A 165764-nucleotide genomic window follows, 5' to 3' on the forward strand; every position below is an offset into this window, starting at 1 on the left:
ATAGATTCCCCCGGGCATGCCCGGGGTTCTTTCTGTTACAGCTCCATTCGGAGCTGATCTGAATCCTTCCGACCTTGATGCTCAACGTAGTTCCGTATTGTGTGCTCGTCTAAGCCTACGCTGCTTACAAAGTAACCCGGCGACCAAACAATATTTTCATTCCAATAGACCTTTCCTAGCCATTTGAATGTCTTTCTCATGTTTGACGCTGACTGGGCTTTGAGTTTACCCATCACTTCTGCTATCGAGTATTTCGGTGGAATGACCATCAACATGTGCATATGGTCATTATCAAAGCCCATTCGCTCTATCGTTACGCCGGGCATACTTCGAAGCAGCTTCGGCAACACTTTGCGCAAATACTCCACGACGAAAGGCTTCAGTATCCGACGCCTGTATTTGGTTACCCAGACGACGTGATATTGAAGTCTATATAGACCATGTGATGAGACTCGAACTTCCATCTTCGTAGCATACAGGCCTCGGACTCATTCATCCACGGGTAAACCCGTGGTGTTCTGTCGCTTCGCGACCGGTCACATAAAAAAGCCCGCAAAACGCGGGCTTCAGGTTATCGGTGTACCAGTTATTTACTGCGTTTAGCAAAGATGTCCTTAAACACCGGAAGTGCAGAGAACGCCTTTGGCCAGCCAGAATAAAAGGCGATTTGGGTAATAACTTCCCCTGCTTCGGTTTCGGTCAGACCGTTGTCCATGGCTTTGTTAAGGTGGAAGTTAACCTGCTCAACCTGGCCGGTTGCGACCAGCGCACTGACCGTCGCCAGACTTCTGTCACGAGGCGCAAGACCGGGTCTTAACCACAGGTCCATAAACAGAGCATCGGTGGTAAATTCTACGGTTCCCGGACTTACTTCACCATAGCTACTGCTAACAAATGACCGGCGCTGTTGCTCAGCTTCTTTATCATAAGACAGCAATTCCAGCTTATCCGAAGGTAACTGCTTAGCCGTAATTTTACGCTCTTCGTAAACCGGGCCAATGGTATTGATGGCCGCCCGGGCGTTGGCGAACCCCGTGTAAAAAGCCAGATGGTTAACTATTTCTGCGATCTCTTCAGGGCTTACGTCACTGTCCAGCGACTTTTCCACGATCTCTGGCATGGCATCCAGCTGACCGCGGGCGATCAAAGCTGAAAGGGTAACAATGCTTCTGTCTCTTGCCGACAGCGCTTCGCGCTGCCACAGCTGACCTTCCAGCAGTTGGGTTTGGTTACTCTGCACCAGCGGAGCAACCCGCTCTGCATACTGATTACTCATAGTTGTTTCTCCTGCATTGGCGGTAAGTGCGCCAAAAGAAAGCGCGGCGCCGGTAGTTGCGGCTGCGTAAAACTTGCCAAATCGGGTTCGCATGTGTGCCTCCTACTCGCCGTGATATTGTTTATCAGTAACTTTTTCGCCCCACACAACATTCTTACCTTCAACCAACTGTTGAATTGCCATGTGCGTCATGCTGGTCGTTTCGGTAGCACCGTGCCAGTGTTTTACACCCGGCGGCGTCCACACCACATCACCCGCTTTAATTACTTTTTTAGGCTCGCCCCATTCCTGCACATAACCCTGGCCGGCGGATACTACCAGAAACTGACCAGCCGGATGGGTGTGCCAGGCTGAGCGGGCGCCCGGTGCGAAGGTCACGTTGGCCGCCGAGACATTAGAGTCTTTGTTGGGCGAGACTAAAGGCGTCACAACACTGATGCCGCTAAAAACCTTGTCAGACCCGGTGATGGCTTTTTGCGCACCATTAGGGGTAATTTCCATCTTTCCTGCAGCCTGTGCCGCAGCCATGCCAGTCATCAGTAACATTATGACGCTTAACGTTTTTCGCATAGTATCCTCGGTAAATTTCGTTAGTCTGTGTAATAACTTACGGCTATGGTAAGACAATTAGATTAAAAGCAGTTAATAATACACCGATGAATCGGGCTCATTAATCGCAAACACTGTTACAACATTATCGGATTAGCTATTTATGCGTGAAAACTATAACGAAATTCTGGCGTTTATCGCAGTAGCCAAAGAACGCAGTTTTACCCGGGCGGCAGCCAAGCTTGGCGTCACCCAGTCGGCGCTCAGCCATTCCATGCGGGCGCTGGAAGAAAGGCTCGGCATTCGCCTGTTAACCCGAACCACCCGCAGCGTCTCGACCACCGAGGCTGGCGAGCGAATATTGCAACGTATCGCTCCCCGTTTTGAAGACATCGATACCGAACTGGAAATGCTTTCTGAGCTCACCGACAAGCCCGCCGGCATGGTCCGTATCAGTTGCAGTGACCATGCGGCCTACAACCTGGTGTGGCCCAAACTTTCGCCGCTGTTAAAAGACTATCCGGATATCCATCTGGAGGTTAACGTAGATAACGGATTTACCAATATTGTCTCAAGTCGCTTTGATGCCGGCGTGCGGTTGGGCGAAGCGGTGGAGAAAGACATGATAGCCGTTAAAATTGGACCGGAAATGCGCATGGCAATGGTGGCCTCGCCTGAGTATCTGGCCAAACACGGCACACCATCATCACCAGATGAATTAATCGAGCACCAATGTATCGGTTTGCGAATGATAACCGCGGGCGGCGTTTATGAGTGGGAACTGGACAACGGTAAACGTCAGGTCAACGTTAAGTCCAGTGGCCAGGTGATTTTTAATCATCCGATATTGATCCGCAAAGCCGCTATCGAAGGTTTTGGGCTGGCCTTTTTACCTGAGGACATGTTTGCTGACGCATTGGCAGAAGGCAAGTTAAGCAGGGTATTGGAAGACTGGTGCCTGCCTTTTCCTGGTTATCACCTTTACTACCCTAATCGTAACAATCACTCACCTGCATTCACAGCAGTCGTCGACGCCCTGCGCTATCGCAAATAACTACGATAGCGATTAATGAGAATATCTCATTACCGCATTTTGACTATTTCGCTGACCCATCAGCCCGAATTAATGGTACCAATAGCAACATTAACTTGCTGTATCGTTGTTTCCGGGCTGTTCAGCTTTCTACTCTTCCCGACTGAATAAGCCCGCAGGCAGTTGGCATGGCATCGGCCAGCAACTGCCTGGAATCCTCAGCGCTACAGTGCTACATCTGGAGAATAGTATGAACGTCACTTTTGATTTTTCGGGCAAAGTCGCCCTGGTAACCGGCGCTGCGTCAGGCATGGGACTGGCTGCTGCCAAGGCATTCGCTAAGGCTGGTGCTTCCGTCATGTTAGCCGACGTTAACAAAGAGGCTTTAAGCAAAGCACTGGACGACATTGTTACCGATGGTGGTAAAGCAGAAATTTTTGTTTGTGATGTCACCAACGAAGACAATGTGGCTGCACTGGTAAAAAATACCGTAGACACTTTTGGCGACCTTGATTTTGCCTACAACAATGCCGGTATTCAGGTGCCTGCTACCGGCGCAGCCGAAGAAAAAGCAGAAGATTTCGATAAGGTTAACGCAATTAATTTACGTGGTGTATGGGCTTGTATGAAACACGAGCTGGCCTATATGAAAACCAGGAACAAAGGCGCTATTGTTAACTGTTCATCGACCGGCGGTTTGGTTGGACTGGAAAAACTGGCAGCTTACCACGCCTCTAAGCATGGTGTAATTGGCATGACCAAGTCAGCGGCGCTGGAATATGCCCCAACGGGTATTCGTATTAACGCGGTATGCCCTGGCGCCATTGATACTCCCATGGTTTCAGCCATGCTGGAAGAAGGCGCGCTTACCGAAGAACTGATTGCGGCGAGTCAGCCCATTGGCCGGTTAGGCAAGGCCGAGGAAATCGCTTCTGCCGTGCTGTTCCTGTGTAGTGATGCTGCTTCATTCATTGTGGGTATAGCCCTGCCTGTAGAAGGTGGTTTTACTGCTCACTAATTTACCCCGGTTCATTATGTGCCCCCTGTATACTCCCTCGAAGGTATACAGGCTTTCAGGGAAGCAAGGTTGCTTCCCTTTTTTTGTTTTACCACCGGCCAGTTACATCCATAAAGCTGCCGGTAACAAAAGAGGGCTTATTGCTGGCTAACCACATTGGCTTGGGCAACCTCCCGATCTGCCGTATTTTGTCGACATTTCCTTAATCGCTTCTTTCGAGCACAAAAAACAGGGACGCTTAAAGTGCTGGTAATTAAGCACCATTGCAAACCCTTGTTCAGCTTCACCAAAGGCAGCTTGCGCAACAATTCCGCGGCTGCTGTTAGTGATAATAACCATATTATTACCCATCGATTTTTCTTTCATAAATCCAATCAATGTCGACAATTTAATCAAGACAGTAGCAATAGAAAGCATAAAATGGCTTAATAACCACAGATTGTCGACAATTAAACTGAGAGGAAACATGAATTGGTACGATTTTTGGGGAACCGTAAATTCCCTGTTTATATTGGTCAGTCTCGCGGGGGTATTTTCACAGCTAAATACTATCTGGCGACGAAAGCAAGCAAAGGGAAATAATCAGCGTCCAACACAGTTACTGTCCCTAAACCAGTTTACCGTGAGCTTTCTGGCCTACCTTTCATTTTTCACCTATGGCTATTCAATTGAACCATTCAATCATTACATTGTGTGGCCAAGGCTTTGTGCAGCAGCGCTGGTTGCACTTATTTTGCTGGAAATCTGGCGGGACCGGAAAACATCTCAAGCGCTTTTAAGTGTGAGCCTGGCTGCCGGTTGTCTGGTACTAGCGGTGCTGGGGCTGTTTGTTGGAGAAACCGTAACCGATGAGGGAAAGTACATTTCAACCAGTCTTATTGTGTTGGTGACGGTACTTATCGCGCAGGGGTATTACCACCAAATCCGCATCATAGTAAACGCAGGCGACACCGGCGCAGTCGACTTAAGAATGAGCCAGTTTATTCTTGCCATGGATATTTCCACCATTGCCTTTGCCCTCAGCATGGGAGTTAAAACCGGCTGGCCATTACTATTGCTGGCCATCACCAGTGGCGTTACAAAACTGGTGATCATGTACCTTTTCAAATGGGTTAAAAGCAGTCCCACAGCCAGGGCTCGCAGAGCCACAGGGGTGATGAAAACCTGAGCTATGACTTGCTCGCTGGCAGGAGCAAAGTACTGGTCATAAGACACAAAAAAGCCGCTGACTAAGCGGCTTTTTGCTGATCAAACCAAAGGATTTGGTTAGAACGGAATATCATCATCAAAATCAAAGTCAGGCTCTGCCATCGGCGGCTTCTGTTGATTTTGTCCGCCTTGCGGACGCTGCTGTTGTGGAGGTTGCTGATAACCACCCTGATTGCCGCCGCCATAGTTCTGGTTGCCGCCACCGTAGCCGCCGCCTTGCTGACCACCTTGCGGACGCTGCTGATAACCGCCACCCTGGCCGCCCTGACCACCTTCACGGCCGCCAAGCATTTGCATCTGGTCAACGATGATTTCGGTAGTATAGCGATCCTGACCTTGCTGGTCCTGCCATTTACGGGTTTGCAACTTACCTTCAACGTAAATTTGCGAGCCTTTTTTCAGGTATTCGCCGGCAATTTCTGCCAGACGACGATACATGGTCAGGCGGTGCCATTCTGTACGTTCCTGTACCTGACCTTGCTGGTCCTTCCAGCTCTCACTGGTCGCCAGGCTCAAATTGGCAACGGCGTTGCCGTTGGGCATGTAACGTACTTCCGGGTCGTTACCTAAATTGCCGACCAGAATGACTTTGTTAACGCCTCGAGTTGCCATGATGTCTCCTAAAATCTGTTTACGCTTTTATTGTAATAGCAGCGCATTCAGCGCTTCGTCGTGTGGTGTAAAGCTTGCCAGTATACCTTATTTTTGACAAGCGCTCGCGCCTTTTTATGGCAAAAAATAAATCGCCCACAGGCAATTTTTAACTCCTTGTTTTGCCTTAAAGACTACGCCGTTCCAGCGCAAAAACAGCTGTTCTGACAGCCGGTTTTACAGCGTTAAGCAGGAATGCGTCCCATAGCGGCCAGTGTAGCAAATACAATAATGGCCAGAGCAATCGCAATAATAATGGGTAGGAGGACCAGCCACTGTTTGGAAAGATGCAGGGTTGGCACTGCCCGTTTGCTGCCCACTTCAGGTACTGACAACAAACGGCTACACCAATAAAGTATGGGTAACGCCATGGCCATCCCCACTACTTCAACCAGCGCTAACAACGTTGGCATTGGCGTGGGTGAAGCTGGAAAAATTCGCGCCAGATCCACTGCGTAAACCACCAGATAGCTGAGCGCAGCCAACCAGCTGCCCAGTATCGCCCAGCGGTATTGTAGCCGGGTAAAATAGGCCAACATAAAACTGCCCAGCCCCAAAGTAGTCAAAAACAGATTAAACAAGCTTAAAATCAGCGGTGAAATCTGGGAAAAGTCGCGGTTTTCTATAGGACCGCCGGGCACCAGAATCATTAGCGCCAGGGCCGAAAAAACCAGTAAATAAGCTATTTTGGTGTGCATCTGTTATCTCCGGGTAAGTTTATGCAGCAACACTAACAACACAGGAGTGAAAAACAGGTAAAAAAAAGCCCCAACCAGGGTTGAGGCTTAGCATAATATTATGAGCTTACCACCAGGTAATATAGAACACGGCTACCACAATAATCAGTGCCACTGACGCTGCGTTAAATCCTGAGGTTGTCTTAAACTCGATGTCGCGTAATTCAACCGCGTGAGGGTGATCGCCTTTACCTTCAAAGGTAGAAATCACTACGGCCAGCGCCACACACAGTAAGAACACGATACCGACACGGTCCATAAATGGCAGTTCCGGCAACAACAGTTTGAAAGCCAGGCTAAATACTGCCGAACCAACGGCCGCAACTAAACCGGCATTCGCCGTAGTTTTCTTCCAGAACATACCCAGCGCAAACAGGGCGACAATACCCGGTGTAAAGAAGCCGGTGAATTCCTGAATATACTGGAATGCCTGGTCAAACTGTCCCAGTAGTGGCTTGGCAGCTACCATGGCAATCAGCAGTGCCAGCAGACTTACGATACGGCCAACTTTAACGTAATGTTGCTGGGTTTTACCCGGATTACGGTCTTTGTAAATATCCATGGTGAAGATGGTAGATACACTGTTGGTCATCGACGCCAGTGAAGACACAATTGCAGCTACCAACGCGGCAAAGATAATGCCTTTAAGACCAACCGGCATCAGCGTCATCAATGATGGATAGGCCTGATCCGCTTTTTCCAAATCAGGAACCAGTAACACCGCAGCAATACCCGGTAATACCACTATTAATGGCATTAGCACTTTAAGGAATGCAGCAAACACGATCCCCTTTTGCGCTTCATGCACGCTCTTAGCAGCCAGGGTGCGCTGAATAATGTACTGGTTAAAGCCCCAGTAAGACAGGTTCATGATCCACATACCGCCAATCAGCACTGACAGGCCGGGTAAATCCATATAATGCGGATTGTCCGGGCTTAAAATCATGTCGAATTTTTCCGGTAATTCACTGGTGACTGTGGCAAAGCCAGCCAGTATGCCATTACCATCGCCTATCAGATTCAGCGCGGTGTATGACAGGAACAAGCCACCTGCCACCAGCAGAACCACCTGAATAATATCGGTCATAGCAACCGCTTTAAGGCCACCATACAGCGAGTAAGCCAGCGAGAATATACCCAGGAAAACCATGCCATACATCAGGTCTACGCCAGCAATGGTATTGATTGCCAGTGCGCCTAACCACAGTACCGCAGTCAGGTTAACAAACACGTACACACCCAGCCAGAACACTGCCATAACCATGCGTACACGGTGATCATAACGCTGTTCGAGGAACTGCGGCATGGTGTAAATCTTACGTTTAAGGAAGATTGGCAGGAAGTACTTACCCACAATGATTAGCGTAATTGCCGCCATCCATTCGTAGGAAGCGATAGCCAGACCAACCATATAGCCAGAACCCGACATCCCAATAATTTGTTCTGCCGAGATATTGGCGGCAATCAGCGAGGCACCTATGGCCCACCAAGGCAAACTTGACCCTGCTAAAAAGTAATCATTGGTATCTTTCTCGTGTCCTTTTTCTTCACGGGAAACCCACCACGCGATACCTATTAAGGCAATGACATAAAACGCAAACAGCGCTATGTCGAGAGTTTCAATTTTCATGTTGCGACCCACAGATTTGTAATTTTAATACGTAAATGAGCAACGAATTAACAATTTTGGTCAAAAGCACCCTGTTCAGCAGTGCAAATGTAAATAGTTTGTTTCAGCCCAGTTTGCGCATAATACTTGGCTTCTACCTGTTTAGTCACCCCTAAAAGCAAATTTTTTGGTAATAAAGCAACTACACATCCGCCAAAACCGCCTCCGGTCATTCTTGCGCCACCGGATTCACCCACTTCCTGCTGAATAATTTCAACCAGTGTATCAATGGCTGGCACGGTAATTTCGAAATCATCACGCATGGAGTCGTGTGACTGCCCCATCAGTTGACTAACCCGGGCAATATCACGCTGACCGAGCGCCGCAAACATCGCTTCGGTGCGGTCATTTTCGGTAATAACATGGCGGGCACGTTTGTACTCGTCTTCAGACAAAGCCGCCTTGTGCGATTCCAGCAATACTAAAGTAGCCTCGCGCAGGCTGTTACAGCCCATCTTGCGAGCAGCCGCTTCACATTGTTCGCGGCGTACATTGTATTCGCTGTCCACCAGGCCACGCTTTACATTGGAGTTTACGATCATAATAGCGTAATCGTCCGGCAGCTCGATAAAGCGCTGGGATAAGTCCTGGCAATCCAGCAGCATTGCCTTACCCTGTTTACCTAAGGCGGAAATAAGCTGATCCATAATGCCGCAGGAACAGCCAACAAAGTCATTTTCGGCCTGCTGCCCCAACAGTGCAGCCTGCACACCGTCAATATCCAGCTGATACAATTTGCTCAGGGCGGCGATGATGGCAATCTCAAAAGAGGCCGACGAACTTAACCCTGCTCCCTGTGGTACATTGCCGGTTACCACCAGATTCGCCCCGCCCAACTGCGGGCATTTAGCCAACAGCGCTAAGCAGACTCCCTTTACGTAGTTTAACCAGCCTGGTTCAGCCCGATGCTCAATAGCGTCCAGGGAAAACGCGCAACGCTGGTTGTCATAGTCTACGGCGACGATTTCGATAATCCGATCACTGCGTTTAGCCGCGGCAATATCGGTGCCGAAGTTGATGGCAGCAGGAAACACGAACCCCTGATTGTAATCGGTATGTTCACCAATCAGGTTCACCCGGCCCGGCGCATGTGCAACAGCTTCAGGTTCGGCGTCAAAGTGGGTAGTAAATAAAGAAGAAATCTCAGCAGGTGTCATTGGCCGGCCTTTTTATAATGCGTTGTTGAAAGTACTTTTAAGCGTTCTGCCGCTTGCTCAGGGGTCAGGTCACGCTGAGCTTCGGCCATCATTTCGTATCCCACCATAAACTTTCTGACACTGGCAGAACGCAACAGCGGCGGGAAGAAATGCGCGTGTAATCCCCACTCTGGGTGCGCTTCGCCATCAAATGGCTGGCTATGCCAACCCATTGAGTACGGAAAAGAGGTGGTAAACAGGTTGTCGTAACGGGTGGTTATCTCACCCACAATTTGTGCCAGGGAAGCCGCCTGACTGGCACTTATTCCGGCCAGTGAAGATACCGCAAAGCGCGGTAGCAATAAGGTTTCAAATGGCCAGGCAGCCCAGTAAGGCACCACCACCAGCCAGTCATCGTTGATGCACACCACCCGCTCGTCCAGGGCCGCTTCACGCTCGGCATAATCAAGCAATAACGAACGCTGGTGAGTCGCGTAGTAGTCGCTAAAGTTAGCCGCTTTCTTCAGAGCCTGTGTTGGCAGGTGACGCTGCGCCCATACCTGACCATGGGGATGAGGATTAGAACATCCCATCATCGCGCCTTTGTTTTCAAATACCTGTACCCAGGTATATTGCTGACTCAGCTCGGCGGTTTGCGCCATCCAACAGTTGACCACCTGCTCACGCTCTTCATCGTTGAGTAATGGCAGTGTTTTGCTGTGATCCGGCGAAAAACAAATAACCCGGCTCTCGCCTTGTTCAGACTGATAGCGAAACAGAGGGTCACTGTTTGCAGAAGCCGGCGTATCCGGCTGCAGTGCCGCAAAATCGTTGGTAAAAACGAAGGTCCCCTGGTAGCTCGGATTCACCTCACCATTCACCCGGGTATTTCCGGGACACAGATAACAGCTTTCATCGTAAGCCGGTAAAACAGACTGGTCGGGCTCATCCTGCTGACCTTGCCAGGGGCGCTTTGCCCGATGCGGAGATACCAGCACCCACTCCCCCAACAGAGGGTTATAACGACGATGCGGATGATCAGACGGTTCAAAAGAAGACATGCAATATTCCTGATGTGTTAACCAAGGGTAAACGTTTACCCTATTTTCTAATGTTTTAACCGGGATGTAAATCATTATGGGGTTTACTGTGATCAAATCCGCTGACTCAAGCCGGCAGCCCGAACGGATAAGCAGTTGATAAAACAGGTATGAAGCCCCGTTTTGTGAATTTTAAAAATGTGGTTTAACTGATAACGCTATCGGTAAACGCACTAGTCAGCCGGGCAAGACTCTCTCAGTTTAACGTCGATCCTGTCCATGAGCTCGGTGATCAGGGCGGTCATTCTGCTACGGGCAAGCTCAGCATCGCCGCTGGTGATGGCCTGACATATGTTGCGGTGATCAGCGACGATAGTAGTCAGGCTATGCGGTGGCTCACAGGCATTCTGATGACCCACATTATTTGCCGTGCGGATAAAATCCTGCAACTGACAGAAAAACCGGTTACCACTGGCCAGCAGTATGGCCGCATGAAATTCGCCATCGCTGGCCATCATGGGGAGATTAGCTTGTGCTGCACTGTCCATTGCGGCGAGCGCACTGTCAATTTTCTCAAGCGCTAAGGGTGGCTGGCACTTCGCAGCTAGAGCCGCGGCCTGGGGCTCAATTGCCAGGCGCATCTGCAAAAACTCTTTGAGTAGCGCTAAGGAAGGGCGACTTTGATAAATCCAGCTTAATACGCTGCTATCAAAAAGATTCCAGTTTTCCACCGGTTCCACCCGAATTCCCTGCCGGGGGCGGGACGATATCAGGCCTTTAGCGGTTAGCATTTTCACGGCCTCGCGCACAGCAGTGCGGCTAATGCCATATTCGTTACCTAACTGAGCCTCTGTAGGTACCGCCTGGTCCTGACTGTAAACGCCGGCAACAATTGCCTTACCTAACTCGTTGGCCACCCGTTGCGATATATTTAAGTTCTCAAGTCGCGCCATTTTTAGTCGTCTATTGATTGGCAGCCTTACCAGCAAAAAATACCTTTTGTATTCGAAATCTCTGGTTGGCTGCCAAAACATGATTGGTAGAATGACATCATAGTGCGCATGGTGGCTGTTAAAATTGATCCAGCCCTATAAACCACCAGTTTATACGGGGCAATTTGCCAATAACCCCGGAACCTCTTGCCTTAGCCTGTAACCCCAGTAGCGTCTTCGCGCAAATCCCATCACTGGTCGCAATAGTGATGGTGGAACACCAACTTCACGGGTAGTCTGTAAAGTCTCTTGTCAGTGTAGGTACCCAATGTCAGACACCAGCGCATTACTTCCTGTTATCGAAAGAATTTTCTCAACCGTATTCCCATTGTTCGCGATGGTACTGGTGGGCTTTTTGTATGCGCGTAAAACCGATTCCGACATGGGGGTGGCCAACCGTATCAACATCGACATCTTTGTACCGGCCCTGATTTTTTCTGTGATGGCTGGTAAATCCTTTGATTTATTCAGCTATACCGACCTGATGCTAGGTACGCTGTTAATGGTTGTCGGCTCCGGACTACTGGCATTGCCGGTTTGTAAATGGTTAGGGCTGGCCCCCAGGACATTTGCTCCGCCCACTATGTTCAATAACTGCGGTAACCTGGGCTTGCCCTTAGCGTTGCTGGCATTTGGTGAAGCCGGTTTAAGTGCTGCCATTGCCATGTTTTTGGTCAGCACATTGCTGCATTTCTCACTTGGTGTTTACATCCTGCACGACAAAGCCCAGTTTAAAACGCTGGCGACTAACCCATTAGTGATGGCTACCGCTGCCGGTCTGGCCTGGAGTCTGTCAGGCTGGACGTTACCGGTATGGGCCAGTACGCCTATCGATATGCTGGGGCAAATCTCTATTCCGCTGATGCTGTTTGCCCTGGGTGTACGAATGACCGATGTGGATTTTTCCCAATGGCGTTCGGGGTTATTCTGGGGCTTGTTTGCCCCTTTTACCGGTTTTGTGGTGGCTTATCCTTTTGCCATGCTGGCCGGTTTATCTGCTGAACACACGGCCTATTTTGTGCTGTTTTCGGTTTTACCGCCGGCGGTACTTAACTTTATGCTGGCCGAGCGTTACCAGCAGAATCCGCATACAGTGGCATCGATTGTTTTACTGGGCAACATTGCCAGCCTGGTGGTTGTGCCGGTTACGCTGTTTTTCGTTCTCGACTAACCTGCGTAGCGAGAAGTTGTGTTTTCTTTGATCCAGGGCACTGTTTTTCCGCCATTTAATTAAGTATTCTAATCATACAAATTATCTTCTCTGTTCTCGGCTTCACAGGGTTTGTGTCTCGGGAGTTCCCCATGTTTTCAATTCCGCATGCCTGGCATGCTCAGTATGTATTTGTCGTTATAGGTCTGGCAGCGCTGTTAATGGCCAGTAATCGTGTTCGCTACGATATGATCGCTATTCTGGTCGTTCTGGCCCTGATGCTGGGCGACGTATTGTCGGTGAAAGAGTCACTGGCCGGTTTTGGCAATTCGGTCGTGGTGCTTATTGCAGCCTTGCTGGTAGTGGGTGAAATGCTAGAACGCACCGGCGTGGCCCGTTTTGTGGGCGACTGGATAGGCCAGCATAGTCATAGCTCCATTAATAAATTACTGATTATGTTAATGATCGCCAGCGCCTTATTGAGTGCGGTGATGAGCTCTACTGCCGTGGTCGCGATTTTCATTCCCATTGTTATGCGGATCGCCAAGCAAACCGGTAACAGCGCCAGTCAGCTGCTACTGCCTATGTCCTATGCTGCGCTGGTCAGCGGTATGCTCACCCTTATTGCCACCCCACCCAATCTGGTAATTAGCGGAGAACTGGGCGCTCAGGGCTATGCGCCGCTGGGCTTTTTTACTTTTACCGCACCCGGTTTAATCGTTCTGGGGGGCCTGATGATTTACATGCTGTACATCGGTCGCAAATGGTTACCCAACAATGGCAAGTCAGAAGTGCAGTCTGCCCAGCGGTCTATTAAGGCGCTGTGGGATGATTACCGGGTAAATCGCGAACTGGTTTACCTGCGTATCGATGAAGAATCGCCGTTACACAGTAAAACTATTGCCCAAAGCGGCTTATACGACAGCTACGGCATTCGTATTCTCGACCTGTCTCAGCGAGTACGTGGCTGGCGTGAATTAAAAGCCGGCGTATCGCCGGATATCGTATTACACGCTGGTGATGTACTGCATGTAGCTATTCCGCCGGAACACCATAAACGGGTAGAAATGGAAGTCGGCCTGATGCCTTTTCATCCGTCACAGCTGGAAACCAAATACCGCAGCTGGGAATTTGGTGCCGAGAGTGTGCTTATACACCCAGAATCCAAATTAATTGGTAAGTCAGTCCGCGAAGCGAAATTTCGCGACCACTACGGCCTGGATGTATTTGGCGTGCGGCGTAACCGTCAGTCACTGGAAAATTATCAGAATCAGTCTTTGCAAGCCTCTGACTGCCTGTTGGTCACCGGTCCCTGGGCCAAAATTTTGCAGCTCCAGCGACAAAACCATGACTTTGTGGTGCTGGAAACACCAGCCGAAGCTGCGGATGTTGTGCCCGCTTTCAGGCGTATGCCGGTGGCCCTCGCCATTACTGCTTTTATGGTACTGAGTTCAGTATTTAACTGGATGCCGCTGGTTGCCGCCGTGTTACTTTCTGTCATTGCTGCTGTGGTAACCCGCTGTTTAACCGCAGCCGAAGCTTACCGCTCCATTCACTGGCAAAGCCTGGTGCTGCTGGCCGGTATGTTACCCCTGGCCGACGCCTTGCAAAAAACCGGCGGCACCGATCTGATTGTAAACAGCCTGGTTGGCCCCGCCGCCGAAGCGTCACCGCAAACCCTGCTGGTATTACTGTTTGCCATTACCGCATTACTCACCAATATTCTGTCAAACACGGCATCAGCCGTTCTGATGGCGCCGATTGCTATCAGCGTCGCCGAGCAGTTGGGCGTCTCGCCCTATCCGCTGGCAATGACCGTGCTGTTTGCAGCTTCAGCGGCTTTTATGACCCCCATCGCTTCTCCTATCATTACCCTGATTGTTGAGCCGGGTAAGTACCGCTTTATGGATTTTATCAAGCTTGGTACCCCCATGCTGATTTGGGTATTTGTGTGCTGTTATTTCTTAATACCGGTCTTTTTTCCCTGGTAACATTTTCTTTAAGATCAATTGTTAATGAAGAAACACAAGGGGGCTGCACTACGCTGCAGCCCTTTTTCTGTCTGAGTTCAGGCACGGCATGTGATAAAAAAATGTTAATTTTTGTCTTTTTTTACTTCAAATTAAGCCCGCTGAGGAGTATCTTTAGCCAATTAGTTAAGCACCCTAACAATTAGCGGCGGACGATTTGCCACCGCAATTAGCAGTGAGGTAGTAATGGTTAATAACACTTATGACGCCATCGTCATTGGCTCTGGAATAAGCGGCGGCTGGGCTGCCAAAGAGCTCACCGAAAAAGGCTTAAAAGTTTTAATGCTGGAACGTGGCGAAAACGTCGAGCATGTTAAGGACTATACCAACACCAATAAGAATCTGTGGGATTACCCCCATCATGGCCGTCCCAGCGAAGAAGCGCTGGCAGCCGAACCGGTTATGGCACGTGGTAAAGGTTACCCTTTCAACGAGGTAACCATGGGCGCATGGGCCAGCCACCAGACTTCACCCTACGTGGAAAAAGAGCCTTTTCAGTGGTTTCGTGCTTATCAGGTGGGTGGTCGTTCATTATTATGGGGTCGTCAGACCTACCGGTTAAACCCGGAAGACTTCGAAGCTAACGGAAAAGAAGGCATCGCGGTAGACTGGCCTATCCGTTACGACGATATTGCTCCATGGTACAGCTACGTTGAAAAGTTTGCCGGTATTTCCGGTAACAAAGACGGCCTGGATGTATTACCCGACGGTGAATTCTTACCGGCATTTGCTATGAATGCCGTTGAAAAAGATCTCGCGGCACGCCTTAAAAAGCAATACAAAGGCGAACGTCACATGATCATGGGCCGGACGGCACACATTACCGAGCATCGTCCGGAACAAGGTCGTGGTAAGTGTCAGAACCGCGATAAATGCTGGACCGGTTGCCCATGGGGCGGTTACTTCAGCACCCAGTCTGCCACGCTGCCTGCCGCACTGAAAACCGGCAACCTGACGCTACGCCCAATGTCTATTGTGAAAGAACTGATTTACGATAAAGACAGCAAGCGCGTCACCGGCGTTGAGATAGTCGATGCCGAAACCAAAGAGACCATTGTTTATAAAAGCAAAATTGTTTTCCTCAATGCCTCAACCCTTAACTCCGCGTGGATCCTGATGAACTCTGCCCGCGACGTTTGGGATAACGGTCTGGGTTCGAGCTCGGGTGAACTGGGTCATAACGTGATGGACCACCACTACATGCTGGGTGGTACCGCCGACATTCCGGGTCACCTGGACAAATACGTTTATGGTCGTCGCCCTACCGGTTTGTATATTCCGCGTTTTGCCAACTGGGGTAGCGATAAACGTGACTTCCTACGTGGTTTTGGTTTCCAGGGCTATTCAGACCGGGAAAACTTCAGCCGTGATTCTGACGGCATGGGTATTGGCGCTAACCTGAAAGAAACCCTGAGCGAACCAGGCAAATGGACCATGCGTGCAGTAGGTTTTGGTGAAATTCTGCCGGATCATCGCAACAAGGTCAGCCTGAGCAAAACCGTTACCGACGCCTGGGGACTGCCAGTGCTGGAAATGGATGCCAAGATCCGCGACAACGAAATCAAAATGCGTAAGGCGATGAAAGAAGACATCGTGGAAATGTTTGAAAGCATCGGCCTTAAAAATGCGCAGGCCTGGGAATCCACTTACCACATGGGTAAAGGTATTCACGAAATGGGCACGGCTCGCATGGGTCGGGATCCGAAAACCTCAGTGCTTAATAAGCACAACCAGGTCTGGGATGCGCCTAACGTCTTTGTTACCGATGGTGCCTGTATGACCTCATCATCCTGTGTTAACCCATCGCTGACCTACATGGCCTTAACGGCACGGGCAGCAGACTTTGCCGTAGAAGAATTAAAGCGGGGGAATCTGTAATGGCTAACCATACTCACACAACCATGGACCGTCGTACGCTGTTAAAACTGATTGCAGCCTCAACGGGTGCCGGTTTAGTCAATGCCCCGGCGCTGGCGGTATGGCAGGAACAGCCTGCTCTGGTACCTGTTAGCAAAGCCGGTTTTGACGACGCGACTGTTGCCCTGATCACTGAACTGTGCGAAACCGTAATACCACGCACTGATACTCCGGGAGCCAAGGACGCAGGCGTTCCGCCGTTTTTTATTGGCATGATCCGCGAGTGCTATGATGAACAGCAACAGCAGTTATTTGAGGCTGGTTTTGCCGATATCGAAGCACGCAGCAAGACCTTGTATGGCAAGCCTTTCGCGACGCTTGGCACAACCCAGAAGAATGATCTGATCACGGCCATCGATGCAGAAGCCATCGCGTTTAACAAAGGTGAAAGCGGGCAGTGGAAAGGCGAGCAGTTCACGGGTCAACCGCACTATTTTACCCTGATGAAACAGCTGATTATTTTTGGCTTTTTCTCTTCAAAAGTGGGCGGAACTAAGGTGCTTCGTCATGCGGATGTGCCTGGTGGCTACTACGACATCCCTTACAACAAAGGCGATAAAGCCTGGACAACGGTCTGGCCCTGGTAATTTGCTATGAATATGAAGTCTTTATTTAATCGCACTGTACTTACAGCAGCACTGCTGTCGGCGAACCTGTTCACCGCCCAGGCAGCTCAGGCCGGCGATACCCCGGTTGCCGATTGTGTGTTACGCGAAACACCGTTCAGCGTGCAACTGCCAGCCTATGACGTGATGACCCGCCCTGAAGCCAGAGCGATCACCGAAAAATACTATCCGGGGCTTTTTGAAGTGCTGCCGGCCTGGTTGCTCAGCGAAAAAATGCCGTCTTTTGCGACGATTCTGACGCTTGAACAACTTATTGAACGTGCCGATCCAGCCAAACCACGGCTAGCCGAACTGGATGCTGAGCTCAGCGCACTACCCGTCACTGAAGAAGTTAAAGCAGCCCGCTGTGCGCGCTTTGACGCCGAGCCTCAGTACTTTACCGTTGATGACTCGCAGGTACAGGTGTTGGTGTTCCAGAAAATTAACGGCTATGACCATGGCCGCTCTGTTACAGCGGCGACGGAAGCATTAACCCGGATGTCCAAAGAGATGGGTTATGGCGTAACCGTAACTGCCAATGGCGGCGCGTTCAATGCGAATAACCTGTCGCAGTTTGACGTGGTGGTATGGAATAACGTTAGTGGTGATACCCTGACCTTGTCGCAACGGGCAGCCTTTGAAGACTACATCAATAACGGTGGTGGTTTTCTTGGTGTGCATGCATCAGGCGGTGATTCCATTTATTTCTGGGAATGGTACCGGGATGCGCTGTTAGGCGTGCAGTTTATTGGTCACCCGATGGAGCCGCAGTTTCAGCAGGCAACGCTGACAACGCACGAAAACTCAGCCCACATTGCAGAGTCTCTGCCTGAGCACTGGTCTGTTAAGGACGAGTGGTACTCTTTTGCCGCAGAACCTGACCTGGATGGTGTGGAATACGTGATTACCATTGATGAATCCAGCTATAAGCCGGGTAATCTGGCAATGGGGGGCGTGCACCCTATCGCCTGGAAACACTGCGTTGAAGCAGGCCGGGCAATGTACACCGCTATTGGCCACCGCGAAGAAATGTATGATGTGCCAGAGAACATCACACTGATTAAAGATGCCCTGAAATGGACATCAGGTCAGGGCGAAAAGGTTTGTCAGCCATAAACCAGCTGCAACGAAAAAGGCTCCTGCTAAGGAGCCTTTTTACTTTTGAGCCAGCACTCACCCATGTGATTCATCGAGCCGCTCATCAAGCAATTGAGATTTTTTCTTAATCTTACAGCCGAATATTTTTTGTGTGTTTTTTCGACCTAAATACCAGGCAACAGTATATGGATGTGCTCGCTTGAAGAATCGTTTAAACGCATTCATTGTTCATCCCCTGTTTTAACTACTACGCTCTTTTACTATAGAACACCGCTGCAGAAATCGCCAGAGCGACTATTAAAATCGTATACCATCTGACGAAAAGCCATATTCTAAAATATTTTTAACCTGTTTATTTTAAAAGCATTTTAGCATTTTCTACGATGATAAAAATCACGCATAAAAAAGTTTTTCGGCAACGGAATAATAGCGGTGTTAATTTTAATACTCAGCTTAGCGCCCCAAGGATCAGCAACTTCACGCATTCTAATTAAAAATAACAAAGGTGAATGACTCGATTAATCGAGCTAGTCGATTTCCACCGCACACCACACTATATTACTCACTTAGTCCTAAATCCGCGGCGCTAAGATGATCGGTAAGGTGTGGCTTGCCTTTAACATAGAAATGCCGGAACACATTAAAATAGTGGCCAAGGGTTGCAGCAGCCTGTGTTTCTCCGGCCATATTCAGCACTTCAACGCCGACTTCAGCGGTACACAACTGATGTGCATGGGCGGCCTCTCTAAGTTTATATTCCGAATTCATCTGAGGCTGAATCCCCAGTACCGGGATGCCCTGCAGGTACTCACTTTTGCGAAACATTTTACGCGCTTCACGCCAGGTGCCATCCAACATGATAAACAGCGGCCGTTTACCATTATCAGCAACCGCATAAGCACGTCGCTCAGGTTCAGCATACTCATGAGGAAAAATGATAAAAGGCTGATAGCGGTTATTTTCCAACAGCTGCATAAACTCAGTGGCGGGCTCGGTGCGATGCCAGGTAAAGGCATAGTTTGTTTTAGCCACATCGGCTATTAAACGGCCAGTGTTGGTGGGTTTGTAACATTCACCCTTATACATTAAAAAAACAAACACACTGTCGGCCACAGGTGCGGGGACATGAGCACAAATGCAATGAGGGGTTGGCAATAAGCAAGCCTCACAGCGTACGACTTTACCTCCACGAGCGAGGAAAGGGCGGGTAGAATGAAGCAGCTCTCGCTGTCGCAGGGCTAAAACAGAATTATGCAAAACCAGGCCGTCGAAACAGTAAACAGAAGCGCTATTGTATCGTGTTGATACCCCTTCTCACTAGTTTCTTATACACAATAAAGACAGGCAGCCAAACGACCTGGTTTGCTTACAAACTTTGGATAAAGCTTTTATAAGCGTCCTGGGTTATCGGACTTCTCATCAGTTTGTTGTGGCCCACTCCCTCTACCACAACCAGCTTTTTATTGCTCGAGGGCGATACCTTATACAAAATCTGGCTGTACTTAGGCGGCGTGGTTAAATCATTCTCTCCGACCATGATTAACAACGGCCCTTTGTAGCTTCCAACCTGATAAGCATTATCCACTGCCGCCAGTTTGGGTGAAAGTTTAATCCGCGTAAACCAGTCAGACCAGCCTGGCGAGTTGTCGTTAAGTAGTTGCGAAAGATTCACAATGGGCCCTTCCAGCACGACACCATCGGGTGCACGTTCGAGAGCAATATTAGCCGCCACCGCCGTACCCAGTTCAATACCATGCACGATGAAAGGTTTATCGTTACGCAAGGTGTTTGCGGCAAAATCATATACCGCCAGGGCATCGGCCAGCATGGCTTCGGGATCGAGTTTAGCGGGTTTATCGCTGATACCGGCACCAGGATAATCAAACCAGATAACATTAGCCGGGATCGCGCCAAAACGATGCACAATATTGGCAGATTGATTGATGGTCATGCCATTACCACCAAACAGTAAAATGTTCGCCCTGGCATCCTCGTAGATAGCCTGGACACCACGCAGTTTGTGGCCATCCTGACTGGTTAAGCTAACTGCCTTAAGGGCAACCGATAAATTATCCTTAAACGCCTGTTCTTTAAAACGGGTGAGATCGAGCTTTTCAGTTTTGGCCGACTGATAAATAAGATTCGCTGGCGTAACATTGATTACACAGCCAGTCACAAAGACAACCACAGCGGTAAGAATAAAAGAGGCTTTAAAGTAATGGCCCATGCCTTTCCCTGGATAACACTAAACTGCTTTAAGCGTAACAGCAAAACCACATAAAATCAGTAGCCACGAATATTTAAGCTAACGAAAGCCGGTACACAATTCGGCACCGGCTTTAAGTTGGATGATGGCTTTATCTCACCCCAAAAGCGTACACGATACGGGTGGAGTACTGCTCGCCCGGCAACAGCGTTGCCGAGGGGAAGTCTGCCCGGTTTGGCGTATCAGGGAAGCACTGTGGCTCCAGGCAAAATGCACCACGGCGATGATGCTCCTGACCAGTTCCGCTGGTCTCTGCGGCCAGGAAATTCGCTGTATAGAATTGTATCCCCGGCGCATCGGTCAGTACTTTCAGTACCCGTCCGGAAGTGGGTTCATACACGCATGCCGCTTCTGCTAATGCCGGACTGGCCTCAGTTTTTAAGACATAGTTGTGATCATAGCCACTACCCAGCAGCAGTTGCTCATGCTGAGTGTCTATGTCACGGCCGATGGTTTTCGGCGTGGTAAAATCAAATGGTGTGTCAGCCACCGCCATGAGTTCAGCACATGGAATAATATTGTTGTCTACTGGCGTAATAAACTGGCTGTTGAGCTGTAGCTCATGGTCAAGTACAGAGCCGGTACCGGCAAGGTTAAAGTAAGAGTGCTGGGTCAGGTTTACGATAGTTGGTTTATTAGTGGTAGCCACAAACTGCATATCCAGCGTGTTATCGTCGGTCAGGGTATAGGTGACTTCCACAGACAACTCACCGGGATATCCCTGATCGCCATCCGGACTTACCAGTTTGAGGATCACGCCCGCACTATTTTGTGTGGCGAATGGGGTCATCTGCCAGACTTTTTTATTAAAGCCCTGTTCGCCCCCATGTAAATGATTACTACCGTTATTGGTTGCTAACGCATAATCTACCCCGTCAAGGCTAAACTTACCGCCGCTAATGCGGTTAGCATAACGGCCAACCAGCGCCCCAAGATAGGCGCCATCTTGTTCGTAGTCGGCCAGGGTTTCCAAACCATACACAATATTGTCCGATTGCCCATCGGCATCCGGCGTCAGAATACGGGTAATAATGCCTCCCAGACTAATAACATCCACTTCGATATGGTGTCGGTTTTTCAGGGTGACTTTTTCAACCGGTGTCGCATCACTTAGCTCACCGAAAGCGCGGATAGTGGCGCTGGGCATTGTCATAGATAGTCCTTGCTGAGTAGCGATGCCCGCTTTGACATCGCCTTTTTAAATGTAAACACGCTGAATCCCCGAAGGGTAATGGCATTTCAGCGCTTAAAGCAGAAAGTTAAATCTGGATTTCGCCATTTTTAACCATAATACAATCCATACCGGCAGCAGCGGCGGCCTGCTTTCCAATAGCGGTGTCTTCAAATACGACGCATTTAGCCGGCTCAATCCCCATTTGCTGGGCCACGGTTAAAAAAGTTTCAGGATGCGGTTTACCGCGAGAAACATCGGTAGCGGTCACCAGGGTATCAATCCGGTTTAGCAGCCCTTTTGCGGCGAGCAAGTGTTCGGCCTGCAAGCGCTCAGCCCCTGTACCAATGCCAATCGCCATGGTTGGCCGGTAATGCTCAAACACCGCCATAGTAGATGCAATCAGGACGGGTTCAAGCTCCATGGATTCCCAGGTCTCGCGCTTAAATCGGGCCACTTCAGTAGGGTCGTTTTGCATGCCAAACTTATTGTTTAGTACGATTACCGTTTGCCAGGTGGGCACGCCCCCCAACGAATTCATGTAATGGGCATCAAAGGGATAACCGTAACGTTCGCAGGTGACTTTCCACGCCTCCATATGCCCTGGCATCGAATCAATCAGCGTGCCATCCATATCGAACACGATTCCCTCGTAAGGACTTAAATCGACCATAAACACTCCTGCACCTGCCCCGTATTTGATAACTTCGCTATGATACCTGAAAAATCCCCTGATGTGCCTTTACGCGTCACGGTATCATAGCCGAATCCGCGCTATTTATTGGTGGGAGTATGCCCTTCAATAAAGCTGCGAATATCATTGAACAACTGTATTCTGGCCTCGCCGTTCACATACATCATGTGGCCGCCCTCATAATAGCTGTACCAGATTTGCTCACTGTTAATGCCATGGCGGTTAAGCGTATATTCGGCGTCAAAAAATGGCGTGACTAAATCATAGTAACCTGACGCCACCAACACATCGAGCTGAGGGTTAATTCGGAGAGCTTCCGACAACTCTCTGGCGGTGTTCACGTAAGAAGGTTCCCAGGATGAGCCGTCTTTCGTGGTGCGATAGCGCCAGTTGCGACTCAGATTAGGGTCTGCCGGCGACAGGTACTGGCGTTCCCAGTTCACCTGTAAACTGTTGTGCATATGCACCTGCAGCGCGCTGTTAAACGCTGCCGCCAGGCTATCTGAGGCGGCATCCCGTTTGGTTGCATCGGCAATATCGTCGCGCTCATCACCCAGGTAGCGGGCATCCAGCAAGCCCACTGTTTTACTTTCGTTGCGCAATAGCTCCTTGGCAAATCTCCGGGCGCTGATACGCAGGTCTGCGCGCTCAATATAGTCCTGATTTAATCCGGTAAAATAGGCCAGACGCTCTGCCAAATAGGTACGCTGGTCCGGGGCAAGACGGTTACCCGCGAATAAGCCCGGTAACAGTTCGTCCATAGCAAAACGACGGGCTTCGGCCAAAAATGCCGTCTGGTTTTGCTCAGCCGGTGTTACTTTGTGATGATAAAGTGCCGTCGCGGCCATGGTAGGAAGATAGGTTACAAAGGAAATAATATTATCCGGAATATACGGTGAAGACCCCTGATAATCCAGCGCCTGCGACACAAACACCAGGCCATTAACATTGATCTTCATGGACTTTTGCAGAATATTAGCCACGTAAGCTGCGCGTGTGGTGCCATAACTTTCACCCAGAATAAAAACCGGCGAGCCCCAACGGTTATTCTCTGTCATCCAGGTACGGATAAACTCCGCCATCGACTGAGCGTCTTCTTTTAACCCCCAGAAAGCTTTGCCTTCATGCTCACCCAGCGCGCGGGAAAAGCCGGTACCAACCGGGTCGATAAACACCAAATCGGTCACATCCATTACCGAAGCAGATGACGCCTCAGGCTGGTATGGCGGTAATCCCGGGTGCGATGCATCGGAAGGGACAGACACATAGGCAGGCCCCAGTCCGCTCATGTGCAACCAGACTGAAGCTGAGCCCGGACCACCATTCCATACAAAGGTAACCGGTCGCTGAGACGGTTTGGCATTTTCTTTTAAGTAAGCAAACGAGAAAATGCTGGCCTTGGGCGCACCTTTAAGGTCACGCAGAAAGGTTTCGCCGGCCACGGCGTTATAACTGACTTTTTGACCGTTAAACTGGCCTTTGTGCTCGGTGATAAAACGTTTTGGCGCAGCTTCGGCGTTAGTATCCGTAGCTTGCGCGCCTACGGGCAAAGCCATGGCCACCAGGACCAGCAGACATTTAAGGTGTTGTTTAAATTGCATTGATTTTTCACCGATTGGTTTTGTTTACCCTGACCTGCAAAGTATACAACTACCGCTACGGTGGCAAGACAACAATCGACAGGTAACGGGCAACAGGCGATTAGCTTTGTTGCCCGTGAATAGATAGGCCTAAAAGCGCAGTGATGTTGCCAGCGTTAATGAGGCAAGGCCCGAGTCTTCTCCCCCAACATAAATTCCGGCGCCAGCTTGTACCGACCAGGCAGAATTAAACCAGTAATCAACGGTTAACTGGCCAATATCATCATTGGTGTATATATCATCATCAGCAAACTCGGTGATATAGCTCACCCCGGCGCTAAAACGGCGATTGAAGAAATACCGGCCTGCCATTTCCAGTCGGGTGGAATCGTTAACCAGTGACTCCATGGTCAAATCCCACCCTTCACCACCGGCAATATTAGTATAACGGCCAAACACGCGAGCGGTGAGTTGACTGTCAGAAACGGAACCGTTGTAAGTACGCCTATTGGCGTTTTCATAAATCAAGCCACCGCCAATCTGCCAGTTGGGTGTAACAAAATAGCCCACATCGGCGTTGCGGGAGCACAATCAGCCTTTACCGATTGCAGTGAATATTTCAGCAATGCAGCTGGGGCATCGGGGATTTATTAATACCGTTAAGGAAGTCCTTGAAACAACAGGACTCACCGCCCGCAGACTCGAGCAGGAACTTACCGAGAGCACACTGGTAAAAGATCCGAATTACGCGCAGGAAGTGATGTCTCAGCTTCGCGAAATTGGTGTGTCGATTTCCATCGATGATTTTGGTACCGGCTATTCCAACCTGGCTCAACTGCGACGTTTCCCCATCGATCGACTGAAAATAGACAAGAGCTTTATGACTGAAGCGGTACTGAATGAACAGGATGCAGCGATAGTAAAATCAGCGATAGCGCTGGCGCAAATCCTTAATCTGCAGGTCACCACCGAAGGTATTGAAACCGAGGAACAGCTGGAGTTTGTCCGTTCTCTTAACGGCCAGGAGTATCAGGGTTACTACTACAGTAAAGCGCTGCCGGCGGATGAGTTGCGTATTTTGCTGGTTGAAAAGCTGGAGAAGATGGGCCTGTCTGCTTAAACATAAAAATCTCCGGAGCGCATTGCTCCGGAATTCGTTTTACTTCTTAAACCGCAGAATCATCGTTACTAATGATCAGTGCGTCTTATGCACTGCAGACCAAGATTATGACTTAAAGATATTCTTCGAATATTTTCTAAAGCCTATCAGTGACGCCAGTAAAAGCAGAAAGGTTGCAGGTGCAGGAACTGATGTCGGGGGAGTCGGATTGCCGGGGTTTGAAGCAGATTGGCCAAATAACAGATCATCAAATGCCAGAATGTCATTTGTCGCATCGAAGGTAACGCTTGATATTAACTCACCATAATCAATAAAACCGACGAATGCACCGCCTCCACCTGTGGATGATGGCATATCAATAAATTGTTGCGCATTACTGCCATCTGTATAAGTAATTGTCTGTAGTGGAACAAGGTCTGTTTGTAAACCGCTGACAAAAAAGCCGAACGCGTCTACCGGATCGGAAAAAGTAAAGGTAACTGAACCACCAAATACCTCTGTCCAGAAACTCCCACCGGCGGTGGTGTTAAAGCCGCAAAGTGCGCCACAATTTGAGGATACAACAGATCCCCCTGAGATAGTAACATCAGGCGGAATCGCTGACTCAAAATCAACAACATCCAATGCTCCCGCTACTGAAAGAAAATCGTTCATAGCGGCGACGGAATTAACCATATCGGACAAAGAAGACACACTGTCATCTGCGCCAAGATATGTGATAGGGGTAGCCTGTGCACCGGAAACCAGGCAAGTTGTGAGTAATACTGCTTTACTTATTTTTCGTAACATTGACATAGCCCTAATCCTTTGAAATATGATGAAATACTATTTTATGAATTTGCTTAAACACTGCTGGCGAATTCTATAGGTATACGCTCTTCGCGTAATTAAGTACATAATTATACTTTTTTCGAACGAGCAGGAATCGCGCCATAAATAAATAAAACTTAATATTCAATAGTTTGATGTTTTTTTGAGCGAATTACTTACTTTGTCTGTAAAAAAAACTGACATTAGTTTTTGATAGAAAATCGAAAAGGTGTGACTATAAGGCTAATGCCAAGCCTATAAGATTTAGCATAAAAAGCCTTACAGACAGATGAACTTCGTCCGAACCTTGAAAAAACTGTGCTAGCGATATTTGATAGCGGCGTCGGAACTAGAATTTCATTGTTTCCTGAGCTGCAAATCGATATCCAATACTACCTCATAAGCCACGCTTTCGTTGGTGGCCCAACTGCCGCTGCCTATTTCGAACTCGCGTCGGTCGATGGTTGCAGAGCCAGTAAACTTAGCGATGCCATTTTCTTCCTGCCAGTTAAATACGACGGTAATCGGTTTAGTAGTGCCTTTCAGCGTCAGTTCGCCATGCGCAATGAACTTACCGTCTTCAGTATGAATATTACTGCTCAGGTAATGCGCACTGGGAAAGTCTGCTGTTGAGAACCACTGGCTTCCTTTGATGGTGCCGTCCCAGTCCTTGTTGTTCGTTGTGATACTTTGCGTGTTAATTGTGACGTCAATCACGCCAGCAGCAGGATTCGCCGGGTCAAAGTATATCTTCGGTGTAAACTCACGGATAGCACCGACAAATGGCTGGCCAGCATAGCTGTTGGTGAAGTTAAAATTGTCCGGCGTAGCGACCAGTAGCCAGAGAGGGAGTATAAGAAAAATTAACGCTATTTACTACCCGCGATGACAGCTGAATTAAAGGCTTGTTTCGTGTACTGCAAATTGACGTTTTGCAAAAAAGAAGTGGACTAAATATCCATCAATTCCCCAACAGCGCTGACTATTGGTTCTGAAATATTTTTCGTTATGTGTCAAAGGTCGTGCATCAACAAGTTAATGTTCAAGCTCAATAGGTGATGGGGCTCTTAAGCGCCAAAGTTGAAATCTCTTTGAATAACGTAATCGTCAATTGTTGTTATTTGTGTTAACCCAATAAGTGGTGGCGCTCTGCACGAATTGGCGGTAATCGCTGAGTCTTGTTCATCCAAATGTGTTAATATCTTTTGGATGGTTGCAGGCGCTGTAATGCTGGCGATTATCTTGACATTCGTCTTTGTGCAAGCCTCGCAAATGGTAATATCAATATTGAACACTCTCTTCAACCTTTGCGCCCACGACATGCTCCGGGCATGGTAAGGCGTATCAGAATCATTCTCAAGCACTGCTAAGCGAGGACTATTCTTTCCTCGCTGAGAAGCAGTCACTTCTGTCACGTACATTGGCATTTGCCGCAAATACCCCATAAAAACGGGTAAGATTGAGTCCAGGCGGTGGTACCAAAGCGCTCAGTGCCTGGCAATATGGAGTGGAGAGTCATGATGAATACTGATGTTGGCTTATTAGCTTTGTCATGCTTTAGCCGAAGCCAGTGTGTTTCCGGCGTTGATTTTGTAGTTTATCAATGCTGACCGATGATTTAAAAACTGTTTCGATACCGGTTATCATCTTGTTCCAATCACAGTGCGCTAACCCAACCCGGCTCAGGATAGGTGATACGGACTCATCGATTTTGCCTGGTCTGCTGGGATGTATATAGCGGCCTGAGAGTTCAACTAGCGCAATATACTCTTCTAATTGAAAAGGCAGGCCGTCGGGCATGTTGTTACGCGTGTTGCCTGTAAATGGAAGTAGTTGTTTTGGTTGTTTGTTCGATTTGGCCGCATTGATGCGTTTTTGAATACTTGTGTGGTTGGATTCTTCAGGGGTATTAGCCAAACAGGCGCGTACGGGATTTAAGTCAACATATGCCATACAGGCGGCTAGAGAAGCTTCATCTAAGAGTGCCTGTGATTTAAACCGCCCTTCCCAGAAATGACCGGTACAATCATCTTCTTTATTGGCTCGACGGGCGATGTACTCGTTAAGCAACCGCATAAACCAGCTGATATCGTAGAGTCGCTTACGGTAAACTTCAGCCAGGTTATTTACCGTTTCAATTTCTGCTTTAGACAACGTAGTCGATTCAGCGTCGTCAATATACCGTTGCGACAACAACATGCCTTTGTAAAGCCGATGCCACCGCTTAATGATATCTTTAGCACTGAACGAATTGGCCCTTTGTTTATTAATGCGTAAAACTACATGAGTATGGTTGCTCATTACTGCATAGGCACACACGTCAACACAAAACACCTCTGCCAAAAACAGTAGTCGGTCTTCTACCCACTGCCGGCGATGCTCGTAGCTCTTGCCTTTCTGATTATCTTCACCACATAAATACGCCCGTCGAACACAGCGGGAAACACAGTGATAGTAAGGGGTATCAGAAAGGTTGATAAGGCTTTTACGTGGTCTGGGCACAAAGCTTCACTTAAATTAGAAAAATAGTGTAGTCATTGTGCCAGCACATAGACAAAATCCAACTGGACCTGAGTCTAGTAAGTGACAGTCTAGTAAGTGACTGTCTCTTTGAGCTTCTCTTTGAGCTTTGAGCTCTCCTTTAAGCTCCTCCGTTTTGAACCGAGCGCCAAGTGAAAAATCACTGACCGAAGGTAACCTTTATTTTCTCACTTTGGCTGATGCTTATTAAGTTCTTGAACCATAGGTTGAAGATGATTTTCATATTTTCTCCAGCGACCAATAGATTTCGTATTGACTGGTTGTCGCACTTGCACTGAACTTGCCGTGCTAACCGGCGTTGATTGTTCGAAAAATCGCAAACAATTATCATCCCAATCCAGTTCCAGGTACTCAATGATTTTATGTGCGTTGATCTCAAAGTTCATGGCTAGTTCCTCATATTTAATTTCCAGAAATCGTTTCCCAAAACGCGTGCGCCAGGCTTCCATCATATAAAGGTATCTAGCATGATGTCTTGCTATCTCGGATTGATCGTATGAGTATGCATACGCTTGGGTAAACAACTGTTTAAACCCGGAAAAACAGGTGTCCATTGGATCCCTGCGTAGATGGATGATTTTTGCCTTAGGTAAAATTTTGAGGATAAGCGGCAAAAAAAGAAAATTACTAGGCAATTTATCAACAAAATGCGCAGTGTTGCCTCTCACTCGTTTGACGCTATTCATATATGCTTCGCCTAAAAGAAAAGGCTCACAATTAGTCGCTCGCATTGCTAACTGTGGGGTAAGATCATGTTCGCCAACGGTATTTGAAAGTTGGTTGATACAGTAAAGCAGGTTTTTGAGTTCTCCCGCTGAACTTATCTGTGAATGTGCGCTAATAATGTGTTCTACCAAAGATGTACCCGAACGTGGTTCTCCAATTATGAATATGGGAGACTCGTCCGGATAACCATCGGGGCCATCTTTCAGCCATTCTTCGGTGCAGGTAGCCAGCAAATAGTCATACATTTCTTGTTCTAAAGATTCATCATATTTGATGGATGTTCGTTTTGAGGCGGCAGCTGCTGTAAATGAATTAAACGCCTCATCCCATTGTTCTAAATCCTCATATTCTTTTCCACACGCATAATGGAAATATGCAAGGTCATTTGGTGTGAAACAAAAAGACTGCATCAGCGATTTCATTTGCGTGACGTGTTGCTGATCCTTCGTTTTTCGCAAGCCTGACAGTAACCAGTGTGCACTCGCAATTGCAGGTTGGATTTTAATAATGGATACTAACACCTCTTCCGCTTCATCTATTTTTCCCAAGTACATCAGGCAGGTAGCCTGATTCAGTAAAAAGCCAATATTGTTAGGCTGTTGATGGGTGGCCTTTTGATACCAATCAAGTGCATCTTGATATTTCATCAGTTTTGAATTTACTAAGCCTACCATTTGCTTTAAGTTCGGACTGCCGTCATCATACTCAACCGCTTTCTCTAGCGCTTTTTCGGCCTCTGAAAACTCCCCGAAACCCGATTTTAAATCGGCGATATGTACCCAAACAGCACAGTTTTTAGGGTCGTACTTTAGTACATTGCTAAACGATTTCAGCGCTTCGCTGTGATTGTTCAAAGCATTTTCCACCAGACCTGCTAAAAAGTTCGCTTGCGTCGAATCGGGATTGATAGACAATGCATTGTTTACAGCCTGTTTGGCATTTTCAAATTGGCCGGTATTGAGCGAATGAAGTCCTGTCTGTAAAAGTCGTTGAAAATCCTGAATTGTTACTATTTGGTCACTTTTATTCAAAAGTAGGTCCTTTTGCGTGTACGTGGGGGAAAATGCTGTTTGCATTGTGACTAATTCTCTCAGAGAAAAGGCACTATGTCATTTGATCTCTCCCCACCTGTCCATACCATTAATCCGCACAGAGGTTTGATTTTACACGTGTAGTGTACTGACAATTTTTAATTAAAGCATAATCATGCCGAACCGCATGGGCATAGAGTGCCGTCCAGCCACCGTAAACAGAAAGAGGCGATTCGACGACTGGGGAAGTGGCACGGTTTTAGGTAAACTCGGAGCAGGCGACAGTCACTGTGGTTAAACGGATGTTGAACGCGCACAAAAAAGGCCGCAAAGCGGCCTTTTGATTATCAGATTTTGCGGGCGCTTTAAAGCTGAGGACCCGCTTCTACCAGTGCGCGACCTTTATCGTTAACCGCAAATTGCGCAAAGTTTTCGATAAACAGTTCGGCCAGTTTAGTGGCTTTTTCCTGCCATTCATCAGCGCTATCGTAAGTATCACGAGGATCAAGAATACCGGTATCAACACCTGGTAATTCTTTTGGCACCTGCAGATTAAAGATAGGCAGCGTCTGACATTCCGCTTCTTCAATAGAGCCGTCTAAAATACGGTCGATGATAGCGCGGGTATCTTTAATTGAGATACGTTTGCCAGTGCCGTTCCAGCCGGTGTTAACCAGGTAAGCGGTCGCGCCCACTTTATCCATTTTTGCCACCAGCTCTTCGCCGTACTTAGTAGGGTGCAGCGTTAAGAACGCTTTACCAAAACAAGCTGAGAAGGTTGGCGTTGGTTCGGTAATACCACGCTCAGTACCAGCCAGTTTTGCGGTAAAGCCTGACAGGAAGTGATACTGAGTTTGCGCTGGATCCAGTTTAGAAACAGGCGGTAATACCCCAAAGGCATCAGCGGTTAAGAAAATAACCTTGCTTGCGTGACCACCTTTAGACACCGGCTTCACGATGTTCTCAATGTGGTGAATAGGGTATGACACACGGGTGTTTTCGGTAACAGAGTTATCGTCGTAATCCACTACGCCGTTGTCATCAACGGTCACGTTTTCCAGCAGCGCGTCACGACGGATAGCATGGTAAATATCCGGTTCGCTCTCAGGATCCAGATTAATGGTCTTAGCGTAACAGCCGCCCTCAAAGTTAAACACACCGTTTTCGTCCCAGCCGTGCTCATCATCACCAATCAGGCGACGTTTTGGATCGGTGGACAGAGTGGTTTTACCGGTGCCGGATAAGCCAAAGAAAATCGCTACGTCACCGTCTTCGCCCATGTTGGCTGAGCAGTGCATAGAGGCCATGTTATTAAGCGGCAGGTAGTAATTCATCATGGCGAACATACCTTTCTTCATTTCGCCGCCGTACCAGGTACCGCCAATAACCTGCATTTTCTCGGTCATATTAAACACGGTGAACACCTCAGAGTTCATGCCATGTTCCTGCCATTTCGGGTTGCTGGTTTTGGAGCCGTTAAGCACCACAAAATCCGGCTCACCGAAGTTGGCCAATTCTTCCTCGGTTGGACGAATAAACATATTCTTAACGAAGTGCGCCTGCCAGGCCACTTCCATCACAAACCGTACTTTTAAACGAGAGCTTTCGTTGGCACCGCAAAAGGTATCAACCACAAACAAGCGCTTGCCTGATAATTGTTTACCAACCAGTTCTTTCAGGTCGGCCCACACTTCAGGGCTAATGGGTTTGTTGTCGTTGCGAGCAGCTTCGCTGTTCCACCACATGTGCTCTTTGCTCACCTCATCCATAACAATGTACTTGTCTTTGGGTGAGCGGCCGGTAAACACGCCAGTACTTACTGACACGGCACCGGATTCGGTAACCACGCCACGCTCGTAACCGGTCAGGTCTTCACGGGTTTCTTCGGCAAACAATTGCTCGTAACTGGGGTTATAAATTATTTCAGAGGCATCATAGATGCCATATTTTGCTAGGGTATCGACAGAAATGGCCATTGCCTTTTCCTCCGTGAACGGTTGAAAATTGAGCTAGAAAAACTTTTCTAAGGCAACGCTGAACTTATTGTTTTTATTTTGGTTGCAGGGTCTTTTTTAGATATAACAAAGTTCGGCTGATGGTACAACTGTAGCGGCATTGACGGTAATTAACATTGACATGCATCAGTTGAATAGGAATCAGTAAAAACGGTCAATTTTTTAGCCTGATAGTTTTACAAAAACAAATAAAAATGTCCGTATTGGTGACATCTTCAGCGACAACAATTTTGCTCAGAATTCCAGCCAGGACAATGGATACGCTGGCGTATGGTAAATTAATAAAGACATAACCTTAAATCAAACGGTCACTCCATTGCGCCGCCTTTTCTTTTAGCTGCCCGCTATGCAGAAAACAATGTAACCGCGTATGCCTGCTCTTAAAAAAATGCAGGCAGCAATCTGGTAAAACCAGTAGTGCCAGTAAAACAATAAAAACATGAGCCGAAACAAGCATGTGCCTGATAGTACAATCTCAGTACAAATACTGGTCAAATATGCTTTTTTCTGTCAGGTTATTGATGCAGCGGTTTTCATTTCAGGTGTCAGCACAGGGAGCAGAGGATGACAGAACGAATCCAAAGTCTTAATGCGGTCAGTGTTCTGGTTAAAAATTACGATGAAGCGATTACGTTTTTTACCGAAGTGCTCAACTTTGAGCTTATCGCCAATGAAGAATACAAAAAGGGGTTACGCTGGGTCTTACTTCATCCCCCGGGGCTTTCCAGTACCGGCATAATGCTGCATCTGGCCAAAACGACCATGGATAAAGTAGCCGTAGGCAATCAGGCCGGCGATCAGGTGTTGTTTGTGTTACAGACCAACGATTTCTGGCGGGACTACGAGTTTATGCTGAGTAAGGGCGTTAAATTTACCGAAACACCCCGGGATGAAGCCTACGGCACCGTAGCAATATTTAAGGATCTCTACGGCAATAAGTGGGACTTATTACAGGTAAAAGACGCCGAATAGTCAGCAGCTAATTATTGTTACGCCTTGAAACAATTGGAAAGTACTAAGTTTGTATTAGTTGCGCTAAGCTCAGGAGGTCAACCTAAACAGAGGCTGTAAATCATGGAAGTATTACTCGACAATATCCTCATCCCCCAGTTGTTTATTCTTATTCTGGTGGTGATTTTAATTAAATCATCCATCAAATTTGTGCCACAAAACCGCGCTTACGTTATAGAACGCTTTGGTAAATACCAGTCCACCAAAGAGGCTGGATTAAACTTTATTGTGCCTTTCATCGACCGCGTTGCAGCCGACCGCTCCCTTAAAGAGCAAGCGGTGGATGTGCCCGAGCAAAGCGCCATTACCAAAGATAATATTTCACTGCATGTCGACGGCGTGCTGTACTTCCGGGTACTTGATCCCTATAAAGCAACCTATGGTGTCGACGACTACGTTTTTGCTGTCACTCAGCTTGCTCAAACCACCATGCGCTCTGAGCTGGGCAAAATGGAACTGGACAAAACCTTTGAAGAGCGTGACCAGTTAAATACCAACATTGTTACGTCAATTAACGAAGCCAGTGGCCCCTGGGGTATTCAGGTACTTCGTTACGAAATCAAAGATATCGTGCCGCCTAATTCCGTAATGGAAGCCATGGAAGCACAGATGAAAGCGGAACGGGTGAAACGCGCACAGATCCTCGAATCAGAAGGCGACAGACAAGCCGCCATTAACCGCGCGGAAGGTGCAAAAGCATCGGTAGTACTGGCAGCCGAAGCCGATAAGGCCGAACAGGTGTTAAAAGCAGAAGGTGAAGCGCAGGCCATTCTTGCGGTTGCAGAAGCGCAGGCTGAAGCATTACGCAAAGTGGGTGAGGCAGCAGATACCGAGCAAGGGCAGAAAGCCATTCAGCTGGATCTGGCGACCAAAGCCATTGAAGCCAAACAAGCCATCGCCAAAGAGTCATCCATTGTACTGTTGCCAGACAGCAGCACCGAAGCCGCCAGTCTGGTTACTCAGGCCATGGCCATCATCAATAAAATGAACAACAAAGACGTATAAAGATGGACTGGATTACTGCAAATGTCACAACCGTTCTGGTTATAACCGGTTTGTTGCTGCTTATTATCGAAGTGGCGATTCTGGGTTTTGCCACCTTTGTCCTGTTCTTTGTAGGACTGGCTGCACTGGTCACCGCAGGCTTATTCTACATTGGCTTGCTTGATGCCAGCTACGTTAACGCTTTTTTCAGTTCGGCCATTTTTAGCGCCATATTTGCTGTTCTGCTGTATAAGCCACTCAAACAAATGCAACAACAGGTAGATAACAAAACCGTAAAGGGGGATTTTACCGGTTTACGTTTTCATTTAGCCGAGGACATCAGCCCGGCTCGCCCGGGTAAACACACGTATTCGGGCATCACCTGGGCTGTTCAGAGCAATAGTGACATCGCCGCAGGCACAGAAGTGGAGGTCGTTAACGCCGAAGTCGGCATTTTCCACGTTCGCCCGGTAACTACCACTGCCTGATTAAAGCGCGGGTACCAAGCTCGTCGAAGGCACCATTTACTTTTAAGTAAAGCTGGTGTTGCTCGGCATCAAAAACACTTTCAACCACACCGGGTAAGGCGGCAACGGATTCCAGTTGCTCTTTATCCGGGCTAACCTTGCTATCTAACCGCAGTGCCACTCGTTTGAGTTTTTCACCTGCTCGTATGCCAGCCACAATAACGCACCACACCACGGCAATAGCCGCACCAGTATAATATGCCGACTGTGAGCCCAGCAGTTGAGTGACAGCACCGGATAGTATGCCGCCTAAAAACGCCCCGAAAAACTGGAAACTGGCGTAGATGCCCATTGCCGTGCCCTTCTGGCCAGCAGGCGCAATTGTGGATAGCAACGCAGGGAAATTCGCTTCCAGATAATTAAACCCGGTAAAGAAAATGGTTAAGCCTAAACCGATAAGCCAGACACTGTGACCAACCGCAGGCAGTAAAACAAACGCCACACCCAGCATCACCACCGCCGATAACAACATGGAACGCGGTGTCTGGCCACGGCTGCTGCGCATCATCAGCGCCAATAAGAACACCGATACCAACAACACCGGCAGATACATTGTCCAGTGTTCATCCAGGGCGATATCCAAAGCCACCAGCGTCGACGGCACCTGCACAAATAACAAAGTGATCATCATGTGCAGCAGCATGACACTGACATTAAGACGCCACAAATCAGGCGACGTAAACAATTGCCAAACCTGTTCGCGACGCGGCAACGTATCGGCATTAAACTGTTTTGCCGTATCCGGCACCGCCCACTTTACCAGCGGTAAACAACACAGGGCCAGCACACCGGTTACCCAGAACACCCCGGCCAGGCCCCAGGCATTAGCAATCAGCGGCCCGATAACCACGGCGATATAAAAAGAAAACCCAATGGCAATACCAATAATGGCCATAACTTTAGCGCGTTGCTGTTCACGGGTGACATCGGTGGCCAGCGCCATAATCGCCCCGGCAATGGCCCCCGCCCCTTGTAGAATTCGACCGACAATCAACCACACCATAGAATCGGCCATGGCAGCAATGATGCTGCCCAAAGCAAAGACTGACAGACCGAGTAAAATAACCGGCTTGCGGCCCCATTTATCGGACAACATTCCCATGGGAATTTGCAACGCCGCCTGAGTAAGGCCATAGCCACCAATTGCCACGCCCACCAGCATCACAGAGTAATCACTAAATTCCTTAGCGGCCACGGCCAGCACCGGCATAACCATAAATAACCCTAGCATTCTCAGCACGTAAACAACGGCAAGCGTTATCGCAGCCCGGACTTCAATGGCGTTCAAGGTATTGTCTTCTCTGTTGTGGGATTAAAACGGGCGCGAATTATACCACGCTTTAAAGGTGTGTACCTAGCCTGCTACACACCGCTAATCGACATTAGCAGACACGCCGACTGATCTTAATTTAGCTGTGTCTCATATTCATAGCTCCACAGCCTATACCCACGACACGGGTATATGGCATACTGTTTCTTTTGTATTCTGAACTGGTTCGAATGGATAAAATAGAAGTTCGCGGTGCACGTACGCACAACCTCAAAAACATCGATATCACCATTCCCCGCGACAAACTGGTAGTGATTACCGGTTTATCGGGTTCGGGTAAGTCTTCCCTGGCATTCGATACGCTCTACGCTGAAGGTCAGCGTCGATACGTAGAATCTTTATCTGCCTACGCCCGCCAGTTTTTATCGATGATGGAAAAACCCGATGTGGATCACATCGAGGGCCTCTCTCCGGCCATTTCCATAGAGCAAAAATCAACCTCACATAACCCGCGCTCAACCGTAGGTACCATTACCGAAATCTACGATTACCTGCGCCTGATGTTTGCCCGTGTTGGCACGCCTCGCTGTCCGGATCACGATGTACCGCTGGACGCGCAAACCATTTCGCAGATGGTGGATAAAGTACTGGCTATGCCGGAAGGCACCAAGCTGATGCTGCTGGCGCCGATTGTGCAGGACCGCAAAGGTGAGCACGTTAAAACCTTGCAGTCTCTGGCGGCTCAGGGCTATATCCGCGCCCGCATCGACGGTGATGTGTGTGACTTATCCGATCCACCGGAGCTGGATTTACACAAAAAGCATACCATCGAAGTCGTTATCGACCGTTTTAAGGTACGTGATGACTTACAGCTACGTTTGGCGGAGTCTTTTGAAACTGCCCTGCAGCTGGCCAACGGCAATGCCAAAGTCGCCTACATGGACGATGCCAATGAACCAGAGATCGTGTTCTCGGCTAACTTTGCCTGCCCGCACTGTGGTTACAGCATCAGTGAACTGGAACCGCGCATGTTCTCGTTTAACAACCCTGCCGGTGCCTGTGGCACCTGTGACGGGTTGGGTACGCGGCAGTTTTTCGACCCCTACAAAGTGGTGGTGAATGACGAACTGAGCTTATCTGGCGGTGCTATCCGTGGCTGGGACAAACGCAGCTACTATTATTTTCAGATGCTGCAAGCTGTGGCCGACCACTACAAATTCAGCTTAACCGAACCCTTTGGTGAATTAAGCAAAGAATTTCGCGATATCGTGCTGTACGGCTCAAAAGGCAAGTCGATTAATTTCCGCTACATCAACGACCGTGGCGACATCATGGAGCGTAAGCATCCGTTTGAGGGCATTATCCCCAACATGGAACGCCGCTATCGCGAAACGGAGTCCAATACCGTACGCGAAGAACTGTCTAAGTTTTTAAGTCAGCAGCCCTGTAACAGCTGTGGCGGCACCCGTTTACGCACCGAAGCACGCCACGTATTTATCGGCGAAACCAACCTGCCTGCCGTAGCCGATATGTCGATTGCAGGTGCCTTTGATTTCTTTGAAACCCTGGAACTAACCGGCCAGCGGGCCCAAATTGCCGATAAGATTTTAAAAGAAATCCTCGACCGTCTGCGTTTCCTGGTTAACGTTGGTCTTAACTATTTATCGTTATCCCGCAGCGCCGAAACCCTATCAGGCGGCGAAGCTCAGCGCATACGTCTGGCCAGCCAGATTGGTGCCGGGTTGGTTGGGGTAATGTATGTACTCGATGAGCCGTCAATCGGCTTACACCAGCGCGACAACGAACGCCTGCTGAAAACCCTTACCCACCTGCGTGACCTGGGTAACACCGTACTGGTGGTGGAGCACGATGAAGACGCTATCCGCGATGCCGATTTTATTATTGATATCGGCCCGGGTGCCGGGGTGCATGGCGGCGAAATCATCGCTCAGGGCACGCTGGAAGACATCCTTAACAACGAGCAATCCATTACCGGTAAGTATTTATCCGGTAAAGAGAAAATTGACATTCCGGCGGTCCGTAATCCGGCCAAAGATGATCAGTGGCTGGAGCTTGCCGGCGCAACCGGTAATAACCTTAAGGACGTAACGCTGCGGGTACCGGTGGGCGTAATGACCTGTATCACTGGCGTATCAGGTTCAGGCAAGTCGACCCTGATTAACGATACCTTCTACAAGATTGCGCAGCGCGAATTAAATAAGGCTACCACCAGTGAGCCAGCGCCTTATAAGTCGATGAAAGGGCTGGAGCTGCTGGATAAAGTGGTGGATATCGACCAGTCGCCCATTGGCCGTACGCCGCGCTCTAACCCGGCCACCTATGCCGGCATTTTCACACCAATCCGTGAAATTTTCTCTGGCACTCAGGAAGCCCGTTCACGCGGTTATAAACCGGGCCGGTTCAGCTTTAACGTGAAAGGCGGACGCTGCGAAGCTTGTCAGGGCGATGGCGTGATCAAGGTAGAAATGCACTTCCTGCCCGACGTGTATGTGCCTTGTGATGTATGTAAAGGCAAACGCTACAACCGCGAAACTCTGGAAATTAAGTTTAAGGATAAAAACATCCACGAAGTGCTGGAAATGACCGTGGAAGATGCCCGTCAGTTCTTTGATGCTATTCCGGCTATTGCCAGAAAACTACAAACCCTGATGGATGTGGGGTTATCCTACGTACGCCTTGGTCAGTCAGCCACCACCCTCTCTGGTGGTGAGGCCCAGCGGGTCAAACTGGCTAAAGAGTTGTCCAAACGGGATACCGGCCAGACCCTGTACATTCTGGATGAACCGACCACCGGTTTACACTTCCACGATATCAAGCAGTTGTTAGCGGTATTGCACCGTCTGCGGGATCACGGCAACACGGTTGTGGTAATTGAGCATAACCTTGATGTAATTAAAACCGCCGACTATCTGGTTGACCTTGGCCCTGAAGGCGGTTCTGGCGGTGGTCAGATTATCGCCGAAGGCACGCCTGAAGAAATTGCTGAGAGCAAAGTATCGCATACCGGCCGATTCTTAAAACCCATGCTGAAATAGGTGACATATGTTTGAAATGGATTTAACCGTACGAATAAGCGAAACCGTTCTTGCGGGTCATGTTAGTAATACGGTACTGGCAGTGTGGTTTGAAGAAGGCCGGACCCCCTTATACAAAGAAGTATTGCCTGAGCTTTCGCAATCAGGTTGGCCAATAATTCTGGCCAACTACAGCGTAAATTTTCATGCTGAGCTATTTTTGGGTAAACCGGTGCAACTAAAAACCTCGGTCAAACGGATAGGTAACAGTTCCTTTGAAACTTATCAGGAAGCCTGGCAAGACGGCAAACTTTGTGCGTCAGGTTCCACTGTGCAGGTGTACTTTAATTACCAGACCGGTAAGTCAGAAGCACTGCCAGAAGCAACCCGACAAGGGCTGATGAAACACCTCACCGAAAATGCCGGGTAGTCATGACGACAGACTTTATTGAAGTTATCGATAACGCTCTGCCAGCAGAGCTGTGTCAGCAAATTATCGAAGCCTTCAATAATAGTAAGCACTTACAACCTGGCCGCACGGGCGGCGGTGTCGACACTGACAAAAAGCGCTCTATGGATATCTCTTTTAGTCAGTCACCTGAGTTTGCCCCGTTTCGCCCGGCCGTACTACAAACTGTAGCTACGGCCATCCATGATTACCTGCAGAAATACTATTTTGCGGTGGTGGGGCCATTAGGTCTCACGCTACCCGATCCGCAAACGGGTCAGCCGGTAAAGCTGACTGCCGACAATTTTGCCCAACTGGGTATTCCGGCCCTGCCCGGGCTCATGCGACATTTATTTCGCACGGGGGAGATTAATGCCCAGCGTTACGAAAAGGGCTCCGGCGGCTATCCCTACTGGCATTCCGAAGTCTTTCCGCAAACTCCGCACAACGAGCCGCTGCATCGTATCCTGCTGTTCATGTTTTACCTTAACGATGTTACCGAAGGCGGCAGTACCGATTTTTATTATCAGAATAAGTCAATTCAGCCCAAAGCGGGCCGAATGGTGATTGCTCCGGCCTACTTTACTCATACCCATCGCGGCCAAATCCCGGTAAGCGATAACAAGTATATTTTAACCTCGTGGATGCTGTTTAATCGCGCCGAACAGATGTACGGTTGAAGGGCTTTACAAACCCACAGCTGAAGTCGAAGTAAAGAATTCAGCTATTTGGGATTAACCCCCGGGTTCCTGCGATCAGCAACTTTATTAACAACTAATTTACAACTATAGTTTAACAATGCAAAGGGAGTTGCTTTGACAAGCGCCTCACGTATTCGCTTTGCCTATGAATGTAAGAATATAAATCAGGATGCGGAGGTCATGTCGTTACCAGGAATATTTTTATATTGGAGGTATTTATGAATTACGTAAAACTCTCAGGTGCGGTGGTGGCTTTATCCGTATCCAGTTTCGCCGGGGCACAGGATTACCAGTTTATTGCTGCGGACAATAATCCGATGACCAAACTCTGCGTGAGTATTGCTAACAATGATCTCAGTGCAACAAAGGCCAGACTTTACAACATGGGTTTAGGTGCTGCTATTCGCCAGAATATCAACCGAATCACCTGCAACGATATGTCAACGGCCCAGTTCGCGCACAAGTTTAAGGCCAGTGATACCTTTGTGTATCTGAATAACCGCAGTAGTTATGCCAATAAAGAAAAGCCTTCGGTGACCATCAGCGATATTGCCAAAGTTGAATCATCGCAACAACCGGTGGTGGTTTACGTTTCGGCGGCACCGAAGTAAATCCATTATTAAGAGCACAAAAACAAAAGGAGCCTGGCTCCTTTTGTTATTTAGCGATAAACCCAGTGCGTTACCCCCTGCCCGGCTAAAAAGGCCTCGGCATCTTTGCCCTGAAGCATAGCCAGGGTAGAGAGCAATCCGGCCTGGGTGCAGGTATCAGCCGCGACGGTAACCGAACGTGGCGGGTTCTCCACCGGATATCCGGTTTTAGGGTTAAGGATATGGCTGTATCGTTTCCCCTCTTTAAGTAAAAAGCGCCGCGCATCACCGCTGGTTGCCAGCCCACCCTGAAAAATTTTAACCAGGGTTTCGCCCTGCTCTGTTTTAAGCGGATTTTCGATACCGATAAACCAGGGCTTGTCGTGCTGACGCCGACAGGTCACCTGAATATCCCCGCCAAAATTCACCACAACCGATACCCCTTCAATCTGAGCTGCGAGCATGCCTGCCACCCGATCCACCGCGTATTCTTTGCCTATGCCGCCCAAATCCAGCTGCATACCCGCCGGTAACGTAATGCTTTGCGCCGTAACCGCAACACGTTGCCAGCCAGTGTGTGACAACAACGCTTTGATTGCCTGAGCTTGCGGCACATTATCCGAACCATCAAACTTCCAGGCCCGTCCCAGTACGCCAGAGGTAATATCAAACATACCATCACTAAGCTGATAACAGGTATCAGCAAAACTGAGCAGGCGATAAGTTTCATCGTCTATGGCAACCTGGCTGCCAGCACTTTGATTAATAACGCTGATCACGCTGTCCTGACGGTAGCGACTGTACTTAGCTTCGATACGTTGTGCTTCACGACAAGCCAGCTCAGTGATGTGTCTGGCCAGCAGCGGATCTGAGGTGTCGATAAGAATTTCACAAGGACTGGCCATGGCCTCAAAGGCACCAAGAAAAAAACCGTCCTTAGGATGAATTGAAAACGCTGCGGCAGAGCTTGCCTCTGTCGCAGCGGTGTTGCCTTGATTCACGGTCATAATGACTGTCTGCGTACCTTAAAAATGGTAGTTAAACTGTAATATAACCGCTTTCACACTGGGGTAAAGGTCTAAGTCTGCTAAAGCCCCCGGCTCATCAAATCCGGCGTTTTTAGGATCCTGCTGATAATACTCAGCCCGTACTGCCCACTCATGGCCATTTTCCATTTTATGACCGTACTTTAAGCCAACGGTGTAAGCGGTCATTTCGCCGACCCGATAATCTGCACTGGCATACATTGGCGTGGCGTCGCTCTGGTTCAGGAAAGGGCGATAAAAATCGGCCGCGCTCTGCTGATAGTAACGCAGGTGAGGCTGGATATAGTTGTTGTCGCCTAAGTTAAACCGGAACCGTGAATCGATGGTATGAGAATCAATTTCCCAGTCATCGGTAGCGTAACGGTACGACACATCTACCACACCGTTATCCAGTGCGTATTTGGTTTGCCAGAAGAAGCTATGCTTAGTGCGTGAATCCGGACGCCCTTCATAGATTACGTCCTGGGTAATCCCCGAGCTATCCACCACACTAACCAGTTTATAAGGGTCGGTCATGTAGCCATCAACTACGCTTAACCCATAGTTAAACTGCATTAACATCCGGCGATTAATGACCTGGGTCACACCAAGGATTAAGTCGGTGGTGGTTTTGCTATCTGAACCGTCCTTATTTTCCCCCTCTTCGTAATCATCGTCCCAGTCAAACAGATCATCCGCTTCATTATAAGTGGGCGTCAGCATACTGGTCATGGTCATCGGCTTACCGCCTACCGGATCGATAGAGTCGAACTGGAAAGATAATCCCGCAGATAACGTGGTATTACGCATAAACAGGTCTTTTTCCAGCAAGCCACTAACGCCAAGCGACATATAGTCATACTCTCTGGAGAAGTTCACTGCACCGGTACCGCGCCAGGTATCAGCAAAAGGCTGCATCCAGCTACCAGACAACTGAACACGTGTATCTCTGAACGTGTCGTCCAGCGGTGTTTCGCCAGGCTTAACTACGTAGCCGTCTTTACCGGAAGGACGGGAAAATGTTTGTGCATAAGGTTGTGCCACGGCACCGTTCGCAGAAGCGCCGGTAAGGGTATCAATCACCAGTTTAACGTTGAAAAGGCTGTCATCATCGTTAGTTTTGGTTGCACTGATAACGCCCTCAGCAAGACTGACCCGGTCAGTCTCACCGTAATACAAAATGGCGGTATCAAATTTCCAGTCCTTCAGCATTTCTTCTTCAGCTTGTACCGCAGGCGTTCCCAACAGTGCACAGGCTGCGCCGGCCAGGGCAGTAGCAACCGTTCCTTTATTTTTTAGTTGCATCCGCAGCCTCCTCCGGCAAATGAACGCCCACCACTGGTGGCTTCCTTACTGAAATAAATGTGGTCATCCAGACCCAGATCCACACCTTCGGCACCCAGCGCCATCTCGTCTTTAGCGAGTAAATCCCGCTCCCAGGGCTGAACGCCCAGAGACGCGCATCCACTTAATTGCGTCACGCCCATCAGGACCAATATACCAACTAGTTTACGTTTCATGCTGAACTCCTATTCGGCCATCAGGCCCTGAATTTCCTGCTCATATTTAGATTGCTTTTCCACATGGAAGCCTTGATGCGCAATACGCAAATTACCCGCTTTATCTATCAGGTAACTGGTTGGCATCCCTTTCAGTTTGTAGGCTTGTGCCGACTCACCCTCGGGGTCGTAGGCCACCGGAAAATGGGCTGGCAGCTTGCTTAAAAAACTGTCTGCCAGCTTGCGTTCGCTGTCCAGATTGATGGCGATCACCGTGAACCCTTTATCGCCATATTTGGCCTGCATCTCATTCATCCAGGGAAAAGAACGCTGACAGGGTTTACACCAGCTCGCCCAGAAATCCAGATACACCACCTGACCTTTGTAGTCCGACAAATTGACCTGCTTACTGGCAAGCTGTAATGCCAGTTCCGGGGCGGGCTGAGCGGCCATTACCGGCGCGGTGCCAGCAAGCAGCAGGCCAGCACTTAAAGTGATCGCACCGGCTAATGCACGAATAGGTCCCATGTTAAAATCCTGTATACAAATAATTGCCTGTCAGTGTAGAAACCAATTCTTAAGGCAAGCTTAAGAAACCTTAAGAATTTGCTTTTAAGAAGCACTTTGATGGGCGCACAGCAGGTAATCATTGCGAAATGCTGTTATTTCTGGCAGTTTTTCGGCTTTCAGTCAGTTATCCGGATAAGTATTTAATGAGTTGGGCGTTATTGTCGGTATTTATACCCACCTTCTTTTTCGTCTCTGTTACCCCCGGCTTGTGTATGACCCTGGCGATGACGCTGGGAATGAGTATCGGCGTAAAGCGGGCAATGTGGATGATGCTTGGCGAACTTACCGGGGTAGGTCTGGTGGCAGCGCTCTCGGCCATAGGCGTGGCCGCCTTGCTGCTCAATTACCCCACCATCTTTACCTTATTTAAGTATATCGGTGGCGCATATCTTTTTTATCTGGGCATACAGATGTGGCTTTCGCGGGGAAAAATGGCCCTTAAGGCAGAAGACGAAGGTAAGCGGGCAAGCCGGATTGAACTCATTTCTCAGGGATTCGTGACTGCCATAGCCAACCCCAAAGGCTGGGCCTTTTTTGTGGCATTGCTGCCCCCATTTATTGATGCAAGCCAGCCGCTGGCCAGACAGCTGATGAGTCTGATTGCAATTATTCTCACCCTGGAGTTTAGCTGTTTGCTGATTTATGCATCTGGCGGACGAACCCTGCGCACCCTGCTGATGAAAAGCGGCAATGTTCGCATCATGAATCGCATTGCCGGTACCCTGATGGCTGGTGTGGGTGTGTGGCTGGGGTTGGGTTAACTATACTCCAAGAGATACTACTCTCTTGTAAACTTGGGACTCTGCCCGCCTTGCCTGAGTACAAAAGCAGCGTAATCGATCCCCTTTTTATTTTGTTCAAAAAGCAACGTTATTCCCGCTGGTGCAAAGCGAAATTCAGTTGCCGAGTAAGCGGTGAGATCAAATGCTCCTTGTCCGGTCGCTTGTGCGGTTAGCTGACCGTCGCGCACCTTGAGGGTGATCTTGAGTGGGATGTCTTTTGACGCAAAAACTCCCTCATAGCTACTTAACACTTCTGTGGGCAGGGTAACCGGTTGCTGGCTAAAGTCCGGTAGTTCAAACCCGACGTCAAAGTAAATGCTCAGTACGCCGATACTGACATCGTTCAACGGATAGTTCATCCCATTAGCAGTTACTACAATGGCCGCATTATCGTTCTCGAAGTAGGCGCCCTGAGAACTGAAACCATCTATCCCGCCTGTATGGCCATAGGCAAAACGGTTATAAAACGGAATCTGGAACAAGCCGCGCCCGTAGCCCTGATTTATCTCCTGCATTTTTGCCAGAGAATCTGCTGACACCAGCTTGCCATTAAATAATCCGCTAAGAAAAACTGCCACGTCCGTCGGTGTAGAAATAATGGCGCCGGCACCATGTGGGATACTCATATCGGTTTGCGTTGCCGGCGTCCACGCGTTGTCTTTAAACTGATAGGACATAGCCTGATTTTCTGAAACCGCTATCGGGCCGCCGTATTCAGTTCGGCTAAGGCCAAGCTTGCTGGTAATTCGCAGTTTTAGCTGGCTGGCATAGTCCGATTCGGTAATGTCTTCAAGGATAAATCCCAGCAGTACATAGCCGCTGTTAGAATACTGAGCCTGACTACCAGGTGTAAAATCACTCTCCATGCGCTCGATAATACTGACCATTTCAGCTTTGCTTTTTGGCTGAGTCATGTAGCGCGGATAATCCGCCATATTGGTAAAGTTATGAATACCACTGCGGTGGCTGAGTAACATTGAAATAGTAATATCGTCAGCCTTCGCGACGTTTGGATAAAACTGCGAAAGCGGCGTGGTCAGGGATAACTTACCTTCTTCGATAAGCTGAAAAATCATCACCGCGGTAAACACTTTGGTGATGGAGCCAATGCGATACTGTGTGTTCTGGTTGGCCTTTGTAGCGGATCCCTTATCTGCAAAGCCAATAGCCCGCTGATAAACCGGTTCGCCGTTTTCAACGATAGCCAGCGACAACATAGCCTTATCATTGGCTTCAAGCGAACTGAGATAGCTATCGAGTTTAGCCGTGTCAAACGATTGAGCCACCGCCCCATAGGCAACAACGAATAACAGTAAAATGATAATCCTGCGCATTACTTTTCCTTAGCTATGGCCTTACTTCTTGCCGGACAAGCAGTAAAAAGCCGGTAACATCCTGTTTTATTACGGTAATTTCATATCTCTGGACATTTGCCCGTCGACTTACACTACCATAAAATGCTCAGGCCATCGAATGCAGGCCAAACATATTGCCTTCGGTGTCTTTTGCCAGGGTCACAAAGCCATAATCGCCAATATCAAACTTAGGCCGGATAACAACGCCACCCGCGGCCTCAATGCGGGCTTCTTCTACTGCACAAGCATCACAGGCAAAGTAAACCAACACACTGTTCTGGCCGGCTGGCATATCTGCCATCCAAACCAAAGCACCTGATGCGCCGTACGCGTCCATTTGAGAAGGGAACGCTTTCATCTTTAATGAAGTTTCGGAAGGGTCGACAAGATCGGTAAATTCAACGTCCAGCATAGCGCTGTAAAACGCACAGGCCCGGTCCATGTTGTCGACGTAAATTTCAAACCAGCTGATGGGATTTTTCATTAAGTGCCTGCCTGAATGATTGTGGGTAACTTACTCAGGCTAGCACACTTTTTAAAACGCACTATAGCCATTGTTGGTTAATAAGGATGAACCGCTTCGCCCTGCATACTGTAGCCTGCTGCGGCAATATCACTGCTGTAGCGAACAGTCGAAAATACCCCTTCAACCCATACTGCGTCATACAGGTTTTCTACCGGTACACCCTCGTTCATTTTTACGTACACAATCTGATTAGAGGCCGGAGGCGGAACATGAATACAGGCCCCAAAAAACGGCACCAGTAAAAATTCGGTAGTGAGCTCAGCGGTACCTTCCAGGGGCACGATAAAGCCGGGAATTTTAATCCGCTGGCCATTATAAATATCCACTACCGGGGCGTTGGGTTGTAGCTGTGCCATTTTATTGTTGTGATCGGTCGCTTCCTGGGGTGCCAGTTCATTAAAATCCGGCGGAACCAGGTCTTCCCAGTATACTTCTTTTATTTCTGCGGCCTGCAAAACACCAGCCAGACAAGTAAACAAAACTGTGGCTAGTAAAAACCGCCATTGCATCAATCGCAGCATAGATTCTCCAAACAAAAAAGGCCCGACGAATCGAGCCTTTGTATTTTTAAGCCTGATGCTTATTTTTCAGCTTCGTAACGTTCAACGCTTGATACGATTTCAGCTTTAGCGGCAGCGGCATCACCCCAACCGTCGATCTTAACCCACTTGCCTTCTTCTAAGTCTTTGTAGTGCTCAAAGAAGTGCTCGATTTGCTTAAGCAGCAGAGGCTCAACGTCAGTGGTTTCAAACACTTTGCGATACAGGGTAGACAGCTTGTCGATTGGCACAGCCAGAACTTTAGCGTCTTTGCCTGACTCGTCGGTCATGTTTAATACGCCGATTGGACGGCACTTGATCACAGAACCCGCCAGCAGAGGGAAAGGAGTAATAACCAGTACGTCTACCGGGTCACCGTCTTCAGACAGGGTGTTGTTTACATAACCGTAGTTAGTTGGGTAGTGCATGCACGTCGCCATAAAACGGTCAACGAAGATAGCACCAGTGTCTTTGTCTACTTCGTATTTTACCGGATCAGCGTGAGCCGGGATTTCAATGATTACGTTCACTTCGTCAGGCAGTTTTTTACCTGCAGGTACGGCGTTTAAGCTCATACGGGGTTGTCCTTTCGTTAATTATGAAATTGCGTCAAGTATAAGGCTAACGGATAAAAATAAAAACCTGTTGCCCGACGTATCGGGCATACTTAAGTTTATTTTAACTAACCAATTAGTCGTAATAGCTCAGACAAGCTTCGACTTCGGCTTTTGAACCAATTATTACAGGTACACGCTGGTGAATTTCTTCCGGCATAACTTCCATAATGCGACCTTCGCCGGTTGATGCCAGACCACCCGCCTGCTCCATCAAAAATGCCATTGGGTTGGCTTCATAAAGCAAACGCAGTTTGCCCGGTTTGCCTGGATCACGGTTGTCATAAGGGTACATAAAAATACCACCACGACATAGCAAACGGTGAATATCACCCACCATGGCTGCCACCCAGCGCATGTTGTAGTTTTTCTCACGCGGACCATCTTTACCGGCCAGCAGATCCGCCACATAGTTTTGCATTGGCTTTTCCCAGTGACGCTGGTTTGATGCGTTAATGGAAAATTCAGACGTTTCTTCCGGCACCTGAATGTTCGGGTGAGTTAGCAGGAAACCACCGTGGGTTTTATCCAGCGTGTAGATATGCGTGCCTTTACCTGTGGTCATCGCCAGCATGGTCGACGGACCATACAGCACATAACCGGCCGCAACCATTTGACTGCCCGGCTGCAAAAAGGCTGAAGGATCATCAGGCTCCATCCATTGCGGCGCATGCGCAATCGAGAAGATGGTACCAATTAAGCTGTTAATTTCGGTATTCGATGAACCATCCAGCGGATCAAAACTTACCAGGTACTTACCATCGGGATGGCAAGGTACCACGTCATCTTCCTCTTCCGAGGAGATGGCTTTTACATAACCCGATTCTTTGAGGATATCCTTAAGAATTTGATTTGAAATCACATCCAGTTTCTTTTGTGTCTCACCCTGAACGTTTTCGCTCAGTGTGGAACCCAAAACGCCCGCCAGAGCGCCCTGACTTACGCGGAACGAAATCTCCTTACAGCCCGCCAGCAGTGTGCGGATAAGCAGAATAAGTTCTAGCGGAGCGCCATCTTGTTGCATTTGTGAATTAAGTCTTTTCATGGTTTATGTAAGCCTTTTTTTCTATGTAGGGTGTTGTCGCACTATACGGGTAGATAATGCCGGTTCTCTCCGTTGCCGCAGGGCAGCAATTGAACCATGAGCAAGTTGCTCTGGTTAGATTGTAAACTGACTCTCCCCCGAAAGGAAATCAGATGTTTAGGCAACAGGTTACGCATCTGGTAAAGTGGGCGGATTGAAATTAGCGCAGGACATGTAATGCACGTACACATTTTGGGAATTTGTGGCAGTTTTATGGGCGGTATCGCTGCAATTGCCAAATCACTGGGTCACAAGGTAACCGGCTCAGACCGCAATGTTTATCCACCAATGAGTACTCAGCTGGAAGCGCTGGGGATTACCCTGACCGAAGGTTATGACCCGGCCCAGTTTGACCCGGCCCCTGATATGGTGATTATTGGTAATGCCATGTCCCGTGGTAACCCGGCGGTAGAATACGTGCTGGATCGCAACCTGCCCTACACCAGCGGCCCGCAGTGGCTACTGGATAATTTACTGACTGAGCGCTGGGTAATCGGTGTATCGGGTACCCACGGCAAAACCACCACCTCCTCAATGGTGGCCTGGATTCTGGAATTTGCCGGGCTCGAGCCGGGTTTTCTGATTGGCGGTATCCCGCAAAACTTTGGTATTTCGGCCCGGGTTGGTCAAAGCCCGTTCTTTGTAATAGAAGCCGACGAATACGACAGCGCCTTCTTTGATAAGCGCTCCAAGTTTGTCCATTACCGTCCGCGCACCCTGGTGATGAACAATTTAGAGTTCGATCATGCGGACATTTTCGCCGATTTAGCGGCCATCCAAACACAATTTCATCATTTGGTGCGAACGGTTCCGGCCACCGGCCTGGTGTTATCGCCGGATAGTGATGACAACCTCGCAGCGGTGCTGGATAAAGGCTGCTGGAGCGAGCAACAGTATTTAGGCCGTCACTGGCATGCAGAGCTAATTAATCCCGACGGTTCATCGTTTAAGGTGTTCTATCTGGATGAGCAGGTGGGCACGGTTAACTGGGAGCTGCTCGGCCAGCACAACGTGGATAACGCGCTAATGGCCATTGCCGCCGCTCATCATGCCGGCGTCACTCTGCCCGACGCCATAGCTGCACTCAGCGAATTCGTGAATGTGAAGCGGCGCATGGAAATTCGCGGCTGTGTTAAAGATATCACGGTCTATGATGACTTTGCGCATCACCCTACCGCCATTAAAACCACCCTTGACGGCCTGCGTAAAAAGGTCGGCGATGCCCGTATTATTGGCGTGCTGGAACCCCGTTCCAACACCATGAAGATGGGCATCCATAAGGATGTGCTGGTTGATTCCTGGCAGGAAGCCGATGAAGTGTTGCTGTTTGAACCGGATAATCTTGGCTGGTCCATGGCGCAGCTGGCCAAGCAAAGCAGCACACCCACACAGGTATTTCGTAGCGTAGATGCTATCATTCATCAGTTAGCCACTATGCTACAGCCGGGCGATCATGTATTAATCATGAGTAACGGCGGTTTTGGTGGGATCCATAACAAGCTGCTGGATGTATTAGCGGGTAAAGCCTGAGAGTAGCCATGAAAAAATCCATTACCTTAGCCATAACCGGCGCATCCGGTGCTCCTTACGCTCTGCGACTGCTGGAGCAGCTGGTCGCGGCACAATACGATGTGTTCGTATTAATTTCCTCTGCAGCCAGAGTGGTGTTCGCCACCGAAGAAGACGTTAAAATTCCGGCCCAGCCAGAAGCGGCCAGTGCGTTTTTTACTGAGCGTTTTAACGCCAGTCCCGGCCAGATCAGAGTGTGCGGTAAAGAAGAATGGTTTTCGCCGGTTGCCTCTGGTTCGGCAGCGCCTAAACAAATGGTGGTCTGCCCCTGCTCTACTGGCACGCTGTCGTCTATTGCAGTAGGCGCCTGCGATAATCTGATTGAACGCGCAGCCGATGTGGTACTAAAAGAACGCGGCCAGCTGATTCTGGTGACCCGCGAAATGCCGCTATCCAGTATTCATTTAGAGAACATGCTTAAACTGTCACAAATGGGCGCTACAATTATGCCCGCCTCGCCGGGATTCTATCACCAACCCAAAGAAATCAGTGACTTAATTGATTTCGTCGTGGCCCGTATTCTTGACCATCTGGGTGTTGATCAGGCACTGATGGCGCGTTGGGGCTATCAGAATCAGTAATTCGAAGGATTTATTTTGCAAAGGAAAATAACAATGAAAACACGCGCTAAACACGCCCCTATTGCACTGCTGTTGCTGGCCTCATCAGTAATGAGCCTGCCCGCCTTTGGCTGGGGCCAAATTGGTCACAGGGTCAGCGGAGAGATTGCCGAACGCCATTTAAATGATAACGCCAAACAGCAGGTGGAGGCCATTTTAGGCATCGAATCGCTGGCTGAAGCCGCTACCTACCCTGATGATATGCGTTCCCATCCATCTGAGTTTTGGCGCAAAACTGCATCGCCCTGGCATTATGTTACAGTGCCGGAAGGTAAGCACTATCATGACGTTAAAGCGCCAGAGCAAGGCGACGCCTACACGGCTTTAGAAACCTTTACCGCTACATTAAAAAATCCAGCGGCTTCACTTGAAGATAAGCAACTGGCACTGCGTTTTATTGTGCATATTATTGGCGACCTGCATCAGCCTCTTCATGCTGGCAACGGTACCGATCGTGGTGGCAACGACGTTAAAGTACGATTCTTCTGGCAGGATTCCAATTTGCACCGGGTGTGGGATTCACAGCTGATTGCGCAAAAAGAACTGTCTTATACGGAATGGACAAACTGGCTGGATAAACGTATTACACCGGCAGATGTTACGGCATGGCACTCAACCAAACCAGAAGACTGGATCACCGAGAGTGCTGAGATTCGGGATACCATCTATCCCAAGGATGCCAACAAAATGGCTTATGATTATTTATACAACCACATGCCAACCGTAAAACGCCGTTTGCAACAGGCCGGCGTCCGCATTGCGCTGTATCTGAACGACGTATTTGCTGAATAAGTTTAACAATCCGCTGTTAAAAAAGGCCGGTAGGTTTATCACCTGTCCGGCCTCAAACATCCGCTGATTTACTACAGCGCCGTATCGCAGGTTATTCCGTTAAGCAGCACTTTCTGACTGGTGCGCTCATTCTGCAACCAACAATCCTGCCCCTGTTTTAGCAAAGAAAAGCTATAAACGGCGTTATTGTGTCTTCCCTCAATGGGATTTCCCTGATTATCAAGGTGCTCCCGACGCTCAATGCTAACCGAAGACGAATCGGTAAAGGCATTATCGGCCAGCGTTACTTTCACGCCGCCAAACCAGTCACTGATCACCGTTTCCAACTGCTGTTTTTGTGATGTACTAAGTGCAGTCACCGTAGCGGGCTGAGCCGGCTGAACGCTGGTTGGCGCGCAACCACTGGCTAATGCCAGGCTCACGCAGCCGATTAACGCCTTAACATTTAAGCGTTGCATTATTCGCGCCCCTTAATCACAGGCTCGTTGATTTTGTTTTGTAAAATAAGACGTTCCCTTAGCGCATTAGGGTTAATAATCGCACGTGAAGACTCAGCGACCTTACGGGACAAGGCATCCGGACTTACAGGTGCTGGTGCAACCGGTTCCGGACAAGCACCTGTTGCCATATACCCCAGCGCGGCAGAGAACATGCCCTCATTCGGATCGCCAAGGGCCTGAGAGAAGTCATCGGCTACGGTACAGCCCGGCAGTTCATAATCATAGTTGGGTGATTCACTTGGGAAGAAACCATCAGCGTAATCACCAAACCCTTTATTATTAACACCCTGGAACTGGATTGAGAAATACGTGGTACCACAGTTATCAGTAGGGTAAAAACCATAGGGTTTACCGCAGGTTGATGAACCTATTTGCACCACCTCCACATCAATACCACGCAGTGCGTTCATCACCGACTCACTGGCAGAACAGGTTGATTCTGTGGTTAGTACGAATACCCGGGTTAGTGACAGGCTGGGTAACAGGGTGTTTAGCAAATAGCCCGCGTTGTAATCGATTTCAGAATCATAAAACGGCGTCGGACGAATCACATTACCGGTAACCGGATCAATATTAGGTGATTTGTCGTTAAACTGCGTGGTTTCGAAAATCGCGTTGTTGGTCTGGTTAGGGCCGGCAATCATGTACGACACCTGAGAAGCCAGGGCCAGTAAACCACCGCCGTTGTAACGCAGGTCGATAACCAGTTCGGTTACATTTTCGTCAACAAAAAGGTCAAACGCATCAATCAGATCCGGTTGTGCCGTACGAATAAACGTATTGAATTGAAAATACCCGGTGCGCCCGGCTGGCGTGTCCAGCACCTGTACATTTTGAACCGGGCTGACATCAATATCCGCGGAGGTTACATCAACAGTAAGCTCTTCGCCGTCAACCAGAGTAAAGACAAAACGGGTAGTTGTGCCATTATCTTCCGGAAACAGTGCCGCATTGAGGGCATCTATCTCGGCATCACTGGTAGTATTAACAAAATCAATGCCGTCTACGGTTTTTACCGACGCTCCCCGGGGAATACCGGCGAGTCGTGCAGGTGAACCCGGCTCAGTAAATCGTACGATGAGTTCACGTGGTGCGGTGTTCTGTACAAATTCCCAGTCAACACCATAGCCGGAAGAAACGCCGGTTTGTGTTAACTCATCGTATTCGTCGGTCGGCTGATAGAAGTGGAAATTATCTTTTGGCGTTCCACTGGGCGTTGTCGCGCTGGTTTTTAACTGGTCAAAATAGCCCAGAACGCTGTAGTTAGCCGGGTTATTGTCGTCAACTTCGTCATACCAAAGATAGGTATTATTAGTCCAGGAACGCAGCCATAGCTTCTCTTCGAGACTGCTACCGGCCTGATCCGGATAAGCCTGACCGGTAAAAGGGTCAACACCTGAACGCGGTGACGCACACCGGGCAACCAGCGACGCTTCAGAAGCATAAACACCGGGTTGCCATGTCGGGCCATTAGAAACCGGGGGTTGCGCCGGACCTGATGAAGAACTTCCGCCTCCGCCACCACAAGCCGACAATCCTGTCGTTGCTATTGCGATTGATAAGAACGCGGCTAATTTTGATATTTGCATTTTTACTTCCCTGGCAAATTTTAATGTCTGTCGTTTTAGCGCTGGCCATAAGCCATCACTATCGCCAGGAAAATCCCGGCCATAGTCTCTTTATACCATTTTACTCTGCTGGCATAGAATGGGTTTAATCGCAAAAACGACCAGTGGCTGGTTGACCTGCTGGTATTACCCGGCACGCAACGTGGTTATTCAGGCAACAGGAAATTTAACAGCAGGTTATTAAAACGCGTACGTTTTTCCCACTGTACCCAGTGTCCGCAGTGATTGAAAACATGCAGCTCAGCATGGGGGATTCCCGCTACCAGCCTGAACCCGATATCAAGGGGTACAAACTGATCTTCACGCCCCCAAACAATTAAAGTGGGGCAGGCAATCTCAGCTAAACGGTGGTTAACATCCGGGAACTGCGCAGGATACAAAGACTGTGAACGAACAAAATTTTGCAGATGCTCCGGGTAGGCCTGGATGGCAGCCAGTCTGGCCTCAAGCATATCTTCGGTTAACGCTGAAGGGTCAAAAACAAAGATATCCATCATGGCTCGCAGATTTTCCAGCGTTGGCTCGCGATACACCTTTTGCAGGCGCTTTATGCCTTCTGCCGGGGTGGGCTGAAAAAGTGACTTACCGCCGGTACCGCCGCCCATCAAAACCAGCTTATTCACTATTTCGGGATAAGCCAGGGTAAAGGCCACAGCAACATGCCCCCCCATGGAATTGCCCACTAAATCAACTTTGCCGATAGCCAGTTCATCCAGCAGGGCCATTAAAATGGTGGCATTCAGATCCGAACGGGATGTCTGACACACCAGCGGTGAACTTTTACCCCAGCCGGGACAGTCCATCAGAATTACCCGATACCCGGCGTCGGTTAAGGGTGTGATGTTGCCGTTAAAGTTGGCCCACGCGGTTGTGCCTGGTCCTGAGCCGTGCAACATAACGACAACATTTTCACCGCTGCCACAGTCATGATAGTGAATGGAATATTGAGTACTACCTACGGTTAACTCAATCTGATGGCTACTTTCAATTTGTTGTTGTGAAGACATTGCCTACCTTTTCCCTGTTCTGAGAGCCAGCACCGGGCGGCTCTTTTTTATCTATTTAAAGGATACACCTGAGTATTGTTTTTTTTCTATCACAAAATATCCCTGTCGCTTAAAGCCCGCAAAACAGGCTATATCCACTATTTTTACGGGGTTATTAATCAGTTAAGCCAGTTAAGAGTGATACCACCTTTTGTATAATTTCTGTTAATTTTTATTGATCCAAAACATACAGTTGTGTATTTTCTTGTTGTCCTACAAAAAACAAGGTGAAACTAATGAAAACAATTCAAAAACTTTTGGTAGGCGGTGTAATGGCAAGCGCCCTTTTCTGCCACTCGGCAGCTAATGCTTTAACACTGCGTTACAACCAATGGTTTCCTTCGCAACACTGGTCACAAAAAGACGGTTTGTACGACTTTTTCAAAGAAATTGAAAAAGTCACCGACGGTCGCGTTAAGGTTCGTCCTTCAGCTAAACCCCTGGCGCCACCAACTAAAAACTATCAGGCCGTAGTAAGCGGTATTGCCGACATTGCCTGGGGCCCTCACGGTTACACGCCGGGTGCGTTCCCTCTCACTGAAATGGTGGAATTTCCGTTTGTAACTAAAGATGCGGGTATCAGCTCAAAAGCGTACTGGCGCACCTATAAAAAGTTCTTCGAACCTACAGGCATGCAGGAAAATGTAGTTACTCTGGGTATGCACGTTACCTCTGGCGGTAACATACACATGCGTGAAGATGCCATTGTCAGCCCTGGCGATTTCTCGGGTAAAAAACTTCGGGTACCGACCAGTGTTTTAGGTGAAGCCATCAAAACCATGGGTGCAGTGCCAATTTCAGGTTCACTAAACGAACTGCGCGAGTTTTTATCCCGCGGCATCATCGACGGCACCATGCTTTCTGACGAGCTGCTGTTTGGCTTTAAAGTAGATAAATACGTTAAACAGGTTACTCAGGTACCAGGCGGTATTTTTGCCAACAGTGCCTTCATCATTATCAATAAAGATAAGTGGGAAAGCATCAGCGAAGCTGACCGTAAAGCCATCATGGAAATTGCCGGTGAAAACCTGTCAGTCAAAATGGGCAGTCTGTGGCACAAAAACGATCTGGAAGCACAAGAGATGCTAAGTAAACGCTTAGGTGATGACTACCGTGTAGCCAGCCCTGAACTGACCGAAGCTATTGATAAAGCCTTTGAGCCAGGCCGTAAGGCATGGTTTGAAGCTGCTGCCGAAGCAGGCATCGATGGTGAGGCAGCCTGGAACTATTATAAGGCCCAGGTAAAAGAGCTAAGCGGTCAATAACGCTGGCATCAACTTTAGCGGTATTAAGTGGTAGGAACTTCTCATATGTCATTGCTTAAATTATTGGAAGCGATATGTAGCAAAATATCTAGCTATACCTTGCTACTCATGGCAGCTATCACATTTGCCGATGTCTTTGGGCGGGTTGTTTTCAACTCGCCTTTAGGCTTCGCTTATGAGCTGGTTGCAATTCTTCTCGCTGTTTCTTTTTACTCTGGTTTATATCACGTCAATAAAAAGCGTAAACATATTCAGATTGATCTGCTCGAAAAGTATTTCAGAGGACCTTTGGGTACTTTTCTGAACTGGTTCTGCTACATCATCGAAGTTATTTTCTTCGGCGCTCTGGTCGTCATGATGTATGAGCAAACCATGCTTTCGAAAGATTTTGGGGAAGTCTTTATGTTCCTCGGTATAGAAAAATGGAAGGTTCTAATGTTCATTTTTGGTCTGGCCGTGATTGCCCTGATCAGTTTAATCGAAGCATTTCCTGAAGTTGTCAGTTTTAACAAAAAGGAAAGTCTCTCATGATCATGACCATTGCCTTTATCGTCCTGATGGTGCTGTTGTTTATCAGAGTGCCCATTGCCGTCGCCACCGGTGCCGTCGGCGTTGCTGGTCTTGCTTATTATCAGGGCTGGAGCCCGGCGTTAAGCCAGCTTGGTATGATTGCCACGGAAACGGTGCTGTCTTACGAATTTGCCGTTATTCCGTTATTTATTTTAATGGGTAACATTATTGCCCGTTCGGGTCTGGCCGAAGAGCTGTACAATGCTACTCATGCTTTGGTGGGTCACTATCGTGGTGGACTTGCTATTACGACCATCGGTGCCTCTGGTGGTTTTAGTACCTTTTGTGGTTCGAGCTTCGCCACCGCGGCGACGATGGCCAAAATCGCTTATCCATCCATGAAAAAATATGGCTACAGCGATGAACTGGCGACGGGTTCTATTGCCGCCGGCGGCACCCTGGGAATTTTAATTCCACCGTCAATCGCACTGGTGTTCTACGGCATTATTACCGAAACCGATATCGGCGCATTGTTTGTTGCTGGTGCTATTCCCGGCATTTTAGGTGTAATCCTGTATATCTGCGCCGTACTGGCCGTGGTGTATTTTGGTAAGGATAAGGCTCAGGGCAGCGAAGAATGCAGCTTTAAAGAAAAGCTCAAAGCACTAAAAGAGCTGTGGGCATTCAGCCTTCTGGTTATTTTTGTGCTGGGCGGAATTTACATGGGGCTGTTTTCACCCACTGAAGCGGCAGGCGTAGGTTCTGTAGGAGCAATTTTAATCACCCTCCTGCGCGGCAAATTTTCTTTTAAGAGTTTACTTGCTGCACTGGATGACTCGGCGTCAACGACCGTGTCACTGGTCGCAATTCTTATTGGTTCACTGATTTTTGCCAACCTGGTAAATGTGTCCGATTTACCGTTTGAGATTGTAGACTGGATTGACAGCATGGAACTTAGCCTGATGGGCGTTGTGCTGGTAATCATCCTGATTTACTTTGTGCTGGGTGCTGTGCTTGAGTCAATTTCAATGCTACTGCTTACCGTACCTGTTTTCTTCCCTGTGGTTTATGGCCTCGGCATGGATCCGGTGTGGTTTGGTATTATTGTGGTCGTGGCAACAGAAATCAGTTTGATTACGCCGCCAGTTGGTCTTAACGTATTCGTGTTGAAGTCGGTATTACCCGACGTACAGCTCAAGACTATATTTAAGGGCGTATTTCCCTTCGTGATTGCTGACCTGGTTCGGTTAGCCGTATTACTGTTGTTCCCCGGTTTATCATTATTCCTGGTTGAACATATGTAATCTGGCAACACGCATCTGTAAGGGCATCCGATGTGATGCCCTTTTTTATTGGTTTGTGATGAGATCCGTTAACAGCGCAGTGATTCGCTTACCCCTTTCTCTTGCCGCATCGGATTTGAGTTCTGTGGGTAACAAAGATGTCATTTGCATGTAGGAATAAAACAGAAAGGCCAGGTCGGCTGCTTTTTCTGGAGAATGCCCCATCTCAGTAAACAGGTTTTGAATAAACGCCGTGCGGTACTTATCGATTTCTTCTAACGTTGCCCGGGCCATCTGATCACGACGAGCCCAACCGCGCAAAGCCAGTTCTGTCGAGGCAGCATCAAAAGCGCGCTGGCCCTTTAACGGCAACTCTGCAAGATTTTGTAATTGCTCCTGGGGAGTTTTGTACTTATGTTGCAAACCTGCAATAACGGATTCAGTTGCTTTGGCGCGCCACTTATCCAGCATGGCTTTGAGCAGCTCTTCGCGACTGTCAAAATGGTAATAAAAGCTGCCACGGGTGATGCCCAGCTGCTTCGCAAGATTATCCACTCTCACATGATAAATCCCGCCACCAGAGAGCAGTACTTCGATTGCAGCGTCGATCCAATCATCCCTGGTGAGCCGTTTCTTCGCCATGTCGTTTAAGTCTCTTCTACTTTTAATTAACTTTTCTGTTAATAAAAACCAAAGCGTTATTTTTCTAATAAATACCGGCTAAGGCCTTTATTTTCATAGGATACATCAATAATAGAAAAAAAATATGTAAATTCACAAACAAATCAATGTGTATTTATTGTTAAATACACACCTGTATGTTAAATTCACTTGCAGAAATACTAGCGAGATAATAACAAAAATATCGTTACATGGTGATTATTCACTTCTATACCCTATTAAAACAAGGTGAAAGCATATGAAACTTAAATTTAACAAATTGGCAGGCGCAGTATCCTTAATTTTATTAAGTACATCTGTGTATGCACAGCAAGATGAAAAAATTGAGTCGTTGGAGCAACAAATCGAAGCGCTTCAACGCAGCCTTGAATCACTGAAACAAGAGCAGCAAGGAATTAAAGAAGAGCAAAAGCAAACTAAGGTTGATATCGAAGAAGTTAAAGCGAAAAGCCTGCTGCCAGAAGGTAGTCCTGGTCTGTTAAACACCGTGGGCGAAAAAGCCGGTGTTCGCATTAGCGGTTTTGTTCACCTGGACGCCGGTGTTATCGAAAATGGCGCAGGTATTAACAATACTAACTTCAGTATTTATGCGCCGGTTCTTAACGGCACCGTGGTTAATACCGATAAAAACGACACGCTGGATATGTCGATTCGTCGCAGCCGTCTGAATTTCGATACTAATCATACTGTTAATGACAAGACGCTAAAAACCCACGTTGAGCTGGATATGATTGGTGATGGCGGTAACGAGTCTTTCACTAATGGTTACGATGCCCGTATTCGTCAGGCCTATGCAACCTACGACGGCTGGTTAGTCGGTCAGTCATTCACTACCTTCCTTAACTTTGCCTCATTGGGCGAACTGGCTAACTTTGGTCAGCACGCCAACGCCCTGTTTATCCGTCAGGTAATGGTAAGATACACGGGGCAGTTCGACGGCGGCAGCTGGAGCGTGGCAGCAGAAAACCCCTACGAAAACAACGTAATTACTGTTGCAGGTTCAGTTACAGACAGCAACAGGGACGACCAGTTGTTTCCCGATTTAGTGGGTCGGGTTGATTTTAAAGGCGACTGGGGTACAGCCAGCCTGGCAACGCTGGTTCGTAAATTTGAACTGGATGTCCCAACACCGGGTGGCGCTGACGATTCAGCCTGGGGTAGCGCGGTAAGTGCCGTTGCACGTATTCCGGTATTCTCAGGCAGCATCGGCATGCAGGTAAACTATGGTGCGCTGGGTCGCTATCTGGAACTGGGTCCATATCCTGATGCCTATGTAGAAGACGGCGAAATTAAGCCTTACATTACCGCGGGTTTCTCTGCTATTTACAGCCACACCTGGCGTAAAGGCTTACGTTCTACCTTTGCTTATGCCATTACCGATTCGCAGGAAGACAGTAATGTTAATCTGCCTACCGCAATCGATAAGACCTCATCAGTACAGGCAAACGTGTTCTGGGATCCAATGGAAAGAACCACACTTGGCCTGGAATACGGCTTATACGGTATTGAGCTGGGTAACGGCACCAAACAAAACGTCTACCGCTGGCAGGCTACTGCGCAGTTCAACTTCTAAGTTAATCTGCTATAAAGAAAAAGAGGACCGGTTGTTAAACCCGTCCTCTTTTTGTGTTGCTCTTTATTTATAGCCAGGCGATGAGTTAACTTAAAGGTGTTCGCTTAAGAATGCGACACTGCGGCTAAAGGCCAGCTGATGGGCTTCAGCATCAAAGGAAGCGCGCTCGTTGCAGCTAAAACCGTGATCCGCATCATATTCATAAATTTCGCCATCAGGCTGCGCCGCGCGAATTTTGGCAACATCCTCTGCCGGAATAAACTTATCCAGTTTGCCAAAATGATACTGTACCGGCGCTTCAGGCTGTTGCTCACACATGTTGGCGATCTGGCCACCGTAATAAGCGATACTGGCTTTAACGGGAAATTCAACCGCACTGCGAAAGGCTAGGCTCCCACCCCAGCAGTAACCAACCGTAGCCACCGCCCCAAATTGTTTAGCGTATTCAACTGCCGCGCTGATATCCATCAGAGTTTGCTGTGGATCTAACGACGTCACATAGTCCACACCTTGCTTTACATCGGTATAAGGCACAACTAACTGGGTCTGAATCCGGTCAAACAAATGGGGGATTACTACGGTGAACCCCGCTGCGGCGAATTCTTCACCTACCGCATAAATGTTGTTTGTGATGCCAAATACTTCCTGAAGCACAACCACTGCGCCTTTAGACGGCTGTTGTGTGGATAAAACTGACAGGTTGAAAGTATGTCCGTCAGCGGCATTTAGTGTCGTTGTTTGATACTTATCACTCATGTTTCTTATTGCCTTATTTTTAATATTTAATTAACTTAAACACGCTTAAATGGAAGGTTTACACAGCCAAAAATACACTCGTGTATTTTTTATTAGAGAGATTAATTAACAAATTATGTGCCACTTTTATTAAAATATTTAATCTCTTTGAGGCTCAGATAGTTGGCGAAACGTCGATGACGTAAAAGCGCTATCGTGTACCATTTATGCAATCCCTACCTGTCCGTTTAGCAGAATTAAAAGTTAATCTGAACTCAGGTTGGTATAAATGGCTACACAAAAGCGCTGTTTTGCTAAAAAAGAGAGTCGAAAATACGGTTAATTTTTTGGCTGTCCTGGGGTTTGCCCAGCACAGCAATCCCCTGCATTGCACAGTAAAAGCGCATGGCTTTGAGCTCTGCTTCATCGTCATCATTACCCAGCGCTTTAAAGTTTCCGGCAATAAAAGCGAGGCGGTGACTGTCTACCTCATCAATCACTTCCTTCACGCTTTTATCATGCTGCGCCCAGTTGCGGATAGCCTGCTCCAACGCGGCTGCGCCGGCTTTCTGGTTGCGTTTGGCGGGTAATAAAAACAGCTCTTTCAAGCGTTCTTTGGGACTCAACGATGCGCCACTTAAACGTTCAATAATGGCGCTGGTTGAACGGTTACGCCACCGCTGAATAATCTGCGCCAGCAAATCACCACGGCCCTTATAGTGCCAGTAAAAGCTACCTTTGGTCACATTCAGCTTTTTCGCCAGCGGCTCAACCCGCACCGCAGTTATGCCATTTTTAGCCAGCTCGGTTTCTGCTTTATCAAGCCAGTCCTCAGCAGTCAGACGCGGACTACTTGTGGCTGGTTCGGAAGATTTAGCTAATGACATTCACACTCTCTCAAAAATACTTACGCGACAATTGTAAAACAACCAAACAGGAAAGTCGTACATTCGTCTAATCTATTGCTAAAACATACGGTAGCGTATTGACATTCCATCAATCAAGGAATAATGTGATAAAAAAGTAAATAAGAATATTTTTCTATAACAGGCTATAAGGTGCAAAAAATGACGCAGGACAATTTGCCTGGCAAAGGCAAAACCATTGAAGCATTTGGTTTACAAACAAATTATCTGGAAGAAGGCGAAGGTCAGCCATTACTGTTATTACACGGTTCTGGTCCGGGCGTTTCGGCCTACACTAACTGGCGTAAAATTATTCCTGAACTGGCTAAGCACTTCCGCGTTATCGCGCCGGACTTAGCGGGTTTTGGTTATACCGAACGCAAAGCTGACTTCTCTTACGATATCAAGCACTGGGGTAAACACCTGCTGGCATTCCTTGATGCGCTGGGTATCGATAAAACTCACGTAGTGGGTAACTCCTTCGGCGGTTCACTGGCACTGGCAACAGCAGCACGTTTCCCGGAGCGTTTTGACCGCATTTGTCTGATGGGTACGCCTTGCGACAAATTCATTATGACCCCTGGTCTACGCGCTGGTTGGGATTACACACCGTCAATCGAGAATATGCGTAAAACGCTGGCGCACTTCCCTTATTCAGCAGACTCACTGACTGAAGAGCTTATTGAAGAGCGTTATCAAACCAGCCTGATCCCTGGCGCCCAGGAAGGTCTGCGTAAACTGCTGGTTGAGCCAAACCCTGAGGGTGACACTCCACTGTCTGGTATGCCAGAGCACGTAGCAGCAAAAATCGAACATCCGACGCTGGTTCTGCACGGCCGTGAAGACAAAGTAGTGCCTACTGAAATGGGTATGAAGCTGGGTCGTTCAATGCCTAATGCTGACCTGCATATTTTTGCCAAGTGTGGTCACTGGGTAATGGCAGAACGTCCGCAGGACTTCCTGAAGCTAGTGTTAAATCACTTCCAAGCAGCTTAATCAGAGGTATTCACGATGTTGTTTGTATGCAAACTGGATGATTTGGAGCCGGGCGAAGCCATTAAAGTAGACTCGGTTAAGCCACCCATTGCGGTAATTCGTGGTGAAAGCGGTGAGGTATACGCGATTGACGATACCTGTTCACATGCCGAAGCCTCTTTTTGCGATGGTTTCGTTGAAGGCGACACGGTTGAATGCCCACTGCACATGTCTGTGTTCTGCCTGAAAACCGGTGAACCAGAAAACCCACCTGCCACTAAAGGCGTGGGCACCCACATTGTGTCAATTCGTGACGGCGATATCTATATCGAGGTTCAGCGATGAGCGCGTCTATAGAGTCGGTAATTGTAGTAGGTGCCAGCGCAGCTGGCATCAGTTGCGTGCGTCAGCTGCGTAAAGGCGGCTTTGCCGGCAGCATCACGCTAATCGACAAAGACGAAAATGGCGCCTATGAGCGCCCGCCGTTATCAAAGCAAGTGCTGATGGCACCGGCCACTACTGCCCAGGATATCCTGTTAATCGAAGCGGCCGAGCTGGACGAACTTAACGTCACTAGCCTGTACGGCAACGCGCTGGTTGAACTGAAGAGCCAAAGCCGCGAAGTGGTATTAGCGTCAGGTGAAACCCTGTCTGCCGACGCCATCGTACTGGCAACCGGTGGCGAAGCCCGCCGCCTGCCGATTGAAGGCGCGGATTTACCCGAAGTCCTGGTACTGCGTCACTATGCCGATGCCGTTAAGCTGCGAGAAATCGTTAAGCCAGGCGCAAAAGTCGCCGTTATTGGTGGTGGCTTTATTGGTGCAGAAACCGCAGCATCGCTGGCGAAACTTGATGTCCAGGTAGAATGGCTGGATGCAGCGCCGCTGCCTTTAGCGCACTTACTGCCTGAAGCTCTGTGCGAAGAGTTGGTTAAGCATCACCTGGATGCTGGTGTCAAACTCACCACCAACTGCCGTATCAGCAAGTTTACTAACGAAGGTGACGCCGCCGTTACGATTGAATTTACCAATGGTGACACGCTGGAAGCTGACGCGATTGTTCTGGGTGTGGGCATGCTCCCACAAATGCCATTTATTACCGACGATGCCAGCAAGGAGCTTCTGCTCAGCAGCGCAGGCGGTATTACGGTGGATGAAACCCTGGCAACCCGCATTCCCGGCATTTATGCCGCCGGTGATGTTGCCGCGGTAACCCAAACCGACAGCACCACCACCCGTCATGAGCACTGGCAATCTGCTCAGCATCAGGGTGAGGTTGTTGCCGCGACTATTCTTGGCAGCGAAGCACCAGAAGAACCCACTCACTGGTTTTGGTCTGATCAGGGTGACCTGCATATCGAAATGGCAGGCCACATGCTGCCACAAAGCGAGTACCTGATTAAACGCGAAGAAGGCGACTGGCCGGTGTATTTCAGTGTGAAAGACAACCGCATGGTTGGCGCTGTTAGCGTTAACAACCCCAATGCAGTGCGCGTTGCGCTACGAATGATTAAAAACAATGTGAATGCCGAACCGGAAAAACTGGCTGATCCGGCGGTTTCACTGCGAGCCCAAATGCGCGGCTAACCGCTGCGCTAACTTAATTTCAGGAGATGGATGATGTCAGAGATTAAAGCGCTAGGCTACCTCGGCTTCTCAGTTTCAGACACCGAAAAATGGCGCGACTATGCCGAAAACGTGCTTGGTGTTGCGGTAAGCGAAGCCGACAATGGCGATTTGGTTCTGCGTATCGACAGCTACGCCTGGCGAATCAAACTGGCTAAAGCTGATCACGACCAACTCGATTACGTAGGTTGGGAAGTCAGCGACAAGGTTGCCCTTGAGCAATTAAAGGCACGTTTAAGCGAAGCTGGCACTGCCTGGGAAGACGGCGGTAAAGCCTTAGCCGACGAGCGTCTGGTTAAAGAGCTTATCGTTTTCAACGACCCTGACGGTACCCGTTGCGAAGCCTTTTTTGGCCCGCTGCAAAAAACCAATAAAGCTTTTGTAAGCCCTCAGGGCTTCCGCTTTATTACCGGTGAACAAGGCCTTGGTCACATTGTCCTGGTTACTCAGGATCATGCTGCGCAGGAAGCATTCTATAACGAACTGCTGGGCTTTAAGGTCTCTGACTACATCAACACCGAAGTGGTCCCTGGCAAACCACTAAGCATCACCTTTTTACGTTGTAATGGCCGCCACCACTCTCTGGCACTGGCACCTGTGCCAATTCCGGCCAAGGTTGCGCACATTATGCTGCAGGTCGACAACATCGATGATGTTGGCCGCGCCATGGATAAAGCCGAAAAGACTGGCTGTCACTTCTCGTTTACCCTGGGTCGTCACTCCAACGACGAAATGCTGTCTTTCTACACCATGAGCCCGTCTGGCTTTGACGTAGAGTTCGGCTGGGGAGCAATCGAAGTGGATGACGATACCTGGCATGTAAAAACCCACGACGTTAACTCAGCCTGGGGCCACAAATTCCAGTTTCCGCCCCGTAAAAAGAAATAATTTCAGGTCTGTACCCTATGAATAAAACAACTATAAAAGAGATGGCGTCGCAAGTCTTTGACGCATATCAAGGCAGCGCAATTTCACCTATCCGCACATTAGTGGATAACCCACAGGTTGAAGACGCCTATGCGGTTCAGCACGAAAATCATGTGCGCTGGACCGAAGCAGGCCGTCGCACCATCGGTCGCAAAATTGGCCTGACGTCGGTAGCAATCCAAACCCAGCTCGGCGTTGACCAGCCTGACTACGGCATGGTGTATGCCGATACCTGTTACTGCTCTGGCGAAGAAATTTCTGCCAGCCAGTTTTTGCAGCCGCGTATCGAAGCGGAAGTCGCCTTTGTATTGAAACAAGACCTGACTGCACCGGATATCACCATTATCGACGTGATTAACGCCGTTGATTACGCCGTGGCAGCAATGGAGATTGTGGACAGCCGTATCGCCAACTGGGATATCTCGCTGTTCGACACGATCGCGGATAACGCTTCTTACGGCGGTATCGTAATGGGTACTACACCGGTTCCACTGTCACAGCTGGATCTGGAAGGGTGCGCTATGCAGATGACCAACGGTGATGAAGTCGTTTCTACCGGTGTTGGTCGCGCCTGTTTAGGTAACCCACTGCACGCCACCCTATGGCTGGCAAAAACCATGATTAAAAACAATCAACCGCTGAAAGCGGGCGATGTTGTGCTGTCTGGCGCGTTAGGCCCGATGGTACCTGTGAAGGCAGGCGATACCTTTACTGCCACTATCGACGGTCTGAACGGCGTGTCTGTTCGGTTTACTGAATAGGAGATTTGTGATGTCTGATAAAGTAAAAGTAGCCATTATTGGCTCAGGTAACATCGGTACGGATCTGATGATTAAGATCATCCGCACCTCTGCTCAGCTTGAAATGAGCGTACTGGTAGGTGTTGATCCCGCTTCTGACGGTCTGGCCCGCGCCAACCGTATGGGCGTTGCAACCACTCACGAAGGTATCAATGGCCTGATGGCAATGCCTGAGTGGGACGATATCCAAATCGTGTTTGATGCCACTTCAGCAGGTGCCCACGCAACCCACGCTAAGCTGTGTAACGAAGCGGGTAAAACCATTGTGGATTTAACCCCGGCGGCCATCGGCCCGTTCACCGTACCAGTGGTAAACGGTGAAGACAACATCGGCCAGCCTAACGTTAACATGGTGACCTGCGGTGGCCAGGCAACCATTCCTATGGTTTACGCGGTTTCACGTACTACCGAAGTACTTTACGCTGAAATCGTTGCATCTATTTCGTCTAAGTCTGCCGGCCCTGGTACGCGTGCCAACATCGATGAATTTACCGAAACCACGTCACACGCTATTGAGCAGGTGGGCGGTGCAAACCGTGGTAAAGCTATCATCATTCTGAACCCTGCCGAGCCGCCAATGATGATGCGCGACACCGTATTTACCTTCTCGCCGGATGGTGACGAAGCGGAAATCGAAGCGAGCATCGCAGAGATGGTAAAAGCGGTACAAAGTTATGTACCCGGCTACCGCCTGAAACAAAAAGTACAGTTCGACCGCTTTACCGATGAAGCCCCACTGGATTTACCCGGTGTTGGCAAAATCAGCGGCCTGAAAACCTCAGTATTCCTTGAGGTAGAAGGGGCAGCGCACTACCTGCCGTCGTATGCCGGCAACCTGGACATCATGACGTCCGCAGCGCTGAAAACGGCGGAAAAAATCGCCATCGCAAAGCAGAACTAAGGCGGAGACAGACCAATGACTAAAAAACTATATATTCAGGATGTAACGCTGCGTGACGGTATGCATGCCATTCGTCACCAATATGGTATCGACCATGTTCGTAATATTGCTAAAGCGCTGGAAGACGCCGGTGTAGACGCGATTGAAGTAGCTCACGGCGATGGTCTGAGCGGCAGTAGCTTTAACTATGGTTTTGGTGCTCACACCGACTGGGAATGGCTAGAAGCCGTTGCCGATGTACTGGATAAAGCCGTACTGACCACCCTGTTGTTACCCGGTATCGGTACGGTAGAAGATCTCAAACGCGCCTACGATTTAGGCGTGCGCTCAGTACGCGTGGCAACTCACTGTACTGAAGCCGATGTATCCAAACAACATATCCAGACCGCTCGCGAAATGGGTATGGATACCATTGGATTTTTGATGATGTCACACATGACATCACCAGAGAAACTGGCTGAACAAGCCAAACTGATGGAGTCCTACGGGGCCACTACTGTTTATGTGGTAGACAGTGGCGGTGCCATGAACATGGACGACATCGAAGCGCGCTGTCTGGCCATGCGTGATGTGCTCGAAGAAAGCACTGCGCTGGGTATTCACGCGCACCATAACTTAAGCCTTGGCGTTGCCAACAGCATAATGGCAGTAAAAAGCGGCGTAACACGCGTTGATGCATCACTCACCGGTATGGGAGCCGGTGCCGGTAATGCACCATTAGAAGTGTTTATTGCGGCAGTCGATCGCATGGGCTGGGATCACGGATGTGATTTGTACAAGCTCATGGATGCGGCAGAAAACCTGGTTCGTCCGTTACAGGACCGCCCTGTTCGCGTTGACAGAGAAACCTTAACACTGGGTTATGCCGGTGTTTACTCCAGCTTCTTACGTCACGCAGAGCAAGCCGCGAAACGTTACAACCTGGATGTTCGGGAAATTCTGGTAGAAGTGGGTCACCGTAAGCTCATCGGCGGTCAGGAGGACATGATCGTCGATGTGGCACTGGATATTCTGGACAAAAAGGGGCAGTAACCATGGCTAATCGCGAACTCGTTACTTCGCTGTATGAAAAAATGCGTTTGCCCACCATTATCGCGCCGATGTTTTTAATCTCCGGCCCTGATTTGGTTATCGCTGCGGCAAAAGCCGGCATTATCGGCTGCTTTCCAGCCCCTAATGCCCGCACCATTGATGACCTCAAAGGCTGGCTGGCCAAGATCGATGACGAACTGACCGGCACCGATAAAGAAGGCATGTGGGGCATGAATATGATCGTGCATAAAAGCTACGATCGTTTCGACGCCGAAATGGAACTGGTAGAACAGTACAAGCCAAAGTTTGTAGTTACTGCACTAGGCAGCCCCAAGCGCGTGCTTGAACGGGTTCATGCTTTTGGCGGTAAGGTTTTTGCCGACGTTATTTCTTTAGAACATGCACGCAAAGCAGCGGAAGCTGGCGTAGATGGTCTGATTCTGGTGTGCTCTGGCGCCGGTGGTCACACCGGTAACTACTCACCACTTTCCTTTGTAGAAGAAGTACGCCGTTTTTACGATGGTCCGCTGATTGTTGGTGGTTCCGTGCAAAACGCTCGCTCTATTGCTGCGCTGCTCGCACTGGGCGCTGACTTCGCCTACATGGGCACGCGCTTTATCAGCTGTAAAGAGAGTCTGGTAAACGACGACTATCGCGAGATGCTGGTTCGCGCCAGCATGGAAGATGTAGTGACTTCCGATGCGGTATCCGGTGTTCGTGCCAACTGGCTGAAAGAAAGCTTGCAAAAAGCTGGCTTTGACCTAACAGCCAAAAAAGGCGGCACCACTGAAATTGACTTCTCCAACATTCAGGGTGAAGGCAAAGCCTGGAAAGACGTGTGGGGCGCAGGCCATGGTGTAGGCGCTACTCAGCAGATCGAAACCGTTCAGCAGGTGGTTGATGCCCTGGCTGACGAGTTAGAAACCGTTAAAACCGTATTGGCCGACAAACTGTCAGCCTGGCCAAATCAATAAGGGAAGAACGCATCATGCTTAATCATTTAGTAAACGAAAGCCCGGAACTAAAAATGGGCAGTCATGAAGTGATCAAAGAAGAACTCGCCGGTGGTGGGATGATCCTGCGCAACGCGGAAAGCCTGGATTTGGATGACCACACCATGCTGGACTGTGTGGAGTTCTGGTCACAAAAAACGCCAAACACGGTTTTCCTGCGTGAGCGGACTTCTGACGGCTGGTCAGAAATTTCGTATAAAGAATTCAGCCTGCGTATCAAAACGGTGGCCGGTCATTTAGGTACGCTGGATTTGTCTCAGGACAAGCCACTGGTTATCGTCGCTCCTAACTCTATCAATCACGCTATTGTCGCCTTTGCAGCAATGACTATTGGCGTACCGGTTACCCCGGTATCCGTGGCCTATGCGCAAATTGGTGAAACCTTCGAGCGCTTACAAAGCATTATTACCACTATCGAGCCGGGGGCGATTTACTTTAGTGACACGATCTTCTTTAAACGTGCCATTGACGTGATTCAGTCAAAATTTGATATCCCGTGTATTTCATCTCACTCCAATAATGAGAAGGTTCCGGCCATCCGCAACATGGATAGCATCAGCGAAGAAGAAGTAGCTGCGCTGCGCGCCACAGTAACTCAGGATACCGTGTGTAAAGTGATGATGACTTCAGGTTCTACTGGTGTGCCTAAAGGCGTTATCAATACCCATCGTATGATGTACAGCAATCAGTTAGCCGTATATAAAATGTGGCCTATGCTGCAGGATTTAACACCGAATTTGGTTGACTGGTTGCCCTGGAGCCACACTTTTGGTGGCAACGCGGTATTCAATATGGCGCTGTTTAGCGGCGGTACTATGACCATTGATGATGGTAAGCCGGTACCGGGTCAGATTGGTCGTACTGTGGAGAACATCTGCCTGATCCAGCCGAATATTCATTACAACGTCCCTGTTGGGATTGAAGCACTGGTTGCTCAGTTTGAAGACAGCCCGGTGATTGCTAAGAAATTCTTCTCTGAAGTAAAGATTATCTTTGTCGCTGCGGCAGCCCTCCCGGATAAAACCCGCAACCGCTTAAAAGAGCTGGCGATTGAAGCCGTGGGCAAAGCACCTAAGCTGTTCGCCGGCTGGGGTTCTACTGAAACCGCACCGTTTTCTACCTGCCTGAACTTTGATTCAGACCAGTCAGTAAACATTGGTGTGCCGATTCCGGGTACCGAAATCAAGCTGACGCCGGTACAGGACAGACTGGCACTGGCGGTACGTGGTCCTAACGTAATGCCGGGTTACTGGCGTAACGAAGAAGCCACTAAGAAAGCCATCGATGAAGACGGTTTCTATTCAATGGGCGATGCCGGTCGTTTGATTAACCCGGAAAACCCATCAGACGGATTGGTGTTTGAAGGCCGTATTTCAGAAAACTTTAAACTGAATACCGGTACCTGGGTAAACGTAAACCAGGTACGTATCGCGGTATCTGCTGCGCTTAAAGGCTTGTGTCTGGATGCCGTAATTACCGGCCACAACAAACCGGATATCGGTGTACTGCTGGTCCCGAATATGGGCAAGTTAACCGAACGTTTCAAATTAAGTGATGCCGAACAGACATCTGCGCATTTACAGACCATCGAAGAGTACATCAGTGATGTGACCAAACGTCTGACCGAATATAACGAGACGCATTACAGTGCCAGCACTCGTATTAGACGCTTCGCTCTGCTGCCGGAGCCACCTTCAGTAGAAAAAAACGAAATGACTGATAAGGGTTACTTAAATCAACGTGCCCTGCTGGACAATTGGTCTGAGCTTATTGAAGCGATGCATGACCATAAGGCCAATTCGTCACTTACTTTTCACGCGTTTTGAGTCAGTTTGTTGACCATTACGCGTATTGATAGAGGAAATTAAAATGTCCATCAATTTTAAATCACTTATTGACCATGAGAAGGGCATCGTCGATCGCCGTATTTTCTGGGATAAGGAAATTTATCAGCAGGAGCTAAAGCAAATCTTCGCCCGCTGCTGGCACTTTGTGGCGCACGAGTCACAGGTAAAAACTTTTGGCGACTTTATTACTACCTATATCGGTGAAGATGCCGTTATCGTAGCCCGCGCCAAAGACGGCAGCATCAACGTTATGCTAAACAGCTGTCCGCACCGTGGTAACAAAGTCTGCTTTGCCGGTGAAGGCAAAATCCGTTCGTTCGTGTGTAACTATCACGGCTGGGCATTTGGCCTGGACGGTAAGTTAAACGGCATGCCGAACAACGAACTGTACGACGATACCGAAGGCTTCAAAAAAGAAGACTGGGGCCTGCACAAAGCCCGCGTTGAAAGCTACAAGGGTTTAGTATTTGCTACCTTTGATCCTGAAGCGCCTTCACTGGGCGATTATCTGGGTGACTTCCGCTGGTATCTGGATGCGATTCTGGACATCGACGAGCAAGGTACAGAATTCCTGCCTGGCACCACCCGTTCAGTAATGCAGTGTAACTGGAAATTCCCGGCCGATAACTTTGTTGGCGATATTTACCACGCACTGTGGACCCACTTAGGCGGTGGTGAAGCCACACTGAAAGAATATGGTGGCATTGTAGTCAGTAACGAAAACTCTTATCAGGCCAGCGTTAACGGCCATGGCTGGGAATTCAGTCTGGGTAACAACTTTGGTAACGCCGCCACCATGGGCGATAAAGACATCGTTAAATATTTGCGTTCCCGTGAAGAAGAAATCTCCAAACGACTGGGCAGCATCCGAGCCAAAATGTGGGGCTCAGTAGCCTCTGGTGCTATTTTCCCTAACTTTGCCTTCCTGCCAGGTTACTTTACTTTCCGTACTTTCCTGCCCAAAGGACCAATGGAAACTGAGCTGCATAGCTGGACTCTGGTGCCTAAGGAAGCGTCAGACGAAATTAAGGATAAGTGGCGTTTAGGCACCATGCGTACCTTCTCACCCAGCGGTATTCTGGAAATGGACGACGGCGAAAACTGGGAGCACGCTACCGCAGCTAACGCTGGTTATGTTACTCGTCATCAGAAGCTGTGCTACAGCATGAACCCAACCAAAGGCCAAACCGTACCGCTGGATATGCCGGGCGAAACCGTAGTGGGTCAGCTGAACGACAGTAACCAGCGTTTATTCTTCAAACGATATGCTGAATTTATGGATGCAGCCAGCTGGGCTGATATTCCTTTAGCTCCGATTACTAAATAAGCCGGGGGGATCAAGATGACTAAAGAACAATTACTTGCCCTTGAATGCAAAGGCGAACATGTTGATTTACAAACTTACTTTAACGTACAACGGTTTGTTAATCGCGAAGCCAACTGGCTCAACCATGAACTCCTGAATGAATGGAGCGAGAGTCTGGAAGACGATCTGGTGTACTGGATACCGCTGCGGGAGAACCGTCTGCGCCGTGACAAAACCCCAGAACTGAGCCCTTCTTATGTGTCGATGTTTGATGAAGACAAAGGCTCAATCATGATGCGTTTAAAGCGTAACGATTCGGGTATGTGCTGGACTGAAGATCCGCCTACTCGTCAGGTTATGTCGGTCTCTAACCTGGAAGTATTCCACACCGATAAAGCCGATGAGTTTGAAGTGCATACGGTATTTACCCTATACCGCAGCCGCTTTGAACGGGACGACTCCACTATTATGGGCCGTCGTAAGGACATCTGGCGTAAAGTAGGTACAGAATACCGTCTGGCTGGCCGACTGGTGCTGTTACAACAGTCCACGCTGCTGACCAAAAACTTAAACGTATTTATGTAAGCGAAGGTTATTCATGCAAATGTTACAAGACAGACGGGTTATCGTCACCGGTGCCGGCAGCGGCATCGGCAAAGCTATCGTGACCCGCTTTTTAGCCGAGGGCGCAAAAGTCATTGCCGTGGTACGCAAAGCCGAACAAGTAGAGTCTTTTACCGGCAATGATAACTTTTGCTATGTGGTAGGCGATATCAACGACTACCAGACCAACGCTGATGCCGTTGCACTGGCTGAAGAAAAATGGGGCGGTCTGGATTCCATGATCGCCAACGCAGGCGTTTGGGACTTCTTTAAAAAGTTACAGAAGATGACCCCAACGGAGCTTGAAGAAGGTTTCGGACAGATGATGAATACCAATGTCCGTGCTGTACTGATGGCTGCTCATGCCAGCTATGAGGCGTTAAAAGCAAGCGGCGGCAACCTGATTGCCACCGGCTCAAACGCCTGCTTCAGACCCGGCGGTGGTGGCCCGCTCTACATTGCCTCTAAGTATGCTCTGCGCGGCGTTATCGCACAGCTTGCGCTGGACTTTGCCCCCCACGTTCGCGTGTGTGGCGTTGCGCCGGGCGCTACCGACACCCCAATTAAGGGCACCGGTGCGCTCAACCAAACCGAGAAAGCCATGAACAGCGACCGTTCACGTCTGGACACCATGGGCGAGCATATTCCGCTTGGCCGGGTATCTGAACCGGACGAGCATATGGGTTTATACGTGTTACTGGCTAGTGAACTGGGCGCAAGCTATGTTACTGGCTCTATTCTGGTTAGCGATGGCGGACTAACCTCCGGTCAATAAGCTTTCAGTTATTTAGCCGTTTAAAAGCCGCTGGCATTGGATGCTGGCGGCTTTTTTTATGCAGAGGTGCAAACCACTAGCGAACCCGGTTCCACAGATTTTGATTCTTTTTAAAAGAAAAGTAATCCGCAGGCTCCCAGTATGCTGGGATAAGATCATCAACGGCTTCGGGAGAAAAACTAGCGGATAGCAGACTCATAATTTCCATGAGACGCTCGCGACCGATATTCAGCAATTTTTTGCGATTGGCAGGAAAATACAAATTACTCGACCTTTTAACGACTTCATCGCTGCCTGAACTAATATAAGCAAGATTTCTGGTTACTGGTCGCACTACAGGTTCGGCAGGATGTGCAGGGTTTAAACGCGTTACAATCGCGCATTCATATTGCTCCCGATCAATGCCCTTTTCGCTACGCGGAATATAGGTTACGCCAAAACCGAGGGGGAAATAGCCAACGATCTGCACGAAGGCCTTGGCTAACCCGGCGCTAATGGCGCCCTTCTTCGCCAATTGCTCAATAAACACATAGCCTTTTGGCAGGTTTTTCTTCGAAAAATCCGGCTTGGTGGATAACACAATCGAAGTATAGATTTGCGGTATTTTTATCAGCTCCCCCACCCCGGTTTTCGACAGATAGCTATCTTTCATCAGGGTCTGCATAAACACATTCAGGGCGGTATGACGCTGCACAAAGCGGTCACGCTCTGCTTTATCGTTACCAATATAGCGCGGCATTCCCAGGCCATTTTTGAGGTATTCGAGGGTTTCGGTAAAGTTGATTTTAAGTAACTGTTTACGACTTGGCTCGTCTAACACACGAAACTCGTCCAGGCTATTATCATCACCGTGCAGAATGTTTTGTGCTTCTGGCGCCTGCAGGCCTATATCCTGTAACAACGCGCAACTAATAATGGGGATTGCGACTTCTTCCTGCCACTTTTTGCGCATTTTTTCGTCTTTCTGAAAGCGCAGCACGGACTCCTTCACATGGCCTAAATAGCGATTATCCTGCACGTCGATAGTGTGTAGCTTGTCCACCAACCGCAGGGCCAGAACGGCTTTATAAAGGGGTTTTAAACGTTTATGCAGGACCGCGAAATTTCGCTCCGGGCCCCGGGTAAGCAGCATGAGGGTTCCAAGGAATTTAGAACTCAACATCTGCGTATCGTCAAAACTCTCGCCTTCACACAAGCTAAGCAGGCGGCTTGCCACCGAATGCAACCGTTCAACACGCTGATAGCGGCTCTCTTCACGCTCCATGGCGAGGTCTTTTACCTGTTTGCGCAGCTGTTCTACTTTCGCCTGTGCCTTTCTGTCGCTTTCAGCACGGCTCAGTTTTAGTTTTAGCTCTTCAAGACCTCCTTGTTGTTCGTGGCTTGCAGTAAAGTAACTTCTGGCATCAGCGTAAACAGAAGCTTGTTGATCGTCTTTTGGATAGACGTCCTCGATAAGTTGTTTAACCTGCAGGGTGTAGTTGTTATCAGGGTGTTCAAACTTACTCACTGTAAACCTTTATTTTCGTATTTTGGCTATCAACACGGCGGTGGGAGCGCATTATTCACTTCCGTTCTTAATTACAACTCCTTGTAAAACTTAGCGATCTTTTCCAGACACCGTATGTTATCGCAATATAACAGGGGGTTAGGTATCTGTAGTGATACCCATAGTATACTAAAGGTGAAGTTTTTTGCCTGAGGCGGGGTAGCGCGGACGGCATCGGTGCCTCACGCGACTGTGAAGCACGCTATTATGCACTTAACGGAAAGCAATTAGGGCTGTACTTCCGCCTAATCGATGTCCAGTGGCTCTGGCGACAGGATAACGCCGGTACTGTCGGCGTAAAGGTGGTCTTCAGGCAGAAAGGTAACGCCGCCAAAATTAACCGGCACGTCAATATCACCCGTTCCCTGAGAGTCGGCATTTACCGGTATGGAATTTACCGCCAGAATACCCAGGTCAAAATCAGACAGGCTGTCTACTTCACGCACGCAGCCATAACACACCACGCCTTCCCAGTTGTTTTCTACCGCCAGCTGCGCCGACTCGGCGTCGAGCAGTGCCCGGCGTAACGAACCACCACCGTCAATTAACAATACCTTGCCATCGCCAGGCTCAGTTAATACGCGGTCGATGAGTTCACGGTCTTCAAAACACTTCACTGTGGTGATTTCACCACCAAAGGAATAACGACCACCATAACTGGTGAAAATGGGATCGACCACATCAACGTTATCGGCGAATAAATCACATAACTCGGAAGTGTTATAGTCCATGGTAATACCCTGTTGGTAAGCTAGGTTTTCGGCGTTTAGCATAGCACTGTAAAGCCCAATAAGCCTAGCGCCTGATATGATTTTACAGACAAAAACTTGATTTCAGTCTACCAGGCTGAATTTGCTCCCTGCAGTGTCACAAACCTTTAGTAAAACTGTCACCTTGGTTTCATGAACAATTTTTAATCTGTTAGCGTTGATTAAAAGGAGCCTCGTGAGATGGGTCTGAAAAACGTAACTAAATACGATACTGCAATCTTTCACTGGTTGTACGATTTAACCAAACACCGCGACTGTCGTGCCATTGTGTGGCTGTCTCGCACGGGTGATGGTTACCTGTATTTTGTGATCGGTCTGATGCTGATGTTTTTCGAACCCGAGCACGGTGAAATCTTTCTGTACACGGCGCTGATGGCTTATGGCCTTGAGCTACCGATTTATGTGGTATTAAAAAAGGCGTTCAAACGCCCTCGCCCCTGCGATTTTCTGGCTAACCTGACTGCTCACGTGACCCCATCAGACAAATTCAGTCTGCCTTCCGGACACACGGCGGCCGCGTGGTTAATGGCCACCATTATTGCTTTTTACTACCCACCTTTTGCACTGCTTGCCTATACCTGGGCCAGCCTGATTGGCTTATCCCGAATCTTGCTTGGTGTGCACTACCCCACAGATGTTTTAGCCGGAGCACTACTCGGTCTCACCATTGCACAACTGAGTCTGACTATTCTGGTTTAGCATGAAAATATTGTATGGCGTACAAGGTACTGGCAACGGTCACATTGCCCGTGCCCGCATTATGGCTGCGGCAATGGCCAAACGTAATGACATTGAAGTGGATTTTATTTTTTCTGGCCGCGATCCCGGTGACTACTTTGATATGGAATGTTTTGGCCAGTACCGGGCATTCCGGGGTTTAACCTTTATTACCCGCAAAGGCAAAGTCAGCCAGTGGGAAACCGTTAAAAATGCCAGGCCTTTTCAGTTACTCCGGGATATCCGCCAACTGGATGTCTCCGGCTATGATCTGCTGCTTAATGATTTTGAGCCAATCACCGCCTGGGCAGCCCGCCGACAGGGCGTCACTTCTATTTCGGTAAGCCATCAGGCCGCTTTCAGTTATGACATTCCCCGTGATGGCGAGCACCTTAGCGACCGCCTGGTAATGCGCAATTTTGCCCCTACCGACATTCAACTGGGTGTCCACTGGTTTCACTTTGAGAAACCCATTGTGCCCCCGTTTATCACCGACAAACCTGCAGCCCATCCGGCTAACAGCCATACTCTGGTGTACCTGCCTTTTGAAGAGCTTGCCGACATTCAGTTGCTGCTTGAACCGCTTACTGAACAGCGCTTTGTGTGCTTTCACCCCAAGGTAAAACAGCCCAGCAAGCAAGGCCATATCGAATGGAACCCCACTTCCAAGGCTGAATTTCGCCACGCACTTCAGCACTGTAGTGGTGTTATTAGTAATGGCGGTTTTGAACTGGCCAGTGAGTCACTGCAACTACAGAAAAAACTGTTAGTGAAACCGCTGCACGGACAGTTTGAGCAGATGTCTAACTTAAAAACATTAATCACTATGGGGTTATGCCAGCCACTCTATCAGTTAGATACTGATACCGTAGAAGAATGGCTGTTAGAACCTGCCAGCGAAGGCCTGCAATTTCCTGATGATCCATCGCCAATGCTTGACTGGATAGTGGCTGGCGACTGGCACGACACCAAACCACTGTGCGAAGCCCTGTGGAAACAAGTTAATTTTGGTCCAAAGACCCGCGAACGTTTGATGTCACTTGCATTTTAATCTCCCTCTGCGATGATATCGGCACTTTTTATTTGGGGAGTGAGTGCGTGGCAAAACGTGTTGCATTATTGCTGGTGTTGTTACTGAGTATTTCGGCCTGCGGGTACCGCGGCGCCCTTTATTTACCGGAGCAACCACCGGCCAGCGATAATGAACCTGCTAACGACTCGACTCCTGACGCTTCCGGAGAATCTCGCTAGTGGACTACTTCAGTTACAAAAACCAATCCCTGCACGCTGAAGACATTGATGTTAAAACGCTGGCCGCTCAATACGGCACCCCATTATATGTGTACTCTCGTGCAACCCTTGAACGCCACTGGCATGCCTTTAACGATGCGCTGGGCGAGCATCCGCACCTGATTTGTTACGCCGTAAAAGCCAATTCAAACATTGGCGTACTGAGCGTACTGGCCAAGCTGGGTTCAGGCTTTGACATTGTTTCCGGCGGCGAACTGGCACGGGTAATTGAAGCCGGTGGTGACATGAGCAAGGTGGTTTTCTCTGGCGTGGGTAAAACGCCGGAAGAGATCGAATTCGCTCTGGAACAGGGTATTCACTGCTTTAACGTAGAGTCAGAGCCTGAGCTGCATCGCATTAACGAAGTAGCAGGCAACCTGGGCAAAAAAGCGCCTATTTCTCTGCGTATCAACCCGGATGTGGATGCCAAAACTCACCCGTATATCTCAACCGGTCTGAAAGCCAACAAATTCGGAATCGCCCGCGAGCGTGCTGTTGAGGTTTACACCCTGGCCGCCAGCCTGGAAAACCTTAACGTGATCGGTATGGACTGCCATATCGGCTCGCAGCTAACCGAAACCGGTCCTTTTGTGGATGCGCTTGAGCGTTTACTGGAGCTGGTTGATGAGCTGGCCACTAAAGGCATCGAAATCAGCCACCTTGATGTGGGTGGTGGCTTAGGCGTTACCTACAAAGACGAAACACCGCCACACCCGAAAGAATATGCCAAGGCTATCGCTGAGAAAATGCAGGGCCGCGAGCACTTAACCCTGATCATGGAGCCGGGTCGCGCCATTGCCGCCAACGCCGGTATCATGCTGACCAAGGTTGAATTTGTTAAAGAAGGCGAAGAAAAAAGCTTTGCCATTGTTGATGCAGCCATGAACGACCTGATTCGCCCATCGCTGTATTCTGCCTGGATGGCCATCATCCCGGTAGAGGAAAACCCAACTCACAAACCCCATGTGTATGACGTGGTCGGCCCTATCTGTGAAACCGGCGATTTTATCGGTAAAGACCGTGAACTGGCCATTGCGCCGGGTGATCTGCTGGCGGTGCGCAGTGCCGGTGCCTATGGCTTTGTTATGGCATCAAACTACAACACCCGTTGTCGTCCTGCCGAGCTGTTGGTCGATAAAAACGAAGTTCACGTAGTTAGAGAACGAGAAAATCTAAAAGATCTCTGGAAAGGTGAGCATAAAGTTACGTAAACTAAGGCTATTCTTATAAGTACTGTTGCACTTCCCCTGCCGATACCGTGGCGGGGGCGTCAAACTAGTCTGCAACATCAGAATTAACAGGCTCTGGATGCTGGTAAACTTTTCTAAAATGCACGGTCTTGGCAATGACTTTATGGTGATTGACAACGTGACCCAAAATGTTTTTTTCTCGCCGGAAAAGATCCAGCAGTTGGCCGACCGTAACTTTGGCATTGGCTTTGACCAGCTATTAATGGTTGAACCACCTTATGATCCCGACCAGGACTTTCATTACCGTATATTTAATGCCGACGGCTCTGAGGTGTCTCAGTGCGGCAACGGTGCCCGCTGCTTTGCCCGCTTTGTAAAGTTAAAAGGGCTAATCAACCGCAACAAAATTCTGGTTAGCACCAAAGCTGGCAAAATGATCCTGTACCTGGAAAAAGACGGTCAGGTAACCGTAAATATGGGTGTGCCAAATTTTAATCCGGCCGATATCCCATTACGGGCCAATAAAGAAGAAAAAACCTATCTTATTCTGGCCGACGGCAGCACCCACTTCTGTGGTGCCGTTTCTATGGGCAACCCTCACTGCGTGCTGGAAGTAGACAACACCGACACCGCCGATGTAGAGACCATCGGCCCTCAACTGGAACGCCACGAGCGTTTCCCGGAAGGGGTTAATGTGGGCTTTATGCAAGTGCTTTCACCAGAGCATATTCGCCTGCGGGTGTTTGAAAGAGGTGCAGGCGAAACCCTGGCTTGTGGCAGTGGCGCATGCGCAGCAGTTGCAATAGGACAAATTCAGGGTAAATTAGGAAAAGATGTCCGGGTGGATTTACCTGGCGGACGATTACGTATCCGCTGGCAGGGGCCAGGAAGCCCGTTAAAAATGACCGGACCGGCTGAGCATGTATACGATGGAACAATAAATATATGAATGAATTATCAGGTCAGGCCAATACCTCTTTACAGTTCGATACCGATTTTCCTGAAACCGGCGAAGTTACCGCTGAACAGGTTAGTCAGTATCTGGTCGAAAATCCTGATTTTTTTATTCAACATCCCAGCATTCTCGAAGCACTACAAATTCCCCACGTGCAAAAGGGCAGCGTGTCGCTGGTTGAACTACAGAGTGAACAGTTACGCAAAAAAGTCCGTTTACTCAACTACAAACTCAACCAGCTTATTGGTATTGCCAAGCAAAACGAAAAAATCTACCGCGCCTATGCCGATTTAAACCTGGCCCTGCTAACCTGCAAAAGCATAGGTGACATTTTACTTAAGCTGCAGGAAACCCTGCAGGAAGAGCTTGGTCTGGCAACTGTAGAACTTAAGCTTTTTAAAGGCCCCAACGCCCTGCCCGAATTACAGCAGCGCTTATTTTTAGAAAAACGCTTTAAACAAGGCCCGTATTTTTTTGGCCGCCTGAGCCAACACGAAAAACAGCTGATGTTTGGTAACGATGTGGCCGAATCGGCAGCGCTTATTCTGCTCGGTGATCACCGTGACATTGGCGTTTTAGCAGTGGGCAGTCGCAACGCCGAGCACTTTACACCGGATATGGATACTCTGCTGTTAAACCAGCTGCGTGAAGTACTCAACGTTATATTGCCTGAAACCCTCCGCTACTGATGAATTCAGCGGCGACTCAAGATCCCCCTGTTTTAGCGCCCGATTGCGCCCACTGGCTACAAAAATTTACCGACTTTCTGCGCTACGAGCGCGGTCTTTCGGAACACACTGTTAAAAATTACCAGCGCCAGCTGGAGCAAGTCGCTCTGGGCCTTGAGCTGGAACACTGGCAGCAGCTGGACCAAACCCGGGTAAAAAAATCTGTGGCTATTGCTCGCTATCAGAGTCTGAGTGCCCGTAGCACTGCTCTGCGTTTGTCTGCATTAAGGACTTTCTGCAAGTTTCTGCTGCGTAACAATGTTATTAGCACCGATCCGGTGGAAGGCGTATCCGCGCCCAAGGCAGAAAAAGCACTGCCAAAGCAAATGTCAGTAGACGATATGTCGGCGCTGCTAAATGAATCAGACGATGAAGAAATCGTGATTCGGGATCAGGCCATGTTTGAACTTATGTATGGCTGTGGGCTGCGCCTGAGCGAGCTGACCGGCTTAAACCTGAGCGACATCAGTAACGACCACCAGCTCAGAGTCACGGGTAAAGGCAATAAACAGCGCCTGTTACCTGTTGGCCGCAAAGCCTGGCAAGCGCTGAACAAATGGCTGGCCATACGCCAGAGTTGGGGCGCAGGCAATGATGAGGCACTGTTTATCAGTCGCCAGAAAAAACGTATATCCAATCGTCAGGTGGGTAACCGGCTGACCGAAATGGCCAAACGACAAACCCTTAACCAGCGAATTAACCCGCATAAATTACGCCATTCTTTTGCCACTCATGTGCTGGAATCCAGCAGTGATTTACGGGCAGTGCAGGAACTATTGGGGCATGCGAATTTGTCTACCACCCAGGTGTATACCCATCTGGATTTTCAACATTTGGCAAAGGTGTATGATACAGCTCACCCGCGCGCCCGTAAGAAGAAAAATTAACCCTTAGCCAGTCAGGAATAAACCATGCAGTGTTACCGCCCGGTCATGCCAGTAAAAGCAATGACGTTTGATTTAGACGATACCCTGTACGATAACGAGCCAATCATCGCTCGCGCTACACAATCGCTTAACGACCGTATTGCCGAACTGTACCCCAAAGCCGCAGCGTTGCCCGAAGCACACTGGAATACGATTAAAAAAGGGCTCATTAAGGCTAATCCGGGGTTAGCCTCGGACATGGGCAGACTGCGCTACGAAACCCTTTATACCGGGCTGGCAGAAGAATCACTTAACGATAACGCTCGCCATGATGCGGCCCAGTCACTGTTTGAGCATTTTTATAGTGCCCGCAGCGACTTTAGCGTAAGTGACGACGTAAAACAGGTGCTGGCAGCACTGGCTGCGAAGGTGCCGCTGGTTGCCATTACCAACGGCAATGTCGATATCAGTAAAATCGGCATTGCAGATTACTTTACCCATACGTATCACGCCAGTGTGACACGGCCCAGCAAACCCCACCCCCATATGTTTGATGAAGCCGTAGCGGCCTTAAATCTGCTGCCGCAGGATATTTTGCATGTAGGTGATAATCTGGAAAAAGACGTAATGGGCGCCCATCACGCTGGTCTGCAAACCGCCTGGTATGCAGCGGACCGCCCCATGGACTTGCGCCACGAACCGGTGAGCGTACTGCCAAGCGTGCAGCTGCATTCTCTGGACGAACTATTGTGGTTGGTGGCTGACTAGATTAACAACATTGACTGGCGCAGCGGGTTAGCTACGCCAGTTCACATTTTAGTGTGTAGCTCTGTTCCAGGACGGGACCTTCGCCCGCTGTAGTTTTTCGATAAAAAAGCTAAACTGCCGACGCTGCACATAATCAATCGGACCGGTAGAACGGCCCACAGAATGGCCACCGCCGGGTATCACAAGTAAATCAAAGTCTTTACCCGCCTTAACCAGTTTATCCACTACCTGCATTGTCGATGCAGGGTCTACATTGCTGTCCTGTTCACCATTAATAATGAGCAGTTCCCCCTGTAAATTACCGGCGTGCTCCATGGCCGAGGAGGCAACATAATGTTCGCCTACCGGATAGCCCATCCACTGCTCGTTCCAGCTGATTTTATCCATGCGATTATCGTAACAACCTGCATAGGCAACCCCAACGGTGTAAAAATCCGGGTGGAAAACCAAAGCCCCAAGGGTACTTTGCCCGCCAGCAGAGGCACCATATATGCCCACGCCATCGGCGATATCATACCAGTCAAACTGGGCGGCTGCGGCCTGGTGCCATTTAATACGATCAGGAAATCCGGAATCGCCCAGGTTTTGCCAGGCTACGTCATGAAATGCTTTGGAACGATTGGCGGTACCCATGCCATCGATTTGCACCACAATAAACCCAAGATTAGCCAGAGCCTGCATACCAATAACCTTATCACCGCCGGAATGATAACCGAACGGCCAGAATGACTTAGGCACAAAGCTGTCGTGGGGGCCGGCATAGATGTTTTCGATAACCGGATAACGTTTAGCAGGGTCAAAATTGGTGGGTTTTACAATCAGCCCCCAAATATCGCTTTTTCCATCCCGGCCTTTGGCCACAAAAGGTGTTGGCGGTTTAAACCCGACAGCGGTGAGTACGTCAATATTGCCCTTACCCAGTACACGTATTAACTGGCCATCGGAGGTTCTGCGCAGTTCAGCAATATTGGGCAAATCTACCCGTGAATACACATCCACAAAATACGCCATGTCCGCCGAGAAAGTCACTTCATGATTAGCTGGCTCTGGCGTTAGTGCGGTTAAATCAGCGCCATCAAAATTGATTCGGTAGTAGTGCACAAAATACGGGTCTTCGCCTTTATTCATGCCACTGGCAGCAAAGTAAATCTGCTTGTTTTGTTCATCCACGTGCAGAACTTCTCTTACCGGCCATTCTCCCGATGTGATTTGGTTTATCACTTTACCGGTGCGGCCATCGTAACGATATAAATGCGCCCAGCCGTCACGCTCAGACAGCCAAATCAGCTCTTCACCCTGATTACCCACATCGTGGTAAAAGTCGCGCCAGGAGTAGATAAATGTGTCGGCCTTTTCTTCGATAACCACTCTGGCTTTGGCGGTTAATTTATCCACCGTGATTATGCGTTCAGCTTGATGACCTCGCTCGATAAAGTAAAAAGAAAAAGCGTTACCGGATTTATGCCAGTAAATATGGTTAAGGGTATAGGCGTTCCCAATATATTCGCTGGCCACGTCATGTTGAGTTTTATTCACCAGAGAAATTAATACCGGTTGGTCCTGGTCGACTCTGTCACCCGGCTTCGGGTACAACTGATTGACCACTTTGGGAAAAAGCTGGTCATCAGGAGCGGCTTCTACACGAGTAACATAACGCGCTTCACCCGGTACAAACCGAACCACCACCAGCGCATCATTTTGCGGCGACCAGCGGACTGACTCGATATCATATTGCTGGCTAACGCTGCCATCACTGGTACGAAAAATTTCTTCACCAGCGGCGTTATGGATAACCAGGTTGTATTGCTCGACCTTGGCAACATACTCCTTATTTCCAGCCCACTTTTCCATGTCATCCAGATTAACGCGCAAATCCCGAACCACACCAAAACCCCGGGGGCGATAGCGGCCAAAATCCTGCTGCTGACAACTGGCCGTGGTTAAACTGCATTGCCAGGGTTCATAACCGTAATTAAACAAAATACGCTGTTCATCGTTATCAATCCGCACATGCTCCAGCGGTAACCCCATAGCGCTGACTGTAACGCCCAAGGCAGCGGATAAGCCGGTAGCAATGTTATCGTGATCAAACGCCAGTGCAGCATCGGCGGAAGACACCGAGCCTGTAAAAAACTGATAGCCACCCTCCACAGTTTTTCGGTAAATAAAATTATGGGAATCCTGCTGCCATTCAACCGGGAAAATCACATCACGGGTAAGGCCCTGCCAGGCCTGCCTCAAACCTACCGAAGCGCTAATCGCCGATTTATCCGGCGTATTGTTTGCCGGAGGCGTTGCCTGGCAACCAAGCAAGCTAAGGCTGATAAGTAGAATGAAAATTCTCACGGTGTCTCCAATTAAGACGGGTTATAGATATCAGTAGCTTACCTGTAAACAGGGTGAAATTCAGGTTAAGCCAGGCGAATTATGCGGGGGTTGGTCGATTATTGGTAAACCGCAAGAGGCAGACTTAGCGGCAATATCCAAGCCGCCAGCCTGTTGAGGGGCGATGAACACACTTGTGCTTGAATTAGCGGTAATTTGGAAAACGCCAACCTGTTTAGGGGCTCCCGGATGTGTAATCGAACCCAGACTTAAAGATAATATCCAAATTACCGACCTGTTGGGGGCTCCCGGATAACGCGATGCGTTTCCGGGACTGCAAAAAGACTAAGGCTCTTTGCAGGTTTCCGGGACTGTCAAAAAGCTAAGGCTCTTTGCAGGCCTCCGGGGTTTTAAAACGTAGCAAGCAATTTTAGCTACGCAAGAGGGGCGATCCCGGATGTTGCAATGCAACTCCGGGATTCTAAAACGCAGCTAGCAATTTTAGCTATGCACAAGGGGCGACCCCGGATATAGCGTTGCTATTCCGGGGTTTTAAAAAGCTATGGCTTTTTAAAACATTGCGTTGGCTAGGGATTTTTGTACGCCTTTGGCAGTGTCTGATTTCAGTTCAAACTCTAATGGTTCTGACTGGCCGGAAATAAAGATTTTAAGTTCGGCATCCAGGTCAAAATGCCCGGCCGTTTCCACTTTGAACTGAGTAATGGCTTTATACGGCACCGAGTGGTAATCCACTTTTCGTCCGGTCATGCCTTGCTTATCAATAAACATAAAACGGTTGCTGGTAAATACAATCAGGTCCCTTACCAATTTGTAAGCACTTACTACCTTTTCACTATCACCCAGAATTGGGGCAAGTTCTTCCTGAATATCCGCTACATCGACTTCGCTGGCGTTACCCATTAATGCATCAAGTAATCCCATGATTTCTCCTGCTCTGTGGTTTTGATACAAACACCTTAGCACACTGAGGGGGTAAATCAGCGCATTTCAGTTACCCACAGCTGAGGTTATTGAGTCAACATTTGTGATTATCCGACGAAGCGTGGGAATATTTTGATTGTTAACAGGATTTAGCATTTTTCTCGGCGCACAAAATGGTAAGCTAGAATCATACTGTCACTCAGGAATACTCTATGGAAAGCACTGCGCAGCAAGTCTCGTTTAACGATGTCCATCAGGCATCTTTACGATTAATTGGCAAAGTTGCCCGCACCCCATTATTTGAATCCTCACGGCTCAATCAATGGTTGGGTCAACGTGTGTTGTTTAAGGCTGAATGTTTACAAACAACCGGGGCGTTTAAAATTCGTGGTGCCACCAATTTTATTGCCAGCTTGCAGGAGCAAGGGCTTGTTCCCCAGCATATTGTGGCTAACAGTTCCGGTAACCATGCTCAGGCTGTTGCCTACGCCGCTTCACAAGCTGGTATTCCGGTTACCATATTTTCCACCGAGAACATTTCTGAAGTAAAAGCCGCGGCTACCCAGGATTACGGAGCAGAGTTACGTTTGTATCCTACCCGCCCCGAAGCGGATGCGGCAGTAGAACACGCAGCTCAGCAAGAAGGCGTGGTTTGGATCCCCCCCTTTAATCACCCGTTAATTGTGGCCGGGCAAGGCACCGCCGCACTGGAAGCGATTCAGGATGCGGATCAGATAGACGCTATTTTTGCGCCTTGTGGGGGCGGCGGCCTGCTCAGCGGTACTTTACTCGCCACTCGTCAGTTAGCGCCCCATGCAAAAGTAATTGGCGCAGAACCCCTGCTGGCAAATGACGCCGCCCGTTCTTTACAATCCGGCGTTATTGAATCATTGGATGGCCCGGTTAATACACTGGCCGATGGCGCTGCCACCCCTGCTGTGGGCGATGTGACCTTTCCGCTGCTGCAACAGCTGGACGACTTCTACGAAGTGAACGAGCAACAAATCGCTTACTGGACGCAATGGTTACAACATTTGCTGAAACTGCATGTAGAGCCCACCAGCGCCATGAGTATGGCCGCCGTTGCAGCCTGGGCTGCAAATTCTCCCAAAGGCCAGACGGCAATGGTAATTTTATCTGGCGGCAATATCAGTAAAGCCAACATGAGCAGGGTCTGGGACACCGATTACCTGCTTCAACCACCGATTATTGACTAACAGCACATTGAAAAACGCTATGTATAAAAAATCTTTAATTACGCTCACCGCATTACTTTTTGGCTGGGGAGTCAGCTTATCCATCAACGCGGCAACCCTGGTAACTAACGTTAAGGGCTATACCCTTACCGAAGACGGCAAACTGATTCAGTTTAAACGCCTGCTGGTAGATGATAACGGCAAGGTCGTAAGCCTGGATCCTAAAAATGTCCCACGTGACGTGACCAAAGTAGATGGTCACGACAAAATCCTGCTGCCCGGTTTAATTGATGCACACGGCCATTTACTTGGTCTTGGTGGTAATTTGCTGGAGGTGGATTTACGCGAAAGCACAACCATGCAGGAAGCCGCGCAATGGGTTGCTCAATACGCTATGGGGCACGGCGATCAGGACTGGATTAAAGGTCGCGGCTGGAACCAGGAGCTCTGGAGTGACCGCTCGTTTCCTAATGCCGCAGTGCTCGATGAAGTCATCAGCAATAAACCAGTATGGCTCAGCCGGGTCGATGGCCATGCAGCCTGGGTAAATACCAAAGCCCTTGAACTGGCCGGCATTACTAACCAAACACCGGATCCCGTAGGCGGTCAGATTTTGCGCGATGAAAACGGTCAGGCCACCGGCGTGCTAATTGATAATGCCATGGATTTGGTCGCAGAAGTAATGCCTAAAGAGAGCAGTAAGCTCTATCAGGCCCAGCTTGATGCCGCCGGGGAACATCTGCTGTCATTAGGCATCACTGCCATGCACGATGCAGGCGTTGGCCACCACGTGTACGACTTTTACCTGGCCCGCGCGGCTGAGCAAAAACTCCCGGTACGCATTTATGCCATGTTAAGCGCCACCGATCCAACTCTGGCAGATATGCTGGACACGGGCATTATTCGCAGCGCCGATGACTTTTTATTTATTCGCAGCGTAAAAGCTTATGGCGATGGTGCTTTAGGCAGCCGCGGCGCAGCGCTAATTAAGCCTTACAGCGATGCCCCTCACCAACATGGTTTACTGCTTACCCAACCGGAAGACTTCCCGAAAATCTTTCAGCAAGTCTTAGGGGCGGGTTTCCAACTTAACTTTCACGCCATTGGTGACCGCGCCAACCAGATGGTACTGGACGAATTTGAGCGTACCTTTAACAGTATCGGTGGCCAGGATTTGCGTAACCGGGTAGAGCACGCTCAGGTGATTGCGGTAGAAGATTTACCGCGATTTGCTGAGTTAAAAGTGCTGCCATCCATGCAGCCGACCCACGCAACCAGCGATAAAAATATGGCCGAGGACCGTTTAGGTAAAGCCCGAATGGAAGGCGCTTATGCCTGGAAAACGCTCATCGACAGCGGCATTCCATTGCCACTTGGCTCAGATTTTCCGGTAGAGCTGGCTAATCCGTTTTATGGCCTGCACGCCGCAGTGACTCGTCAGGACAGAAATAATCAGCCGGTAGACGGCTGGTACCCGGAGCAGGCGCTTACTATTGAACAAGCCTTTAAAGGCTTTACCCTGGACGCTGCCTACGCCGCACACATGGAAGACTCACTGGGTACGCTAACGCCCGGCAAATGGGCCGACTTTATTCTGGTCGATCAGGATATATTTAGCATCCCTGCCCAGGACATCTGGAAAACCAAGGTTATCCAAACCTGGCTGGCTGGTGAGAAAGTGTTTGACGCTAATACTACAGTAGAACAGCCTTAAACGCGGATTGGGTGGTGATTACAGCCGCCCCGACTTTTAACCTAATCCGCGGTCCCAGTGTGAATTGCACACCGCTTAACCACACAAGTCCGGGGCCATTTCCTCCGCAACAGTAATATGCTAGCTTGGACAATTTTCCCATAAGGTCTCGATTTGATGCAGGACTTCGCCGCAGTCGTTCCACCGCTTATTGCTATCATTTGTGCGTTTACGACACGTCGCGTTATTTTATCTTTGTTGTTAGCTACCTTTTCGGGCGCGCTGCTACTGAATAACTTTCATCCGGTCGAATCACTTATTTCGCTGTTTGGCGAGGGTATATTCAAACAACTCACCGGTTCAAACTCACAAACGCTGATCGTTATCACCATTATTGCCGGGTTTGTGTTTTTACTCGATTCATCCAATGCCATGCTGGCGTTTTCCAGTTGGATCCGCAATAAGGTAAAAAGTGCCAAAGGTTTGCAGTTAACCACCTTTTGCTCAGGCATCGCGATATTCTTTACTGATTCGGGCAACTCGCTCATTCTCGGGCCCGTGTTTCGGCCGCTGTACGACAAATTCAAAATTTGCCGTCAGAAACTCGCGTATATCATCGACTCTACGTCTTCGCCGGTTTGCTCGCTTATTCCAATCATTTCCTGGGGCGTCACCATTCAGGCCAGTATTGTGGAAGGATTTAACAATGCCGAGTTATCCTGCCAGCAGTTAGCGGCCCACGGCATGACATTAAGCAATAGTGAGGGTTGCGAAATCGACAGTCTCGGGGCCTATTTTCAGGTATTGCCCTATCAGCTTTATTCCATCCTTACGCTTATCGGCGTGGTCCTGGTGATTGTGCTTTCCAGCAACATTGGCAAAATGCGCAAAACCCAGCAGCTTTGCAGTAACGACACTATCGATTACGGTGACTTCGCGATTAACGCCGTTGAGCTATCACCGCAAACCCAACGGCACGGTGCGGCGCTGGTGATCAAGTCTCTGGGCACCTTATTCCTATCTTTAGCCTTTTTCTTCGGCTACTTTGTTATGACTAAAGGCAAGTTAGGCGGGCCGGATATCCGCATTGCCCTCGCGATTTCCTATACCTTTGCCATTTTGGTCACCATCGGATTAATGGCGCGCTATCAAATCAGCGATGTGAACAGCAGCGTAAAACAGTTTTTTGCTGGCATGGGGCGTATATTACCTATTTTAACCATGCTGATTCTGGCCTGGACCCTTGGCACTCAGATGAAAGCGCTGGAAACGAAAATCGTGTTAGCGAATCTGTTGTCAGGGCAGTTTGCAGTGTACCTGGTGGCCAGCATCATCTTTCTGCTCGGTGCGGTGCTCTCTTTTGCTACCGGGTCATCCTGGTCTACCTTTACCCTGTTTATACCCATTGTGGTGCCACTGGCCCTGCAAATCGATGCACCGGTCTTTGTGTGTATTGGCGCGGCTATTAGTGGCGCGTTGCTTGGCGATCACTGCTCTCCCATCTCTGATACCACAGTGCTTTCGTCAGGGGCTTCCGGTGTTGATCATATTTCTCATGTAGAAACTCAGTTACCTTACGCCCTCATTGTTGGTGGCGTTACCTTTACTGGCTTTATCTTAGCCTCGTCAGGTATGTCAGCCTGGTGGGTGCTCACTTGTTCTGTTATTTTACTCGCCCTCATTCTGGGCGGGCTTCATCAATTTTATAAGGTTAAAAATGCGTCCGATATTGTGGTTACGTAAAGAAATCAAAGCGGGTGAAAAGCGGGTTGCGCTGACACCTGGCCATTGTAAAACGCTGGTTGAGAACGGTTACGACGTTATAGTAGAAGCGTGCGGGAACCGCGTATTTGCCGATCAGGAGTATGCCGATGCGGGCGCTTCAATTACTACTGAATCCTTCTATCAGGCCCCTGAGCACGCCATTATTCTGGGCTTAAAAGAATTGCCTGAAAACACCCAGCCGCTAACGCATACGCATATTTATTTTGCTCATGCGTATAAGCAGCAGGAAGAAGCAGAGTCTATTTTGCAGCGGTTTGACCAAGGCCAGGGGAAAATTTTCGACCTGGAGTTTCTGACCACACCGGATAACCGCCGTATTGCGGCGTTTGGTTACTGGGCCGGTTTTATTGGCGCAGCAATGGGTGTACTGGGTTATGCTCACTATAAGCAACAGAGTACACCGTTTCCGCCAGCCATTATCTTTGCGTCCAAACAGGAGCTCATCGATACGCTTAAGGCCAGATTAACCGATCTGCCAACCCCTGAAGCCATGGTAATGGGTGCGTTAGGTCGCTGTGGGACGGGTGCCAGTGATTTGTTCTCGGCATTAGCCATCCCTACCCTGAAATGGGACAAAGCCGAATACGACGCGGCACAAAAGCCAATTGCCGAAATACTGCAGTGCGATATCTTTGTAAACTGCGTGCTGTTACAGGGCGAGAACTCACCGATGATTACCCGTGAGTCGTTAAAACAAAACCAGCAACTGTCGATTATCTCGGATGTGAGCTGCGATCCTAACAGCCCCTTCAACCCCATCCCAGTATATGACCACATCACCAAGTTAGCGGCGCCTTTCATCGATATCGAAAGTGACAGTGAGCTGCCGGTGCATTTACAGGCCATCGATCACCTGCCCACCTTGCTACCGAAAGAGTCCAGCGAAGAATTCGCTAACGCTTTGTTCCCGCACCTTGTAGCCTTCTTAGATGCGTTAACTGCACAGGCTGAGCTGCCGGTTGTGTGGCAACGCGGGCTGGCTGAGTACGACAAAGCGCAGGCAAAACGAAAGTAGATACACCCTAGCAGGGCCTGCTCGCAATTCATCAATCGCGGAGCTTTTCTCGCGATTGATGAATTGCACATGCTTTTATTCAGGCGCTACCGGCTTATTGCGCCACAACCACCAGCGCGGAATACCCACTAAAAAACTGATAAACGCCACATAACCTAAAATACTCACCATCGGGCTGTACAAGGCATAGCTTAATACCTGAGCCTGCGCCGGGTTATCTGCAGCATAGACTACTGTTAGTTCACTTCCTTGTTCGATCAGGCCTAAGCCGGAATACACATGGGCATTAGCCAATACCTGATAAACCTGACCGTTCACCTGATACTGCACCGATACTTCATGCAGTTCCGACTCTCTGGGTGCACCCACTCCCCGGATATGTTCGATATAAACCTGTTTATCTACAACCTCACCCGTTGTGTAATGGCCGCTAACAAATCCCGCTATAACCTGCCAGCTCAGTAGTAACATCGTCAGCACACATATCCATGCCGTAGCCAGGGTCATCTTAAGGTATTTACGTTTTTGAGCAGTCGCCAAAGCCAGCTCCCTGTTTCACTCGTTCTCATCTGACCGGAAATATCGGGTTGCCGGTTTGATTTAATGTATAATACTGCTCGTTTTTTAGCTAACAGGAATCAACATGTCTTTAAGTGTAAACAGCTACTTCGACGATAAAGTAAAGTCCATCGCCTTTGAATCGGCCAACGGCCCATGTACTTCAGGGGTTATGCTGCCGGGTGAATATGTATTTTCAACCAGCAAGGATGAACTGATGAAAGTGGTTGAAGGCGAGTTAGTGGTTAAACTGCCTGGAGCAGAAGAGTTTATTTCGTTTAAAACCGGTAGCGAATTTAACGTTGCGGCTAATCAGTCTTTTGACGTGAAAGTAAGCACTACTACTGCTTACCTTTGCTTTTATAGCTAATTACCGCTATGGGTTCAGCGAGCAGCCAAACGCTCGCTGAACTCTCAACATCCCTTTACTGGTAGAGTGTTTTAATCCACTTCTCTTCGGTAATAAAGTTCCAGTTCCATTTTGCATATTGCTCAGGTAGTCCTTTTTCAATGGCTTGTTCTACCGTTAACGCTGCCGCTTTTTGTTTCCCTACCCAGGTTTTGGTTGCTTTAATCATCGCCAGAAAATTTTCATAGTCGGCTTTATTGGCCAGCGGGCCGTGGCCGGGAATGATTTTGGTTTTATCATCGATTTTGGTTAGCAGGGTTTCTACTGCTTTGATGTAACCATCGACTGTGCCTCCTGCACCTAAATCAATATACGGGAAGCGTTCGTTAAAGAATAAGTCACCGGTGTGCAGCACATTAGCTTGCTCAAACCACACTACGCTGTCGCCATCGGTGTGGCCATTGGCTAAATGAAAAACCTTAAGAGTTTCACCGTTAAAGTGAATTTTAATGCCGTCTTCAAAGGTGACTACCGGTAACGCCGCTTTATCGATAGAGTCATCGTTAGCTAATCGGATTCGCACGTTCTCGTGGGCAAAAATCGTTGCGCCTTTGGTATCATGAAAAAACGCGTTACTGCCGGTGTGGTCACCGTGGTAATGGGTGTTAATCACATAGCTGGGCGTTTCTGTAGCCAGCTTGCCCAGAGCGGCACTGATTTTAGGAGCCAACGGGGCGAACTGGTCATCTATGATCAGCACGCCGTCATCGCCGGCAGAAACGCCAATGTTACCGCCAGCGCCTTGCAGCATAAATGCGCTGCCGTTAAGCGGGGTAACGTTAATTTTGACTTCAGCAAACTGGTCCTGGGCAACACTTTGTGTAGCCCACAACATAATGGTGGCGCTCACAGCACAACTGAACAATGATTTCATTTTAACTACCTGTCGTTATAGCGTTTTCGTAATAACGGCAAACTGCACGTTAACGTATTTTGCCCTTTATAAGCGGTTCGGGACAATTAGGTTCAATTGTGCAGATAGATTAGAGGCTGTCTTCGAGGGCTTTTTCACCGAGAAACTGAAACCGGGCTACGCTGCGGCCATTAACTTTAACTTCTTCGGTAAACATAGAAAGAGGCCGAACCCACAGCGCGCCTTCGCCATAAAGTGGGCGGTACACTACCAGTTTGGTTTCATCTTCTGAATGAGTGGCAACGCCAATCACTTCGTAATTATTGCCTTTATAGTGTTGATAAATTCCCGGACTAATCATTTTTAACTTCCTTTAACTAATGCGCAGTCAACATTTAAGCGTAGACCATTGCTGGCCAGTTGCCAGCGAATAACCGCACTTATGCCTCAAAAGGCAGTTCTAACTGCTTGTTCTCGTCTTTTTCTGCCAGGCCAACCTGCAACCCCACTAAACGGATCCCGCGGCCATTGGCACGTTGATAAGCTTCCTGCAACAAGGGTTTAAATGCACTGCGATGAACACTAGGGTAACGGTGTTCTGCGGAGGTCAGCTGAAAGTCACTGAACTTTAACTTTACCCCCAGTGTGCGGATGTTGGGTGGGCGGCCACCATTATGCTTTTGCTGATGGGCCACCAGTCTTTCCTGCAGCGTAGTATACAGTTTATCGATAACCCCATCACAGTCTTCTATCGTGTGTATGTCTTCACTGAGCGTGCGTTCAACGCCCACCGACTTACGTATCCGGTTGGTTTGCACCGGTCGTTCATCTATACCATGGGCACGGTCCCAAATTACCTGCCCAAACTTACCGAAACGTTTTTGTATTTCAGTCATGGGGTAGGCACGCACATCGGCACAGGTATGTAACCCAAGGTGACCGAGTTTTTGCACGGTAACTTCGCCCACCCCGGGAATTTTTTTTAGCGGCATGGCTTTTACAAAGTCATCCAGCTTATCCGGGGTTATCACGCACAGGCCGTCTGGTTTGTTTTCGTCACTGGCCACCTTGGCAACAAACTTACAGGGCGCAACGCCTGCTGATGCTGTCAGGTTGAGTTCGTTAGCAATTCGATAGCGAATTTCTTCGGCTATACGGGTAGCACTGCCCTGAAACAACGACGTGCCGGTTACATCCAGATAGGCTTCGTCGAGGGATAGCGGCTCAATCAGGTCGGTGTAATCAGCAAAGATGGCGCGGATTTTTTGCGATTCTTCCTGATATACCGACATCCGGCCTTTTATCAGCTTGAGGTTAGGGCAAAGCTTTAACGCATAAGCTGAGGCCATAGCAGAGCGCACACCAAACTTTCTGGCGGGGTAGTTACAGGTGGCGATGACCCCCCTCCTGTCGCTGCTGCCGCCGATGGCAATGGGAATATTACGCAGGGTGGGGTTGTCACGCATTTCGACCGCGGCGTAAAAGCAATCCATATCCACATGTATTATTTTTCGTTGATTCGCCACTTCGTTAAGCTCTGTTACCGATACACCAGATGTTGTTTTACCCCTTATCGCGCCATATTACTGTATATTTAAACAGCCTTCCAGTATTCTGCTTGCACCTGATATCCAGAATAACTGTTGTCTACGACTAATAGCGCATATGCGCTTGTTAATTACATGTAAACAGCAAAAACGTGCCTGACAAAAATATCAGACTGACGTACCAGTCCATAAGTCGCAGAATACTTGTTAATTTACGTTAATCATATGATTTTATGTGTAAAAACAAACCACCCAAATGTAATTATTTTGAAAAGAAATACACACCGAGTTAACACATGGGGCGTTTCTTTTGATTTAGGATGAATATCTCACCCGATGGAATAAACATTTGTTTGGAGTCAGTACCTATGAGTACCAGCACAACGATGGACGATAAGGCAGATCATCCCGGCATTGCCCCGTCCGTAGACGATCCTCAGCATTCTGATTACGCTAGACAACACAAACCCAGCTCGGCTTTTGACAGCCGCGATGAGTACCTTGAACATGAATTGCAAATCATGTCACCCAAGCGCTGGCGCGCCAACCTACCGTTCCGTGATTACCGTTTTGAATGGGAAGATACAATCCCGGCTATGGCAGGTACCATCGGTAAAATTGTTATGGTGGGTGCTATTGCGGCAACCTTTGCTGGCCCCTTAGGGCTGGGCGATGGCTTTATTTTAGAAAACGTGCGTTATGAACTGCTGTTAGTAGCTATTTTTATTGCTCTGTTTTCTGGTTTTATTTTACCCACAGCCAACCTGCCCGGTACCCACGGCCCGTTGATTCCGTTAATTCCAATCGTGGTAGCCGCAGGCGGACACCCTATGGCTTTTGGCCTGTTAATCGGTGTCTTCGGATTTTTGCTGGCTATCAGTAAAGGAGGGAGTCTGCTGGCCAGACTAACCAGTAAAGGCGTGTGCGGCGGCTTATTACTTTACTTAGGCTTTATAGGCACCACTTCCCAGGTTAAAAAGCTGTTTGCCTGGGCTGAAGGCATTGAGATGGCGCATATCGCGTTTATTATTATTTCCTGTACGATCGTGTTGTATGCTCTGCTTGAGCACTGGAAAAAGCGCTGGCTGGCCGTACCTTTAAGCTGTCTGTTGGGCGGCGGTCTGGCGTTTGCGCTGGGCGCACCGTTTGAATTCAACACGGCCCCGGGATTTCCTCATATGAGTCCATCCTACTGGTGGGGTGAAAGCACCGGCTGGATGTTAGGTTTACCTACCTTTGAAAGCTTTGTGGTGGTACTGCCCTTTGCCGTTCTGGCAGTAGCAATGTGGTCACCCGATTTTCTGGGTCATCAGGTTTTCCAAAAAATCAGCTATCCACCTAAAACCGAAAAAGTGCAAATGAATATCGACGATACCATGGTCAGTGCTTCGGCCCGCCAAATGGTAGGCTCGGTGATGGGCGGCGCTAACTTTACCTCTTCATGGGGTACTTACATTGTGCCTGCCGCCATTGCCAAACGCCCTATTCCTGCCGGGGCGTTACTGACTGCCCTGTTCTGCGTAATTGCGGCAATTTGGGGTTACCCGATGGATTTGGCCATCTGGCAACCGGTACTTTGTGTCGCATTGATTGTGGGCGTATTTATTCCGTTACTGGAAGCGGGTATGGAAATGACCCGCGAGGGCAAAACCACCCAGTCAGCGGCTATCGTGGTGTTTTCATCGGCACTGGTTAATCCTGCGTTTGGCTGGTCACTCACTATGTTACTGGATAACCTGGGCCTCATTGGCTGTAAGGAACGCAGCGCCGAGCTGACGAGCATGAGCCGCTGGATAGTGCCTGGCATCATGTTTGCCGTACTTACTACCGTTATGGCGCTGGTTGGCCTGTTACCAGGCCTGCCAGCAATCCTGAGTAGCTTCAGATAAAGCTGACTTCATAATTAAAAAGCCCCGTGCAGCGATACTGACGGGGCTTTTTTAATGTTTGGATTTTAGCATTTAACACTAATCAGATAATCCGGTCTTTGTCCCACTCTTTAAGCTTTTCCTGACGCGCGGCTTCTTTCTCCATGCGCGCTTTTTTGCGGTCACAGGGCTCCGGGCAATCGCAGGCTTTTTCTATGCCCAGCGCGCCAAGGCCTCCGCAGCTTCCCGAGATGCTTTTCTTCTGCAAAATGTAGCCAATAGCCATTGCTGCAACCATTACCAGAAAAAACACGAAGGCTAAAATAAAAGTACTCATTGTTAATTAAACCTCTGCGCTTAGCGCATTAATAAACTGTTACCAGTTTCTCGAATGCCGGGCTGGCATATTCTTCAAAGTCCTTCTCGCCACGGCGAATAATAAAGACGGCGATATCGTTGGCTTCGGCCACCGCAATGGCGTCATCCCAGCCCATTACGTTAAAGGCAGTCGCCAGACCATCGGCGGTCATTGATGACGGATCCACCACAGTAACGGAAACCGTGCTGTGCTGAATAGGCTTACCGGTACGCGGGTCGATAAGATGCGAATAGCGTACGCCGTCCTGTTCATAATAATTACGGTAGTCACCTGAGGTTGCGATGGCATTATCACCAATAGACACCACTTTTTGCACCGCACGTTGATTAGACACCGGCTTTTCAATGGCTATCAGCCAGGGAGAACCGTCGCCCTTCTCGCCTTTCACGCGCATCTCACCACCAATTTCCACCAGGTAGTTACTGATACCGTTTTCTTCCAGCAGATCAGCCACCACGTCCACACCATAACCTTTGGCGATGGTAGATAAATCCACATATAACTGAGGATGGTGCTTAACCAGTGATTTTCCAACCACCTCCAGCTTATCCAGACCGACATACTCACGTACTTCTTCCACCTGTTCGGTGGTGGGTATCGTCTCCGGGCGCATTGTCGGGCCAAAGCCCCACAAGTTCACTAACGGGCCAACAGTAACATCCAGTACGCCATGGCTTAGCTCGCCTAAACGAATCGCTTCATTCACTACCAATAGTGTTTCGTCAGATAACGCAAAGGATTGTTCAAAACGGTACTGATTGAAACGGGAAAGTTCTGAGGTCGGGTCATAAGTCGACATTAACTTGTTCACCTGCACCAGGCGTTTATCGATTGCCGCTTTGATGACCGCTTCATCTACGCCGGGTACTTCAGGAAACTTCACATTATAGGTCGTTCCCATTGTCTGACCTAAAATATGCTCAACTTTTACCGTGGGCTGTTTTGAACAGGCACTCAGTAACAAGACCACAGTAAACAGCAAAAACTTCAATTGTGTCACGCTCATCCCCTTTGGACACTAAGACAGCATTTAAAAATAAACACCGCTAATTATACAGGCTAAATAAAAAAAAGGGGCTAAAAGCCCCTTTCTTAATTTACTGATTCTCAGTGTGCAGGCAATTAGCCGCCGAAGTCATCCAGCAGGATGTTTTCGTCTTCAACACCCAAATCTTTCAGCATGTTGATAACTGCTGCGTTCATCATAGGTGGTCCACACATGTAGAACTCACAATCTTCTGGTGCCGGGTGGTCTTTCAGGTAGTTTTCCAGCAACACGTTGTGGATAAAGCCTGTGTAACCAGTCCAGTTGTCTTCTGGCTGCGGATCAGACAGAGCAACATACCAGTTAAAGTTTTCGTTCTCTTCCTGCAGCATGTCAAAATCTTCTACGTAGAACATTTCGCGCAGTGAACGAGCACCATACCAGAAGCTGATCTTACGGTCAGTTTTGATACGACGAAGCTGGTCGAAGATATGTGAACGCATAGGCGCCATACCCGCACCACCACCGATGAATACCATTTCGGCGTCGGTATCTTTAGCGAAGAATTCACCGAACGGACCAGAGATAGTCGCTTTATCACCAGGCTTAAGGCTCCAGATGTAAGATGACATCTTACCAGCCGGCAGGCTCAGGTTGTTTGGCGGCGGAGAAGCAATACGGACGTTCAGCATGATAATGCCTTCTTCTTCCGGATAGTTCGCCATTGAGTATGCACGAATGGTTTCTTCATCTACTTTAGATTCGATATTGAAGAAGCCAAAGCGCTCCCAGTCACCACGATATTCTTCTGGTACATCAAAGTCTTTGTACTTAACGTGATGCGGTGGAGCTTCGATCTGAATGTAACCACCAGCACGGAAAGGTACGCTTTCACCGTTAGGAATTTGCAGTTTAAGCTCTTTGATGAAGGTGGCTTTGTTGTCGTTAGAGATAACTTCACAATCCCACTTCTTGATACCAAAGATTTCTTCTTCCAGTTCGATTTCCATGTCTTGCTTAACCGATACCTGGCAAGACAGACGACAACCTTCACGGGCTTCACGCTTGGTGATGTGGTCCAGCTCAGTTGGCAGAATTTCACCGCCACCTGAATGGATTTCCACACGGCACTGACCGCATGAACCACCACCACCACAAGCTGATGATACGAAGATACCTGCATCAGCCAGCGCACCCAGCAGTTTACCGCCTGGTGCAGTTTTAATGGCTTTCTCAGGATCGCCGTTGATGCTGATAGTCACGTCACCAGACGGTACCAGCTTAGACTTGGCAAACATGATAATGAATACCAGCGCCAGCACGATCACGATGAACATGCCAACGCCGAGTAAAATTTCGATTTGATTCATAGTTTCTGCTCCCTAGCGTCGATTACAGCTGTACACCAGTGAAGGACTGGAAACCCAGTGCCATCAGACCAGCAATCATGAATACCGAACCCAGACCACGGATACCGTCTGGCATGTCAGCATATTTCAGCTTCTCACGCACAGCTGCCAGTAACACGATAGCCAGCGCCCAGCCTATACCACTACCAACACCGTAAACGATACTTTCAGTGAAGTTGTACTCACGCTGAACCGCGAAAGATACACCACCGAAGATTGCACAGTTAACGGTAATCAGAGGCAGGAAGATACCCAGTGCGTTGTACAGCGCCGGGAAAAACTTATCCAGACTCATTTCCAGAATCTGTACCAGGGCTGCAATAACACCGATAAAGGTCAGGAAGTTCAGGAAGCTCAGGTCTGCATCAGGGAAACCCGCCCATGCCAGCGCGCCAGGCGCCAGGATGTTTACGTAGATAACCTGGTTAACCGGAACTGAGATACCCAGTACCACAACAACCGCAATACCCAGACCCATTGCTGTTTTTACTTTCTTGGATACGGCCAAAAATGTACACATACCCAAAAACAGTGATAACGCCATATTTTCAATGAAAATCGAGCGGATAAATAATGATAAATAATGTTCCACGACTTACTCCTTAGGCTCGACTTGCTCTGGTTTGATAGTACGCAGTACCCATACCAGACCACCAATTAAGAAGAACGAGCTGAAAGGCAGAATCAGCAGACCGTTAGCCTGATACCAACCACCGTTTTGAATCAGCGGCAGGATTTCGAAGCCAAGGATAGTACCGAAACCAAACAGTTCTTTAATAATACCTACAATAATCAGTACAACAGAGTACCCCAGACCGTTACCGATACCGTCTAAGAACGACATCAGCGGCGGGCTCTTCATTGCATAAGCTTCCGCACGACCCATTACGATACAGTTGGTAATAATCAGACCAACGAATACCGAGAGCTGCTTGGAAATCTCGTAGGAGTAAGCTTTTAGAATTTGATCCACAACAATTACCAGCGAGGCGATAATCGTCATCTGGATGATGATACGCACGCTGCTTGGGATCTGATTTCGAATTAACGAAATAAACAGGTTAGAAAACGCGGTTACGCTGGTCAGAGCCAGTGACATAACCAGAGCGGTTTCCAGTTTAGTAGTAATTGCCAGTGCAGAACAAATACCCAGGATTTGTAGTGCAATTGGGTTACTGTCTAAGATGGGTCCAAAGAGGACCTTTTTCATTTCTTTAGTATCAGCCATGATAAAAACCCCTTACGAACGCCAGGCTTGTTTTTTAAGGAACGGGCCAAAGCCGTTTTCACCAACCCAGTACTGAACCGTGTTATTCACACCGTTACTGGTAAGGGTTGCACCAGACAGCGCATCAACTGCATAAGGGTTGTCTTCACCGGCGTTCTTTTTAACTTCCAGTGCAACATCACCGTTATTATACAGTTTTTTGCCATCCCACTTTGCCTGCCATGAAGGGTTTTGAACTTCACCACCCAGTCCCGGCGTTTCTTTTTGCTGATAATAAATCAGTTCGCGAACCGTTTTACCGTCGGCATCCAGAGCTAAGAAGCCGTACATCAGATCCCACAGACCACTGCCATGTACAGGCAGAATAATGCGGTTAACTGATTCTTTGGCTGCTGAGTCGTATACCAGGTAAACCGAAGCCACTTTAGCGCGACGCTGAAAACCAACATTGCTGTTTTCAACTTTAACGCTGGCATCCGCTTCCTTAGCTGCTTTATACATATCGTAATCAGCAGCCGGGGCGTCAACAAACTCACCCGTGCTTAAATCAACATAGCGGGTTTCTACGAAGTCAGTGTAAGTTCCTTCGATGTTGCCCTTTGCCTGATCCAGTAAGCCAGCAGCGTGCAGGATATTAGACATTTTGTCTTTTGCTGCGTTGCTTTGCTGCTGTTCACGCAGACCAACAGCTGAACCGGCTACGATAATTGAACAAACTAAACAAACTGCCAGTACAACGCCGACTGTTTTTCCTAAAGATTCTTTTTTAGCCGACACGAGCTATCCTCCGCTTGATATTGCTTTGAGCGACAAAGTAGTCGAAGAGTGGTGCCCACAGGTTAGCAAACAGAATTGCCAGCATGACACCCTCAGGGAATGCAGGGTTTAATACACGAATCAGAACGGTCATAAAGCCGATAAAGATACCGTAAGCCCACTTGCCCTGGTCAGTAAACGAAGCAGAAACCGGGTCGGTTGCCATAAAGAACATTGCAAAGGCTAAACCACCCACTACGAAGTGCCAGTGTGCAGGCATCGCAAACATTGCGTTGGTGTCACTACCGATGAGGTTAAGCAGGGTTGCAAAGAACGCCACACCTAAGGCCACACCAGCAACGATACGCCAGCTTGCAATGCGCATATAAATAATGAACAGACCACCCAGCATAATCGCCAGCGCTGAAACTTCACCGGCAGAGCCAGGAATAAGACCCAGGAAGTGGTTCATCCATAAATCGCTGTTAGTGTAATCAAGCGTACCGCTGGCACCCTGACTCAGCGACGTTGCACCTGAGTAACCGTCTGCAGCAACCCAAACACGGTCACCCGAGATTTGGATTGGATAGGCAAAGTACAGGAACGCACGACCAGCCAGTGCCGGGTTTAAGAAATTACGGCCAGTACCACCAAAGATTTCTTTAGCGATTACCACACCGAAGGTAATACCCAGGGCTACCTGCCACAGCGGGATAGTCGCTGGCAGTGTCAGTGCAAACAATACTGAAGTTACGAAGAAACCTTCGTTAACTTCGTGCTTACGTACTGAAGCGAACAGTACTTCCCAGAAACCACCCACAACGAACGTCGTTGCGTAGATAGGTAACCAGAAACAAGCACCGTAGAACATCAGGCCAAGTACACCTGCATTGGAGATATCACCGCCTAACGCAGAGAATAAACCCGCTTGCCATGCATCAGGTAAAGTACCTGCGCCCGCAGCAATCGCTTCTTGTGCCTGGAAGCCGATATTATACATACCGAAGAACATTGCCGGGAAAGTGGCAATCCACACCATGATCATGATGCGCTTCAGGTCGATACTGTCACGCACGTGCGTACCAGCTTTGTTTACGTGACCAGGGGTGTAGAAGATAGTTGCTGCTGCTTCATACAGTGCATACCATTTTTCGTACTTACCACCGGGCTCGAAGTTTGGTTCGATTTTTTCTAAATACGCTTTTAAGCCCATGAATTAACCCTCTTTCTCAATGGTGGTCAAACAATCGCGCAGAATGGAACCGTAGGTGTATTTGCCCGGGCATACATAAGTACACAGCGCCAAATCTTCCTCGTCCAGTTCCAGACAGCCCAGTGTTTGAGCACTGTCAGTATCACCAGAAATTAAATCCCGTAATAATAACGTTGGCAGGATATCCAGAGGCATAACACGCTCGTAGTTACCAATTGGTACCATTGAACGCTCAGAACCGTTGGTAGTGGTGGTCATGTCGTACTCTTTGCTACTGAAGTGTCCAGTGTAAGCACGAGTTACCGAGTGCATGTTTGAACCCGGCGCTAACCAACCGAATAATACTTTTTCACGGCCTTCCAGTAACAGTGAAACCTGTAAGTGGAAGCGACCCAGGAAGCCATGAACGCCCTGAGCAGTTGTACCGTTAAGAACAGAACCAGAAATGGTACGTACGTCGCCGTCTTTCTTCTCGCTGGCCGTTAACTCAGCCAGGTCTGCGCCTACCACAGTGCGCACCAGGCGAGGATTCTTCGCAGCCGGACCGCCGATTGCCACAACGCGGCTGTTGTCCAGTTCGCCAGAAGTCAGCGTTTTACCGATAGCGATAACGTCCTGATAGTTTACTGTCCAGACGACTTTTTTACCGCCAACCGGATCCAGATAATGAACGTGTGTACCAGCCAGACCAGCAGGGTGCGGGCCATCAAACTCAGCCGTTTCTGCTTTGCTGTCGCCAGCAGATACGTTTGCGCCGGCTTTCTTACAAAGGAATACTTTACCGCCAGATAAGATGCTAAGCGCTTTCAGGCCATTAGCAAAATCGTCCTGACGTTCAGCGATGATAACCGCCGGGTCAGCCGCTAACGGGTTAGTGTCCATCGCGTTAACAAAAATTGAGCTTGGGGTAGACCCCAGCGCCGGAGACTTACTGAAAGGACGTGTACGAAGCGTCGTCCACAGACCTGTGTCTACCAGCAATTGCTCGATTTTTTCACGCGCAGTTGAAGTAATCTGGTCAGCAGCAATGGCTTCGAAGGTTTCCGCTTCGTTTCCTTCCTGCTTTACAACAACTGATTGCAAAACACGTTTAGCACCACGGTTTACTTCTACCACCTCACCGGCAACAGGAGCAGTGAATTTTACGCCAGGATTTTTTTTGTCTTCAAAAATCAGCTGACCTTTCTTCACTTTGTCTCCAACCTGCACGTGCATGGTAGGACGCATACCCACATATTCTTCTCCCAGTATGGCAGCCCGAGACACAGACAGACCATCCTGGATCTGCTGTGCCGGAGCTCCCGATATAGGGAGGTCGAGACCTTTTTTGATTTTTATCATACGTAATCGCACTACTCTAATAGAAATACCCTTTTGAATGAGGTGCGCCTTTAGCAAGCGTGCTCACCAAAGCCACAATTCAAAAACGTACTTAGTACAAACAGTAAATTTTGGTTGTTTAAAACCGTAACAAAGCTCTGTTGCCACTTCGCAAATATTGCAATCCAGCTGACTTGTTATTGTTGTTAGAACTTGCCGCGTATCTTTTTGTATTAAGGCGCTTGCTGCACCGCCCTTTGTTACGGCAAAGCGGGATATCCGGAAAAGGGTCCCCCCACTTAATTTCGGAATTTTAGCATCAACATAGCAACTTACGCTACGTCGATCCGAGATAATCCGTAATTTTTATCCCAATTATCTGTACAACTAACCTACCACATTAGTCTTATGCGCTATTGTCAGCAGTCGGTGCACTGCCCTGCAATGCCCGACACACTGATTATTGTCGACATCCAGCCAGCCTGTAAGCTGTTGGTAAATTGACAAAATAAAGCCGTCATAACGACGGCTTATATTAATTATTAAGTGGTATTACCAATTAACCACCGGGTCAACATCGGCGTCGTAATCGACTCCCGCCACATCAAACCCAAACAGTTTTAAGAATTCATGGTGGTAACCGGCATAGTCGCTCAGGTCATGGAAGTTTTCCTGAGTCACCTGATCCCACAGCGCTTTAATTTTCGCCTGGGTAGCATCGTTGGTTTCCTTGCCATCCATGCGGTAGCGATTTTGTTCGTCCAGCGTTGCGGCATCACCGTACAGGCACTGTGTGTAAAGGCCTGCGATTTGTTCGATACAGCCTTCGTGGGTGCCTTCTTCCTTCATCACTTTATAAATTAAAGAGATGTAAAGTGGCATTACCGGAATCGCCGAGCTCGCCTGAGTCACCAGCGCCTTAAGTGAAGATACGTGAGCATCCACTTCAAGATCAGCATGGTCAGTATTAATGGCAGTCGCCGCGCGATCCAGGTCTTCTTTTGCTTTACCAATCGTAGCAGAACCATAAATTGGCCAGGTCAGTTCCTTACCAATGTAGGTGTAAGCCGTAGTTTTGCAACCTTCGGCCAATACGCCTGCCGCTGACAGAGCATTAAGCCACAGTTCCCAGTCTTCACCGCCCATTACCTTAACCGTATTAGCGATTTCTTCTTCGCTGGCTGGCTCTAAAGAGACATCGTGAATCTTGTCTTTATCCGTATCGTAAGTTTTGGTGGTATAGGCCTGACCCACTGGCTTAAGGGTAGACTTATATACTTCACCGGTCGCCGGATCAGTGCGGCGTGGTGATGCCAGACTATAGATAACCAGATCAACCTGACCTAAGTCAGCTTTAATCTTATCGATAACCTGTTCTTTAAGCTCGTTAGAGAAGGCATCGCCATTAAGCGTTTCGGCGTACAGACCCGCGTCTTTCGCCTGTGTATGGAATGCAGCGGTGTTGTACCAACCCGCAGTGGCGGTTTTCCGCTCTGTTGGCTCTTTCTCGAAACATACACCTAAGGTGTCTGCACCATAACCAAACGCCGAGGTAATGCGGGATGCCAGACCGTAACCGGTAGAACAGCCGATAACCAACACTTTTTTCGGCCCATCGCCCAGCTCGCCGAGGCCTTTGATATATTGAATTTGTTCTGCAACAACTGCAGCACAACCCTGCGGGTGTGCATTTGTACAAATGAAGCCACGAATTTTGGGCTTGATAACCATAGTGACACTATCCTTTCTTATTTTAGCGCGTATTGTAAATGACCCGGCGTTGATAACAACTCTGAACAGCTGGACTGGTGGAGCGTCCGGCAGATAAAGCCTAATGCTATTTTAGCCGAATGCCAACCCGGCACGGGTTAACCACTAAAAAAGCCCGCAATGGCGGGCTTTTTGTCAGCTGTTATTCGCTTATGCAATAACGTCCAGCAGCTCGATATCAAATACCAGCGTGCTGTAAGGCGCGATAGCACCACCAGCACCTTGCTCGCCATAGGCCAGGTCGTGCGGGATGTATAATCGCCATTTTGAACCAACCGGCATCATTTGCAGGGCTTCGGTCCAGCCTTTAATTACGCCACCAACCGGGAATTCTGCCGGCTGACCACGATCATAAGAGCTATCGAACACAGAACCGTCGATCAGGGTACCGTGATAGTGAGCACGAATAGTGCTATCTGCAGTCGGTACAGCACCGTCGCCAGCAGTAACCACTTCGTACTGCAATCCAGACTCGGTTACCTGAACTTCTTCACGCTTGGCGTTTTCGCTCAGGAAGTTTTCGCCTTCCTCGATTGCTGCTTTATGCTGTTCAGCCTTAGCCGCCTGCATGCGCTGATGGATTTCACCAAATGCATTACGCAGCGTGTCGTTATCAACCTGCGGGGCCTGACCAGTAAACGCGTCTTTTAACCCTGCTACTACAGAATCCAGATCCAGACCTTCAAATGGATTTGATTGTAATTGCTGACCCATTTGGAAACCAATTCCGTAACTAGCCTGGGTTTCTACTGTTTTAAATAAATCTGACACAGTGTCTCCTGAAATAAAATTACACTTTTTGCGCAAATGTTAATCAAAATCCGTAGTATTCTGAAAATTTTTATTACGCTTCGATTTTTCGCTGGCATAGTGTAACACACCCAGATAAACCGTGCCTGTTCCAATGTTTACGCCAGTTAACAGGGCGCTGGTTCTAAGGATGTAATACAAAAAGCTATTAGACAATTCTACTCGGAGACAGTATGTTTGATAGCACTGTTTTTTGGAGGACACCATGCAATCACACTATGACGCACAGTTAAAAGATACTGTCCGCTATTTGGGAAAAACGCTGGGACAAACAATCAAGGCTCAGCTGGGAAATGACTGGTTAGAGAAAATAGAGAAAGTTCGTCTGGACGGTCGCGCATCGTTCAACGGTGATACAGATTGCAGTAAAAATCTGAAAGAAACTTTCAAAACCATGTCAGACAGTGAGTTACTGGTAGTCGCCAGAGCATTCGCGCAATTTCTGAACCTAGGTAACATCGCCGAGCAGGAATACAATGCTGGCCTCGATGTGGACGCCTCCATCGACTCGCTGTTTTCGCACCTGGACAAGGCCGAACTAAGCGCGCTGGAAGTGGAAAAGGCAGTAGCTAAGCTGGATATTGATCTGGTACTCACAGCGCACCCTACCGAAGTATTCCGTCGTACGCTGATTCATAAGCATAAAGAGTTAGCGTACTGCCTGAAAAGCATCCATCAGGAACAACTGAGTGATTCCGAGCGAGGTCGTCTGGAAACCCGCATTGCTGATCTGATCAGTCAGGCCTGGCATACCGAAGAGATTCGTTCTGTGCGCCCGACGCCGGTTGACGAAGCCCGCTGGGGATTCTCGGTTATTGAAAATTCATTGTGGGACGCGGTTCCTGACTTCCTGCGTGACCTCGATGAGCGCTTGCAAAAAGACTACAACGTCAAGCTGCCTATCGATGCAGCGCCCATTCACTTTAGTTCGTGGATGGGCGGTGACCGTGATGGTAATCCATTCGTTACCGCAAAGGTCACGGAAGAGGTACTGTTACTGGCCCGTCGTCGCGCAGCTAAACTGCTGACCATCGACCTTGACCGTCTGCAGGTTGAGCTGTCGATGAACGACTGTAACGATGAACTAAAAGCGGCGGTAGGAGAAGTCTACGAGCCTTACCGAGCGCTACTGCGTCCACTGGTAAAACGCTGCGCCGATACCCGCGATGGCATTTACGACTTTTTTAATGACCGTCCATACGATTCCAACGAATGGATTGCGTCAAATGACGAGCTGCTTGAACCCTTACTGATGTGCTATCGCTCATTGTGCGAGTCAGGTCTTGAAGTAACTGCCAACGGCATGCTGCTCGACACGATTCGTCGTGTAAAATGTTTTGGTGTGCACCTGTTACGCCTTGACGTTCGTCAGGATTCACAGCGTCATGCTGATGTACTGAGCGAAGTAACCCGTTACCTCGGATTAGGCGACTACGCCCACTGGAGCGAGGCCGACAAACAAGCCTTCCTGCTGCGTGAGCTAAGCTCTAAGCGCCCATTATTCCCGCGTTGTTGGGAACCTTCAGCAGATGTTCAGGAAGTGTTGGATACCTGTAAGGTTATTGCCAGCCACAGTAAGCACGGGTTTGGTATCTATACCATTTCCATGGCGAGTGAAGCGTCTGATGTCATGGCCGTACAGTTACTGCTGCAGGAAATGGGCGTTGACTGGCCAATGCCGGTAGCACCACTGTTTGAAACCCTGGATGATTTGAATAACTCACCTATCGTGATGCGTAAACTGCTGAGTATCGACTGGTACCGTGGTTATATTCAGGGTAAGCAATTCGTTATGATTGGTTATTCTGATTCCGCCAAAGATGCGGGTGCCATTGCCGCAGGCTGGGCACAGTACGAGTCTCAGGAAGCGCTGGTTGCGCTGGCTGAAGAATTCGACATTAAGCTAACCCTGTTCCATGGTCGCGGCGGTACAATTGGCCGTGGCGGATTACCGGCACATGCCGCTATCCACTCGCAACCTCCGGGTTCGTTAGACGGAGGTTTCCGGGTAACCGAACAGGGCGAAACCATCCGTTATAAGTTTGGTATGCCGTTACTGGCTAAACGCAGTCTGGGTATTTACACCAGTGCGATTATAGAAGCCATGTTGTTCCCACCACCAGCCCCCAAAGACGAGTGGCGTGAACTAATGAAAGCCATGGCCGCTAAGGGTCGTGATTTCTATCGTGGCGTAGTCCGTCAGGATCCGGAATTTGTCCCTTACTTCCGTGTGGCCACGCCAGAACAGGAACTGGGCAAACTGCCATTAGGTAGTCGCCCTGCCAAACGTAAGCCAACTGGCGGCATTGAAAGCCTGCGTGCTATTCCGTGGATTTTTGCCTGGGCACAAACCCGTCTGGTACTGCCAGCATGGTTGGGCAGCATGAAGGCCATTGAAGCGGTTCGTCAGGAAGGCAATCACGAGAAGCTCCAGGAGATGCGCGAGAACTGGCCGTTCTTCCAGTCGCGTTTATCCATGCTGGACATGGTATTCCAGAAGGCTGACCCGCGTATTAGCGCCGAATACGATGACCGTCTGGTGCCTGATGAGTTGAAGCACTTTGGTGAAGGTTTGCGCGCGGAGCTAAAGGAAGCCATTAAGCTGCAGCTGGATATCAATGGTCAGGCCGATATTATGGAAGCAGACCCTCAGGGTAAAGAATCCATGAATATCCGTGCTCAGTACCTTGAGCCTTTGCATTTCCTGCAAATCGAGCTGTTAACACGCTTACGTCAGCTAGACGAAGACGAGCATGATGCCACGCTTGATAAAGCCATGATGGTGGCTATTAGTGGTATTGCTATCGGTATGCGTAATACCGGTTAATAGTGCCTTACCAACTCAAAAGAAACCGTGACCGCACTGCGCTCACGGTTTTTTATTGCGCGTTAGCAAGCGATTTAAGTTCGTTCAACACCATTTTGATACGTTCATAACTTGCCGGATCGGTATAATCGGTGTGGGCTTGTTCAAATTCAGGTGTGGCGTAGACCTCTTTAAGCGCAGTGTTCACCTGGTTGATAAAATCTCTGGTTTCAGGCGTATCATTACACATGACATGCCCCGCGTTGTAGCGTGTGTTACCGGCAATCGGATAACTTAAAAACTCACCGTGCTTGTCCTTATGCTGAGTTTTAAAAACGTTATAAGGCAGTGAAAGGATGTAGTCTCCCCTTGCCTTTTCCAGCATGGCAATATCTTCGGTGTACATGTCATTCCCACTACGGAAATACTTTACAGCATCGGGCAACGCGCGGATTTGCTCATCTAACAACTCACCATAGGAACGCCCCTTCAGCAGAATCAATTTACGGCCCCGGTAAAAGTCAAACAAACTGCCAAGATGAGTAATTTCACCATCAGCATTTAACAGAGTCCTGTCCACAGGCCCGGTCGCTGTATTTTGGTAAAGCTGATGCGCTAAGAAGAACTCGGTTGGCAGACTAAAAATGAATGCCTTAGCACGCTCTGCAGTTTTCAGCCTGCCAAAGGTACAAGCGGGCTTAGTCTGCTTCAATCTGGGCTCGACTTTCAACGTTGGCAGAAGGATTGGTTTAAACACTAAAGACATGTGTTTAAATAGCACCAGATGGGCATCAATAATAGGATCTAACTTGTGTTGCCGCGGGATGGACTCACTAAAGTCCCTGTTGTCGGTAATCAGGTCAATGTTGTCAGCGAGGGTCTGCGCACCTGCTGGCGGGAGTGCAATTAACACTACCAGCAAAATAGCTGTTTTTAGTGCAAATAAAGGTGACTTCTGTGTCATTTTCTTGCAGCGATAAAGTATCGAACAATAATCATCCTGAAATAAAGTTTAGCAGACATTCGCTGCCAGGCCTATTCTGCCATTTAACACTCCGTGGATCTGTCCTTTGCTTACAGCTGCTCAGAGCGCTTGTAATACCTTAAGCCCTTGTTTTAACGCTTCATGAGCTGACGGGTCGTTAAATCGCAGGTGGGCATCCAAAAAATCGGCTGAGAAGTACAACTGCCGTAGCTCCCTGTTTACTCTTTGGATGAACCGCTCGGAAGCCGGTGTGTCGTTGCACATGATATGCCCAGTTCTGATGGCGGAATTACCGGCGATGGCGTTGCTTTGAAATGTTACACCCGGATATTTAGGCGATTCCCTCTTAATATCGTAAGGGTAGGCCAGAATATATTCGCCGCGCCCTTTCACCAGCATTTTAATGTCGCTGTCGAACTGGTGACTTCCCCACCGATAATACTTAGCGGATTCTGGTAGTGCAGCAATTTCGCCATCCAGAAACGAGCCGTAAGAGCGGTCTTTTAATAACATCAGTTTGCGCTGAGGAAAGGTGTTAAACAAAGCCTGCAGACTCGCCAGCTCGCCGCCTGGGTTAAGTAACTCAGCAGGTATTGCCGGCGTATTGGTGGTTTGATAGAGGCGATGTGCAAGTAAAAAATCCGTGGGCAGACTAAATCGGTACAAAGCTTCCCGCGCCGGATTTTTAATCATCAGAAAAGTACAGACAGGTTCCTTGCCTTGTAAAATAGTCTCAAAGCGAGAGGTTACGGTAAGCTCCGCCCTGGGGAAAAAATTCATTTGCTTGAACAGCGCCAGATAGGCGGCATTCATAGAACTTTCAGGCGCTTCCTGTTTATTTATTACCTCCAGCAGATACGGACTATGGGTAATAAATTTTATCTGACTGAAAGATTCGGACTCAGCGAGTGACTTAACCGACACGAATAACCAACTGCACAGCCAAAAAGTTAGCGTTTGATTGATAATACGGCGTTGAGTCATCACTAGGTTACCTTAATTACTGCCGGGATGAACAACCAGTGTTGTCTATTTTTTAGCTTATGGCAATCCGATGAGTCAGCTATTTTTTGTGCAAAGCGGGTTGGCAGGCATAAAAAAACCGGCTTAATTATTACAAATTAAGCCGGCTTATTTTATTTCAGTAACAGCAAAATTAGCCGTTTACGAAGTCAACACCCAGTTTGATGTCGCCACGCAGGCCTTCCAGCATGTCGTCTTTCGCTTTTTGTTCAAAAGCGCTCAGTTCGCCGTAAGGCAGGATTTCTTCAACACCGTTCGGACCTAAACGTACAGGGTGAGAGAAGAATGCAGCGTCGTCGCTGTCGTCAGTTTGTACGTAGGTGTACTCAACAACGTTGTCGCCTTGCATTGCAGCAACCAGAGACAGACAGAAACGCGCAGCAGCCTGACCCATAGACAGTGTAGCAGAACCGCCACCCGCCTTGGCTTCAACTACTTCGGTACCTGCGTTTTGGATACGGGTAGTCAGTGACGCAATTTCGTCGTCAGAGAATTCTACACCTTCAACCTGAGACAGCAGAGGCAGAATAGTTGTACCAGAGTGACCACCGATAACAGGAACGTGAGTCGCTGCTGGATCCAGACCTTTCAGGTCAGCAACAAAAGTTTCTGCACGGATAACGTCAAGCGTGGTTACACCGAACAGTTTGTTCTTGTCGTAAACACCTTTTGCTTTCAGCGTTTCTGCTGCGATAGCAACGGTAGTGTTTACCGGGTTAGTGATGATACAGGTACAAGCAGAAGGACAGTTATCAGCAATGCCTTCAACCAGTGCTTTAACGATACCAGCGTTGATGTTAAACAGGTCTGAACGATCCATACCAGGCTTACGAGGAACACCTGCTGGAATTAATACAACGTCACAACCAGTTAAAGCACCTGCCAGGTCGTCTTTACCGTGACCGGTAACCTTAACTGCAGTGGGGATGTGGCTTAAATCAACAGCAACACCAGGAACAACTGGCGCAACATCATACAAAGCTAACTCAGAACCTGCTGGCAGTTGTGTTTTTAACAACAGTGACAGCGCCTGACCAATACCACCGGCAGCACCTAACACGGCTACTTTCATACCATTTCTCCTCATGGAAAGAATCACGTTTAATAACGGGCAAACACACTAAAGTAAGTCAGCCTAAAACTCAATCACCTATTAGTCTTATGAAGGATGAACGGGCGATTTATCGAGTTATATTCAACATAAGTGCATACTTATGCATTTATGTTGTTTTTTCATGCAAATCAGGGCACAATAGCTGGTTTTCATACAGCTAGGGTAAGGTTTTTGCAACCGGCCCTTAACCTTTCGCGGGATAGAGTATACACCAAGCCGACAAGTTAGCCGAATCGATTAACGATGAATGCATAAGCTTGGTGGCAAAAATCAATAATATGAATATGGCGTCAGGACACTAATGGCAAATCAGAAGCAGGAAGAGCTCATTCGGGCTTTTAAAGATATTCTTAAGGCTGAAAGTTACGGTTCACAGGGCGAAATTGTTGATGGCTTAAAAAATCAGGGCTTTAACAATATCAGCCAAAGTAAAATATCCCGCATGCTCAGTAAGTTTGGGGCAGTTCGAACCCGCAATGCCCGCGGTGATATGGTTTACTGTTTACCACCGGAACTAGGTATGCCAACGGCAAAAAGCCCGCTTAAGCAACTGGTGCTGGATATCGTGCACAACAATGTGATGGTGATTATTCGAACCAGCCCTGGTGCGGCACAATTAATTGCCCGCTTGTTAGATTCATTGAGTAAAAAAGATGGCGTACTTGGCACCATTGCCGGTGATGACACTATTTTTATTGCGCCGGCCGATGTCACCAAAATTGAAAACCTACGCCAACGTGTTGAGGACCTGTTCGACAACGTATAGCTTTAAGCAGGCGCCTGGCGCTGCAATCTTTCGCCTTCAGGCTCATTTACAGGTAAAAAAAAACCACCCTTGCGGGTGGTTTTTGTTTTTAAGTATAAAGACTTAACTATTAGAAGTCGTACTTAACACCGAACTGAACCTGCCATACTGACTGAGACAGTACTTCTAGGTTCTCGATACGGCTTGGGCTTCTCAGGTCGAAGTATTCGTACTGACCGTCAACAATTTGAGCCGATACAACTGCACGCTCATACTCGTAACGGGTACGCTCAATACGACCCCAGTCGTCGTTTAACAGGTTACCGAAGTTCTCGATATCGAAGAACACAGTCAGCTTATGCTCTGGCATAAACGCTGGCAGTTCTTGTTGAATACGAACGTCGATGATCGTTGACCAACGAGAGTTGTCGCCGTTACGTGGGGCAATGCCACCCGCGTAGCCAGCTAACTCAGAGTTAGCGATGTAATCCATAAACTCTTGTTGCGCGGCAAGGTCACCACCAAATGAGCTGGCTGCGAACAATGGATCGTCCAGACCAGATGGTACATACAACAGGTGACCGGCATCATCGTTACGGCTCTCACGAGCACAACGACCACCACCAACATCTAGCACACACGCGTTGTTTTCGTTAAAGGTGTAGCTGTAAGGCTGACCAGAACGACGAGTCGCAAATACCGATACCTTGGTTTGATAACCGTCGATCAGCTCTTTGCTCCAGTTAAAGCGCATTTTCCACAGGTGCTCGGTCTGGAAGTTTGACGTACCAGCGCGAGGCTTCTGACGGTCATAGGCCGCGAAGTCAGAGTAGTTAGACGTAGCTGTAGAAGACGTACCGTAACCAACATCTTCAACATCTGCGTAAGTGTAGCTGGTGAAGAAATCAAAGGTACCGTATGCTGTATCCCACTCGTTAGTGGCAGACACTGCATAAAGCATTGAGTCGCCATCATCAACTGAACCTACAACCAGTGCTTCCGGACCATTGCTACAGTCGTAGACACCGCGACCGTCTGGTGCTGTATCCACTGGGTTCTCACAGCGTTGGTCGTACCAGTACGTGGCATTTTCAAGCTTGTTGTACAATACGTCAGCAGAGAATACCCAGCCTTCAAGCGCATCAATCTGCGGCTCGTGTGCAACACCTAAGCTTACTTTAGTGGTTACCGGGATTTCGAAGTCAGGACGCAGTGCGTTAACTGAACCATCCGGAGCGGTATTAGCCAGGGCATCCAGCACGTCTTGTGGGATGTACTGACCAGTCGCCGCATCTGGCGTAGTTGGAACCTGGTAAGTCATACCAGAACCAAAATCCTGGTAGTCATCAGAGATAACACCGTCATTAGAATAGCTGTTTGAAATCCAAACGCTTGGTGCACCACCAGAGAAGCGACCGATACCACCACGTACAGTAGTGTAATCACCCGCGAACCATTCGAATGAGATACGAGGCAGAACCACGTCCAGGCCGTCGATGTCGGTAGTGTTGGTGAAACCGTAACGGTCGATAAAGTTTTGGTTCTCACGGATTTCGCCGCTTGACTCATACCAGTCATAACGCAGACCAAAATCAACGGTCAGGTCAGCAGAAGCTGCCCATGAATCCTGAATGTAAACAGAGTTAGATGCATAACCCCAGATTGCACGCAGATCATCTTCGTTGTTAGTCACAGCGTTGTTGTACAGCAATGCAGAGGCCTGAGCGTTTTGCAGGTCTTCCAGGCTGTCGAACAAGTATGAACCTTCAGAGTTTTGCGAGAACTGGTTGTTCACATCTACATCTTCGCGCTCAAAACCCGCTTTGATGATGTGATCATCCATTGAGTAAATAGCAACGGCTTTAATTTGCAGGAAGTCCTGGTCAAGCGAGTTACCGTGACGATAGCGGTCAGGACCGATTGTCAGGTAGTTCTCTTCACCGTCTACTTCGCGCAGGAATACGGCAAAGTTAGGGAACTCAGCGCCGTTTAATGAATCCTGACCCGTCGCCTGAGTGGTGCTGGCAATTTTTAACTGAGTCGAGAAATTCGCGGTCCAGTCTGAGAACAGGTGACCGATGAAGCTTTCGATTTTTTCCGAACGGTCATACCACGCAGAAGAAGCGCCAAGGATGTTGTCAGAAGCCAGGAAGTTATTACCGTTCTGTTCATTAATTGAGTTACCTTCGGTTCTCATGTAAGTGAACTTTGCACGGTGATCGTCGTTGATGTTCCAGTCGATGTTCGCCAGAACTTTCTCGTCTTCTTCAGGACCCTTGTTAAAGTCACCGATATCGAAGCCCCAAACGTTAGAAACGATTTCGCCAACCGCAGCAACGTCATCCATAGAAATGTCTGGCTCTTCGTTCAGCGCGCCAGAACCGGTAGGGCCGTTACGCAGAGGAGCAACCGCTTCAAACTTGTCGTATGCAACAAAGAAAAACAATTTGTCTTTGATGATTGGACCGCCTAATGTGGCTACGAAAGTTTCTTCTTCAAAGATGAAGTCGAATTCGTCATCGCCATTCTGGTCGCCGATCATTGAGTCGTCAGTGTAGTAGTAACCTACAGAGCCGTGGAATTCGTTAGTACCAGACTTGGTTACCGCGTTGATAGTACCACCGGTGAAGCCATTGTATTCAACGTCAAACGGTGCAGTCTGAATAGACAGTGATTCAATCGCATCGTAAGAAATAGGTGAACGTTGAGTAGGATAACCGTTTGCGTTCAGACCAAAACGGTCGTTTAACGCAACACCATCAACAGTCAGTGAGTTAAAACGACTGTTTGCACCAGCGATTGACAGCTCTTTAGCACCACCGCTTTGCACGTTAACCGATGCAAACGGGTCAAGCTGAGCCGCATCAGTAATGTCACGGTCGATTGACGTAACTTCGCTTAACGCTTCCAGGCCAAGACTTGTGCTCAGGCCTTCGTTTGAGTAACCCGCAGCAGCGCGAGTACCCGTTACTACTATAACTTCTGAACTTTCTGAAGTTTCTACAGTCACAGGAAGAGAGAAGGTTTGGTCAAGAGAGAGATAAACGTTATCTACCTGAGTAGTAATAAAGCCATCGCCTTTAATGGTAATCGTGTATGGACCACCAACACGCAAACCACGCGCTGAGAACGAACCGTTAGAGGAAGTTGTTGCTGTTGACACAGTACCTGATGGTTCGTGCTTGATGGTAACAGTAGCGCCAGAGAAGTTGGCACCGGCTTCGCTAACAACACTACCACGGATCGACGATGTCGTTTCCTGTGCTATAGCTGCTGTAGATAAACCTACAGACATCGCTACCGCGAGGGCAATGCGATTAAACTTAGATTTTTTCATCATTAGTGTGTTTCCCATTTATATTCATTAGGCGTTTGTCTCACCCCCGTAAACAAGAGTTAATACAGCAACCGTTTGCTTCCGGCAGTAAAATCAATTTGGTTCGGCCACCTTGCCGTTTTATCGGTGACATTCCATTTTTCTGCAACAGCGTAAATCGGGCCGAGATTGTTCATTATTATTGTTGCAGCAATATGACAAATTCGTTTGGGTTGACCCTCATTAATGAGTTGACAACACTTATTATTTTTATAATTTCCTGAACGAACGGTCAGCATTTCACCGCGCTTATGCGAACTCTCGGCCCAGCTCACAAGCCCGGGTATATTCTTCGCACAACTACAATGAATAAACAGCGTTTAAGCAAATTCAAAGTTACTTGATGAATAAACCTGTTTTTCAGCAACTTACAACATCAAAATAAACTTACTTATTGCATTAAATAAGTTTAACTGTTCAAATTGGGTAATTAAATAAAACTAACTCTACACAATTTTGCATCGAATACGACTGAACCCAGTAACCAAATGGCTTTTTGTCGCTGCTATTTTTGTTTTTAGCGGCGTGCTGGGCTTTGTGCAAAACTTTGCCGAAATCGATGAAATTTCGCCGCAAACAACCAGTCAGTTAAGTTGTCCTTCATCGTTATCAGCTAATCGTAATATCTTTACTGTATATTTAACCGAGCAATCCATTGCCGAAAGAGCGTTACCGTTATTGTGTGAAAACGGCGTTGTTAAACGCCAGTTTGGCAATGTAAAAATTATCATAGGCCGCAATGACTTCGACACGTTCCGCTTCATCAATCACGGTGTACCGGAATTATCACTGGTAAAAAGCAACGTGGTTGATGCCTTTGGCGCAGATCGTATTTATCACTACGACAGTATTGCCGCCCATCCTGACTACGGCGCTTACTTTATTGCACTAAGGGAAAAACCCGCATTAAGTAAAGAATACTTACTGGGCAAGCGAATCGGTATTCTCGATTACCCCAGCAGTCGCTCAGGACATATTGTGCCCAAGACAGTATTACAAAGGTTAGGGCTCAACGACTCAAACATCAAGCTATTCTATTACAATTCGCATCAGGAGATGCGCAGAGCCCTGATGGCAGGCGAAGTCGACATTATCTCCAGCTACTGGGGCAAGGCAGACGAACAGGTGTTATCCAAAAACTACATTACCTCCCTGGAAGACAGCGTACCGGGTATGCGCTGGTATTTGAAAATGCAGGATAACAACACCGACTTACGTTGTGCAGTACAACAGGTTATCGCCCAGGTTGCCAATAATCATCCCCGAAAATATTACCGCGATGTGGTTATGTTCAACGAGTGTACGTCAAATGAAAACGTATGATATCACCCCCAATGACTGGCTAAAGGGCTTAATCGTTGTGCTCGTACTTTTTACAGTGTTTCAAACCGGAGCCCTTATAGGGCAAGGAAGTGCTGGCCTGTACACCGACCACGAAACAATCGATCAAATACGTTCACGGATCAGTCTCGATCTGCAGTTTTTGGATGTGGGTAATCACACTCTGAAAACCCCGCCAAATCACGAAACACTGAGACACTATATATCCCGAATCAATACCATACTGAGTGATAAAAATACCGGTGTAAAATTACTGGCGATTCAATCTGTGACCGCAGACTCCCAGGCGCTTAATGAGAACGAGCGCATTATTAAGTTTACGCTTCATAATTCAGAGCAGTCCGTCAATGTTCAATTAGCTGCTGTACCCATCTACCAGTTTTTTGCTTTAAGCCCGCTAGCTCTGGTTGCCTCCTTGCTGATTGCCCCTTTGTTTGTTAAAGCAAAGCTAAATCCAAGAGTAACCAAGACTCCACCATCACCGGTCGTAATTCCGGAAATTAAGGTTACACCCAAACTCACCATTAACCTTACCGAGAAAACCATCGGTAATGGTGTTAATGACGTTACCGTGCAATTGCAGAACAAACCGTTATGCTTTTACACCGCTCTGCTGCATTACTGCATTGAAAATCCCGATGCGGCACTGATGCATCATAAGGATATCCCACCAGAGCTGACAAATCTGGCCACTAAAGTGTTTACTCGCTTGATGGAGCTGGGTCATACCAAACGCAAACGTCCGGATTTCAACGCTAACCTCGATAAAACCCTTAGCGAAATTCGCGCCGCGCTCGAGGAAGTCTTTGTCGGTTTCAGTGACGAAAAGATTCGCTACTATCCGCCCCGCGCACAGGGTGAGGGCTCCCGTTCCAAGCAACATTCCTATGCCTTACCGGTTCTCAGTCACGACGATGTCGTGATAATCGGCGAATAATCGCAGAAAGCGCACTTTACACGCTCATTCAGTGCTGTTTGAGAGATAGTTTGCAAGGCGCGAAAACAATGGTAACCTGAATGAATGGTCAGCATTATAATGCGAAGACTATCCATTTGCCGGCGTGTTCAATCATGTCCGAGAGGCGCAATCTGATATAAAGCCCCCCGACTGTGTAGGCCCAATCCACACGGTGCATTTGCATAGCTTTGCTATAACTAGAATACGTTTTCCACTATGCAAAAACCCCTGATTATCGCTATTTCCGGCGCTTCCGGCTCGGGTAAATCCCTTTTCACCGAGAACCTGATTAACGCGTTTTCGGAACAAGGCAGACCCGTTCAGATCCTGCGTGAAGATCACTATTATCGCGCCCAGGATCATCTGCCCATGGAAGCCCGGGAAAAAAACAACTACGATCATCCCAACGCTTTCGAACACGAATTATTAAAAGCTCACCTGGGTGCACTGCGTAATGGCGAGCCCATTGATTATCCGCATTATTGCTTTAAAACCCACACTCGCCTGCCCAAGACAGAGCGATTACAACCCGCTCCCGTGGTCATTCTGGAAGGCATTATGTTGCTGGCCCGGGTGGAGCTACTGCCGTTGTATGATGTAAAAATCTTTATCGACACGCCGCTGGATATTTGCCTGATGCGCCGCATGATGCGGGATGTCAGGGATCGGGGACGGACCATGGAGTCGGTTGCCAAGCAATACGAACAAACCGTTAAGCCCATGTACCATCAGTTTATTGAACCCAGTCGGTTTACTGCTGATGTTGTAGTAACCCAGGGCGGCAAAAATCAAATCGCGCTGGACGTTATCAAATCTCACATACAACAATTTATTAAGTAAAGGATTACCCCATGATAAGTTTACTGGGCGTTGCCCTGCTGTTAGCTATTGCACTGGCGTTGTCGAGCGATCGACGTTCTATTAACTGGCGTACCGTGGGTGGTGCCTTTGCCATTCAGGCAGTTATTGGCGGCTTTATCCTGTATTCGGATCTTGGCATTAAGCTGCTGCTAAAAACCACCGAATTTGTGCAGAATATCATTGATTACAGCCAGGACGGGATTAACTTTGTATTTGGTCCAATTGGTGACAAATCCCTTGGTTTTATATTTGCTTTCAACGTGTTACCGGTAATCATTTTCTTTTCTTCACTGATTGCCGTGCTTTATCACCTGAAAGTAATGAACATCATTATCCGCTTAATTGGCGGACTATTGGAAAAAGCCCTTAAAACCAGTCGTCCGGAGTCTATGTCTGCAGCTGCCAATATCTTTGTTGGCCAGACCGAAGCGCCTTTAGTGGTCCGCCCGTTTATTCCTAACATGACCCGTTCTGAGTTATTTGCCATTATGGTTGGCGGCTTAGCCTCAATAGCAGGTTCGGTTATGGCCGGTTACGCCGGCATGGGCGTTGAGCTTAAGTATTTGCTGGCGGCCAGCTTTATGGCCGCGCCAGGCGGTTTGTTAATGGCTAAAATTATGCTGCCGGAAACCGCCAAACCGCACAATGAACTGAATAAAAGCGAAGAAGAAAAAACACACTACGCTAACGTGTTTGACGCGGCAGCAAGCGGTGCAGCATCGGGCTTACAGCTGGCGCTTAATGTAGGCGCTATGTTGTTGGCATTTGTGGCGTTGATTGCCATGTTAAACGGCATTATTAGTTGGGCCGGTGGATTGTTTGGTCTGGAAAACCTCACCATCCAGCAAATCCTTGGCTTCCTGCTGCAACCACTGGCCTGGGCGCTTGGTGTGCCCTGGTCTGAAGCACAAATTGCCGGAAGTTTTATTGGCCAGAAAATCGTGGTTAACGAGTTTATTGCTTATCTTGATTTTATTGCCGCCAAACCAGAGCTTTCCACACTGAGTCAGGCAATTATCACGTTTGCCCTTTGCGGTTTTGCTAATTTGTCATCCATCGCCATTCTTATGGGTGGTATTGGAGCCATGGCGCCCACTCGTCGCAAAGAAATAGCACAATTAGGACTGAAGGCCGTTTTTGCTGCCACCTTATCTAATCTGATGAGTGCCGCACTGGCAGGCTTTTACCTCTCACTCGGCTGATTTCTGCGGGCTGTAACCTTCCGGCTTGATGTGCATCAACGCCAGGGAGTTGCAGCCCCTTAAAGCCACCTTATAATTGACAAAAAAACAGAACGACAGGAACCCTCAATGAATTTAGTTGCCGTTGATTATCAGGCAGACAACGCTGCCGAGTTATTTGCCAAATCACTGCACGAAACCGGCTTTGGTGTACTGAAAAATCACCCTATTCAGAAACAGCTGGTCGAAGATATTTACCAGACCTGGCAGGCTTTTTTCGACAGCGAAGAAAAATTTGATTACGCCTACAACAAAGACACCCAGGACGGCTATTTTTCCAAGTCGGTATCCGAAGTGGCCAAAGGCTTTAAGAAAAAAGACATTAAGGAATACTTTCACTACTACCCCTGGGGAATGTGTCCCCCAGCGCTCAAAGCACAGCTGGCCGACTATTATACCAAAGCCACCGGCCTGGCTGCCGAACTGCTAAGCTGGGTGGAAGAAAACGCGCCAGAAGAAGTGAAAGCGAACTTTAATGAGCCACTACCACAAATGATTAACGGTAGTGAGCAAACCCTGTTACGCGTTCTGCATTACCCGCCACTGGATGGTAATGAAGAACCCGATGCGATCCGTGCGGCAGCCCATGGCGACATTAACCTGTTAACCGTATTACCTGCCGCCAACGAACCCGGCTTGCAGGTTCAACGTAAGGACGGTTCCTGGATGGACGTGCCCTGCGATTTTGGTACGCTGATTGTCAACATCGGTGATATGTTGCAGGAGGCCAGTGGTGGCTATTATCCGTCAACCATCCACCGGGTAATCAATCCTGACGGCGCTGATATGACCAAATCCCGTATTTCATTACCGCTGTTTTTGCATCCCCGTCCGGATGTAAAACTGTCCGAACGCTATACTGCTGAGTCTTACCTGCAAGAACGTCTGCGCGAACTTGGCGTTATCTAAGCAAGGTATTGAATTATCATAACAAAGCGGAGGTAAATCTCCGCTTTGTTGTTTTAATGTTGTGCGCATAACGCATCTAATTGCTGTAAATACTGCCAGGCTATATCCACCGTTTTAGCGTAAAACTCCCGATCGATACGCGAGACAGTATCCCGCGGGGTGTGATAATAATTATGCCGACCCACACCTAAAAATAAAAAGGGAATACCCTGCTCGGCAAACGCCGCGTGATCGCTGACTTTACGCCTGTCCGATAAGTTCGGAAACCGTCCTACCCGGCGCCTTTCATCGGTTGCTATCATTGGCATATTGCTGGCAATTTCAATGTCTTCAATCAAACGATTAAATCGTGGATGGCTAAGGTTACCGCTCACCAGAACTTCTTCACGACCACCAGGTTGGGAGAGCATATCGAGATTCAGATTGACAAAAATGGTGTCGGACTCAAGTAGCCCGGCCTTTACAAACGCCCGCGCGCCCAACAGCCCGTGCTCCTCGGCGTCAGGTGCTAAAAAAACCTGGTGGCATTGCCGCGACTGCGCCTGACTTTGCGCAGCAAGGTACAGCATGGCGGCCACGCCACTGGCATTATCATCAGCGCCGTTAAAAATTCGTCTTCCCTTGCGGCCTATATGGTCGTAGTGAGCACTTACCACAATATAGCGCTCAATTTTTCCGTCCAGCTTACCCACAATATTGGTCCCGTTAATTTGCTTACCTTTATTCTCAGCGCTAAAGGGGTGAGTAAAACTATCCAGCGAGTGAAGCGGCAATAGCCCAATTTCTTTGTAACGACTGATAATGTATTGCCGACTAAGCGCAGAGCCATTGCTGCCCGCAGCCCGGCCTTCCATGCTGTCATCGGCGAGCACTGTAACATCTCTCATCCACACCGGCTCGGAGGCATACCCTAATACCGGTGCCAACAACAAAAAAATAGCGACAATCCGGCCAAGTTTCATTTCGTTTGCTCCTCAACATAATCATTTAATACCAATAGTTTGGCTTCGTACCGCTGGCGATCCACATGCTGTTCGGCGTTACTCAGGGCGCGCTGCAGCAGAGCCTGTGCATCGTCTTTATGGCCGACAGCCAGCGCAGTCTTACTCATGGCAAAGAGCACCAGGTGATTACTCCTGTCGAGGCGATAGGCTTTGCGGTAATAACTTTTCGCCAGTGCAATCTGGCCTTTATCAAAGGCTTCATCGCCCAGATTTAAATGGTAATAAGGGTTACTCTGGCGCAGTTGGTAAACTTCACTGGCGAGTTTTTCAGCCTGTTCTGGTCGGCCGGTGAGGCGATAAAGAATAGCTAGGTTTTCTCTGACCGTAAGATTCTCCGGCTCCAGGGCCAGTACTTTTTGATAGGCTTCTTCGGCGTATTGATGGTGCCCGGCTAAACGATAGAGTACGCCCAGGTTAAGCCACGCCGCTGTCAGTGTATCGTCCTGCTGCAACGCCGCCTGTAAATAACGAAACGCCACCGGAAAAACCCGGTTAACCAGAGCATCCGATGCTTTATTGTTGTAGTACATGGCCAGAGCCCGGCGCACAGAAATGGGCTGAGCCTTAAATTGCAGCGCCCTCATTCGCGCGTCGAAGTCTACCAGCCGGGACGATTTCCAGTTGCCCTGAAAGTCGGTTAGCCGCACATTTACATGGCCGTTTAACAGGCTGAAGCCTTGCTTTCGGGTCCAGTATTCGGGTATTTCGACTTCCTGTAGCGTTGCTTTGAGGCCAAGTTCACGCGCAAGCGCATAGGTCATCAGCGTTAAGGACAAACAGTTAGCCTGACGACTGGTAAAGGTCTCAGACACCGTGGAATTAGCATGGCTGTAGTACCGAACATCCAGCTGTTGTTTGGCAAACATGCTTTCTATTAATTCATCCAGTACAGAGTTCTGCTTGCGTGTTGCATCCAGCGTAATGTGACTAAGATAACGCTTAGCCGCTGTGGGCAAACGCAGGATTTCATCAACAGGTTCGACTTTGATGGCGTTTGCTGTGGGAAAACCCGCCATATAGACGGGAAAACCGCCTTCGTGTCTTACAGACTCAGAGCTGGCACAGCCGCCGATAAGCAGCACACCGCTCAATACGACAATCAATACCAGAACTTTCATAGGCGACTCCAGGTGCCAGCTTCTGGTTATAATGTAGCACAAACAGTCAAAATTAACATTTTAATAACATTATATTCCGTTACTTTTTGACGAGGATAACTTATGCTGAAGTGTCGATAATTTATACTAATCGTTACCTTCTACCGGCAGCAGGTAAATACAAGGAGTCACATGAAACGCGTGGTGTTCAATCAAAAAGGTGGGGTGGGAAAATCAACAATCAGTACCAATCTGGCAGCTGAAAGTGCCTTAAGGGGATACAAAACCCTGTTGGTTGACCTCGATGCTCAGGGCAATAGCACCCATTATGCCGGCATAGACATCAACGAAGACACACTCACTGTGGCAGATATGTTTAAACAAATTGTTGGCTGGTTCTCCAAACCACAGCCGCCAACGGCCTTTGTTCAGCAAACCGCCTTTGAAAACCTGTATGTGCTGCCCGCCGATCCGACTCTGGCTACCATAGAGCGGGAGCTGGAATCCCGCTATAAAATGTTTAAATTGCGTGAAACGCTGGAGGCACTAAGCGAAGAATTTGAACGCATTTACATTGATACACCGCCCAACTTTAATTTTTATTCCAAAGCAGCGCTGATTGCGGCCGATGAATTTTTAGTGCCCTTTGATTGCGATCATTTTTCTGCCCAGGCTATCGAGCGATTATTAGAAAATGTGATGGAAATCAAAGAGGATCATAATCAGGATTTGACTCTGTCGGGCGTGGTTATCAACCAGTATAATGCCCAGGCAAAACTGCCTTCGACCCTGATTGGTGAACTGCAGGAAAAAGGATTGCCATTGTTTGAAACACGTTTGAGCAGTTCTGTTAAGGTAAAAGAGTCACACTCTCACCGCACACCGCTGCCATTTTTAATGCCCAGCCACAAAGTGACCAAACAGATTGCGGCACTGCTGGACGAAGTAGAACAGCGCTAGGCGCACATCACTCAAAACGCGGTTGTCTGGCCTAAATCAAACAACAGCGTGGCGCCAAGCCCAAGAAAAATCAGTCCCACGAGCTGTTCCTGGCGAACAGCAACCCGTGGGCTTTTGGCCATCCATCGCCCAAGCTGATGCGATAACTGCACCACCAGTAAGTCGCAGCACAAGGCAATACCACTAAACAGTAAGCCCAGCACCAGCAGGTCATTAACCAGCATGTCTCCCGTCGCGTGGGTAAACTGGGGTAAAAAGGCAATAAAGAATAATGCGGTTTTAGGGTTACTCAGTTCCACCAGCAGGCTTCTGGAAACGATTTGGCGAGTAGTCGCCTGCACAGGCTTGCGCAGATGTGGCGCAGTGGCAAATCGCAGCGCATTCACTCCCAGGTAAATCAGGTAAAGCGCGCCCAGCACTTTAATCAGCGTAAAGATAACCGGCACGTAAAGTATCAGCGCAGCAAGTCCGAAGGCTGTAGCAATTGCGTAACTGGAGGAGCCTATTGCCATTCCCAGCGCTGCGGCAGTGCCACCGCTACGCCCGGAACCCAGGGTACAGGCGAGGATATACAGATTCGATGGGCCTGGTGACAAGCTGATAATCAACGTAGCAAAAACAAAAGCCAGCAGGGTATCGGGAGTTAAGGTCATGAATCAGATTACTTTCTTATTAGTAACAATGCGGCCGGCTGGCGTTGTTATGGTTGCAACACAAATATAACAATTACTGTTCAACCATGCGGCAAAAATCCACAGCGTTACTATACTCTAGGTTCGGTCCCGAATAAATATCAGTACTTCTGAGTCAGGCAGTCCAGATACGCAACCAAGAGTAAACTATGAATGGATTAGCACGCTTATCGATCGTCAGGCTGACACTGTTGAGCATTGGGCTTATTAGCGGGTTAATGCTGGTGATGACTGGTCTCAGTCTTAACCAAAAATTAAACCAACTCAATCAGGCTGAGCTTGAGTCCCGACTGGTAGAGCTGGTTGATGCAGTAGAGAAAATTGCCCATCACCATGCCGTAGAAAGAGGGCTGACCGCAGGCTTTCTTGGCTCCGGTAGTGAAGAAGCCAAGGCCCGGGTGGATACGCAACGGCAAAAAGCGGATGCTGCCGTGCAAAATCTCAAACAAGTAGCCAGCCAGCCCTGGCCGGCATCAGTGGATATATCACGTACCTTAACAATACTTTTTGCAGAGTTAGAAAAGAAAAGCACCATTCGTCAGCAGGTTAACCAGCGCCAGGGAGCAAATGCGTTTGGTTATTACAGCCAGCTTAACCAGACAGCGCTGGATACTGCCAGTAACCTGCTGTTAAACATTGCTAACGGTGAAGTAAGTAACAAGGTTGCTCAGGCACTAACCTATGCCCAGCTGAAGGAACGACTTGGCCAGCTGCGCGGCAAAATCAATGGCATCCTCGCAAAAGGCGCTATTTCGCCGATTCAGGCCACAGAGCTCATCAACTACAACAACAGTATCGCTTATCTGACTACCTTGCAAAGTCACGCACTAAACGAACCGGAGCTTACCGCGTTTAATCAGGTGGCTAACTCCTCACAGAACGCTTTTATGCAGGAAGTCTATCAGGCGTTAATATCGGGTTTGCCGACCAGATCGCCCGATTTTTCCCAACTTCCCAAAGCTACGGCCTGGTTTGCTGAGGCAACCGCTCAGATTGGCCTGGTAAAAAAATTACTCGATAGCACCTGGCAAGCCGTGCAACAGCAGGCAGAACAACGCTACAGCTCAGAGCAGAGCGGCATTTTCCTGCTTGCCACGTTAACCCTGATAGTGATTGTGCTGGCGCTACTGTTAGTAACCGGGTTAATACGCTCCCTGAATACGCAGTTAACTACCCTCAAGGTTAAACTCAACAATATTGCCAGTGAGGGCGACCTGACTATCGACGTAAGACTAAACAGCAACAATGAGCTGGGGGTAATTGCCAACGCGGTTAACCAAACTTTTGGCGCTATCCGTGACTTAATTACCGGTCTGGCTAAGTCAGTGAGTACCAGTACTACCTTAGGCAACAGTGTTGCCGCTTCTGCCGACAGTATTCACAGCGAGTCAGAGCAAACCCAGCAGCGCGCTATCAGTATCGCCACCGCCATTGAACAAATGACTCAAACCAGTAAAGAAATTGCCCATTCTGCGATTACGGTGCTGGAATCAAGCCAATCCCTCGACAAACTTGCCGATGATGCTTCCCAGGCTAATAATGCGATTAAAGCGTCCATTGAAAGCCTGTCTGTGCAGATGCAGGAAGTAGAACAAAGCGCGAAGACCATGGGCGAACACCTGACTGAAATCAGCGGCATACTGGATACCATCAATACGCTGTCCGATCAGACCAACTTACTCGCACTCAACGCGGCCATTGAAGCGGCCCGCGCCGGAGAACATGGCCGTGGTTTTGCCGTGGTCGCCGATGAAGTTCGGCAACTGGCCACCGCCAGCCGTGGTTCTTCCGATAAGATATCGTCATTACTGGATACCCTGGCTCAGGTGAGCGGCAAAGTGATCAATGGCGTTAGCATCAGTGCTGATGCCGCGCGGGAATCCCTTAACCTGACCCTTAACGGCGAGCAAACGGCCAGAACAGTGAGAGACAGTGCCGCAACGGTAGAGATACAGGCTAACACCATGTCAGCGGCAGCAGAGCAGCAATCCGTAACTTCCGAGCAAATAGCCCGGGATGTGGTTTCGGTTCAGGACGCAGCCACCCATCAGGTCAGTATCGCCGATGACCTGAAAGCCCTGACCTCCGATTTGCAAACTAACAATACCCTGTTAGAACGCACTATGGGCAACTTTAAGTACTAACAAACAGCCCATCACCGCTTACCCATGGCAAAAGGCCTTGCTATGGGTAACCTTTTTTCAGACCTTTGACCCCGCTTTGACCCCACTCCTCATAACATAAGGTTTTTACACTCACTGTAAGGCTTGTTATGCACTCTTTAACGAAACTGCTTGTGTTAATTTTACTGATTTTCAGCGCCCGCCCCGTTTATGCTACGGTGCTAATCTTCGAGGCAGGTTTTGGCCAGGATGAAACCACCTGGCAACCGTTGTTGAAGGCGCTTCCGGATACCTATAAGGTGGTCACCTATACCCGGCAAAGCATTGCGGATCCCGCGGCCAAGCCAACCTCTATCGCTCAGGACGTCAGCCATCTGCTCAAGAAAGTCAAACAGTATCAGGGCGAGGAGATCCTGTTGGTCGGCCATTCCTACGGCGGACTGGTTGTCGCCGAAGCCGCACTGCTGGCACCAGAGCTAATTGATGGTGTGATTTTGCTGGAGCCTACGGTACGCAGCCAGCGTAAACAGTTTCAGGCTATCGACCGGGCCAGAATTGCCGCTGATGACGCGTTACTTAAAAAGTATATCCCGCCCCGCTTAGCCCCGCAGCTTGAACTGCTGATGCAACAGCTGGATGACTCAGCTATCGACAGCTATCCGCTGCCCGTTCAGCTGCCAGTAGTACTAGTAACATCGACCCGGGTAGAACCCGAACCGCTATTTTTTGAGGAAACCGCGGCAGGAAAACAACAATGGCTGGCTTTGCATCAGGCACTGATAGCCAATTCAGAAGAGGCGCTGCATATTCGCTCCCGGCATTTTGGCCACAACCCGCATATTGAGGCCCCCGCGATGGTCGCCGCTACTATTTTACAGCTGATTGAACAACTTCACTAACAACACGTTTATCAGCCTTACAAAAACAAAACCCACTTTATCGCTAAAGTGGGTTTACATTTTCACGTCAGTGTAAGACAGCCCGCAAGCTTAGTACTCGCTAAAGGTGTACTTAACCGTTAAACCAACGGTACGGGGCTCCTGCAATGAACCCAGAATGGCGGTATAGCCTGCAAAACCTGAATTAACGCCTTCAGGGTAACCCAGAATATTGTAATCACGGGCATAGGTGTAATCGTCGTTATCAAAGACGTTTTTCACATAGGCCTGTACGCTTAAGTTACCAAATGTCACACCGGCTCTCAGGTTAACCTTATGGATATCAGGCGTTTCAGTTAAGTTTGCTTCGCTGGTATACATGCCTGATTTATAGCTGTAATCAACCCGGGCAAAATAATCGTAATCGCCCATGTAGTCACTGTACTGCAAGCCAATGTTACCGGATTGTTTGGATACGCCAGGCATTTCGTTACCAGAGAAATCCGTGTAGCCAACCAGTCGGGTGAGGTTAACGCTGGTAAATTCCTGAATATCTGAACCGATATAAGCCCCGCTCGCATTTAAGCGCAGGTTACTGGTAATCATCCAGTTAAGCTCACCTTCCAAACCGGTAATTTCGACGCCACCGGTATTGGCATAACCGGCGTAGGTTTCCTGAAAACCGTCGACCATAATGGTACCGTTAAGCTGATTGGTCTGGTTCGTCCAGTCAGCAAAGTACACGTCTGCAACATAAGTCATTGAGCCGCCCAGCGCTGTACCTTTCACGCCAATTTCAAAGTTATCCACTTCTTCCGGCTGAACTGCCAGGGTTATACCCGCCTCTTCAGCAGCGGCGCGGACTTCCGGCAGGTAAGTCGACAATACCGTGTTAAACCGTGAAGGATTAACCCCTTTGGAGTAAGTCGCATAGGCCATCAAATCGTCAGTAAATTTGTAGTCCACAATCACACGGGGTAAAAAGTTGTTATAGGTTGCTTCAGCTTCAAGCGCACCGGTAGCCGTTTCGCTGGATACTTTATCTCGCTGATAACGCCCTTCCGCACTTAAAGTCGCTTTGTCGCTTAACTCATAAGACAAACCAAAAAATAACCCGGTAGTCTTGTTGAAGGCAGTACCGCCCTGTGCCGGGGCAAAGGTATAATCAAAGAATGGCTGAAAAATAGTGTAAGCGGCGCCAGTTTGTGACTCAGCATCAAGATAACTCAGGCCAACAGTCCCTGTTAACGGGCCATCGCCAGCATAACTTAAACGTAATTCCTGAGAAAAATCTTCCACTCTGCGTTCTGACATATAGGCAAAGTTGTAATCACTGGAATAATAGTGGTCAATATCATTGATAATTACCCACTCTTCGTTATTCACACCAGTAAGAGATGAAACACTAAAATCAGTACCCGCGATATCGTAGTCGACCACCAGATGAGCATGATAGGTTTCCCTTTCCATGCCGTAATCATTGATATCCAGATCAGTTAGTCGTAGTGACGGAACTTTAAGTACCGAGTCTTCCGGCAAGCGGGTATTGTAAGAAAGCGGATCGACTTTTGCGGGTAGCTCGCCACAAATATAAGGGTTGCCACCATTGATTTCACAGTTACTCTGAGCCGAAACTAATCGATTACCCGAATAATCATTAATGTTATAAGCGGCAACCAGCGCCGAGGCTGCCGGGCCATCGTCATCGTGAGAGTAAAAACCAAAAGCCTTAATGGTTAAATCTTCGGTAGGCGTTGCCAGAATATACAGATTACCCATGGTGGTTTTTTGATCGCCCAGCGTACCGCCATCGGCACCGTGGTTATCCCAGGCACCATCCTTTTCATAGTTTTCGATTGACGCTCTGAAAGCCAGCTTATCGTCAATCAGGGTTCCTTCGATTTCGCCACGTAAACGCGCGTAACTGTAATTGCCAACGGTCGCTTCTACCGAGCCGGCCCATTCTTTATTCGGCTCTTTGTTTACCACGTTAACCGCACCGGCAAAGGTGTTACGGCCAAAGTAGGCGGCCTGTGGGCCACGCAGAATTTCGATACGCTCCGGAGAACCAATTGAAGAAACGGCGGTAGTAGAAGATACCGGTACTCCGTCGATAAACATTGAGGTAGTGGCCTGTGAACCACTTGGGGTAAAACCACGCAGAATGAAAGTTTGCACCGAGCGGTCTGTTTTACCGGAATAGTTATTTGAAACCACCAGACCCGGCGCATTATCAGCCAGATCACTGACCTGAATAATGCCTCTTTTTTCAATATCGTCGCTGATGAGTGCCGATACCGCTAAAGGGATTTCCTGAATACTTTCAGAACGTTTACGGGCCGTCACCTCGATTTTCTCAATCTGGTTATCCGCCCCTTTCTCCTCTTCTTGCGCCAGTGCTGGCTGTAAAGCACTGATGATAACACCAGCAATGATGCTTAAACGCATGGTTTTCGTACAAGTTGTTCTCATGTGAAATTCCCTCACAATATGCTGTTGAGTCTGTAATTTTGTTATTGCTTTGTGTGCAGACAGCGGCAGCCTGAGCGCCGCTATCTAAAAGTTTTTACAGCGTTTTCAGATACGCAATAATGGCTTTACGCTGTCCTTCGTCAGACAGGCCGGCAAAGCTCATAATGTTCCCGGGTACCAGTGTTGCCGGACTTTGCAGCCATTTATCCAGACTTGCCTCATCCCAGCTAAAGGCCGCCTCACTCAGGGCGGTGGAATAGCTAAACGTGGTCAGACTGCCAGCATCGCGCCCCACAATGCCCTGCAAACTCGGGCCAATTTTTATGCTCGCTCTGTCTGTAGTGGTATGACACGCCTGACACACCACAAATAGCGCTTTTCCCTTGGCAGCAAGCTTTGCCTGCTCGTTGGCCATGGCCTTGTTACCGGCCAGCAAGACCAGCAAAGCGCTGCCGACTGATAAAACTGTTCTCATCTTTACCATCACGTTTATCCCAGACTGATAATTTCAAATGCAGCGCGTTCGCCGGACTCCAACGCAGACTCCATGCCAAAGTCATTACGACGGGTGTGCTCACCAGCAAAATGCAGGCGGTAATGGGGCTTAACGATTTCTCTGGCGAAACGATTAATCTGCCCCGGCGAATACATGTGACGGCAGCCCTGAATCATGGGGTTATTCTTCCAGCCGTACATATCAAGGAAGCGCAGTTTGCCTTTGGTAGCCGGGCGAATTCGGTTAATTTCGGCTTCCATCACTGCCAACGCCTTTTGTTTGGAGTACTGATCAATTCGTGATGCTGCGGCATCGGTAAACACCACCATAAAACGGGGCTTATCTTCATCCGGGCGTTTTTCCAGCGCCCAGAACATCTGTACGGTTTCATCACTAAAAAACGAAGGTTCAAAGCCGTCTTCTTCCCAGAAAGGCTCTTCGATAATGCCAAAGGCGCGGGAGGTATCGACGTAATCGAGTTTAAATACGCCTTCAGCCTGTTTGCCCTGCAAATCAGGGAATACCGAGACATACTGAAGCGTTGAGAAAGGTAAAGCGCTGATGACATAGTCTGATTTAAACCGGCTGCCGTCCATACAGGTCACTTCTGCACCGGTTTTGCTCATGTTTATTTTGCGTACCATTTTGCCAGTACGCACGCTGTCACCGAGCGCGGCTGCCATAGCTTCTGGCAACCGTGAACAGCCACCTTCAATATTATTAATCAGCGCCAGTCCCTCTGACATGCCTTTGCCATTGCCATAACCATAGGGGCGATCAACCGCCTCCTGCACATCCTTAGTAAACGCTAAATCAAACAAACCGCGATTTTTTTCCTGTAATAAGCCCAGGGCAGAAGCGGTATGGATATCGGTGGTGGCTGAAGCCAGACGAATGGCTTCTTCGGAAACGCCATGTTGTTTAAACAGGTCGTAAATCGAAATGTCATAGTCGCTGAACTGAGGGTCGAGCCAGTCGGTCAGCGATTTCAGTGGATTAAGTCCGGTTAGAATTTTTGAGCTTAATAATGCAGGAGGAATTTTTCGTTCGTCGCCCACCGTTTTATTTACTTCGGAATGCTCCCAGTCGGTGGATTTAACCCATTGCCCGTTGACATAATTCGACATCGCCATGAGTTTGCGGTGTTCAGGGATAAGCTTTAGGTTAAACCGCTCACACAAACTAATGGTGCGGGCGTAGGATTTACCTATCTGGCTGGCTCCATACTCCGGGCGTGTCTCTACACCATCAGCGGTATACACCCGCCCGCCAACCCGGTCGGATGCTTCCAGCACAATCACATCGTAACCGGCATCCTTTAGCATCAGAGCACTATTTAAGCCGGATAAGCCGCCGCCAATCACCGTAACCGATGTTGTTTCTGCCGCTTTGGCCCGACCGGGCGAAGCCATGGACAGTGCTGATAGCGCTAAAGCCCCTTTCATTAATTGACGTCTGTTTGTTTTCATTTGTTATGTCCCGTCGGTTCTGTTGCCAGTAATAAATTAGGTAGCGCAGAGTCATCCCAGGAATGATCGGCTTTACCAATGCGCACAATCACCATGTCAGCACTGGGAATGACATAAACCCGTTGCCCGCCGGAACCATCCAGGAAATAAACATCGTCCTGCAGAAATGCCTGTTTGGCTGGTACCACGGCCGGAATACCTTTACCGTAGATGCGCGCCGGGTTATGCGGACTGCCGCGCCAGATTTGCCAGCCGTAATTGGGGTTGGTGGCTGACGGCCGGGTCATGGCCGCAATCCACTCGGCGGGCACAATCCGGGTATCGTTAAGCTGCCCTTGCTTAAGCAGTAACAGGCCAAACTTTAGCCAGTCCCTGGCACTGGCCTGCAGACAACAGGATGCTCGAGGACTACCACCTTCGTGATCCAGCCAAAGCCTTGCATCCGCTGCGCCTAATGGTTTCCATAAATATTCAGAAAGGAAGTCGGCGTAGCGCATCTGGCTTGTTCGCTCGATGATCCAGGCCAGATACTGAGTATTGGCATTGGCATAAAAGAATTCTTCATAAGGCGCAAAACGCATGGGCCAGTGGGCGACCGCCTGTTTAAGGTCGTCACCAAAATAGGTTTGGTAGTACGGACTGGCCGGGTCGGTGGATACCGGTGGTGTAGTAATGCCACTGGCCATCTCCAGCATGGCGCGCAGGCTTATTTCTCCCCGCGGCGTGCCAGCTAATTCTGGTAAATACCTGGCGACCGGATCATCAACACTGTTGATAAGGCCTTGCTGCTGAGCAATGCCTAGCAGCACTGCGACTACCGTTTTATGCATTGAAGCCGTATCAAAGCGGGACTGAGCGTTAAACTCGTACCAGTATTTCTCGCTTCTGATGGCACCACCCTGCCAGTAAATAAAAGCGTAACTGTCATGTTTTTCTGCCAGTGCAATCGCCTGTGCGATAGCAGGTGAAGAAGCAGGGCTTACCGCGAGTGGCTGCTTATCATTGCCGGGGACGATTTCCAGCGGCGAATACCAGTCCACGTCATAAATAAAACGCGCCGCCGGAAAGCTCGCCATACGCGACTTCACCAGATCAATTTGTGCCGGTGTCGGCCAGCTTTCCTGGGCCTGGCCGGATGTTAAGTAGGTCAAAAGCATAAAACTGATAGCCAATCGATAAATCACGAGATCTCCACTCATCCCTTTGCAGCGTGACTAATAACAATGACCGTGCTTAAGAGGCTGATACAAAGAACCAACACTTCAAAGCGCCACAGTCCTCTCGCTGAAACTGCTTACTTATTGACCACGCTAGCAGCGCTGAAGAAAGTTAACTTTGACATTTGTTAAATAAAATTAAGAACGTTATTCATTCTCGACTGGACGGATTTAATACAACATCAGGCAGGATAAGCGCTAGCGCCGGATATTTTATGCAGCATGAATGACATTCATAGGCCCTAGCTAAATTCAGCGATATTCAGCTGCAATGAGCGGTAACCCCTTGGTTATTTGCGATTAATGGTTGCAAAGGCCGCACTTTTCATAACTAATATTCATCAATCAATGAGTGTAAAAGGTAAAATTCTGCGTGTTACGTGACAATTTGAACGATTTAGTGGCACTTAGCGTGGTGGTTAAAGAAGGCAGTTTTACCAAGGCTGCGCGGCAATTAGGCGTTTCACAATCTGCCTTGAGTCACGCCGTCAAAGGGCTGGAAGATCGGCTGGGTACCCGGCTGTTATCACGCAGCACCCGCAGTTTGTATCCAACCGATGCGGGCCGGCAGTTACTTAAGGTTATCGACCCCAGTTTTGCGAGTATCCAGGACGCTATCACCAACCTGGGCGAGTGGCAGGATAATCCTTCAGGTACGGTTAAAATTATCAGCTGTCGCTACGCCGCGCACGCCTTAGTCTGGCCGCGCCTGCGCAATAAGCTCAACAATTACCCTAACCTGCATATCGAACTGCTGGTAGATAACCGGGTAGACGATATCATTGCCGAGCACTATGACATGGGGATCCGTATAGAACAGGAAATCCCTAAAGACATGATCTCTTTTCCTATCAGCGAAAAAGAGGGGATGGTCATTGCCGGCTCACCTGAATACCTGGATCGCTATGGCTATCCGCAAAAACCTGAGGATTTGCTCAAGCATAACTGCATCAAAGTCAGAAAACTCAACGACGGGCGTACTTTTGAGTGGATTCTGCAGGAAAACGGTAAACCATTTGTGCAAAAGGTAAATGGCCAGTGGACTTTCAGCGACAACGGCCACGCCTGGCACGCCGCCCTCGATGGCGCAGGCTTAGCTTACCTGCCCTACGATCTGTTCGAATGGAAAGCCAGGGAAGGACGATTGGTACAGGTGTTAAAAGAATGGATGCCGCTGTCTCCCGGGTTTCATCTGTTCTACCCTAACCGGCGACATCATTCCCGCGCGTTCAGCCTGGTACTGGAAGCGTTGAAGTCTGAACCGACAGCCTGACGCAAAAAGCGCTGGCGATAAATACCTTTGTGCATATTTGCAGTATAAGTAAATACAAAAAACGTCATCCAGGCCTTTTACACTGCCTGGAACATTATGCCTGTGGCGTTTTTGTTGTAGGATGCAGTTAACTCATTACAGAAAGGAAGAATAATGAAGAAAGTTCTATTAATCCTGGTTATCGTTATTGCCGCCATCGTAGGTGGTGTTATGTATATTGCCAGTGGTGCCAATGATTTTATTCGCAGTCAGATTGAAATCCAGGGGACAAAGTACCTGGCCACGCCGGTTAGTGTGGCAGCCGTGGACCTGTCATTCTCAGAAGGCAGACTTACCATTTCTAACATCGATGTAGCCAATCCGGATGGATTCAGTGATGACGTTGCACTGGGACTTGGAGCTATTACCCTGGATTTAGGCAGCGCTGCCGAAGAACCTTACAAAATTCAGGAAGTAACGGTAGATGCACCAGAAATTCTCTACGAGCTGGATAGCAGTGGCCAGGGCAACCTGATAGTGCTGAAAAACAATCTTGAAGCTAACCTGCCAATAGGCGAGGCCAAAGAGCAGCCAGCCGAATCGTCCGGTCCGAGCCCTAAGCTTATTGTCGATAAAGTCATGGTAAGCAACGCCAAACTGGTGCTCAACTTTGAAAACCTGAATACCGGTGAGTTCGAGTTAGACAAGAAAACCTATGCGGTGACGCTGCCAACATTTAACGCCGGTTCGATTGGCCAGCCGGATGGCTTACCAGCCGATCAGGTTGGCGCAGCGATTGTTAAACAAATGCTGGACAACGCCATTAAGCAAGCCAAGTCTGAGGCGAAAAAAGTTGTTGCAGATAAAGCCAAAGAAAAGCTCGAGGAAGAAAAAGACAAGTTACTGGAAAAAGGAAAGGACAAACTGAAAGGCTTGTTTAACTAAGTCGTAGTTTATTCCGAATGCTTACGCGAGCGGCCTGATGATTTGATTATCAGTCGCTCGCTTGTTGTTAGTAAGCTCTTACAAACGTTGCTCGATTGCCACTTCAACGCTTTCTGTTTTATTTGCGCCTTCAATAGTGAGCCACATCTGGCCGTCCTGAATAGTCACCTGTATTTGCATGGAGCGCTGAACGACATTGGCCAGAGTAGTTTCTAACTCTGCTGGCAGGGTAAATACCGACAGGTTTTTTCTGGTTTGTAACTTATTGCTCTCTTTTTTCCACCAGACATCAAAGCTATTGTCTGCATAGGCATAAATCATCATTTGCTGACTTTGGTTACAGCCTTTTTTGATGCGCTGTTCCGATGGCTGCCCCAGCTCAATCCACAGCTCAATCTCGTCGCTGTAGCTTTTTTGCCACAAGTCTGGCTCGTCATCATCGGATAATCCTTTGGTAAACTGTAGCCGCTCGTGAGCATTAGCGATAAACGCGATAATCCGCAACATCATACGCTCATCGTTTTCAGACGGATGGCGCGCAATCGTCAGATTGTGATCGTTGTAGTAGTTGCGATCCATATCGGTAATCGATAGGTCAGCTTTAAAAATAGTCGCTTTGAGTGCCATGGGTATCCTGAGTATTAACTATTCGCGCACAATGCATGCTTACCGAACAGGAAAATAGACGAGTTAACGTTCAAGAAAAATAAGGGATTTTACAACTAAGAAAGGATGGTGCCCAGGAGAGGACTTGAACCTCCACGGCCGTAAGGCCACTAGCACCTGAAGCTAGCGTGTCTACCAATTCCACCACCTGGGCATATGCGATTAAGCGTGTTGCTCAATGCGGGGCGAAAGATACGCTCTTGGACATTTCTTGTCAATCACTTATTTTCAATTTTTCCTAAATTTCTGCATCCGACTGCCTGAGTATGGGCAATATCCTGCAAACTCATCTTACCGGTGGGATCCATGCTGTAATATTGCGCAAACCATAGCTGCAATGTAGCCATGGCATCATCAAGTGCATTATGCGCCGGAGCCAGCGGTAAATTAAGCCGTTGGCGGCAAACTGTGAGTGTTGCGCTGTTTGGCGGCAGCACTTCATGTTGCTTTTGTAACTGATACACCGCCAGTTTGAGCGTATCCAGCGTAATGACTTCCGGTAAATATATCCCGTTAGCCGCCAGCACCTTGTCCAGCACCGCTAAATCCAGCCCCGCATTATGGAAAACCCATACGTGGGTGCTGGCATAGGGCGCTAACTGTTCCAGCGCGTCTTTAATATGCAGCCCATGAGAAATTTCTTCGGCGGTGAGACCATGGATCACCGGGCTTTGCTCTAAATCTCCTGATGCTCTGACGACCGAATAGTAGCAATTACTCAGGTCGATACTGCCACCGCTGCCTTCGGCCCATCCAATGGAGGTGACTTTTGACTTTTGCGGGTCCAGTGAGGTTAACTCCAAATCCACAGCCAGTAAGGGAATATCCCGCAACATCTGGTGTTTGCGTTCTTCCGGCAGTGCGGTCCCACCACTTATCCATTGTCTTACCCGGCGCCAGAAGGAAGGTTGTTGCTGCACCATACTCAGGACATCCCGCCGGAAAACTTCATCACGGCAGCTTGTTGAGCACGTTCAATAGCCTGAAAAGCCGCTTTAAGCTGGTGCCTTTCAATGGAGGATAAATCGCTTACTGACACCAGGTTATCGGTAACTTTATTGTGTAACTGATGACGCCAGCGCAAGCGGTTCAGAAACAGCCAGATATCCCGCAGGTTATCGGCATCCTTACTAGACAAGCCAGCCCCTGCTGGCAGCGCCGCCAGCCTTGCCAGTGTTGAAGGCATGGTCAGGCCATTGTCCAGAGCGTAGAGTCGTACCAGGTTATTAATAATAGCAATGGCACGCACCTTAAGGTCAATCGCATCTTTCACACTATGGCCTTTTTCATAGGTGAACTTCTTAAACATGGACAAGGGCACAGAGGCATCGTTAGCCTGGCGGGCAAGCGCGGCCAGAAACATTTTTTGTTTTAACAGTGGCGCGCGGGCCATTTGCATTTTTCGGAATAACTCCACATCACCGGCGGCGGCACGGGCATCCAGGAAAATATTAAAATACATAATGGCTTTATTGGTGGGCTGGCTCACCCAGCTTTTGGCTTCCTGAATGGCTCCATCAAGGGATAAGCGTAAATCCGGATTGCTGGCCATAATATTACCCGGACACAGCTTGATACCGCATTTGCCCAGGCCGTTACACACGTATTCCGCCATGCCGGCAAAATAGGCGGCTTCTTCTTCGTTGGGCTCGCGCTCAAGTAATAAACCATTGTCCTGATCAGAGCCCATTGTCTGGTCCTCCCGCGCCTGTGAACCATACACTATCCAGGCATAATCCAGCGGTGCCGGGCCATTTTGCTGCTGATAATAACTAATCAGCTTGCGGGTCATAATATCGGTGGCCTGCGCCAGCACCTTGCCGGCAATATCAAAATCACCTGGCCGCTTGGCGTGCGTCGCAAAGTAGTGGGGCATTTGCCATGACAGACGAGTCAGTTCGTACAGGTTTTCGGCCTTGGATAATTCACCAATGACAAACAACACGTTGCCTTTTTGGTGACGGATCACGTCAGAGGCAGTCACCATGCCAACAGGTTGACGCGTAATGCGGTCTACCACCGGCAGGTGATGGATATTGCGCTCGGTCATGAGTGCCATCGCGTCAAACATAGTGCGATTCTGCACAATCATCGCCGGCTGGTCGGTCATAATAGTCCGTACCGGCAGGCTCACATCTAATCCGGTTGCCACCACACGGTTACGCAGGTCACGGTCAGTCACGATCCCCGCCAGTTTGTTATTTTCGGTTATCAACAACGACGACACATTGCTTGCGGCCATCACCGACGCCGCCTCTTGCACCGATAACTGCACATCCACTTTTACCGGCTCACGCTCGATAACTTCCGACAGAGCCTTGTACAGCCACATGGAGTTAGAGTCCTGCACGGCCTGATTTTGCAACGCCTCACTTTTGGTACTCTGAAAAAAGTTGGCAACCTGCGGCATTTCGAGCGACTTTTTAAACGCCGCTTCACTAAAGCTGTACACTAATCCCGGGCTATCGACGACGACTTCCAGCGGATAGGTTACATTGTCAATCAGGCTGTGATAGCCAAAATAATCCCCTTCGCTTAAATGCCGTTCGGGGCCGTCACTGTCTTTTACCGAAAACTGACCGGACTGAATTAAGAATAACCGGCCCTCATTTTCTTTAAGTAATGCCTGCTGATTCTCTTTGGCGAGATAAATAAGCCGGGCCTTTTTGGCCAGTTCATCCAGCATGTCGTCTTTTAACTGATCGAAAGGCGCTGATGTTTTCAAAAAGTCGGTAACTTGCTGTGGCGTGGTACTCATAGGCTATCCCCAAAAGCGTCTGGTCATTTATTCAGCATACCCTGTAAAGGCACCGTTCAATCTGTGCCAGATCAAGACTACTTATCCCTCAGTACACCAGGTTAAATGCACTGAGGGATAAATAAAGAAGGCCCACCCGGGGGTGAGCCTTTTACCGTTTAACTTTTGTTGTGATTAGTGAGCCGAGGCTTCACCAGCACCTTTCGGGAAGCGGATGCTTTCTACCAGGTCCTGGATTTCCTGCGGCGCTTCGTCAGTCATTTTGAACACACCATAGGCTACTGCGAAGTTCACTAACATACCCAGGGTACCGATACCTTCTGGTGAGATACCAAACCACCAGTTAGCAGGCACGTTAGCCGCCGGATTAACAAACTTGAAGTAGATGATGTATGCCGCTGTGAACGCGATACCCGCAATCATACCCGATATAGCACCTTTATCATTCATGCGCTTGCTGAAGATACCCATGATGATAGCCGGGAAGAAGCTGGATGCCGCGAGACCGAAGGCGAAGGCGACCACCTGCGCTACGAATCCTGGCGGGTTAATACCAAAGTAACCAGCGATAACAATGGCCACACCGGCGGCTAAACGTGCATAGAACAGTTCGGCTTTATCGGTAATGTTTGGCGCAAAGTTACGTTTTAGTAAGTCGTGCGATACTGAGGTCGAGATTACCAGCAGCAGACCAGCCGATGTAGACAGTGCCGCAGCCACACCACCAGCAGCCACCAGTGCGATTACCCAGGCAGGCAGGTTCGCAATCTCAGGGTTAGCCAGTACCATGATGTCACGGTCAACTTTAACTTCGTTTTGGCTTGCTGGATCGTCGATGCTACCTGCTGCATAGAACATTTTGCCGTCACCGTTTTTATCTTTAAAGGTGATCAGGCCAGTTTGTTCCCAGTTCTTAATCCAGGTAGGCGCTTCAGCATAAGGGGTGCCCTGCATGTCTTTACCATTGATGGTTTCAATCATGTTTACACGACCAAATGAAGCCAGTGCCGGTGCAGTGGTGTACAGGATAGCGATGAATACCAGCGCCCAACCCGCACTCTTACGTGCATCACGTACTTTAGGTACGGTGAAGAAACGTACGATTACGTGAGGCAGACCAGCAGTGCCAACCATCAGTGCAAAGGTAATAAAGAATACGTCAATTGTGCTCTTCGTACCCGAGGTATACTCATTAAAGCCTAATTCGACGGAGAGATTATCGAGTTTCTCCAACATGTACATTCCGGAGCCATCCGCCAGGGTTGCACCAAATGCAGTTTGCGGCAGGATGTGACCAGTAACCATCATAGAGATGAATACACAAGGTACGATGTAAGCAAAAATCAGTACGCAGTACTGGGCAACCTGAGTATAGGTAATGCCTTTCATACCACCTAAAACGGTGTAGAAGAATACGATTGCCATACCGATAACCACACCGGTTACGATATCAACTTCCAGGAAGCGGCTGAATACCACGCCCACACCACGCATCTGACCGGCAACGTAAGTAAAACAAACGAAGATGGCACAGAATACCGCTACGGTACGTGCAGTTTGTGAGTAGTAGCGATCACCAATGAAATCCGGTACAGTGAATTTACCGAACTTACGTAAGTATGGTGCAAGACATAATGCCAGCAGCACGTAACCACCGGTCCAGCCCATCAGGTATACCGCGCCGTCATAACCCATAAAGGAAATCAGACCGGCCATAGAGATAAATGATGCGGCTGACATCCAGTCCGCTGCGGTTGCCATACCGTTAAGTACAGGTGGAACACCACCGCCGGCAACATAGAAATCGGTGGTTGAACCAGCGCGGGCCCAAATCGCGATTGCGATGTAAAGGGCAAACGAGGCACCAACGATGATAAAAGTTAATAATTGTACATCCATTGGATTACTCCTCGTCTACGCCGTATTTTTTGTCTAACGCGTTCATTTTGGCCATGTACACAAAAATGAGTACTACAAACACGTATATTGATCCTTGCTGTGCAAACCAGAATCCCAGCTTAAAGCCAAAGAATTGGATTTGGTCTAACACGTCCACTAAAAGAATGCCGCAGCCAAAAGACACGACAAACCAGACTACTAACAATTTGGCGAGGATGGAGAGATTCTCCTTCCAATACGCCGTTTTGTCGTCATCACTTTTAAATGCCATCTTTCCGTCCTCATCAACAGGTTAATTCGATGTTTTATTTTTACATTTTCCTAACGGAGAGCTTCTCAGGCGACTTTAGCGCTTACCCCGGCAGTCCCAAACCGCCAAAATCGCCTAAAAACCGCATAATTAGGAGCTTCGGATACACTTTAGACGGGCATGTCAATTCAAGAAATGAGACCATGGTCGTAGGTCAGGTCGTAGGGGGTTGTATATAATGCAACCAGTATTGTTAAAAACCTGTTAGGACAAGGCATGACGTTCGGTTGGGTTTCTCTCGCGTTACTTTATTTATTTTTATTATTTTATATCGCCAGTTGGGGAGATAAGAATTCCACCACGGCAAGATGGATCACCTCGCATCCGGTTATCTACTCGTTAGCGCTGGCTATTTATTGTACCGCCTGGACATTTTTTGGTGCGGTGGGTCAGGCCACGCGTGACACCTGGATATACCTGCCCATTCTGCTCGGGCCAATTTTGGTATACATCCTCGGTTACAAGTTTATTTACAAGCTCACGCTGGTCAGTAAAAAGCAGCATATCAATACCATTGCCGACTTTATCGCCTCGCGTTACGGCAAGCGTCAGGCTGTTGCGCTGCTGGTCACCATCATAGCGCTAATGGCAACCATTCCTTATATCGCGCTGCAACTTAAAGCCATTGGCGCAACCTTTAAGCTATTAACTAACCAGCCTAACAGCCAGTTTATTATTGTGCTGGCCACCGCGTTTATCGCCCTGTTTGCAATTTACTTTGGTACCAAACAAACCGATGTTACGGAATACCGCCGAGGCCTCATCCTGGCCATTTCTTTTGAGTCTTCAATAAAATTACTTGCTTTAGTACTTGTCGCCATCGTCGGCTATCAGGCGTGGTATCAGCAGGAAAACACACCGATCCTGGAAAACTTCTTAACCGACGAAGCACTCTCGCAATTTTCGTCCTTTACCTTTTTTGCCCAGGTGATCATGGCTGCCGCCGCGATTATTTGTCTGCCCCGACAATTTCATGTTGCCATTGTGGATAACCTCAGTCTTAACCACTTAAAAACGGCGCGCTGGCTATTTCCGCTATATCTGGGTATTACTGCAGCTGTAATCCCAATTATTGCCATGGCTGGTCAGGCGGTTTTTGCCGATAACCCCATAGAACCGGATACCTACGTGCTGTCACTGGCCATGTATTCGGAATCCTTTTTATTGCAGGTCATTGTCTTTGTGGGCGGGCTGTCGGCAGCCACCGCTATGATTATTGTTGCTACGCTGACTCTCAGCACCATGCTTACTAACGATGTGGTGTTGCCCCGACTGTTAGCAGTGAAGGAACATTCAGCGTCTTATGGCGACTATGGCAAGCGCATTCGCTTAATTCGTCGCATCATCATCGGGATTATTTTGCTGCTGGCGTTTTTATACCACCAGCAAATGACCGGGAGTCGTTCGCTCCACTCCATTGGTCTGATCGCCTTTTCCCTGGTGATTCAGTTACTACCCGCTGTCATCGGCGGGCTGTACTGGAAAAGAGGTCATGCCCACGGCGTGTACGCCGGATTGATGGTAGGTTTAATCACCTGGGTACTATGGTTAGTGCTGCCCATTGTTAATGATGCAGCCACGGATTTTGAACAAAGCGAACTGCTTAGTCAGGGCGCCATTATAAGCCTGATAACCAACTCCATCGCTTATGGCTTATTTTCCTGGTTTGCCCCGGCTCGCCTGATTGATCGTATTCAGGCAGAGGCTTTTGTTTCACCGGCTGAGGTGCGTAACACACCGCTTAAAAGTCAAAGTGTTAATGTGACCATTGCCGACCTGATAACCCTGCTTTCCACCTTTATGGGCACCGGCCGCTGCAAGCAGCTGGTTAACGAATATCAGCAATTGCATCACACGACCATCGAAAATTCTCAGGTGCCGGATGATGCCTTTATGGCATTTTGTGAACGGGCGCTGGGTGGTGTAATTGGTGCCTCCAGTGCTAAGGCCCTGATTGACAGCGTATTACGTGGTAAGAAGCTCGATTTTACCGAGGTAATTAACTTCTTCGACGATACCACCCAGGCCATGCAGTTCAACATGACTGCCCTGCTCACCTCGCTGGAAAACATGGATCAGGGGATCAGCGTCATCGACAAACACCTGAATCTGGTGGCCTGGAATAAACAATATGCGGCGCTCTACAACTACCCGGAAGACTTACTGGTAGTGGGTACGCCCATTGAAAAGATGATGCGGTACAACGCTCAGCAAGGTGAGTTTGGCGCCTTTGATATTGAAGCTGAGGTTGAAAAACGACTGGAACATTTACGCTCTGGAACACCGCACCGTTTCACCCGTCAACGCAGTGATGGCCGGGTAATAGAAATGGTCGGCAACCCCCTGCCTGGTGGTGGTTTTGTAACAAGCTTTAATGATATTACCGGCCACGTTGAAATTCAGCAGGCACTGGAAGAATCCAACATTGACCTGGAACACCGGATTAAGAAACGTACCGAGGAAGTTCACTCTATCAACGCTGAATTGCGACTGGAAATAGAACGCCGCCGGGGAGTGGAAAAAGAGCTAATCCGCGCCCGTAAACAGGCCGAAGATGCCAACGCCAGTAAAACCCGCTTTCTGGCCCTGGCAAGCCACGATGTTTTGCAACCGCTTAATGCCGCTAAGCTTTATGTTTCGGCCTTGCAGGAAGCCCAGCTTCCCGAAACAGTTAAGAACATAGTAAACAAGCTGAATCATTCGGTAAGTTCCAGTGAAGCCCTGATTGCCACCTTGCTGGATATTTCGCGCCTCGATCAGGGTGAACTCAAACCCAATCCTGAACCGGTAAACATTAAAGACCTGTCTGCCTCTATTGTGGATGAGTTATCAATGCGGGCGAAAGACAAAGGGCTGGAGCTACGTACCTATATTCTGGATTGCTGGGTATACGCCGACAAAACCTTTTTGTACCGGATTATTCAGAATCTGTTATCTAACGCAGTGAAGTACACCGACAAAGGTAAGGTACTGTTTTCTACCCGTAGACGGGCCGGAAAAATACTTATCGAAATCAGAGATACGGGTATCGGTATTTCTGAAGAACAACAAGCGCTGATTTTCAGTGACTTTTACCGCACCAACGAAAGCTCTGAGCACGGGATTGGTCTGGGTTTAGGCGTAGTAAGACGCCTGAGTAACCAGATGCAATGTAAGGTGCAGGTTAAGTCTGAGGTAGGTAAAGGCAGCTGTTTCTCAATCAGCTTTCCCATGACACAGCCTAAGGTAGTAAGAAGTGCTTCACTAGCCAATCCTACAGCATCTTTCAGTGGATTGCGGGTACTCTGTGTGGACGATCAACAGGAAAATCTCGACGCCCTGCAAACCTTGCTGGAAAAATGGGGAGTGAGTACCGTTCTGGCGGACAACTGGGATGATGCTATTACCCAGGCAGATATTTTCTCACCGCAAATTCTGCTTATGGATTATCAGCTCGGCAACGACCAGAATGGCCTGGACTTAATTGACGCTATTCGCCAGCATCTCGACATTGTGCTGCCTGCTTCATTGGTTACCGCCACTCACGATGAGGACGTGGTGACCCGTTGTAAGGAGCAAGGGGTGAATTATCTGAGCAAACCCATTAAACCCGCCAAGCTGCGCGCTTTGCTGAAAAGCATGACCCGATATATTAAATCTGCCCACTGATTGTGGGCAGCATCTGCCCGTGACAGAGGCCCTTTTTTAGGCGTATGCTATAACCAATACGGTAAACGGTGAGTCTTGTTATTACTCAAGATTTATCACCGTCACGACAAATTTTATTTACTTTACATTACCCTCACACAAGGCAAAGTATGCCGTTTTTTGCCGCAACCAAAATTAGGCTGAACCATGCGAATTGCAATACTATCCCGAAATCCCCGCCTTTACTCTACCCGCCGCCTCAAAGAGGCTGCCGAGCAGCGCGGACACACCGTGGATATCATAGACACCATGCACTGCTATATGGACATTACCAGCAGCGATCCGTCAGTTCGCTATAAAGGTGAGAGACTACCTGACTATGATGCAGTCATCCCGCGCATTGGGGCATCGGTGACTTTTTATGGCACCTCGGTGGTACGTCAATTTGAGATGATGGGCACATACAGCATCAACGAATCCGTAGCCATCAGCCGCTCGCGGGACAAACTGCGCTCCTTACAGCTTTTATCCCGTAAAGGGATTGGCATGCCCCGTACCGGTTTCGCCCATCACCCGGATAAGGTAGACGACGTGATTAAAAACGTTGGCGGCGCGCCGGTGGTGATCAAGTTACTGGAAGGTACCCAGGGTATCGGCGTAGTGCTGGCCGAATCACAGAAAACCGCGGAAGCCATGATTGAAGCCTTTATGGGCCTGAACGCCAGTATTCTGGTTCAGGAATACATTAAAGAAGCCGGTGGGGCAGACATCCGCTGTTTTGTTGTGGGTGGCAAGGTGATTGCTGCCATGAAACGCCAGGCAGCACCCGGCGAGTTTCGCTCTAATCTGCATCGTGGCGGCTCCGCCAGCCTGGTTCGTTTGTCGCCGGCGGAGCGTAAAACCGCCATTAACGCAGCGAAAACCATGGGCTTAAACTGTTGTGGTGTAGATATTTTACGTTCTTCACGCGGACCTGTGGTGATGGAAGTTAACTCCTCTCCAGGTCTGGAAGGTATTGAAAAAGCAACCAGTAAAGATGTGGCCAGCATGATCATTCAGTTTATCGAGAATTCGGCAAAACCACACAAAACTAAAACCAAAGGACAAGGCTGATGGCCACCAAAGGGCTTGTGATTGGCGGTGAAACCATACTGCCGGGTGAAACGAAGAAAATCGCCCTGGATATGCCGCCTCTTTATACTGCTACCAGTATGAGTATTCCGGTTTATGTGAAGCGCGGTAAACGTTCGGGCCCTACGTTATTTGTGAGTGCGGCAATCCATGGTGACGAGCTGAACGGCATTGAAATCATTGCCCGCCTCATTAAATCACGGGTCATCGACAGGTTAAAGGGCACGCTCATCGCCGTGCCCACCGTTAATGTTTACGGCGTGCTCAACCAGTCACGGTATTTACCCGACCGACGCGACCTTAACCGCAGTTTTCCGGGCAGCCGTAAAGGCAGTCTGGCCGGGCGTCTGGCGCATTTATTTTTTAATGAAGTGGTGAGTAAGTGTGATGTTGGCATCGATTTACATACCGGTGCGATTCACCGTAGTAACCTGCCGCAGATCCGTGCCGACCTCGACGACGAGGAAGTCCTCGCGATGGCGCAGGCCTTTGGGGTGCCCGTACTGCTAAACGCCGATATTCGTGACGGTTCACTGCGCGCCACCGCCAGTGAAGCCGGTATCAAAATTCTGTTGTACGAAGCCGGTCAGGCTTTACGTTACGACGAGTTTTCCATTCGGGCCGGCGTAAAAGGCATTATCAACACCATGCGTCATCTGGGAATGCTTAATAAAAGCCGTGCGAAGGGCGTGCCGATTAAACCGTATATCGCCCGCTCAAGTGGTTGGGTGCGCGCGCCGGAAAGTGGCTTTATAAACCACCTGGCGCAACTGGGCGATCATGTGGAAAAAGGCGATAAGCTGGCCACCATAGCTGACTCTTTTGGCCAGTCGCAGGGGGTAATTATTAGTCCGGCTGAAGGCGTGGTGATTGGTAAGCAGAATATTCCTTTAACTCAGGAAGGCGAGGCCATCTATCACATCGCTTATTTCAAAACGCCAGATACTGTTGCTGAACAGGTTGAAATGCTACAAGACAATCTGGTACCCAATGACTCTACGGTGACAATTTAAATGAGCAGATCAAGTAAAACCAAACAAATGATTGGTGCATTGGAGTACGGCAACCTGCCACAACTCGGTATCACTAATCTGGTAATGCGGGTAGATACGGGTGCAGCCACCTCGTCGCTGCATGTGGATAATATCGAAGAGTTTGAACAGGACGGCGCGCGTTGGATCCGTTTTGATATCCATCCGGATATTCATGATGTGGCCCGAACCGTGCGGTGCGAAAGCAAAGTGCTGAGTCAGAAAAAAATTAAAAGCTCCACCGCCGACCGCCAGCGACGTTACGTGATTTCCACCAAACTGGAAATGGGCAGTCGCTCGTGGAAAATCAAGTTAACCCTGACCGACCGCTCGGAAATGACTTACCTGATGCTACTGGGCAGACAAGCAATGAATGGCAAGTTTTATGTGGATCCGGAATACGAGTTTATTCTTCGCAGCAAATAACGTCCTGCGGGGAAAGTGCCGCTTAATTGCAAAGCGACTTTCCCCGTTAACTCATATTTACATGACTAGCGGTATTCGCTGTCACTGCTGTGCAGGAATGAGATCAGTCGCCTATACTCTCAGAGTAGTCATAACGGAATTTCATTACGCATGAAGAAGCTGGCCTGGGTCGTTGCCTTTACATCTTTAGTTTATTCATTGACCGTCCGGGCTGCCGAGGTCATTCGTATACCGACCTTTACGACAGAGCACCCTATTGTTAACTACCTTGCGCTGCAACTGGAACAAGCCGTAAGGGTCACCAACGATGACTTTGGCGCAGCGGAAATAGTTCGCCTTAAAATACCTGTTGAAGAAGAACGACAGCTGCGCAACCTGAATCAGGGGATAACGGACGTCGCTTGGGCAACGTGTTCTGTGCAACGAAATAGTGATTATCGCATGGTGCCAGTACCGATGATTGCGGGTTTGTTTGGCTTCCGCGTAAATCTGATCAGAGAAACCGACCATCGCTTTAACCAGATTAACACACTCAACGACCTGACCAGCTTAATCGCCGTGCAATCGCCCAAATGGCACGATTACGACATCCTGGTAAAAAATGGCTTTACGGTTCTTTCCTCCGACCGTTTCTCCGCCTATCGCGCCGTAGAAAAAGGACTGGCTGATTTCTATCCCAGAGGCATTGCCGAAGTCATCGGCGAGATGGAAATTGCTAACACTAAGGGGCTGGTTATTGCTCCCGGCCACGCGCTTCGCTACCCATTAATTTTTTTACTTTATGTAGAAAAGCACAATCAAAAGCTGGCCAACCGACTTACCCTTGGCTTTCAACGGAATATCGAAAACGGAGAGTTCCTTGCACTGCTGGAACAACAGGATTGGTATACAACTGCCGTTTCGCTGTTACCAGGCAGAAAAGTTTTTGAATTAACTAACCATGGCTCTTTGGGAGGATGCAAAGAGGCAGAAGAGACTTACAAGGATTTGTTGCAGGCTCCCTATGTTAAACCTTAATCAACCCCTATTTACCAAACTGGCGCTTTGTCAGCCTGGATTGGCATTGGCCGTTTAACGGCCCTTTGGTCATGCGCCCTTTTAAATCTGGTACTCAGTGGTTTGCTGCTTGTTGCCTGTTTATAAGCACTTCTTTAATGGCAAATCCTTTGCCAAAGGAGTCAGTCGAAGACGTCGTAATACCAACATTTCAGCCTGGTACGGGTGACTTTTACTTTTATATCAAAACGCTGCTTAATCTGGCTTTAACGCAATCAGAACAACAGTTTGGTCCGGTAGTTTTAAAAACAAATCCACAGCGGACAACCCAGGCTGAACAGTTTAATAACCTGAAACTCGGCATTACTGACATAACCTGGTCAGTGACAACTATCAAACGTGAACAGCAGTTTATCCCCATTCGTATTCCCTTAACCGCCGGACTCTTTGGCTACCGGGTACTGGTGTGCAGAGAGGCTGATCCGCGCTTCTCATCACTCCAGTCACCAGCGCAGCTAAAATCATTAATGGCAATACAAGGGGCTGACTGGCCGGATACGAGCATTATGGAATACAACGGCTATGCACTGACTACTGCGAATTATGAGGATACCTACAGCCGATTAAAGCAAGGTAGTGTGGATTATTTTCCCCGTGCTGCACACGAAGTTTTTGAAGAGTTATCGATACACGCGGATGGCCAGCTTATTATCAAAGCGCATACCGCGTTGCATTACAGCAACCCGATGTTTTTCTTTGTGACGAAGGACAAACCCGAACTGGCCGAACGACTGCTCAAAGGATTGGCCATTCTGGCGGCCAATGGCGACTTAAATCGCTTGCTGACTTCCCAGTTTTTTTATATCCGCGCCAGAAACCTGTTAATGGGCAGAACGTTATATGAACTGGAAAATCCCCTGCTGTCTGCCGATACCAAAGCGGCACTGGCACATTATCCAAGCCCTTTAGAGCATCTGTTTAAATAAAGGTTTATTTGGCAGAGCTAGCCGGAGGCTCAAGCTCCAACTGTGAAGCAATAAGCACCGCTTGAGTACGATTATTGATCCCAAGCTTCTTAAAGATAGCCGTAACGTGTGCTTTAACAGTAGCTTCGGCAATATCCAGATTGTAGCCAATCTGTTTGTTGAGCAAACCATCGCGCATATAGCACAGCACTTTGTACTGTGAAGGAGTCAGACTCGACACTTTGTCAGCCAGTTCAGAAAACGCCTCATCGACATCTTCAATTTTTTCACTAATTGATTCTGGCAGCCAGATATCGCCATCCAAAATCACCTGCACCGCTTTGGCAATATTATCAGCACTGGTGGTTTTAGGAATAAACCCAAGAGCACCCACACCCACTATTTTGGAGATAATGGTGGCATCTTCGGTGCCGGATACTACGGCTACGGGTAAATCGGGGTAAAGCTTGCGGATATGTAATAAGCCGAACAGATCGTTACTGCCCGGCATATGTAAATCAAGTAACAAAAGGTCGACATCTTCTTTTTCAAGCATGTCGACCGTCGCAGTGAGATCGCCAGCCTCGAGGATAGTGAGGTCTGGCAATGACAATGATAACGCTCCCTTTAGCGCATCGCGATATAAAGGGTGATCATCGGCAATCAGCAGCGTTATCATTTGCACTCCGTTTACTTATTAAGACGCTCCTCTATGAGTGTATCAACAACCGACGGATCCGCCAACGTTGACGTATCGCCTAGTTGCTCATGCTCATTGGCGGCAATCTTACGCAGGATACGACGCATGATCTTACCAGAACGGGTTTTCGGCAGACCACGAGACCACTGAATCATATCCGGCGTTGCGATTGGGCTCAACTCGGTGCGAACCCAGGCACGGATTTCCTTAGTCAGATCGTCATCCGGCTCAACACCTTCATTAGGCGTGATGTACACGTAGATGCCCTGACCTTTAATGTCATGGGGGTAACCCACTACCGCAGCTTCTGCCACTTTAGGGTGAGCAACCAGTGCACTTTCGATTTCAGCAGTACCTAAGCGGTGACCAGAAACGTTCAGTACGTCATCCACGCGACCGGTGATCCAGTAGTAACCGTCTTCGTCGCGACGAGCACCGTCACCAGTGAAGTAAACGCCTTTATAAGCACTGAAGTAAGTGTTAATAAAGCGCTCATGATCACCGTATACAGTTCGCGCCTGGCTTGGCCAGCTGTCTTTGATAACCAGGTTACCTTCGTTTGCGCCTTCAAGCTCAGCACCTTCAGCATCGAACAGCGCAGGCTGAATACCAAACATCGGACGAGAAGCAGAACCAGGTTTAAGCGGTGTTGCACCCGGCAGCGGAGAAATCATCATGCCGCCGGTTTCGGTTTGCCACCAGGTATCCATAATCGGACAACGGCTTTCACCGATTACGCGGTAGTACCATTCCCAGGCTTCAGGGTTGATTGGCTCACCCACCGAACCTAACAGGCGCAGTGATGACAAGTCACAGCCTTCTACCGGCGCCTCGCCGTGTGCCATTAATGCACGAATTGCGGTTGGCGCAGTGTACAGTGAGTTAACTTTGTATTTTTCTACTACCTGAGCAATACGACGTACGTCCGGATAAGTAGGTACACCTTCAAAGAATACCTGGGTTGCACCGTTGATTAACGGACCGTAAGTCATATAGCTGTGGCCGGTGATCCAGCCCACATCCGCCGTACACCAGTAAATATCATCTTCGCGATAATCGAAGGCATATTTAAAGGTCATTGCGGTATATAACAGGTAACCACCGGTGGTATGTACAACACCTTTAGGGGTACCGGTAGAACCAGAGGTATACAGGATAAACAGTGGATCTTCGGCGTTCATCACTTCAGGCTCGCACTGCGCAGAACAATCTTCTACCAGCGCATCCCAGTAAACATCCACACTGTCATCGAATGCCACATCGCCGCCAGTCAGCTTGTGTACAATAACGTTGGTAATCGAAGGACAAGCACCGTTTGCCAGCGCACGGTCTACGTTAGCTTTCAGCGGTACGCTGCGACCAGCACGGCGGCCTTCGTCACAGGTGATAACGACTTTTGCGCTGCTGTCATTAATACGGTCGGCAATCGCATTTGGTGAGAAACCACCAAAGATAACCGAGTGAACAGCACCGATACGGGCACAGGCCAGCATTGCATAAGCTGCCTGAGGTACCATTGGCATGTAGATAGCGACGCGGTCGCCTTTCTCTACACCCAGTTTTTTCAGGCCGTTTGCCAGCTTACATACTTCATAATGCAGCTGTTGATAGCTGATCTCATCACTGTCTTCAGGTGAGTCACCTTCCCAGAAAATAGCGGTTTTCTTGGCATCTTTTGCTAAATGACGATCGATACAGTTATAACTGGCGTTTATTTCGCCATCTTCAAACCATTTAATCGAAACGGTTTCCGGGCCAAAGGTGGTGTTTTTTACTTTTGTAGGCTTGGTATACCAATCCAACGTGCTGGCATATTCGCCCCAGAACCCTTCAGGATCCTCAACCGACTTCTTGTACATTTCGAAGTACTGTTCTTCAGTCAGATGTGTTGACGCTTTGATGTCCTCAGGAACCGGGTATATCTTGCTGGCAGTCATTTGATGTGCCTCCAATTTTTAATAAAAAGCAGTGATATTGTTGATAGATCAATGTAGCCGTTCCTGACCAAAGAAAAATGCGACTTTGGTCTTACCGAAAGCGAAATTTCTATTTACTTACCTTGTGTTACGACTTTCGTCTTATAGACCATCCGCTAATTTCAAATTGGTCTAAACTCATCCAAATTAATCTTCGTTAACCGTATTTTTACACTTTTTTTACCAAACCTCCAATATTTGGAACATGGGACGAGAAACATGAAAACCACTATGAAAACAATTACCCGTGCAGTATCTCTGGCTGTAGCTGGCTTTGCAATGGCATCTGCCAACGCCGCTACTATTGGCTCAACTGATGTAAAATTTACCGGTTACGTAAAAGCCGATGGTATTTACAGTGACTACTCTAATGGCGAAGGCCATCCACTGAACCGCGATTTTTACGTACCATCTACCATCGCTGTTGGCGCTGCGGATGATGACATTGGCGGTCGTTTTGACGGTCATGTAAGACAATCGCGTTTTCGTTTTACCACCAATACGCCGGTGAGTGACTCTGACAGCATTACTGGTGTACTGGAATTCGACTTTATGGTGACCAAGGGTGACTACGACAACGAGCGTATCAGTAACTCTTACCTCCCACGTCTGCGCCACGCATTCCTGAAATATAAAAACTGGTTGGTAGGTCAGACCTGGACCACTTTCATGGATGTTGGCGCGTTACCTGAGTCGCTGGACTTCATCGGTACCACTGACGGCGTAACCTTTGCCCGTCAGACCATGGTTCGTTACTCACAGAACGGCTTTGATTTTGCCTTAGAAAATCCGGAAACCACCGTGGTGGGTGTGGGTGCAACAGACGACAACTCCGTACCTGATGTGATTGCTGCTTACACCATGAAGAGCGACTGGGGTCACTTTAAAGTTGCCGGTTTATTCCGTCAGTTGTCTTATGAAGTAGACGGCATAGATGCGTCAGACACTGGCATGGGTATTTCATTAACCTCAAAAATTAAAATCGGTGACACCGACGATATCCGCCTGTCGTTCTACACTGGCTCTGGTATTGGCCGTTATGCCGCACTGAACGCTGCGCAAGGTGCAGTTTACAACCCGGAAAATGGTAGCCTGGATGCCGTAGACTCAACTGGTTATGCTATTGCCTATCGCCACATGTGGACCGACAAAGCCCGTTCAAGTGTTATGTTCTCTGCGTTTGACGCCGATGCGGAACAAATTACCAGCGTTACCATGGGTGATTACACGGATAAAACCTACAGCGCACGAGTAAACTACATTTATTCAGTGTCAAAAACCATGACTGTAGGAGCGGAATACGCGTACGCCAAGCGTGAAACCGAAGCGGGACTGGAAGGTGATATGAGCCGTCTGCAATTTTCTGCGAAATATGCATTCTAGTACTACACTTATACGAGGCAGTATGCTCAGTGCTGCCCGTTGTGTTCGGTTGTTCCCAAGTTGGCCACATTATATGTGGCCTTTTTTTGTCTTAATGTGGCACAAAAGTCATTGGACTGAACACACATACCCACCCAAAAGTTATTCACCCTTGATCGGCATGGCGTATTAGCTGCCAATTAAATCCTCATATTTTAACAAAAGTGCCCCAAAATAATATTTACAATTATAAATATAAACCTTTAGTAGCATGGCACTAACGCCATAGTGAACTACCTTTATTAATAGTCATTTTGTGAAATCAGGCACTGTGTTCAGACAATACTGCAGCAGCCTTTTAAAGAGAGATAGCAATGGTTGATAGTTCAAATGTAAGTCCAGACGCAAGCGCCACCACCGATGAACACGAGGCTGATTATGACGCGCTCAACGCCGGGTTATGCTTACCTGAATGGGTAGACGAGTCAGTTTGCTTAGGCGTTTTTGATACTAATGGCCGCTTGGTCGAAGCGAACTCTGCTTTCTCTCATTTTATCGATTGTGAAGATATCAGCTCAGTCAGCTTTGACAGCGATTTTGAGCTGGACGAGCAGTTGAATTTTGCCCAGCTCCAACAATCATTGCCATTACGTATTTACCTTAGATGCAAAGCCAACAAAGCCAGTACCTTGCTAACCACACTGACTCAGACATCAATACAGGGTAAAGACTGCATTGTTCTTATGGGAATGGACAACACTGATTGCGTTTCGGCAGGTAATTTCTTTGACAGCCACTTTGATGACGAAAAGGCCACGCAGGTTCAGGCCGTATTCGATACCACTGGCTCGCTCATCAAATTCAATAAGCAACTCTGCACATTATTAAAATATTCCGCAGAACAACTAAAAGACAAAACCTTTAGCGAGCTTTGCCACCCTAAAATGCTGCATACAAGTCATTATGAGACATTGTGGGCTCCTCTCGCGCCCGGCGAAGAGATGAAACAGGATTACACATTCATCGATCGTGACGGTGAAGAAGTCTGGGTTCACAGTAGCTTCAACTGTATTCGTTTAGGCTCAAAAAAATCACCGCATATTCTTTTTCGTGGCGAAGATATTACCGCTCAACATTTAAATAAGGCGGCAATGCAGGCCAAACTGGATGCAATAGACCGTACCCAGGCCATCATCGAATTTTGTAATGACGGTACCATCACCCAGGCAAACCAGATGTTTTGCTCGGTAATGGGCTACCAGGAAAGCGATATAGTGGGTAAACACCATCGCATTTTTGTTGATGAAGCCTATGAGGCCAGCCAGGAGTACGCTGAATTCTGGCGTGCTTTACAAAGCGGTAAACCACAACGTGGCGAATTCCTCCGCTTCGATGCGAATGGTGATGAAGTATGGCTTTTTGCCACCTATACACCGGTTACCAACCTTGATGGTAAAGTAATAAAGGTCATAAAGTTCGCCACTAATATCACCAGCCAGAAACACCAGGAACGTGAAATCAGTACATTAAATACGGCAATGAACGCTAGTCAGTGTATCTGGGAGCTGGACAGGAATCGCCAGTTGATATCCTCAAATGAAAACTTCCAAAGGGCGGTGGGCTACACATCAACGGCACTCAAAAATCTGGATGAGAATAAACTCATTTTCAAGGAAGACTTAAATTCGCCCGAATATTCCGAGGTATGGCGCAAACTCAGACTAGGTGAAACCCAGCGATTAACGCTTCGACGTCGTCATCAGGATGGCAGAGACGTATGGATAGATGCCGTGCTTCAACCCATTAAAGATACACGCGATCAATTAAAGCGAGTGCTATGCATTGGGCAGGATGTAACCGAAGAACAAACCCGTCAAATAGAGCTGGAAGGCAAAATTGGTGCAATTAATCGTTCGCAGGCCATCATAGAGTTAAGTCTGGACGGCACTATTTTAAACGCCAACCCAAATTTCCTTAATTTAATGGAGTACTCGCTGGATGAAATTAAAGGCAAGCATCACCAAATGTTTGTTAGTCAACAAGAAGCAAGTTCTGCCGAATATCAGTCTTTCTGGCACGCATTGAGTCGTGGGGAATTCCGCTCAGGTGAGTTCCGCCGTGAAGGTAAAGGTGGCAAAGAGGTCTGGATTCAGGCGACTTACAATCCCATTTTTGACAAGAACAACCGCCCAATAAAAGTAGTGAAATTTGCAACGGATATTACTGAGCAGAAACTCACTTCATCGCAACACAGAGCAACGGTGGAAGCCATTAATAAAAGCCTTGCCTGTATAGAGTTTGATCTTGAAGGTAATGTCCTGCATGCAAATCACAATTTCCTGAGCGCTATGGGCTACACCCTTAAAGAAATTCAGGGAGACCATCATAGTTTGTTTTGTACGCCGGAATACACCCGCAGCGAGGAGTATCGTTCTTTCTGGCTCAACCTCAGTGAAGGCCAGCACCTGTCAGGACGCTTTCATCGCATAGGTAAGTACCAGCGCAATGTCTGGATCCAGGCCTCTTATAACCCAATTTACGATCTCAATGGCAATGTGGTTAAGGTGATTAAAGTGGCTTACGACATCACCAAAGAAATGGAGATGCAGCAGCTTATTTCCACCAATACCAAAATCATGCACCAGCAGCTCGACACCATGATTACCGCAATAAAGGAAGTGACTGTCGTTTCTGAAAATGCCAACTCTGTGGCACAAAAATCCGCGACATCTGCCGTCAGTGGCGTGTCGTTGGTTCAGGGTATGCAGTCAGCTATTAATGAAATACAGGACAATTACAATCGCATTTATGAAATTGTAAACCGAATTAGTGAAATCGCTAACCAGACTAACCTGCTTGCCTTTAACGCGGCTGTCGAAGCAGCCCGTGCAGGGACCCACGGAGTTGGGTTCTCTGTTGTAGCTGCTGAGGTCAGAAAGCTTGCTGAACGTTCCAGCCATGCCGCCGAAGAAATTAACAATATGGTGCTGGATGCCAGAAAAAATATCGATTCCAGTGCCAGGTTAAGTGACAACACGGCAACAACATTTACCTCTATCGAAAACTCAATAGAAGAAACCAGTCAGTCGCTGTTGAAAATAGTGGAGCTTAACCAGACTCAGGAGAAAAACACCCACGAACTGGAAATTATCCTGGACAAACTAAAATCGGTTGAAGGAAATGATTGATAATGAGTGACGCCTGCAATTTCGGAATCTTTGAAATTGATTCCGGCCTGTTTGCCGTTGATGTAACTTGTGTCAGTGAAGTCGTACCGTTTGAACTCCATTCGGATTTTCTGTCTGAAAACGATGCGGTTATTGGCAGTCTCGACTTGCGGGGCTGGACTGTACCGGTGATCGACCTGTCAACGCACATTCGTGGCCAACGACCTGTTGATAACAATGGTTCAATACTGGTCGTCCGAAGTAAAGAGCGACTGCTCGGTATTGCAATCCGCAGTGTCGTGGGCATGGAAGATGTGCCGGCAAACGCCATCGCTGTAATAAATGCCCAGCATTCATTGTTAAGTGGCAGCTTTGTCTCTGCCTCGCTTAACAAGGGGGTTACTATTCTGTCCACAGAGAGACTGCTGTCTGACCAAGCGCTTCCCTCCGTTCCGGCCCCTCCAGCCGCTATAAATCACCGGCACCATGTTACGGCAGGCGAAAAGCGAACCGTGATGCTGACAACGGTGGGAAAGCGACTCATTGCATTTCTGGCCGAAGATATTTTCAGTACCTTAACTGAAACGACAATTGTCGATAACGTCCACCACAGTAATAGCTTTTTAGGCGAGGTGGAACATCAGAATAAACGCATTCCCATTCTTGATCTTGGCAGTCTGGTGTTTGATCAGCCGCGCACCGAGGACGTTGCAAAACTGCCTACCGTTATCATTCACGCAAACCAGTGTCAGATTGGCCTCTGTGTTGACAGCATTATCGACGTAACAGAGTTTGATTATGCAAGTCGAATCACCAATATTAGTAATAGCTATATGGGGAAAAACTGGATTTCCAGTCTGATACCCACATCAGCGATTCAATCCGATGCATTGTCTAAATTCGATAATATAGCGCCTCTGGCCATGCTGATAAGCGCAAGTTCCATCAGTCAACTGGATGAAATAAAAGGCGTGTCCTTACTCTGTCGCGATTTGTCTTCGCAAGACATGAACAAAAGCCGGCAAACACAACTGTCAAAAGAAAAGCAGGGACTCTATTTTGACATGGGTGCTCCGGTTTTAGTTGATATCACCAGCGTAAGTGAGATTCTGCGCTGGAACACCCCTATTGTCCCCCTGACTGATCAGGGCTATTTGTTTGGTATGATAAAAGTCGAAAGTGAAGCTATCCCAATCTATGATTTCAGGCCACTGTTTGCTTGCGAAATCGAAGACGAAGACGATTGTGCTCCATCAGTTCAATTTAGTGATGATGCCAAACGAATACTCCTTGTGCGAGACGAAGCAGGCGCATTTGGCTATTGTGTCAATAAGCTGCTCGACGTAGTCGCGTTCCAACCAATGGAAAATGCAAAAGACGCCGGCGATCGTGATCGCACGTACAGCGCTGAACTGAACACGGTTTATTTTTTCCAGGGTGAAAAGCGCCACTATGCAAATCAGCTAACATCAGAATTTCTGCGGCGGCAAATTTCACCGCCACAGTAAACAAAATGTGACTGAGTCAAATTAAAACGGCATTGGATAACGCTTAATCACCTGATTAATCTGCTTTTTGGTATCTTCTGACAAAGTGATATCGAAGGCTGCAATGTTTTCTTTTAACTGCGCAACGCTGGTGGCGCCAATAATCGTTGAGGTGACACCAGGAACCTGCTTGCACCAGGCCAGCGCTAACTGAGCAGGTGTTATTTTGGCGCGCTCAGCGATTTCCAGGTACCGGGCAGTCGCCTCATGGGCTTCGGTGGTGTTTCTGAATAAGCCCTGGCGCTGGACAAAGGTCCAGCGGCTGCCTTGCGGGCGTTCATCATTTTGGTATTTCCCGGTCAGCAAACCAGTGGCCAGAGGTGACCACGGCAAATAAGCAATATCTTCAAAGACGCAGCTTTCAATTAAATAAGGCCAGTCTTTCATATGCAGCAGACTAAACTCATTCTGAATTGATACCGGCTTAGGTACATTGAGCTCACGGCAGATATTTAAAAAGGTATGAATACCCCAGGGCGTGTCGTCGGATAAACCCCAATGGCGAATTTTACCGGCTTTAATTGCCTCACCAATCCCTTGCACAATATCCCGCATACCATCACGCTCTCGCTCAATATCGGTATCATGGGGATTCGTTCGCCAGGGCCAGTGCTTGGCAAAATGCGGCGAAACACGATTTGGCCAGTGTAGCTGATACACGTCGACATAATCGGTGTTTAAGCGCTGTAAAGAATCATCCAGCGCCTCTGCTATGGTATCGCGGCTAATATTACTGCCGTTGCGAATGTAGGCTAAACCGCTGCCGGCAATCTTGGTCATTAAAATCAGTTTGTCGCGCTTAGCCTGATTTTCTGCCAGCCAATTACCAATAAAACGCTCGGTATCCGCGTAGGTTGCCTCATTCGGCGGGATAGGATACATCTCGGCTGTGTCGATAAAATTAATACCGTAATCAACAGCATAGTCGAGTTGTTCGTTAGCATCCTGCTGTGTGTTTTGAATACCAAAAGTCATGGTACCCAGGCATATTTCTGAAACCTTCAGGTCACTGCTGCCGAGTCTGTTAAATTGCATAACTGCCCTCTTTATATATGTTTTGGTGCAACGCCTCCGTTTGCTGCGGAAGCGGCTTCCAGCTTTTCCAGGCGTCGTTCGATTTGCCGGCGACTTTCTACCATTTCATTGGCCAGCGCGGCCAGTAAGCGAAACTCTGAAAACCCCAGTTGCTTTGGGTCTATACGTTGATATTGCCGCTTACAGCGGTAAAAAAACAGTACGAAGTTAGCAAAAGACCGGTGAAAGGTCGCAAAACTTCTGATCAACAGCAAAATCAATGCGACCGATGTCAGTAGCGCTATCGCGGTACTATACAGTGTTGCTTGTTGTTTGTGCTCAACCAGCACCGGCTGGAGCGCCGCATCAAGCTTAGCAAGGTTATCTTCTACGCGATGTGCCTGTTCGCGAAACAATCCCCGTAATCCCTGCTGCTCGCTAAAACCTATTTTCTTTTTAGTGGCGACCAGCTGATTAAATTTTTCGCGGAACTCTTGCAGCAGCAATTTATAGTCCGCCGGTACTCTGTCATTAGTAATTAATGAAGACAGCAGCGCTAACAGCGTACTTTGGGTAGTCTCATCGAAGGTAAGCTGAAAATCAGCCGCCAGATACACAATCTGTCCCGGCAGATGAATTAGATCCTTTGGCAATCTTACGGATGACGAATTCAGTTTCATGGATAACTCACGTAAATCACCACTGATCCCGGTCGCCGAATTTAACCCGTAAACACGCATTAAGTCAGCCAGTTGATAGAAGTAACGGACGTACAGTTCTGTATCTGATGCAATATCACCGACCAGCGTCGCTGGTAGTTGGTATTGCTGAATCACTTTGTCCAGTGTATTGATACTAGCCGTAAAGGTTACCTGCTGTTCGCGAAAACGTTGCAGGTAACGGTTGTTATGGCGCAGCAGAAAGTCTTTTTCGTGCCTTCTTAGCTGCAAAAGGTCGGTCTGTAGCTGCTGTAACGCCACATTATCGGCATTAAGCGCACTTAGTTTTTGGCCAAAATAATGCTGATTTACTGTCATTAAGCCCATGCCCAATACACAAAGCATCGTCATTAATAACAAACGTGACTTGATAGAATCCCATTTCATTGCATTATCCAGAGCGCAAATAAATGGAGACGCTACCCCAGATTTATGACGTTTCCATGACGAAAATGACCAAATAGCACAACTCATCGGATGTCTTAATCGCGCAAAATTACAGGCGCTGTCTACACTCAATGCAATACATTTCAACAGTATCCATTTTTTGGGGTGTTACTATGCCTTTGCATTTAGCTTTTAGTAACGACTCTGGTATTGCCTGTGAACATTTATTGTTTGAAGGCATTTTATATCGGCTGGGTAATTCACCAACGGCAGATATAGTTCTGAGTCAGTCTAAAGAGGCGGAGTTTTCAGCCAGCCTGCATGCTGAAGTAAACGATAATCGCTGGCTGTTAAAAATTAACGAAGCATCGGGCGTTAAGTCTGATCAGACTATCGCGCTTACCAATGAACTTAATGACACTACCTCGGTACTGGTTGGCAATACTGTGTGCCGCTTTACACTGCTATCGCTCGATGATGTGGCAGAGCACGATCGCGAATACTTTAAGCGACGACAGCAGCTCAGAATTCTGGAAAAGGATTTACAGGGCGTCACCGACATTGGCACTACCGTAGAACTTGCCCGCAACTTTTTACTCCACAGCATAAAATGCGAACACGCAGCCGTGTTTTGCCAGCTTGGCGCCGACAGTAATTCACCCACTGCCACCACTGACTTATTGCAGCACCCGATATCGGCACCGGTATGTAACGGATTAGTTGCCTGGAGCAGCAAGTCGTTAAACAGTGTTGCCGTAGAAACCTTACATTCCACGGTAAAGGACAGTGAACAAACCGATCCGGTTAAGCCACAAGTTTCAGCAGCGCTCTGTGTACCCGTTATTATCGACGGTCACGTTGCCGGCTATTTATATGGCGACAATACCAAGGGCCGGCGATACTTCAGTCAGTCCGAAACCTCTTTGGTAGAAGCCATGGCAAATATCCTTTCCTTGCAATGGCTGTTTCATACCATTGAGCGAAAGCTGTCCGGCGCCAGGTAAACAACTGCAAGGTTTACTATAAAAACAAGGAGCAATTATGCCTAAACTGCCTACCTTCCTGGTGATGATTTTACTGTTTTTAAGTGTGGGTTCAGCCTGCGCGCATGAGCATAAATCAAAAGAGAAACAATACACGCCAGCTTTTTCTAAGCTTGGAGAAGGTAAACCTGTCATGTACACAGGCAGGCCTATCTATCATCACGTCAGTGCTGAAGACTTACCCTCTGAAGTTGGCTTATTTGAGGAAATTCTGCCAGCCAAATCACTGGGAGCACCGCCGCACACGCATACCAATGAAGATGAGATATTTGTTGTATTACAAGGTACCGTTCACTTTCTGAATGGCAATGAAGAAGTGGTTGCCCAGCCGGGTACAGTGGCCTCGCTGCCCCGCAATAACCAACACGGTTTCTGGAACCCCTATGACGAACCTGCGCAGCTATTGGTGTTTGTTGCACCGGGGCATTTTCAGGAATTTTTCGGTGCGGTAGAAAAGGCAGTCGCAGAGTCCGGCGCCAACTCCCCACAAGAAATTGGTGCGATTATCGGACGGGAAGCAGCAAAAAAAGGCGTAATGATTGATATGTCTGCACTGCCCCCATCCGCACTGGCGTTACTACCACCACCGCAATAAAAGGTAAATAAAGCGCCGGATAAAAGAGAGTTCTTACGACGTGATTGCCTTTTTTGCTAAAAGACCTGTTATTGTTGGGATGTACCTGCGAGTTTCTGGCTCTCTTACCCATTGAAAAGGATGTCTCATGCTAATTTTCTTTAAACGTATCCGCAAGAAACTACTTTCTGAGAACAGGATTACCGCTTACTCGCGTTATGCTATAGGCGAGATTATCCTTGTCGTTGTGGGGATTTTAATTGCTCTGCAAATTAATAACTGGAATGAGAACCGCAAGGCACAAAAGAAACTCCATAATATTTACGCACTGATTGTCGAAGATTTAAAAAACGACATCGCTGATATTGATCAGTTGATTCAAGAACAAAATCGTCGAAAAGTGATACTAGACAAAATTCTGAACGACGAAATCAGCAAAGAAGAATATGAATCCTGCACCGAATGCAGGTTCGTATTAATAGGATTCCCGAACCTATCTATCGATCAGAGGGGTTATAATCTGCTGCAAAGTCACGCTGATAACAACAAAATTAACAGCGAATCACTTCAAATTGCGATTTCACAGTTTTATTCAAAGCATCTGTACGATATTAGTGCCGATGACGGGGTCAGACAGGCCAGCCTGCAAAATAATATCTTTTACTGGGAACAGCATACCAACTGGTTTGCGGATTATATTACTGACCGGGATTACTCAGGTTTTATTGAGTACGCCACGATCAGTCAGGATTATAAAAACCGCGTTGCCATGTATCGCCTGCTGCATTTCGATATTTTTGACACGGTCTTGTTTAGTTTTAAACAAGAGGCCAATAAAATTATTGAACGAATTGAGCAGGAATTAGCACGCAACGAGTGATTTTTAGCACGCAGTGAAAGTTTTGTTTTAAATTTACAGTGTTTAACTATTTGAAGCGGAGTCAAAACAACCTTTGTGCTTGATCCGATACATCCACAACATCATCCCCGAAGGCGCGCAGCGAATATCGGGGACCTCCTCGCATGATATCGTAGAGCTTAAACATCGCATTGCGGAGAAGGCTGTTAGGCCTGAGCCAGACTGTTAAGAAGATACCGGCTCGGAGGCCGGTATGACGGATGCATTTATACCGTCATACGCGCACATTCCCTAATATATCCTCCTCGTCATCCCCGAATTTGCGCAGCAAATATCGGGGACCCCCTTGCGTGTTATTGTAGAGCTAAAAAAGGTATTTTCGTGAAAGGCTGTATTGGCTGAGCTAGCCTGTTATGGAGATACCGGCTCGGAGGCCGGTATGACGGATTATTTTATAAAAGGCTTTATCGGCTGAGCCAACCTGTTAAGGAGATTCCGGCTCGGGGGCCGGTATGACGGGTATTTTTATTCTGTCATCCCCGAAGGCGCGTAGCGACTATCGGGGATCTCCTTGCATGATATCGTAGAGCTAAAAAGGGTATTTTCGTAAAAGGCTGTTTTGCCTGAGCTAGCCTGTTATGGAGATACCGGCTCGGAGGCCGGTATGACGGATTATTTTATAAAAGGCTTTATCGGCTGAGCCAACCTGTTAAGGAGATACCGGCCCGGGGGCCGGTATGACGTGTGTTTTTATTCTGTCATCCCCGAAGGCGCTCAGCGACTATCGGGGATCTCCTTGCATGATATCGTGGAGCTAAAAAAGGTATTTTCGTAAAAGGCTATATTGGCTGAGCTAGCCTGTTATGGGGATACCGGCTCGGAGGCCGGTATGACGGATTTTTTTATAAAAGGCTTTATCGGCTGAACCAGCCTGTTATGGGGATCCCGGATATCCGCTGCGCGAATTCCGGGATGGTCGTACAGCAGGTGCGCTTTCTTCGAGCATAAAAAAAGGCCGCTTACGCGACCTTTTTTTGGATTTGGTGTAATTACCGATTAAGCGATAATTTTAGATACAACACCAGCACCTACTGTACGACCACCTTCACGGATCGCGAAGCGCAGACCTTCGTCCATCGCGATTGGTGCAATCAGTTCTACTACGAACTTCAGGTTGTCACCAGGCATTACCATTTCTACGCCTTCTGGCAGCTCTACAGCACCAGTTACGTCAGTTGTACGGAAGTAGAACTGTGGACGGTAACCTTTGAAGAATGGAGTGTGACGACCGCCTTCATCTTTAGACAGTACGTATACTTCTGCTTCAAACTTAGTGTGTGGCTTGATTGAACCAGGCTTACAAAGAACCTGACCACGCTCAACGTCATCACGCTTAGTACCACGTAACAGAACACCAACGTTCTCACCTGCACGACCTTCGTCAAGCAGCTTACGGAACATTTCAACACCAGTACAAGTAGTCTTGGTAGTATCTTTGATACCAACGATTTCTACTTCTTCACCTACTTTAACGATACCTTGCTCAACACGGCCAGTTACAACAGTACCACGACCTGAGATTGAGAATACGTCTTCGATTGGCAGGATGAACGGCTTATCGATGTCACGCTCTGGCTCTGGGATGTAAGAATCCAGTGCTTCACCTAACTCAACAATCTTAGCTTCCCACGCTGCATCGCCTTCAAGAGCTTTCAGTGCAGAACCCTGGATTACTGGCAGGTCATCACCTGGGAAGTCGTACTCAGACAGCAGTTCACGTACTTCCATTTCAACCAGCTCAAGCAGCTCTTCATCATCAACCATGTCACATTTGTTCATGAATACGATGATGTAAGGTACGCCTACCTGACGACCTAACAGGATGTGCTCACGAGTCTGAGGCATAGGGCCGTCAGTCGCAGCTACTACCAGGATCGCGCCGTCCATCTGAGCAGCACCGGTGATCATGTTTTTAACATAGTCAGCGTGTCCAGGACAGTCTACGTGAGCGTAGTGACGAGTTGGAGTGTCATACTCTACGTGTGAAGTAGAGATGGTAATACCACGTGCTTTTTCTTCTGGCGCGTTATCGATTTGATCGAATGCTTGCGCAGAACCACCGTAAGTCTTTGCAAGAACAGTAGTGATTGCTGCAGTCAGAGTGGTTTTACCGTGGTCAACGTGGCCGATAGTACCCACGTTTACGTGGGGTTTCGA

Annotated in this window: 150 protein-coding genes and 1 tRNA gene; 74 read left to right on the forward strand and 77 right to left on the reverse strand. The window is 48.5% G+C overall.

What is annotated here, in order from left to right; translation table 11 throughout:
• Nucleotides 1-35: 35 nt before the first annotated feature.
• From tnpA to BFC17_RS00770, 3 genes are all read right to left on the reverse strand, one after another.
• Complete coding sequence (gene tnpA, locus BFC17_RS00760) at nucleotides 36-464, reverse strand: IS200/IS605 family transposase (protein WP_070174559.1); 429 nt, start codon at nucleotides 462-464, stop codon at nucleotides 36-38.
• A 122-nt stretch (nucleotides 465-586) separates the two neighbouring features.
• Nucleotides 587-1369, reverse strand: coding sequence for a carboxymuconolactone decarboxylase family protein (locus BFC17_RS00765; RefSeq protein WP_070174560.1), 783 nt, complete (start codon nucleotides 1367-1369; stop codon nucleotides 587-589).
• A 9-nt stretch (nucleotides 1370-1378) separates the two neighbouring features.
• Nucleotides 1379-1846 carry a (R)-mandelonitrile lyase gene (locus tag BFC17_RS00770; protein ID WP_083271499.1) on the reverse strand — a complete coding sequence of 156 codons (468 nt, stop codon included), beginning with the start codon at nucleotides 1844-1846 and terminating at the stop codon, nucleotides 1379-1381.
• 142 nt (nucleotides 1847-1988) lie between these two features.
• Between BFC17_RS00770 and BFC17_RS00775 the strand changes: the two genes are divergently transcribed.
• Both BFC17_RS00775 and BFC17_RS00780 read left to right on the forward strand, forming a co-directional pair.
• On the forward strand, nucleotides 1989-2879 hold the full coding sequence (locus tag BFC17_RS00775) for a LysR family transcriptional regulator (protein WP_070174561.1): 891 nt from the start codon (nucleotides 1989-1991) through the stop codon (nucleotides 2877-2879).
• A gap of 229 nt (nucleotides 2880-3108) precedes the next feature.
• Nucleotides 3109-3876, forward strand: coding sequence for a glucose 1-dehydrogenase (locus tag BFC17_RS00780; protein WP_070174562.1), 768 nt, complete (start codon nucleotides 3109-3111; stop codon nucleotides 3874-3876).
• A 147-nt stretch (nucleotides 3877-4023) separates the two neighbouring features.
• Here the strand turns inward: BFC17_RS00780 and BFC17_RS00785 are convergent, their stop codons facing one another.
• Nucleotides 4024-4242 (reverse strand): hypothetical protein, encoded by a 219-nt coding sequence (locus BFC17_RS00785; protein ID WP_139141960.1) that lies wholly within the window; start codon nucleotides 4240-4242, stop codon nucleotides 4024-4026.
• Between the two features lie 100 nt (nucleotides 4243-4342).
• Here BFC17_RS00785 and BFC17_RS00790 point away from each other — a divergent pair, with 100 nt between their 5' ends.
• Nucleotides 4343-5044: a hypothetical protein gene (locus tag BFC17_RS00790; protein ID WP_070174564.1), complete on the forward strand. Its 702-nt coding sequence runs from the start codon at nucleotides 4343-4345 to the stop codon at nucleotides 5042-5044.
• Nucleotides 5045-5142: 98 nt separating this feature from the next.
• Here BFC17_RS00790 and BFC17_RS00795 read toward each other — a convergent pair whose 3' ends face one another.
• The 6 genes from BFC17_RS00795 to BFC17_RS00820 all read right to left on the reverse strand — a co-directional run bounded on the left by BFC17_RS00795 (nucleotide 5143) and on the right by BFC17_RS00820 (nucleotide 11271).
• The gene (locus BFC17_RS00795) at nucleotides 5143-5697 is read right to left on the reverse strand and encodes a single-stranded DNA-binding protein (protein ID WP_070174565.1); all 555 of its coding nucleotides are present in this window, start codon (nucleotides 5695-5697) and stop codon (nucleotides 5143-5145) included.
• 224 nt (nucleotides 5698-5921) lie between these two features.
• Nucleotides 5922-6434: a DUF8051 family protein gene (locus tag BFC17_RS00800; protein WP_070174566.1), complete on the reverse strand. Its 513-nt coding sequence runs from the start codon at nucleotides 6432-6434 to the stop codon at nucleotides 5922-5924.
• A 106-nt stretch (nucleotides 6435-6540) separates the two neighbouring features.
• Nucleotides 6541-8103, reverse strand: coding sequence for a sodium/sugar symporter (locus BFC17_RS00805; protein WP_070174567.1), 1563 nt, complete (start codon nucleotides 8101-8103; stop codon nucleotides 6541-6543).
• A gap of 47 nt (nucleotides 8104-8150) precedes the next feature.
• Nucleotides 8151-9299 carry a galactokinase gene (gene galK, locus BFC17_RS00810; RefSeq protein WP_070174568.1) on the reverse strand — a complete coding sequence of 383 codons (1149 nt, stop codon included), beginning with the start codon at nucleotides 9297-9299 and terminating at the stop codon, nucleotides 8151-8153.
• Entirely contained in the window at nucleotides 9296-10339 is a 1044-nt protein-coding gene (locus tag BFC17_RS00815; protein WP_070174569.1) for a UDP-glucose--hexose-1-phosphate uridylyltransferase, read from the reverse strand. Before BFC17_RS00815 ends, galK begins: the two co-directional genes overlap by 4 nt.
• Nucleotides 10340-10551: 212 nt before the next feature.
• The gene (locus tag BFC17_RS00820; RefSeq protein ID WP_070174570.1) at nucleotides 10552-11271 is read right to left on the reverse strand and encodes a FadR/GntR family transcriptional regulator; all 720 of its coding nucleotides are present in this window, start codon (nucleotides 11269-11271) and stop codon (nucleotides 10552-10554) included.
• 307 nt (nucleotides 11272-11578) lie between these two features.
• On the opposite strand from BFC17_RS00820, the gene BFC17_RS00825 reads away from it, so the two are divergent.
• The 5 genes from BFC17_RS00825 to BFC17_RS00845 all read left to right on the forward strand — a co-directional run bounded on the left by BFC17_RS00825 (nucleotide 11579) and on the right by BFC17_RS00845 (nucleotide 18128).
• The gene (locus BFC17_RS00825) at nucleotides 11579-12481 is read left to right on the forward strand and encodes an AEC family transporter (RefSeq protein WP_070174571.1); all 903 of its coding nucleotides are present in this window, start codon (nucleotides 11579-11581) and stop codon (nucleotides 12479-12481) included.
• Between the two features lie 131 nt (nucleotides 12482-12612).
• Entirely contained in the window at nucleotides 12613-14451 is a 1839-nt protein-coding gene (locus BFC17_RS00830) for an SLC13 family permease (RefSeq protein WP_070174572.1), read from the forward strand.
• A 225-nt stretch (nucleotides 14452-14676) separates the two neighbouring features.
• Entirely contained in the window at nucleotides 14677-16368 is a 1692-nt protein-coding gene (locus tag BFC17_RS00835; RefSeq protein WP_070174573.1) for a GMC oxidoreductase, read from the forward strand.
• A complete protein-coding gene (locus tag BFC17_RS00840) occupies nucleotides 16368-16994 on the forward strand; it encodes a gluconate 2-dehydrogenase subunit 3 family protein (RefSeq protein ID WP_083271500.1) in 627 nt (208 codons plus the stop codon). The genes BFC17_RS00835 and BFC17_RS00840 overlap by 1 nt, the downstream gene beginning before the upstream one ends.
• 6 nt (nucleotides 16995-17000) lie before the next feature.
• Nucleotides 17001-18128: a ThuA domain-containing protein gene (locus tag BFC17_RS00845; RefSeq protein ID WP_070174574.1), complete on the forward strand. Its 1128-nt coding sequence runs from the start codon at nucleotides 17001-17003 to the stop codon at nucleotides 18126-18128.
• A 540-nt stretch (nucleotides 18129-18668) separates the two neighbouring features.
• Here the strand turns inward: BFC17_RS00845 and BFC17_RS00850 are convergent.
• The 6 genes from BFC17_RS00850 to BFC17_RS00875 all read right to left on the reverse strand — a co-directional run bounded on the left by BFC17_RS00850 (nucleotide 18669) and on the right by BFC17_RS00875 (nucleotide 24412).
• A complete protein-coding gene (locus tag BFC17_RS00850; RefSeq protein ID WP_070174575.1) occupies nucleotides 18669-19367 on the reverse strand; it encodes a tRNA-uridine aminocarboxypropyltransferase in 699 nt (232 codons plus the stop codon).
• A gap of 109 nt (nucleotides 19368-19476) precedes the next feature.
• Nucleotides 19477-20337, reverse strand: coding sequence for an alpha/beta hydrolase (locus BFC17_RS00855; RefSeq protein WP_070174576.1), 861 nt, complete (start codon nucleotides 20335-20337; stop codon nucleotides 19477-19479).
• Nucleotides 20338-20467: 130 nt separating this feature from the next.
• Nucleotides 20468-21529: an aldose epimerase family protein gene (locus BFC17_RS00860; RefSeq protein WP_070174577.1), complete on the reverse strand. Its 1062-nt coding sequence runs from the start codon at nucleotides 21527-21529 to the stop codon at nucleotides 20468-20470.
• Nucleotides 21530-21635: 106 nt separating this feature from the next.
• Nucleotides 21636-22220 (reverse strand): beta-phosphoglucomutase family hydrolase, encoded by a 585-nt coding sequence (locus BFC17_RS00865; RefSeq protein WP_070174578.1) that lies wholly within the window; start codon nucleotides 22218-22220, stop codon nucleotides 21636-21638.
• A 101-nt stretch (nucleotides 22221-22321) separates the two neighbouring features.
• Nucleotides 22322-23842 carry a S10 family peptidase gene (locus tag BFC17_RS00870; protein ID WP_070174579.1) on the reverse strand — a complete coding sequence of 507 codons (1521 nt, stop codon included), beginning with the start codon at nucleotides 23840-23842 and terminating at the stop codon, nucleotides 22322-22324.
• 129 nt (nucleotides 23843-23971) lie between these two features.
• Nucleotides 23972-24412, reverse strand: a complete 441-nt coding sequence (locus BFC17_RS00875; RefSeq protein ID WP_139141961.1) for a hypothetical protein — start codon at nucleotides 24410-24412, stop codon at nucleotides 23972-23974.
• Between the two features lie 19 nt (nucleotides 24413-24431).
• Here BFC17_RS00875 and BFC17_RS00880 point away from each other — a divergent pair, with 19 nt between their 5' ends.
• A complete protein-coding gene (locus tag BFC17_RS00880; RefSeq protein WP_217494000.1) occupies nucleotides 24432-24941 on the forward strand; it encodes an EAL domain-containing protein in 510 nt (169 codons plus the stop codon).
• 105 nt (nucleotides 24942-25046) lie between these two features.
• Here BFC17_RS00880 and BFC17_RS00885 read toward each other — a convergent pair whose 3' ends face one another.
• From BFC17_RS00885 to pckA, 5 genes are all read right to left on the reverse strand, one after another.
• Nucleotides 25047-25736, reverse strand: coding sequence for a PEP-CTERM sorting domain-containing protein (locus tag BFC17_RS00885; protein ID WP_217494001.1), 690 nt, complete (start codon nucleotides 25734-25736; stop codon nucleotides 25047-25049).
• 372 nt (nucleotides 25737-26108) lie between these two features.
• A complete protein-coding gene (locus tag BFC17_RS00890) occupies nucleotides 26109-26624 on the reverse strand; it encodes a YceI family protein (RefSeq protein ID WP_083271504.1) in 516 nt (171 codons plus the stop codon).
• A gap of 684 nt (nucleotides 26625-27308) precedes the next feature.
• Entirely contained in the window at nucleotides 27309-28253 is a 945-nt protein-coding gene (locus tag BFC17_RS00900) for a transposase (protein WP_070174584.1), read from the reverse strand.
• Nucleotides 28254-28459: 206 nt separating this feature from the next.
• Nucleotides 28460-30049, reverse strand: a complete 1590-nt coding sequence (locus BFC17_RS00905) for a tetratricopeptide repeat-containing sulfotransferase family protein (protein ID WP_175439507.1) — start codon at nucleotides 30047-30049, stop codon at nucleotides 28460-28462.
• A 365-nt stretch (nucleotides 30050-30414) separates the two neighbouring features.
• Nucleotides 30415-32025, reverse strand: a complete 1611-nt coding sequence (gene pckA, locus BFC17_RS00910) for a phosphoenolpyruvate carboxykinase (ATP) (protein ID WP_070174585.1) — start codon at nucleotides 32023-32025, stop codon at nucleotides 30415-30417.
• Between the two features lie 603 nt (nucleotides 32026-32628).
• Here pckA and BFC17_RS00915 point away from each other — a divergent pair.
• The 3 genes from BFC17_RS00915 to BFC17_RS00925 all read left to right on the forward strand — a co-directional run bounded on the left by BFC17_RS00915 (nucleotide 32629) and on the right by BFC17_RS00925 (nucleotide 34547).
• Nucleotides 32629-33036, forward strand: coding sequence for a VOC family protein (locus BFC17_RS00915; RefSeq protein ID WP_070174586.1), 408 nt, complete (start codon nucleotides 32629-32631; stop codon nucleotides 33034-33036).
• Between the two features lie 102 nt (nucleotides 33037-33138).
• Nucleotides 33139-34080 (forward strand): SPFH domain-containing protein, encoded by a 942-nt coding sequence (locus BFC17_RS00920; protein ID WP_070174587.1) that lies wholly within the window; start codon nucleotides 33139-33141, stop codon nucleotides 34078-34080.
• Nucleotides 34081-34082: 2 nt separating this feature from the next.
• A complete protein-coding gene (locus BFC17_RS00925) occupies nucleotides 34083-34547 on the forward strand; it encodes an NfeD family protein (protein ID WP_070174588.1) in 465 nt (154 codons plus the stop codon).
• On the opposite strand, the gene BFC17_RS00930 is transcribed toward BFC17_RS00925, so the two are convergent.
• On the reverse strand, nucleotides 34534-35874 hold the full coding sequence (locus BFC17_RS00930) for an MFS transporter (RefSeq protein WP_070174589.1): 1341 nt from the start codon (nucleotides 35872-35874) through the stop codon (nucleotides 34534-34536). The two genes, BFC17_RS00925 and BFC17_RS00930, sit on opposite strands and share 14 nt — an antisense overlap.
• Before the next feature lie 212 nt (nucleotides 35875-36086).
• Between BFC17_RS00930 and uvrA the strand changes: the two genes are divergently transcribed.
• From uvrA to BFC17_RS00950, 4 genes are all read left to right on the forward strand, one after another.
• The gene (uvrA, locus tag BFC17_RS00935; RefSeq protein WP_070174590.1) at nucleotides 36087-38912 is read left to right on the forward strand and encodes an excinuclease ABC subunit UvrA; all 2826 of its coding nucleotides are present in this window, start codon (nucleotides 36087-36089) and stop codon (nucleotides 38910-38912) included.
• Between the two features lie 7 nt (nucleotides 38913-38919).
• A complete protein-coding gene (locus BFC17_RS00940; RefSeq protein ID WP_070174591.1) occupies nucleotides 38920-39321 on the forward strand; it encodes an acyl-CoA thioesterase in 402 nt (133 codons plus the stop codon).
• Nucleotides 39322-39323: 2 nt separating this feature from the next.
• Nucleotides 39324-40019, forward strand: coding sequence for a 2OG-Fe(II) oxygenase (locus BFC17_RS00945; protein ID WP_070174592.1), 696 nt, complete (start codon nucleotides 39324-39326; stop codon nucleotides 40017-40019).
• 239 nt (nucleotides 40020-40258) lie between these two features.
• On the forward strand, nucleotides 40259-40651 hold the full coding sequence (locus BFC17_RS00950) for a DUF3718 domain-containing protein (protein WP_070174593.1): 393 nt from the start codon (nucleotides 40259-40261) through the stop codon (nucleotides 40649-40651).
• Between the two features lie 50 nt (nucleotides 40652-40701).
• Here the strand turns inward: BFC17_RS00950 and BFC17_RS00955 are convergent, their stop codons facing one another.
• The 4 genes from BFC17_RS00955 to BFC17_RS22375 are packed head-to-tail and all read right to left on the reverse strand — an operon-like array spanning nucleotide 40702 to nucleotide 43682.
• A complete protein-coding gene (locus tag BFC17_RS00955) occupies nucleotides 40702-41637 on the reverse strand; it encodes an FAD:protein FMN transferase (RefSeq protein WP_070174594.1) in 936 nt (311 codons plus the stop codon).
• 18 nt (nucleotides 41638-41655) lie between these two features.
• Entirely contained in the window at nucleotides 41656-42960 is a 1305-nt protein-coding gene (locus BFC17_RS00960) for a DUF3570 domain-containing protein (protein WP_070174595.1), read from the reverse strand.
• Nucleotides 42951-43175: a DUF4266 domain-containing protein gene (locus tag BFC17_RS22370; protein ID WP_070174596.1), complete on the reverse strand. Its 225-nt coding sequence runs from the start codon at nucleotides 43173-43175 to the stop codon at nucleotides 42951-42953. Before BFC17_RS22370 ends, BFC17_RS00960 begins: the two co-directional genes overlap by 10 nt.
• 9 nt (nucleotides 43176-43184) lie before the next feature.
• The gene (locus tag BFC17_RS22375) at nucleotides 43185-43682 is read right to left on the reverse strand and encodes a TlpA disulfide reductase family protein (RefSeq protein ID WP_229681052.1); all 498 of its coding nucleotides are present in this window, start codon (nucleotides 43680-43682) and stop codon (nucleotides 43185-43187) included.
• Nucleotides 43683-43867: 185 nt separating this feature from the next.
• On the opposite strand from BFC17_RS22375, the gene BFC17_RS00975 reads away from it, so the two are divergent.
• Nucleotides 43868-44485 carry a LysE family translocator gene (locus tag BFC17_RS00975; protein WP_070174701.1) on the forward strand — a complete coding sequence of 206 codons (618 nt, stop codon included), beginning with the start codon at nucleotides 43868-43870 and terminating at the stop codon, nucleotides 44483-44485.
• A 17-nt stretch (nucleotides 44486-44502) separates the two neighbouring features.
• Here the strand turns inward: BFC17_RS00975 and BFC17_RS00980 are convergent, their stop codons facing one another.
• The 5 genes from BFC17_RS00980 to BFC17_RS01000 form a co-directional block, all read right to left on the reverse strand.
• Nucleotides 44503-45840 (reverse strand): serine hydrolase domain-containing protein, encoded by a 1338-nt coding sequence (locus tag BFC17_RS00980; protein WP_070174597.1) that lies wholly within the window; start codon nucleotides 45838-45840, stop codon nucleotides 44503-44505.
• Nucleotides 45841-45967: 127 nt separating this feature from the next.
• Nucleotides 45968-46345 (reverse strand): VOC family protein, encoded by a 378-nt coding sequence (locus tag BFC17_RS00985; protein WP_070174598.1) that lies wholly within the window; start codon nucleotides 46343-46345, stop codon nucleotides 45968-45970.
• 77 nt (nucleotides 46346-46422) lie between these two features.
• Nucleotides 46423-46908, reverse strand: a complete 486-nt coding sequence (locus tag BFC17_RS00990; RefSeq protein WP_229681054.1) for a DUF3299 domain-containing protein — start codon at nucleotides 46906-46908, stop codon at nucleotides 46423-46425.
• Between the two features lie 59 nt (nucleotides 46909-46967).
• The gene (ppa, locus tag BFC17_RS00995) at nucleotides 46968-47501 is read right to left on the reverse strand and encodes an inorganic diphosphatase (RefSeq protein ID WP_070174599.1); all 534 of its coding nucleotides are present in this window, start codon (nucleotides 47499-47501) and stop codon (nucleotides 46968-46970) included.
• A 115-nt stretch (nucleotides 47502-47616) separates the two neighbouring features.
• Nucleotides 47617-48585 (reverse strand): class 1 fructose-bisphosphatase, encoded by a 969-nt coding sequence (locus BFC17_RS01000; protein ID WP_070174600.1) that lies wholly within the window; start codon nucleotides 48583-48585, stop codon nucleotides 47617-47619.
• A 216-nt stretch (nucleotides 48586-48801) separates the two neighbouring features.
• Between BFC17_RS01000 and mpl the strand changes: the two genes are divergently transcribed.
• The 3 genes from mpl to BFC17_RS01015 are packed head-to-tail and all read left to right on the forward strand — an operon-like array spanning nucleotide 48802 to nucleotide 51605.
• Nucleotides 48802-50154: a UDP-N-acetylmuramate:L-alanyl-gamma-D-glutamyl-meso-diaminopimelate ligase gene (gene mpl, locus BFC17_RS01005; protein WP_070174601.1), complete on the forward strand. Its 1353-nt coding sequence runs from the start codon at nucleotides 48802-48804 to the stop codon at nucleotides 50152-50154.
• Nucleotides 50155-50162: 8 nt separating this feature from the next.
• The gene (locus BFC17_RS01010; protein WP_070174602.1) at nucleotides 50163-50774 is read left to right on the forward strand and encodes a flavin prenyltransferase UbiX; all 612 of its coding nucleotides are present in this window, start codon (nucleotides 50163-50165) and stop codon (nucleotides 50772-50774) included.
• Nucleotides 50775-50807: 33 nt separating this feature from the next.
• Nucleotides 50808-51605, forward strand: a complete 798-nt coding sequence (locus BFC17_RS01015) for a S1/P1 nuclease (RefSeq protein WP_070174603.1) — start codon at nucleotides 50808-50810, stop codon at nucleotides 51603-51605.
• Between the two features lie 71 nt (nucleotides 51606-51676).
• Here the strand turns inward: BFC17_RS01015 and BFC17_RS01020 are convergent, their stop codons facing one another.
• The 3 genes from BFC17_RS01020 to BFC17_RS01030 all read right to left on the reverse strand — a co-directional run bounded on the left by BFC17_RS01020 (nucleotide 51677) and on the right by BFC17_RS01030 (nucleotide 54740).
• Nucleotides 51677-52063: a hypothetical protein gene (locus tag BFC17_RS01020; RefSeq protein ID WP_070174604.1), complete on the reverse strand. Its 387-nt coding sequence runs from the start codon at nucleotides 52061-52063 to the stop codon at nucleotides 51677-51679.
• On the reverse strand, nucleotides 52063-53694 hold the full coding sequence (locus tag BFC17_RS01025) for a S41 family peptidase (protein WP_070174605.1): 1632 nt from the start codon (nucleotides 53692-53694) through the stop codon (nucleotides 52063-52065). Before BFC17_RS01025 ends, BFC17_RS01020 begins: the two co-directional genes overlap by 1 nt.
• 185 nt (nucleotides 53695-53879) lie before the next feature.
• The gene (locus tag BFC17_RS01030) at nucleotides 53880-54740 is read right to left on the reverse strand and encodes an alpha/beta fold hydrolase (RefSeq protein WP_070174606.1); all 861 of its coding nucleotides are present in this window, start codon (nucleotides 54738-54740) and stop codon (nucleotides 53880-53882) included.
• A 275-nt stretch (nucleotides 54741-55015) separates the two neighbouring features.
• Between BFC17_RS01030 and BFC17_RS01035 the strand changes: the two genes are divergently transcribed.
• From BFC17_RS01035 to BFC17_RS01045, 3 genes are read left to right on the forward strand one after another with little or no spacing between them, the layout of a single operon-like run.
• Complete coding sequence (locus BFC17_RS01035) at nucleotides 55016-56044, forward strand: TRAP transporter substrate-binding protein (RefSeq protein WP_070174607.1); 1029 nt, start codon at nucleotides 55016-55018, stop codon at nucleotides 56042-56044.
• Between the two features lie 45 nt (nucleotides 56045-56089).
• Nucleotides 56090-56575 carry a TRAP transporter small permease gene (locus BFC17_RS01040; RefSeq protein ID WP_070174608.1) on the forward strand — a complete coding sequence of 162 codons (486 nt, stop codon included), beginning with the start codon at nucleotides 56090-56092 and terminating at the stop codon, nucleotides 56573-56575.
• Nucleotides 56572-57858, forward strand: coding sequence for a TRAP transporter large permease (locus BFC17_RS01045; RefSeq protein WP_070174609.1), 1287 nt, complete (start codon nucleotides 56572-56574; stop codon nucleotides 57856-57858). The genes BFC17_RS01040 and BFC17_RS01045 overlap by 4 nt, the downstream gene beginning before the upstream one ends.
• A 45-nt stretch (nucleotides 57859-57903) precedes the next feature.
• Here the strand turns inward: BFC17_RS01045 and BFC17_RS01050 are convergent, their stop codons facing one another.
• Entirely contained in the window at nucleotides 57904-58479 is a 576-nt protein-coding gene (locus BFC17_RS01050; protein ID WP_070174610.1) for a TetR/AcrR family transcriptional regulator, read from the reverse strand.
• Between the two features lie 277 nt (nucleotides 58480-58756).
• Here BFC17_RS01050 and BFC17_RS01055 point away from each other — a divergent pair, with 277 nt between their 5' ends.
• Nucleotides 58757-60091: a DcaP family trimeric outer membrane transporter gene (locus tag BFC17_RS01055; protein WP_070174611.1), complete on the forward strand. Its 1335-nt coding sequence runs from the start codon at nucleotides 58757-58759 to the stop codon at nucleotides 60089-60091.
• Between the two features lie 90 nt (nucleotides 60092-60181).
• Here BFC17_RS01055 and BFC17_RS01060 read toward each other — a convergent pair whose 3' ends face one another.
• Complete coding sequence (locus tag BFC17_RS01060) at nucleotides 60182-60847, reverse strand: dienelactone hydrolase family protein (protein ID WP_070174612.1); 666 nt, start codon at nucleotides 60845-60847, stop codon at nucleotides 60182-60184.
• A 293-nt stretch (nucleotides 60848-61140) separates the two neighbouring features.
• A complete protein-coding gene (locus tag BFC17_RS01065; protein WP_083271510.1) occupies nucleotides 61141-61713 on the reverse strand; it encodes a TetR/AcrR family transcriptional regulator in 573 nt (190 codons plus the stop codon).
• A gap of 180 nt (nucleotides 61714-61893) precedes the next feature.
• Between BFC17_RS01065 and BFC17_RS01070 the strand changes: the two genes are divergently transcribed.
• Genes BFC17_RS01070 through BFC17_RS01125 form a run of 12 tightly spaced genes read left to right on the forward strand, consistent with a single transcriptional unit; the run spans nucleotide 61894 to nucleotide 73535 of the window.
• A complete protein-coding gene (locus BFC17_RS01070; protein ID WP_175439508.1) occupies nucleotides 61894-62727 on the forward strand; it encodes an alpha/beta fold hydrolase in 834 nt (277 codons plus the stop codon).
• 15 nt (nucleotides 62728-62742) lie between these two features.
• Nucleotides 62743-63051, forward strand: a complete 309-nt coding sequence (locus tag BFC17_RS01075) for a bifunctional 3-phenylpropionate/cinnamic acid dioxygenase ferredoxin subunit (RefSeq protein ID WP_070174613.1) — start codon at nucleotides 62743-62745, stop codon at nucleotides 63049-63051.
• Nucleotides 63048-64292 carry an NAD(P)/FAD-dependent oxidoreductase gene (locus tag BFC17_RS01080; RefSeq protein WP_070174614.1) on the forward strand — a complete coding sequence of 415 codons (1245 nt, stop codon included), beginning with the start codon at nucleotides 63048-63050 and terminating at the stop codon, nucleotides 64290-64292. Before BFC17_RS01075 ends, BFC17_RS01080 begins: the two co-directional genes overlap by 4 nt.
• A 30-nt stretch (nucleotides 64293-64322) precedes the next feature.
• A complete protein-coding gene (locus tag BFC17_RS01085; RefSeq protein ID WP_083271513.1) occupies nucleotides 64323-65219 on the forward strand; it encodes a VOC family protein in 897 nt (298 codons plus the stop codon).
• A 17-nt stretch (nucleotides 65220-65236) separates the two neighbouring features.
• The gene (locus BFC17_RS01090) at nucleotides 65237-66019 is read left to right on the forward strand and encodes a 2-keto-4-pentenoate hydratase (RefSeq protein WP_070174616.1); all 783 of its coding nucleotides are present in this window, start codon (nucleotides 65237-65239) and stop codon (nucleotides 66017-66019) included.
• A gap of 10 nt (nucleotides 66020-66029) precedes the next feature.
• Complete coding sequence (locus BFC17_RS01095) at nucleotides 66030-66959, forward strand: acetaldehyde dehydrogenase (acetylating) (protein ID WP_070174617.1); 930 nt, start codon at nucleotides 66030-66032, stop codon at nucleotides 66957-66959.
• Nucleotides 66960-66974: 15 nt separating this feature from the next.
• Nucleotides 66975-67991: a 4-hydroxy-2-oxovalerate aldolase gene (gene dmpG, locus BFC17_RS01100; protein WP_070174618.1), complete on the forward strand. Its 1017-nt coding sequence runs from the start codon at nucleotides 66975-66977 to the stop codon at nucleotides 67989-67991.
• 2 nt (nucleotides 67992-67993) lie between these two features.
• Nucleotides 67994-68965, forward strand: coding sequence for an NAD(P)H-dependent flavin oxidoreductase (locus tag BFC17_RS01105; protein WP_070174619.1), 972 nt, complete (start codon nucleotides 67994-67996; stop codon nucleotides 68963-68965).
• Between the two features lie 14 nt (nucleotides 68966-68979).
• Nucleotides 68980-70830, forward strand: coding sequence for an AMP-binding protein (locus tag BFC17_RS01110; protein ID WP_070174620.1), 1851 nt, complete (start codon nucleotides 68980-68982; stop codon nucleotides 70828-70830).
• A 43-nt stretch (nucleotides 70831-70873) separates the two neighbouring features.
• A complete protein-coding gene (locus BFC17_RS01115) occupies nucleotides 70874-72178 on the forward strand; it encodes an aromatic ring-hydroxylating oxygenase subunit alpha (RefSeq protein WP_070174621.1) in 1305 nt (434 codons plus the stop codon).
• Between the two features lie 15 nt (nucleotides 72179-72193).
• Nucleotides 72194-72742, forward strand: a complete 549-nt coding sequence (locus BFC17_RS01120; RefSeq protein WP_070174622.1) for a 3-phenylpropionate/cinnamic acid dioxygenase subunit beta — start codon at nucleotides 72194-72196, stop codon at nucleotides 72740-72742.
• Nucleotides 72743-72755: 13 nt separating this feature from the next.
• The gene (locus tag BFC17_RS01125) at nucleotides 72756-73535 is read left to right on the forward strand and encodes an SDR family NAD(P)-dependent oxidoreductase (RefSeq protein ID WP_070174623.1); all 780 of its coding nucleotides are present in this window, start codon (nucleotides 72756-72758) and stop codon (nucleotides 73533-73535) included.
• Nucleotides 73536-73611: 76 nt separating this feature from the next.
• Here BFC17_RS01125 and BFC17_RS01130 read toward each other — a convergent pair whose 3' ends face one another.
• Together BFC17_RS01130 and rraA are read right to left on the reverse strand one after the other, a co-directional pair.
• A complete protein-coding gene (locus tag BFC17_RS01130; RefSeq protein ID WP_070174624.1) occupies nucleotides 73612-75042 on the reverse strand; it encodes a hypothetical protein in 1431 nt (476 codons plus the stop codon).
• A gap of 284 nt (nucleotides 75043-75326) precedes the next feature.
• A complete protein-coding gene (gene rraA, locus BFC17_RS01135; RefSeq protein ID WP_070174705.1) occupies nucleotides 75327-75812 on the reverse strand; it encodes a ribonuclease E activity regulator RraA in 486 nt (161 codons plus the stop codon).
• A 219-nt stretch (nucleotides 75813-76031) separates the two neighbouring features.
• Here rraA and BFC17_RS01140 point away from each other — a divergent pair, with 219 nt between their 5' ends.
• The 8 genes from BFC17_RS01140 to BFC17_RS01170 all read left to right on the forward strand — a co-directional run bounded on the left by BFC17_RS01140 (nucleotide 76032) and on the right by BFC17_RS01170 (nucleotide 82365).
• Nucleotides 76032-76550, forward strand: a complete 519-nt coding sequence (locus tag BFC17_RS01140; RefSeq protein WP_083271514.1) for a phosphatase PAP2 family protein — start codon at nucleotides 76032-76034, stop codon at nucleotides 76548-76550.
• Nucleotide 76551: 1 nt separating this feature from the next.
• Nucleotides 76552-77619: an MJ1255/VC2487 family glycosyltransferase gene (locus tag BFC17_RS01145; protein WP_070174625.1), complete on the forward strand. Its 1068-nt coding sequence runs from the start codon at nucleotides 76552-76554 to the stop codon at nucleotides 77617-77619.
• 47 nt (nucleotides 77620-77666) lie between these two features.
• Nucleotides 77667-77819, forward strand: a complete 153-nt coding sequence (gene lptM / locus BFC17_RS22380) for an LPS translocon maturation chaperone LptM (protein WP_175439509.1) — start codon at nucleotides 77667-77669, stop codon at nucleotides 77817-77819.
• Nucleotides 77819-79069 carry a diaminopimelate decarboxylase gene (gene lysA / locus BFC17_RS01150; protein WP_070174626.1) on the forward strand — a complete coding sequence of 417 codons (1251 nt, stop codon included), beginning with the start codon at nucleotides 77819-77821 and terminating at the stop codon, nucleotides 79067-79069. Before lptM ends, lysA begins: the two co-directional genes overlap by 1 nt.
• Before the next feature lie 97 nt (nucleotides 79070-79166).
• Nucleotides 79167-79997, forward strand: coding sequence for a diaminopimelate epimerase (gene dapF, locus BFC17_RS01155; protein ID WP_070174627.1), 831 nt, complete (start codon nucleotides 79167-79169; stop codon nucleotides 79995-79997).
• Nucleotides 79994-80692, forward strand: coding sequence for a DUF484 family protein (locus BFC17_RS01160; protein WP_070174628.1), 699 nt, complete (start codon nucleotides 79994-79996; stop codon nucleotides 80690-80692). The genes dapF and BFC17_RS01160 overlap by 4 nt, the downstream gene beginning before the upstream one ends.
• Nucleotides 80692-81618 (forward strand): tyrosine recombinase XerC, encoded by a 927-nt coding sequence (gene xerC, locus BFC17_RS01165; protein WP_070174629.1) that lies wholly within the window; start codon nucleotides 80692-80694, stop codon nucleotides 81616-81618. Before BFC17_RS01160 ends, xerC begins: the two co-directional genes overlap by 1 nt.
• A gap of 24 nt (nucleotides 81619-81642) precedes the next feature.
• Nucleotides 81643-82365 (forward strand): HAD-IA family hydrolase, encoded by a 723-nt coding sequence (locus tag BFC17_RS01170; RefSeq protein WP_070174630.1) that lies wholly within the window; start codon nucleotides 81643-81645, stop codon nucleotides 82363-82365.
• A 48-nt stretch (nucleotides 82366-82413) separates the two neighbouring features.
• Here the strand turns inward: BFC17_RS01170 and BFC17_RS01175 are convergent, their stop codons facing one another.
• Together BFC17_RS01175 and BFC17_RS01180 are read right to left on the reverse strand one after the other, a co-directional pair.
• Nucleotides 82414-84711 carry a S9 family peptidase gene (locus tag BFC17_RS01175; RefSeq protein WP_217494003.1) on the reverse strand — a complete coding sequence of 766 codons (2298 nt, stop codon included), beginning with the start codon at nucleotides 84709-84711 and terminating at the stop codon, nucleotides 82414-82416.
• A gap of 549 nt (nucleotides 84712-85260) precedes the next feature.
• The gene (locus tag BFC17_RS01180; protein WP_070174632.1) at nucleotides 85261-85632 is read right to left on the reverse strand and encodes a PH domain-containing protein; all 372 of its coding nucleotides are present in this window, start codon (nucleotides 85630-85632) and stop codon (nucleotides 85261-85263) included.
• Between the two features lie 212 nt (nucleotides 85633-85844).
• Here BFC17_RS01180 and BFC17_RS01185 point away from each other — a divergent pair, with 212 nt between their 5' ends.
• From BFC17_RS01185 to BFC17_RS01200, 4 genes are all read left to right on the forward strand, one after another.
• Nucleotides 85845-86849: a serine/threonine dehydratase gene (locus BFC17_RS01185; RefSeq protein WP_070174633.1), complete on the forward strand. Its 1005-nt coding sequence runs from the start codon at nucleotides 85845-85847 to the stop codon at nucleotides 86847-86849.
• 19 nt (nucleotides 86850-86868) lie between these two features.
• A complete protein-coding gene (locus tag BFC17_RS01190; RefSeq protein ID WP_070174634.1) occupies nucleotides 86869-88542 on the forward strand; it encodes an amidohydrolase in 1674 nt (557 codons plus the stop codon).
• A gap of 156 nt (nucleotides 88543-88698) precedes the next feature.
• Nucleotides 88699-90264: a Na+/H+ antiporter NhaC family protein gene (locus tag BFC17_RS01195; protein WP_070174635.1), complete on the forward strand. Its 1566-nt coding sequence runs from the start codon at nucleotides 88699-88701 to the stop codon at nucleotides 90262-90264.
• Complete coding sequence (locus tag BFC17_RS01200; protein ID WP_070174636.1) at nucleotides 90239-91321, forward strand: saccharopine dehydrogenase; 1083 nt, start codon at nucleotides 90239-90241, stop codon at nucleotides 91319-91321. Before BFC17_RS01195 ends, BFC17_RS01200 begins: the two co-directional genes overlap by 26 nt.
• Nucleotides 91322-91396: 75 nt before the next feature.
• Here the strand turns inward: BFC17_RS01200 and BFC17_RS01205 are convergent, their stop codons facing one another.
• Complete coding sequence (locus BFC17_RS01205; RefSeq protein WP_070174637.1) at nucleotides 91397-91861, reverse strand: DUF3592 domain-containing protein; 465 nt, start codon at nucleotides 91859-91861, stop codon at nucleotides 91397-91399.
• 103 nt (nucleotides 91862-91964) lie between these two features.
• On the opposite strand from BFC17_RS01205, the gene ppnP reads away from it, so the two are divergent.
• Complete coding sequence (gene ppnP, locus BFC17_RS01210) at nucleotides 91965-92249, forward strand: pyrimidine/purine nucleoside phosphorylase (protein WP_070174638.1); 285 nt, start codon at nucleotides 91965-91967, stop codon at nucleotides 92247-92249.
• 55 nt (nucleotides 92250-92304) lie between these two features.
• Here the strand turns inward: ppnP and BFC17_RS01215 are convergent, their stop codons facing one another.
• The 3 genes from BFC17_RS01215 to dinB form a co-directional block, all read right to left on the reverse strand.
• Nucleotides 92305-93162, reverse strand: a complete 858-nt coding sequence (locus tag BFC17_RS01215; protein WP_070174639.1) for an MBL fold metallo-hydrolase — start codon at nucleotides 93160-93162, stop codon at nucleotides 92305-92307.
• Between the two features lie 109 nt (nucleotides 93163-93271).
• Complete coding sequence (locus BFC17_RS01220) at nucleotides 93272-93502, reverse strand: DUF1653 domain-containing protein (protein ID WP_070174640.1); 231 nt, start codon at nucleotides 93500-93502, stop codon at nucleotides 93272-93274.
• A gap of 79 nt (nucleotides 93503-93581) precedes the next feature.
• Entirely contained in the window at nucleotides 93582-94667 is a 1086-nt protein-coding gene (dinB, locus tag BFC17_RS01225; RefSeq protein ID WP_268236015.1) for a DNA polymerase IV, read from the reverse strand.
• A gap of 407 nt (nucleotides 94668-95074) precedes the next feature.
• On the opposite strand from dinB, the gene BFC17_RS01230 reads away from it, so the two are divergent.
• Nucleotides 95075-96577 carry a DUF3360 family protein gene (locus BFC17_RS01230; protein WP_139141966.1) on the forward strand — a complete coding sequence of 501 codons (1503 nt, stop codon included), beginning with the start codon at nucleotides 95075-95077 and terminating at the stop codon, nucleotides 96575-96577.
• An 82-nt stretch (nucleotides 96578-96659) separates the two neighbouring features.
• Here the strand turns inward: BFC17_RS01230 and nqrM are convergent, their stop codons facing one another.
• From nqrM to bamJ, 10 genes are all read right to left on the reverse strand, one after another.
• Nucleotides 96660-96893: a (Na+)-NQR maturation NqrM gene (nqrM, locus tag BFC17_RS01235; protein WP_070174643.1), complete on the reverse strand. Its 234-nt coding sequence runs from the start codon at nucleotides 96891-96893 to the stop codon at nucleotides 96660-96662.
• A 28-nt stretch (nucleotides 96894-96921) separates the two neighbouring features.
• Nucleotides 96922-97935, reverse strand: a complete 1014-nt coding sequence (locus BFC17_RS01240) for an FAD:protein FMN transferase (RefSeq protein WP_373287219.1) — start codon at nucleotides 97933-97935, stop codon at nucleotides 96922-96924.
• Between the two features lie 122 nt (nucleotides 97936-98057).
• Nucleotides 98058-99290, reverse strand: a complete 1233-nt coding sequence (gene nqrF / locus BFC17_RS01245; RefSeq protein ID WP_070174645.1) for an NADH:ubiquinone reductase (Na(+)-transporting) subunit F — start codon at nucleotides 99288-99290, stop codon at nucleotides 98058-98060.
• 22 nt (nucleotides 99291-99312) lie between these two features.
• Nucleotides 99313-99921 (reverse strand): NADH:ubiquinone reductase (Na(+)-transporting) subunit E, encoded by a 609-nt coding sequence (gene nqrE / locus BFC17_RS01250; RefSeq protein ID WP_070174646.1) that lies wholly within the window; start codon nucleotides 99919-99921, stop codon nucleotides 99313-99315.
• Between the two features lie 3 nt (nucleotides 99922-99924).
• Nucleotides 99925-100557 carry an NADH:ubiquinone reductase (Na(+)-transporting) subunit D gene (locus tag BFC17_RS01255; RefSeq protein WP_070174647.1) on the reverse strand — a complete coding sequence of 211 codons (633 nt, stop codon included), beginning with the start codon at nucleotides 100555-100557 and terminating at the stop codon, nucleotides 99925-99927.
• 12 nt (nucleotides 100558-100569) lie between these two features.
• Nucleotides 100570-101334 carry a Na(+)-translocating NADH-quinone reductase subunit C gene (locus BFC17_RS01260; RefSeq protein ID WP_070174648.1) on the reverse strand — a complete coding sequence of 255 codons (765 nt, stop codon included), beginning with the start codon at nucleotides 101332-101334 and terminating at the stop codon, nucleotides 100570-100572.
• A complete protein-coding gene (locus BFC17_RS01265; protein ID WP_070174649.1) occupies nucleotides 101324-102526 on the reverse strand; it encodes an NADH:ubiquinone reductase (Na(+)-transporting) subunit B in 1203 nt (400 codons plus the stop codon). Before BFC17_RS01265 ends, BFC17_RS01260 begins: the two co-directional genes overlap by 11 nt.
• A 3-nt stretch (nucleotides 102527-102529) precedes the next feature.
• Nucleotides 102530-103867 carry a Na(+)-translocating NADH-quinone reductase subunit A gene (locus tag BFC17_RS01270; protein ID WP_070174650.1) on the reverse strand — a complete coding sequence of 446 codons (1338 nt, stop codon included), beginning with the start codon at nucleotides 103865-103867 and terminating at the stop codon, nucleotides 102530-102532.
• A 531-nt stretch (nucleotides 103868-104398) separates the two neighbouring features.
• Complete coding sequence (gene fabV, locus BFC17_RS01275; protein ID WP_070174651.1) at nucleotides 104399-105577, reverse strand: enoyl-ACP reductase FabV; 1179 nt, start codon at nucleotides 105575-105577, stop codon at nucleotides 104399-104401.
• 189 nt (nucleotides 105578-105766) lie between these two features.
• On the reverse strand, nucleotides 105767-106387 hold the full coding sequence (gene bamJ, locus BFC17_RS01280; RefSeq protein WP_070174652.1) for a BamJ family beta-barrel-assembly machinery protein: 621 nt from the start codon (nucleotides 106385-106387) through the stop codon (nucleotides 105767-105769).
• Nucleotides 106388-106631: 244 nt separating this feature from the next.
• Between bamJ and ppc the strand changes: the two genes are divergently transcribed.
• Nucleotides 106632-109253 carry a phosphoenolpyruvate carboxylase gene (gene ppc, locus BFC17_RS01285; protein ID WP_070174653.1) on the forward strand — a complete coding sequence of 874 codons (2622 nt, stop codon included), beginning with the start codon at nucleotides 106632-106634 and terminating at the stop codon, nucleotides 109251-109253.
• A gap of 52 nt (nucleotides 109254-109305) precedes the next feature.
• On the opposite strand, the gene BFC17_RS01290 is transcribed toward ppc, so the two are convergent.
• From BFC17_RS01290 to mdh, 3 genes are all read right to left on the reverse strand, one after another.
• A complete protein-coding gene (locus tag BFC17_RS01290) occupies nucleotides 109306-110196 on the reverse strand; it encodes a hypothetical protein (RefSeq protein WP_070174654.1) in 891 nt (296 codons plus the stop codon).
• A gap of 120 nt (nucleotides 110197-110316) precedes the next feature.
• The gene (locus tag BFC17_RS01295; RefSeq protein ID WP_139141963.1) at nucleotides 110317-111204 is read right to left on the reverse strand and encodes a hypothetical protein; all 888 of its coding nucleotides are present in this window, start codon (nucleotides 111202-111204) and stop codon (nucleotides 110317-110319) included.
• 169 nt (nucleotides 111205-111373) lie between these two features.
• Complete coding sequence (gene mdh / locus BFC17_RS01300; RefSeq protein ID WP_070174656.1) at nucleotides 111374-112312, reverse strand: malate dehydrogenase; 939 nt, start codon at nucleotides 112310-112312, stop codon at nucleotides 111374-111376.
• Nucleotides 112313-112655: 343 nt separating this feature from the next.
• Between mdh and argR the strand changes: the two genes are divergently transcribed.
• The gene (gene argR, locus BFC17_RS01305; protein WP_070174657.1) at nucleotides 112656-113120 is read left to right on the forward strand and encodes a transcriptional regulator ArgR; all 465 of its coding nucleotides are present in this window, start codon (nucleotides 112656-112658) and stop codon (nucleotides 113118-113120) included.
• A 109-nt stretch (nucleotides 113121-113229) separates the two neighbouring features.
• On the opposite strand, the gene BFC17_RS01310 is transcribed toward argR, so the two are convergent.
• Nucleotides 113230-116439: a TonB-dependent receptor gene (locus tag BFC17_RS01310; RefSeq protein ID WP_070174658.1), complete on the reverse strand. Its 3210-nt coding sequence runs from the start codon at nucleotides 116437-116439 to the stop codon at nucleotides 113230-113232.
• A gap of 492 nt (nucleotides 116440-116931) precedes the next feature.
• Here BFC17_RS01310 and BFC17_RS01315 point away from each other — a divergent pair, with 492 nt between their 5' ends.
• The 5 genes from BFC17_RS01315 to BFC17_RS01335 all read left to right on the forward strand — a co-directional run bounded on the left by BFC17_RS01315 (nucleotide 116932) and on the right by BFC17_RS01335 (nucleotide 121785).
• Nucleotides 116932-117798 (forward strand): PhnD/SsuA/transferrin family substrate-binding protein, encoded by an 867-nt coding sequence (locus BFC17_RS01315; protein WP_229681056.1) that lies wholly within the window; start codon nucleotides 116932-116934, stop codon nucleotides 117796-117798.
• The gene (locus BFC17_RS01320; RefSeq protein WP_070174660.1) at nucleotides 117785-118753 is read left to right on the forward strand and encodes a hypothetical protein; all 969 of its coding nucleotides are present in this window, start codon (nucleotides 117785-117787) and stop codon (nucleotides 118751-118753) included. The genes BFC17_RS01315 and BFC17_RS01320 overlap by 14 nt, the downstream gene beginning before the upstream one ends.
• Before the next feature lie 237 nt (nucleotides 118754-118990).
• Nucleotides 118991-119614 (forward strand): uridine kinase, encoded by a 624-nt coding sequence (gene udk / locus BFC17_RS01325; protein ID WP_070174661.1) that lies wholly within the window; start codon nucleotides 118991-118993, stop codon nucleotides 119612-119614.
• An 11-nt stretch (nucleotides 119615-119625) separates the two neighbouring features.
• Nucleotides 119626-120837 (forward strand): NupC/NupG family nucleoside CNT transporter, encoded by a 1212-nt coding sequence (locus BFC17_RS01330; RefSeq protein ID WP_070174662.1) that lies wholly within the window; start codon nucleotides 119626-119628, stop codon nucleotides 120835-120837.
• 108 nt (nucleotides 120838-120945) lie between these two features.
• Nucleotides 120946-121785, forward strand: a complete 840-nt coding sequence (locus tag BFC17_RS01335) for an isopenicillin N synthase family dioxygenase (protein WP_070174663.1) — start codon at nucleotides 120946-120948, stop codon at nucleotides 121783-121785.
• Between the two features lie 53 nt (nucleotides 121786-121838).
• Here the strand turns inward: BFC17_RS01335 and BFC17_RS01340 are convergent, their stop codons facing one another.
• Both BFC17_RS01340 and BFC17_RS01345 read right to left on the reverse strand, forming a co-directional pair.
• Nucleotides 121839-122747, reverse strand: a complete 909-nt coding sequence (locus BFC17_RS01340; protein ID WP_070174664.1) for a M28 family peptidase — start codon at nucleotides 122745-122747, stop codon at nucleotides 121839-121841.
• Complete coding sequence (locus BFC17_RS01345; protein ID WP_070174665.1) at nucleotides 122744-123907, reverse strand: tetratricopeptide repeat protein; 1164 nt, start codon at nucleotides 123905-123907, stop codon at nucleotides 122744-122746. The genes BFC17_RS01340 and BFC17_RS01345 overlap by 4 nt, the downstream gene beginning before the upstream one ends.
• 171 nt (nucleotides 123908-124078) lie before the next feature.
• On the opposite strand from BFC17_RS01345, the gene BFC17_RS01350 reads away from it, so the two are divergent.
• Nucleotides 124079-124846, forward strand: coding sequence for a ParA family protein (locus BFC17_RS01350; protein ID WP_070174666.1), 768 nt, complete (start codon nucleotides 124079-124081; stop codon nucleotides 124844-124846).
• Between the two features lie 11 nt (nucleotides 124847-124857).
• Here the strand turns inward: BFC17_RS01350 and BFC17_RS01355 are convergent, their stop codons facing one another.
• A complete protein-coding gene (locus tag BFC17_RS01355; protein WP_070174667.1) occupies nucleotides 124858-125499 on the reverse strand; it encodes a LysE family translocator in 642 nt (213 codons plus the stop codon).
• A 188-nt stretch (nucleotides 125500-125687) separates the two neighbouring features.
• Here BFC17_RS01355 and BFC17_RS01360 point away from each other — a divergent pair, with 188 nt between their 5' ends.
• Nucleotides 125688-127682, forward strand: a complete 1995-nt coding sequence (locus BFC17_RS01360) for a methyl-accepting chemotaxis protein (protein WP_070174668.1) — start codon at nucleotides 125688-125690, stop codon at nucleotides 127680-127682.
• 128 nt (nucleotides 127683-127810) lie between these two features.
• Nucleotides 127811-128560, forward strand: coding sequence for an alpha/beta fold hydrolase (locus BFC17_RS01365; protein WP_070174669.1), 750 nt, complete (start codon nucleotides 127811-127813; stop codon nucleotides 128558-128560).
• A gap of 90 nt (nucleotides 128561-128650) precedes the next feature.
• Here BFC17_RS01365 and BFC17_RS01370 read toward each other — a convergent pair whose 3' ends face one another.
• The 4 genes from BFC17_RS01370 to BFC17_RS01385 all read right to left on the reverse strand — a co-directional run bounded on the left by BFC17_RS01370 (nucleotide 128651) and on the right by BFC17_RS01385 (nucleotide 134175).
• On the reverse strand, nucleotides 128651-131011 hold the full coding sequence (locus BFC17_RS01370) for a TonB-dependent receptor (RefSeq protein WP_070174670.1): 2361 nt from the start codon (nucleotides 131009-131011) through the stop codon (nucleotides 128651-128653).
• A gap of 94 nt (nucleotides 131012-131105) precedes the next feature.
• Complete coding sequence (locus BFC17_RS01375) at nucleotides 131106-131486, reverse strand: c-type cytochrome (RefSeq protein ID WP_070174707.1); 381 nt, start codon at nucleotides 131484-131486, stop codon at nucleotides 131106-131108.
• A 14-nt stretch (nucleotides 131487-131500) separates the two neighbouring features.
• Nucleotides 131501-132976: a flavin monoamine oxidase family protein gene (locus BFC17_RS01380; RefSeq protein WP_070174671.1), complete on the reverse strand. Its 1476-nt coding sequence runs from the start codon at nucleotides 132974-132976 to the stop codon at nucleotides 131501-131503.
• Entirely contained in the window at nucleotides 132973-134175 is a 1203-nt protein-coding gene (locus BFC17_RS01385; protein ID WP_083271515.1) for a serine hydrolase domain-containing protein, read from the reverse strand. Before BFC17_RS01385 ends, BFC17_RS01380 begins: the two co-directional genes overlap by 4 nt.
• Nucleotides 134176-134566: 391 nt before the next feature.
• Between BFC17_RS01385 and BFC17_RS01390 the strand changes: the two genes are divergently transcribed.
• Nucleotides 134567-135466 (forward strand): LysR family transcriptional regulator, encoded by a 900-nt coding sequence (locus tag BFC17_RS01390; RefSeq protein WP_070174673.1) that lies wholly within the window; start codon nucleotides 134567-134569, stop codon nucleotides 135464-135466.
• Between the two features lie 153 nt (nucleotides 135467-135619).
• Complete coding sequence (locus tag BFC17_RS01395; RefSeq protein WP_070174674.1) at nucleotides 135620-136390, forward strand: AsmA family protein; 771 nt, start codon at nucleotides 135620-135622, stop codon at nucleotides 136388-136390.
• A gap of 78 nt (nucleotides 136391-136468) precedes the next feature.
• Here the strand turns inward: BFC17_RS01395 and BFC17_RS01400 are convergent, their stop codons facing one another.
• From BFC17_RS01400 to BFC17_RS01425, 6 genes are all read right to left on the reverse strand, one after another.
• Nucleotides 136469-137017, reverse strand: a complete 549-nt coding sequence (locus BFC17_RS01400; protein WP_070174675.1) for a YaeQ family protein — start codon at nucleotides 137015-137017, stop codon at nucleotides 136469-136471.
• 106 nt (nucleotides 137018-137123) lie between these two features.
• Nucleotides 137124-137210, reverse strand: a tRNA-Leu gene (locus BFC17_RS01405).
• Between the two features lie 64 nt (nucleotides 137211-137274).
• Nucleotides 137275-137979 carry a 3'-5' exonuclease gene (locus BFC17_RS01410; RefSeq protein WP_139141964.1) on the reverse strand — a complete coding sequence of 235 codons (705 nt, stop codon included), beginning with the start codon at nucleotides 137977-137979 and terminating at the stop codon, nucleotides 137275-137277.
• A 2-nt stretch (nucleotides 137980-137981) separates the two neighbouring features.
• The gene (locus BFC17_RS01415; RefSeq protein ID WP_070174676.1) at nucleotides 137982-139814 is read right to left on the reverse strand and encodes a putative nucleotidyltransferase substrate binding domain-containing protein; all 1833 of its coding nucleotides are present in this window, start codon (nucleotides 139812-139814) and stop codon (nucleotides 137982-137984) included.
• A gap of 174 nt (nucleotides 139815-139988) precedes the next feature.
• Nucleotides 139989-141713, reverse strand: coding sequence for a sodium:solute symporter family protein (locus tag BFC17_RS01420; protein WP_070174677.1), 1725 nt, complete (start codon nucleotides 141711-141713; stop codon nucleotides 139989-139991).
• A gap of 4 nt (nucleotides 141714-141717) precedes the next feature.
• Nucleotides 141718-141984: a DUF4212 domain-containing protein gene (locus BFC17_RS01425; protein WP_070174678.1), complete on the reverse strand. Its 267-nt coding sequence runs from the start codon at nucleotides 141982-141984 to the stop codon at nucleotides 141718-141720.
• A gap of 255 nt (nucleotides 141985-142239) precedes the next feature.
• Here BFC17_RS01425 and BFC17_RS01430 point away from each other — a divergent pair, with 255 nt between their 5' ends.
• From BFC17_RS01430 to BFC17_RS01455, 6 genes are all read left to right on the forward strand, one after another.
• A complete protein-coding gene (locus BFC17_RS01430; RefSeq protein WP_070174679.1) occupies nucleotides 142240-145671 on the forward strand; it encodes a PAS domain-containing hybrid sensor histidine kinase/response regulator in 3432 nt (1143 codons plus the stop codon).
• A 186-nt stretch (nucleotides 145672-145857) separates the two neighbouring features.
• The gene (gene rimK, locus BFC17_RS01435) at nucleotides 145858-146763 is read left to right on the forward strand and encodes a 30S ribosomal protein S6--L-glutamate ligase (RefSeq protein WP_070174680.1); all 906 of its coding nucleotides are present in this window, start codon (nucleotides 145858-145860) and stop codon (nucleotides 146761-146763) included.
• Nucleotides 146763-147794: a succinylglutamate desuccinylase/aspartoacylase family protein gene (locus tag BFC17_RS01440; RefSeq protein WP_070174681.1), complete on the forward strand. Its 1032-nt coding sequence runs from the start codon at nucleotides 146763-146765 to the stop codon at nucleotides 147792-147794. Before rimK ends, BFC17_RS01440 begins: the two co-directional genes overlap by 1 nt.
• Nucleotides 147795-148238, forward strand: a complete 444-nt coding sequence (locus BFC17_RS01445) for an ATP-dependent zinc protease family protein (RefSeq protein WP_070174682.1) — start codon at nucleotides 147795-147797, stop codon at nucleotides 148236-148238.
• 150 nt (nucleotides 148239-148388) lie between these two features.
• Complete coding sequence (locus tag BFC17_RS01450) at nucleotides 148389-149255, forward strand: hypothetical protein (protein ID WP_070174683.1); 867 nt, start codon at nucleotides 148389-148391, stop codon at nucleotides 149253-149255.
• 137 nt (nucleotides 149256-149392) lie between these two features.
• Nucleotides 149393-150220, forward strand: coding sequence for a type 2 periplasmic-binding domain-containing protein (locus tag BFC17_RS01455; RefSeq protein WP_175439510.1), 828 nt, complete (start codon nucleotides 149393-149395; stop codon nucleotides 150218-150220).
• A 4-nt stretch (nucleotides 150221-150224) separates the two neighbouring features.
• Here the strand turns inward: BFC17_RS01455 and BFC17_RS01460 are convergent, their stop codons facing one another.
• Nucleotides 150225-150878, reverse strand: coding sequence for a response regulator transcription factor (locus tag BFC17_RS01460; protein WP_070174685.1), 654 nt, complete (start codon nucleotides 150876-150878; stop codon nucleotides 150225-150227).
• A gap of 11 nt (nucleotides 150879-150889) precedes the next feature.
• Nucleotides 150890-152836, reverse strand: coding sequence for an acetate--CoA ligase (gene acs / locus BFC17_RS01465; RefSeq protein WP_070174686.1), 1947 nt, complete (start codon nucleotides 152834-152836; stop codon nucleotides 150890-150892).
• 258 nt (nucleotides 152837-153094) lie between these two features.
• Here acs and BFC17_RS01470 point away from each other — a divergent pair, with 258 nt between their 5' ends.
• From BFC17_RS01470 to BFC17_RS01480, 3 genes are all read left to right on the forward strand, one after another.
• Nucleotides 153095-154258 (forward strand): DcaP family trimeric outer membrane transporter, encoded by a 1164-nt coding sequence (locus BFC17_RS01470; RefSeq protein WP_070174687.1) that lies wholly within the window; start codon nucleotides 153095-153097, stop codon nucleotides 154256-154258.
• A 353-nt stretch (nucleotides 154259-154611) separates the two neighbouring features.
• Nucleotides 154612-157425 (forward strand): PAS domain-containing methyl-accepting chemotaxis protein, encoded by a 2814-nt coding sequence (locus BFC17_RS01475; RefSeq protein ID WP_070174688.1) that lies wholly within the window; start codon nucleotides 154612-154614, stop codon nucleotides 157423-157425.
• Between the two features lie 2 nt (nucleotides 157426-157427).
• Nucleotides 157428-158912, forward strand: coding sequence for a chemotaxis protein CheW (locus BFC17_RS01480; RefSeq protein WP_070174689.1), 1485 nt, complete (start codon nucleotides 157428-157430; stop codon nucleotides 158910-158912).
• Nucleotides 158913-158933: 21 nt separating this feature from the next.
• On the opposite strand, the gene BFC17_RS01485 is transcribed toward BFC17_RS01480, so the two are convergent.
• Nucleotides 158934-159986: an aldo/keto reductase gene (locus BFC17_RS01485; RefSeq protein ID WP_070174690.1), complete on the reverse strand. Its 1053-nt coding sequence runs from the start codon at nucleotides 159984-159986 to the stop codon at nucleotides 158934-158936.
• Between the two features lie 11 nt (nucleotides 159987-159997).
• Nucleotides 159998-161071, reverse strand: a complete 1074-nt coding sequence (locus BFC17_RS01490; protein ID WP_070174691.1) for a hypothetical protein — start codon at nucleotides 161069-161071, stop codon at nucleotides 159998-160000.
• A gap of 173 nt (nucleotides 161072-161244) precedes the next feature.
• On the opposite strand from BFC17_RS01490, the gene BFC17_RS01495 reads away from it, so the two are divergent.
• The 3 genes from BFC17_RS01495 to BFC17_RS01505 all read left to right on the forward strand — a co-directional run bounded on the left by BFC17_RS01495 (nucleotide 161245) and on the right by BFC17_RS01505 (nucleotide 163568).
• On the forward strand, nucleotides 161245-162075 hold the full coding sequence (locus tag BFC17_RS01495) for a GAF domain-containing protein (RefSeq protein ID WP_175439511.1): 831 nt from the start codon (nucleotides 161245-161247) through the stop codon (nucleotides 162073-162075).
• A 37-nt stretch (nucleotides 162076-162112) separates the two neighbouring features.
• On the forward strand, nucleotides 162113-162709 hold the full coding sequence (locus BFC17_RS01500; protein ID WP_070174693.1) for a cupin domain-containing protein: 597 nt from the start codon (nucleotides 162113-162115) through the stop codon (nucleotides 162707-162709).
• Nucleotides 162710-162836: 127 nt separating this feature from the next.
• The gene (locus tag BFC17_RS01505; protein WP_070174694.1) at nucleotides 162837-163568 is read left to right on the forward strand and encodes a DUF6090 family protein; all 732 of its coding nucleotides are present in this window, start codon (nucleotides 162837-162839) and stop codon (nucleotides 163566-163568) included.
• Nucleotides 163569-164603: 1035 nt separating this feature from the next.
• On the opposite strand, the gene tuf is transcribed toward BFC17_RS01505, so the two are convergent.
• A partial coding sequence (gene tuf, locus BFC17_RS01510) for an elongation factor Tu (protein ID WP_083271519.1) occupies nucleotides 164604-165764 on the reverse strand: 1161 nt, incomplete at its 5' end.

The organism is Marisediminitalea lipolytica (assembly GCF_001758465.1).
GTDB classification, from domain to species: Bacteria; Pseudomonadota; Gammaproteobacteria; order Enterobacterales; family Alteromonadaceae; genus Alteromonas; species Alteromonas lipolytica.

Coding starts and splice junctions, on each gene's coding strand:
- tnpA (WP_070174559.1), bottom strand. CDS start 464: ATGGAAGTTCGAGTCTCATCACATGGTCTATATAGACTTCAATATCAC.
- BFC17_RS00765 (WP_070174560.1), bottom strand. CDS start 1,369: ATGCGAACCCGATTTGGCAAGTTTTACGCAGCCGCAACTACCGGCGCC.
- BFC17_RS00770 (WP_083271499.1), bottom strand. CDS start 1,846: ATGCGAAAAACGTTAAGCGTCATAATGTTACTGATGACTGGCATGGCT.
- BFC17_RS00775 (WP_070174561.1), top strand. CDS start 1,989: ATGCGTGAAAACTATAACGAAATTCTGGCGTTTATCGCAGTAGCCAAA.
- BFC17_RS00780 (WP_070174562.1), top strand. CDS start 3,109: ATGAACGTCACTTTTGATTTTTCGGGCAAAGTCGCCCTGGTAACCGGC.
- BFC17_RS00785 (WP_139141960.1), bottom strand. CDS start 4,242: ATGAAAGAAAAATCGATGGGTAATAATATGGTTATTATCACTAACAGC.
- BFC17_RS00790 (WP_070174564.1), top strand. CDS start 4,343: ATGAATTGGTACGATTTTTGGGGAACCGTAAATTCCCTGTTTATATTG.
- BFC17_RS00795 (WP_070174565.1), bottom strand. CDS start 5,697: ATGGCAACTCGAGGCGTTAACAAAGTCATTCTGGTCGGCAATTTAGGT.
- BFC17_RS00800 (WP_070174566.1), bottom strand. CDS start 6,434: ATGCACACCAAAATAGCTTATTTACTGGTTTTTTCGGCCCTGGCGCTA.
- BFC17_RS00805 (WP_070174567.1), bottom strand. CDS start 8,103: ATGAAAATTGAAACTCTCGACATAGCGCTGTTTGCGTTTTATGTCATT.
- galK (WP_070174568.1), bottom strand. CDS start 9,299: ATGACACCTGCTGAGATTTCTTCTTTATTTACTACCCACTTTGACGCC.
- BFC17_RS00815 (WP_070174569.1), bottom strand. CDS start 10,339: ATGTCTTCTTTTGAACCGTCTGATCATCCGCATCGTCGTTATAACCCT.
- BFC17_RS00820 (WP_070174570.1), bottom strand. CDS start 11,271: ATGGCGCGACTTGAGAACTTAAATATATCGCAACGGGTGGCCAACGAG.
- BFC17_RS00825 (WP_070174571.1), top strand. CDS start 11,579: ATGTCAGACACCAGCGCATTACTTCCTGTTATCGAAAGAATTTTCTCA.
- BFC17_RS00830 (WP_070174572.1), top strand. CDS start 12,613: ATGTTTTCAATTCCGCATGCCTGGCATGCTCAGTATGTATTTGTCGTT.
- BFC17_RS00835 (WP_070174573.1), top strand. CDS start 14,677: ATGGTTAATAACACTTATGACGCCATCGTCATTGGCTCTGGAATAAGC.
- BFC17_RS00840 (WP_083271500.1), top strand. CDS start 16,368: ATGGCTAACCATACTCACACAACCATGGACCGTCGTACGCTGTTAAAA.
- BFC17_RS00845 (WP_070174574.1), top strand. CDS start 17,001: ATGAATATGAAGTCTTTATTTAATCGCACTGTACTTACAGCAGCACTG.
- BFC17_RS00855 (WP_070174576.1), bottom strand. CDS start 20,337: ATGGGCCATTACTTTAAAGCCTCTTTTATTCTTACCGCTGTGGTTGTC.
- BFC17_RS00860 (WP_070174577.1), bottom strand. CDS start 21,529: ATGACAATGCCCAGCGCCACTATCCGCGCTTTCGGTGAGCTAAGTGAT.
- BFC17_RS00865 (WP_070174578.1), bottom strand. CDS start 22,220: ATGGTCGATTTAAGTCCTTACGAGGGAATCGTGTTCGATATGGATGGC.
- BFC17_RS00870 (WP_070174579.1), bottom strand. CDS start 23,842: ATGCAATTTAAACAACACCTTAAATGTCTGCTGGTCCTGGTGGCCATG.
- BFC17_RS00885 (WP_217494001.1), bottom strand. CDS start 25,736: ATGTCAATGTTACGAAAAATAAGTAAAGCAGTATTACTCACAACTTGC.
- pckA (WP_070174585.1), bottom strand. CDS start 32,025: ATGGCCATTTCTGTCGATACCCTAGCAAAATATGGCATCTATGATGCC.
- BFC17_RS00915 (WP_070174586.1), top strand. CDS start 32,629: ATGACAGAACGAATCCAAAGTCTTAATGCGGTCAGTGTTCTGGTTAAA.
- BFC17_RS00920 (WP_070174587.1), top strand. CDS start 33,139: ATGGAAGTATTACTCGACAATATCCTCATCCCCCAGTTGTTTATTCTT.
- BFC17_RS00925 (WP_070174588.1), top strand. CDS start 34,083: ATGGACTGGATTACTGCAAATGTCACAACCGTTCTGGTTATAACCGGT.
- uvrA (WP_070174590.1), top strand. CDS start 36,087: ATGGATAAAATAGAAGTTCGCGGTGCACGTACGCACAACCTCAAAAAC.
- BFC17_RS00940 (WP_070174591.1), top strand. CDS start 38,920: ATGTTTGAAATGGATTTAACCGTACGAATAAGCGAAACCGTTCTTGCG.
- BFC17_RS00945 (WP_070174592.1), top strand. CDS start 39,324: ATGACGACAGACTTTATTGAAGTTATCGATAACGCTCTGCCAGCAGAG.
- BFC17_RS00950 (WP_070174593.1), top strand. CDS start 40,259: ATGAATTACGTAAAACTCTCAGGTGCGGTGGTGGCTTTATCCGTATCC.
- BFC17_RS00955 (WP_070174594.1), bottom strand. CDS start 41,637: ATGACCGTGAATCAAGGCAACACCGCTGCGACAGAGGCAAGCTCTGCC.
- BFC17_RS00960 (WP_070174595.1), bottom strand. CDS start 42,960: ATGCAACTAAAAAATAAAGGAACGGTTGCTACTGCCCTGGCCGGCGCA.
- BFC17_RS22370 (WP_070174596.1), bottom strand. CDS start 43,175: ATGAAACGTAAACTAGTTGGTATATTGGTCCTGATGGGCGTGACGCAA.
- BFC17_RS22375 (WP_229681052.1), bottom strand. CDS start 43,682: ATGGGACCTATTCGTGCATTAGCCGGTGCGATCACTTTAAGTGCTGGC.
- BFC17_RS00975 (WP_070174701.1), top strand. CDS start 43,868: ATGAGTTGGGCGTTATTGTCGGTATTTATACCCACCTTCTTTTTCGTC.
- BFC17_RS00980 (WP_070174597.1), bottom strand. CDS start 45,840: ATGCGCAGGATTATCATTTTACTGTTATTCGTTGTTGCCTATGGGGCG.
- BFC17_RS00985 (WP_070174598.1), bottom strand. CDS start 46,345: ATGAAAAATCCCATCAGCTGGTTTGAAATTTACGTCGACAACATGGAC.
- BFC17_RS00990 (WP_229681054.1), bottom strand. CDS start 46,908: ATGCTGCGATTGATGCAATGGCGGTTTTTACTAGCCACAGTTTTGTTT.
- ppa (WP_070174599.1), bottom strand. CDS start 47,501: ATGAGCTTAAACGCCGTACCTGCAGGTAAAAAACTGCCTGACGAAGTG.
- BFC17_RS01000 (WP_070174600.1), bottom strand. CDS start 48,585: ATGAAAAGACTTAATTCACAAATGCAACAAGATGGCGCTCCGCTAGAA.
- mpl (WP_070174601.1), top strand. CDS start 48,802: ATGCACGTACACATTTTGGGAATTTGTGGCAGTTTTATGGGCGGTATC.
- BFC17_RS01010 (WP_070174602.1), top strand. CDS start 50,163: ATGAAAAAATCCATTACCTTAGCCATAACCGGCGCATCCGGTGCTCCT.
- BFC17_RS01015 (WP_070174603.1), top strand. CDS start 50,808: ATGAAAACACGCGCTAAACACGCCCCTATTGCACTGCTGTTGCTGGCC.
- BFC17_RS01020 (WP_070174604.1), bottom strand. CDS start 52,063: ATGCAACGCTTAAATGTTAAGGCGTTAATCGGCTGCGTGAGCCTGGCA.
- BFC17_RS01025 (WP_070174605.1), bottom strand. CDS start 53,694: ATGCAAATATCAAAATTAGCCGCGTTCTTATCAATCGCAATAGCAACG.
- BFC17_RS01030 (WP_070174606.1), bottom strand. CDS start 54,740: ATGTCTTCACAACAACAAATTGAAAGTAGCCATCAGATTGAGTTAACC.
- BFC17_RS01035 (WP_070174607.1), top strand. CDS start 55,016: ATGAAAACAATTCAAAAACTTTTGGTAGGCGGTGTAATGGCAAGCGCC.
- BFC17_RS01040 (WP_070174608.1), top strand. CDS start 56,090: ATGTCATTGCTTAAATTATTGGAAGCGATATGTAGCAAAATATCTAGC.
- BFC17_RS01045 (WP_070174609.1), top strand. CDS start 56,572: ATGATCATGACCATTGCCTTTATCGTCCTGATGGTGCTGTTGTTTATC.
- BFC17_RS01050 (WP_070174610.1), bottom strand. CDS start 58,479: ATGGCGAAGAAACGGCTCACCAGGGATGATTGGATCGACGCTGCAATC.
- BFC17_RS01055 (WP_070174611.1), top strand. CDS start 58,757: ATGAAACTTAAATTTAACAAATTGGCAGGCGCAGTATCCTTAATTTTA.
- BFC17_RS01060 (WP_070174612.1), bottom strand. CDS start 60,847: ATGAGTGATAAGTATCAAACAACGACACTAAATGCCGCTGACGGACAT.
- BFC17_RS01065 (WP_083271510.1), bottom strand. CDS start 61,713: ATGTCATTAGCTAAATCTTCCGAACCAGCCACAAGTAGTCCGCGTCTG.
- BFC17_RS01070 (WP_175439508.1), top strand. CDS start 61,894: ATGACGCAGGACAATTTGCCTGGCAAAGGCAAAACCATTGAAGCATTT.
- BFC17_RS01075 (WP_070174613.1), top strand. CDS start 62,743: ATGTTGTTTGTATGCAAACTGGATGATTTGGAGCCGGGCGAAGCCATT.
- BFC17_RS01080 (WP_070174614.1), top strand. CDS start 63,048: ATGAGCGCGTCTATAGAGTCGGTAATTGTAGTAGGTGCCAGCGCAGCT.
- BFC17_RS01085 (WP_083271513.1), top strand. CDS start 64,323: ATGATGTCAGAGATTAAAGCGCTAGGCTACCTCGGCTTCTCAGTTTCA.
- BFC17_RS01090 (WP_070174616.1), top strand. CDS start 65,237: ATGAATAAAACAACTATAAAAGAGATGGCGTCGCAAGTCTTTGACGCA.
- BFC17_RS01095 (WP_070174617.1), top strand. CDS start 66,030: ATGTCTGATAAAGTAAAAGTAGCCATTATTGGCTCAGGTAACATCGGT.
- dmpG (WP_070174618.1), top strand. CDS start 66,975: ATGACTAAAAAACTATATATTCAGGATGTAACGCTGCGTGACGGTATG.
- BFC17_RS01105 (WP_070174619.1), top strand. CDS start 67,994: ATGGCTAATCGCGAACTCGTTACTTCGCTGTATGAAAAAATGCGTTTG.
- BFC17_RS01110 (WP_070174620.1), top strand. CDS start 68,980: ATGCTTAATCATTTAGTAAACGAAAGCCCGGAACTAAAAATGGGCAGT.
- BFC17_RS01115 (WP_070174621.1), top strand. CDS start 70,874: ATGTCCATCAATTTTAAATCACTTATTGACCATGAGAAGGGCATCGTC.
- BFC17_RS01120 (WP_070174622.1), top strand. CDS start 72,194: ATGACTAAAGAACAATTACTTGCCCTTGAATGCAAAGGCGAACATGTT.
- BFC17_RS01125 (WP_070174623.1), top strand. CDS start 72,756: ATGCAAATGTTACAAGACAGACGGGTTATCGTCACCGGTGCCGGCAGC.
- rraA (WP_070174705.1), bottom strand. CDS start 75,812: ATGGACTATAACACTTCCGAGTTATGTGATTTATTCGCCGATAACGTT.
- BFC17_RS01140 (WP_083271514.1), top strand. CDS start 76,032: ATGGGTCTGAAAAACGTAACTAAATACGATACTGCAATCTTTCACTGG.
- BFC17_RS01145 (WP_070174625.1), top strand. CDS start 76,552: ATGAAAATATTGTATGGCGTACAAGGTACTGGCAACGGTCACATTGCC.
- dapF (WP_070174627.1), top strand. CDS start 79,167: ATGCTGGTAAACTTTTCTAAAATGCACGGTCTTGGCAATGACTTTATG.
- BFC17_RS01160 (WP_070174628.1), top strand. CDS start 79,994: ATGAATGAATTATCAGGTCAGGCCAATACCTCTTTACAGTTCGATACC.
- xerC (WP_070174629.1), top strand. CDS start 80,692: ATGAATTCAGCGGCGACTCAAGATCCCCCTGTTTTAGCGCCCGATTGC.
- BFC17_RS01170 (WP_070174630.1), top strand. CDS start 81,643: ATGCAGTGTTACCGCCCGGTCATGCCAGTAAAAGCAATGACGTTTGAT.
- BFC17_RS01180 (WP_070174632.1), bottom strand. CDS start 85,632: ATGGGATTACTTGATGCATTAATGGGTAACGCCAGCGAAGTCGATGTA.
- BFC17_RS01185 (WP_070174633.1), top strand. CDS start 85,845: ATGGAAAGCACTGCGCAGCAAGTCTCGTTTAACGATGTCCATCAGGCA.
- BFC17_RS01190 (WP_070174634.1), top strand. CDS start 86,869: ATGTATAAAAAATCTTTAATTACGCTCACCGCATTACTTTTTGGCTGG.
- BFC17_RS01195 (WP_070174635.1), top strand. CDS start 88,699: ATGCAGGACTTCGCCGCAGTCGTTCCACCGCTTATTGCTATCATTTGT.
- BFC17_RS01200 (WP_070174636.1), top strand. CDS start 90,239: ATGCGTCCGATATTGTGGTTACGTAAAGAAATCAAAGCGGGTGAAAAG.
- ppnP (WP_070174638.1), top strand. CDS start 91,965: ATGTCTTTAAGTGTAAACAGCTACTTCGACGATAAAGTAAAGTCCATC.
- BFC17_RS01215 (WP_070174639.1), bottom strand. CDS start 93,162: ATGAAATCATTGTTCAGTTGTGCTGTGAGCGCCACCATTATGTTGTGG.
- BFC17_RS01220 (WP_070174640.1), bottom strand. CDS start 93,502: ATGATTAGTCCGGGAATTTATCAACACTATAAAGGCAATAATTACGAA.
- BFC17_RS01230 (WP_139141966.1), top strand. CDS start 95,075: ATGGACGATAAGGCAGATCATCCCGGCATTGCCCCGTCCGTAGACGAT.
- nqrM (WP_070174643.1), bottom strand. CDS start 96,893: ATGAGTACTTTTATTTTAGCCTTCGTGTTTTTTCTGGTAATGGTTGCA.
- nqrF (WP_070174645.1), bottom strand. CDS start 99,290: ATGAATCAAATCGAAATTTTACTCGGCGTTGGCATGTTCATCGTGATC.
- BFC17_RS01255 (WP_070174647.1), bottom strand. CDS start 100,557: ATGGCTGATACTAAAGAAATGAAAAAGGTCCTCTTTGGACCCATCTTA.
- BFC17_RS01265 (WP_070174649.1), bottom strand. CDS start 102,526: ATGGGCTTAAAAGCGTATTTAGAAAAAATCGAACCAAACTTCGAGCCC.
- BFC17_RS01270 (WP_070174650.1), bottom strand. CDS start 103,867: ATGATAAAAATCAAAAAAGGTCTCGACCTCCCTATATCGGGAGCTCCG.
- fabV (WP_070174651.1), bottom strand. CDS start 105,577: ATGGTTATCAAGCCCAAAATTCGTGGCTTCATTTGTACAAATGCACAC.
- ppc (WP_070174653.1), top strand. CDS start 106,632: ATGCAATCACACTATGACGCACAGTTAAAAGATACTGTCCGCTATTTG.
- BFC17_RS01290 (WP_070174654.1), bottom strand. CDS start 110,196: ATGACACAGAAGTCACCTTTATTTGCACTAAAAACAGCTATTTTGCTG.
- mdh (WP_070174656.1), bottom strand. CDS start 112,312: ATGAAAGTAGCCGTGTTAGGTGCTGCCGGTGGTATTGGTCAGGCGCTG.
- argR (WP_070174657.1), top strand. CDS start 112,656: ATGGCAAATCAGAAGCAGGAAGAGCTCATTCGGGCTTTTAAAGATATT.
- BFC17_RS01310 (WP_070174658.1), bottom strand. CDS start 116,439: ATGATGAAAAAATCTAAGTTTAATCGCATTGCCCTCGCGGTAGCGATG.
- BFC17_RS01320 (WP_070174660.1), top strand. CDS start 117,785: ATGAAAACGTATGATATCACCCCCAATGACTGGCTAAAGGGCTTAATC.
- udk (WP_070174661.1), top strand. CDS start 118,991: ATGCAAAAACCCCTGATTATCGCTATTTCCGGCGCTTCCGGCTCGGGT.
- BFC17_RS01330 (WP_070174662.1), top strand. CDS start 119,626: ATGATAAGTTTACTGGGCGTTGCCCTGCTGTTAGCTATTGCACTGGCG.
- BFC17_RS01335 (WP_070174663.1), top strand. CDS start 120,946: ATGAATTTAGTTGCCGTTGATTATCAGGCAGACAACGCTGCCGAGTTA.
- BFC17_RS01340 (WP_070174664.1), bottom strand. CDS start 122,747: ATGAAACTTGGCCGGATTGTCGCTATTTTTTTGTTGTTGGCACCGGTA.
- BFC17_RS01345 (WP_070174665.1), bottom strand. CDS start 123,907: ATGAAAGTTCTGGTATTGATTGTCGTATTGAGCGGTGTGCTGCTTATC.
- BFC17_RS01350 (WP_070174666.1), top strand. CDS start 124,079: ATGAAACGCGTGGTGTTCAATCAAAAAGGTGGGGTGGGAAAATCAACA.
- BFC17_RS01355 (WP_070174667.1), bottom strand. CDS start 125,499: ATGACCTTAACTCCCGATACCCTGCTGGCTTTTGTTTTTGCTACGTTG.
- BFC17_RS01360 (WP_070174668.1), top strand. CDS start 125,688: ATGAATGGATTAGCACGCTTATCGATCGTCAGGCTGACACTGTTGAGC.
- BFC17_RS01365 (WP_070174669.1), top strand. CDS start 127,811: ATGCACTCTTTAACGAAACTGCTTGTGTTAATTTTACTGATTTTCAGC.
- BFC17_RS01370 (WP_070174670.1), bottom strand. CDS start 131,011: ATGAGAACAACTTGTACGAAAACCATGCGTTTAAGCATCATTGCTGGT.
- BFC17_RS01375 (WP_070174707.1), bottom strand. CDS start 131,486: ATGAGAACAGTTTTATCAGTCGGCAGCGCTTTGCTGGTCTTGCTGGCC.
- BFC17_RS01380 (WP_070174671.1), bottom strand. CDS start 132,976: ATGAAAACAAACAGACGTCAATTAATGAAAGGGGCTTTAGCGCTATCA.
- BFC17_RS01385 (WP_083271515.1), bottom strand. CDS start 134,175: ATGAGTGGAGATCTCGTGATTTATCGATTGGCTATCAGTTTTATGCTT.
- BFC17_RS01395 (WP_070174674.1), top strand. CDS start 135,620: ATGAAGAAAGTTCTATTAATCCTGGTTATCGTTATTGCCGCCATCGTA.
- BFC17_RS01400 (WP_070174675.1), bottom strand. CDS start 137,017: ATGGCACTCAAAGCGACTATTTTTAAAGCTGACCTATCGATTACCGAT.
- BFC17_RS01410 (WP_139141964.1), bottom strand. CDS start 137,979: ATGGTGCAGCAACAACCTTCCTTCTGGCGCCGGGTAAGACAATGGATA.
- BFC17_RS01415 (WP_070174676.1), bottom strand. CDS start 139,814: ATGAGTACCACGCCACAGCAAGTTACCGACTTTTTGAAAACATCAGCG.
- BFC17_RS01420 (WP_070174677.1), bottom strand. CDS start 141,713: ATGGATGTACAATTATTAACTTTTATCATCGTTGGTGCCTCGTTTGCC.
- BFC17_RS01425 (WP_070174678.1), bottom strand. CDS start 141,984: ATGGCATTTAAAAGTGATGACGACAAAACGGCGTATTGGAAGGAGAAT.
- BFC17_RS01430 (WP_070174679.1), top strand. CDS start 142,240: ATGACGTTCGGTTGGGTTTCTCTCGCGTTACTTTATTTATTTTTATTA.
- rimK (WP_070174680.1), top strand. CDS start 145,858: ATGCGAATTGCAATACTATCCCGAAATCCCCGCCTTTACTCTACCCGC.
- BFC17_RS01440 (WP_070174681.1), top strand. CDS start 146,763: ATGGCCACCAAAGGGCTTGTGATTGGCGGTGAAACCATACTGCCGGGT.
- BFC17_RS01445 (WP_070174682.1), top strand. CDS start 147,795: ATGAGCAGATCAAGTAAAACCAAACAAATGATTGGTGCATTGGAGTAC.
- BFC17_RS01450 (WP_070174683.1), top strand. CDS start 148,389: ATGAAGAAGCTGGCCTGGGTCGTTGCCTTTACATCTTTAGTTTATTCA.
- BFC17_RS01455 (WP_175439510.1), top strand. CDS start 149,393: ATGGCAAATCCTTTGCCAAAGGAGTCAGTCGAAGACGTCGTAATACCA.
- BFC17_RS01460 (WP_070174685.1), bottom strand. CDS start 150,878: ATGATAACGCTGCTGATTGCCGATGATCACCCTTTATATCGCGATGCG.
- acs (WP_070174686.1), bottom strand. CDS start 152,836: ATGACTGCCAGCAAGATATACCCGGTTCCTGAGGACATCAAAGCGTCA.
- BFC17_RS01470 (WP_070174687.1), top strand. CDS start 153,095: ATGAAAACCACTATGAAAACAATTACCCGTGCAGTATCTCTGGCTGTA.
- BFC17_RS01475 (WP_070174688.1), top strand. CDS start 154,612: ATGGTTGATAGTTCAAATGTAAGTCCAGACGCAAGCGCCACCACCGAT.
- BFC17_RS01480 (WP_070174689.1), top strand. CDS start 157,428: ATGAGTGACGCCTGCAATTTCGGAATCTTTGAAATTGATTCCGGCCTG.
- BFC17_RS01485 (WP_070174690.1), bottom strand. CDS start 159,986: ATGCAATTTAACAGACTCGGCAGCAGTGACCTGAAGGTTTCAGAAATA.
- BFC17_RS01490 (WP_070174691.1), bottom strand. CDS start 161,071: ATGAAATGGGATTCTATCAAGTCACGTTTGTTATTAATGACGATGCTT.
- BFC17_RS01495 (WP_175439511.1), top strand. CDS start 161,245: ATGCCTTTGCATTTAGCTTTTAGTAACGACTCTGGTATTGCCTGTGAA.
- BFC17_RS01500 (WP_070174693.1), top strand. CDS start 162,113: ATGCCTAAACTGCCTACCTTCCTGGTGATGATTTTACTGTTTTTAAGT.
- BFC17_RS01505 (WP_070174694.1), top strand. CDS start 162,837: ATGCTAATTTTCTTTAAACGTATCCGCAAGAAACTACTTTCTGAGAAC.